This is a genomic window from Streptomyces sp. NBC_00038 (genome assembly GCF_026343635.1).
GTDB lineage: Bacteria > Actinomycetota > Actinomycetes > Streptomycetales > Streptomycetaceae > Streptomyces.
This window is the reverse complement of the sequence record NZ_JAPELQ010000001.1, coordinates 5152916-5382483: the sequence shown is the minus strand read 5'-3', so window position 1 is coordinate 5382483 and position 229568 is coordinate 5152916. Positions and strand designations below refer to the sequence as shown.

General features: G+C 69.2%; 212 protein-coding genes, 7 tRNA genes, 1 pseudogene and 1 riboswitch (2 of these 221 running past the window's edge). Of the genes and pseudogenes, 112 read left to right on the top strand and 108 right to left on the bottom strand.

Annotated features, from left to right (window positions below):
* Together OG219_RS24310 and OG219_RS24305 are read left to right on the top strand one after the other, a co-directional pair.
* Positions 1 to 555 carry the 3' portion of an ATP-binding cassette domain-containing protein gene (locus OG219_RS24310; RefSeq protein WP_266829773.1) on the top strand. 480 nt of this gene lie to the left of the window's left edge, so the window shows 555 of its 1035 coding nt (coding positions 481–1035); the start codon falls outside the window, past its left edge; its stop codon occupies positions 553 to 555.
* Complete coding sequence (locus tag OG219_RS24305; RefSeq protein ID WP_266829771.1) at positions 552 to 1400, top strand: ABC transporter permease; 849 nt, start codon at positions 552 to 554, stop codon at positions 1398 to 1400. The genes OG219_RS24310 and OG219_RS24305 overlap by 4 nt, the downstream gene beginning before the upstream one ends.
* Positions 1401 to 1454: 54 nt before the next feature.
* Here the strand turns inward: OG219_RS24305 and OG219_RS24300 are convergent, their stop codons facing one another.
* From OG219_RS24300 to pdhA, 6 genes are all read right to left on the bottom strand, one after another.
* Entirely contained in the window at positions 1455 to 2561 is a 1107-nt protein-coding gene (locus OG219_RS24300; RefSeq protein WP_266829769.1) for a TrkA family potassium uptake protein, read from the bottom strand.
* Entirely contained in the window at positions 2549 to 4051 is a 1503-nt protein-coding gene (locus OG219_RS24295; RefSeq protein WP_266829767.1) for a molybdopterin molybdotransferase MoeA, read from the bottom strand. Before OG219_RS24295 ends, OG219_RS24300 begins: the two co-directional genes overlap by 13 nt.
* Positions 4048 to 5055 (bottom strand): DUF6457 domain-containing protein, encoded by a 1008-nt coding sequence (locus OG219_RS24290; RefSeq protein ID WP_266829765.1) that lies wholly within the window; start codon positions 5053 to 5055, stop codon positions 4048 to 4050. Before OG219_RS24290 ends, OG219_RS24295 begins: the two co-directional genes overlap by 4 nt.
* A 63-nt stretch (positions 5056 to 5118) precedes the next feature.
* The gene (locus OG219_RS24285) at positions 5119 to 6678 is read right to left on the bottom strand and encodes a dihydrolipoamide acetyltransferase family protein (protein WP_266829763.1); all 1560 of its coding nucleotides are present in this window, start codon (positions 6676 to 6678) and stop codon (positions 5119 to 5121) included.
* A complete protein-coding gene (locus OG219_RS24280; RefSeq protein WP_266829761.1) occupies positions 6678 to 7682 on the bottom strand; it encodes an alpha-ketoacid dehydrogenase subunit beta in 1005 nt (334 codons plus the stop codon). The genes OG219_RS24285 and OG219_RS24280 overlap by 1 nt, the downstream gene beginning before the upstream one ends.
* Positions 7679 to 8824, bottom strand: coding sequence for a pyruvate dehydrogenase (acetyl-transferring) E1 component subunit alpha (pdhA, locus tag OG219_RS24275; RefSeq protein WP_266829759.1), 1146 nt, complete (start codon positions 8822 to 8824; stop codon positions 7679 to 7681). Before pdhA ends, OG219_RS24280 begins: the two co-directional genes overlap by 4 nt.
* 190 nt (positions 8825 to 9014) lie before the next feature.
* Here pdhA and OG219_RS24270 point away from each other — a divergent pair, with 190 nt between their 5' ends.
* Complete coding sequence (locus tag OG219_RS24270) at positions 9015 to 9500, top strand: Lrp/AsnC family transcriptional regulator (RefSeq protein ID WP_266836212.1); 486 nt, start codon at positions 9015 to 9017, stop codon at positions 9498 to 9500.
* Between the two features lie 53 nt (positions 9501 to 9553).
* On the opposite strand, the gene OG219_RS24265 is transcribed toward OG219_RS24270, so the two are convergent.
* Both OG219_RS24265 and OG219_RS24260 read right to left on the bottom strand, forming a co-directional pair.
* Entirely contained in the window at positions 9554 to 10144 is a 591-nt protein-coding gene (locus OG219_RS24265; RefSeq protein ID WP_266458242.1) for a TetR/AcrR family transcriptional regulator, read from the bottom strand.
* The gene (locus OG219_RS24260; protein WP_266829757.1) at positions 10141 to 11655 is read right to left on the bottom strand and encodes a 3-hydroxyacyl-CoA dehydrogenase; all 1515 of its coding nucleotides are present in this window, start codon (positions 11653 to 11655) and stop codon (positions 10141 to 10143) included. Before OG219_RS24260 ends, OG219_RS24265 begins: the two co-directional genes overlap by 4 nt.
* A 210-nt stretch (positions 11656 to 11865) precedes the next feature.
* Here OG219_RS24260 and paaN point away from each other — a divergent pair, with 210 nt between their 5' ends.
* Positions 11866 to 13557, top strand: coding sequence for a phenylacetic acid degradation protein PaaN (gene paaN / locus OG219_RS24255; RefSeq protein WP_266829755.1), 1692 nt, complete (start codon positions 11866 to 11868; stop codon positions 13555 to 13557).
* A gap of 4 nt (positions 13558 to 13561) precedes the next feature.
* On the opposite strand, the gene OG219_RS24250 is transcribed toward paaN, so the two are convergent.
* From OG219_RS24250 to OG219_RS24240, 3 genes are read right to left on the bottom strand one after another with little or no spacing between them, the layout of a single operon-like run.
* Positions 13562 to 14356 carry an RNA methyltransferase gene (locus tag OG219_RS24250; protein WP_266829753.1) on the bottom strand — a complete coding sequence of 265 codons (795 nt, stop codon included), beginning with the start codon at positions 14354 to 14356 and terminating at the stop codon, positions 13562 to 13564.
* Positions 14353 to 15579 (bottom strand): HTTM domain-containing protein, encoded by a 1227-nt coding sequence (locus OG219_RS24245; protein WP_266829751.1) that lies wholly within the window; start codon positions 15577 to 15579, stop codon positions 14353 to 14355. The genes OG219_RS24250 and OG219_RS24245 overlap by 4 nt, the downstream gene beginning before the upstream one ends.
* Entirely contained in the window at positions 15576 to 16520 is a 945-nt protein-coding gene (locus tag OG219_RS24240; RefSeq protein ID WP_266829749.1) for a DUF5819 family protein, read from the bottom strand. The genes OG219_RS24245 and OG219_RS24240 overlap by 4 nt, the downstream gene beginning before the upstream one ends.
* Positions 16521 to 16914: 394 nt before the next feature.
* Between OG219_RS24240 and OG219_RS24235 the strand changes: the two genes are divergently transcribed.
* The gene (locus OG219_RS24235; RefSeq protein ID WP_266829747.1) at positions 16915 to 18048 is read left to right on the top strand and encodes an acyl-CoA dehydrogenase family protein; all 1134 of its coding nucleotides are present in this window, start codon (positions 16915 to 16917) and stop codon (positions 18046 to 18048) included.
* A 99-nt stretch (positions 18049 to 18147) separates the two neighbouring features.
* Here the strand turns inward: OG219_RS24235 and OG219_RS24230 are convergent, their stop codons facing one another.
* The 4 genes from OG219_RS24230 to OG219_RS24215 all read right to left on the bottom strand — a co-directional run bounded on the left by OG219_RS24230 (position 18148) and on the right by OG219_RS24215 (position 21790).
* The gene (locus tag OG219_RS24230) at positions 18148 to 18477 is read right to left on the bottom strand and encodes a rhodanese-like domain-containing protein (RefSeq protein WP_266836211.1); all 330 of its coding nucleotides are present in this window, start codon (positions 18475 to 18477) and stop codon (positions 18148 to 18150) included.
* A gap of 151 nt (positions 18478 to 18628) precedes the next feature.
* The gene (locus tag OG219_RS24225) at positions 18629 to 19423 is read right to left on the bottom strand and encodes a hypothetical protein (protein WP_266836210.1); all 795 of its coding nucleotides are present in this window, start codon (positions 19421 to 19423) and stop codon (positions 18629 to 18631) included.
* Between the two features lie 424 nt (positions 19424 to 19847).
* On the bottom strand, positions 19848 to 21287 hold the full coding sequence (locus tag OG219_RS24220) for a DUF2252 domain-containing protein (protein ID WP_266829745.1): 1440 nt from the start codon (positions 21285 to 21287) through the stop codon (positions 19848 to 19850).
* Positions 21288 to 21427: 140 nt separating this feature from the next.
* Positions 21428 to 21790 carry a helix-turn-helix domain-containing protein gene (locus tag OG219_RS24215; protein ID WP_266829743.1) on the bottom strand — a complete coding sequence of 121 codons (363 nt, stop codon included), beginning with the start codon at positions 21788 to 21790 and terminating at the stop codon, positions 21428 to 21430.
* 153 nt (positions 21791 to 21943) lie between these two features.
* On the opposite strand from OG219_RS24215, the gene OG219_RS24210 reads away from it, so the two are divergent.
* Positions 21944 to 22597: an FMN-dependent NADH-azoreductase gene (locus tag OG219_RS24210; RefSeq protein ID WP_266829741.1), complete on the top strand. Its 654-nt coding sequence runs from the start codon at positions 21944 to 21946 to the stop codon at positions 22595 to 22597.
* A gap of 217 nt (positions 22598 to 22814) precedes the next feature.
* On the opposite strand, the gene OG219_RS24205 is transcribed toward OG219_RS24210, so the two are convergent.
* A tRNA-Leu gene (locus tag OG219_RS24205) sits at positions 22815 to 22900 on the bottom strand.
* Positions 22901 to 23359: 459 nt separating this feature from the next.
* Between OG219_RS24205 and OG219_RS24200 the strand changes: the two genes are divergently transcribed.
* From OG219_RS24200 to pknB, 7 genes are all read left to right on the top strand, one after another.
* A complete protein-coding gene (locus OG219_RS24200; RefSeq protein WP_266829739.1) occupies positions 23360 to 23494 on the top strand; it encodes a hypothetical protein in 135 nt (44 codons plus the stop codon).
* Entirely contained in the window at positions 23482 to 24330 is an 849-nt protein-coding gene (locus tag OG219_RS24195; RefSeq protein ID WP_266829737.1) for a DUF3662 and FHA domain-containing protein, read from the top strand. Before OG219_RS24200 ends, OG219_RS24195 begins: the two co-directional genes overlap by 13 nt.
* 10 nt (positions 24331 to 24340) lie before the next feature.
* Positions 24341 to 24862 (top strand): FHA domain-containing protein, encoded by a 522-nt coding sequence (locus OG219_RS24190; RefSeq protein WP_266829735.1) that lies wholly within the window; start codon positions 24341 to 24343, stop codon positions 24860 to 24862.
* Positions 24863 to 24960: 98 nt separating this feature from the next.
* Positions 24961 to 26523 (top strand): Stp1/IreP family PP2C-type Ser/Thr phosphatase, encoded by a 1563-nt coding sequence (locus OG219_RS24185; RefSeq protein ID WP_266836209.1) that lies wholly within the window; start codon positions 24961 to 24963, stop codon positions 26521 to 26523.
* A 26-nt stretch (positions 26524 to 26549) separates the two neighbouring features.
* Positions 26550 to 27986 carry an FtsW/RodA/SpoVE family cell cycle protein gene (locus tag OG219_RS24180; protein WP_266829733.1) on the top strand — a complete coding sequence of 479 codons (1437 nt, stop codon included), beginning with the start codon at positions 26550 to 26552 and terminating at the stop codon, positions 27984 to 27986.
* Positions 27983 to 29473 carry a penicillin-binding protein 2 gene (locus OG219_RS24175; protein WP_266829731.1) on the top strand — a complete coding sequence of 497 codons (1491 nt, stop codon included), beginning with the start codon at positions 27983 to 27985 and terminating at the stop codon, positions 29471 to 29473. Before OG219_RS24180 ends, OG219_RS24175 begins: the two co-directional genes overlap by 4 nt.
* A gap of 170 nt (positions 29474 to 29643) precedes the next feature.
* On the top strand, positions 29644 to 31632 hold the full coding sequence (pknB, locus tag OG219_RS24170) for a Stk1 family PASTA domain-containing Ser/Thr kinase (RefSeq protein ID WP_266829729.1): 1989 nt from the start codon (positions 29644 to 29646) through the stop codon (positions 31630 to 31632).
* A gap of 111 nt (positions 31633 to 31743) precedes the next feature.
* Here pknB and OG219_RS24165 read toward each other — a convergent pair whose 3' ends face one another.
* The 6 genes from OG219_RS24165 to OG219_RS24140 form a co-directional block, all read right to left on the bottom strand.
* Positions 31744 to 32490: a class E sortase gene (locus tag OG219_RS24165; protein ID WP_266829727.1), complete on the bottom strand. Its 747-nt coding sequence runs from the start codon at positions 32488 to 32490 to the stop codon at positions 31744 to 31746.
* An 83-nt stretch (positions 32491 to 32573) separates the two neighbouring features.
* Complete coding sequence (locus OG219_RS24160) at positions 32574 to 33995, bottom strand: class E sortase (protein WP_266829725.1); 1422 nt, start codon at positions 33993 to 33995, stop codon at positions 32574 to 32576.
* On the bottom strand, positions 33992 to 34630 hold the full coding sequence (locus OG219_RS24155) for an aminodeoxychorismate/anthranilate synthase component II (protein ID WP_266458315.1): 639 nt from the start codon (positions 34628 to 34630) through the stop codon (positions 33992 to 33994). The genes OG219_RS24160 and OG219_RS24155 overlap by 4 nt, the downstream gene beginning before the upstream one ends.
* The gene (locus OG219_RS24150; protein ID WP_266829722.1) at positions 34627 to 34788 is read right to left on the bottom strand and encodes a hypothetical protein; all 162 of its coding nucleotides are present in this window, start codon (positions 34786 to 34788) and stop codon (positions 34627 to 34629) included. Before OG219_RS24150 ends, OG219_RS24155 begins: the two co-directional genes overlap by 4 nt.
* Before the next feature lie 31 nt (positions 34789 to 34819).
* Positions 34820 to 35530: a class E sortase gene (locus OG219_RS24145; protein WP_266829720.1), complete on the bottom strand. Its 711-nt coding sequence runs from the start codon at positions 35528 to 35530 to the stop codon at positions 34820 to 34822.
* 61 nt (positions 35531 to 35591) lie between these two features.
* Positions 35592 to 36371: a DUF881 domain-containing protein gene (locus OG219_RS24140; protein WP_266829717.1), complete on the bottom strand. Its 780-nt coding sequence runs from the start codon at positions 36369 to 36371 to the stop codon at positions 35592 to 35594.
* A 142-nt stretch (positions 36372 to 36513) separates the two neighbouring features.
* Here OG219_RS24140 and crgA point away from each other — a divergent pair, with 142 nt between their 5' ends.
* Complete coding sequence (gene crgA, locus OG219_RS24135; RefSeq protein ID WP_266458327.1) at positions 36514 to 36768, top strand: cell division protein CrgA; 255 nt, start codon at positions 36514 to 36516, stop codon at positions 36766 to 36768.
* 261 nt (positions 36769 to 37029) lie between these two features.
* Here crgA and OG219_RS24130 read toward each other — a convergent pair whose 3' ends face one another.
* Together OG219_RS24130 and OG219_RS24125 are read right to left on the bottom strand one after the other, a co-directional pair.
* Positions 37030 to 37944, bottom strand: coding sequence for a rhomboid family intramembrane serine protease (locus OG219_RS24130; protein ID WP_266829715.1), 915 nt, complete (start codon positions 37942 to 37944; stop codon positions 37030 to 37032).
* Between the two features lie 179 nt (positions 37945 to 38123).
* Positions 38124 to 38657: a peptidylprolyl isomerase gene (locus OG219_RS24125; RefSeq protein ID WP_266829713.1), complete on the bottom strand. Its 534-nt coding sequence runs from the start codon at positions 38655 to 38657 to the stop codon at positions 38124 to 38126.
* 393 nt (positions 38658 to 39050) lie between these two features.
* Between OG219_RS24125 and OG219_RS24120 the strand changes: the two genes are divergently transcribed.
* On the top strand, positions 39051 to 39752 hold the full coding sequence (locus OG219_RS24120; protein ID WP_266829711.1) for a DUF5324 family protein: 702 nt from the start codon (positions 39051 to 39053) through the stop codon (positions 39750 to 39752).
* A 243-nt stretch (positions 39753 to 39995) separates the two neighbouring features.
* Here OG219_RS24120 and OG219_RS24115 read toward each other — a convergent pair.
* Positions 39996 to 40068 (bottom strand) — tRNA-Ala (locus tag OG219_RS24115).
* A gap of 182 nt (positions 40069 to 40250) precedes the next feature.
* On the opposite strand from OG219_RS24115, the gene OG219_RS24110 reads away from it, so the two are divergent.
* Both OG219_RS24110 and OG219_RS24105 read left to right on the top strand, forming a co-directional pair.
* Positions 40251 to 40799 (top strand): DNA-binding protein, encoded by a 549-nt coding sequence (locus tag OG219_RS24110; protein ID WP_266458338.1) that lies wholly within the window; start codon positions 40251 to 40253, stop codon positions 40797 to 40799.
* Between the two features lie 210 nt (positions 40800 to 41009).
* On the top strand, positions 41010 to 43004 hold the full coding sequence (locus OG219_RS24105) for a serine/threonine-protein kinase (RefSeq protein WP_266829708.1): 1995 nt from the start codon (positions 41010 to 41012) through the stop codon (positions 43002 to 43004).
* Between the two features lie 45 nt (positions 43005 to 43049).
* On the opposite strand, the gene OG219_RS24100 is transcribed toward OG219_RS24105, so the two are convergent.
* Both OG219_RS24100 and OG219_RS24095 read right to left on the bottom strand, forming a co-directional pair.
* Complete coding sequence (locus OG219_RS24100) at positions 43050 to 44540, bottom strand: hypothetical protein (protein WP_266829706.1); 1491 nt, start codon at positions 44538 to 44540, stop codon at positions 43050 to 43052.
* A gap of 318 nt (positions 44541 to 44858) precedes the next feature.
* On the bottom strand, positions 44859 to 44987 hold the full coding sequence (locus OG219_RS24095; RefSeq protein WP_003999697.1) for a DLW-39 family protein: 129 nt from the start codon (positions 44985 to 44987) through the stop codon (positions 44859 to 44861).
* A gap of 347 nt (positions 44988 to 45334) precedes the next feature.
* Between OG219_RS24095 and OG219_RS24090 the strand changes: the two genes are divergently transcribed.
* Entirely contained in the window at positions 45335 to 45706 is a 372-nt protein-coding gene (locus OG219_RS24090; RefSeq protein ID WP_266829704.1) for a DUF6344 domain-containing protein, read from the top strand.
* A gap of 22 nt (positions 45707 to 45728) precedes the next feature.
* On the opposite strand, the gene OG219_RS24085 is transcribed toward OG219_RS24090, so the two are convergent.
* Together OG219_RS24085 and OG219_RS24080 are read right to left on the bottom strand one after the other, a co-directional pair.
* Positions 45729 to 45962: a hypothetical protein gene (locus OG219_RS24085; RefSeq protein ID WP_266458347.1), complete on the bottom strand. Its 234-nt coding sequence runs from the start codon at positions 45960 to 45962 to the stop codon at positions 45729 to 45731.
* A gap of 199 nt (positions 45963 to 46161) precedes the next feature.
* Entirely contained in the window at positions 46162 to 46584 is a 423-nt protein-coding gene (locus tag OG219_RS24080; protein ID WP_266829702.1) for a helix-turn-helix transcriptional regulator, read from the bottom strand.
* A gap of 417 nt (positions 46585 to 47001) precedes the next feature.
* Here OG219_RS24080 and OG219_RS24075 point away from each other — a divergent pair, with 417 nt between their 5' ends.
* The 4 genes from OG219_RS24075 (at position 47002) to OG219_RS24065 (ending at position 49691) form a co-directional block, all read left to right on the top strand.
* Positions 47002 to 47595, top strand: a complete 594-nt coding sequence (locus tag OG219_RS24075) for an RNA polymerase sigma factor (RefSeq protein WP_266829700.1) — start codon at positions 47002 to 47004, stop codon at positions 47593 to 47595.
* Positions 47592 to 48404, top strand: coding sequence for a BN159_2729 family protein (locus tag OG219_RS24070; protein ID WP_266829698.1), 813 nt, complete (start codon positions 47592 to 47594; stop codon positions 48402 to 48404). The genes OG219_RS24075 and OG219_RS24070 overlap by 4 nt, the downstream gene beginning before the upstream one ends.
* Positions 48401 to 49162, top strand: coding sequence for a WhiB family transcriptional regulator (locus tag OG219_RS48270; RefSeq protein ID WP_353962407.1), 762 nt, complete (start codon positions 48401 to 48403; stop codon positions 49160 to 49162). Before OG219_RS24070 ends, OG219_RS48270 begins: the two co-directional genes overlap by 4 nt.
* 145 nt (positions 49163 to 49307) lie before the next feature.
* The gene (locus tag OG219_RS24065) at positions 49308 to 49691 is read left to right on the top strand and encodes a hypothetical protein (protein WP_266829696.1); all 384 of its coding nucleotides are present in this window, start codon (positions 49308 to 49310) and stop codon (positions 49689 to 49691) included.
* A 2560-nt stretch (positions 49692 to 52251) separates the two neighbouring features.
* Here OG219_RS24065 and OG219_RS24060 read toward each other — a convergent pair.
* Both OG219_RS24060 and OG219_RS24055 read right to left on the bottom strand, forming a co-directional pair.
* Positions 52252 to 52917: a YdcF family protein gene (locus OG219_RS24060; protein WP_266829694.1), complete on the bottom strand. Its 666-nt coding sequence runs from the start codon at positions 52915 to 52917 to the stop codon at positions 52252 to 52254.
* Complete coding sequence (locus OG219_RS24055; RefSeq protein ID WP_266829692.1) at positions 52914 to 53708, bottom strand: GntR family transcriptional regulator; 795 nt, start codon at positions 53706 to 53708, stop codon at positions 52914 to 52916. The genes OG219_RS24060 and OG219_RS24055 overlap by 4 nt, the downstream gene beginning before the upstream one ends.
* 158 nt (positions 53709 to 53866) lie before the next feature.
* Here OG219_RS24055 and OG219_RS24050 point away from each other — a divergent pair, with 158 nt between their 5' ends.
* From OG219_RS24050 to OG219_RS23985, 14 genes are all read left to right on the top strand, one after another.
* Entirely contained in the window at positions 53867 to 54196 is a 330-nt protein-coding gene (locus OG219_RS24050; RefSeq protein WP_266829690.1) for a hypothetical protein, read from the top strand.
* A gap of 3 nt (positions 54197 to 54199) precedes the next feature.
* Positions 54200 to 55540, top strand: a complete 1341-nt coding sequence (locus OG219_RS24045) for an FtsK/SpoIIIE domain-containing protein (protein WP_266829688.1) — start codon at positions 54200 to 54202, stop codon at positions 55538 to 55540.
* Between the two features lie 79 nt (positions 55541 to 55619).
* Positions 55620 to 55838 carry a hypothetical protein gene (locus tag OG219_RS24040; RefSeq protein ID WP_266829686.1) on the top strand — a complete coding sequence of 73 codons (219 nt, stop codon included), beginning with the start codon at positions 55620 to 55622 and terminating at the stop codon, positions 55836 to 55838.
* Between the two features lie 5 nt (positions 55839 to 55843).
* Complete coding sequence (locus tag OG219_RS24035) at positions 55844 to 56026, top strand: hypothetical protein (protein ID WP_266829684.1); 183 nt, start codon at positions 55844 to 55846, stop codon at positions 56024 to 56026.
* A gap of 74 nt (positions 56027 to 56100) precedes the next feature.
* Complete coding sequence (locus OG219_RS24030) at positions 56101 to 56763, top strand: DUF2637 domain-containing protein (protein ID WP_266829682.1); 663 nt, start codon at positions 56101 to 56103, stop codon at positions 56761 to 56763.
* A 15-nt stretch (positions 56764 to 56778) separates the two neighbouring features.
* Positions 56779 to 56967, top strand: a complete 189-nt coding sequence (locus tag OG219_RS24025) for a mobile element transfer protein (protein WP_266829680.1) — start codon at positions 56779 to 56781, stop codon at positions 56965 to 56967.
* 10 nt (positions 56968 to 56977) lie between these two features.
* Positions 56978 to 57133, top strand: a complete 156-nt coding sequence (locus tag OG219_RS24020) for a hypothetical protein (RefSeq protein ID WP_266829678.1) — start codon at positions 56978 to 56980, stop codon at positions 57131 to 57133.
* Between the two features lie 24 nt (positions 57134 to 57157).
* The gene (locus OG219_RS24015) at positions 57158 to 57463 is read left to right on the top strand and encodes a hypothetical protein (protein ID WP_266829676.1); all 306 of its coding nucleotides are present in this window, start codon (positions 57158 to 57160) and stop codon (positions 57461 to 57463) included.
* Between the two features lie 94 nt (positions 57464 to 57557).
* Positions 57558 to 57740 (top strand): hypothetical protein, encoded by a 183-nt coding sequence (locus OG219_RS24010; protein WP_266829674.1) that lies wholly within the window; start codon positions 57558 to 57560, stop codon positions 57738 to 57740.
* Between the two features lie 5 nt (positions 57741 to 57745).
* The gene (locus OG219_RS24005) at positions 57746 to 57964 is read left to right on the top strand and encodes a hypothetical protein (protein ID WP_266829672.1); all 219 of its coding nucleotides are present in this window, start codon (positions 57746 to 57748) and stop codon (positions 57962 to 57964) included.
* Positions 57961 to 58263, top strand: a complete 303-nt coding sequence (locus OG219_RS24000; protein ID WP_266829670.1) for a hypothetical protein — start codon at positions 57961 to 57963, stop codon at positions 58261 to 58263. Before OG219_RS24005 ends, OG219_RS24000 begins: the two co-directional genes overlap by 4 nt.
* Positions 58260 to 59681: a replication initiator protein RepSA gene (gene repSA / locus OG219_RS23995; protein WP_266829668.1), complete on the top strand. Its 1422-nt coding sequence runs from the start codon at positions 58260 to 58262 to the stop codon at positions 59679 to 59681. The genes OG219_RS24000 and repSA overlap by 4 nt, the downstream gene beginning before the upstream one ends.
* Positions 59678 to 59866, top strand: a complete 189-nt coding sequence (locus OG219_RS23990; RefSeq protein ID WP_266829666.1) for a helix-turn-helix domain-containing protein — start codon at positions 59678 to 59680, stop codon at positions 59864 to 59866. Before repSA ends, OG219_RS23990 begins: the two co-directional genes overlap by 4 nt.
* Entirely contained in the window at positions 59866 to 61023 is a 1158-nt protein-coding gene (locus tag OG219_RS23985; protein ID WP_266829664.1) for a site-specific integrase, read from the top strand. Before OG219_RS23990 ends, OG219_RS23985 begins: the two co-directional genes overlap by 1 nt.
* A 55-nt stretch (positions 61024 to 61078) precedes the next feature.
* Here the strand turns inward: OG219_RS23985 and OG219_RS23980 are convergent.
* The 9 genes from OG219_RS23980 to dnaA all read right to left on the bottom strand — a co-directional run bounded on the left by OG219_RS23980 (position 61079) and on the right by dnaA (position 74019).
* Positions 61079 to 61155: transfer RNA gene (locus tag OG219_RS23980), tRNA-Ile, on the bottom strand.
* A 111-nt stretch (positions 61156 to 61266) separates the two neighbouring features.
* Positions 61267 to 62028 (bottom strand): DUF3566 domain-containing protein, encoded by a 762-nt coding sequence (locus OG219_RS23975; RefSeq protein WP_266829662.1) that lies wholly within the window; start codon positions 62026 to 62028, stop codon positions 61267 to 61269.
* Between the two features lie 18 nt (positions 62029 to 62046).
* Positions 62047 to 64638 carry a DNA gyrase subunit A gene (gene gyrA / locus OG219_RS23970; RefSeq protein WP_266829660.1) on the bottom strand — a complete coding sequence of 864 codons (2592 nt, stop codon included), beginning with the start codon at positions 64636 to 64638 and terminating at the stop codon, positions 62047 to 62049.
* A gap of 42 nt (positions 64639 to 64680) precedes the next feature.
* Positions 64681 to 66765 carry a DNA topoisomerase (ATP-hydrolyzing) subunit B gene (gene gyrB, locus OG219_RS23965; RefSeq protein ID WP_323183294.1) on the bottom strand — a complete coding sequence of 695 codons (2085 nt, stop codon included), beginning with the start codon at positions 66763 to 66765 and terminating at the stop codon, positions 64681 to 64683.
* A 330-nt stretch (positions 66766 to 67095) separates the two neighbouring features.
* Positions 67096 to 67647: a DUF721 domain-containing protein gene (locus tag OG219_RS23960; RefSeq protein WP_266829658.1), complete on the bottom strand. Its 552-nt coding sequence runs from the start codon at positions 67645 to 67647 to the stop codon at positions 67096 to 67098.
* Positions 67644 to 68768 (bottom strand): DNA replication/repair protein RecF, encoded by a 1125-nt coding sequence (recF, locus tag OG219_RS23955; protein WP_266829656.1) that lies wholly within the window; start codon positions 68766 to 68768, stop codon positions 67644 to 67646. Before recF ends, OG219_RS23960 begins: the two co-directional genes overlap by 4 nt.
* Before the next feature lie 62 nt (positions 68769 to 68830).
* Positions 68831 to 69706 (bottom strand): phosphogluconate dehydrogenase (NAD(+)-dependent, decarboxylating), encoded by an 876-nt coding sequence (gene gnd, locus OG219_RS23950; protein ID WP_266829654.1) that lies wholly within the window; start codon positions 69704 to 69706, stop codon positions 68831 to 68833.
* A gap of 155 nt (positions 69707 to 69861) precedes the next feature.
* Positions 69862 to 70992, bottom strand: a complete 1131-nt coding sequence (dnaN, locus tag OG219_RS23945; protein ID WP_266458384.1) for a DNA polymerase III subunit beta — start codon at positions 70990 to 70992, stop codon at positions 69862 to 69864.
* 1011 nt (positions 70993 to 72003) lie between these two features.
* Positions 72004 to 74019, bottom strand: coding sequence for a chromosomal replication initiator protein DnaA (dnaA, locus tag OG219_RS23940; RefSeq protein ID WP_266829651.1), 2016 nt, complete (start codon positions 74017 to 74019; stop codon positions 72004 to 72006).
* A gap of 396 nt (positions 74020 to 74415) precedes the next feature.
* Between dnaA and rpmH the strand changes: the two genes are divergently transcribed.
* The 9 genes from rpmH (at position 74416) to OG219_RS23895 (ending at position 81448) form a co-directional block, all read left to right on the top strand.
* Entirely contained in the window at positions 74416 to 74553 is a 138-nt protein-coding gene (rpmH, locus tag OG219_RS23935) for a 50S ribosomal protein L34 (RefSeq protein WP_006381191.1), read from the top strand.
* 21 nt (positions 74554 to 74574) lie between these two features.
* Positions 74575 to 74946, top strand: a complete 372-nt coding sequence (gene rnpA, locus OG219_RS23930) for a ribonuclease P protein component (protein WP_266458390.1) — start codon at positions 74575 to 74577, stop codon at positions 74944 to 74946.
* Positions 74943 to 75308: a membrane protein insertion efficiency factor YidD gene (gene yidD, locus OG219_RS23925; protein WP_266458393.1), complete on the top strand. Its 366-nt coding sequence runs from the start codon at positions 74943 to 74945 to the stop codon at positions 75306 to 75308. The genes rnpA and yidD overlap by 4 nt, the downstream gene beginning before the upstream one ends.
* A gap of 3 nt (positions 75309 to 75311) precedes the next feature.
* Entirely contained in the window at positions 75312 to 76595 is a 1284-nt protein-coding gene (gene yidC / locus OG219_RS23920; protein WP_266829648.1) for a membrane protein insertase YidC, read from the top strand.
* A 15-nt stretch (positions 76596 to 76610) separates the two neighbouring features.
* Positions 76611 to 77120 (top strand): R3H domain-containing nucleic acid-binding protein, encoded by a 510-nt coding sequence (locus tag OG219_RS23915; RefSeq protein ID WP_266829646.1) that lies wholly within the window; start codon positions 76611 to 76613, stop codon positions 77118 to 77120.
* 157 nt (positions 77121 to 77277) lie between these two features.
* A complete protein-coding gene (gene rsmG, locus OG219_RS23910) occupies positions 77278 to 77994 on the top strand; it encodes a 16S rRNA (guanine(527)-N(7))-methyltransferase RsmG (protein WP_266829644.1) in 717 nt (238 codons plus the stop codon).
* Positions 77995 to 78334: 340 nt separating this feature from the next.
* The gene (locus OG219_RS23905) at positions 78335 to 79408 is read left to right on the top strand and encodes a ParA family protein (protein WP_323183357.1); all 1074 of its coding nucleotides are present in this window, start codon (positions 78335 to 78337) and stop codon (positions 79406 to 79408) included.
* Entirely contained in the window at positions 79405 to 80502 is a 1098-nt protein-coding gene (locus OG219_RS23900) for a ParB/RepB/Spo0J family partition protein (RefSeq protein ID WP_266829642.1), read from the top strand. Before OG219_RS23905 ends, OG219_RS23900 begins: the two co-directional genes overlap by 4 nt.
* A 328-nt stretch (positions 80503 to 80830) precedes the next feature.
* Positions 80831 to 81448: a GNAT family N-acetyltransferase gene (locus tag OG219_RS23895; RefSeq protein WP_266829640.1), complete on the top strand. Its 618-nt coding sequence runs from the start codon at positions 80831 to 80833 to the stop codon at positions 81446 to 81448.
* Between the two features lie 122 nt (positions 81449 to 81570).
* Here OG219_RS23895 and trxA read toward each other — a convergent pair whose 3' ends face one another.
* The 7 genes from trxA to OG219_RS23860 form a co-directional block, all read right to left on the bottom strand.
* The gene (trxA, locus tag OG219_RS23890; protein ID WP_266829638.1) at positions 81571 to 81903 is read right to left on the bottom strand and encodes a thioredoxin; all 333 of its coding nucleotides are present in this window, start codon (positions 81901 to 81903) and stop codon (positions 81571 to 81573) included.
* A gap of 42 nt (positions 81904 to 81945) precedes the next feature.
* Positions 81946 to 82911 carry a thioredoxin-disulfide reductase gene (trxB, locus tag OG219_RS23885; protein WP_266829636.1) on the bottom strand — a complete coding sequence of 322 codons (966 nt, stop codon included), beginning with the start codon at positions 82909 to 82911 and terminating at the stop codon, positions 81946 to 81948.
* Positions 82912 to 83095: 184 nt separating this feature from the next.
* The gene (locus tag OG219_RS23880) at positions 83096 to 84049 is read right to left on the bottom strand and encodes an anti-sigma factor (protein WP_266829634.1); all 954 of its coding nucleotides are present in this window, start codon (positions 84047 to 84049) and stop codon (positions 83096 to 83098) included.
* Positions 84046 to 84762, bottom strand: coding sequence for an RNA polymerase sigma factor SigM (gene sigM / locus OG219_RS23875; protein WP_266829632.1), 717 nt, complete (start codon positions 84760 to 84762; stop codon positions 84046 to 84048). Before sigM ends, OG219_RS23880 begins: the two co-directional genes overlap by 4 nt.
* A gap of 28 nt (positions 84763 to 84790) precedes the next feature.
* The gene (locus OG219_RS23870) at positions 84791 to 86506 is read right to left on the bottom strand and encodes a serine/threonine protein kinase (protein ID WP_266829630.1); all 1716 of its coding nucleotides are present in this window, start codon (positions 86504 to 86506) and stop codon (positions 84791 to 84793) included.
* Between the two features lie 116 nt (positions 86507 to 86622).
* Complete coding sequence (murJ, locus tag OG219_RS23865; RefSeq protein ID WP_266829628.1) at positions 86623 to 88884, bottom strand: murein biosynthesis integral membrane protein MurJ; 2262 nt, start codon at positions 88882 to 88884, stop codon at positions 86623 to 86625.
* A 46-nt stretch (positions 88885 to 88930) separates the two neighbouring features.
* The gene (locus OG219_RS23860; RefSeq protein ID WP_266829626.1) at positions 88931 to 91327 is read right to left on the bottom strand and encodes a DUF6049 family protein; all 2397 of its coding nucleotides are present in this window, start codon (positions 91325 to 91327) and stop codon (positions 88931 to 88933) included.
* A gap of 222 nt (positions 91328 to 91549) precedes the next feature.
* Here OG219_RS23860 and OG219_RS23855 point away from each other — a divergent pair, with 222 nt between their 5' ends.
* Complete coding sequence (locus tag OG219_RS23855) at positions 91550 to 93016, top strand: CCA tRNA nucleotidyltransferase (protein WP_266829623.1); 1467 nt, start codon at positions 91550 to 91552, stop codon at positions 93014 to 93016.
* Between the two features lie 107 nt (positions 93017 to 93123).
* On the opposite strand, the gene OG219_RS23850 is transcribed toward OG219_RS23855, so the two are convergent.
* From OG219_RS23850 to OG219_RS23840, 3 genes are all read right to left on the bottom strand, one after another.
* The gene (locus tag OG219_RS23850; RefSeq protein WP_266829621.1) at positions 93124 to 94389 is read right to left on the bottom strand and encodes an MFS transporter; all 1266 of its coding nucleotides are present in this window, start codon (positions 94387 to 94389) and stop codon (positions 93124 to 93126) included.
* Positions 94390 to 94467: 78 nt separating this feature from the next.
* Entirely contained in the window at positions 94468 to 95550 is a 1083-nt protein-coding gene (locus OG219_RS23845) for an inositol-3-phosphate synthase (RefSeq protein WP_266458438.1), read from the bottom strand.
* A gap of 43 nt (positions 95551 to 95593) precedes the next feature.
* Positions 95594 to 96277 (bottom strand): PadR family transcriptional regulator, encoded by a 684-nt coding sequence (locus OG219_RS23840; protein ID WP_266829618.1) that lies wholly within the window; start codon positions 96275 to 96277, stop codon positions 95594 to 95596.
* A 376-nt stretch (positions 96278 to 96653) separates the two neighbouring features.
* On the opposite strand from OG219_RS23840, the gene OG219_RS23835 reads away from it, so the two are divergent.
* On the top strand, positions 96654 to 99362 hold the full coding sequence (locus OG219_RS23835; protein WP_266829616.1) for a transglycosylase domain-containing protein: 2709 nt from the start codon (positions 96654 to 96656) through the stop codon (positions 99360 to 99362).
* 119 nt (positions 99363 to 99481) lie between these two features.
* Positions 99482 to 100987 (top strand): glycosyltransferase family 87 protein, encoded by a 1506-nt coding sequence (locus OG219_RS23830; RefSeq protein WP_266829614.1) that lies wholly within the window; start codon positions 99482 to 99484, stop codon positions 100985 to 100987.
* A 91-nt stretch (positions 100988 to 101078) separates the two neighbouring features.
* Here OG219_RS23830 and OG219_RS23825 read toward each other — a convergent pair whose 3' ends face one another.
* The 3 genes from OG219_RS23825 to OG219_RS23815 all read right to left on the bottom strand — a co-directional run bounded on the left by OG219_RS23825 (position 101079) and on the right by OG219_RS23815 (position 103842).
* Positions 101079 to 102110, bottom strand: a complete 1032-nt coding sequence (locus OG219_RS23825) for an alanine racemase (protein WP_266829611.1) — start codon at positions 102108 to 102110, stop codon at positions 101079 to 101081.
* A gap of 128 nt (positions 102111 to 102238) precedes the next feature.
* On the bottom strand, positions 102239 to 103360 hold the full coding sequence (femX, locus tag OG219_RS23820) for a peptidoglycan bridge formation glycyltransferase FemX (protein ID WP_266829609.1): 1122 nt from the start codon (positions 103358 to 103360) through the stop codon (positions 102239 to 102241).
* A gap of 167 nt (positions 103361 to 103527) precedes the next feature.
* Positions 103528 to 103842, bottom strand: a complete 315-nt coding sequence (locus tag OG219_RS23815) for a hypothetical protein (RefSeq protein WP_266458455.1) — start codon at positions 103840 to 103842, stop codon at positions 103528 to 103530.
* 285 nt (positions 103843 to 104127) lie between these two features.
* On the opposite strand from OG219_RS23815, the gene rpsF reads away from it, so the two are divergent.
* The 4 genes from rpsF (at position 104128) to rplI (ending at position 105867) form a co-directional block, all read left to right on the top strand.
* Positions 104128 to 104418 carry a 30S ribosomal protein S6 gene (rpsF, locus tag OG219_RS23810; protein ID WP_266829606.1) on the top strand — a complete coding sequence of 97 codons (291 nt, stop codon included), beginning with the start codon at positions 104128 to 104130 and terminating at the stop codon, positions 104416 to 104418.
* A gap of 77 nt (positions 104419 to 104495) precedes the next feature.
* Positions 104496 to 105119 (top strand): single-stranded DNA-binding protein, encoded by a 624-nt coding sequence (locus tag OG219_RS23805; protein WP_266829604.1) that lies wholly within the window; start codon positions 104496 to 104498, stop codon positions 105117 to 105119.
* A gap of 46 nt (positions 105120 to 105165) precedes the next feature.
* Entirely contained in the window at positions 105166 to 105402 is a 237-nt protein-coding gene (gene rpsR / locus OG219_RS23800; protein ID WP_003949403.1) for a 30S ribosomal protein S18, read from the top strand.
* A gap of 18 nt (positions 105403 to 105420) precedes the next feature.
* On the top strand, positions 105421 to 105867 hold the full coding sequence (gene rplI / locus OG219_RS23795; protein ID WP_266458477.1) for a 50S ribosomal protein L9: 447 nt from the start codon (positions 105421 to 105423) through the stop codon (positions 105865 to 105867).
* Positions 105868 to 106014: 147 nt separating this feature from the next.
* On the opposite strand, the gene OG219_RS23790 is transcribed toward rplI, so the two are convergent.
* Positions 106015 to 107352 (bottom strand): MATE family efflux transporter, encoded by a 1338-nt coding sequence (locus OG219_RS23790; protein ID WP_266829601.1) that lies wholly within the window; start codon positions 107350 to 107352, stop codon positions 106015 to 106017.
* A gap of 459 nt (positions 107353 to 107811) precedes the next feature.
* Between OG219_RS23790 and dnaB the strand changes: the two genes are divergently transcribed.
* Both dnaB and OG219_RS23780 read left to right on the top strand, forming a co-directional pair.
* Positions 107812 to 109290, top strand: coding sequence for a replicative DNA helicase (gene dnaB / locus OG219_RS23785; protein WP_266829599.1), 1479 nt, complete (start codon positions 107812 to 107814; stop codon positions 109288 to 109290).
* Positions 109291 to 109398: 108 nt separating this feature from the next.
* Complete coding sequence (locus OG219_RS23780) at positions 109399 to 110784, top strand: serine hydrolase (protein ID WP_266829597.1); 1386 nt, start codon at positions 109399 to 109401, stop codon at positions 110782 to 110784.
* Between the two features lie 66 nt (positions 110785 to 110850).
* On the opposite strand, the gene OG219_RS23775 is transcribed toward OG219_RS23780, so the two are convergent.
* The gene (locus tag OG219_RS23775) at positions 110851 to 111303 is read right to left on the bottom strand and encodes a GNAT family N-acetyltransferase (RefSeq protein WP_266829594.1); all 453 of its coding nucleotides are present in this window, start codon (positions 111301 to 111303) and stop codon (positions 110851 to 110853) included.
* 41 nt (positions 111304 to 111344) lie between these two features.
* Positions 111345 to 111803 carry a MarR family winged helix-turn-helix transcriptional regulator gene (locus OG219_RS23770; RefSeq protein ID WP_266829592.1) on the bottom strand — a complete coding sequence of 153 codons (459 nt, stop codon included), beginning with the start codon at positions 111801 to 111803 and terminating at the stop codon, positions 111345 to 111347.
* Positions 111804 to 111946: 143 nt separating this feature from the next.
* On the opposite strand from OG219_RS23770, the gene OG219_RS23765 reads away from it, so the two are divergent.
* Together OG219_RS23765 and OG219_RS23760 are read left to right on the top strand one after the other, a co-directional pair.
* Positions 111947 to 113155 carry an MFS transporter gene (locus tag OG219_RS23765; RefSeq protein ID WP_266829590.1) on the top strand — a complete coding sequence of 403 codons (1209 nt, stop codon included), beginning with the start codon at positions 111947 to 111949 and terminating at the stop codon, positions 113153 to 113155.
* 99 nt (positions 113156 to 113254) lie between these two features.
* Positions 113255 to 113677, top strand: coding sequence for a heme-binding protein (locus OG219_RS23760; protein WP_266829588.1), 423 nt, complete (start codon positions 113255 to 113257; stop codon positions 113675 to 113677).
* 82 nt (positions 113678 to 113759) lie between these two features.
* Here OG219_RS23760 and OG219_RS23755 read toward each other — a convergent pair whose 3' ends face one another.
* Complete coding sequence (locus OG219_RS23755; protein ID WP_266829586.1) at positions 113760 to 114626, bottom strand: GNAT family N-acetyltransferase; 867 nt, start codon at positions 114624 to 114626, stop codon at positions 113760 to 113762.
* Between the two features lie 181 nt (positions 114627 to 114807).
* Between OG219_RS23755 and OG219_RS23750 the strand changes: the two genes are divergently transcribed.
* The gene (locus tag OG219_RS23750; RefSeq protein ID WP_266829584.1) at positions 114808 to 115443 is read left to right on the top strand and encodes an HAD family phosphatase; all 636 of its coding nucleotides are present in this window, start codon (positions 114808 to 114810) and stop codon (positions 115441 to 115443) included.
* Between the two features lie 415 nt (positions 115444 to 115858).
* Complete coding sequence (locus tag OG219_RS23745) at positions 115859 to 117538, top strand: globin domain-containing protein (RefSeq protein ID WP_266829582.1); 1680 nt, start codon at positions 115859 to 115861, stop codon at positions 117536 to 117538.
* Positions 117539 to 117560: 22 nt separating this feature from the next.
* Here OG219_RS23745 and OG219_RS23740 read toward each other — a convergent pair whose 3' ends face one another.
* The 5 genes from OG219_RS23740 to OG219_RS23720 all read right to left on the bottom strand — a co-directional run bounded on the left by OG219_RS23740 (position 117561) and on the right by OG219_RS23720 (position 121335).
* Positions 117561 to 118043: an NUDIX domain-containing protein gene (locus tag OG219_RS23740; RefSeq protein ID WP_266829580.1), complete on the bottom strand. Its 483-nt coding sequence runs from the start codon at positions 118041 to 118043 to the stop codon at positions 117561 to 117563.
* Positions 118044 to 118134: 91 nt separating this feature from the next.
* The gene (locus OG219_RS23735) at positions 118135 to 119040 is read right to left on the bottom strand and encodes a LysR family transcriptional regulator (protein ID WP_266829578.1); all 906 of its coding nucleotides are present in this window, start codon (positions 119038 to 119040) and stop codon (positions 118135 to 118137) included.
* Positions 119041 to 119311: 271 nt separating this feature from the next.
* Entirely contained in the window at positions 119312 to 120457 is a 1146-nt protein-coding gene (locus OG219_RS23730; RefSeq protein ID WP_266829576.1) for a cystathionine gamma-lyase, read from the bottom strand.
* On the bottom strand, positions 120454 to 120945 hold the full coding sequence (locus OG219_RS23725) for a low molecular weight protein-tyrosine-phosphatase (RefSeq protein ID WP_266829574.1): 492 nt from the start codon (positions 120943 to 120945) through the stop codon (positions 120454 to 120456). The genes OG219_RS23730 and OG219_RS23725 overlap by 4 nt, the downstream gene beginning before the upstream one ends.
* Before the next feature lie 9 nt (positions 120946 to 120954).
* Positions 120955 to 121335: a phage holin family protein gene (locus tag OG219_RS23720; protein WP_266829572.1), complete on the bottom strand. Its 381-nt coding sequence runs from the start codon at positions 121333 to 121335 to the stop codon at positions 120955 to 120957.
* Positions 121336 to 121416: 81 nt separating this feature from the next.
* On the opposite strand from OG219_RS23720, the gene OG219_RS23715 reads away from it, so the two are divergent.
* The 4 genes from OG219_RS23715 to OG219_RS23700 all read left to right on the top strand — a co-directional run bounded on the left by OG219_RS23715 (position 121417) and on the right by OG219_RS23700 (position 123916).
* Positions 121417 to 121734 (top strand): cupin domain-containing protein, encoded by a 318-nt coding sequence (locus tag OG219_RS23715; protein ID WP_266458532.1) that lies wholly within the window; start codon positions 121417 to 121419, stop codon positions 121732 to 121734.
* Between the two features lie 164 nt (positions 121735 to 121898).
* Positions 121899 to 122111, top strand: a complete 213-nt coding sequence (locus tag OG219_RS23710) for a DUF5326 family protein (RefSeq protein ID WP_266458534.1) — start codon at positions 121899 to 121901, stop codon at positions 122109 to 122111.
* A gap of 467 nt (positions 122112 to 122578) precedes the next feature.
* The gene (locus tag OG219_RS23705; protein ID WP_266836206.1) at positions 122579 to 123379 is read left to right on the top strand and encodes an IclR family transcriptional regulator; all 801 of its coding nucleotides are present in this window, start codon (positions 122579 to 122581) and stop codon (positions 123377 to 123379) included.
* A gap of 99 nt (positions 123380 to 123478) precedes the next feature.
* Positions 123479 to 123916: an SsgA family sporulation/cell division regulator gene (locus OG219_RS23700; RefSeq protein ID WP_266458537.1), complete on the top strand. Its 438-nt coding sequence runs from the start codon at positions 123479 to 123481 to the stop codon at positions 123914 to 123916.
* Between the two features lie 135 nt (positions 123917 to 124051).
* On the opposite strand, the gene OG219_RS23695 is transcribed toward OG219_RS23700, so the two are convergent.
* On the bottom strand, positions 124052 to 125545 hold the full coding sequence (locus tag OG219_RS23695) for a YibE/F family protein (protein WP_266829569.1): 1494 nt from the start codon (positions 125543 to 125545) through the stop codon (positions 124052 to 124054).
* Positions 125546 to 125616: 71 nt separating this feature from the next.
* Positions 125617 to 125773: riboswitch (TPP riboswitch) on the top strand.
* Here OG219_RS23695 and thiC point away from each other — a divergent pair.
* On the top strand, positions 125766 to 127568 hold the full coding sequence (thiC, locus tag OG219_RS23690) for a phosphomethylpyrimidine synthase ThiC (RefSeq protein ID WP_266829567.1): 1803 nt from the start codon (positions 125766 to 125768) through the stop codon (positions 127566 to 127568). (Overlaps the previous riboswitch by 8 nt.)
* A 108-nt stretch (positions 127569 to 127676) precedes the next feature.
* Entirely contained in the window at positions 127677 to 129125 is a 1449-nt protein-coding gene (locus tag OG219_RS23685; RefSeq protein ID WP_266829565.1) for a VWA domain-containing protein, read from the top strand.
* Positions 129126 to 129260: 135 nt separating this feature from the next.
* Here OG219_RS23685 and OG219_RS23680 read toward each other — a convergent pair whose 3' ends face one another.
* The 3 genes from OG219_RS23680 to OG219_RS23670 all read right to left on the bottom strand — a co-directional run bounded on the left by OG219_RS23680 (position 129261) and on the right by OG219_RS23670 (position 132686).
* Positions 129261 to 130127, bottom strand: coding sequence for a hypothetical protein (locus tag OG219_RS23680; protein ID WP_266829563.1), 867 nt, complete (start codon positions 130125 to 130127; stop codon positions 129261 to 129263).
* Between the two features lie 182 nt (positions 130128 to 130309).
* On the bottom strand, positions 130310 to 131386 hold the full coding sequence (locus tag OG219_RS23675) for a metallophosphoesterase (RefSeq protein ID WP_266836205.1): 1077 nt from the start codon (positions 131384 to 131386) through the stop codon (positions 130310 to 130312).
* Positions 131387 to 131573: 187 nt separating this feature from the next.
* Positions 131574 to 132686 (bottom strand): LacI family DNA-binding transcriptional regulator, encoded by a 1113-nt coding sequence (locus OG219_RS23670; RefSeq protein ID WP_266829561.1) that lies wholly within the window; start codon positions 132684 to 132686, stop codon positions 131574 to 131576.
* 421 nt (positions 132687 to 133107) lie between these two features.
* Here OG219_RS23670 and hisC point away from each other — a divergent pair, with 421 nt between their 5' ends.
* A complete protein-coding gene (gene hisC, locus OG219_RS23665) occupies positions 133108 to 134187 on the top strand; it encodes a histidinol-phosphate transaminase (RefSeq protein WP_266829559.1) in 1080 nt (359 codons plus the stop codon).
* A 21-nt stretch (positions 134188 to 134208) separates the two neighbouring features.
* Here hisC and OG219_RS23660 read toward each other — a convergent pair.
* Positions 134209 to 134558, bottom strand: a pseudogene (locus OG219_RS23660) (cyclophilin-like family protein).
* 161 nt (positions 134559 to 134719) lie between these two features.
* Between OG219_RS23660 and OG219_RS23655 the strand changes: the two are divergent.
* The 5 genes from OG219_RS23655 to OG219_RS23635 all read left to right on the top strand — a co-directional run bounded on the left by OG219_RS23655 (position 134720) and on the right by OG219_RS23635 (position 144114).
* Positions 134720 to 136237 (top strand): cytochrome ubiquinol oxidase subunit I, encoded by a 1518-nt coding sequence (locus OG219_RS23655; protein WP_266829557.1) that lies wholly within the window; start codon positions 134720 to 134722, stop codon positions 136235 to 136237.
* A 20-nt stretch (positions 136238 to 136257) separates the two neighbouring features.
* Positions 136258 to 137265, top strand: coding sequence for a cytochrome d ubiquinol oxidase subunit II (cydB, locus tag OG219_RS23650; RefSeq protein WP_266829555.1), 1008 nt, complete (start codon positions 136258 to 136260; stop codon positions 137263 to 137265).
* 87 nt (positions 137266 to 137352) lie between these two features.
* Positions 137353 to 140970: a thiol reductant ABC exporter subunit CydD gene (gene cydD, locus OG219_RS23645; RefSeq protein ID WP_266829553.1), complete on the top strand. Its 3618-nt coding sequence runs from the start codon at positions 137353 to 137355 to the stop codon at positions 140968 to 140970.
* A 63-nt stretch (positions 140971 to 141033) separates the two neighbouring features.
* A complete protein-coding gene (locus OG219_RS23640) occupies positions 141034 to 142731 on the top strand; it encodes a GAF domain-containing protein (protein WP_266829551.1) in 1698 nt (565 codons plus the stop codon).
* A gap of 336 nt (positions 142732 to 143067) precedes the next feature.
* The gene (locus OG219_RS23635) at positions 143068 to 144114 is read left to right on the top strand and encodes a M23 family metallopeptidase (RefSeq protein ID WP_266829549.1); all 1047 of its coding nucleotides are present in this window, start codon (positions 143068 to 143070) and stop codon (positions 144112 to 144114) included.
* Positions 144115 to 144147: 33 nt separating this feature from the next.
* On the opposite strand, the gene OG219_RS23630 is transcribed toward OG219_RS23635, so the two are convergent.
* A complete protein-coding gene (locus OG219_RS23630) occupies positions 144148 to 145038 on the bottom strand; it encodes a Cof-type HAD-IIB family hydrolase (protein WP_266829547.1) in 891 nt (296 codons plus the stop codon).
* A gap of 525 nt (positions 145039 to 145563) precedes the next feature.
* Here OG219_RS23630 and OG219_RS23625 point away from each other — a divergent pair.
* Together OG219_RS23625 and OG219_RS23620 are read left to right on the top strand one after the other, a co-directional pair.
* Entirely contained in the window at positions 145564 to 147939 is a 2376-nt protein-coding gene (locus tag OG219_RS23625; protein ID WP_323183356.1) for a lamin tail domain-containing protein, read from the top strand.
* A gap of 130 nt (positions 147940 to 148069) precedes the next feature.
* Positions 148070 to 148969 carry an LLM class flavin-dependent oxidoreductase gene (locus OG219_RS23620; RefSeq protein ID WP_266829545.1) on the top strand — a complete coding sequence of 300 codons (900 nt, stop codon included), beginning with the start codon at positions 148070 to 148072 and terminating at the stop codon, positions 148967 to 148969.
* 21 nt (positions 148970 to 148990) lie between these two features.
* Here the strand turns inward: OG219_RS23620 and OG219_RS23615 are convergent, their stop codons facing one another.
* From OG219_RS23615 to OG219_RS23590, 6 genes are all read right to left on the bottom strand, one after another.
* On the bottom strand, positions 148991 to 149449 hold the full coding sequence (locus tag OG219_RS23615; RefSeq protein ID WP_266829543.1) for a hypothetical protein: 459 nt from the start codon (positions 149447 to 149449) through the stop codon (positions 148991 to 148993).
* 13 nt (positions 149450 to 149462) lie between these two features.
* The gene (locus OG219_RS23610) at positions 149463 to 150011 is read right to left on the bottom strand and encodes an RNA 2'-phosphotransferase (RefSeq protein ID WP_266829541.1); all 549 of its coding nucleotides are present in this window, start codon (positions 150009 to 150011) and stop codon (positions 149463 to 149465) included.
* A gap of 122 nt (positions 150012 to 150133) precedes the next feature.
* On the bottom strand, positions 150134 to 151111 hold the full coding sequence (locus OG219_RS23605) for a MerR family transcriptional regulator (RefSeq protein ID WP_266836203.1): 978 nt from the start codon (positions 151109 to 151111) through the stop codon (positions 150134 to 150136).
* Positions 151112 to 151219: 108 nt separating this feature from the next.
* The gene (locus OG219_RS23600; protein WP_266829538.1) at positions 151220 to 152122 is read right to left on the bottom strand and encodes a metal-dependent hydrolase; all 903 of its coding nucleotides are present in this window, start codon (positions 152120 to 152122) and stop codon (positions 151220 to 151222) included.
* A 22-nt stretch (positions 152123 to 152144) separates the two neighbouring features.
* Positions 152145 to 153905 carry an SDR family oxidoreductase gene (locus OG219_RS23595; protein WP_266829536.1) on the bottom strand — a complete coding sequence of 587 codons (1761 nt, stop codon included), beginning with the start codon at positions 153903 to 153905 and terminating at the stop codon, positions 152145 to 152147.
* Positions 153902 to 154744 carry a M24 family metallopeptidase gene (locus OG219_RS23590; RefSeq protein WP_266829534.1) on the bottom strand — a complete coding sequence of 281 codons (843 nt, stop codon included), beginning with the start codon at positions 154742 to 154744 and terminating at the stop codon, positions 153902 to 153904. The genes OG219_RS23595 and OG219_RS23590 overlap by 4 nt, the downstream gene beginning before the upstream one ends.
* 251 nt (positions 154745 to 154995) lie before the next feature.
* Between OG219_RS23590 and OG219_RS23585 the strand changes: the two genes are divergently transcribed.
* The 5 genes from OG219_RS23585 to OG219_RS23565 all read left to right on the top strand — a co-directional run bounded on the left by OG219_RS23585 (position 154996) and on the right by OG219_RS23565 (position 158928).
* Positions 154996 to 155985 (top strand): ABC transporter ATP-binding protein, encoded by a 990-nt coding sequence (locus OG219_RS23585; RefSeq protein WP_266836202.1) that lies wholly within the window; start codon positions 154996 to 154998, stop codon positions 155983 to 155985.
* Entirely contained in the window at positions 155975 to 156892 is a 918-nt protein-coding gene (locus tag OG219_RS23580) for an ABC transporter permease subunit (protein ID WP_266829532.1), read from the top strand. Before OG219_RS23585 ends, OG219_RS23580 begins: the two co-directional genes overlap by 11 nt.
* Positions 156889 to 157800, top strand: coding sequence for an ABC transporter ATP-binding protein (locus tag OG219_RS23575; protein ID WP_266829529.1), 912 nt, complete (start codon positions 156889 to 156891; stop codon positions 157798 to 157800). The genes OG219_RS23580 and OG219_RS23575 overlap by 4 nt, the downstream gene beginning before the upstream one ends.
* A 10-nt stretch (positions 157801 to 157810) precedes the next feature.
* Entirely contained in the window at positions 157811 to 158530 is a 720-nt protein-coding gene (locus OG219_RS23570; protein WP_266829527.1) for an ABC transporter permease, read from the top strand.
* Between the two features lie 131 nt (positions 158531 to 158661).
* On the top strand, positions 158662 to 158928 hold the full coding sequence (locus OG219_RS23565) for a hypothetical protein (RefSeq protein ID WP_266829525.1): 267 nt from the start codon (positions 158662 to 158664) through the stop codon (positions 158926 to 158928).
* A 363-nt stretch (positions 158929 to 159291) separates the two neighbouring features.
* Here OG219_RS23565 and OG219_RS23560 read toward each other — a convergent pair whose 3' ends face one another.
* From OG219_RS23560 to OG219_RS23520, 9 genes are all read right to left on the bottom strand, one after another.
* Positions 159292 to 160134: an HAD family hydrolase gene (locus OG219_RS23560; protein ID WP_266829523.1), complete on the bottom strand. Its 843-nt coding sequence runs from the start codon at positions 160132 to 160134 to the stop codon at positions 159292 to 159294.
* The gene (gene serS / locus OG219_RS23555; RefSeq protein ID WP_266829521.1) at positions 160131 to 161408 is read right to left on the bottom strand and encodes a serine--tRNA ligase; all 1278 of its coding nucleotides are present in this window, start codon (positions 161406 to 161408) and stop codon (positions 160131 to 160133) included. Before serS ends, OG219_RS23560 begins: the two co-directional genes overlap by 4 nt.
* Positions 161409 to 162020: 612 nt before the next feature.
* Positions 162021 to 162953: a prephenate dehydratase gene (gene pheA, locus OG219_RS23550; RefSeq protein WP_266829519.1), complete on the bottom strand. Its 933-nt coding sequence runs from the start codon at positions 162951 to 162953 to the stop codon at positions 162021 to 162023.
* An 80-nt stretch (positions 162954 to 163033) separates the two neighbouring features.
* A complete protein-coding gene (gene efeB, locus OG219_RS23545; RefSeq protein ID WP_266829517.1) occupies positions 163034 to 164311 on the bottom strand; it encodes an iron uptake transporter deferrochelatase/peroxidase subunit in 1278 nt (425 codons plus the stop codon).
* 8 nt (positions 164312 to 164319) lie between these two features.
* Positions 164320 to 166278, bottom strand: coding sequence for a copper resistance CopC/CopD family protein (locus OG219_RS23540; RefSeq protein ID WP_266829515.1), 1959 nt, complete (start codon positions 166276 to 166278; stop codon positions 164320 to 164322).
* A gap of 14 nt (positions 166279 to 166292) precedes the next feature.
* Positions 166293 to 166757, bottom strand: coding sequence for a copper chaperone PCu(A)C (locus OG219_RS23535; RefSeq protein WP_266829513.1), 465 nt, complete (start codon positions 166755 to 166757; stop codon positions 166293 to 166295).
* Positions 166754 to 167407: an SCO family protein gene (locus tag OG219_RS23530; protein WP_266829511.1), complete on the bottom strand. Its 654-nt coding sequence runs from the start codon at positions 167405 to 167407 to the stop codon at positions 166754 to 166756. Before OG219_RS23530 ends, OG219_RS23535 begins: the two co-directional genes overlap by 4 nt.
* A 106-nt stretch (positions 167408 to 167513) precedes the next feature.
* Entirely contained in the window at positions 167514 to 168260 is a 747-nt protein-coding gene (locus OG219_RS23525) for a YcnI family protein (RefSeq protein WP_266829509.1), read from the bottom strand.
* Positions 168261 to 168419: 159 nt separating this feature from the next.
* Positions 168420 to 169250: a hypothetical protein gene (locus OG219_RS23520; protein ID WP_266829507.1), complete on the bottom strand. Its 831-nt coding sequence runs from the start codon at positions 169248 to 169250 to the stop codon at positions 168420 to 168422.
* Positions 169251 to 169541: 291 nt separating this feature from the next.
* On the opposite strand from OG219_RS23520, the gene OG219_RS23515 reads away from it, so the two are divergent.
* The 3 genes from OG219_RS23515 (at position 169542) to OG219_RS23505 (ending at position 171985) form a co-directional block, all read left to right on the top strand.
* Positions 169542 to 170042: an ATP-binding protein gene (locus OG219_RS23515; RefSeq protein ID WP_266829505.1), complete on the top strand. Its 501-nt coding sequence runs from the start codon at positions 169542 to 169544 to the stop codon at positions 170040 to 170042.
* Positions 170043 to 170176: 134 nt separating this feature from the next.
* A complete protein-coding gene (locus OG219_RS23510) occupies positions 170177 to 171136 on the top strand; it encodes an intradiol ring-cleavage dioxygenase (protein ID WP_266829503.1) in 960 nt (319 codons plus the stop codon).
* 9 nt (positions 171137 to 171145) lie between these two features.
* A complete protein-coding gene (locus OG219_RS23505) occupies positions 171146 to 171985 on the top strand; it encodes a triphosphoribosyl-dephospho-CoA synthase (RefSeq protein WP_266829501.1) in 840 nt (279 codons plus the stop codon).
* Here OG219_RS23505 and OG219_RS23500 read toward each other — a convergent pair.
* From OG219_RS23500 to OG219_RS23485, 4 genes are all read right to left on the bottom strand, one after another.
* Positions 171960 to 173210, bottom strand: a complete 1251-nt coding sequence (locus OG219_RS23500; protein WP_266829499.1) for an MFS transporter — start codon at positions 173208 to 173210, stop codon at positions 171960 to 171962. The two genes, OG219_RS23505 and OG219_RS23500, sit on opposite strands and share 26 nt — an antisense overlap.
* Positions 173211 to 173400: 190 nt before the next feature.
* Entirely contained in the window at positions 173401 to 174780 is a 1380-nt protein-coding gene (locus OG219_RS23495) for a PLP-dependent aminotransferase family protein (RefSeq protein ID WP_266829497.1), read from the bottom strand.
* 127 nt (positions 174781 to 174907) lie between these two features.
* Positions 174908 to 176368 (bottom strand): aminopeptidase P family protein, encoded by a 1461-nt coding sequence (locus OG219_RS23490; protein WP_266829495.1) that lies wholly within the window; start codon positions 176366 to 176368, stop codon positions 174908 to 174910.
* An 89-nt stretch (positions 176369 to 176457) separates the two neighbouring features.
* Positions 176458 to 177978 carry a PP2C family protein-serine/threonine phosphatase gene (locus OG219_RS23485; RefSeq protein ID WP_266829493.1) on the bottom strand — a complete coding sequence of 507 codons (1521 nt, stop codon included), beginning with the start codon at positions 177976 to 177978 and terminating at the stop codon, positions 176458 to 176460.
* A 483-nt stretch (positions 177979 to 178461) separates the two neighbouring features.
* Here OG219_RS23485 and OG219_RS23480 point away from each other — a divergent pair, with 483 nt between their 5' ends.
* Positions 178462 to 179127, top strand: coding sequence for a bifunctional DNA primase/polymerase (locus OG219_RS23480; protein ID WP_266829491.1), 666 nt, complete (start codon positions 178462 to 178464; stop codon positions 179125 to 179127).
* 56 nt (positions 179128 to 179183) lie between these two features.
* Positions 179184 to 179783: a hypothetical protein gene (locus OG219_RS23475; RefSeq protein WP_266829489.1), complete on the top strand. Its 600-nt coding sequence runs from the start codon at positions 179184 to 179186 to the stop codon at positions 179781 to 179783.
* A gap of 233 nt (positions 179784 to 180016) precedes the next feature.
* Here the strand turns inward: OG219_RS23475 and OG219_RS23470 are convergent, their stop codons facing one another.
* The 3 genes from OG219_RS23470 to OG219_RS23460 form a co-directional block, all read right to left on the bottom strand.
* Positions 180017 to 181006 (bottom strand): DUF5926 family protein, encoded by a 990-nt coding sequence (locus tag OG219_RS23470; RefSeq protein ID WP_266829487.1) that lies wholly within the window; start codon positions 181004 to 181006, stop codon positions 180017 to 180019.
* A gap of 149 nt (positions 181007 to 181155) precedes the next feature.
* Positions 181156 to 181809, bottom strand: coding sequence for an ATP-binding protein (locus OG219_RS23465; RefSeq protein ID WP_266829485.1), 654 nt, complete (start codon positions 181807 to 181809; stop codon positions 181156 to 181158).
* A 118-nt stretch (positions 181810 to 181927) separates the two neighbouring features.
* Positions 181928 to 182737, bottom strand: coding sequence for a glycerophosphodiester phosphodiesterase (locus OG219_RS23460; protein WP_266829483.1), 810 nt, complete (start codon positions 182735 to 182737; stop codon positions 181928 to 181930).
* 259 nt (positions 182738 to 182996) lie between these two features.
* Here OG219_RS23460 and OG219_RS23455 point away from each other — a divergent pair, with 259 nt between their 5' ends.
* The 6 genes from OG219_RS23455 to OG219_RS23430 all read left to right on the top strand — a co-directional run bounded on the left by OG219_RS23455 (position 182997) and on the right by OG219_RS23430 (position 187158).
* Complete coding sequence (locus tag OG219_RS23455) at positions 182997 to 184550, top strand: trypsin-like peptidase domain-containing protein (RefSeq protein ID WP_266829481.1); 1554 nt, start codon at positions 182997 to 182999, stop codon at positions 184548 to 184550.
* Positions 184551 to 184747: 197 nt separating this feature from the next.
* The gene (locus OG219_RS23450) at positions 184748 to 185548 is read left to right on the top strand and encodes a hyaluronoglucosaminidase (RefSeq protein WP_266829479.1); all 801 of its coding nucleotides are present in this window, start codon (positions 184748 to 184750) and stop codon (positions 185546 to 185548) included.
* A gap of 22 nt (positions 185549 to 185570) precedes the next feature.
* On the top strand, positions 185571 to 185825 hold the full coding sequence (locus OG219_RS23445) for a hypothetical protein (protein ID WP_266829477.1): 255 nt from the start codon (positions 185571 to 185573) through the stop codon (positions 185823 to 185825).
* Positions 185826 to 185855: 30 nt separating this feature from the next.
* Positions 185856 to 185942, top strand: a tRNA-Ser gene (locus OG219_RS23440).
* Between the two features lie 101 nt (positions 185943 to 186043).
* Positions 186044 to 186703 (top strand): hypothetical protein, encoded by a 660-nt coding sequence (locus OG219_RS23435; protein ID WP_266829475.1) that lies wholly within the window; start codon positions 186044 to 186046, stop codon positions 186701 to 186703.
* Positions 186664 to 187158: a hypothetical protein gene (locus OG219_RS23430; RefSeq protein WP_266829473.1), complete on the top strand. Its 495-nt coding sequence runs from the start codon at positions 186664 to 186666 to the stop codon at positions 187156 to 187158. Before OG219_RS23435 ends, OG219_RS23430 begins: the two co-directional genes overlap by 40 nt.
* 79 nt (positions 187159 to 187237) lie before the next feature.
* On the opposite strand, the gene OG219_RS23425 is transcribed toward OG219_RS23430, so the two are convergent.
* On the bottom strand, positions 187238 to 188119 hold the full coding sequence (locus OG219_RS23425; RefSeq protein WP_266829471.1) for a bifunctional DNA primase/polymerase: 882 nt from the start codon (positions 188117 to 188119) through the stop codon (positions 187238 to 187240).
* Between the two features lie 397 nt (positions 188120 to 188516).
* On the opposite strand from OG219_RS23425, the gene OG219_RS23420 reads away from it, so the two are divergent.
* The 8 genes from OG219_RS23420 to OG219_RS23385 all read left to right on the top strand — a co-directional run bounded on the left by OG219_RS23420 (position 188517) and on the right by OG219_RS23385 (position 196732).
* On the top strand, positions 188517 to 188822 hold the full coding sequence (locus OG219_RS23420) for a hypothetical protein (protein WP_266829469.1): 306 nt from the start codon (positions 188517 to 188519) through the stop codon (positions 188820 to 188822).
* A gap of 337 nt (positions 188823 to 189159) precedes the next feature.
* Entirely contained in the window at positions 189160 to 190323 is a 1164-nt protein-coding gene (locus tag OG219_RS23415; protein ID WP_266829467.1) for an acyl-CoA dehydrogenase family protein, read from the top strand.
* Positions 190324 to 190391: 68 nt separating this feature from the next.
* Positions 190392 to 191375 (top strand): bifunctional MaoC family dehydratase N-terminal/OB-fold nucleic acid binding domain-containing protein, encoded by a 984-nt coding sequence (locus tag OG219_RS23410; RefSeq protein ID WP_266836201.1) that lies wholly within the window; start codon positions 190392 to 190394, stop codon positions 191373 to 191375.
* A gap of 1 nt (position 191376) precedes the next feature.
* Positions 191377 to 192429, top strand: a complete 1053-nt coding sequence (locus tag OG219_RS23405) for an acyl-CoA dehydrogenase family protein (protein WP_266829465.1) — start codon at positions 191377 to 191379, stop codon at positions 192427 to 192429.
* A 56-nt stretch (positions 192430 to 192485) separates the two neighbouring features.
* Positions 192486 to 192881 carry a MaoC family dehydratase gene (locus OG219_RS23400; RefSeq protein WP_266836200.1) on the top strand — a complete coding sequence of 132 codons (396 nt, stop codon included), beginning with the start codon at positions 192486 to 192488 and terminating at the stop codon, positions 192879 to 192881.
* Positions 192878 to 194056: a lipid-transfer protein gene (locus OG219_RS23395; RefSeq protein WP_266829463.1), complete on the top strand. Its 1179-nt coding sequence runs from the start codon at positions 192878 to 192880 to the stop codon at positions 194054 to 194056. Before OG219_RS23400 ends, OG219_RS23395 begins: the two co-directional genes overlap by 4 nt.
* A 214-nt stretch (positions 194057 to 194270) precedes the next feature.
* Positions 194271 to 194825, top strand: coding sequence for a SigE family RNA polymerase sigma factor (locus OG219_RS23390; protein ID WP_266829461.1), 555 nt, complete (start codon positions 194271 to 194273; stop codon positions 194823 to 194825).
* A 230-nt stretch (positions 194826 to 195055) separates the two neighbouring features.
* Entirely contained in the window at positions 195056 to 196732 is a 1677-nt protein-coding gene (locus OG219_RS23385) for a long-chain fatty acid--CoA ligase (RefSeq protein WP_266829459.1), read from the top strand.
* Between the two features lie 116 nt (positions 196733 to 196848).
* Here the strand turns inward: OG219_RS23385 and OG219_RS23380 are convergent, their stop codons facing one another.
* Both OG219_RS23380 and OG219_RS23375 read right to left on the bottom strand, forming a co-directional pair.
* Complete coding sequence (locus OG219_RS23380; RefSeq protein WP_266829457.1) at positions 196849 to 201042, bottom strand: PAS domain-containing protein; 4194 nt, start codon at positions 201040 to 201042, stop codon at positions 196849 to 196851.
* Positions 201043 to 201369: 327 nt separating this feature from the next.
* Positions 201370 to 201888: an SSI family serine proteinase inhibitor gene (locus tag OG219_RS23375; protein WP_266829456.1), complete on the bottom strand. Its 519-nt coding sequence runs from the start codon at positions 201886 to 201888 to the stop codon at positions 201370 to 201372.
* A gap of 265 nt (positions 201889 to 202153) precedes the next feature.
* Between OG219_RS23375 and OG219_RS23370 the strand changes: the two genes are divergently transcribed.
* Together OG219_RS23370 and OG219_RS23365 are read left to right on the top strand one after the other, a co-directional pair.
* Positions 202154 to 202244: transfer RNA gene (locus OG219_RS23370), tRNA-Ser, on the top strand.
* Positions 202245 to 202429: 185 nt separating this feature from the next.
* A tRNA-Arg gene (locus OG219_RS23365) sits at positions 202430 to 202502 on the top strand.
* Positions 202503 to 202647: 145 nt separating this feature from the next.
* Here the strand turns inward: OG219_RS23365 and OG219_RS23360 are convergent.
* Both OG219_RS23360 and OG219_RS23355 read right to left on the bottom strand, forming a co-directional pair.
* Positions 202648 to 203319, bottom strand: coding sequence for an NADPH-dependent F420 reductase (locus tag OG219_RS23360; RefSeq protein WP_323183293.1), 672 nt, complete (start codon positions 203317 to 203319; stop codon positions 202648 to 202650).
* Between the two features lie 150 nt (positions 203320 to 203469).
* On the bottom strand, positions 203470 to 203895 hold the full coding sequence (locus OG219_RS23355; RefSeq protein WP_266829452.1) for a MerR family transcriptional regulator: 426 nt from the start codon (positions 203893 to 203895) through the stop codon (positions 203470 to 203472).
* Between the two features lie 169 nt (positions 203896 to 204064).
* Here OG219_RS23355 and OG219_RS23350 point away from each other — a divergent pair, with 169 nt between their 5' ends.
* From OG219_RS23350 to OG219_RS23330, 5 genes are all read left to right on the top strand, one after another.
* On the top strand, positions 204065 to 204616 hold the full coding sequence (locus OG219_RS23350; RefSeq protein WP_266829450.1) for a YcxB family protein: 552 nt from the start codon (positions 204065 to 204067) through the stop codon (positions 204614 to 204616).
* Between the two features lie 282 nt (positions 204617 to 204898).
* Complete coding sequence (locus tag OG219_RS23345; RefSeq protein WP_323183355.1) at positions 204899 to 205240, top strand: antibiotic biosynthesis monooxygenase; 342 nt, start codon at positions 204899 to 204901, stop codon at positions 205238 to 205240.
* Between the two features lie 231 nt (positions 205241 to 205471).
* Positions 205472 to 206086 carry a hypothetical protein gene (locus tag OG219_RS23340; protein ID WP_266829446.1) on the top strand — a complete coding sequence of 205 codons (615 nt, stop codon included), beginning with the start codon at positions 205472 to 205474 and terminating at the stop codon, positions 206084 to 206086.
* Positions 206086 to 206346 (top strand): helix-turn-helix transcriptional regulator, encoded by a 261-nt coding sequence (locus OG219_RS23335; protein WP_266829444.1) that lies wholly within the window; start codon positions 206086 to 206088, stop codon positions 206344 to 206346. The genes OG219_RS23340 and OG219_RS23335 overlap by 1 nt, the downstream gene beginning before the upstream one ends.
* A 307-nt stretch (positions 206347 to 206653) precedes the next feature.
* Positions 206654 to 207571, top strand: a complete 918-nt coding sequence (locus OG219_RS23330; protein ID WP_266829442.1) for a hypothetical protein — start codon at positions 206654 to 206656, stop codon at positions 207569 to 207571.
* A 75-nt stretch (positions 207572 to 207646) separates the two neighbouring features.
* Here OG219_RS23330 and OG219_RS23325 read toward each other — a convergent pair whose 3' ends face one another.
* Together OG219_RS23325 and OG219_RS23320 are read right to left on the bottom strand one after the other, a co-directional pair.
* Positions 207647 to 208276 (bottom strand): DUF6461 domain-containing protein, encoded by a 630-nt coding sequence (locus OG219_RS23325; protein WP_266829440.1) that lies wholly within the window; start codon positions 208274 to 208276, stop codon positions 207647 to 207649.
* 75 nt (positions 208277 to 208351) lie between these two features.
* On the bottom strand, positions 208352 to 209569 hold the full coding sequence (locus OG219_RS23320; protein ID WP_266829438.1) for a pentapeptide repeat-containing protein: 1218 nt from the start codon (positions 209567 to 209569) through the stop codon (positions 208352 to 208354).
* Between the two features lie 147 nt (positions 209570 to 209716).
* On the opposite strand from OG219_RS23320, the gene OG219_RS23315 reads away from it, so the two are divergent.
* From OG219_RS23315 to OG219_RS23280, 8 genes are all read left to right on the top strand, one after another.
* Positions 209717 to 210586 carry a DUF2797 domain-containing protein gene (locus tag OG219_RS23315; protein ID WP_266829436.1) on the top strand — a complete coding sequence of 290 codons (870 nt, stop codon included), beginning with the start codon at positions 209717 to 209719 and terminating at the stop codon, positions 210584 to 210586.
* A 114-nt stretch (positions 210587 to 210700) separates the two neighbouring features.
* On the top strand, positions 210701 to 211090 hold the full coding sequence (locus tag OG219_RS23310; RefSeq protein ID WP_266829434.1) for an antibiotic biosynthesis monooxygenase: 390 nt from the start codon (positions 210701 to 210703) through the stop codon (positions 211088 to 211090).
* 209 nt (positions 211091 to 211299) lie between these two features.
* A complete protein-coding gene (locus tag OG219_RS23305) occupies positions 211300 to 212040 on the top strand; it encodes a response regulator transcription factor (protein ID WP_266458853.1) in 741 nt (246 codons plus the stop codon).
* Positions 212037 to 213656, top strand: a complete 1620-nt coding sequence (locus tag OG219_RS23300) for a cell wall metabolism sensor histidine kinase WalK (protein ID WP_266829432.1) — start codon at positions 212037 to 212039, stop codon at positions 213654 to 213656. The genes OG219_RS23305 and OG219_RS23300 overlap by 4 nt, the downstream gene beginning before the upstream one ends.
* Before the next feature lie 14 nt (positions 213657 to 213670).
* Complete coding sequence (locus OG219_RS23295; protein WP_266829430.1) at positions 213671 to 215149, top strand: bifunctional glycosyltransferase family 2/GtrA family protein; 1479 nt, start codon at positions 213671 to 213673, stop codon at positions 215147 to 215149.
* Complete coding sequence (locus OG219_RS23290; RefSeq protein ID WP_266829428.1) at positions 215146 to 217374, top strand: glycosyltransferase family 39 protein; 2229 nt, start codon at positions 215146 to 215148, stop codon at positions 217372 to 217374. Before OG219_RS23295 ends, OG219_RS23290 begins: the two co-directional genes overlap by 4 nt.
* Before the next feature lie 161 nt (positions 217375 to 217535).
* Positions 217536 to 219047 carry an MFS transporter gene (locus tag OG219_RS23285; protein ID WP_266829426.1) on the top strand — a complete coding sequence of 504 codons (1512 nt, stop codon included), beginning with the start codon at positions 217536 to 217538 and terminating at the stop codon, positions 219045 to 219047.
* Between the two features lie 78 nt (positions 219048 to 219125).
* Positions 219126 to 219902 carry a TetR/AcrR family transcriptional regulator gene (locus OG219_RS23280; protein WP_266829425.1) on the top strand — a complete coding sequence of 259 codons (777 nt, stop codon included), beginning with the start codon at positions 219126 to 219128 and terminating at the stop codon, positions 219900 to 219902.
* A gap of 117 nt (positions 219903 to 220019) precedes the next feature.
* Here OG219_RS23280 and OG219_RS23275 read toward each other — a convergent pair whose 3' ends face one another.
* From OG219_RS23275 to OG219_RS23260, 4 genes are all read right to left on the bottom strand, one after another.
* Positions 220020 to 220490, bottom strand: a complete 471-nt coding sequence (locus OG219_RS23275) for a PPOX class F420-dependent oxidoreductase (protein WP_266829423.1) — start codon at positions 220488 to 220490, stop codon at positions 220020 to 220022.
* A gap of 49 nt (positions 220491 to 220539) precedes the next feature.
* Positions 220540 to 221361, bottom strand: coding sequence for a YceI family protein (locus OG219_RS23270; RefSeq protein ID WP_266829421.1), 822 nt, complete (start codon positions 221359 to 221361; stop codon positions 220540 to 220542).
* A gap of 130 nt (positions 221362 to 221491) precedes the next feature.
* Complete coding sequence (locus OG219_RS23265; RefSeq protein ID WP_266829419.1) at positions 221492 to 223996, bottom strand: MFS transporter; 2505 nt, start codon at positions 223994 to 223996, stop codon at positions 221492 to 221494.
* Between the two features lie 87 nt (positions 223997 to 224083).
* The gene (locus OG219_RS23260) at positions 224084 to 224584 is read right to left on the bottom strand and encodes a MarR family winged helix-turn-helix transcriptional regulator (RefSeq protein ID WP_266829417.1); all 501 of its coding nucleotides are present in this window, start codon (positions 224582 to 224584) and stop codon (positions 224084 to 224086) included.
* A 234-nt stretch (positions 224585 to 224818) separates the two neighbouring features.
* Here OG219_RS23260 and OG219_RS23255 point away from each other — a divergent pair, with 234 nt between their 5' ends.
* On the top strand, positions 224819 to 225022 hold the full coding sequence (locus tag OG219_RS23255) for a hypothetical protein (protein WP_266829415.1): 204 nt from the start codon (positions 224819 to 224821) through the stop codon (positions 225020 to 225022).
* A gap of 110 nt (positions 225023 to 225132) precedes the next feature.
* On the opposite strand, the gene OG219_RS23250 is transcribed toward OG219_RS23255, so the two are convergent.
* The 7 genes from OG219_RS23250 to tadA all read right to left on the bottom strand — a co-directional run.
* Complete coding sequence (locus OG219_RS23250; RefSeq protein WP_266829413.1) at positions 225133 to 225867, bottom strand: hypothetical protein; 735 nt, start codon at positions 225865 to 225867, stop codon at positions 225133 to 225135.
* 74 nt (positions 225868 to 225941) lie between these two features.
* Entirely contained in the window at positions 225942 to 226862 is a 921-nt protein-coding gene (locus tag OG219_RS23245; protein WP_266829411.1) for an RNA polymerase sigma factor SigF, read from the bottom strand.
* Between the two features lie 244 nt (positions 226863 to 227106).
* A complete protein-coding gene (locus tag OG219_RS23240) occupies positions 227107 to 228051 on the bottom strand; it encodes an RNA polymerase sigma factor SigF (protein ID WP_266829409.1) in 945 nt (314 codons plus the stop codon).
* 192 nt (positions 228052 to 228243) lie between these two features.
* Positions 228244 to 228537, bottom strand: a complete 294-nt coding sequence (locus OG219_RS23235; protein WP_266829407.1) for a Dabb family protein — start codon at positions 228535 to 228537, stop codon at positions 228244 to 228246.
* Positions 228538 to 228562: 25 nt separating this feature from the next.
* On the bottom strand, positions 228563 to 228742 hold the full coding sequence (locus OG219_RS23230; protein ID WP_266829405.1) for a hypothetical protein: 180 nt from the start codon (positions 228740 to 228742) through the stop codon (positions 228563 to 228565).
* Positions 228743 to 229035: 293 nt separating this feature from the next.
* Positions 229036 to 229120, bottom strand: a tRNA-Ser gene (locus tag OG219_RS23225).
* 62 nt (positions 229121 to 229182) lie between these two features.
* A protein-coding gene (gene tadA, locus OG219_RS23220) for a tRNA adenosine(34) deaminase TadA (RefSeq protein ID WP_266836199.1) crosses the window boundary here: on the bottom strand, positions 229183 to 229568 show its 3' portion. 46 nt of this gene lie beyond the right edge of the window; the window shows 386 of its 432 coding nt (coding positions 47–432); its start codon lies off the right edge, out of view; the stop codon is at positions 229183 to 229185.

The following is a 229568-nucleotide window of genomic DNA, read 5'->3' as shown; positions in this document are numbered from 1 at the left end:
ACCCCCGACCTGCTGTTCCTCGACGAGCCGACCACCGGCCTCGACCCGCGCAGCCGCAATCAGGTGTGGGACATCGTGCGCGCGGTCGTCGCCCAGGGCACCACCGTGCTGCTCACCACGCAGTATCTGGACGAGGCCGACCAACTGGCCTCCAGGATCGCAGTGATCGACAAGGGCAAGGTGATCGCCGAGGGCACGAAGGGCGAGCTGAAGGCGTCCGTCGGAGCCGGTTCCGTACATCTGCGGCTGCGCGATCCGGCGCAGCGCCCGCAGGCGGAGGAGGTGCTGCGCATCGCCCTCGACGCCGAGGTGCAGCTCGAGCCCGATCCGGTGGCGCTGACAGCCCGTGTCGGCGCGGGCGCGAGCAACGGCCGGGGAGCGGCGGAGCAGGCGGCGCGAGCGCTGGCCGAACTGGCCCGCACCGGCGTCGTCGTCGACAACTTCTCGCTGGGGCAGCCGAGCCTGGACGAGGTCTTCCTCGCCCTCACCGGACATGTGACCGACCCCGAGGCTCCCGAGGCCGACGACACGATGGACAAGGAGGCGGCGGTATGAGTACCGCGACGACCACCGAGAGCCAGGATCTCGCCCCGGTCAGCGCCGAATCGCTGGCCGCGCTCCTCATCAGCAAGGACCGGCCGCCGCGGCCCAGTGCCCTGTCGGCGTCGCTGACCTTCGGCTGGCGGGCGATCCTCAAGATCAAGCACGTGCCGGAGCAGCTCTTCGACGTCACCGCGTTCCCGATCATGATGGTGCTGATGTACACGTACCTCTTCGGCGGTGCGCTGGCCGGATCACCCACGGAGTACATCCAGTTCCTGCTGCCGGGCATCCTGGTGATGTCGGTCGTGATGATCACGATGTACACCGGTGTCTCGGTCAACACGGACATCGAGAAGGGCGTCTTCGACCGCTTCCGCACGCTGCCGATCTGGCGGCCGTCGGTGATGGTCGGCTATCTCCTCGGCGACGCCCTGCGCTACACGATGGCCTCGGTGGTGATGCTCGTCGTCGGCGTGATCCTGGGCTACCGCCCGGACGGCGGCGTCATCGGCGTACTCGCCGGTGTCGCGCTGCTGCTGGTCTTCTCGTTCGCGTTCTCGTGGATCTGGACCATGTTCGGACTGCTGCTGCGCACCGAGAAGTCGGTGATGGGCGTCAGCATGATGGTGATCTTCCCGCTGACCTTCCTGTCCAACGTCTTCGTCGACCCGAAGACCATGCCGGGCTGGCTCCAGGCCTTCGTCAACAACAGCCCGATCACCCACCTGTCCTCGGCGGTGCGCGGCCTGATGGCGGGCGACTGGCCGGCCGCGGAGGTCGCCTGGTCACTGGGCTGGGCAGGACTGCTCGTCCTGGTCTTCGGCCCGATCACGATGCGGCTCTACAACCGCAAGTGACAACTGGCGACGGCCGGTTCAGGTGGCTGCCTGTCGAGGTGGCTGCCTGTACTGCTAGTCCATGCGAAGCCGATTGATGTCGGGTGCCTGATGGGTGCCCGGCGTCACTCGCACGATCGTGATGAGCCGGTCCGTCAACTGCAGCGTCCCGACGGCCGGATCGTCGTATCCGAGCACCCGGTGCCCGCGTACGACACTCACCACCAGGTCCTCCGTCTCCCGTACGCCCTTGCCGACCTCGGCCTTTATGACCGGCCGTTCCGCGATGTCGAGCCCGCTGCCCTGCTGGATGAGGTCCTCCATGACCATGCCCGCGGCGGGGCTGAGCACGGAGAGCCCGAGCAGCCGTCCGGCCGCGCTGGCGCTGGTGATGACGGCATCGGCGCCGGACTGGCGCAGCAACGGCGCGTTCTCCTCCTCCCGCACGGCGGCGACGATCTTCGCTCCGCTGTTGAGCTGCCGCGCGGTCAGCGTGACCAGCACGGCCGTGTCGTCCCGCTGCGTGGCGATGATGATCTGCCGCGCCTTGCGCACCTCGGCCCGCATCAGCACTTCGCTGCGCGTCGCGTCCCCGATGACCCCCGCGTACCCGTCGGCCGTCGCCGCGTCGACCACCTTGGAGTTGGGGTCGACGACCACGACCTGCTCCTTCTTCAGCCCGGTCGCACAGACGGTCTCGATGGCCGACCGCCCCTTGGTACCGAAACCGACAACGACGGTGTGATCTCGCAAGGCCGCCCTCCAGCGGTTCTGCCGCCATTCCTCACGGGTGCGCTCCGTGAGGACTTCGAGCGTGGTGCCGACCAGGATGATCAGGAACAGCACGCGCAGCGGCGTGATGACGAAGATGTTGGTGAGCCGGGCGGCGTCGCTGACCGGGGTGATGTCGCCGTATCCGGTGGTGGAGAGGGTGACGGTCGCGTAGTAGAACGCGTCGAGGAAATCGACGGAACCGTCGGAGTTGTCGTTGTAGCCGTCGCGGTCGACCCAGACGATGAACGCCGTGAAGGCGAGCGTGAGCAGGGCCATCGCCATCCGCTTGCCGACCTGACGGATCGGGCGCTCCACGATGCTCTTCGGGAGTTTCACCCGATGCGTCATGAGATGTTCGTCGGCTTGGCGGGCAATCGCGTCATGGCCCGGTTGTTTCACGTGAAACACGCCCCGATTCCTGACATCACCCAGGGCAGGTCGAGGAGTTCCAGCTCCTCACCCGGGCGGGCACCGCCGGGCGGTACGACCGCGAGGGCATCGGCCGCCGCGATGCCACGGAGCATCGCGGGGCCGTTGTAGTGCAGCGGCACGGCCCGGTCGCCGCGCAGGACGACGGGGACGAGCCGGGTGTCGTACGGGTGCCCGTGCACGGCGTCCTTGAGGGGCAGCGTGTACGGCTCCGGCGCCGCACGTCCGGCGAGGACCCGCAGCAGGGGCTCGGCGAGCGTGAGCAGGCCGGAGACGGCCGCCAGGGGGTTGCCCGGCAGGCCGACGAGGTGCTGGTTCTCCTTGGTGCGGGCCAGCAGCATGGGGTGGCCCGGGCGCACCTTGACGCCGTCGACGAGGAGTTCGGCGCCGATGCGCCGCAGGGTGGGGTGGACGTGGTCGACGGGGCCGGCCGCGGTACCGCCGGTGGTGATGATCAGGTCGGCTCCGGAGCCGGTGATGGCCCGGTGCAGGGCCTTGGCGTCGTCACCGAGCCTGCGGACCGCGACGACCTCGGCGCCGAGCGCACGCAGCCAGGGCGGCAGCATCGGGCCGAGCGCGTCCCGGATCAGCCCTTCCTGGGGCAGCCCCTCGGTGAGCAACTCGTCGCCGAGCACGAGGACTTCGACACGCGGCCGGGGGACGGCGGCGAGTGTGTCGTACCCGGCGGCCGCCGCGAGGCCCAGTACAGCGGGCGTGACCAGCGCGCCGACCGGCAGCAACTGGTCGCCGCTGCGGCACTCCTGGCCGCGCGGGCGGATGTCCTGCCCGTGCACGACGCTCGACGTCCCCCCTGAGCGGGCGGAGCCGGAGCCCTGGGGGAGGGCCGCGTGCAGCCGCCCCTTGTCGTCGATACGCCCGTGCTCACTGCGCAGTACGGCGGTGGCGTCCTGCGGGACGCGCGCCCCGGTGGCGATCCGCACCGCCTCACCGTCGGTGAGCGCCTCCGGCTGCGCCTGCCCGGCGAGCACGCCTTCCTCGCGTACGTCCCAGGGGCCGGGCCCGGCGACCGCCCAGCCGTCCATCGCCGAGGTGTCGAAGGAGGGGAGGTCCGTGAGCGCGGTGAGCGGGGCGGCGATGACCAGGCCGAGGGAGGCTTCCAGGGTTACGGAGACGGGGGTGGGGCGGGGGACCGAACGGGCGGCTCGCTCGGCGAGGGCGCGGGCCTGGGGCCAGGGGGTGGCCTTGTGGCTTACGCCGTGGCCGCCGCCTCCGTGGCTGCCCGCGCCGCGGTCGCCGTGGCCGCTGTCGGTGGCGTGCCCTTGGGGCTCGCCCTGTGGGGTGGGCACGGGGGTCGATGACGTACCGGACCCGCCCCGGGCATCGGCGCCGGCCCCGGAGCCCGGTTCGCCGGAGGCCCTGGCGCTGTCGCCCTTGACCAGCGCCAGCGCCTCCTCCACATCGAAGTCGTCGGCGTCCTGGCTGTCCCGGATACCGCGCGCGGCGGTCATCCGGCGTCCGGCCGGGCGTCGGAGCCTGCGCCGGGTGCGGATCCTCCCGCGGGGCCCGCGTCCGGTTTGGCGTCGGCGGCGTCCTCGTCGGCCCAGCGGAGTGCGAGCGCAGCGGCCTTGCGGGAGGCCTCGGCCACCGCCTCGGGGCCGCCCTGGGCCCGCCCGGCCGCGTACCCCACTAGGAACGTGGTCAGCGGCGCGGCGGGCCGGGCCACACCGTGCGCGGCGTCGCGGGCCAGGTCGAGGAGGATGGTGGTGTCGACGTCCAGGTCGATGCCCAGTTCGTCCTTGACTGCGGTAATCCATTCATCCAACACGTGCCCATGCTCCCTGATACGTGCCCGGGCGACGGCGATGTCGTCCCAGGTGTCGCAGTCGAAGGACGCGACGGGGTCGGAGATCCGGATGAGGTCGAGCGCGGCTGTGAGCCGCCGGAGCGGCAGCCCGGTCAGACCGCCGCCCGCGGCGGAGCCGGCGTTGGATGCAGCGGCGAGTGAGTCCAGCTCCCGCCGCAGTGCCCGCACTCGGTACGCGGCCACGAGCGGCTGGTCCTTGCCGCCGGAGTCGACGAGCAGGACGCCGTCGGGGCCGCTCAACTCCCCTTCGGTGTCTGCCGGGTTCCCTGCGCCGGTGTTCGCACGCAGGGCTTCCAGCAGCCGCCGTACCGTGCCGTTGTCCAGGAACGGCAGGTCGGCGGAGAGCACGACGACGTACTCCGCGGTGGTGTGCCGAAGCCCGGCGTCCAGGGCGGCCAGCGGCCCTCCGCCCGGCGGGTCCTCACGGGCCCAGAGCACGGGCCGCGCGGTCGCGCGCCGCTCGGCCACGACCACCGTGGTGGCGGCGCCCGCGCAGGCGGTCAGCACCCGGTCGAGGAGCGCCCGGCCGCCCACGCGCACACCGGGCTTGTCGGCGCCACCGAGCCTCCGCGCGGCGCCGCCCGCGAGCACGACGGCGTCGTACGGGAGACCTGTGGCGGGGTCGCCCGGGGTCTCGTACGCGTTCATCCCCCGAGTATGAGCGCCCGAAGGATCATTGCCATCCCCCTGGACAGCATGTGGACGCGGTGGTCACAAGGTCCGCAGCAGCACCGCCGGCTGTTCCACGCAGTCCGCCACATAGCGCAGGAAGCCGCCCGCCGTGCCGCCGTCGCACACCCGGTGGTCGAAGGTGAGCGAGAGCTGCACGACCTGCCGCACGGCCAGCTCGCCCTGGTGCACCCAGGGCTTGGGGACGATCCGGCCGACGCCCAGCATGGCCGCCTCGGGGTGGTTGATGATCGGCGTGGAGCCGTCGACACCGAACACGCCGTAGTTGTTCAACGTGAAGGTGCCGCCCGTGAGATCCCTGGGCGTCAGCGTCCCGGTCCGCGCGGCCTCGGTCAGCCGCGCGAACTCCGCGCTCAGCGACTCCGCGCCGCGCGCGTGCGCGTCCCGTACGACGGGGACGACGAGCCCTCGCTCGGTCTGCGCCGCGAACCCCAGGTGCACCTGGTCGAGCCGGACGATCTCGCGGGCCTCCATGTCGACCGTCGAGTTCAGCTCCGGGTGGCGGGCCAGCGCGGCGGTGCAGATCCGGGCGAGCAGCGCGAGGAGGGAGATCTTCGGGCTGCCGGCGGAATTCATCGCCGCGCGCGCGTGCATGAGTTCCGTGGCGTCGGCGTCCACCCAGCAGGTCGCGTCGGGTATCTCCCGACGGCTGCGGGAGAGCTTGTCGGCGACTGCTCCGCGGATGCCTCGCAGGGGGATGCGAGTGCCCTGCGGGGCGGCCCCGCCGAGCGCGGTCGCGGGCTGGTGCCGGGACTGGGCCAGGGGTGCGCCGATGGGCGCGACGGCCCCGTGGCCGACGGCCGGAGCCCTGAGGGGTTCCGCGACAGCGGGTGTCCGCACCTGACCGGTCGCCGCCGCACGCAGCGCGTACTCGACATCCGCCCGCAGGATCAGCCCGTCGGGCCCGGAGCCCTCCAACTCCCGCAGATCCACGCCGTTCTCACGCGCGAGCCGCCGTACGAGCGGGGAGATGACCGGCACGGGACCGTCCGCGATCACCGCCACGCCACTGCGACCGCCGTCGGCCGGGCGGTCGTGGCCATCCCTGCCCGGGGCGTGCCGGCCGTCGGCGACCGGGTGGTCCCCGGCGCCGGAACGCACGGCAGGACCGTCCCCGGCACGTGCGAACTCACGCACTCCGTTCGGGGCGGCCACCACGCTTCCGGCATCCGCCGAAGCGCCCGGCCGCGCAGTCGTCGGGGTCCCAGGCGCCCCGGATGCGGGGGCACCCGTCACGCTCGACTGCCGCACCCTCCCGCGCCGCGCCGGAGGTGCCGCGGTGCCGTACCCCACCAGCACGTTCCCGGATCCCTCGTCGCCCTCGCCGGAGGCGGCCTCGCCCACGGCGACCGTCAGGAGCGGCTCCCCCACGGGCAGTTCCGCGCCCTCCTCGCCGAAGCGGGCGGTGACCACACCGCCGTACGGGCAGGGCACGTCGACCATCGCCTTGGCCGTCTCGACCTCGACGACGGTCTGGTCGACGGCGACGACGTCTCCGACTTCCACGAGCCAGCGGACGATCGTCGCCTCGGTGAGCCCCTCCCCGAGGTCGGGAAGCCTGAACTCCAGGACCTGCGCCATCAGCTCTCCGCCTCCCATTGCAGACGCCCCACGGCGTCCAGGATCCGGTCGACGCCAGGCAGGTGGTGCCGCTCCAGCATCGGCGGCGGGTACGGGATGTCGAAGCCGGCCACGCGCAGCACCGGTGCTTCCAGGTGGTGGAAGCAGCGCTCGGTGATGCGTGCGGCGATCTCCCCGCCCGGCCCGCCGTACCCACCCGACTCGTGTACGACAACAGCGCGTCCGGTCCGCCGTACCGAAGCCGAGACCGTCTCGTCGTCGAACGGCACCAGGGAGCGCAGGTCGACGACTTCGAGGTCCCAGCCCTCGGCCCGCGCCGCCTCGGCGGCTTCGAGGCAGACGGGCACGGACGGCCCGTACGTGATGAGTGTGGCGCTCCGGCCGGAGCGCCGCACCATCGCGCGGCCTATCGGTTGAACGGCCGGCGGCTCGTCCGGGTTCCAGGAATCCTTCGACCAGTACAGCCGTTTGGGCTCCAGGAAGACGACCGGGTCGTCGGAGGCGATGGCGGCGCGCAGCAGACCGTAGGCATCGGCCACCGTCGCGGGCGTGACGACATGGAGCCCCGGAGTCGCCATGTAGTACGCCTCGGAGGAGTCGCTGTGGTGCTCGACGCCGCCGATGCCACCGCCGTACGGGACACGGATCGTGATCGGCAGCGGCATGGCGCCCCTGGTGCGGTTGCGCATCTTCGCGACATGGCTGATCAGCTGCTCGAACGCCGGGTAGGCGAAGGCGTCGAACTGCATTTCCACGACCGGCCGCAGTCCGTACATGGCCATGCCGACGGCTGTCCCGAGGATGCCCGCCTCGGCCAGCGGCGTGTCCGTGACGCGGTCCTCGCCGAACTCCTTGGCGAGCCCATCGGTGACCCGGAAGACGCCGCCCAGGGCGCCGACGTCCTCGCCCATCACGTGGACGGACGGGTCGGCGGCCATGGCGTCGCGCAGCGCCCGCCCGAGGGCCTGCGCCATGGTCGCCGGTTTCAGGGCAACGGTCGTCATCGCCCGGCTCCTTCCGAGCCGTGTGCCTCGGCCGCCAGCTCCGCGCGCAGTTGCGCCTCCTGCTCACGCAGTTGCGGTGTGGGCTCGGCATACACATGGGCGAACAGGTCCATGGGGTCGAGCACCGCGTCCTGGTTCATGCGCTCACGCAGATCCGCGGCCATCGTCTCGGCGTCCTCGCGCGCGGCCCGCACGGCGTCGTCGTCGAGCAGCCCGCGCTCGGTCAACTCGTGCTCCAGGAGCGCGATCGGGTCGTGCGCGCGCCAGGTCTCGACCTCGGCGTCGCCGCGGTAGCGGGTCGCGTCGTCGGCGTTGGTGTGGGCGTCGATGCGGTACGTCACCGCCTCGACCAGCGTCGGACCGCCCCCCGCGCGCGCGTGGCGGACGGCTTCGCTCAGCACCTCGTGCACGGCCGCCGCGTCGTTGCCGTCCACCAGGCGGCCCGGCATCCCGTAGCCGACGGCCTTGTGGGCCAGCGACGGGGCGGCGGTCTGCTTGGCGAGCGGTACGGAGATGGCGAAGCCATTGTTCTGGACGAGGAAGACGACCGGGGCCTGCCATACGGCGGCGAAGTTCAGTGCCTCGTGGAAGTCGCCCTCGCTGGTGCCGCCGTCGCCGACCATCGCGAGCGCGACCACGTCGTCGCCCTTGAGGCGGGCGGCGTGCGCGAGGCCCACGGCGTGCGGGAGCTGGGTCGCGAGGGGGGTGCTCAGGGGCGCGATCCGGTGCTCGCGGGGGTCGTAGCCGGTGTGCCAGTCGCCGCGCAGCAGGGTGAGCGCCTGGACCGGGTCGAGGCCGCGGGCGACGGCGGCGAGGGTGTCGCGGTAGCTGGGGAAGAGCCAGTCACGGTCCTCCAGGACGAGCGCGGCGGCGACCTCGCAGGCCTCCTGGCCGGTGCTGGAGGGGTACACGGCGAGGCGGCCCTGCTTGGTGAGGGCGGTGGCCTGCGTGTTGTAGCGGCGGCCGCGCACCAGCTCCGCGTACAGCCGGCGCAGCAGGCCCGGGTCGGCCTGCGCGGCCGCCTCGGTGCCGAGCACGCGGTACGGCAGCGCGTCGGGCAGCAGCGGCGCGGGGTCGGTGCGGGGCTGCCAGGCCGGCGGCGGCGTTGGCCGGTAAGCGCCTCGCTGCTCCATGACCGTCATGACGGCACCTCCTCGGGGGAGACGGCTTCAGGCGCGTCACGGTTGTGATGCGCCTCACCTACCGATTGTTCGGTCGTCGGCACATTTTGGCTACAGACCCCTTCAAGCTGTGGACAAACGGTTCTGCACAGCCTGAAATGGACGCAGTACGTCCATGGCAGGGAGGCGGGGGGACATGGCACCTGAACAAATGGCCGAGCCGCCGGAGGCCGGCCCCGCCCTTCCGCCCGCCCGTCCCCTCGACGCCATAGATCAGGACATCCTCCAGATGCTCCAGGCGGACGGCCGCGCCTCGATACGCTCCGTGGCCGAACGTGTCCATGTGTCACGGGCCAACGCCTACGCGCGTATCAACCGCCTCATCGAGGACGGCGTGATTCGCGGCTTCGGGGCGCGCGTGGATCACGAACGCGCCGGGCAGGGCACCTCGGCGTACATCACCCTGAAGATCGTGCAGAACTCCTGGCGCACGGTCCGCGAGCAGCTGAGAGTGCTCCCCGGCGCCTCCCACATCGCCCTGGTGGGCGGCGATTTCGACGTGCTTCTCCTGGTGCACACCCCGGACAACAAGGCCCTGCGCGAACTGGTGCTCACCCGCCTCCAGGCCATCCCGGAGGTGCTCAGCACCCGCACACTGCTGGTGTTCGAGGAAGAGGACCTGGAACCGCAGTCCTGAACGCCCCGGTGACCGGGGCGTTCTACCGAGGGACACCTTGGTGACGCGGGAGGTCAGGACTCCTTGCGCAGTCCCCCGAAGACCAACTGCGCCACCGCGTCGGCCACTTCCCGCTCGTCCATGCCCCGCCCGTCGGGCCGGTACCACTCCACGATCGAGTTGATCATTCCGAAGACCAGCCGGGTCGCGAGCCGGACCTCCACGTCGCCGCGCACGTCACCGTCCGCGGCCGCCGCCTTCAGCAGCTCGGCCACCTGGTGGTCGAAGTCGCGGCGCCGCTCCAGGGCCCACCGCTCGGTGTCCGTGTTGCCGCGCACGCGCAGCAGCAGCGTCACGTACGGCAGCTCGGTGGTGAGCACCTCGACCATGCGGCGCACCACGTACTCCAGGCGCTCCACGGCACGCCCCACGCGCGCGTGCTCCTCGTCGAGGATCCCGAAGAGGCCGTCGAGAGCCCGGCTGACGGCCCTGCGAAGCAACTCCTCCTTGCCGGTGACGTGGTGGTATATCGACGACTTGGAGATGCCCGCCGCCTTGGAGAGGTGCTCCATGGAGGTGCCGTCGTAGCCGCGCTCGATGAAGACCTGGACGGCGACGGAGAGGAGGGTCTCCGGGGTGTACGTGTCGCGCTTGGCAGTGGTCATGACGTGCCCTCCCTCTTGTCAGCCGTGTTTCCGTGACGGTACAGCGCGAGTGAGGGCGCGTAGCGGCCGGAGGGTTCGCGCAGATGCAGCTCCTCCAGGAGGTCGTGCGCCCAGGCACTGCCGAGCCTGCGGCTCCACTCGAAGGGGCCCAGCGGATAGCTGACACCGAGCCGCATCGCCGTGTCGATGTCCTCCTCGGTGGCCACCCCCTTGGCGACGGCGTCGTGCGCCAGGTCGACGATCCGGGCCACGGTCCGGGCGACGATCATGCCCGGGGCGTCCCCGATGACGCTGACGTCCTTGCCCAGCGCCTGGAAGAGGCCGATGGCCTCCGCGAGCGTCCGGGGAGCGGTGTCCTGGCAGGCCGACAGGGCGATCCTGGTCGCCTTGCGGTAGTCGAGCGCCAGGTCGAAGTAGACGACGTCACGGAACTCGACGGAGGTCTGGCCGTCGGCGAGGACCAGCTGACCACCACTGGGCAGCACCAGGCGGGTGCCGTGGTCCTCCTCGTCCTCACGGACCTGGATGCCCGCCTCACGCATCAGCGGGAGGAGCTCGGCGGCCGGGCCCAGATCACCCTCCGCGAGGACGTACGCGGGCGCCTGCGCCTTCTCGGCGGTGTGCGGCTCGGGACGCTCGGCGTCCTCCCCGTAGTCGTACCAGCCGTGCCCCGTCTTCCGGCCGTGCCGGCCGGACTCGACGAGCCGCCGCTGGGCGAGCGAGGGCGTGAAGCGCACGTCCTGGAAGAAGGCCTGCCACACGGAGTGCGTGACGGACTCGTTGACGTCCTGGCCGATCAGGTCGGTCAGCTCGAAGGCGCCCATCCGGAAGCCGCCGCACTCACGCAGGACCGCGTCGATGGTGGCCGGGTCGGCGGCCTGCGACTCGTACACCGCGAAGGCTTCGGCGTAGAAGGGCCGCGCGATGCGGTTGACGATGAAACCGGGGGTGTCGGCGCAGGCGACGGGGGTCTTCCCCCAGGCGCGTGCGATCTCGTACGCGTGCGTGGCCGACGAGAAGTCGCTCACGGACCCGGAGACGACCTCCACCAGGGGCAGCAGCGGCGCCGGGTTGAAGAAGTGCAGTCCGACGAGTCGGCCGGGGTTGCGCAGGGCGCCGCCGATGGCCGTGACGGACAGGGACGAGGTGTTGGTGGCGAGCAGACAGTCGTCCCCGACGATGTCCTCGAGCTCGCGGAACAGCCGCTGTTTCACCTCGAGTTGTTCGGCCACCGCCTCGACGACCAGCATGCAGTCCGCGAGGTCTTCCAGCCTTCCGGCCGGCCGCAGCCGGGCGCGTGCGGCGTCCCGGTCGGCGCCGGTGAGCCGGTCCTTCTCGACGAGCCGGTCGAGGCGCGCGCCGATCGCTTCGGACGCCGCGCCGGCGCGCCCGGGGACGGCGTCGTAGAGCCGCACGGAGTGGCCCGCGACCAGCGCGACCTGGGCGATGCCCTGCCCCATCGTGCCGGTGCCGACGACGGCCACGGGGCTGCTGAGGTCGAGTGCTGTCATGCTCGCGATCCTCCCGCACAGGGTTTTCCACAGATACGGCGGACCCCCTTGCCCCGACCGATCGTTCGGTTACTCTAACTCTGAATGCCCGCCCGTCGCCCACCACCCTGCCAGAGACGCTTCGAGCCGCACCTTCTGAAAATCCTGCCCAGATTCACAGCTCAATCCACAGCTCGATGAAGAGCTGCTTCGAGGAGGAGTTGGTCCCTGATGGCCGCCGAACTCACCGCGCACCAGCTGATCGCCCAGCACCGGCCCACCCTCGACCAGGCGCTGGAAGCGATCCGCACGCGCGCGTACTGGTCCCCCCACCCCGAACACCCCAAGGCGTACGGCGAGAACGGCAGCCTGGGCATGGCGGAGGGCAAGGCCGCCTTCGACGCCCTCCTGGGCACCCGCATCGACCTCGGCCAGCCCGGCACGGACGACTGGGTGGGCGGCGAAGTCTCGCCGTACGGCATCGAGTTGGGCGTCACCTACCCGCACGCGGACGTCGACGTGCTGCTGCCCGCCATGCGCGCGGGGCAGCGCGCCTGGCGCGACGCGGGCGCGGAGGCGCGTGCCGCGGTCTGCCTGGAGATCCTCAAGCGGATCAGCGACCGCACGCACGAGTTCGCGCACGCTGTCATGCACACCAGCGGCCAGGCCTTCATGATGGCGTTCCAGGCAGGCGGCCCGCATGCGCAGGACCGCGGCCTGGAGGCGGTGGCGTACGCGTACGTGGAGCAGGTCCGCACGCCGGACAGCGCGGAGTGGATCAAGCCCCAGGGCAAGCGGGACCCGCTCACCATGACCAAGCGGTTCACGCCCGTGCCGCGCGGCACCGCCCTCCTGATCGGCTGCAACACCTTCCCGACGTGGAACGGCTATCCGGGCCTGTTCGCCTCCCTCGCCACCGGCAACGCCGTGCTCGTGAAGCCCCACCCGCGCGCGGTGCTGCCGCTCGCGCTCACCGTCCAGGTGGCCCGCGAGGTGCTCGCCGAGACCGGCTTCGACCCGAACCTGGTGGCGCTGGCCGCCGAGAGGCCCGGCGAAGGCATCGCCAAGACCCTCGCCGTACGGCCCGAGATCCGGATCATCGACTACACCGGTTCGACGGCGTTCGGCGACTGGCTGGAGACCAACGCCCGCCAGGCGCAGGTCTACACGGAGAAGGCCGGCGTCAACACGGTGATCGTGGAGTCGACCGACAACTACAAGGGCATGCTGTCCAACCTGGCCTTCTCCCTGTCCCTGTACAGCGGCCAGATGTGCACCACCCCGCAGAACCTGCTGATCCCGCGCGACGGCATCACCACGGAGGAGGGTCCCAAGTCCTTCGACGAGGTGGTCGCCGACCTCGCGAAGTCGGTCGGCGGGCTCCTGGGCGACGACGCCCGCGCCAACGCGCTCCTCGGCGCCATCGTGAACCCCGACGTCAAGACGCGCCTGGAAGCCGCCTCCGGCTTCGGTGAAGTCGCGCTCCCCTCACGGGAGATCAGCAACCCGGAGTTCCCGGACGCGGTCGTACGGACACCGGTGATCGTGAAGCTCGACGGCGCCAAGCCCGACGACGAAGCGGCCTACATGAACGAGTGCTTCGGCCCCGTCTCCTTCGCCGTCGCCGTCGACTCGGCGGCCGACGCGGTGGACCTGCTGCGCCGCACGATCCGCGACAAGGGCGCGATGACGGTCGGCGCGTACACCAGCTCGGAGGAGTTCGAGCAGGCCGTTCAGGAGGCCTGCCTGGAGGAGTGCGCCCAGCTCTCGCTGAACCTCACGGGCGGGGTGTACGTCAACCAGACGGCCGCGTTCTCCGACTTCCACGGCTCGGGCGGCAACCCGGCCGCCAACGCGGCGCTGAGCGACGGAGCGTTCGTCGCCAACCGCTTCCGCGTGGTGGAGGTACGCCGGGACGCGTGAGGCCTCAGGCCGTAGCGCCCCCGGTCGCGCTCCAGTGGAACAGCGTCATCGCCACACTGGTCGCGAGGTTGTAGCTGGAGACCTGGGGGCGCATCGGCAGGGACACCAAGTGGTCGGTGCGGGCGCGGAGTTCGGCGGACAGGCCGCTGCGCTCGGAGCCGAAGGCGAGGACCGCGTCGTCGGGGAGCTTGAGCCCCCGGATGTCCTCGCCCTCCGGGTCGAGCGCGAACACCGGGCCCGGCGGCAGCTCGTCCACCGTAAGCCGCTCCACGGCGGTCGCGAAGTGCAGGCCCGCCCCGCCGCGTACGACCGTGGGATGCCAGGGGTCGAGCGAACCGGTCGTGACCACCCCGGTCGCCCCGAAGCCCGCCGCGAGGCGGATCACGGCCCCCGCATTGCCCAGGTTGCGGGGGTTGTCGAGGACCACCACGGGCGTGGAGCGGGGCATTCGGGCCAGCGTCTCCAGATGGGCCGCCCGGGACGGACGTACGGCGAGAGCGGCGACCGAGGTCGGGTGCGGACGCGGCACCAGGGCCTTCAGCGTCGCCTCCGGGACCTCCACCAGCAGCCCGTCGACGGCCTCTCGTACGTCAGGGGCCAGGTCGTCGGCCAGCGCGAGCGCCGCCCGCCGGTCGGTCGTGACGGCCACGGGGATATCGGCCTGGAAGCGCACCGCGTGCTTGAGGGCGTGGAAACCGTCGAGCAGGACGGCACCGTCGGCGAGCCGGCGCCAGGCGCGTACCGCGTCCTGGGGGTCCGTGCCGCCGGGTGTTCCGAGCCTGCCGTCGGGGTCGTTCATGCCCTGAAGCCTACGTGCGTGGGCTCGGCCGGATCCGGAGTGCTCGGCTGCTGCTGCTTGCGCGGACCCGGCAGCGTACGGCCGCCGCCGCCCGAAAACAGCTCTCCACGCGCGCGTGCGACCCATCCGCCGAGGCGCCGCAGGAACGACGTCGGCAGGAACACCGCGTCGGCGGCGATCATCGCGAGCGAGAAGAACGGCAGCCCGAGCACCACCGCGATCACCGCGTGCTCGGTCATCATGACCACAAGGAGCACGTTCTTGACCCGCCGGTTGAACAGGGTGAACGGGAAGGCGACCTGGGCGATGACCGTCCCGTACGTCACCAGCATCACGATCGTGCCGTACCCGGTCAGCAGGTCGGACAGAGCCGGCCAGGGCGAGAAGTAGTCCAGGTGGAGCGGGTAGTAGACCGCGGTGCCGTCCTGCCAGCGCGAGCCCTGGATCTTGTACCAGCCGGCGGTCGCGTAGATCAGACAGGCCTCGGCCATGATCACGACCAGGGCCGCGTTGTGCACGAGGTTGGCGACGACGTCCAGCAGGATCCGCGGCTCGGCACCGCGCACGTGGCTGCCGACGGCCCACCACAGGGCCTGCACCGCCCACAGCCCCCAGAAGACCAGCAGCCAGCCGCCACTGAGCCGTCCCGCGAAAGTCACCGTCGCCAGCGCGAAGCCGAGCACCCCCCACAGGGCGGGGCCGACCCGGTCGGGCCCGACAAGCTCTCCACGCGCGCGTGCCTCCCGTCCGAGCCGCGCCCGCCGCGCGTCCAGCGACCACACCTGGGCGCAGCGCGTGAACACCAGGTAGATCGCCATCAGGTGGATGACGTTGTCGCCGCCGTCCCCCATGAAGACGCTGCGGTTCTGCAGTGAGAGCACGCCGACCATGAAGAGGACGGACATCGTGCGGGTCCGCCAGCCCAGCAGCAGGAGGAAGCTCGACAGGACGGCGAGGGCGTAGACGATCTCGAACCAGATCTGGCTGTCGGACCACATCAGGGCCGTGAAGGCGTGGTTGTTCGCGATGAGCTGCTGGGCGATGTCCCAGCTCCACGGGCCGTCGGGCCCGTACATCTCCTGGCGGTGCGGATACTCGCGCAGCAGGAACAGCAGCCAGGTCGCGGAGAATCCGATTCGGATCACGGCGCTCTGGTAGGGGCCGAGGGCTGCCTCGGTGACCCGGCTGATGCCGCGCGAGAGCGACAGGGCGTAGCGGTTCATCGGGCGCTCGCCTCCGCCGTCTCCTGCTGCCGTTCGCCCTCGGGGACGGACCACCAGGGCAGTTCGCGGATCACGGGCTTGTCGGACACCTGCTCCTGGCTCCACTCGGGGGGCGGCACGTTGGTCGTACGGGAACGGACCTGGACGCTTTCGACGACGGCGTCCTCGCCACCGGCCTGCAGTCGCTCCAGGCGCAGCACGACGACCCGGCGCAGATAGCGCTCGGAGAGGTCACCGCGCAGGCCCGAAGGGCGGTTCTCGCCGTCGTGCGAACCGACGTAGAAGTCCCAGGACCGGCGCAGTTCGTTCTGATCGGTGTGGCTCGGCAGCAGGTTGCCGTCGATGGCCGCGCCGTCGAGCGCGGACAGGTCGTACCACCCGGTCTCGCGGCTGGTGCCGTCCGGCGTACGGACCTGGGCGCGCACCTGGACGGCGATGTTCTGCTGCAGCGGGTTCGGCGCGAACAGCTTCCAGTTCTGCTCGAACTCGGGGTAGATCCACTCCTCGATCGCCGTGCCGTGCTGCTTGGTGACGGTGTTCGAGGGCGCGAGGTGCAGGAAGACCATTCCGAGATGCACACAGGCCGTGATCGCGACGATCGCGAGGGCGAGGGCGGCGGTGATCTGGTAGCCGGGGGAGAGGGCGGCTATGCCGGTGGGGGTGGGTGGGTCGCCTGGTGCGGGTCCGGCTGGTCCGGCGGGGGTGGGGGGAACGGTGGGAACGGTGGGTTCGCCTTCGGCGGTTCCGCCGGGCACCTTGGATGCGGCAGGAGCGTTGGGCAGGTCAGAGGCAGTGGACACCTTGAGGGGGTCGGGCGCGGCGGGGGTGTCAGACCTGGCGGGGACATCAGGTGCACTGGGAGTGTCGCGCCTGGCAGGCGCGGGCCCGTCGGGCGCGTCCGGCGCTTGCCGGCCGTTCGAGCCCTCGTCGTACGCGTCCATTCCGCCCCTATCCCGATCCGGTCACACTCCCCACCACCGAGGCCGCGCGGCGTCGTCGTACCGCCCGCGAGCCCCACGCTGCGGCGTTCGCACGGGAACGGTACTCAGGACAGATCGCCCGGCACAGCCCCAGGAGCCACAGCGGCCACATCAGCCGCCAAGAGGTTATCCACAGCGGTTGACACCTTACGGCGACTCGTCTCACCATTAAATCTGGACAGACCGAACGATCGGTCTGCCGGGAGGAGGGTCATGGTCACTGCCGGTCTCGGGGGACGCAGCCATGACCGGCCGCCCCCCTCGGTTCCCTTCTCGTAGAACCTGTTCTATCTTGACGCTCCGTCAGATCAGGTGCCTGCCTGGTCTGTTGGCCGGTGCATGGGAGGACGGGACCGTGGACTTCACCTTCACCGAGGAACACCAGGCGGCGGTCGAGGCGGCGAAGGCGGTGTTCGCGGGGGTCGCACCGGACGGGGTGCCCAGCCCCGCCCTCGCCCCGGGCGCCGTGGCCGAGGACTTCGACCGGGCGCTGTGGGCGAAGCTCTCCGACGCGGACCTGCTGAGCCTGCTCCTCGACGCGGAGTACGGCGGGGCAGGTCTCGACGCGGTCGCACTGTGCCTGGTGCTGCGTGAGTCGGCGAGGGTGCTCGCACGGGTGCCGCTGCTGGAGAGCAGCGCGGCAGCGGTGGCCGTGCAGAGGTACGGCGGCGAAGAGCTGAAGGCGGAGGTGCTCGCGCGCGCGGGCCGCGGCGAGCTGGTGCTGACCGTCGCCGCGAACGGCCGCAGCGGCCATGACGGGGCCGAACTCGCCGTGACCGCACGGCAGGACGGTGAGGCATGGGTGCTGGACGGGGTACAGACCGCCGTTCCCTGGGCGCAGAACGCCGACTTCACCCTCGTACCCGCGCACACGGCTGCCGACCGGACCGTCCTCGCCCTCGTGCCCCGCGTCCACGAAGGAGCCGTACTCGCCGAGCAGATCTCCACCAGTGGCGAGCGGCTCGGCGAACTGCGCCTGGAGTCCGTACGGATCGCCGCCCGGGATGTCATCGAGGCGGACGGTGCGTGGGAGTGGTTGCGCGAGCTGCTGACCACCGGGACGTGCGCGCTGGCGCTCGGGCTCGGGGAGGGCGTGCTCTCGATGACGAGCGAGTACACCAGCAAGCGGGAGCAGTTCGGGTTCCCGGTCGCCACGTTCCAGGCGGTCGCCGTGCAGGCCGCCGACCGCTATATCGACCTGCGCGCGATGGAAGTGACGCTCTGGCAGGCCGCATGGCGGATCAGTACGGGGGCGGGGGGTGCGCTTCCGGCCTCCGGGGACGTGGCCGTCGCCAAGATCTGGGCATCGGAAGGGGTACGGCGGGTCGTGCAGACCGCGCAGCACCTGCACGGAGGGTTCGGCGCCGACACCGACTATCCACTGCACCGGTACCACGCCTGGGCCAAGCAGCTGGAGCTGGCACTCGGGCCGGCGGCGGCGCACGAGGAGGCTCTGGGCGATCTGCTGGCCGCCCATCCGCTGGGCTGACTCCACACCGCCCACGCGGGCGCCCACCTGGGCTCACGCTTGTGCCGGGGCAGGCAGGCAACGCCTCCCCCGGCATCTGTGCGGTGGTCTCAGACCGTCTCAGACCACGAAACCGGGCTGGCCCTTGTCGTCCACCACCGGGCGGCCGGTGGCTGCCCAGACCTGCATGCCGCCGTCGACGTTCACCGCGTCGATGCCCTGCTGGACCAGATACATCGTGACCTGCGCCGAACGGCCGCCGGAGCGGCAGATCACGTGGACCTTGCCGTCCTGCGGTGCGGCCTCGGTCAACTCGCCGTAACGCGCGACGAATTCACTCATGGGGATGTGCAGCGCCCGCTCGGCATGACCTGCCTCCCACTCGTCGTCCTCCCGGACGTCCAGCAGGAAGTCTCCGTCCGCGAGATCCCCGACCTCGACCGTGGGCACACCAGCTCCGAAACTCATACCTCCGACGCTACCCGACCCCACAGACAGCCCGATCCCTCTCAGGGATCCCGGCGCCGATCAGCTCCGGTGAGCCTGATCAGCCGGCTTCACGTGAGCCTGATCACCGGCTTCACGGGTCGGCCCGACGGCTTCAGGAAGTCTGCCCCGTCAGCTCGGCCAGCTCCGTCTCGCGCTCGCCGACCTGGGTCAGCAGCTGCTCGGCGATCTCCTCCAGGAGCCGGTCGGGATCCTCCGGCGCCATCTTGAGCATCGCGCCGATGGCACTCTCCTCCAGCTCGCGGGCGACGAACGTGAGCATCTCCTTGCGCTGGGAGAGCCACTCGAGCCGGGCGTAGAGCTCCTCGCTGCGGCTCGGCTTCCACTCCTCGGGCACCGGACCCGCGGCCCACTCCGCGGAGAGCTCCCGCAGCAGCGCCTCGTCGCCTCGCGCGTACGCGGCGTTGACCCGGGTGATGAACTCGTCACGCCGCTTGCGCTCGTCCTCGTCCTGCGCCAGGTCGGGGTGGGCCTTGCGGACGAGTTCACGGAAGAGCTTGCGGGCCTCGTCACTGGGGCGCACCCGCTGCGGAGGCCGCACCGGCTGATCCGTCAGCATCGCCACAGCCTCCGGGAACAGTCCCTCGGAGTCCATCCAACCGTGGAACAGCTCCTCGACGCCCGGCATCGGCATGACCCGCGCCCGCGCCTCGTGCGCCTTGCGCAGGTCCTCCGGATCCCCGGTGCGCGCGGCCCTCGCCTCGGCGATCAGTGCCTCCAGCTCGTCGAGCCGGGAGTACATCGGCCCGAGCTTCTGGTGATGCAGCCGCGAGAAGTTGTCGACCTCGACACGGAAGGTCTCCACGGCGATCTCGAACTCGATCAACGCCTGCTCGGCCGCCCGCACAGCCCGCTCCAACCGCTCCTCGGGCCGGGCCACACCTTCGATCCCCGTCTGCTCCGAGGTCCCACCTTCGGTGCCGGCCTGCTGAGGCGTCTCATCATCGGGCTCAGCCGACGAAGACGCGCCACCCTCGATGCCGACCTGCGAAGACGCCTCGCCCTCGATGCCGGCCTGCGAAGACGCCTCGCCCTCGGTCCCGACCTGCGGGGCAGGCTCACCTTCGGGCTCCGCCTGCAAGGACGACCCGCTCCCGGGCTCCGTCTCGTAGGACCCCACCACGGCGGACCCGTCCGCCGCACCCTCCAGGGCACCGGACTGCTCCCGCGCCCCCTCATCGATGGGCTCGGACTGGCTCTGCTCGGCTTCCGGCGTCGTCACCCGACCAGCGTAGGCCACGGGGCGTCGGGCTTACTCGGGACCAGTGCTTGGGGGGCCTCCCCCCCGCCCCCTCCACCCCTCCCCCCACCCCTCAAACCCCCAACTCAGCCCCAATCCGCCCAGCCCGCACCGCCCCCACCAGCTCCGCGTGATCCTTCTCAGTACGGTCCGCGTACGCCACCGCGAACGAAGCGACGGCCTCGTCCAGTTCCTCGCCCTTGCCGCAGTACCCGGCGATGAGGCGCGGGTCGGCGCTGTGGGAGTGGGCGCGGGCGAGGAGGGCGCCGGTCATGCGGGCGTAGTCGTCTATCTGGTCGGCGGCGAGGGCGGCGGGGTCGACGCTGCCCTTGCGGTTGCGGAACTGGCGTACCTGGAAGGGGAGTCCGTCGATCGAGGTCCAGCCGAGCAGCATGTCGCTGACGACCTGCATGCGCTTCTGGCCGAGGACCATGCGGCGCCCCTCGTGCGGCACGTCAGGTATCGCGTGGCCGGCTGTCGCCAGGTGCGGGAGCAGCGCAGAGGCGCGCGCCTCCTTCACCTGAAGGACGAGGGGTTCGCCGCGGTGGTCCAGGAGGAGCACGACGTAGGACCGGGTGCCCACGCTGCCGGTGCCGACGACACGGAAGGCGACGTCGTGCACGGCGTACCGGGCGAGGAGGGGAAGCCGGTCCGCCGACAGCGTCGTGAGGTACTCCTCCAGTGAAGCGGCCACCGCCGCCGCCTCCGCGTCGGGTATGCGGCGCAGCACCGGCGGCGCGTCCACGAAGCGCCGGCCACCGCCTTCCACGGCCTCCGTCGACTTCGCCGCGAACCGCCCGCTGGTGTTGCCCCGCGCCTTCTCGGAGACGCGTTCCAGTGTGCCGAGGAGATCGTGGGCGTCGGTGTGCGAGACGAGTTCCTCGTCCGCGATGGCGTTCCACGCGTCCAGCACCGGGAGCTTGGCGAGCAGCCGCAGGGTCCGCCGGTAGGCGCCGACCACGTCGTGGGCCGCCTTGCGGCAGGTGTCCTCGTCCGCCCCGGCTTCCCGGCCCGCGAGCACCAGCGAGGTGGCGAGGCGCTTGAGGTCCCACTCCCAGGGGCCGTGCACCGTCTCGTCGAAGTCGTTCAGGTCGATGACGAGGCCACCGCGTGCGTCTCCGTAGAGGCCGAAGTTCGCCGCGTGCGCGTCACCGCATATCTGGGCGCTGATCCCGGTCATGGGGGTGCGCGCGAGGTCGTACGCCATGAGGCCCGCCGAACCGCGCAGGAAGGCGAAGGGCGTGGCCGCCATCCTGCCGACGCGTATCGGGGTGAGCCCGGGGATCCGGCCGCGGTTGGACTCCTCCACGGCGCTCACGGCATCGGGCCGGCCCGCGTCGGCCGTGAACTCCGCGTGCGCGGCGCGGGGCACGGGGCCGCGCAGGGCCTTGCCCTCTTCCTTCGGCGAGCCCTGAAGGGGCGATGCCGCGAATCCACGTACCGCAAAAGCCCTGGACACCTGCCTCGCCCGCTGCGCTTCCTGCGCCGGACCCGCTGTATCTGGCTCGGTCATTCCGACCGCCTCCCCCGTGCACGAACATCAACTCGTCATGACCGTACAGCCGGTCATCGAAAGGCGTCAGACCCTGTGGACAACTCGGAGCCTGTGGACAACTCCACAGGCTCCGGGAGATCAGCGGCGTCCCGACCACGTCACCTGGGGCAGGGTCCGCTCTCCGGCAGATGCGTCTCCGCCCAGGACCCGAGTTCCTTGAGCGCGGGTTCCAGCGCGGCGCCCGCCTCCGTCAGCCGGTAGGAGACCCGCAGCGGGGGACCTTCGTCGACCTCGCGCACGACCAGTCCCGCCGCGCCCAGTTCGGTGAGCCGGTCCGAGAGCATCCGTTCGCTGATGCCGGGGATCGCCCTGCGGAGGTCTGCGAAGTGAACGGGCCGTTGCAGCAGCACGGAGACGACCAGGCCCGTCCAGCGCTTTCCGAGCAGCTGGAACACCCGGGTCATGCCGTCGTCGACCTTCTGGCACGGCCCTGCGTCCTCGCGGAATCCCGGTTCTGGCATGGCTCCAGAGTACTGCGCTCACGCAAGGGGATAAAAAAAAGTAAGTAGCTGTGTTATCTATAGTTGAGTACGAAACAGAAGCCCAGCCCTCGGGCTCGGTTTCTCAGCCGAGTACGCCCACCACTTCCCCCCCCCGCCCCCCTGGAGATCCCCATGGCCACCCTCCTTCACATCGACTCGTCCGTGTTCCCGGGCTCCGCCTCCGCCTCCCGCACGGTGACGGACGCCTTCCGCAAGGCATGGGAGGAGCAGCACCCCGAAGGCACCGTGATCTACCGCGACCTCGCCACGAACCCGGTGCCGCACATCACCGCCGACGCCCACTCCGCCGGTTTCGCCGCCCCGGACGCGCACACCCCCGAGCAGGCGGCCGCCTTCGCCGAGCGCGTGACGCTCATCGAGGAGATGGAGCGGGCCGACGCGATCCTGATCGGCGCCCCGATGTACAACTACGCGATCCCGTCGACCCTCAAGGCGTGGCTGGACAACATCGTCCTGATGGGCCGCACCGCCATGGCCGAGGACTCGAAGGTGAAGGGCACCCCGGTCACGGTCGTCGCCAGCCGCGGAGGCTCCTACGCGCCCGGCACCCCGCGCGAGCCCTACGAGTTCGTGCAGAACTACCTGACGGCCATCCTGCGCGACAGCCTCGCCCTGGACCTCGACTTCATCGTCCCGGAGCTCACGATGGCCCCGCACAACCCGGCGATGGCCGAGCTGATCCCCCTCTTCGAGGCCTCCCGCACGAAGGCCCTCGACGACGCGGCCACCAAGGCCAAGGAACTCGCAGAGCGCCTCGCAGCGTAGCCCTTCGGAACCTTTCGAAGGTTTCGGAGGCTTTCGGAGCCCCTTCGGAGCGCGACCACACCGGCCGCACGCCCCGTGTGATTGTCCTCACGCAGAACGATCACACGGGGTGCTATCGCGTCCCACATCTCGCATCTCACGAAAGAACTCGTAAGAACCCGTAAGCACTCGGAAAACGCGAAAGCCCCGCAGGTCCAAGACCTGCGGGGCTTTCAACTGGTGCGCGAGGGGGGAGTTGAACCCCCACGCCCTTGCGGGCACTGGAACCTGAATCCAGCGCGTCTGCCATTCCGCCACTCGCGCATTCGCTGTGTCGTCCGTCTCCCACCAAGTGGTGTGAGCGCCTGCCGACATCGAGAAGATTAGCACGCTGATCGGGGTGGATTCACATCCCTTTCCCGGGGCCCGCGCCCCCGTGCGGACCGCGCCCGCACCCCCGCGAGACGCCACCCGCGACCCCTCCGGCACAGGGCTCCCGCGCAGGCCACCTCCCCCGCAGCGGGCACGGCGACGGCCGCACGTTTCAAGCAGAACCGGTTCACGTATCAACCTCGTACCGGTCCTGGGCATCTACCCAGGAGCAGGACAGCCCGCACAGTCAGGTGCGGGACACTGGTCACGGACCGCCTCTACGATCCTTGGCAGGAGTAGCGCCCTCAGGAGTTCGAAACGGCACCGCGCAGGGAACTCGGGAAGGGACTTCGGAAGCCGTCGACACCCGTCGACCGGGCCGACAGGGGGAACCAGCCGATTTCCCGGCGCGTGGATACGATCAGTAAGCACGACGAGCAGGACCCGCACGACCCGCAGCACGAGCACGACCCGCAGCACCAGGATGACGACAGCAAGCTGTACCAGGACGGCTACGAAGGAGGAGGTGCCCCATGGGAGTCCTGAAGAAGTTCGAGCAGCGTCTCGAAGGTCTGGTCAACGGCACCTTCGCCAAGGTGTTCAAGTCCGAGGTCCAGCCCGTGGAGATCGCCGGAGCGCTCCAGCGCGAGTGCGACAACAACGCCACGATCTGGAACCGCGACCGGACCGTCGTACCCAACGACTTCATCGTCGAGCTGAGCACGCCGGACTTCGATCGGCTCAGCCCCTACTCGGGGCAGCTCGGCGACGAGCTCGCCGGCATGGTGCGTGACTACGCGAAGCAGCAGCGCTACGCGTTCATGGGCCCCATCAAGGTCCATCTGGAGAAGGCCGACGACCTCGACACCGGTCTGTACCGGGTGCGCAGTCGTACGCTCGCCTCCTCCACCAACCAGCAGGCCCCGGAGCGCGCCCCCGCGGCGCCCGCCCCGGGCCGGCCGGCCGCTTACGGGTATCCCCCGGCAGCCCAGCCCGCAGCAGCTCCGCCCATGCCGGCCGCCCCGCCGCCCGGCGTCCGCGGCGGCCCGGCGCCCATGGGCCAGCGGCCCACCGCGGCACCGGGCGTGCAGCCGGGCGGCCGGATGCGGCACTGGATCGAGGTCAACGGCGCACGCCATCAGATCTCCCGCCCGACTCTGGTGCTGGGCCGCAGCACCGAAGCCGACGTGCGGATCGACGACCCCGGCGTCTCGCGCCGGCACTGTGAGATCCGGACCGGAACGCCCTCGACCGTCCAGGATCTCGGGTCCACCAACGGCATCGTGGTGGACGGGCAGCACACCACCCGCGCTACGCTCCGCGACGGCTCGCGGATCGTCGTGGGCAGCACCACCATCATTTACCGGCAAGCCGAAGGGTGAAGCGGGGGCAATGTCAGAGCTGACCCTCACGGTCATGCGGCTGGGTTTCCTGGCCGTACTGTGGCTGTTCGTGATCGTGGCCGTGCAGGTCATCCGCAGCGACCTGTTCGGAACGCGTGTCACACAGCGCGGATCGCGACGGGACGCCAACAGGCAGCAGCCGGCCGCGCGCCAGGCCACGCCGCCGCCTCAGCGGCAGCAGGCACCGCCGAGCGGCGGCAACCGCCAGCGTCGCGGCGCCCCCACCAAGCTCGTCGTCTCGGAGGGCACCCTCACGGGCACGACGGTCGCGTTGCAGGGGCAGACCATCTCGCTGGGCCGCGCGCACGACAGCACCATCGTGCTGGACGACGACTACGCGTCCAGCCGTCATGCCAGGATCTACCCGGACCGGGACGGCCAGTGGATCGTCGAGGACCTCGGCTCCACCAACGGCACGTATCTCGACCGGAACCGACTGACGACCCCCACACCGATTCCGCTGGGCGCGCCGATCCGCATCGGCAAGACCGTCATCGAGCTGCGGAAGTAGTGCCACGTCATGAATGAGCGCGAGCGGAGCGAGCACGCAGCGGCGGTCCACGCCTTGGACGCCCGCGCGCTCCCGACCGGAGGGTGGGCACCGTGCGGATGTACCCGGAGCCGACGGGCGAGGTGCGCATGAGTCTGTCACTGCGCTTCGCCGCCGGATCGCACAAAGGCATGATCCGCGAGGGGAACGAGGACTCCGGCTACGCCGGTCCCCGCCTCCTCGCGATCGCCGACGGGATGGGCGGCCAGGCCGCCGGTGAGGTCGCCAGCTCCGAGGTGATCTCCACGATCGTCGCCCTCGACGACGACGTGCCCGGGTCCGACATCCTCACCTCGCTCGGCACCGCCGTGCAGCGGGCCAACGACCAGCTGCGGATGATGGTCGAGGAGGACCCCCAGCTGGAAGGCATGGGGACCACCCTCACGGCCCTCCTGTGGACCGGTCAGCGGCTCGGTCTGGTGCACGTCGGCGACTCCCGCGCGTACCTGCTGCGGGACGGCGTACTGACGCAGATCACGCAGGACCACACCTGGGTGCAGCGCCTCGTCGACGAGGGACGCATCACCGAGGAAGAGGCCACCACGCACCCGCAGAGGTCGCTCCTCATGCGCGCGCTGGGCAGCGGCGACCACGTCGAGCCGGACCTCTCGATCCGTGAAGTCCGCGCCGGTGACCGCTACTTGATCTGTTCCGACGGGCTGTCCGGGGTCGTCTCCCATCAGACGATGGAAGACACCCTCGCCAGCTACCAGGGCCCGCAGGAAACCGTGCAGCAGCTCATCGAGCTCGCGCTGCGCGGCGGCGGCCCGGACAACATCACGGTCATCATCGCCGACGTCCTCGACATCGACGGCGGGGACACCCTCGCCGCCCAGCTCTCCGACACCCCGGTCGTCGTGGGCGCGGTCGCCGAGAACCAGCATCAGCACCAGATGCACGACAACGGCGCGATGCAGACGCCCGCAGGGCGTGCCTCCAGCCTCGGCCGTCCCGTTCCCGGACAGGGTGGCGGCGGCGAGTTCGGCCCGCCCGGTAGCGGCGACACCACGGGTTACGTGGACACGAGCGGCTTCGGCGGCTACTCCGACGAGGACTTCGTCAAGCCGCGCACCGGCCGCAAGTGGCTGAAGAGATCCTTCTACATCGTGCTCGCGCTCGCCGTCGTCGGCGGCGGCCTCTACGGCGGCTACCGCTGGACGCAGACGCAGTACTACGTCGGCACCAAGGACGAGCACGTCGCGCTGTACCAGGGCATCAGCCAGGACCTGGCCTGGGTCTCGCTCTCGAAGGTGGAGAAGGACCACCCCGAGATCGAACTCAAGTACCTGCCGCCGTACATGCAGGAGCAGGTCAAGGCGACCATCGCCGAAGGCGGCCTGAGCGACGCCAAGTCGAAGATCGACGAGCTCTCCCTGCAGGCCTCCGCCTGCAAGAAGGACTCCGAGCGCCGCGCCGCCGAAGCCGAGAACAACGCCAAGACCGGTGAGGGCGAGGCCGGCGGAACCACGGGAACCACAAAGACCTCCCTGACGTCCAAGGCCACACCGACGCCGACCCCCTCGGCGTCCTCGTCCACGTCCACGACCGCACCCACTCCCACACCCGGCCCCAGCCTCTCCGACGAAGAGCAGAAGCTGGTCTCGCTGTGCGGTAAGCAGTAAGCAGCCGTGAGGGGCCCTGTCACACCATGAGCAGCAGTACGAACTCGCCGACGCACCACACCTCCACCATCGGCTCGATCGGCACACCGAGCCGACGCAACACCGAGCTGGCGCTGCTGGTGTTCGCCGTCGTCATCCCGGTCTTCGCCTACGCCAACGTCGGCCTCGCCATCAATGACTCAGTGCCGCCCGGCCTGCTGAGCTACGGCCTGGGCCTCGGCCTGCTCGCAGGCGTCGGCCATCTCGTCGTACGCAAGTTCGCGCCGTACGCGGACCCGCTGCTGCTGCCGTTGGCGACGTTGCTCAACGGCATCGGGCTGGTCGTCATCTGGCGCCTGGACCAGTCGAAGCGGCTCCAGGCGAGCGACTCCTTCGTCCAGGCGGCCCCTCGCCAACTGCTGTACTCCGCGATGGGCGTCGCCCTGTTCGTGGCCGTACTGATCTTCCTCAAGGACCACCGCGTCCTGCAGCGCTACACATACATCTCCATGTTCGGCGCGCTGGTCCTGCTGGTCCTTCCACTGGTCCCGGGGCTCGGCGAGGACATCTACGGCGCCAAGATCTGGATCTCGGTCGCCGGATTCAGCATCCAGCCGGGCGAGTTCGCGAAGATCATCCTGGCGATCTTCTTCGCCGGTTACCTCATGGTGAAGAGAGACGCCCTGGCCCTGGCCAGCCGCCGCGTCATGGGTCTCTACCTGCCCCGCGGACGGGACCTCGGCCCGATCCTGGTCGTCTGGGTGATCTCGATCCTCATCCTGGTCTTCGAGACCGACCTCGGTACGTCGCTGCTGTTCTTCGGAATGTTCATCGTCATGCTGTACGTCGCCACCGAGCGGACCAGCTGGATCGTCTTCGGTCTGCTGATGTCGGCGGCCGGCGCGGTAGGCGTGGCTTCCTTCGAGACACACGTCCAGCAGCGCGTCCAGGCCTGGCTCGACCCCATGCGCGAGTACACCCTCAGTCAGGAAGGCGTGTTCGGGCACACCGAGCAGTCCATGCAGGCCCTGTGGGCCTTCGGCTCCGGCGGCACCCTCGGCACCGGACTCGGCCAGGGCAATTCCGACCTCATCGGCTTCGCCGCCAACTCCGACTTCATCCTCGCCACCTTCGGCGAGGAACTGGGCCTGGCCGGAGTCATGGCGATCCTGGTGCTCTACGGCCTGATCGTGGAGCGCGGTGTACGCACCTCCCTCGCCGCCCGCGACCCGTTCGGCAAGCTCCTCGCCGTGGGCCTCTCCGGCGCCTTCGCCCTCCAGGTCTTCGTCGTCGCCGGCGGCGTCATGGGCCTGATCCCGCTGACCGGTATGACGATGCCGTTCCTGGCATCCGGAGGATCCTCCGTCATCGCCAACTGGGCCCTCATCGGCATCCTGATCAGAATCAGCGACACCGCGCGCCGCCCGGCACCGGCCCCCGCTCCCAACCCCGACGCCGAGATGACCCAGGTGGTCCGCCCGTGAACAAGCCCCTGCGCCGGATCGCGATCTTCTGCGGCCTCCTGGTCCTCGCCCTACTCATCCGGGACAACTGGATCCAGTACGTCCAGGCGGACACCCTGAGGTCCGACCCGAAGAACCGCCGTGTCGCGATCGAGCGGTACGCCACCCCGCGCGGCAACATCATCGTCGACGGAAACCCGATCACCGGTTCCGCCAAGACCAGCGGCGACAGCTACAACGACTTCGAGTACAAGCGCACCTACAAGGACGGCGCGATGTGGGCGCCCGTCACCGGGTACGCCTCCCAGGCCTTCGGTGCCACCCAGCTGGAGTCCATCGAGGACGGCATCCTCACCGGCAACGACGACCGGCTCTTCTTCCGCAACACCCTCGACATGATCACGGGCGAGTCGAAGCAGGGCGGCAACGTCGTCACCACCCTCAACGCCGCCGCGCAGAAGGCCGCGTACGACGGTCTGCTCAAGCAGGGCAAGGGCGCCGTCGCCGCGATCGACCCGGAGACGGGCGCGATCCTCGCCCTCGCGTCCACCCCCTCGTACGACCCCTCCACGTTCGCCGGGAACTCGACGAGCGTCGACGGCAAGGCCTGGACGGCGCTCCAGAAGAAGAACGACCCCGACGAGCCGATGCTCAACCGGGCGCTGCGCGAGGTCTACCCGCCGGGCTCCACCTTCAAGGTGGTGACCGCGGCCGCGGCCCTGGAGGACGGCCTGTACACGTCCGCGGACCAGAAGACCGACTCCCCGCTGCCGTACACGCTGCCGGACACCACGACCGAGCTGAAGAACGAGGGGAACATCCCCTGCAAGGACGCGACCCTGCGCGAAGCGCTCCGCGTCTCCTGCAACACCGTCTTCGGCAAGATCGGTGCCGACCTCGGCAAGGACAAGATGCTGGCGGAGGCCGAGAAGTTCGGCTTCAACTCCGAGCAGTTCACGCCGGTCCGCTCCAGCGCCTCCGTCTTCCCCGAGACGATGGACAAGCCGCAGACCGCGCTCAGCTCGATCGGCCAGTTCGAGACCGCCACGACCCCGCTGCAGATGGCCATGGTGGCCTCGGCCGTCGCCAACAACGGCACGCTCATGAAGCCGTACATGGTCGACAAGCTGCAGGCTCCGGGCCTCGACGTCATCGAGCAGACCGAGCCCGAGAAGATGAGCGAGCCGCTGTCCTCGGAGAACGCCGGGATCCTGCAGTCGATGATGGAGACGGTCGTCAAGGACGGCACCGGCAAGAACGCTCAGATCAACGAGGACGGCGTCACGGTGGGCGGCAAGACCGGTACCGCCCAGCACGGCGTCGACAACAGCGAGAACCCGTACGCGTGGTTCATCTCGTATGCCAAGCTCAGCGACGGCAGCTCACCGGTCGCCGTCGCCGTGGTGGTCGAGGACGAGAGCGCCAATCGTGACGACATCTCTGGTGGCGGCCTCGCGGCCCCCATCGCGAAGAGTGTGATGCAGGCAGTCATCAACAGCAACAAGTGACCCCCGTCACGTCTCCTTCACATCGGTGCACGTTGGGATACCGGTCCTGTATCGGGTGACGATAGTGGCCAGGTCACAGAAGGCGAGCCGGGTACGGTATGCCCGGACAGCACACCGCCCGACCACACAACGGTGCGGTCGGGACCGACGGAGAGGGCTGGTAGGTAGCTATGGAAGAGCCGCGTCGCCTCGGCGGCCGGTACGAGCTGGGCCAAGTGCTCGGCCGTGGTGGCATGGCGGAGGTCTACCTCGCCCATGACACCCGGCTCGGGCGCCAGGTGGCGGTGAAGACGCTGCGAGCCGACCTCGCGCGCGACCCGTCGTTCCAGGCCCGGTTCCGCCGGGAGGCCCAGTCGGCCGCCTCGCTCAACCATCCCGCGATCGTCGCCGTGTACGACACGGGTGAGGACTACATCGACGGCACGTCCATCCCGTACATCGTGATGGAGTACGTCGACGGGTCCACGCTGCGCGAGCTGCTGCACTCGGGGCGCAGGCTGCTGCCCGAGCGCACCCTGGAGATGACCATCGGGATCCTCCAGGCCCTGGAGTACTCCCACCGCGCCGGCATCGTCCACCGTGACATCAAGCCCGCCAACGTCATGCTCACGCGCAACGGCCAGGTCAAGGTCATGGACTTCGGCATCGCCCGCGCCATGGGCGACTCCGGCATGACGATGACGCAGACGTCCGCCGTCATAGGCACGGCGCAGTACCTCTCGCCCGAGCAGGCGAAGGGCGAGCAGGTCGACGCGCGCTCCGACCTGTACTCGACGGGCTGCCTGCTCTACGAGCTGCTGACCGTCCGCCCGCCGTTCATCGGCGACTCCCCGGTCGCGGTCGCCTACCAGCACGTACGCGAGGAACCGCAGCCCCCAAGCGTCTTCGACCCCGAGCTCACGCCCGAGATGGACGCGATCGTCCTCAAGGCGCTCGTCAAGGACCCGGACTACCGCTACCAGTCCGCCGACGAGATGCGCGCCGACATCGAGGCCTGCCTCGACGGCCAGCCCGTCGCCGCCACCGCGGCCATGGGCTCCGTCGGTTACGGCGGCTACGGCGCCGACCAGCCCACCACGGCCCTGCGATCCGCTGACGCCGGCGCCACCTCCATGCTCCCCCCGATGAACCCGGACGACGGCAGCTACGGCTACGACGACCGTCCCGACCGCCGCCGCCAGAAGAAGTCGAACACCTCGACGATCCTGCTGGTCCTTGCGGGAGTCCTCGTCCTGGTCGGCGCGATCCTGATCGGCAAGTACGTGTTCCCCGGGGACAACGCGGCCGACACCAACGTGAAGGTGCCCGCCCTCGTCGGCGAGACCCAAGCGGACGCCACGAAGCTGTTGACCAACAGCGACCTCGTGGTGGGGACAGTCACGCAACAGGCCTGCGAAGAGCAGCCCAAGGGCAACGTCTGCTCGCAGGACCCGGTCGCCGATACCAAGGTCGAGAAGAACAGCGCCGTCAATCTGGTCGTGTCGACGGGGGCGCCGAAGGTGGCGGTACCGAGCGTCGTCGGCAAGAGCCTGGACGAGGCCAAGTCGATCCTCGAAGGCGACGACTACCAGTTCCAGGTCGAGACGAAGGACCAGGAGTCCACAGAGGATCCGGACACCGTCCTGGAGCAGGATCCGAAGCTCGGCAAGGAGGTGGAGAAGGGATCCACGATCACCCTCACCATCGCCATCGAGAAGAAGCAGTCCACTGTCCCGGACGTCCTGAACCAGTCTTGTGACGCCGCCAAGGCACAGATGACGGCCAACAACCTGGTCGGCACCTGCACCGAGGTGGAGACCGACGACCCCAACCTGGTCGGCAAGGTCATCCGGACCACTCCGTCGGCCGGGGATCAGGCCGACCCCGGGTCCAACGTGCAGATCGAGATCGGCAAGGCCAAGGCCCAGACCCCCGTGCCGAGCGTGGTCACCCAGACCGTGGCAGTGGCGAGGCAGACGCTTCAGGCGGCCGGCTTCGACGACATCGAGTTCGCCGACGGCAGCGACGAGAGCGACAACGCGATCGTCACCGCTCAGGACCCGGTCGCGAACACCGGGGTCGACGACCCTGACAACACGACGATCACTCTCACGACCGTCGGCACCGGCAACAACAACGGCGGCAACAACGGCGGCTTCTTCGGCGGCTCCACCGGATAGGCGGGCCGCCCGGAGAACTGACTCCGCCGGGTACTACGACTGAGTCCCGGCCACCTGTAGAAGGTGGCCGGGACTCAGTCGTCTGCGTCGTCCTCAGAGAAGAACTCGCGTCTAGCCCAGTTCCTTCGGCGGCGTCCGGTCGCTGTCCACCTTGTCCACCCGCTCCAGCTCGCCCCACACCACGTACCGGTACCGCGACGTGTACACCGGCGTGCATGTCGTCAGGGTGATGTATTGGCCCGGCTTCGTCTTGCCGGACTGCTTGGGGACCGACTGGAGGACCTTGACGTTGTACTTCGACGTCTCCGGGAGGATGGCGTAGACCTTGTAGACGTACCAGTTGTCCTTGGTCTCGTAGACGATCGCGTCGCCCTTTTTGAGCTTGTCGATGTTGTGGAACTTGGCGCCGTGGCCGTCGCGGTGAGCGGCGAGCGTGAAGTTGCCGTTCTTGTCGCTCGTCGGCAGGGCGGACTTGACGGGGTCCGTGTAGTAGCCGGCGACGCCGTCGTTGAGCACCTTGGACGACGTGCCCTTCTCTACGAGGACCTCGCCGTTCTTCATCGCCGGGACGTGCAGGAAGCCGACGCCGTTCTTGGTGTCCAGGGCGCCCGGACCCGTGTCCGCCGCATCCCAGTTGTCGCGGACCTTGTCGCCCTGCTTGTCCGCCGCGCGGTCCGCGACCACGTTCGTCCACCACAGGGAGTAGACGACGAACAGGCCCAGCACCAGACCCGTGGTGATGAGGAGTTCACCGAAGACGCTGACGGCCATCGCCAGGCGGCCCGAGCCGCGCCGTCGCGGTGCGGGCGCCGGCTCCTCGACGTCCGTGCGCTCGTCGTGGTCGGTCCTCGCTGCCACTGTGCATCTGCCCCGTCTGGTCTGTCTCGGGTTGTCCCATGTGCTTCTACCGAGTGCTTCTGAAGTACTGCCGCCGGCTGCTCTTACTGGACGAGCGCTTCCGGCTTGCCCTCGCTGCGCGGGCGGTCCTCGACCATCTTGCCCCACACGATCATGCGGTACTTGCTGGTGAATTCCGGCGTGCAGGTGGTGAGTGTGATGTAGCGGCCCGGCGCGGTGAAACCCGAGCCCTTCGGTACCGGGTCGATCACGGCCGTGTTGCTCGGACTCGTCACCGGCAGGATCGACGTCATCTTGTAGACGAAGTAGTCGTCCTGCGTCTCGACGACGATCTCGTCGCCCGGCTCGAGCTTGTTGATGTACCGGAACGGCTCCCCGTGCGTGTTCCGGTGCCCCGCGAGCGCGAAGTTGCCCGTCTTGGCGTCCGGCATCGCCGTCTTGAGGCTGCCCTCGGCGTAGTGGCCGACCATTCCGCGGTCGAGCACCTTCGACTTGCTCGTGCCCTCGGCGATCGGCGTGACCACGTCCAGCTTCGGAATGTGCAGGATGGCGAAGCCCTGCCCCGGCTCGAACGTCCCCGGGTTCCCCTTGCCGGTCGCCCAGTCCTGCTGAAGGTTGTTCGCGGCGCTGTCCGCCTGCTGGTGCGCCCGTACGTTCGACCACCACAACTGGTACGTCACGAACAGCAGCATCAGGACGCCGGTGGTGATGAACACCTCACCGATCATCCGGCTCACGATGACGGCCGCACCGGGCTTCCGCGCCTGCTGCGCCCGACGGGCCTCCATACGCGTCAGAGGCGCCTCAGATGCCCTCTCCGCCGACTCCAGGGACTCGTGGGGCTCGGGGGACCCCAGGGGCTCCTGAGGGCCTCCGTGCCGCCCGTGGCGCCGGGCAGCCTTGCGCCGGGCGGCACGGCCTCCGGGCGCGGGCACGGCGCCACTCCCGGCAGTGGTCCCCCCTATTCGGGGCGGGACCGGAATCGGCTCCGGAACCCGCAGTGCCACCGTCTCGTCGTCCAACGGCGCGGGCGCCGCACGCGGTTGCTCGTACGGCATGGGGCCCGGATCCCGGTACGGCGGGGCGACCGGCTCGACGTATGGCGCGGCGACCGGTTCCTCGTACGCAGGCTCCCGGGGCCGCGTCGGCTCGGGCGCCGCGTACCACTCGTGCGCGTATCCCTCCGGGTCGTACCACTCCTGCTGGGGAGGCTGCGGCACAGGGGCGGGCTGCTGCGGAGGAGTCTGCTGGAGAGGAGTCCGCTGCTGGCCGGTGGCCGGTTGCTGACCGGTGGCCGGTTGCTGACCGGTGGCCGTCTGCCGCTGCCCCGGCAACGGATCCGTCAGCGGGTCGGCCAGTTGCTCGACCGCCGCCTCAAAAGCCTGCGTGCCCGCGATCGCTTCCGCACTCGCAAAGGCTTCGGCACCCTCGAACGCTTCGGCGCCCCCGTACGCGGCCTCGCCGCCGTAGGAGGAGCTCTCGCGCTCGGGGCGCAGTGCGGTCACGCCGTGGCCCTGCCCACCACCGGGGCGAGCCCCGCCGACCTCGCCACGGCCCCCTGGTCGCCGCACGCCACCAGCCAGTTGGCGAGCATGCGGTGCCCGTGCTCGGTCAGCACCGACTCGGGGTGGAACTGCACGCCCTCGACCGGGAGTTCACGGTGCCGCAGCCCCATGATGATCCCGTCGTGGGTGCGGGCCGTGACCTCCAGCTCGGCCGGTACGGTCTCCGGTTCGGCCGCGAGCGAGTGGTAGCGGGTCGCAGTGAAGGGAGACGGGAGGCCGGCGAAGACGCCCTGGCCCTCGTGCTCCACGAGCGAGGTCTTGCCGTGCAGGAGCTCGGGCGCACGGTCCACGACACCGCCGTACGCCACCTGCATCGACTGCATGCCGAGGCAGACGCCGAAGACGGGGACTCCGGTCGCGGCACAGTGCCGGACCATCTCGATGCAGACCCCGGCCTGCTCGGGAGCGCCCGGGCCCGGTGACAGGAGTACGCCGTCGAAGCCGTCCTGGGCGTGCGCGGTCGACACCTCGTCGTTGCGCAGGACCTCGCACTCGGCGCCCAGCTGATACAGGTACTGGACCAGGTTGAAGACGAAGCTGTCGTAGTTGTCGACGACGAGAATCCGCGCGCTCACTGGTTGTCCACCGTCACATCGTTGAAGGGAAGCAGCGGTTCGGCCCAGGGGAAGACGTACTGGAACAGCACGTAGACCACTGCGAGGGCCAGCACGAGTGAGATCAGCGCCCTCACCCACGCGTTCCCCGGCAGATGCCGCCAGATCCAGCCGTACATGCCGTCCCTTCCGTCGCCGTACCGCACCAGACTAACGGCGTAGCGCCGCCGGTTTCCCAGCCTCCACAGGCTGTGTGGAATCCAGATGCGCCCAGACGATCAGCCGATGGCTGTGCCCCCACTCCGGGTCGCACGTGGTCAGCGTGAGATAGCGGCCCGAACGCGTGTACCCGGACTTACGCGGCACAGGATCGATCACCTCAATGTCGGCGGGCAGCGTTTTGTACGGGCCTTTGTCGATCCGATACGTGAACCAGGTCGTCCCGTCCGTCAGCACCACCGCGTCACCCTTGCGGAGCTCGGGAAAGTCCTTGAAGGGGTCGCCGTACGTACGGCGGTGGCCGGCGACGGAGAAGTTCCCCGTCTGCCCGAGCTGGGCCGTACCCCTGTAGTGGCCGAGCCCCTTCTTGAGGACGTCGGTGCCGGTGCCTTCGAGCACGGGCTTGTTCCACGTGAAACCAAGCCGCGGGATGTACATCACGGCGAAAGGCTTGTCATACGTGTACGAGGCGGGCGGCTCCGGGGCGCTCTGGCTCTGTCCGGGGCTCGGGCTCTGGGGCGGGGCTGCGGCCGACGGCTGCACGCTGCCCTTCGACCACTGCTCCTGCAGCTGTTCGATCTGCTGGTCCATCGCGCTGTCGGCCTTCACGCCCGTCCAGAACAGCACATAGGCCACGAAGAGCACGATCAGAGTACCGACGGTGATGCACAGTTCACTGATCGTCCTGACGACCACTCGCACCGACACAGGGTCCCCCAGCGGCAGCAACAGCTAATCAGGCACTACTCCGCACCACTCGGAGCTACTCCACGGGCTTGGCGTAGTGGAGATCCACTGTGCCCGAGTAGCCGGGAAGAGTCACCGCCCCGTCCTCGTCGACTTTCCAGCCGAGCCCGTAGACGTTGACGTACACCATGTAGTTCTGGATCGCCGGGGAGGCGGCGAGCGCCTCCTGGAGCTTGTCCGGGTCACCAATCGCGGTGATCTTGTACGGGGGCGAGTAGACGCGGCCCTGGAGGATCAGGGTGTTGCCGACGCAGCGGACGGCGCTCGTGGAGATCAGCCGCTGATCCATCACCCTGATGCCCTGGGCACCGCCCTGCCACATGGCGTTCACGACCGCCTGGAGGTCCTGCTGGTGGATGACCAGGTAGTCGGGCTGCGGCTCGGGGTAGCCGGGCAGCTTGGCCGTCGCGTTCGGCGGGGCGTCGTTGAGCGTGACCGTGACGGCCTCGCCCTTCAGCTTCTGGGTGCCCGCGTTCTTCTCCAGCGCCGCGAGCTTGGCGTCCTCGGCCGCCGTGCTGCCGTCCTCCCGCCCGGCCAGGGCGTCGACGTCGTCACGCAGGACGCCGTTGGACTCGTCCAGCAGACCGTTCTTGTGGCTGCGCTCCTCGATCAGGTCCGAGAGCTTCAGCAAAGAAGCGTCCGTGCGGATGTTGGTGCCCTTGGCCGTATTGAAACTCGTGAAAAAAATGAGGCCCGCGAGGGCGAAGACCGCCGCGGTGAGTACGCGAACGGGCCGGAAACGGCGCTTACCGGCAGGACTGGAACCTGTCCCGGGGGAGTCGGCAGAATTGCTCAACGTACCCTTATCTCCTTAGGCGCCGCGGAAGCACTACGCTAACGGACGCCCGGGGGAGCGCTCAGTGTCCCCTTGTACGCTGCCCCGGAGCCCGCCCAAGTTCCCTGCGCGGCCACGCAGCGCATCGACAGGAGAGACCCTCGTGCCGAAGTCACGTATCCGCAAGAAGGCCGACTACACGCCGCCCGCGGCGAAGCAGGCAACCAACATCAAGCTGACCAGCCGCAGCTGGGTCGCACCGGTCATGCTGGCCATGTTCCTCATCGGCCTGGCCTGGATCGTCGTCTTCTACGTCACGGACGGTTCGCTGCCCGTAGACGCGCTCGACAACTGGAACATCGTGGTCGGCTTCGGCTTCATCGCCGCGGGCTTCGGCGTCTCCACGCAGTGGAAGTAGCACTGCCGGAGGCAGCTCTGCCCAGGGCTATCCCCTGAGTTATCCACAGTCGCTGTCCGGTTGTCCACAGCAAGTGGAAAAAGAACGACGATCTGTGGATAACTCATCCAGTGTTGACGCCGGTGTGACTGACCTACCGGTATCCGGAAGCATGTTCGCCCCCTGTCCGACCTGGGCAAACCCAGGTGAGCGACAGGGGGCACATCTGTTCCCGCACAATATGCACAAGATCCGCCACGGTCTGTGGACAACACCTGCTTCTCAGGTGAGCTGAACGGTCCTCACCAGCGTGGTGACCACCACGGCGAGCAGCACCAGGGCACTCACCCCGTACTGGATGAAGGCCCTCCGCTCGCGCGGCGCGTGCACCATGGCGTAGCCGATGACGACACCGGCGACGAGGCCGCCGATGTGTGCCTGCCAGGCGATGTTGCTCCACCCGAAGGTGAAGATCAGGTTGATCACCAGTAGGGCGATGACCGGGCGCATGTCGTAGTTGAGCCGGCGCATGAGGACGGCGGTCGCGCCGAAGAGGCCGAAGATGGCGCCGGAGGCGCCGAGCGACGGCTCGTTCGGGGCGGCAAGGAGGTACGTGAGCGCGCTGCCCGCGAGGCCCGAGACGAAGTACAGGGCGAGGTAGCGGGCGCGGCCGAGGGCTGCCTCCAGGGGGCCGCCGATCCACCACAGGCTCAGCATGTTGAACATGATGTGGATGTAGCTGCCGTGCAGGAACATCGCCGTCAGCAGCCGGTACCACTGCCCCTCCGCGACGCCCTGCAGCTCGCCGGAGAGCCAGGCCCGCCCGAAGAGGTCGAAGCTGTCGGTGAAGCGGTCGCCGACCGAGAGCTGGACCAGGAAGGCGGCGAGGTTGATCCCGATCAGGACCTTGGTGACGAGCCGGGGGTCGGCGGCGATCGTGCCGCCCGCGAGGGTACGGGGCTGGGCGGCCGTCGCGGGGTGACCGGTGCCGGAGCCGCTGCGGACGCAGTCGGGGCACTGGAAGCCGACGGGGGCGTCGACGCTGCACTCGGGGCAGATCGGGCGCTCGCAACGGGTGCAGCGGATGCCCGTCTCGCGGTCCGGGTGCCGGTAGCAGGTGGGCAGGCTCCGGGCGTCCTGCGGTTCCTGATCCCCCGGGCCCTGTGGGTCCTGGGGGCTGCCTGGCGCCTGGTCCATGGGGGTCCCCTCACTCGGTCGTACGCAATGCACCGCCCCGTCCATCCTTACGGATGAACGGGGCGTTTGGTTCCCTGCGGGAGCGAACGGACTCTGCCGAGCGCACCCGGACGATCCCCCGGAGCTCAGTCCTCGATGCTCAGCCACCAGGGCTCAGGCCTTGGAGCTCAGGCAGGGGCTCAGGCCTCGCGGGTCTCGACGACGACCGATTCGATGACTACGTCGTTGACCGGGCGGTCGGTGCGCGGGTTGGTCTTGGCGCCCGCGATGTCGTCCACGACCTTCTGGCTGACCTTGTCGGTGACCTCACCGAAGATGGTGTGCTTGCGGGTCAGCCACGCCGTCGGGGAAACGGTGATGAAGAACTGCGAGCCGTTCGTGCCCGGGCCGGCGTTGGCCATGGCCAGCAGGTAGGGCTTGTCGAAGGCGAGGTCCGGGTGGAACTCGTCCTCGAACTGGTAGCCGGGGCCGCCGGTGCCGTTGCCCAGCGGGTCACCGCCCTGGATCATGAATCCGCTGATCACCCGGTGGAAGACCGTGCCGTCGTAGAGCTTGTCCGTGGACTTCACACCCGTCTCCGGGTTGACCCACTCGCGCTCGCCCGTGGCGAGTTCGACGAAGTTCCGGACCGTCTTGGGCGCGTGGTTCGGCAGGAGCCGGACTTCGATGTCGCCGTTGTTGGTCTTCAGGGTGGCGTAAAGCTGCTCAGCCACGATCTGCCTTCCGTTGCCTTCTCTTGACCCTCCGATCCTCGCACGGACCGGCCCACGCGTCGCCCGGCCACCACCTCCGGGCGGACAACCGGGTGCAGGGCGTGCAGAAATCCGGCCGAGTCCTCGCCGTACCGGGGCGCGTCGCGGCGATCCGTGGCATTGTCGACGACAAGCTCCCGTTGCCCCGTATTAATCCGCTATTGCACTTGATCGACACGTGAGCGGCTCTCGCTCTTAGTTCGCCCGGAGTCTCCGCCCATGACCCGGATGCCCGCCCTCACATGCCACGGCCCCCTCGGACGGGCATGATCCGGATAAGGGTGGAAAGGTGAACTGTGTGTCATTGGGGGTACTCAGAACCCCCGACGTACGCCACCGAGGAGGAGGAAACCCGTGACCCGCATCGACAGCGTGCGCGCCGCGAGCGGCTCGGCGAAGGACAGCGTGCTGCACGCCGCGGAAGTGGTGGCGCCTTACGCCGACACAGCCAAGGACAAGGCCTCGCACTATGCGCACGAGGCGCGTGTACGTCTCGCGCCGAAGGTGTCCCTGGCTGCCGAACAGGCCCGCGTCCAGTACGACGCCCATCTTGCCCCGCGCGTTGAGCAGGCTCGTACGCATGTGCCGCCGAAGGTCGACCAGGCAGCCCACGAAGCCGCCGTCCGTACTCGCAAGGCGGCTCGTCAGGCCGCCGACTATTCCAAGCCGAGGATCGAGCAGGCGGTGGCCGCGGCCCAGCCCGTTCGGGAGGAAGCCGCGTCACGCGGTGTGGCGGCGATCGCCGCGCTGCGTGGTCAGGTCTCGCCGAAGGAGATCCAGAAGCTGGTCCGTGGGCAGGAACGGCGGGCGAGGGTCGGCCGTCTCGCCAAGGGTCTGGCCGTCCTGGGCATTCTGGCGGGCGGCGCATTCGCTGCCTGGAAGTGGTGGGACAAGCAGGCCAACCCCGACTGGCTCGTCGAGCCGCCGGCCGCGACGGAGGTGCCCGAGCCGACTCACCTGACGTCGGTCGACGGCAGCGGCCAGTCCGACCTGGATCCCGAGGTCCAGGCCAAGGAGGCCGAGGAGGAAGCGGCGGAGCGCGACGACCGCCACTGACCTTCCGGCCTGGGTTCGGATTCTGATCTCAACATCGCTGTGGGGCGGGAGACCCTCAAGTCTCCCGCCCCACAGCGATGTTTCACGTGGAACCGGCGCGGGTTTCACATCCACTGGGAATCCGCGTTCACGCACCCCATGCCCCCGGCCATGAATGCTTCCGGCCGCCCCCTCCGCACCGCCCTTGCCACGCAAAAGCCCCTCCGCTCTGCGTTTCCGCAGGTCGGAGGGGCTTTCCGGATGTGGAGCCTAGGGGAGTCGAACCCCTGACATCTGCCATGCAAAGACAGCGCTCTACCAACTGAGCTAAGGCCCCGGAAGGGTGGCGTCCGGCCGAAAGTACCCCTTCCGACTGGCGCCGGAGACCAGAGTACCGGGTCACCCCCGGGATCTCGCAAAAAGATTGGGGGTCCCCGTGGACGACCACTCTCCGTAAGATGCTCGACGTGGTTCGCTACAGCGAACCGCGGTATTTGGGGAAGCGATGGGGAGACGCAAATGGACGCCGCACAGCAGGAAGCAACCGCGAGAGCCCGGGAGCTGCAGCGGAACTGGTACGGGGAGCCGTTGGGGGCGCTCTTCCGTAGGCTCATAGATGATCTCGGGCTCAACCAGGCGCGTCTTGCCGGTGTGCTGGGCCTGTCCGCGCCCATGTTGTCGCAGCTGATGAGCGGTCAGCGCGCCAAGATCGGCAATCCCGCGGTGGTGCAGCGGGTGCAGCTGTTGCAGGACCTGGCGGGGCAGGTCGTGGACGGCAGCGTCAGCGCCGCGGAGGCGACCGAGCGCATGGACGAGATCAAGAAGTCTCAGGGGGGCTCCGTGCTCAGCAACACCACACAGTCGACGAGCAGTTCGGGTGCGCCCACGGTCAAGCGGGTGGTCCGCGAGATCCAGTCACTGCTGCGCTCGGTGGCAGCCGCGGGGGACATCATCGACGCTGCGGACACCCTCGCCCCGACCCACCCGGAACTGGCAGAGTTCCTCCGGGTGTACGGGGCAGGCCGCACCTCGGACGCGGTCGCGCACTACCAGTCGCACCAGAGCTGAGCCGAGGCCCGGCCGCCGCACACCCGGCGCCTGGAGGCTCGCGACGCCTCCGGACACCGCACGTCAGGCAGCCGGGCAACCTCATCGAGGTCCACGCGGCCGGGCGCTTCCGTGAAGTACCGGCCATCCGGAACTTCACAGAGGTCCAGGCGTCCGTGCACGTCGGAAGAGGTCACCGGACCGACCGCCGTAGGGGGGCGACGCACGACCATGGGTGAGGTCTTCGCGGGTCGGTACGAGCTGGTCGACCCGATCGGGCGTGGGGGAGTCGGTGCCGTCTGGCGCGCCTGGGACCATCGGCGGCGCCGGTATGTGGCCGCCAAGGTGCTGCAGCAGAGCGACGCGCACGCGCTGCTGCGCTTCGTGCGGGAGCAGGCGCTCCGGATCGACCATCCGCATGTCCTGGCTCCCGCCAGCTGGGCCGCCGACGACGACAAAGTCCTGTTCACCATGGACCTGGTCGCCGGCGGTTCGCTGGTCCATCTCGTCGCGGACTACGGTCCCCTGCCGCCGCCTTTCGTCTGCACCCTGCTCGACCAGCTGCTGGCCGGGCTTGCCGCCGTGCACGCCGAGGGGGTCGTGCACCGCGACATCAAGCCTGCCAACATCCTGCTGGAGGCCACCGGCAGAGCCCGGCCTCGGCTGCGGCTGTCCGACTTCGGCATCGCGATGCGGCTGGGCGAGCCACGGCTCACGGAGACCAACTACGTGGTGGGAACGCCCGGTTACTTCGCGCCCGAGCAGATGCTGGGCGCCGATCCGGACTTCCCCGCGGATCTGTTCGCCGTAGGTCTCGTCGCCCTGTATCTGCTGGAGGGCGCCAAACCCGACGCCAAGGCCCTGATCGAGTACTTCGCGGCGCACGGCACGCCTGCGGCGCCGCGGGGCATTCCCGAGCCGCTGTGGCAGGTCGTGGCCACGTTGGTACAGCCCGACCCTCAGGCGCGGTTCCGTACCGCCACGGGGGCGCGCAAGGCGCTCGCCTCGGCCGCCGAGCTGCTGCCGGAACCGGGCCCCGACGACGAACTGGTCGACGTCTTCGACCAACTCGGGCCGCTCCCGGAGGGGTTCGGCCCGGAGGGACCGCTCGGGGCCACACCGGGGGTGCGCGCGGCTGGGGTACCGCCCCGGCCGCACCCGGCCTCCGCATCGACACAACTCGGCCCGAGGACGGACCCGTCGGGGGCCAACCCTGCCGCCGGCCTTGCGACTGGCTCCGGCCATGGGACTGGTACGGGCTCCGGTCATCGGCCCGGGGTTGGGGCCGGGTTCAGCACCGGCTCCGCGCCCGCCCCCAGTCCTGGCCCTGACACTGGCCTCGGGTCCTGGAATCAGGGCTCGGGCTCCGGCTCCGGCTCCGGCTCCGGCTCGGGCTCCGGCTCCGGCTCCGGCTCGGGCTCCGGCTCGGGCTCCGGCTCCGGCTCGGGCTCCGGCTCCGGCTCCGGCTCCGGCTCCGGCTCCGGCTCCGGCTCCGGCTCCGGCTCCGAGCCATGGCAGCACGGCTCGGGCACCCTGTCTCAGGGACCCGTCTCCGGTGCTACATGGCCAGGGTCCATCACCGAGGGCGTACGGCCCGAGTTCACCGGCGATGACGTACAGCCGGGGTCTGCGCCCAGCAACGTACGACCGAATCCTGATCCCATCGATCTCCCCTCGGACCTCGCATCCGACCCCGCATCGGACCCCGACCCCAGGCCCGTCCCCCCATTGCCGTCCACGATGTCCGACACCGGAAGCTTCCACTTGCCGCCACCCCATGCGGCCGCCCCTCACGCGCAGCCGCAGCACCAGGCACAGCCCCAGCCCGAGCAGGCATGGCACGAAACGCAGCAGTACCGCACCCCCCACCAACCGCAGCATCAGCCTGAGCAGCCGCCCACTCCCCCCACCTCGGTCGCGCTCCCGGCTCCAACTCCCCTCTACGCTCCGCCTTTCGAACCGACTCCCACTCCAACCCCCACGCAAGTGCCCACCCCCCACCGGCCTGTATCCCCGTCCGCCGCGATGCCGCAGCACGCGTACGCCTCTACTGGTTCATACACCGCTCGGTCCCCGCAGGTTCCGCATCCGGCGGGAGCAATCGCGGAGCATCACGCCAGGCGGGCGCGACCGCGCCCTGGGCCTCCCGCGAAGGTGGCCGTGCCGGTCCTGCTTCTCGCGCTGGCCTGCTTCGCAGTGGGTTTCTGGGCGTTGACCCAGATCTGAACGGAGCCGTCCCAAGTCAGCGGCCCCGCTGCCGGTTCCACGGTCCTACGGGTACCGCGGAGCCCCATGCTCCCGCGGAGTCGAAGCCGGAGGAGCCGGAACCGTATCCGCCTCCTCCACCCCCGCCGCCGCCCCCGCGCCTGCGCCCGTCCCCGCCCGACGCCGCGCGACCACGGTCCACATCCCGAGCGTCAGAACCAGGACACTCCCCGCGCCTATCCCACCCGCGGCAATCAGTTTCATCGTTCCGCTATCGCTATCGCCAGCGCTACCGCCGCCGGGGCCGCCCGCTCCGCCCACCGCGTCCTCGATGTCCCCCGACGGAACGTCGAACGCGTCCCGGGGCTGTGCCTGCCCCGCGTACGCCGGCCCCGTCTGCGCGGTGCCGTCCACGCGCACACGCAGTGTCAGTCCGAACGGCCCGTCACCGAACTTGTCGGCGACCTGCGAGGCGAGATGGACGACGAGGTAGTACGAGCCGGGGAACCGCATCGCGGTCACGCGGTCGCTGAGGGCGTAGCGGTTGTCGTAGGCGACGGGAGGCAGCGGATCCAGCGCGGACGAGCGCTGGCTGCCGTCGTATCCGGAGCCGACGTCGTCGACGAAACCGCGGACGGGGTTGTACAGGGACATGACCATGGCCGTGCCCACATAGCCGTTGCCGCTGCTGTTCGAACTGCCCAGTTCGGCGGTGGTGTGGAGCTGTTGTCCCCAGTCGACCGGCACCTTGTAGAAGAGTGTCTGTCCGGGGCTGATCGTGTCCTGCCAGACACCCTGCTTCAGGGCGGTCGCCTTGCTGAAGCCCGCACCACCCGGTCGGGACTGCGGCTCTCCCGCGAGGGCGCTGGGCGACGCGGAGTTCCAGGTCTCGGGTGCGGTCGTCGAACCGGCCTTCTTCAGGCTGGGCTCCTCCACGAAGCCGAGCTCCAGGTCCCAGTCGCCGGAGGAGGAACCCGTCGTACCACTGCGCTCGACGACCACGTAGTACGTCCCCGCCGTCTGGCAGGCGTACCGGTCGCCGTCTGTCTCGCGCGAGGCCCAGGCGGCGATCGGGCGGGAGCTCTGAGTGGCACCGAAGTGCGCGGTCTCGGAGATGGAGCAGTTGCGGCTGTTGCCGTCCTGCACCGACACCTTGACGGCATCCGCGTAGGAGACCGTCTCGCCCGCCCTGGGGATGGCGGTGGCGGAGACGTACGCGTTGGACGTGTCGTCGAGTTCGAGGCGGTAGTAGAGCTTGCCGTCCCTCGGTATGGAGCTCTTGTACGTCTTTCCGGGCTCCAGGCGTACGGAGTCGGTGGTGTCCGCGGTGCCTTCGACCGGGATGGCGTCCTCGGCGAAGGCGTACGGCTTCGGCGTACCGGCGGCACCCACCTGTGTACCGGCAGCGGCGGCCTGGCCCGGCAGTGCGACGATCGCGCACAATGCCGCCACGGCCACCGCCACCGCTGCCACCAGTGCAATCGTCGTCGCCGTAGTGGCCGCGAGCGCCCGGCCGTGCATCGACATCGCGCGCCACCGCCCCGTGCGCCGCCCCATCACACGCCACCCCTCGTAGCAGGCCTGTCCCTTGTGCTGTCCCTATGCATGTCCGTAGGCATGTCCGGGCCGTACGCACAGCCCCCGTACGAGCAGCCGTGGCGCCCCGGACCGTGGCCCATCCTGCCCCGCCCGGCACCTCGCTATCCGCGCTATTCGGACCAGCGGCCGAAAGGGCCCTCTCCGTAGCACACGAATTTGCCAGCGCGATGAATTTATTTGCTCACGTGAAGTGAAGGCTTCCAGGGCAACACAAAACCCCGACCGCGAGGCGGCCGGGGTCTGCTCTGAGACTGCTGTCTCGACTGTTGTCGATACTCACGAACCCGTGGGCACGGAGTCAGTCGCCTCCGTCCACAGATCCTGCTCGGCGCGATCCGCCTGGATCTGGCGGTACACGAGGAGCCCGCCGATGGCGGCCAGTGCGACCAGGAGGAGCTTCTTCACCGCGCGACCTCGTCTTTCCTTGACGTAGGGGACCTCTGGCGCCCGACTATACACACCGACCGATATCGATCGGTGACCTGCGTCGGCGGCCAACTCGCCGCCAGGACACCGCATTAGGGGTGAGGGGAACCGCTCCGATCAAAGGGTGATCACCCCCCTTCGGAAGGTGACCGCGTCCGCTCCGGGTCCCCGCTCTACAGAGTTCTCCAGATTTCGGGCCTCATGCAGCCGTCCGGGTGACTGTTCATCGGAAGATCGACACACGCCGGGCGTGGTCCACCACTTGGCGACCCCTATACACATCATGAGGAAAGTACGCAAATCACCCAACCCGAAAGTGAGGGACCATGGCCAGGAATCAGGTCATGAAGCTGTGGAGCGCCGTCGTCACGCTCCTCGTCGCCCTGTTCACGGCGGCCGGATTCGTCACCACGACCGCAGCCGCGGCCGTACCCCAGTCAGCGCCCGTCCGCAACGCAGGGACCCCGGCCGTGACGGTTCCGGCGGTGCCCCTCTGGTCCGGGGCCAATGATCGGGGCCTGCCCCCGACGATGAAGCAGCGCATCCGGGCCGAGGCCCACGGTTCGTCCCCCTCCTGCCGCCATCGCCCGCCGCTGGACGCGACGGAGGTCGAGACGACCGACTCGTCCACAACAGCAGGCTCGACGACGGAATCCGGATCCACCAGCACGGTCGACCACCCCGCCGGCACGCGATGACCGACCTGTGCCGCCCTGTACGTCAGAGGGCGTCAGCAGATCTGCCGGAACCTTGTAGCGCGAGTTCGCCGGGCAGTTCGACGCGTGTGCCGCAGAAGCAGAACAGTGCCGCCTCGGCGGTGGCCGGTGCGCCCAGGTCGATCGTGAGGATCTCCTGCAGTTCTCGGAACAGTTCGGCTGTCTCGCTGCCCCTCGCGACCAGGATGCTCATTTCGTCGGGATCCCAGATGGCGATCTTCGGCAGGTCGTCCGCCACGCAAATCAGGATGCACACAGCTACCTCCCCAGGGGTGCACAAAAGCATGAAGTGATCCCGCTCCGGGAGGCCAGCGGACTACCGATCGTACTCGCGGCCCGTGCGCCATATATCCGCTCTCGGGATATTCCACAGAGATGTGCCACACCGGGGAGAACGTGCAGACAAATCACCCAAGTCGGAGCTGTGCCAGTGTCCTTCAGATGGCGCGGCTGAGCTGGAGCATCGCCTCGGCGTTCTTGACCAGGTCACGCTGCCTGGACTCGGGCAGCTGGCGGTAGAGCCGCAACAGCTGAGCCTCTCGTTCATCGCCACTGGGACCAGGTACCGCTCGTCCGACGGAGGCGAAGAACTCACGCGGCGTGGTCTTCACACCCCAGCGACGGAACACCTCCACCATCGCCCGCAGTTTCTCGGGGTCGATGCGGGATGTACCACGGGTCCGGTTCACCCACGCGTTGAGCGTCGGGTACGAGATGCCGGCCTGCTCGGCCAGATCCTTCTGCGTCCGGCCCTGCGCTTGGGCAAGAAGGCGTTCCAGCAGGGCAGCCAGGTCTTCACCCCTGTGGGCGAAGTCCTCGCCGGAGCCGAGTTCGCCGGATGGATGAGGGCCTTTGGTCACGTTTCCGAGCATCAACCAACAACATCCACATGCGCAAGTAGATCGCAGATCGACATGCGGTTTTCCGGGAACAGGCGGCATTCAGCTCTGCCCGCGTGCTACGGCATGCACCTGAAGCCTTCGGCCCATATGAGCCTCCCCTCTTGACGCAATCTACATCTACATGAATAGTGTAGACATCGTGGGCCACTCGACTCCCGACACCCCATCAGTGCCCACGCGCCACCAGATCGCCCCAGCACGCCGTGCGCGACAATCGCCGCCGCGCACATCCCACACCCCAGGAATCTACATCTACATGAAGATTGAATATGAATGACGAAGACCACGCCTCCAGGAGCGAACACCTCGATCCACACGATCCACCCGTCCTCAAGACGAGTCCACAAGCCTCTGTGACGAAGGAGCACACAGTTCGTGTCCGCACAGATCAGACGTGACACCGGGACCCCGCGAGCAGCGGAGCCCGAATTGGTGGCCAAGGCCCGCGCGGGCGACCGCGAGGCGTTCGCCGCCCTGTATGTCCAGCACCAGCGCTTCGTGTTCCGCTACCTCCTCTTCCGGACGCGGAACCGGCACCTGGCCGAGGACCTCACCCAGGAGGTCTTCGCACGGGCGCTGCGCCGCATCACCTCGTACACATGGCAGGGGGCGGAGTTCACCGCCTGGCTGCTCGCCATCGCCAGGAACCTGCACCTCGACGAGGTACGGACGAGCCGCACCCGGCTGGAGACACTGGTCCCCGAACTCGAGGACACCGACGTACACGACCGCAGCGCCGAGTCCACCGCCCTGCGCGAGTTGGAGGCGGTCGAGGCGCTCACCACGGTGCGGAACGCGCTGCACACGCTCAGCCCGCAGCAGCGGCAATGCCTGGAGCTGCGCTACATCGGCGAGATGTCGTCCGCCGAGACCGCGCACACCATGGGGCGCAGCATCGGCGCGGTCAGGGGACTGACCTTCCGGGCGATGCAGAAGCTGCGAACGGCCACGGAGGCGAGCGCCGCGTGAACAGGAACCTTCCGCACGCCGCACGGGTGATCCGCACGGTCATGGAGGCCGGTGGCACCGATCCCATCACGGCCGCCGCCCACGCCCTCGACGGCGAACGGCTCCTTGTCGACCCGGAGAAGTCCTACGGCATCGTGCTGCACCGCACCGCGACCGGGGGATGGTCGCGCGGACCTCGGCAGATGACGGAGCTGGAACGGCAGGCGCACACCTGGGACATGTCCTGCCGGCATGCGCGTCGCGTCGCAACGGCCATCGAGCAGCACATCGGCCGGCACCGGGACTTCCAGAGCGTCCAGGCGGACGGCGACCAGGTGCGCGTCGTACTCCTGGTCGCCCATCGGGACCAGTGGAAGCGGTGGCGCTCGCACTTCGGCATCACGCACGACGGCGAGCGGCTGCTGCCCGATGCGGTGATCGGCGAATGCGTCCACGAAGGAGTGCGCGTATCGGTAGTGGCGTACGAGCTCCCACCGCCGTCGCCCAACCCGAGGAGCCCCGAGGCGGCGCAGGCGTTCGAGTTCGGCGGGCGGGTGTACGACCTGACGGTTCCTCAGTGCGATGCGCACGGGCAGGTCTGGTACTTCCAGGGCTGGCGCGGCCACGACGGCATGCCCCTGCTGTCGCTGGACGGCCGTCCGGAGCGGTGCTCGCTCCCCAACGTGGCAGCGCATCTGGGCCCGTTGACTCCCCTGCAGGAACCGTTACGGGCGGTTGTCGCAGAAACGGCCGGTGAGCTCACGGAGAGCGAACCGCCCGTACAGAACGCCACGACTGTGACCGCGACACGGAGCGAGCAGGCTCGGTGAGGGCCTACGGCGACAGATTCCGGGCGTCGGCCGGAAGGCGTCCCGGGGAGCCCGCCGAAGCCGTCGTCCCTGCCACCGGCGGGTCGTGGCAGCAGGCGGCGGCGCTTCGCGCGGAAGCGGACGGCGGCACACCGGATTGGGGGCTGAGTGCCGCGTGCCGGAGCGCAGATCCCGAGCTGTGGTTCTCCGACAGGACGCGGGCGACCGCCACCGCCATCTGCAACTCCTGCCTGGTGCTTCAGGAGTGCCGTGTGGCCGTGCTGCACCGTGAGGCCGGTCTCCCCGCGTGCGACCGCGCGGGGATCGCCGCGGGCCTCACGGGCGCCCAGCGCCACGAGCTGGACAAGCGGCGCGCTCGACGGGCCGAGGCGCCGTCGGCTCCACCCGCCCGGGTGACTCCCCCGCGCGAGGAAATCGCGCCTTGCGGAACCCGCGCGGCCTACCAGCGGCACGTACGCAAGGGGGAGCCGCCCGACGACGCCTGCCGGGCTGCCAACGCCCGTGGCGCCAGCATTTACCGGCGTACCGGGTCGACGATGCGCTCCGCCGGCCGCCCGCCGCCCGGCGAACGGCAGAGCTCAGCCGCCGCGGTTTCCGACCTTGCCCTGCGTTCCCCGCCCGATCCGACCCGGCCCACCACTCGAACCGCCGAAGACAGTGCGGAACGCGGCCCCCGTCCCGGTGAGGCTCGTCCTGGATCGCAACCCGGAGCAATTCATGTCCACATCCGTCACGCCCTCGCCCCCGGAACCGGCTGACCGGCCGCGATCCGGCCCGCGACGCCACGGTGCCGCAGGCCGGATCCAGAACTTCCTCGAAACAGCCTTCCGTCGCCGTTCGACGCGGGAACAAGCCGGTGCCCCCGGCCGGCCCCCGCAGGCGCCCGGCCGGGAGGTGTCGGAGGTGACTCGCTGGCAGCAGCACGCCGACGCCTACGAGCAGCAGTGCAAGAGTCTCGAGCGGGAACGGGCGCATCTCCTCGCCTGGCTCGCGGTGCTGCATCCGGCGACCTCGGTCCTCGCCGGATGCAGCACCGGCGAGGACGGCCGGCACGTCCTGCACATGGTGGCCGGGGGCAGACAGATGTCCTGGCTCGTCGCGCCCAGGGACATCCACCTGTTCCGCCACACTCACCGCGTCGAGACCCTGGAGCCGATGAACACACGCGCGCGTGCAGACGACAGTGAGACCGAGGCGAAGTACACGCACCTCCGCCGACACACACGCCTACTGGCCCTGGAAGAGGGCGTGGCGACGGTCGTCGAGGAGCTGCGACGCCGCACCTGACAGCACCCTGCCTGCGTTCCCCACTCCCCACTCCCCACTCTCCGGTCGGCAGGCTCGGGAGGCACGTCGACCGGAACACACGAGCCCGGCGGATCGTCTGATCCGCCGGGCTCGTCAATGACCGTGGGCCGTTGTGCGGCGAGCAGGGTCCGCACCATGACAAAGACCCCCAACCACAATGGGTTGAGGGTCTTCATGCTGGTGGGGCTAACAGGATTTGAACCTGTGGCCTCATCCTTATCAGGTCGATCACAGGGGACGGTCGACATCAACCAACCAGTCCTGGGATTCGGTCGATCGTCCGCAGAGGTCCGATGTCGGCCGCTGCTGTCCGCGCCTGTTGGTGTCAGCCGCTGATGTCAGGCCACCGTGCCGGTCTTGACAAATTCGACCCCTGCCTCACCTGCGGCACGGCGTAGGTGAGGCTCTGAGAGGACACCAGGCAAGCTGGACGCTTCGCTGATGATTACTTAATTGGAGAGAGATCCATACGGCTGTAGCTACAGGGCGGGAGCAGTGTGTAGCTACACCGGGGGCCGTCTTGGCTGGCCAGCCAGGTCAAAGCGGAGGTATTGTAGTAGACAGATTGTCTCGGGCTAGGGTCCTGAACAGGGCCTTTCTAGCAACTACCGTAGACAGAGGGGGTTTGGCCCCGGCGCCAACCAGGACCAAACCCCTTGCCTTAGCGAGTCCGGTCGAGCTGATACCGACCGGACTCGCTGCTTTCACAGCTCACCACGTGTCGCCTCCGACCGGACGCCTGGCGGGTCAGTGGATCCAACCCACGCGATCGATGATCACGAACACTAGTCCCGCGACCGCGACGCCAACCTGCCACCTCTCGGGACCGGTCCACTTGCGCCGCCGTTTCCTAGGGCTCTCTTTCATCTAGCCCCTTCCCTTCGCCCTCAAGACCGACCCCGAGTGGGCCGGAGGCCTTGAACTCGCGCCCCCAAACGCGTAGTTCAGTGAGAGCTCCGTGAAGTAGCTTCGCTTATCTTACCGGCCACCTTTGACAACAGGTGCGGCTCACAATCTCCGCAGGTCAGAGCCTTTTCGTGCAGCACCGCCGCCCGCACCATCCTGCAACTCAGCCCTGTCTGCTACGAGTCATAGAGATTTCCCCGGAGAGCGTCGGTGCGCGAAGGGGGTTTCACGTGAAACACCAACTACGGCCTCTGACCCGTTCCGCGACCGTAGCAGTGCACCTGCCTTCCTTCCGCCTGACCGCTCTATGGCCGCTCAGTTCCGGCTATCGCTCACCTCTGGCGCCGGAGTTCGTTGGGTGCGCACTGGGCACATGGTGAGTACTTGTTGGGTACACGTTGGGTACGTGGGAGTACTCATCAAGCTCAGGCGCTCGATCCTCAACTTGGCTGAATTCGCAGGTCGTCGGAGTCTCAATGACCGAGTCAAGGGGTAGTGCGGGTGGCCACACACTGCCGCCGCGGCCCGTGACCGCCAGTCTGCCGCACACGACCCCGATGTGGCAACTTCCAAGGTCAGAGCACCACTTCACCTAAGGTTCAAAAGAATGGGACAGTTAATAGCCGCAGCATCCTTCAGATCGAAGGCAATTGACCGTTGGGGTACCTGAGTGGCGCGACCACTAGGGAAGCCTCGGGACCTCGCTCCCGTCGGCGCTCCATCTGCCTCAAGCACCACCCACCCCAGCTCCCATCCCGTCTGCCGTCGGCCCACACACCGTGGAGCGGGCGTGGTTCATGGCGTCCAGGTGGAGCGCGCCACTGTACGAACGACCTGGACGCCATGGGCCGCGTCTGCTCGGCTCTGCCTGGGTCGATGGCGGACGGGATGGGAGCACTCCACACACGCCACTACGCGGCCGGCACTCGCGAACGGTGCCCCCGCCATCTCGGAGCCTGAGCGCCCCCGCCGGAGGCATGTAATTGACCTTTCCCGTATCCACCCACCCCACCGCCTTGGCCTTCCGTGCGCCTTGGTGGCTTCCTGGTCGCGATGTCCTCACTTCGGCATTGCGACTGACCTCTACGGATCACGCAGTGGCCGATGACGGCTCCGTCTGGGTCTGGTCCTGGTGCGTGGGTGGGGGTGGGGATGCAAGCTCGGTCCGACGCATCGTCCCTGGCGTGCCAAAGCGTGAAGCGGGAATCACCCCGGGGCATCGTCAGGTGGCGCGGGGCCGGGGGCCGGGGCGGCGCGGGCCGAAGGCATGAGCGCAGCCCCGAGTCCCCGTGCCCGCGCCGGCCCGCAGTGCGGGCCGGTGGGGTGTGATCCCGTAGCGGCGGCTGGAAAAGCCGATTGGCCAGCGCGTCGGATGGCCGAAGGGCAAGAGCCCCCACCCCCACCCACACCCTGGGGACCGTGCCCGCGGTCGGGCCTGTCCTGCCGGCCTGTGAAGCGTGGGACGACTGGGGTCTCTTCGCGACAGTGCTGCGTGATGTCAGGTCCTGGGACGGCTGGGGCTTTCCCGCCTTTATCGCTCACGCTGGAGCTGCCGAAGGGCGCTCTTCCCCCTCCCCGCCCAACGGGCGGGGCTTGATGAGGTAGAGAAACCTGTAACAACTCCCGGCGCCGGTCAAGCGGAGGGTGAGTTGGCTGTCAGGAGTCGGCTCGTGAAACCGGCTCGTCGAAGCCGCTCGTACGCCTCGGCCACATCGGCTGGAACGGGCTGGCTGATCATGAATCCCTGCTTCGGGTAGATCATCAGTCGTTGCAACGCGCCCACAAGCATGTCGACCACCAGGCGAGCGTCACCGATGGAGTCGACGTACTCGTCGAGCGTCATCGGAGTAGAGGCGCTGACGATCTCCACTTCGGGCCACAGCTTGCGGGCCGTAGCGTATGCCCGCCGCTCCTCGTATGGCTTGCTGATCAGCAGGACAGAGGACACGTCGACGCCGGCCGCTTCCAACACGTCCCGCGAGAAGCGGATGTTCTCGCCCGTGTTGCGCGCTCGCGACTCCACAAGGACGGCCGAACTGGGGACGCCGAGTTCGAGCGCCCGCTCTCGGTAGTGGACGGCTTCACCGCGGGGCATTCGGTCCCGTGTCGTGGGGCTTGTGGCTCCGGTAAAGAGCAACAGCGGGGCCATGCCACGCTTGTACAGATCTACCGCTGTGTCAGCCACACCAAGGTCATGACTGCCCAGCCCGATGGCAACCGAGCATGCGCGGGGAGAGTGACCCATCTGGTGGTACTCCCACACGCGCCGCGCATCTGCCCAATCCTGTGTCGAGATCACTGGTGGTCTTCCCTGTCCTTGGCCGAGTCGGGCACCTTGAAGTCGTATTCCCAGGCGAAGCGTGATGCCGCGTGCACCCCGATGGCGAACTCAACAACCATGCCGGTGCTCGTGTACGTCGTCCGATGCAGCTCGACGACCGGTTCACCAGGCGGCAGTTGCAGAAGCTTCACCTCGTCCGGCGTAGGGGCACGGGCAAAGAGTTCTTCCTTCATGTGATCGATCTCGTAACCCGCGTCATACAGCACGCGAAATCCACCACCTCGGCCGGCTGGTCCAGGTGTGGGGTCCACTAGACGTGTGCCCTCGACGTGCTCAGGTCGGTAGTAGCTCGTCAGTGTGTGCGTCGGCTGCTCGCCTTCCTTCACCAGCCGCGCACGTGCGTAGACGTTCGCGCCCACCGGCAGACCATGCGCGATTGCTACCTCGGGTGGTGCTTCAACGAGACTGACTGTCTGGGTCTGCTCGTTGCGGCGGTACCCACGCCCGGAGGCAACGCGGTCCGCGATGAATGCAACCTCGTCACCGTCCCGCCACTTTGCCTTGTCGTACCGGGCGGTGCCGAGTCGCTTAAGCGGCACTTGTTGTCGCACGACGGTGCCATGGCCCCGAGACGAGGTGACCAGGCCCTCGGATTCCAGCGCTTTGTAGGCGGCATGGACCGTGGACTTTGAGCCTTCCCCAGCGTCGACAAGCTCTCTGATGTGCGGCAACTGCTGGCCTGGCTCGTAGTCACCTCTCTTGATCTCCTCGGCCAGCCTGTCTGCCAGCTCTCGCCACTTCGGCGCCATCCCGAACCCCTCTCGACAGGGTCTAGTCAAACATAGTCCTAGGACTGTTGACAGTCCCAGGACTGCCAGGCACTATCGTCCTTAGTTGCTCGCAGTCCTAGGACAGCGGGCTCCGGAGGCCCTTCTTTGGGCTGCCCATCGTCAAACAAGGGGTACTGATGCCGTCCTTCAAGATCGACGTTTCGACCGCTGTGGTGTTCGTGGCGACCGCGCCCGTGCCGAAGCTGGTCAACAAGCAGACCGGTGAGCGGGCCGTGGACCGGGAGACGAACGCGGGTCTGTCCACGGTGGGCCTGCTCATCTCGGATGAGGGGGAGGGGAACCTCTACCAGGTGACCGTCCCGGAGACCGGTCTCCCCGAGAACCTCGCGCCCGGCATGCCGGTGCGGGTGATCGGCCTCAAGGCCCGTGACTGGGAGAACGAGTTCAACGGGCAGAAGCGGCACGGGATCTCGTTCCGCGCGGTCGCCGTGACGGCAGGGGCCTGAGTCATGGCTGATCTGTCCCTGTGGCTGGAGGCGACGGGCGCTTTAGCGGGTGCCGGCGGCCTGGGCTATGCGAAGGCGCGCGCTCCTCGCGTGTACTGGTCGCTGGTCGGTCTGCCGGTGACCTGGGGCCGGTTCACCTGGACCTACCGCTCAACGATGGATGTGTGCGGGCTGACGGTGCAGCCGTCCGGTCTGCGGGCGTTCATGGTCCGCAGTGTCGCCCGGCGCGAGGTGCAGCCGGTGCCCCCGAGGATCCGCCGGGTCCGCGGAACGTCCACCGGCCTGCGGGTCACCCTGCGACTCCCCGCCGGCCTGGAACCGGCGGACATCGTCGCTTCCTCGGAGCGGTTGCGTCACGCCTGGGGTGTCCACTCGGTCACCGTGGCGGAGACGAAGCCGGGGTTCGTGGAACTGCGGATGACCGGCTACGACGTCCTGCGCCGGGTGCGGATGCCGAGCAAGGCAGTGCCCCATGACCTGGTCGTTCCGGTGGCGCTGCGGGAGGACGGTACCGCCTTCGTCCGCGACTACCGCCAGGTGCCGATGGCGCTGACGCTGGGCGCCAACCAGTCCGGCAAGTCCATGTTCCAGCGCAACCTGATCAAGGGCCTTGCCCGACTGCCGGTGGCGCTGGTCGGGATCGACTGCAAGCGCGGTGTCGAGCAGAGTGCCTACGCCCCGCGTCTCTCGGCGCTCGCCACAACTCCGGGCGATGCCGCCTCCCTGCTCGATGTCCTGGTCGCGGAGATGGAGTCCCGCTTCGATCTCCTCAACGCCTACGGGGTCTCGGACTTCGCGGACCTGCCGGAGCAGGTGCGTCCGGTGCCCATCGTGGTCCTCGTGGATGAGATCGCCGAACTCTTCCTGATCTCCTCGAAGAAGGATGAGGAGCGCCGCGAACGGCTGGTGACGGCGCTGATCCGGCTGGCGCAGATGGCCCGCGCGGTCGGCATCTATCTGGAGATCTGCGGGCAGCGCTTCGGCTCCGAACTCGGCAAGGGCGCCACCATGCTCCGCGCCCAGCTCACCGGTCGTGTGGTGCACCGAGTCAACGACAAGCAGACCGCCGAAATGGGCCTCGGAGACGTCGCCCCGGATGCGATCCCGATGGTCACCACGATCCCGCCGGACAAGCCCGGACTGGCGGTCGCCGCGGACTCCTCCGGTGGCTGGTCCCGCATCCGTACGCCACTCACCACGTCCGCGGAAGTCACGGCGGTCTGCTGGGAGTTCGCCCACCTGGTGCCCGAACTGCCCGCGCTCGATCCGTTCCGGCCTCCCATCCGCTACGGCGCCATTCCCGGGTTTGCTCCGGTGGCTATCCCGCTGCCGGTCATCAAGTAGCAGCCCGTTCCACCCCGGTCGGCGCGACCGCCTCGCGCCAGGTCCCTACCCCGCCCATGCCGAAACAGGGAGGACACCGATGGACCCCATGCGCTGGTACGAGAAGAACCCGCTGGAGCAGGAAGACGAAAACAGGCTCGGCGACCTGTACGAGACCTTGCTCAACCACCTGCACTTCCGCCCGGAACGCGATGACTTCATCACGGTCGTCAGCAGCGCTCTCCAGGCCGAATTCGACTACCGCGCGGCCGGCGTCTACCCGCCGCTCGGTCACACCTACCCCCGGCTGGCGGACTGATCGCCATGGCCACACGCAAGACCACCACGCCCCGCAAGACCGCTGCCCCAGTGCCCGCGAAGTGCGAGCCGTGCAAGGGCACCGGAGAGGTTGCCCAAACGGTCCGTGTCGGGCGTAAGCGGCGCTCCGTCGGCCAACAGGCCGGCATCTGCCTCGCCTGCTTCGGCACCGGCGAAGCCCCCGAGTGATCCATGCCGGGGCCGGGCGGCTGGACACCGCTCCCCGCCCGCTCCTGGCCCAACTCCCTGAAGGAGGTGAAGACATGTCCCGCTCCCCGGTCCGCGTTGATGCCGTGCTCGTCCAGGCCGTGATTGCCGGTGCGCTGTCCTTCGCCCACCTGCATGATCTGGCCGAAGCCGCCGGACAGACCGGATGGAAGGCCTGGGCCTACCCGGTCAGTGTCGATCTGCTGCTGGTCGCCGCGTGGCGCCGACTGCGGACGGCTCGCAAGGACGGAGCGGCCTGGACCTGGTTCGTGATCGCCCTGGTCGCCTCGCTCGGCGCGAACATCGCGACCGCCGGACTCCTCGACCTGGAGCACGTGCCGGACTGGCTGTGCATCCTCGTCGCCGGCTGGCCCGCGCTCGCGTTCCTCGGCGGCACCCTCCTCGTCCACTCACCCACCGACGACCCGGCCCCCGCCCCGGCTCCTGCACAGGCTGTGGACGACGTGGCCGTGACCGAGGTCGACATGCGCCGCGACATCCCCGCCCCGCCCGCGGCCCCGGAGTTGCCGGCCGCGCTGCCCGAACCCGCCGCACCCGCGGTCAAGGTGCCGGCCGCGCTCCTGGACCACGCCCGACAGATCACCGAAACGCACCGCGCCACGACCGGAACGGCGATGGGCGCGGACGCTCTCTCCGCCCGCCTCGGACTGCCCGGCCCGATGTCCGACGCGATCGTCACCGAACTCCAACTCACCTGACGAGAAAGGACAGATGTGACCGCCTACCGACGCTTCCGCGACGTGATCCGCATCGGCCCCGTCCAGGTCGCGACCTACTTCGACGGACGCGGCAAGGACAGGCACACGGCGGCCTGCTCCGCCCCCGGCTGCGGCTTCTCCGGCGACTACCACGACCGGTCCGGCGCCGAACTCGCCGCCCGCACCCACCGCTGCAAGGCCTAGGAGACCTGCGATGGACGTTCCGCTCTGGCTCGCCCTGGTGGCCGTCGGCTACCTCGGCATCAAGCTCATCCGCCCGCCCTGGTGGCTGGTGGCCGTGCTCCTGCTCGACGGCTACCTCCTCGCCGGCAGTCCCCTCGGCCCCGTCGTCGGCACGGCCGTCAAGTAACCCCGACCCGAAGGGAGAACCACCGTGATCCGCCCCGAAGACCAGCTCCGCGCCGGCCACATCCCGGCCGACCTGCTCCCCCCGGGCAGCGACCCGCGCACGGTCGTCATCGTCCACACCACGCCCCGCTCCTGGGCCGGACCGGTGGTCGTGATCCTCGCCGCCACGGTCGGCCTCTGCGGGGTCGTCTACATCACCACCATCGCCGTGCTCTCGCTGATCGAAGTGGCCGCCACGACGGCCGTAGCGGTCAAGGCCGCGATCCCCACCCTGATCGGCGGCGGAGGACTCATCACCCTCGCCGTGAAAGTGCCCAAGTCGCACAAGTAACCGGCCCCCGGGACGGCTTCTACCGCCAAGTTTCGTCCGCCCCGGGCGCCTTCCCACCTTCCAGATCCAACGGACCCGAAAGGGAAGCCCCATCATGCCCCAGCACGCCCAGAACACGCCCCTCTGCCGCGACTGCGACGGCTTCCCCGTCGCCGCCATCACCACCGGAACCCGCGACCGCGACGGCTCCCGCACCACCCTCCGCATCACCTGCCGGACCTGCAAGGGCACCGGCCACACCGCGCCCGCGCGCGCCCTCGTCCAGGCCGGGAGGTGACGGGCATGTTCCGCAAACTCCCCGCCGATCTCATGCCGACCGAGGACAGCCCCGGCCTGCGCGTCAAAGGCGGAACCCAGTACAGCCGCTCCCAGGGCGACTACCGGTGCGGCGGCTGCGGCGCGGAGGACCACGCCAACGGCGACAACGACGTCAAGGCCCTGGTCGACGACTACACCGGCAACCAGGGCCCCGCCCACCGCCGGAACGAGGGCCGACGGTGAACACCCCGCGGGTCCTCGACCTGTTCTGCTGCCAGGGCGGTGCCTCCAAGGGCTACGCCGACGCCGGGTTCGACGTGACCGGTGTCGACCTGGCCCCGCAGCCCCGCTACCCCTACCGCCCCGTCCCGCCCGGCCACTACGGCCAGTTCATCGGCAACTTCTCCGGCGTCGACCACGCCCGCCAGGTCATGGGCGTGCCCTGGATGAACCGGGACGGCATCCGCGAGTGCATCCCCCCGGCCTACACCGAACACCTGGGCCGCGCCCTGCTCGCCTCCCGGCTGGAGGTGGCCGCGTGACCGACACCGCCACCCTGGCGGGTCTCGACCCGGCCACCCTCACCGATGTGTTGAGGGTGGCCGGTGCCGATGACTTCGACCGCTGGAACGAACAGATCCGCCGCACCGGAGGATGCTCCGACCCGATCCGCCTCGTCGGCGGAACCAAGACCATCGACCCGACGACCAAGACCGTTCTGCACGCCTACACGACCGAGCACGAGCCGGGCGGCATGCTCCGCATCGCCTGCGGCAACCGGCGTGCCTCCCGCTGCCCCGCGTGCGCCTGGACCTATGCCGGCGATACGTACCACCTGATCCGCGCCGGCCTCACCGGAGACCCGGCCAAGGGCACCCCGCACACCGTGCGCGACCACCCCCGCGTCTTCGCCACCCTCACCGCCCCCTCCTTCGGCCCCGTCCACAATCGGGGCAAAAGCATTAACAAGCTAAACCAAGGAAGAAACGGACACTGTCGGTGCGGTGTCCGCCATGAGTCCGACGATCCGGCGCTCGGCACCCCGCTCGACCCGGCGGCCTACGACTACGCCGGCGCCGTGCTGTGGAACAACCACGCCTCCGGCCTGTGGCGCTACTTCACGATCTACCTCCGCCGCGAGATCGCCAAGCGAGCCGGCCTCACGCAGAAAGCCGCCCGCGAACAGTCCCGCCTGTCCTTCGGCAAGGTCGCCGAGTACCAGAAGCGCGGAGCCGTCCACTTCCACGCCGTGATCCGCTTCGACGGACCGGACGGGCCCGACACCCTGCCCCCGCACTGGGCCACCCTCGACCTGCTCACCGACGCCATCCACGCAGCCGCCGCCCGCGTCGTGGTCGACGTGCCTCCCGCGGGTGACCAGCCGGCTCGGACCCTGCGCTGGGGCACGCAGCTCGATGTCCAGCGCATCAAGGCCTTCGGCGACGGTGAAGAGGTCACCGAGCAGGCCGTCGCCTCGTACGTCGCCAAGTACGCCACCAAAGCCGCCGAGGCAACGGGCGCCGTGGACCGCCGGATCGGCAACAAGGAAGCCCTCGTGCTGCTCGACGTGCCCGACCACCCCCGCCGGCTGATCGAAGCCTGTCTCGACCTGCACGCCGACTACCCGGACCGGAAGCTGCGGGACTGGGCTCACATGCTCGGCTTCCGCGGCCACTTCTCCACCAAGTCCCGCCGCTACTCCACCACCCTCGGCGCACTCCGACAGGTCCGCGCCGACTACAGAGCAGCCCAGCAACGCGCCGCGCTCGGCTTACCCGACCCCGACGACAACCCGGAGGCAACCACGCTCACCCTCGCCCACTGGACCTACGCCGGCCACGGCCACACCCCCGGCGAATCCTGGCTCGCAGCCAACATCCGACGGGACATCCAACTCAACCGCGAGACCGCACGCGACGAACTGCCCGGCCAACTCGACCTGGAAGGAGCCGACCTATGACCACCGCCACGCCCGTGCTGCTGACCGTGAAGGAGGTCATGGTGACGCTCAAGGTCGGCAGGACCAAGGTCTACGACCTGATCCGCACGCACCGGCTGGTCTCCATCAAGGTCGACGGCTGCCGCCGTATCCCCGCTGAGGCCGTACAGGACTTCGTCCGTAGCCGGCTTGGGGAGGCTGCCTGATGGCCAAGCGTCGCCCCAACGGCGGGGGAACGATCACCAAGCGTGCTGATGGCCGGTACCAGGGAGCCGCGTACGTCACCGACACGGACGGCAACCGCGTCCGGAAGTACGTCTATGGGGCCACGTGGGACGAAGCCTCCGAGAAGCTCGGCAAGCTCCAAGACCAGGAGCGGAGCGGCATCCCCGTGCCGTCTCGCTCATGGTCGCTCGGCGAGTGGCTGGCCTACTGGCTGGAGCACATCATCGAGCCGGAGTGCGAGCACAACACGTACGCCAAGTACGAGTCCAAGGTCCGGCTCTACCTGAGGCCGCACCTCGGTAAGAAGTCGATGGTCAAGCTCACGCCTGCGCAGATCCGTACGTTCATGGCCGCACTGAGGCGCGAGAAGGTCGGCGCGGCGACCCGCTTCGAAGTGCTGCGGACCCTCCGGAACGCGCTCAACCGCGCAATTCGCGAAGAGCTGCTGACGCGCAACGTCGCACTTCTGGTCGACATGCCCAAGGTCAGCAAGGACAAGGGCAAGGCGTGGAACGCCCGGGAAGCGGTCGCCTTCCTGCGGACGGCACGCGCCCACCGCTTCTACGCGGCCTGCGTCCTGGTGCTCGTCCTCGGGCTTCGCCGCAGTGAGGTACTCGGCCTGCGCTGGCAGGACATCGACTTCGAGAACGGCCAGTTCATGCCGACCAAGCAGGTGCAGCGGGAGAAGGGGAAGGGCCTGGTCCTCAAGGACCTCAAGACCGAGTCCTCACACGCCGTGCTGCCCCTGCCGGAGTTCTGCGCTCGTGCCCTGGAGGAACGCCGTGCGCTGCAAGAGCTGGAACGGAAGATCGCCGGTGATTCCTGGTCACAAGGACCGGACCGTGACGTGATCTTCTCCTCGGTGCGCGGTGGACTGACGGACCCTGTGGGCTTCTCCCGGACCTTCAACGCCCTCGTGAAGCGGGCAGGCGTCCGCCGCATCACGGTCCGGCTCGCGCGGCACACCTGCGGCACCCTGCTCGCCTTCCTGAAGGTGCATCCCAAGGTCGCTCAGGCGATCCTTCGGCACAGTCAGATCAGCATGACCATGGACGTCTACACGCACGTGGTGGGCGATGGTGAGCGGGAAGCCGTGGACTTGCTCGCCGAGCTTCTGGAAGATCCACTCATCGGCTGATGTCAGCCGTAGATGTCAAAGACCCCCAGGCATGATCGCCTGGGGGTCTTTGTACTGGTGGGGCTAACAGGATTTGAACCTGTGGCCTCATCCTTATCAGGGATGCGCTCTAACCAACTGAGCTATAGCCCCGCCGCGCTTTGCGGTGTTCGTCCCGCGCGCTGACCTCTGAAGATTAGCGCACGACGCGGCCAGTCCCAAAATCGATAGTCGGCGGACGTTTGAGAGGCCGCTCGCTCGTGCTTACTCGTCCTCTGCCAGCGTCAGCTCGATGCCGCCGACGAAGCCGGCGGAGAGGTTGTAGATGAACGCGCCGAGCGTGGCGAGCGCGGTGGCGAGGACCACGTCGATGACCGCGATGACCGACGTGAACATCAGGACGTGCGGCAGGGAGAGGAACGACTGCAGGTCGAAGCCGTTCGACTCGTTCGAGCCGGTGGCCTCGGAGATGGTGCCGCCGACGGTCGAGAAGACGCCCATGGCGTCCATGACCATCCACAGCACCGCGGCCGCGACGATCGTGCAGATGCCGAGAGCGATGGAGAGCAGGAAGCTGACCTTCATCACCGACCACGGGTCGGCCTTGGCGACCCTCAGCCGCGCCTTGCGCGTCCGCGGCACCGTGCGGGCACCGGTGCGCGGGCGGCGGACCGCGCCAGACGGCGGCTGAGCCGGGTACGCCTGCGGCGGGTGATACGGCTGCGCGGGCTGCGACGGCTGCCGCTCGCCCGGCAGCGGCGAACCGGGCAAAGGCGAACCAGGCATCGGGGAACCGGGCAGGGGCGAACCCTGCTGCGGCGCCCCGGCCACCGGCGAACCGGGCGGTGGCGGCGGTCCTGCCGGGGCCTCCCCGCCCACGTACTGCTGGGCCTGCGGGCCTCGGGTGTCCGTCACAGTTCCCCCCTGGGATCCATGAGAGTCATGGGAGTCAGTCGCATCCATGGCGGGGCCACGGCCGCCGTCCGTTTCCGTACCGGTCGATCCGGCGCCCGTGGCTCCGCTCACGCTGCCTCACTCCTCGCGCTACTCGGCCGAGGACGGCTCGCCCTCTTCCGTACCGACGGCCTCGACGCCTTCGGTGGTCTCGTCCACGGCGTCCTCGCCGTCGACTTCCTCCGCCTCACGACCGGCCTCGGCGTTACGAGCGATACCGACGACGGCATCGCGCTTGCCCAGGTTGATCAGTTGGACGCCCATGGTGTCACGGCCCGTCTCCCTGACCTCGTTGACTCGCGTACGAATCACACCGCCGGACAGCGTGATGGCGAGGATCTCATCGGTCTCCTCGACCACCAGCGCGCCCACCAGGGAGCCACGGTCCTCGACGATCTTGGCGGCCTTGATGCCCAGGCCACCGCGACCCTGGACGCGGTACTCGTCGACGTTGGTCCGCTTCGCGTACCCACCGTCTGTAGCAGTGAACACGAACGTACCGGGTCGAACAACATTCATCGAGAGCAGCTGGTCTCCCTCGCGGAAGCTCATGCCCTTGACGCCCGAGGTGGCGCGGCCCATGGGACGCAGTGCGTCGTCCGTCGCCGTGAACCTGATCGACTGTGCCTTCTTGCTGATCAGAAGCAGATCATCCTCGGCCGAGACGAGTTCGGCTCCGATCAGTTCGTCATCGGAACCGTCCTCCGTTTCACGGAGATTGATCGCGATGACGCCGCCCGAGCGCGGGGAATCGTAATCCTTAAGAGGCGTCTTCTTAACCAGGCCGCCCTTGGTGGCCAGGATCAGATAGGGCGCCGCCGCGTAGTCACGGATCGCGAGGATCTGGGCGATCTGCTCGTCCGGCTGGAAGGCCAGCAGGTTGGCGACGTGCTGGCCGCGCGCGTCACGGCCGGCGTCCGGAAGCTCGTACGCCTTGGCGCGGTAGACACGGCCCTTGTTCGTGAAGAACAGCAGCCAGTGGTGCGTCGTCGACACGAAGAAGTGGTCGACGATGTCGTCCTGCTTCAGCTTCGTACCGCGTACACCCTTGCCGCCGCGCTTCTGCGAGCGGTAGTCCTCGGTCTTGGTGCGCTTGATGTAGCCACCGCGCGTGATGGTGACGACGATGTCCTCTTCGGCGATCAGGTCCTCCATGGACATGTCGCCGTCGAAGGGGACCAGCTTGGAGCGGCGGTCGTCACCGAACTTGTCGACGATCGCGGTGAGTTCCTCGCTGATGATCTGCCGCTGCCGCACCGGCGAGGCAAGGATCGCGTTGTACTCGGTGATCTTCGCCTGGAGTTCGTCGTGCTCCTGGACGATCTTCTGGCGCTCCAGAGCGGCCAGTCGGCGAAGCTGCATCTCGAGGATGGCGTTCGCCTGGATCTCGTCGATCTCCAGGAGGCCCATCAGGCCCTCACGCGCGATCTCCACGGTGTCACTGCGCCGGATCAGCGCGATGACCTCGTCGATGGCGTCCAGGGCCTTCAGGAGGCCACGCAAGATGTGCGCGCGCTCCTCGGCCTTGCGCAGCCTGAAGCGCGTACGGCGGACGATGACCTCGACCTGGTGGCTCACCCAGTGGCGGATGAACGCGTCGAGCGACAGTGTGCGCGGGACGCCGTCGACCAGCGCCAGCATGTTGGCGCTGAAGTTCGACTGCAGATCGGTGTGCTTGTAGAGGTTGTTCAGGACGACCTTGGCGACCGCGTCGCGCTTCAGCACGATGACCAGGCGCTGGCCCGTGCGCGAGGACGTCTCGTCGCGGACGTCGGCGATGCCGCCGACCTTGCCGTCCTTCACCAGGTCGGCGATCTTCTGCGCGAGGTTGTCCGGGTTGACCTGGTAGGGGAGTTCGGTGACCACCAGGCACTGGCGGTTCTGGATCTCCTCGACCTCGATGACCGCGCGCATCGTGATGGAGCCACGACCCGTGCGGTAGGCCTCCTCGATGCCTTTTCGGCCCACTACAAGGGCACCACTCGGGAAATCGGGGCCCTTGATGCGCTCGATCAGGGCGTCCAGGAGCTCCTCGTGGGAGGCCTCGGGGTTCTCCAGGCACCACTGGGCACCCGCTGCGACCTCACGGAGGTTGTGCGGCGGAATGTTGGTCGCCATACCGACCGCGATGCCCGCCGAGCCGTTGATCAGCAGGTTCGGGAAGCGGGCCGGCAGGACGGTCGGCTCCTGGGAGCGGCCGTCGTAGTTGTCCGTGAAGTCGACGGTCTCCTCGTCGATGTCACGGACCATCTCCATGGACAGCGGCATCAGCTTGCACTCGGTGTACCGCATGGCGGCGGCCGGGTCGTTACCCGGAGAACCGAAGTTGCCGTTGGAGTCCACCAGCGGCATCCGCATCGACCACGGCTGCGCGAGGCGGACCAGCGCGTCGTAGATCGAGGAGTCGCCGTGCGGGTGGTAGTTGCCCATGACGTCGCCGACGACGCGGGCGCACTTGTAGAAGCCCTTCTCGGGCCGGTAGCCGCCGTCGTACATGGCGTACAGGACGCGGCGGTGGACGGGCTTGAGGCCGTCCCGGACGTCGGGCAGCGCACGCGACACGATGACGGACATCGCGTAGTCGAGATACGAGCGCTGCATCTCCGTCTCGAGCCCGACGGGCTCGACGCGCTGGGCGATGACGCCCTCTTCAGGCGTACTGGAAGTGTTCTCGTCGGTCATTGCTGGTGAAGATCCTTTCTGGTGCGGTCAGCTGAGACCGACTCAGATGTCGAGGAAGCGGACGTCCTTGGCGTTGCGCTGGATGAACGCGCGGCGCGCCTCGACGTCCTCGCCCATGAGGACCGAGAACAGGTCGTCGGCCTGGGCGGCGTCGTCGAGGGTGACCTGGCCGAGGACGCGGTGCTCCTGGTCCATGGTCGTGATGCGCAGCTCCTCGGCGTTCATCTCGCCGAGACCCTTGAAGCGCTGGACCGAGTCCTCGCGGATGCGCTTGCCGGCCTGCTTGCCCAGCTCGATCAGCGCGTCGCGCTCATGGTCCGAGTACGCGTACTCGAAGTCGTCGCGGCCCCACTTGATCTTGTACAGCGGGGGACGCGACAGGAACACGTGCCCGGCCTCGACCAGCGGCCGCATGAAGCGGAACAGGAACGTCAGCAGCAGGGTGTTGATGTGCTGGCCGTCGACGTCGGCGTCCGCCATCAGAATGATCTTGTGATAGCGGAGCTTCTCGATGTCGAAGTCCTCGTGGACTCCGGTGCCGAAGGCCGAGATCAGCGCCTGGATCTCCTGGTTCTGCAGGATCTTGTCGATCCGCGACTTCTCGACGTTGAGGATCTTTCCTCGGATCGGGAGGATCGCCTGGTACTGCGGGTTGCGCCCGGACTTGGCCGAGCCGCCGGCGGAGTCACCCTCGACGATGAAGATCTCGCACTTGGTGGGGTCGTTCGACTGGCAGTCCGAGAGCTTGCCCGGCAGGGACGCCGACTCCAGCAGGCCCTTGCGGCGGGTGAGGTCACGCGCCTTGCGGGCCGCCACGCGCGCGGTGGCCGCCTGGATGGACTTGCGGATGATGTCCGAAGCCTCGTTCGGGTTGCGGTCCAGCCAGTCCGTCAGGCGCTCGTGGACGACCTTCTGCACAAAGGTCTTCGCCTCCGTGTTGCCCAGCTTGGTCTTCGTCTGGCCCTCGAACTGCGGCTCGCCGAGCTTGACCGAGATGATCGCGGTCAGGCCCTCGCGGATGTCGTCGCCCGTGAGGTTGTCGTCCTTCTCGCGCAGCAGCTTCTTGTCGCGCGCGTACCGGTTGATGAGACCCGTCAAAGCGGCCCGGAAGCCCTCTTCGTGCGTGCCGCCCTCGTGCGTGTGGATGGTGTTGGCGAAGGAGTACACACCCTCGCTGTAACCGCTGTTCCACTGCATCGCGACCTCGAGGGAGAGCAGGCGCTCCTTGTCCTCGGCCTCGATGTCGATCACGGTGTCGTGGACGACGTCTCCCTTGCGGGAGTTCAGGTACTTCACGAAGTCGACGATGCCGCCCGCGTAGTGGTACGTGACGGTCTTGACTTCGTCCTTCTCATCGGCGCCCGCCTCGTCCGCCCCGGCGGTCGCCTTGGCCGAATCGCGCTCGTCGGTGAGCTTGATGGTCAAGCCCTTGTTGAGGAACGCCATCTCCTGAAAGCGCCGCGAGAGCGTCTCGAAGGAGTACTCGGTGGTCTCGAAGATGTCGCCGTCGGCCCAGAACGTGACGGAGGTGCCGGTCTCGTCCGTGGCCTCGTGCTTTGCCAGCGGGGCGGTCGGGACGCCTGTCTTGTAGTCCTGCGTCCAGCGGTACCCGTCGGTCTTGACCTCGACGGCGACCTTCGTGGACAGGGCGTTGACGACGGACACACCCACCCCGTGCAGACCGCCGGAGACCGCGTAACCGCCGCCGCCGAACTTGCCGCCCGCGTGCAGCACGGTCAGTACGACCTCGACGGCGGGCTTGCCCTCGGACGGGACGATGCCCACCGGGATGCCGCGGCCGTTGTCGATGACTCGCACGCCGCCGTCATGGAGGATCGTCACGTCGATGGTGTCCGCGTGACCGGCCAGCGCCTCGTCGACGGAGTTGTCGACCACCTCTTGCACCAAGTGGTGCAGGCCACGCTCACCGGTCGAGCCGATGTACATGCCGGGTCGCTTGCGAACCGCGTCCAGACCCTCGAGGACGGTGATGGCGTTGGCGTCGTACGAGGCTGTGACCTCGCCGTTCGAGGTTGGGGCCTCGGCGTTGACGCCGGCGTCGGTGGACGGGATGTTCTCGTTGGGGTTGCCGGAATCGGCCACGAAGCGCCCTTTCTGGCACAGCACAAGCCAAGCTCCTGGCGGGTGGCCGGAGCGGCTGCGGCGTGTTGCGTTGGTAAGCCTTAGTCAGCGTTGCTCGGTGTGTCCCACAAGTGGGGCGGGATTAGCTTCCAGTCTACCGGTAGCGCCGACTGTGATGGGGGTTTGCCGGTACCTGAGTCCGCATGTGCCGCCCTGAACCGGTCTCGGCCGACTCCCCATATGCGGACCCGGGCCCAAAGAGGCTCACAGCGGCACTCAGCGCTTCCGGGTGTCAACCCTTGGCTACTGCCGAGTCAGGTCGGCGTTCGCAACCGCACGCGGGCAACGGCGGCCAACGGTTCCGGCCTGTCCCGATCACCCGTAGGTGTCGCCGGGACCCTTGCTTCCGGGGGCGCGCAGGGGGCCGTAGCGGCGGGGGGGACCACCGGGACCCTGCACCTTGATCAGGCGCACCGTGCCGTGCCCGAGGTCCTGGTTCAGCCGCTTCACCAACTCCGGGGCGAGCAGGCGCAACTGGGTCGCCCAGGCGGTCGAGTCGCACTGCACGGTCAGCACCCGCTCGGCCGGATCGTCGTCGTACCGCAACGGAACACAGTGCTTGGCCAGGTCGTCGCCGACGATCTCCGGCCAGCGGCCCATCACGCCGCCCACCGCGGCCGGCGTCTCCCAGCCGCGCTCGGTGAGCAGCCGGTTGATCGCGGCACCGAGCGCCATGGGGTCGCGCCCGTCCGCGCGCGCGCCAGAGCGCAGACCGCCGCCGCGCCGCGCCTGCTTCTTCTGCTGCGCCGCGTCCCCACGCGCGCGTGCCTGTTCTTTCGCGGCGCGCAGGGCCACGCGCGCGAGGTCGACGCCGGACGGCTCGGGGCTCTTGGGGGTCGCTGCCGGGTCGGGTGTGTTCTCCGTCATACGCGCTCCACCAGGCCCTCGGACACGGTGTACCGCGTCCCCGCCAGTACGCCCGGTACGTCGTCGTCGACCGCGGCGGTCACCAGCACCTGCTCACCCGGGGCGACGAGTTCCGCGAGCCGTTCCCTCCTACGGGTGTCCAGCTCGGCGAACACGTCGTCCAGGACCAGTACCGGCTCGTTGCCCTCGGACCTGAGCAGGTCGTACGAGGCCAGGCGCAGCGCCAGTGCGTACGACCAGGACTCGCCGTGTGACGCATATCCCTTCGCGGGGAGCTGGCCGAGCTTGAGCAGCAGTTCGTCCCGGTGGGGGCCGACCAGGGTGACGCCCCGCTCGATCTCCTGCTTGCGGGACTCCAGGAGGGCGGCCATGAGCTGCTCGTACAGCTCCTCGCGCGCGTGGCCGACGATTTCGGGCGACGAGGGCTTGTACTCCAGCGCGATCGGGCCACCGCCGGGCGCCAGCTGCTCGTACGCCTTGTCGGACAGCGGCTGGATCGCCGAGACCAGGTCGAGCCGCTGGGCGAGCAGCTCGGCGCCCACGCGCGCGAGGTGCTGGTCCCAGACGTCGAGCGTGGAGAGGTCCATGGTGCGGCCGCCGTGCCGCCGGGCCAGCGCGGCCGACTTGAGAAGCGTGTTGCGCTGCCTGAGCACCCGGTCGTAGTCGGAGCGGACGCCCGCCATCCGCGGGGAGCGGGCGGTGATCAGCTCGTCGAGGAAGCGGCGCCGCTCGCCGGGGTCGCCCTTGACCAGGGCGAGGTCCTCGGGAGCGAACAGGACGGTACGGACGATGCCGAGCACGTCACGGGGTCTGACCTGCGAGGACCTGTTGATGCGGGCTCGGTTGGCCTTGCCGGGGTTCAGCTCGAGTTCGATGAGCTGCTGGCGCTCGCCCTGCCGGACATTGGCCCGGATGATCGCCCGGTCCGCGCCCATGCGCACCAGCGGCGCATCGGAGGAGACGCGGTGGCTGCCGAGGGTCGCGAGATAGCCGACCGCCTCGACGAGGTTCGTCTTGCCCTGGCCATTGGGGCCCACGAAGGCGGTGACGCCCGGGTCGAGCGGGACCTCGACCCGGGCGTAGGAGCGGAAGTCGGCAAGCGACAGATGCGTGACGTGCATGGTCGTTCGCCGACCTCCCCCAGGTTGTGGATCCGCGGGCTTTTGGCCTGTGGATCTGTGGATTACTTCTTTTCGACGGCGTGGCCGCCGAACTGGTTGCGCAGTGCCGCGACCATCTTCATCTGCGGCGAGTCGTCCTGTCGGGAGGCGAAGCGCGCGAACAGTGAGGCGGTGATCGCGGGGAGCGGGACGGAGTGGTCGATGGCCGCTTCGACGGTCCAACGGCCTTCTCCGGAGTCCTCCGCGAAGCCGCGGAGCTTGTCCAGGTGCTCGTCCTCGTTGAGGGCGTTGACGGCGAGGTCCAGGAGCCAGGAGCGGATCACGGTGCCTTCCTGCCAGGAGCGGAAGACCTCGCGTACGTCGGTGACGGAGCCGACCTTCTCCAGGAGCTCCCAGCCCTCGGCGTAGGCCTGCATCATGGCGTACTCGATGCCGTTGTGGACCATCTTGGAGAAGTGGCCGGCGCCGACCTTCCCGGCGTGCACGAAGCCGAAGTCGCCCTCCGGCTTGAGGGCGTCGAAGACCGGCTGGACCTTGGCGATGTTCTCGGCGTCGCCGCCGACCATCAGGGCGTAGCCGTTCTCCAGGCCCCAGACTCCGCCGGAGACGCCGGCGTCGACGAAGCCGATGCCCTTGATGCCGAGTTCGACGGCGTGCTTCTCGTCGTCGGTCCAGCGGGAGTTGCCGCCGTCCACCACGACGTCACCGGGCTCCAGGAGCGCGGCCAGCTCGTCGATGGTGGACTGGGTCGCGGCACCCGCCGGGACCATCACCCACACCACACGCGGGCCCTTGAGCTTGCCCACAAGCTCTTCCAGGCTGTGGACATCGGCGAGGTCCGGGTTGCGGTCGTATCCGAGGACGGTGTGGCCAGCGCGGCGGATCCGCTCGCGCATGTTGCCGCCCATCTTGCCGAGGCCGACGAGACCGAGCTCCATCAGTTGTTCCTTAGGTTTGCGACGTGGCGTGACGGCACTTTCGTACCTGCGTCCGAGCCTAAACCCGGACGCTCACGCACACCTGTGGGCATACGCGCTCAGACGTAACGCCCCACCTGCGGCTTCGTCGGCCGGGTGTGTCGGACCGCCACGCGTCAGCCGCTGAGGCGCACCGGCATGATCAGGTACTTGTAGGCCTCGTCCGCCTCGGCGTCCACGGCGGGCTTGCCGCTGAGCAGCGCGGGCTTCGTGGACGTCGTGAAGGAGAGCTGGGCGACCGGCGAGTCGATGGCGCTCAGGCCGTCGAGCAGGAACGTCGGGTTGAAGGCGATCGAGACGTCATCGCCCTCCAGCTGGGCGTCGACCCTCTCCACAGCCTGTGCGTCGTCGCTGGAACCGGCCTCCAGGATCAGCACGCCCTGCTCGAAGCTCAGCCGCACCGGGGTGTTCCGCTCGGCGACCAGGGCCACACGCTTGACGGCCTCCACGAAGGGGGCGGTCTCGATGACGGCGATCGAGTTGAACTCCGTCGGGAAAAGCGAGCGGTACTTCGGGAGGTCGCCTTCGAGCAGACGGGTGGTCGTACGCCGCCCCGCGCCCTCGAAACCGATCAGACCCTCGCCGGCACCGGAGCCGGACAGCGCCAGGATCACGCTGTCGCCGCTCGTAAGGGCCTTGGCGGTGTCCAGGAGCGTCTTGGCGGGCACCAGGGCCACCGCGGACGCCTCGGGGTCCTCCGGCTTCCACAGGAACTCACGGACCGCGAAGCGATAGCGGTCGGTGGAGGCGAGGGTGACCGTGTCGCCCTCGATCTCGATGCGTACGCCGGTGAGGACGGGCAGCGTGTCGTCGCGGCCCGCCGCGATGGCCACCTGGGCGGCCGCCGAGGCGAAGACCTCGCCGGGGACGGTGCCGGTCGCCGACGGCATCTGCGGCAGCGCCGGGTACTCCTCCACAGGCAGCGTGTGGAGTGTGAATCGCGAGGAGCCGCAGACCACGGTCGCCCGTGCACCGTCTGTGGAAATCTCCACCGGCCGGTTGGGCAGGGCGCGGCAGATGTCGGCGAGCAGGCGGCCGGAGACGAGCACCGTGCCCTCCTCGTCGACCTCGGCGTCCACCGAGACCCGTGCCGAGACCTCGTAGTCGAAGCTGGAGAGGCTCAGAGCGCCCTCCTCGGCCTTCAGAAGAAGGCCGGCGAGCACAGGAGCCGGCGGACGGGCCGGGAGGCTGCGTGCCGCCCAGGCCACTGCCTCCGCGAGTACGTCGCGTTCCACCCGGATCTTCACCGTTGCCGCCTCCGTCTGTTGCCGGCGCTCTCGCCCTGCTGGCCTTCGTCGTCTGACTCGGTGTCGCTCGGCCCAGGGATGGGCAGGACACCGGGGACCAGTCTGACGCACCGCACTGACAGTCGGTGCCCCTCGGGGTCAAGTCGTTGCGAGCGGCACCAGAGGCTCCGAGGGCAAGTTGTGCACAGCCCCCACTTCGAATCGATTCCCAGGCTCTCTCTAGTTGGTCTTAGTAGTAGGCCCTGTGGAAACCGTGGATAACCCCGTTTTTGCAGGTCAGCGGGGATTTTTTGTCCACCGACCCTGTGGGTGGGGGCGGTGGAAAACCACGCTCCTCTGTGGACGGCGAAAAGTTCTGCACACTCGATGCACAGCCTGAGGGCACTTCTCCCCAGAGCCGTCCCCAGGTTTACCCACGTTCCCCACAGGCCAACCGGACACCTTGGTGTGACGCCTTTCACTCGACACGGTGAGAGGGCGCGTCGCGTTGCCGAACAGTGGACAGAGGTGTGGAGAAGCTGGGGATCACTGGGGACAACCGGCTCCAGCCTGTGGGTCGGCGGTGGACAACTCCGTACACACCCTGTGGATCTTTTCTTCGTCCACAGGCTGTGGAGAGCGTTCGTCCACCAATCCACAAGCAGGTGACCTGGTCTGATGGTCTTTCAACAGTGCTCCCTGTGGACACGATCTGGACAACTTCCCAGTCCCCAGGGTGTGGACGCCAGAAAGTCACCGAATCTGTGGAGAGTGGCCGTAACCCGGCCCGTAATCGAACAGAGGATGACGGCCGAGCATCGGCGCGAGCAGTCGGCAGACGCTGAAAACGTCGGCGCGAGCCCTCGACAGGCGCATGAGAACGCCCGCGAGCGCCTTCAGAGACGTCTGAAATCGGCGCCGAGCGCCTTCAGCAGCCGTACGGGAACGGCAGAAGGCGCCCTCGGGAACTCGTCCCGGGGCGCCCTCAGCGACGTATGACGGTCTGTGCCGCCGTCTCCGATGCCGGCTCTCTCAGCCGTTCTTGATGCGGTTCGTGAGCTCGGTGACCTGGTTGTAGATGGAGCGGCGCTCCGCCATCAGCGCGCGGATCTTGCGGTCGGCGTGCATCACGGTCGTGTGGTCGCGGCCGCCGAACTGCGCGCCGATCTTCGGCAGCGAGAGGTCGGTCAGCTCGCGGCACAGGTACATGGCGATCTGGCGTGCAGTCACCAGGACGCGGCTGCGCGAGGAGCCGCACAGGTCGTCCACCGTGAGGCCGAAGTAGTCGGCGGTGGCCGCCATGATGGCCGGCGCGGTGATCTCCGGGGACGAGTCCTCGCCGCCGGGGATCAGGTCCTTGAGGACGATCTCCGTCAGACCGAGGTCCACCGGCTGCCGGTTGAGCGACGCGAACGCCGTCACCCGGATCAGCGCGCCCTCCAGCTCGCGGATGTTGCGCGAGATGCGGGACGCGATGAACTCCAGGACCTCCGGCGGGGCGTTGAGCTGCTCCTGCACCGCCTTCTTACGAAGGATGGCGATACGGGTCTCGAGCTCGGGCGGCTGGACGTCGGTGATCAGCCCCCACTCGAAACGGTTCCGCAGCCGGTCCTCCAGTGTGACCAGCTGCTTCGGCGGCCGGTCGCTGGAGAGCACGATCTGCTTGTTCGCGTTGTGGAGCGTGTTGAAGGTGTGGAAGAACTCCTCCTGCGTCGACTCCTTGTCCGCCAGGAACTGGATGTCGTCCACGAGCAGGATGTCCATCTCGCGGTACCGCTTGCGGAAGCTGTCGCCCTTGCCGTCGCGGATGGAGTTGATGAACTCGTTGGTGAACTCCTCGGAGCTCACGTACCGCACCCGCGTGCCGGGGTAGAGGCTGCGGGCGTAGTGCCCGATCGCGTGCAGCAGGTGCGTCTTGCCGAGGCCGGACTCCCCGTAGATGAAGAGCGGGTTGTACGCCTTGGCAGGCGCCTCGGCGACGGCGACCGCGGCGGCGTGCGCGAACCGGTTCGAGGCACCGATGACGAAGGTGTCGAAGAGGTACTTCGGGTTGAGGCGTGCGGTGGGCTCGCCAGGACCGCTCGCCGGCGCGGGCTGCGCGGCCAGCGGTCCTGGGGCGCCGCTGGACGAGGGCAGTGAGGGGCCGCCGCGGTGCATGTGGCCGCCTCCGGAGGGCGGCTCCTGGAGATCGCGGCGGTCGGGGCGCTGGTCGTAGTCGGAGCGCTGCTGGTCGTAGTCCGGGCGCTGCTGCTCGTACGGCGGGCGGTCCATGGACTGCGGCCGGTAGTCCTGCGAGGGCGAGGCGTACGGGTCGCGCTCCGGGAAGCCGAGGCGCTGCTGCTGCCAGCCGTAGTCGTCCTGGTGCCGCGGCCAGGCGCCCGGCTCGGGGCGCTGGTAGTCGGGGTAGGCGGGGCGGGCGCTCGGGAGCTGGTCCGGGCGGCCGGAGGGCAGCTGGTCGCCGGGGGCCCCCGGGAGCTGGTCGGAGCGGCCGGACCTGTGGTCGTCGGCCCGGTGGCGGCCGTACCCCTCGTATCCGTCGCGGCGCTGACTGTCGTAGGGGTTCCGCTCCCGCTCGTCGCGGCCCTGGGAGTCGTAGCCGTTGCGCTCGTCGCGGCCCTGGCTGTCGTACGAGGGTCGCTCGTCGCGCGCCTTGCTGTCGTACGGGTTCCGGTCGTCGCGTGCCTGGCCGTCATAGGTGTCGCGGCCCTGGCCCTGTCCTGAGGGGGGCTCGGGCTCCTCGTAGCGGGGCTGGGCGGGCCCCGGGGGGTCGCCGGCGGAGTCGTCGACGGTGATCGCGATGCGGATCGGGCGGCCGCACTCGCGGCTCAGGGTCTCGCTGACGATCGGCGCGAGACGGCCTTCGAGTACGCCCTTCGCAAACTCGTTCGGGACCGCGAGGAGCGCGGTGTCCGCGACCAGCGCGAGAGGCTGGCAGCGCTTGATCCAGTGCTCGTCCTTCGCCTCGACACCCTGACCACGGCCCTCACCGAGAAGTTGTTCCAGTACTCGTGGCCACACTGCGGCAAGATCGGCAGGTACGTCAGCCACAGGGCACGCTCTCTCATGGGTCCCACGAACGTGTGGTTCTGGGAACAGGTTGGGAAGTCAGTCGGGTGGTGCGGTGGGAACAAAGCCGCTGGGGCGGTGAGAAGGGAACGAATCGGAGTTTGGCCACGGTAGTCAGGGCGACCGCTGCGGTTCAAGTTGTTGTCCCCAGCCTGTGGATAGTGTCTCCTGGCAGATGCTGGTTTGACCGGATGGCGTAGCCGCGCGTACCGTAACCAGGTCGAGTTGTCGATGGCTGCTGCCGCCTGCCTCCGATGGGCACAGGTCACTTCGAGTGATTGGGAAGCGGTGCACTCGGGCGTATACGAGCTACTCGTGGGCGCACGGTGACAGCCAGGACGGCACCCCGCCACCACCGATTCTTTCTGGAGCCCCCGAGTGAGCAAGCGCACCTTCCAGCCGAACAACCGTCGTCGCGCCAAGACCCACGGCTTCCGCCTGCGGATGCGCACCCGTGCCGGCCGCGCGATTCTCGCGAACCGTCGTGGCAAGGGTCGCGCCAGCCTGTCCGCCTGATTACTTACAGGTCATGACGTCGTGCTGCCTACCGAGCATCGGCTGAGGCGGCGCGAGGACTTCGCGACCGCGGTACGCCGAGGACGCCGGGCCGGACGCCCGCTCCTCGTCGTCCATCTACGTAGCGGTGCAACCGACCCGCACGCGCCTGGGGAGAGCGCTCCCCCGACGCGTGCGGGTTTCGTCGTGAGCAAAGCCGTGGGTGGAGCTGTCGTACGCAACAAGGTGAAGCGCAGGCTTCGCCATCTGATGCGTGACCGAGTGGCCCTGCTGCCCCCCGGTAGCCTGGTAGTCGTACGAGCGTTGCCCGGTGCGGGTGACGCCGACCATGAACAGCTGGCCCGAGACCTGGATGCCGCCCTTCAGCGGTTGCTGGGAGGGGGCGCGCGATGAAGTACCCGCTGCTGGCTCTTATCAAGCTGTACCAGTGGACGATCAGCCCGTTGCTGGGGCCGGTGTGCAAGTACTACCCGTCGTGCTCCCACTACGGCTACCAGGCCATCGACCGGCATGGTGCGATCAAGGGAACGGCACTTACCGCCTGGCGCATCCTCCGGTGCAATCCGTGGTCGCTGGGCGGTGTGGACCATGTTCCGCCGCGCAAGCGTCCGCGGTGGCACGAAATGCTGCGTAACGCCTGGCGTGCACGCAAGGGCGGGACCTCCGCCGCCGAACCGGCCATCGAAGGGCACGGTATGTCCGACCACCCCTCGAGCCCGGCCGCCGAGACCCCGTCCCATGCTCAAGGAGCCTGATTAGTGGACACGATTGCCAGTCTTTTCAGCTTCATCACGACACCCGTTTCCTGGGTCATCGTCCAGTTCCACTCCGTGTACGGGAAGATCTTCGGTCCCGATACGGGCTGGGCCTGGGGCTTGTCCATCGTGTCCCTGGTGATCCTGATCCGTATCTGCCTCATCCCGCTCTTCGTGAAGCAGATCAAGTCGACGCGGGCGATGCAGACGCTGCAGCCCGAGATGAAGAAGATCCAGGAGCGCTACAAGAACGACAAGCAGCGCCAGTCCGAAGAGATGATGAAGCTGTACAAGGAGACGGGTACCAACCCGCTCTCCTCGTGCCTTCCCATCCTGGCGCAGTCGCCGTTCTTCTTCGCCCTTTACCACGTGCTGAACAGCATCGCGACCGGCAAGACGATGGGCTTCATCGACGAGTCGCTGCTGACCAGTGCCCGTAAGGCGCACATCTTCGGTGCCCCGCTCGCGGCGAAGTTCACCGACGGCGCCGACAAGGTCGCCTCTCTCGGCGCCACGCTGACCGACGTCCGTGTCGTCACCGCGATCATGATCGTGCTGATGTCGGCGTCGCAGTTCTACACGCAGCGCCAGCTGATGACGAAGAACGTCGACACCACGGTGAAGACGCCCTTCATGCAGCAGCAGAAGATGCTGATGTACGTCTTCCCGGTCATGTTCGCCGTCTTCGGCATCAACTTCCCGGTCGGTGTCCTCGTCTACTGGCTGACCACCAACTTGTGGACCATGGGCCAGCAGATGTACGTCATCCGCAACAACCCGACCCCGGGCAGCAAGGCCCAGGCCGCTTACCTGGAGCGCCTGCAGAAGCACGTCACGCACCACGAGAAGACCCGCAGCCGCGGCGAGAAGGCCATCGTGAAGGCCATCGTGGCCAAGGGGCGCGACCGCAACGAGCACGAGCGCAAGTTCATCAACACCCTGACCAAGGCGGGTCTGGCGGCCCAGGACGACGGCACCGTGGTGAAGGGCGTCAGCGCCGCCGTCACCGAGGCCGAGGACGGCACCCCGACGACCGCCGGCGGTGCCCCCAAGAGGCAGCAGCCGAAGCGGCAGTCCAAGTCCCAGCGTCAGTCCGGTGCGGCCAAGGCGGCGGGCGAGTCCGAGCCGAAGACCTCGCTGACCAAGTCCGACGAGCCGCAGGACGCCAAGCCGAATGCAGCCAAGCCGGCGGCGAGCGGCAACAAGCCCGGCTCCGGTACCCGCAGCAAAGCCCAGTCCGGACAGCGCAAGGGTCCTCAGCGGCCCAAGTCGCCGTCCAAGAAGTAAGAAGGAGTCCATCCCGTGACGGAAGGCACCACCTCCGCTGCCGCCGAGGGCGACACCCTGACCCGCCTGGAGCAGGAGGGCGAGATCGCGGCGGACTACCTCGAGGGTCTGCTCGACATCGCTGACCTCGACGGCGACATCGACATGGACGTCGAGGCCGACCGCGCCGCTGTTTCGATCATCAGCGAAGCCGGCGGCCGCGATCTGAACAAGCTGGTCGGCCGGGACGGCGAGGTGCTGGAGGCCCTGCAGGAGCTCACGCGCCTGGCGGTACACCGGGAGACCGGGGACCGCAGCCGCCTCATGCTGGACATCGCCGGCTACCGCGCGAAGAAGCGTGAGGAGCTCTCCGAGCTGGGCGCCAAGGCCGCGGCCGAGGTCAAGAGCTCCGGCGAGCCCGTGAAGATGAACCCGATGACGCCCTTCGAGCGCAAGGTGGTGCACGACGCGGTCAAGGCCGCGGGCCTGCGCAGTGAGTCCGAGGGCGAGGAGCCGCAGCGCTTCGTCGTCGTGCTTCCCGCCTGATCGGTACGTACGTTCCATCGGCCCCGTCTGTTGCGCAGGCGGGGCCGATCTTTGTCAGCCTGGTAGTCCCCGGTTGTTTCCTGGTAGTCCCAGTGGTCCCTGATGGTCCTGGTGGTCAGCGCTCAATGCGCTTATGCGGTACGGAAGGACGGTCCCCGTGACGGAGGCAGCGGAGCTCCCTCCCGCGCCCGAGCAGGCGCGCGAGGTATTCGGTAATCGCTTCGCGGACGCGGTCCGGTACGCGGAACTCTTGGCCGAGGCGGGTGTGCAGCGGGGGCTGATCGGCCCGCGCGAAGTGCCCCGCCTGTGGGAGCGGCACCTGTTGAACTGCGCGGTGCTCTCCGAGGTCGTACCCGAAGGGGTGACGGTGTGCGATGTCGGATCGGGCGCCGGGCTCCCAGGCATCCCGCTGGCGCTCGTCCGTGAGGACCTCAAGATCACACTGCTTGAGCCATTGCTGCGGCGCACGACCTTCCTGACCGAGGTCGTGGAACTGCTGGGCCTCGACCATGTGACGGTCGTCCGTGGCCGTGCTGAGGAGGTCATGGGCAAGCTTCAGCCCGTTCACGTGGTGACCGCGCGCGCCGTGGCGCCTCTGGACCGCCTGGCCGCTTGGGGTATCCCGCTGCTGCGTCCCTACGGCGAGATGCTCGCCCTCAAGGGCGACACCGCAGAGGAGGAGCTGAAGATCGCCGCTACGGCGCTCAGCAAGCTCGGTGCCGTCCGGACTTCCGTCCTCCATGTCGGAGAGGGAGTGGTGGATCCGCTCTCCACCGTCGTCCGTGTCGAGGTCGGGGAGAGCCCCGGTGGTGTGCGCTTCGCGGCCAAGCGGGCGAAGGCGGCCCGCACCGGGCGAACGCGACGCCGACGCTGAGCCCGAGAGGCTCGATGGACCCTGAACTCCCGGCTCCGCTCGACGGAGCCGGGAGTTCTTCGTCACTCCCGCTGATCCGTCCTGACGACGAGCGGTACTCCACACAAGCTGCCAAACCTACGCATCTCGGAGTGTCGCGCCGTGATGGCCGTGAACGCTATGCATCGTGTTTCACGTGAAACGTCGCTCACTGTTGCACGGCATCATCAGTCGCGGCCGGGCCGCGGCCGAACCCCGCGACCGGAGACCTCTCGGTTCCCTCAGAGAGGGTGCGGAGTTGTCCACAGAGGTGGATTTCTCCACAGAAGAACGGGCCTCGCTGGTTCACGACCCCGAAGGCATGGGAGGCTCTGTTCATTGCGAGCCTGAAGTCGAGGAGAGTGAATCCTTGCGGTCCGACGCCAACATCGCGGGACCGATGACCGATCCGGTCCCCGGTCCCCGTACCGAGTCGATGGGGGAGGATGTTTCACGTGAAACACCGCCCCCAATGGACGACACTCCCATCGGTCGTGCTGCCCAACTGGCAGTGGAGGCGCTAGGTCGCGCCGGTGAGGGCCTGCCACGGCCCGAGCAGACCCGGGTCATGGTCGTTGCCAACCAGAAGGGCGGGGTGGGTAAGACCACGACCACGGTCAACCTTGCTGCCTCACTCGCTCTGCACGGTGGCCGTGTCCTGGTGATCGACCTCGACCCTCAGGGCAATGCCTCTACCGCGCTGGGCATCGACCATCACGCCGAAGTTCCATCGATCTACGACGTGTTGATCGACAGCAGGCCGCTCTCCGAAGTCGTCCAGGCGGTCCCCGATGTCGAGGGTCTCTTCTGCGCGCCCGCCACGATCGATCTCGCCGGTGCGGAGATCGAGCTCGTGTCCCTGGTGGCACGGGAGAGCCGGCTGGAACGAGCGATCCAGGCATACGAGCAGCCGCTGGACTACATCCTCATCGACTGCCCGCCGTCGCTCGGCCTTCTGACGGTCAACGCGCTGGTGGCCGGCGCGGAGGTCCTCATCCCCATTCAGTGCGAGTACTACGCGCTGGAAGGCCTGGGACAGCTCCTGCGCAACGTGGACCTGGTACGGGGGCACCTCAACCCCAACCTCCATGTCTCGACGATTCTGCTCACCATGTACGACGGCCGGACGCGACTGGCGTCGCAGGTCGCGGACGAGGTGCGCAGTCACTTCGGCAAGGAGGTGCTGCGGACGAGCATTCCTCGCTCGGTCCGTATCTCCGAGGCCCCGAGCTATGGGCAGACGGTGCTGACCTACGATCCGGGGTCGAGCGGTGCCCTCTCGTATCTTGAGGCAGCACGGGAAATCGCCCTCCGAGGAGTCGGTGTGGCGTACGACGCGGAACCTGCCCATATGGGCGCACAGAACGGTCAGAACATGGTGGAGGGGATCCAGTGAGCGAGCGACGACGGGGACTGGGGCGTGGCCTCGGCGCACTGATTCCTGCGGCCCCGACAGGGGAGAAGTCGGCTTCCTCGGCGGTGGGCGGCCCGTCCGCTTCGCCGACGGCCGTGCCCGTACTCACCGCGGAGCGCGGGGTGGCGGCGGCGAAGGTGGCCATGCTGCCGCCTGTTTCACATGAAACGGAGGAGTTGTCGTCGAACGGAGCTCTGGAGGCGCACCCGGCGCCTGTAGGTGCTCACTTCGCCGAGCTGCCCCTCGACTTCATCACCCCGAACCCTCGCCAGCCCCGCGAGGTTTTCGACGAGGACGCTCTTGCCGAACTCGTCACGTCCATCAAGGAGGTCGGGCTCCTCCAGCCCGTCGTCGTACGGCAGGTCGGTCCTGCGCGCTACGAGCTCATCATGGGCGAGCGGCGCTTCCGGGCATGCCGTGAAGCCGGGCTCGAGGCCATTCCGGCGATCGTGCGGGCCACCGAGGACGACAAGCTCCTCCTGGACGCGCTACTGGAGAACCTGCACCGCGCGCAGCTGAACCCGCTGGAAGAGGCCGCGGCCTACGACCAGCTGCTCAAGGACTTCAACTGCACGCACGACCAGCTGGCGGACCGCATTGGGCGGTCGCGTCCGCAGGTCTCCAACACCCTGCGTCTGCTGAAGCTCTCTCCCGCGGTTCAGCGCCGTGTTGCGGCCGGGGTCCTCTCTGCCGGACACGCACGGGCGCTGCTCTCCGTCGACGACTCGGAGGAGCAGGACCGGCTGGCTCACCGGATCGTGGCTGAGGGCCTTTCGGTGCGGGCCGTCGAGGAGATCGTCACCCTCATGGGATCGAGGCCGCAGACCGCACCGCGCTCCAAGGGGCCGCGGGCCGGTGCTCGGCTCTCCCCGGCGCTCAGCGATCTGGCGTCGCGTCTCTCGGACCGCTTCGAGACGCGGGTGAAGGTCGACCTGGGGCAGAAGAAGGGCAAGATCACCGTCGAGTTCGCTTCGATGGACGACCTGGAGCGGATCCTCGGTTCACTCGCTCCGGGCGAGAGACCGGTTCTTCAGAAGAGTCTTCTGGACGACGACTCCGAGGAGTCGGAGGACTGAGTCCTCCGGTGGTGGGACGGTCTTTGATCGTGGGACCCACCAGAGCGGGCCGTGTCCGGTGTGTACCGGACACGGCCCGCTCTTTTGCTTTCTGGCGGTATCGATGGAATCGCATCGTGGATACGATGCGTTCGGGTATGGCGCATCCACCTGACAGCACCTTCATTGGGGAGGCGGGGGCCGTGCAATCCATGACCCGTACCGGACTGCTGACCGCGGGCCTGGGACTGGGAGCGGTCGGCGGTTTCGTCGGCAGTCTGCTCAAGGAGCGGAGCGCTCTGGCAGCCGCCCGTGACGCTGCGGGCGAAGGAAGCGAGGAACATCCTTCATGGGGCGTCGGCTCGTACCGCTCACGCTGGACAACCTTCAGGACCTTCCCAAGCGCTGTCGCTCGTGTGTCTTCTGGGAGCTGGACCCAGTCAGCGGTCAGGCCGCGGTAAAGGCAGGCACACCCGAGCTGGAGAAGGAGGCCTGGATCTCCGCGGTCCTGCTGGAGTGGGGATCCTGCGGCCGCGTTGTCTACGTGGACGACGTACCGGTGGGGTTCGTGCTGTACGCGCCTCCGGCCTATGTTCCCCGCGCCACTGCTTTCCCCACGAGCCCGGTGTCACCGGATGCGGTTCAGCTGATGACCGCCTTCATCCTGCCGGGTTACCAGGGGCAGGGGCTTGGCCGGGTCATGGTGCAGACAGTCGCCAAGGATCTGCTGCGCCGGGGCTTCAAAGCGATCGAGGCGTTCGGGGACGCGCGGTGGAAGGAGCCGGCCTGTGTACTACCCGCGGACCATCTGCTGGCCGTGGGCTTCAAGACGGTCCGGCCGCACCCCACCTATCCGCGACTGAGGCTTGAGCTGCGGACGACGCTCTCGTGGAAGGAAGACGTGGAGCTGGCCCTGGACCGCCTTCTGGGAGCCGTGCAGAAGGAACCGGCGCTCCGCCCCCTGTAGCCGACGCTCTGGCCTTGCAGAGGGCGTTCTGACCTCGCAAAGACGAGTGGGCCGGCCCTTCCGGGCCGGCCCACTCGTGTTTCACGTGAAACATGCGCCGCTCGCCCGCGGCAGCTCACCGATTACTCGGCGATGAAGTCCTCAAGGTCACGCACGATGGCAGCCTTCGGCTTCGCACCGACGATGGTCTTGGCGACCTCGCCACCCTGATAGACGTTCAGGGTCGGGATCGACATCACGCCGTACTTGGCGGCGATACCCGGGTTCTCGTCGATGTTGAGCTTGACGACCTCGATCTTGTCGCCGTACTCGGCGGCGATCGCCTCGAGCGACGGCGCGATCTGGCGGCACGGACCGCACCAGGCGGCCCAGAAGTCCACCAGGACGGGCTTGTCGCTCTTGAGGACGTCCTGCTCGAAGGAGTCGTCGGTCACGTTCTTGAGGGTGCCGGCCACGGCGGGCTCCTTAACTCGTTGGTGCGGTGGGGCGGATGGGGGTCAGACAGTGGCGGCCGCGGTGGCGGCCTCGTTGTCCGCGAGGGCGGCAAGGTAGCGCTCAGCGTCGAGGGCGGCGGAGCAGCCGGTGCCGGCGGCGGTGATCGCCTGGCGGTACGTGTGGTCGACGACGTCACCGGCACCGAAGACACCGGTCAGGTTCGTCCGAGTCGAGGGCGCCTCGACCTTCAGGTAGCCCTCGCCGTCAAGGTCGAGCTGACCCTTGAAGAGCTCGGTGCGCGGGTCGTGGCCGATCGCGATGAACAGACCGGTCACCGGCAGCTCGGAGATCTCGCCCGTCTTGAGGTTGCGCAGCTTCAGACCCGAGAGCTTCGGGTCACCCTCGATCTCGGCGATTTCGCTGTCCCAGACGAACTTGATCTTCGGGTCGGCGAAGGCACGCTCCTGCATTGCCTTGGAGGCGCGCAGGCTGTCCCGGCGGTGGACGATCGTCACGGACTTGGCGAAGCGGGAGAGGAAGGTGGCCTCCTCCATCGCGGTGTCGCCGCCGCCGATCACGGCGATGTCGTGGTCCTTGAAGAAGAAGCCGTCACACGTGGCACACCAGGAGACGCCGCGTCCGGAGAGGGCGTCCTCGTTGGGCAGGCCGAGCTTGCGGTGCTGGGAGCCGGTCGTGACGATGATCGCCTTGGCACGGTGGACGGTGCCCGCGGTGTCCGTCACGGTCTTGATCTCGCCCGCCAGGTCGACGGCCACGATGTCGTCCGGAACGAGCTCGGCACCGAAGCGCTCGGCCTGGGCACGCATGTTGTCCATGAGCTCGGGGCCCATGATGCCGTCCTGGAAGCCGGGGAAGTTCTCCACCTCGGTGGTGTTCATCAGCGCGCCGCCTGCGGTGACGGCGCCCTCGAACACCAGGGGCTTCAGCGACGCGCGCGCGGTGTAGAGCGCCGCCGTGTAGCCGGCGGGCCCGGAGCCGATGATGATCACGTTACGGACGTCGGTCACGGCTTGATTCCTCGTCTCTGGAGACTGCTGCGTACTGCCGGTGGGAGCCTCTCTCAGAACTCTCACCCCACCCAACGGATCCTAAGGGGCCAGCATTCCCTCTGTGTCCGGGCACACGGGGGCGCGGGACCGCAGAGAGAGGCCAAGGGACGTCTGGGCAGGAGCTCGCTCGGTTCTGAGAACCTCAGGACGGGGTGTACGACTGCGTCAGCAGGAGCTTTCCCGGGGATGCCGAGTCCTGCTTCATGCAGGCGGCGTCGACGATGTAAGCCGCGACCTTCGTGCTGTCGGAGGCGTCGGGCTGCACGACGAGATAGACACTCGTGCCGTTGTACGTGCCCGGCTCGGCGGCGAGAACCGCCCCGCTGTTCCCCGTTCCCTCCTGGACGCATTCAGGGACGGTTACGGAGGGCGTGACCAAAGTGCCGATCCCTGGAGACCCGGAACCGGCGTCAGGGGACTCGACGCCCCAGGGTTCCACGCCGCCGGAGCGATTTTCTGCGCTCTTGTTCTTCGCGAGGAGATCAGAGACCTGGCTCTCCAACGTCCCCTCGGAGAAGGTGACCGTCGAACCCGACTCTTGCGGTGCCTCTGCCTGAGAACCTTTGCCCGAGTTGTCGTCGCCCATCGTCTGCAGGAGGATCGCGCCCAGCCCCAGTGCGGCGGCCGTGAAGACCGAACCGATGACGGCGGCCCTACGGCGTCCATGACGCACTCGGTGGGCACGTCCGGGGCCGGTGGCCGCGCGAGGACGCCCCAGGGGGCGGTCTGCCGAGGAAGGGGAACCTGGGTCGGGTGATGCGACGAGGACGTCAGCGGACGATGTTTCACGTGAAACACTCGCGCGGTCGTCCGCCGCATCGGAGTCACGCTCGGGTGCCGTGGCACTCAGCAGGGCTTCCGCCGCCAGAGCGGCATCAATGCGGCCGGCCACGTCGGCGGGCATGCGAACCGGGCCCGGCAGGGTCCCGAGCAGACCTCGGATCTCCTCCAGCGAGTCGTACACGTCGGCACAGAGCGGGCAATCGTCGAGATGCCTTCGCACGTCCTCGGTACGGGTGGGAGGGAGGAGACCTTCGGTGAGGTCGGAGATCTCCGCGACGTCCGGGTGCCCGGCCATATCCGTCGTGGATGTCACGCTCTCCCACCTCCGCCCTTCACAGCAGCTGGATCGCTTGGCCCTGCATCGTGTGGTCCCGCTGCGGGTGGGACGGATGTCCCCTGCGTCCGGTTCCGTCCGCTGCCCGCCTTCTTGCCGTCCTCGCTGCTCCCGTTCTCCGTGCGGAGATGGGTGAGCAGCGGGAGCAGTCTGGCTCTGCCGCGAGCGCAGCGGCTCTTCACCGTGCCGATCGGCACGTCGAGGATGTGGGCTGCCTCCGCCACGGGGTAGCCCTGCATGTCCACCAGAACCAGGGCGGCGCGCTGGTCGGGCGGCAGGGTGGACAACGCCTTGAGGAGCTCTCGGTGCAGATCGTTGCGCTCGGCCGGAGCGGAGGCTGACTCGTGCGGCTCGAGGAGCTGTTCCAGGCGTTCGGTGTCATCGACGGGAGAGGTCTTCCTGGAAGCGGCCTTGCGGGCCCGATCCAGGCAGGCGTTCACCGTGATGCGGTGCAGCCAGGTGGTGACGGCCGACTGGCCGCGGAAGGTGTGGGCGGCGCGGTAGGCGGAGACGAGGGCGTCCTGAACCGCGTCAGCGGCTTCCTCACGGTCTCCCAGCGTTCGCAGGGCCACCGCCCAGAGCCGGTCGCGATGACGCCTTACGAGCTCGCCGAAGGCGTCGGGGTCGCCCTCGACATGGCGAGCGAGGAGGTCCTGATCGCTTGCTTCGCCGTATGCGACTTCATCGGCCATCGGACCCCCTCCCCTTTGTCGACGAGCGTCAGCCGGTGAACTTCACGTCCGTGATGGCTTGCTTGTAGCCGGCGCCGCTGTACTCGTCCTTGCCCGAGTAAGGGGCCGCGGTGATCCAGACCAACACGTACCGCGTCTCCACCGCCTTGTCGGCGGCGATCTTCAGGTCTTGACCGGAGGTCGTGGCGGTTGCGATCTCATCCATGGAGCTGAGCGGGGCCGACGACGAGAGCGAGCTCGCCGCGTACAGCGAGACGGTCGTGTGATCGCCGGTGTAGTTCAGCCCTATCGAAGCCGCCGACAGGCTCTGTGTGGAGCCGAGGTCGTAGACGATGCCCACGCCCTGCTTGTACGGGGCCAGCACGGGCCCGCCGTTGAAGGAGTACGTGCGCCAGTACGTGGAGCTGTCGCCGTCGTAGGTGAGCCCCACGTCGTTGGGGTGCTGAGCCTTGCCGTCCGGGTAGTACTCCTGCGCACCCTTGATGGTGATCGGCTCGACCGGCTTGGCCTTGTCGCTCGACTTGTCGTCGCCGTCCGTCGGCTGCGTCTGGTTCGTGTCCTCGGACTTGCCCTGGTCCATGAGCGCGTCCGCGAGCTGCCAGCTGCCGAGGCCCAGCGCGGCGATGAGCAGAGCTGACACGGCCCACTTGAGGACCTTGCCGGTACGGCTCTGCAACGGGGACGGCGGGGTCGGAACGGGCTGCGTCGCACCAGGGCGCGGTGCCTGACGGCCGTACGTGCCCTGCTGGTACGACGTGCGCTGGTACTCCGGCGGGGCGGTGAACGCCGGCTCCGGCGGGCGGATGCGGGGCATCTCGCTGATCGCCCTCACCAGTTCCTCCGGCGTGGTGCACGGAGTTTCGTGGCGGGAGGCGGTCGCGCCGTCGTTGGCGAGCGCGCGCATGGTGAGCTCGGACAGGCCCCGGTGAACGCCTGCCCGTACCTGGTCGGGAGCGATGAGACCGACGCCCTTGGGCAGCCCGGACAGACCGTACGCGTCGTTGTCGTACGGCCAGCGCTGAGTCAGCGCGGCGTACAGGAGTGCACCGATCGCCTCCGTGTCGGTGCGCTGCGGAGTGTCGGAACTGATGCCGCGCAGCGCGGCGTTCACCGCGAGCCCGCGAATGCGCCACTGGCCCGACGAGGTGCGCAGTACGGCACCCGGGGTCAGCCTCAGGTGCGCGAGACCCTCGCGGTGCGCGGCGGCCATGGCCTGGGAGACCTGGCTGACCATCTGGTACGCGTCGTGCACTTCGAGCGGGCCCGAGGCCAGGAGCGTCGTGAGCTCCGTGGCGTCCGGAAGCCACTCGTGCACCACATAGACGAGGTCGTTCTCCTCGACCGCGTCCAGGACCTGGACGAAGCGGGGATCGCCGAGCAGGGCGGAGGACCGGGCCGCCGCCAGTACTGAGCGGGCCCGCGAATGGTCGGCGGGCAGCAGATGCACACCGACGGCTCGGCGGAGTTTCTCGTCCACCGCACGCCAACTGCTGAAACCGTCCAGACGGGTGACGCACTCCTCGAGGCGGTAGCGTCTGGCGAGCTTGTGACCACTGTGCAGTTCGGGCGGTGAGGCCTTTCCGGGACGCTCGGTCCCGCCGCTCCCCTGTGCCTCTTCGCTCTCCGTGTCCCGCTCCCGCTTCTGGGCCACCCCGTCGGCCGTGGACTGGTCCGCCTTGGCGGTCAGCGGCTCGTCACCGCTGTTGTCTGCCACGTCGACGGCAGCCGTGCTCCGTTCCGCCACCGTCGTTCCCGCCTCCCCATCCTTTGCGTGCTCCGACGCAGAAACCAATTGTGCCCACAGTCCGCCGCTATGCACGACACACGGCGGCGAACGATGGTTGTGCGCGTACCCCCGCCTCAGCGCCCCAGGCGCCCGCGGACCATTCCGACCATTGAGTTGAGTTCTTCGATGCGCATCTTCCTCGCTGCGACGTAGAAGACGGCGAGGAGGGCGATCGATCCCGCGACGAGTGCCGCGATCGATCCGACGACTCCGTGACCGAGCGCCCTGGTGATCGCGAACCCGACCGCGCCACCTGCCAGGGCACCCGGGATGCACGCCAGGCAGAGCCGGGCGTACGTCCGCAGGACACGGGCGCCGTCGAGGTCTCCGTCCAGCCGCCTGCGCAGCCGCTGCCAGGCGACTCCGACGCCGACCATGTACGCCAGGCCGTACGAGCCGGCCATGCCGACGACCGCCCACTTGGCGGGCAGAACCACGTAGCAGAGCGCTGAGGCAGCGGCGTTCACCGCGGCCACGATGACCGTGTTGTAGAAGGGCGTGCGGGTGTCCTCGTACGCGTAGAAGCCGCGCAGGACGACGTACTGCACGGAGAACGGAATCAGGCCCAGGCCGAACGCCATGAGGACGTAGCCCATGGACTGGGCGGCCGGGATACCGCTGGAGCCGAAGAGCAGGGTGCACATCGGGATGCCCAGGGCGACGAACATGAAGGCGACCGGGACGATCGCGACTGCCGAGGTGCGCAGGCCTTGGGAGATGTCGTCGCGGACGGCGCCAGGATCGCCGTCGTGGGCGGCTCGCGAGATCCTCGGCAGCATGGCCGCCATGACGGAGACTGTGATGATCGCCTGCGGCATGCCCCAGATCAGCTGGGCGTTGGAGTAGGCCATGATGCCCGCGCCGCTTCTGCCCGAGGACTCGCCTGCCGCGGTGGCCAGTTGGGTGACGACGAGGACGCCCGCCTGGTTGGCGAGGACGAAGAGCACGGTCCACTTGGCGAGCTGGACAGCCTTGCCGAGGCCATGGCCCTTCCAGTCGAAGCGCGGGCGGAACCGGAAACCGGTCTCGCGCAGATACGGGATCATCGCCAGGGCCTGCACGACCAGGCCGAGCAGGGTGCCGATGCCGAGCAGTCGGATGCCGTCCGCCGGGATGTTGCTCACCGTCATGCCGGAGTCCGCGGCGGTCCCGTACACCCAGAGGAACATGCCGAACGTGAAGATCATGACGATGTTGTTCAGGACCGGAGTCCACATCATCGCGCCGAACTTCCCGCGGGCGTTCAGGATCTGGCCCATGACCACATGGACACCCATGAAGAAGATCGTGGGCAGGCAGTAGCGGGCGAAGGAGACGGCGACATTGTTCGACGCCGGGTTGCTGGCGACGGAGTTCGACATCAATTGGATCAGCAGCGGAGCCGCGAAGACGGCGGCGGCGACGATCACAGCGAGGGCGACCATGACGAGGGTCAGCAGGCGGTTGGCGTAAGCCTCGCCGCCGTCCTCGTCGTCCTTCATGGAGCGCACCAGCTGGGGCACGAAGACCGAGTTGAGTCCTCCGCCGACGGTGAGGATGTAGATCATCGTCGGCAGCGTGTACGCGACGGTCCAGGTGTCGCCGAGTGTCGCGGCACCGAGAGCGGCCGTGATGATCATGGTGCGTACGAAACCGGTGAGCCGGGACACGAGTGTCCCCGCCGCCATCACCGCGCTCGACTGGAGCATCCCCGAAACACGCCCCCCGGACTTCTTCGGTGCGGACGCAGCCGCGGGGGGCGGAGCCTGCGCGGCGGCCGGAGCTGGTTCGGCGGCCGGTGACGGTACGCCGGGCGGACCGGCGTACGGACGGCCGGTGCCCTGTCCCTGGTCGCGGAAGAGGTGGGCGAAGGCATCGGGCTCGTGGTGCTGCTCGCCGGCCTGGGTGACCAGGTCGTCGACGCCCACGAACTGGGTGGTGGACGCGTCGTCCCCGTACGGAAGGTGCCGGGTCGGGCCCGCGGGCTCCGGCGGGGGCGTCTGGGCCCAGATGCGCGGGTCGGGGGCGTACTGCGGCGTGGGCGGCTGGGCGTAGAGCGGAGGCTGCGGGTGATACGTGCCGGGCGGCGGCGGGGGGTGCGCGGCACGGTCGTAGAGTGCCTCGGTCACCGGGTCCTGGGCGGAGAGGTCCTGTGCCCGGTAGGGGTCCTGGGCGTAGGCGTCCTGGAAGTACATGTCCGCGGGGGGTCCCTGCGGCAGCTGCCCGGGCTCGGGCGGCGGGCCTTCGGGATAGCCCTCGGGGTAGCCGGAGTTCCCGGTGCCCTGATCCGGGTAGCCCTCGGGGTAGCCCGAGCTGCCCGCGCCCTGACCGCGGTCACCGTCGTACGGCGCGTTCATGGTTACCCCACCTCATCGTCCCCGGGCCCACCGGCCACGACATCGCTCAACGGTCCACTCTCTCACCCGTGCCGGACGGGTCGGCGCTTTCCGGTGCGGTGTCCGGTGTCGGGTCACTCGGGTGCTCCGGGTCGTCTGCCCCGGACTCCGTGCCGGACTCGTCTGCGGGGTGGTCCTGGGAGTCCTCGGTGTCCACGGTGGCGTCCGCGTCTTCGTTCGGGCTCTCGTCCTCGCCGGCGTCCTCCTCGGCCTGCCGGGCGGCCGCGCGCTTGCGCTGCGTGTACATCCGGAATCCGGCGAGCACGAGCAGCAGGAAGCCGCCGCCGATGACCAGCATCACCGTCGAGGTGATCTCGGTGACCTTCACCTCGAAGGTGACGGGGTCGCCGTATTTCTGACCGTCCTGCGTGTACAGCTGGGCGACCACCTTCACGGGGCCGTTGGCCTTGATCGAGGTGGTGAACTTCACCGACTGGCTGTGCTCGCCCGCGACGGTGATCGGCTGCTCGTCGTAGGGGCCGTCGCCGATCTTGAGGCGGGTGGGCTGCTGCGAGGTGAGGCGCAGGACCAGATGATCGACGTCCTGCACGAGGTTGTTCTGCACGGTCACGGGGATCGTGGCGCTGCGCCCCGAGAGTTTCGCGTCGGACTTCTCGATCAGTCCGACCAGGCCGGTGAGTTCGTTGAGGTACGACGAAACGCTTGCGCGGAAGGTAGCCGCCGGAACGGGACGGCCGCGCCAGGACGTGGACATCCCCCGGTCCATCGCCCGGCCGAACGGGGTGACCACACGGGACTCGTCGGTGAGGATGACCTTGAAGTTGTCGAGACTGGTCTGCGTGTCCCGGATCCACTCGAAGGCCGACTGCGGCAGCTCCTGCTTGCGCAGCGAAGAGGGATACGAGGACTCGGCGGGCACCTTCGTGGTGGCACCCGGGTCCGGCTTGGCCTTGGCGGCAGCGGACAGGCCCTGGGACTCCGACCAGTTCCCGCCCTGGAGAGCCGTCAGCGCCTGCGCCATCGTCTGGGCCTGGCTCGCGGACGGCGTGCGCTGCGGGGCGACCAGGATGCTGCGCTGCTTCTCCGGCTCCTGAAGGTTGATCGCCAGGCTCTGGGCCAGGAACTCCTGCACGGCGAGCGTGGAGCTGTCGGCCTCCGTCATGTCGCCCTGGAACGCGGTCGACAGCCGGGCGTCCGCGACCACCGCGGTCGTCCCGGCGCCGATGGGGCGGGCGGCGCTCGGCGTGTACGACAGCCCGCCCGTCTCGCGCAGGCTGTCGCTGCGGGCGATCACCTTGTCGGCGCCGGCGGAGGTGGCGACCTTGACGATCGACGGGTCGAGGGCGCCGTCCGCGGGCCAGGCGAAGTCGGTGTTCGGCGTGACGTGGAGGATGGTGTCCACCGTGCTGGCGGCCACGTCAGTGGCGTCCTTGAGGTGGCTCAGGGAGCCGGTGACGTTCGTGCCGTTGTGCGCCAGGGACGCCAGGTCGGGGTCGGCGAAGGGGAGGGCGACGACTTCCTTGTCCTCGACCGTCTTCTCCAGCTCGGCGAGCCAATGCTTGGCGATCGCCTGGTTCTTGCCCGCCGTGGTGGTGTCGCCGTCCTGGACCTGGTAGCTGCGCGTCATGGCGTCGACGGAAGCCAGCAGGTCCGGGTCGAGCACCCAGGTGACGTCAAGGCCGCTGCCCAAGGACAGCAGCTGGTCCAGACGGCCGCCCGGCGAGATCTCCTTGGCCAGGTCGTCATTCTCGAAGACGGGTGTCTGCTGCGCGTCCGACCCGGTCTCCGCCGTGAGGTGGACCGTGGAGATCAGCGGCCAGAGATACGTCGTCTTCGTCTTCGTGTCCGCCGCTTCCTCCTGCCAGGGCAGGAACGTCCGCTGGATGCCGAGGATCTGGTCCCACGACTGGGCAGCGGTCCGGCCCGTGAGGGAGACGCCGAGCTGGTAGACCCCGTCGGCGCCGAGATCCAGCTCATCGACGGGCACCGAGATGCTGAACGGCTGAGAGACGCCGACGGCGAGCTCGGAGAACTTCGCGACGTACGTGCCGCCGACTTCCGAGCCGTCGAGACCCAATTGGAACCCGGTGCGCTTCGCGGCGCTGTCGATCGCGGAGCGGCTGTTGAGAGCCGGACCCACCCGCACGCCCACATGGGCGTCCGTGACCGTCTGCTTGCCCTTGTTGGTGACCGAGCCGGAGACCGTGATGGTGTCGCCCGCCGTAGGGGCACTGGGACTGAGCGTATCGATGGAGACATCGACCGTGCTGGACCCGGTGGCGTCGGCCACAGCGGTCCTCTCGGCGGCGTACGCGGACGTGCCGAGGGGCAGCTGGAGCAGCCCGGCCAGCAAGGGCACACCGGCGAGCAGTGCGCCGCTGCGCCGGAGCCACCGGCGGGCAGGTGAGGGACTCATCCCCTGGAAGTCTGCCGCCTCGGCCACGCGCTCGCCCGTCCCTAGTCATCGTCAGTGGTCGTCGGAATGTGCGTCCACGCATGGTAACGATGCGCGCTGAGGGGAAGTGCCGCGGACTGTGCCACAAGATCGGGGGACCGGGTCGAGTGTCCTGTATGAGTGCGTATGGGGCGCCGTGCAGGGAGGGGTCGGCTGTGCACGTTTTATGGAGGCGCCCGTGGGGGCCCCGGCCACGTAACCTTTTCTGTTGTGTCGAACGCCAACGAAGACAACCCCAGTGCCCTGAGTCAGGTGCAGCGCCGCGCGGTGAGTGAACTGCTGCGGGTGTCCCCTGTCGCCGACGAGCTCGCCCGCCGATTCCAGGAGGCCGGGTTCTCACTCGCGCTGGTGGGCGGCTCGGTCCGTGACGCGCTCCTTGGCCGGCTCGGCAACGACCTGGATTTCACGACCGAGGCTCGCCCCGAGGACGTACTGAAGATCGTGCGGCCCTGGGCGGATGCCGTGTGGGAGGTGGGGATCGCCTTCGGCACAGTCGGCGCACAGAAGGACGCTCGGGTGGGCGACGTACAGCAGTCGTTCCAGATCGAGATCACTACGTACCGCTCCGAGGCTTACGACCGGACCTCACGCAAGCCCGAGGTGTCCTACGGCGACTCCATCGAGGAAGATCTCGTGCGCCGCGACTTCACCGTGAACGCGATGGCCGTCGCGCTGCCGGAGAAGGAGTTCATCGACCCGCACGGGGGCCTGGACGACCTGTCCGGTCGCGTCCTGCGCACGCCGGGTACCCCTGAGGCGTCCTTCTCGGACGATCCGCTGCGGATGATGCGGGCCGCTCGGTTCGCCGCGCAGCTCGACTTCGAGGTTGCCCCCGAGGTGGTGGCCGCGATGACGGACATGGCGGGGCGCATCGAGATCGTCTCGGCCGAGCGGGTGCGGGACGAGCTGAACAAGCTGATCCTTTCCGCACACCCGCGCAAGGGCCTGACGCTGCTCGTCGACACCGGGCTCTCCGACCACGTGCTGCCCGAGCTTCCGGCGTTGCGCCTGGAGCGCGACGAGCACCACCGGCACAAGGACGTCTACGAGCACACGCTGATCGTCCTGGAGCAGGCGATGGAGCTGGAGGAGGACGGTCCCGATCTGGTCCTCCGGCTCGCCGCGCTGCTGCACGACATCGGCAAGCCGAGGACGCGCCGCTTCGAGAAGGACGGGCGGGTCTCCTTCCACCACCATGAGGTGGTGGGCGCCAAGATGACCAAGAAGCGGATGACGGCGCTGAAGTACTCGAACGATCTCGTCAAGGACGTCTCGCGTCTGGTCGAACTTCACCTGCGCTTCCACGGGTACGGCACCGGAGAGTGGACGGACTCCGCTGTTCGTCGTTATGTACGTGACGCCGGCCCGCTCCTCGGCCGGCTCCACAAGCTGACCCGCTCCGACTGCACCACCCGCAACAAGCGGAGGGCAACGGCGCTTTCCCGTGCGTACGACGGCCTGGAGGAACGCATCGCGCAACTCCAGGAGCAGGAAGAGCTGGACTCGATCCGTCCCGACCTCGACGGTAACGAGATCATGGAAATCCTGGGCATCGGCCCCGGGCCGGCCATCGGTCAGGCTTACAAGTTCCTGCTGGAGCTTCGGCTGGAGAACGGGCCGATGGAGCGCGACGCGGCCGTGTCGGCGCTGAAGGAGTGGTGGGCCGAGCAAGGCTGAGGCTCTTGGGCGGGTCGATGTTTCACGTGAAACATCGACCCGGGCACCATGCGAGGGGCGGTGTTTCACGTGAAACACCGCCCCCTGTTTTGCGGCTGCGGTGCTGCCTACCGCGACTTGAAACGGGCCAGAGCGGCAGCCACCGCCGCGTAGAGCACCGCCACGGTGAGGACAAGCGAGACCGAGCGTCCGTCAGGAGGCAGTATCAGTGCGGCCACTGCGGCCGCGCCGACGAAGGCGACGTTGAACAGGACGTCGTAGACGGAGAAGATCCGGCCGCGGAAGCCGTCGTCGACCGAGGACTGCACGATCGTGTCCGTCGCGATCTTCGCGCCCTGTGTGGTCAGACCCAGGACGAAGGCGGCGACCAGCATGGGAGCAGCGGCGAACGGCAGACCGAGTGCGGGCTCCAGGACGGCGGCAGCACCGGCGCACGCGACGATCCAGCCAACGGGGCCCAGTCGTCCGGCTGCCCAGGGTGTCACCACGGCCGCGGCGAAGAATCCTGCCCCCGAGATGCCCAGGGCCAGCCCCAGCAGTGCCAGCCCGTCGTCATCCGAGCCGGACGTCCAGGCGTACCGGCACAACATCAGCACCATGACGGTCAGGGCGCCGTAGCAGAAGCGCATCACCGTCATCGCCATGAGCGCCCAGGCCGCCTGCCGTCGTGCGGGCTCGGCCAGATGTCGCACGCCCGCCGCGAGGCCGCGCGCGGTGCCGGCGAGCGCCGTGGACAGTCGTGACGGCACCAACTCCCGGTCAGGTCCGAGCAGTTCCGGGGCAAGACGCAGAGAGGCGAGGGCCGAGCACAGATACAGGGCTGCCCCGACGAGGACGACTGCCGCGTCGGAGTCCGAGGCGACCAGGCGTACGACGAACGCGAGCCCACCGCCCGTGGTCGCGGCGAGCGTCCCGGCGGTGGGCGACAGGGAGTTGGCCATCACCAGCCGCTCGGAGTCGACGACGCGGGGCAGCGCGGCCGAAAGGCCGGAGAGGACAAAGCGGTTGACCGCGGTGACGCACAGAGCGGAGACGTAGAAGAGCCAGTCGGGGACATGGCTCAGCATCAGGACGGCTGTCACACACGCCAGTGCCGCCCGCAACAGGTTGCCGTACAGGAAGACCTGGCGGCGCCGCCAGCGATCCAGCAGGACACCCGCGAAGGGGCCGATGAGGGAGTACGGGAGCAGCAGTACCGCCATGGCGGAGGCGATCGAGCCCGCAGAGGTCTGCTTCTCCGGTGAGAAGACGACGTACGTGGCGAGCGCGACCTGGTAGACCCCGTCGGCGCCCTGGGACAGCAGCCGTACGCCCAGCAGACGCCTGAACCCCTGGAAGCGCAGGAGTACGCGCAGGTCACGTACGACAGCCATGGGGCACAGCCTCACATACGAGGAGGGTCCCCGGGCGGAATGCCCAGGGACCCTCAACAGCCATCAACGAGACGGGCTTTAGCGCTCGACCTCGCCCTTGATGAACTTCTCGACGTTGGCGTAGGCCTCGTCGTCGAAGTACTGCACCGGCGGGGACTTCATGAAGTAGCTCGACGCGGAGAGGATCGGGCCGCCGATGCCGCGGTCCTTGGCGATCTTCGCGGCGCGCAGGGCGTCGATGATGACACCCGCGGAGTTCGGGGAGTCCCAGACCTCGAGCTTGTACTCCAGGCTCAGCGGGACGTCGCCGAAGGCGCGGCCCTCGAGGCGGACGTACGCCCACTTGCGGTCGTCCAGCCACTGGACGTAGTCCGACGGGCCGATGTGGACGTTCTTCTCGCCCAGGTCGCGGTCGGGGATCTGCGAGGTGACGGCCTGCGTCTTCGAGATCTTCTTGGACTCGAGGCGGTCGCGCTCCAGCATGTTCTTGAAGTCCATGTTGCCGCCGACGTTGAGCTGCATGGTGCGCTCAAGACGGACACCGCGGTCCTCGAACAGCTTCGCCATCACACGGTGCGTGATGGTGGCGCCGACCTGCGACTTGATGTCGTCGCCGACGATCGGGACGCCCGCCTCGGTGAACTTGTCCGCCCACTCCTTGGTGCCGGCGATGAAGACCGGGAGGGCGTTGACGAACGCGACCTTGGCGTCGATGGCGCACTGGGCGTAGAACTTCGCCGCGTCCTCGGAACCCACGGGCAGGTAGCAGATGAGGACGTCGACCTGGCGGTCCTTGAGGATCTGGACGACGTCGACCGGCTCCTCGGCGGACTCCTCGATGGTCATGCGGTAGTACTTGCCGAGACCGTCGAGGGTGTGACCGCGCTGGACCGTGACGCCCTTGTTCGGGACGTCGCAGATCTTGATGGTGTTGTTCTCGCTGGCGCCGATGGCGTCGGAGAGGTCGAGGCCGACCTTCTTCGCGTCGACGTCGAAGGCGGCGACGAACTCGATGTCACGGACGTGGTACTCGCCGAACTGGACGTGCATCAGGCCGGGCACCTTGGCCGCCGGGTCGGCGTCCTTGTAGTACTCGACGCCCTGCACCAGCGAGGCGGCACAGTTGCCCACGCCGACAATGGCTACGCGAACCGAACCCATTCCGATTGCTCCCTGTATGTACTGGTGAAACCCCGACCGGGTCTCACGTGGTGGTGTCGTCGGACGGATCCGGCCGGGAGCTGTCCCGGTGCCGGGGCAGGCCGCCCGCCTCGCCAGATGTGCTGTCGTGCTGAGCTGAGCCCTCGGAGGCGGAACCCTTGACGTCCCGCCCCGCTCGCTCGCTCTCGATGAGCTCGTTCAGCCAGCGCACTTCGCGCTCCACGGACTCCATTCCGTGGCGCTGGAGCTCAAGCGTGTAGTCGTCGAGGCGCTCCCGGGTGCGCGCCAGAGAGGCGCGCATCTTCTCCAGGCGCTCCTCGAGGCGGCTGCGGCGGCCCTCCAGTACGCGCATGCGTACATCGCGCGACGTCTGCCCGAAGAAAGCGAAGCGAGCCGCGAAGTGCTCGTCCTCGTATGCGTCGGGACCCGTCTGGGAGAGCAGCTCCTCGAAGTGTTCCTTACCTTCCGCCGTCAATCGATAGACGATCTTGGCGCGACGCCCCGCAAGTGGAGCGGCGAGGGCGTCCTCGGGTGTGGCCCCAGGCTCCTCGATCAACCAGCCGTTGGCGACCAGCGTCTTGAGGCAGGGGTAGAGCGTGCCGTAGCTGAAGGCACGGAACACACCCAGTGACGTGTTGAGTCGTTTGCGCAGCTCATAGCCGTGCATCGGAGACTCGCGGAGCAGGCCGAGTACGGCGAACTCGAGGATCCCGGAACGCCGGCTCATGTCGCCTCCTCCCTGTCGCTGTCTCCTCGGCACGGTCTTTATGCCGCGCTGATGTATCGACTCGATACATCGACACGATAGAACGGCCACTCGGATGCGGCAAGAGGGGTCACGGTGAACGGCGTCACATCACCGATTCATACGAAGCAAGTTGCCTGATTTGGGGTGAACTTCGGCCCTAGGTGGGTTTTGACGGTGCGTAGTCTGTGCGGCATGCACACCACGGGGAACCAAGTGACGTCTGAGGACGTCACCGTCCTCGGTGCAGTACGGGTGAATGCGATTACGACCGCATCCGTACTTCGGGGGGACCGGAAACCAGCCGCAGCCGTTTCCAGGCGCGCATGGGTGCGCCTGCCCGAGGAGTAATCGTTCGATGAGCGAGCACCGTCGCAAACTGCCGCAGTCGCAGGAAGGCGGACGTGCCGCGGCCCGACGCGGCCAGTCCGGCTCGACCTCGGGCCGCCGCGCGGCCCCGCGAAGCGCCACCGGGTCTCCTTCCGACTCCTATGGGTCGGGGGGTGAAGAGGAGCGCTCGTACGGTGGCCGTGCCGAGGCCCGCCGTGCCGCGCAGAGAAGCAGTGGCGGCAGTCGGCGCAGAGGAGCCGACGGCGCCGGAAACGGCGGGCCCGGAGGCGGAGGCCGGCGTGGTGGCCCCGGGGGCCCGAACGGGCCCGGGCGTGGCCGCGGCCGTGCATCCGGGCCCGTTAAGAAGCGCATCATCGACTATCCGCGCGCGGGCAAGTACGGCGCAGCGCGCTGGATTCCGTCCTGGAAGCTGGTCTCGGGGCTGTTCATCGGCTTCTGCGGCAGCCTGGTGGCGGTGGCGGGTGTCGCGTACGCCCTGGTGGGGGTCCCGGACGTCGCCAAGACCGCCGAGGCACAGAACAACGTCTACTACTGGGCCGACGGCAGCCAGATGGTCGCCACAGGTGGTGAGACGAACCGCCAGATCATCAGCTACGCGCAGATCCCCAAGGAGATGCGCTACGCGGTCATGTCGGCCGAGAACAAGACGTTCGAGACCGACAGTGGTGTCGACCCGATGGGTATCGCCCGAGCCTTCGTCAACATGGCCAAGGGCGGTCAGACGCAGGGTGGCTCCACCATCACCCAGCAGTTCGTGAAGAACGCGATGCTGGACGACCAGTCGCAGACGATCTCCCGGAAGTTCAAGGAGCTGTTCGTCTCCATAAAGGTCGGTGCCTCCATGGACAAGGAGGACATCATGGCCGGCTACCTGAACTCGGCGTACTACGGGCGCAACGCCTACGGCATCCAGGCGGCGGCGCGCGCCTACTTCGACAAGGACGCCACTGACCTGAACGCGAGCGAGTGCGCCTTCCTGGCGGCGATGCTCAAGGGCGCCACGTACTACGACCCCGCGGGTGCCCAGTCGATCGACCCGGCCGCCACTGCCACGGCCAACCGTGCGCGCGCCGAGTACCGGTGGAAGTGGATTCTCGACGAAGAGGTCAAGGACGGGCACCTGACCGCCGCCGAGCGGGCCAAGTACAAGACCTTCCCCAAGTACCAGAGCCCGCGGTCGAACGCCCAGCTGAGCGGTCAGATCGGTTACCTCGTCGACCTGGCCAACTCGTACCTCATCAACAACAAGACCGGGATCACTCAGGAACAGCTTCAGCAGGGCGGCTACGAGATCCATACGACCTTCGAGAAGAAGAAGGTCGCCGCGCTCGAGGCTTCCGTGAAGGAAGTCCAGGACAAGAACATCGATCCCAAGAAGCGCCCGGAGACGGACACCTACGTCCAGTTCGGCGGGGCCTCCGTGGATCCGGAAAGCGGCGCGATCAAGGCCATCTACGGTGGCGTGGACGCGACCAAGCACTTCACCGACAACGCCGACGCGACCGGTGCCCAGGTCGGTTCGACGTTCAAGCCGTTCGTGCTGGCGGCCGCCATGTCCTGGGGTGTACGGGACAAGGATGGTGACCCGAGCCAGGCGCAGGACGAGCGCACCGTCGTCTCCCCCGACAGTCTCTACAGCGGCAAGAACAAGCTGAAGATCCAGGACTACGACGGCACCGTCTGGACGGACAAGGACGACAAGGAGTGGCTGCAGACGAACGACGGCGGTGAGTCGTACAACGCGCCGAGCTACGACATCGACCTCCGTGAGGCGATGCGCAACTCCGTCAACTCCGCCTACGTCCAGCTGGGCATGGATGTCGGCCTGGACAAGGTCAAGGAGGCCGCCGTGGACGCGGGTGTCCTGGAGTCGAGCCTTGCCAGCGCCAGCTTCCCGTCGTTCTCCCTCGGTACGTCCGACCCGAGTGCCATCCGTATGGCCGGCGCGTATGCCACCTTCGCGGCCAGCGGCAAGCAGAACGATCCGTATTCGGTCGAGAAGGTCACCGACCAGGACGGCACCGTCTTCCAGCACGAGGGCACTGCCAAGGACGCCTTCACCGCGAAGGTCGCCGACAACGTCACCGACGTCCTGAAGACCGTGGTCGAGGACGGAACCGGTACCGCCGCCCAGCTGACGGGCCGGGAGGTGGCCGGTAAGACCGGTACCACCGACGGCAACAAGTCCGCCTGGTTTGTCGGGTACACCCCGCAGCTGTCGACCGCGATCGGCATGTATCGCATGGACGACGACGAGACCAAGAAGGATCGCGAGTTCCTGGAGATGTACGGCACGGGTGGCGAGAAGAAGATCCACGGTGCCTCGTTCCCGGCCCAGATCTGGCACGACTACATGGAGCAGGCGCTCAAGGGCGAGAAGGCTGAGGACTTCCCGGAGCCCGAGGACATCGGCGAGGTCATCAACGACACCCCGAGCCCGAGTGCGACCCCCTCGCCCACCGAGAGCGAGGTGGAGAGCGCGACGCCGACTCCGACGCCCACCCTGACCACCACGTCTCCCACGCCCACGACCAGCGAGACCTGTGGCAACTTCGACTGGAACTGCTCCGAAACCGGTGGGACGGACACCGGTGGGACAGACACCGGCGGCACGGACGGAGGAGTGACGGCCACGCCATCGGAGTCGACCAGTAGCAGTAACGGGAACAGCAATGGGAACGGCAACGGAGGGCTCTTCGGAGGATCGAGCGGATAGCCCACCTCCGTGTGTGTTTCACGTGAAACACACCGTTTCACGTGAAACGAGGGCCGTCGCACCGACCAGGTGTGGCGGCCCTCGCCGCATTCCTAGGTGCGTACGGCAGGATGTGCGGCATGCCCAGTGCAGAGACGACGCGAGTGAGCGTGCGCGAGCCGGAGCCAGTACGGCCGACCAGGGAAGACGAGATCGCCTCGACCGGCAGTGAGCTGATCGGTGGCCCCATCGGACGACGGGCCCTGCTCGGGACGTCCTGGTGGACCCCCGTACGGGTCGTCGCACTCGTGGCGATCGGTGTGTTCGCCCTCGGCATGGTGCAGAAGCTGCCGTGCTACGACGGTGCATGGTTCTTCGGGGCCAGCTCCCAGTACACGCACGCGTGCTACTCGGACATCCCGCACCTCTACCAGGGGCGCGGCTTCGCCGACGGCCTGGTGCCGTACTTCGACAGGCTCCCCGGCGACATGGAGTACCTCGAGTACCCGGTGCTGACCGGCGTGTTCATGGAGGTCGCGTCCTGGCTCACTCCGGGCAGCGGCAGCATCCAGGACCAGGAGCAGATCTACTGGATGGTCAACGCCGGGATGCTGATGGTGTGCGCGGCGGTCATCGCCGTATGCACCGCGCGCACCCACTGTCGGCGGCCCTGGGACGGCCTCCTGGTCGCTCTGGCACCCGCTTTCGCGCTCACGGCCACCATCAATTGGGATCTCCTCGCTGTGGCCCTCCTGGCCGCCGCGATGCTCATGTGGTCGCGAGGCCGTGTGCTGGCGTTCGGTGTGCTCATCGGGCTCGCCACGGCCGCCAAGTTCTACCCGTTCCTGCTGCTCGGACCGTTGTTCCTGTTGTGCTGGCGAGTGGGCAAGTGGCGAGAGTTCGGGACCGCGCTGCTCGGCGCGGTCGGAGCCTGGCTCGTCGTGAATCTTCCGGTGATGTATCTCGCACCGGACGGGTGGGCGAAGTTCTACAGCTTCAGTCAGGAACGGGGCGTCGACTTCGGTTCGATCTTCCTGTTCCTCTCGAACTGGCTGAAGATCACGATCACCGCCGACGCGGCGAACACGTGGGCGCTGATCATGATGCTGCTCGTCTGCGTGGGCCTGGCCGCGGTCACGCTCACCGCCCCGCGCCGCCCGCGCTTCGCTCAGCTCGCCTTCCTGATCGTCGCGGCCTTCATCCTCACCAACAAGGTCTACTCGCCCCAGTACGTGCTGTGGCTGGTCCCGCTCGCCGCGCTGGCCCGGCCTCGCTGGCGGGACTTCCTGATCTGGCAGGCGTGCGAGGTCGCGTACTTCCTGGGCATCTGGATGTATCTGGCGTACACGACCAGCGGGGACGCCCACAAGGGCCTGCCGACCGAGGGCTACCAAGTCGCCATCGCCGTCCACCTGTTGGGGACGCTGTACCTGTGCGCCGTGGTCGTGCGCGACATCTTCATGCCCGAGCGGGACATGGTGCGCCGCGCCGGTGACGACGATCCGTCGGGCGGGGTGCTGGACGGTGCGGAGGACGTCTTCGTGTTCGGGCCTGCGGCCCATCCGCCGCGGCACGCCGCGCACTTCGAGGGCCCCCAGGTGGAGTGGGGCAGCGGGAGTGCGACCGCTGGAGAGCGTTCGCCCTGAGCGAACAGTACGCGGGGAAGCCATACAGAAGGCCGTACACGGACACCGTGTACGGCCTTCTGGTTGGGCCGGGAGGATCGCGGCCCCGGGGTCAGCGTTCGACGATGCGGTCGAACTGTGTGGTGGTGTGCCGCAGATGGGCCACGAGTTCGTCGCCCACCTTCGGCTCCGTGGCGTCGGAGGGCACGAAGAGGATGGAGACCTGCATGTGCGGGGGTTCCGCGAACCAGCGCTGCTTGCCCGCCCAGACGAACGGGGAAAGGTTCCGGTTGACCGTCGCGAGGCCGGCGCGGGCGACGCCCTTGGCGCGCGGCATGACACCGTGCAGCGCCTTCGGGGCCTCCAGGCCCACACCGTGCGACGTGCCGCCCGCGACGACCACCAGCCATCCGTCCGAGGCGGCCTTCTGCTGGCGGTAGCCGAAGCGATCGCCCTTGGAGACGCGCGTGACGTCCAGGACGGCCCCGCGGTACTCGGTCGCCTCGTGGTCTCCCAGCCACAGCCGCGTGCCGATGCGGGCACGGAAGCGGGTCTGCGGGAACTGCTGCTGGAGGCGGGCGAGTTCCTCGGCCTTGAGGTGGCTGACGAACATCGTGTGCAGCGGCAGACGGGCAGCGCGCAGGCGGTCCATCCAGCCGATGACCTCCTCGACGGCGTCCGAGCCGTCGGTGCGGTCCAGCGGCAGGTGGATGGCGAAGCCCTCCAGCCGGACGTTCTCTATGGCGGAGTGCAGATGCGGCAGGTCCTGCTCGCTCACCCCGTGCCGCTTCATCGAGGACATCACCTCGATGACGACGCGGGCGCCCACAAGGCCGTACACGCCGTCGATGGACGACACGGACCGGATCACCCGGTCGGGCAGCGGTACCGGCTCCTCGCCCCGCCTGAAAGGCGTCAGGACCAGCAGGTCACCGCCGAACCAGTCCTTGATCCGGGCGGCTTCGTACGTGGTGCCGACGGCGAGGACGTCCGAGCCCAGGCGGGTGGCCTCGTCAGCGAGGCGCTCGTGGCCGAAGCCGTACCCGTTGCCCTTGCAGACGGGGACCAGCCCCGGAAACTGCTCGGACACCTGCTTGTGGTGTGCCCGCCAGCGCGCGGTGTCGACGTAGAGCGTGAGCGCCATGGCCGGTCCCGGAACCTTTCTCGTGGCTGCGGTGTATCAGAGGTATGAAGGGAAATTGTGGCGGCTTCGCCGGACCGACGGAGCGATGCCGGGCCGGATCAGGGGCACGGCATGCGGATCCGGCCGGGTCAGCGGCGCGACATGTAGATGTCGAGTGCCTTGTGGAGCAGCTTGTTGAGCGGGAAGTCCCATTCACCGAGGTACTCGGCGGCCTCCCCGCCCGTGCCCACCTTGAACTGGATCAGACCGAAGAGGTGGTCGGTCTCGTCCAGCGAGTCGGAGATGCCGCGCAAGTCATAGACGGTCGCCCCAAGCGCGTACGAGTCGCGCAGCATGCGCCACTGCATCGCGTTCGAGGGCCGGACCTCCCGCCCGATGTTGTCCGAGGCGCCGTACGAGTACCAGACGTGTCCCCCCACGACCAGCATCGTCGCCGCGGACAGGTTCACGCCGTCGTGCCGGGCGAAGTAGAGCCGCATGCGGTTGGGGTCCTCGGTGTTGAGGGCCGTCCACATGCGCTGGAAGTACGACAGCGGGCGGGGCCGGAAGTGATCGCGGACGGCCGTGATCTCGTACAGCCGCTGCCACTCCTCCAGATCCTGGTAACCGCCCTGGACGACTTCGACGCCCGCCTTCTCGGCCTTCTTGATGTTGCGGCGCCACAGCTGGTTGAAGTTCTTGTGGACCTCTTCCAAGGAGCGGTTGGCGAGCGGCACCTGGAAGACGTAGCGGGGCTGTACGTCACCGAAGCCGGCGCCGCCGTCCTCACCCTGCTGCCAGCCCATGCGGCGGAGTTTGTCGGCGACCTCGAAGGCGCGCGGTTCGATGAAGTCGGCCTCGATGTCGCGCAGTCGCTTCACGTCCGGGTTCTGGATGCCGCCCTTGATGGAAGCGGCCTCCCAGCGCCGGATGATCACCGGCGGGCCCATCTTCACGGAGAAGGCGCCCTGCTGCTTGAGATGCGCGAGCATCGGCTGCAGCCAGTCGCCGAGGTTCGGGGCGAACCAGTTGATGACCGGACCCTCGGGCAGGTAGGCGAGATAACGCTTGATCTTGGGCAGCTGGCGGTACAGCACAAGACCCGCACCGACCATCTCGCCGGACCTGTCGTCGAACCACCCGAGGCTCTCGGAGCGCCACTCCGCCTTGACGTCTGCCCAGGCCGGGACCTGCATGTGGCTAGCTGCGGGCAGACTCTGGATGTACGCCAGATGCTGCTCACGGCTGATGGTCCTCAGGGTCAGGCTCATTCGGGGCGCTCCTCGGGCTGGTGTGTCCCCATGGGTACAGGGGCTCCGGCTCTCGCGCCGAAGCCTACTGCGCCCTGTGAGCGCCCCGTCTGGCCGTATGGAACCTGCGCCCTGACCGATACGCGGCCAGGACGTCCTGAGGGGCTGTTCGGCTGTCTGGCGGGCCGTCAGCCGATGACGCCGCCGAAGAGGCCGCCGTGTGCCATGCCAAGGAAGAAACCGACGGCCGCGGCACCGAGACCCAGGATCAGCCCGAAGCGCTCCCGTGTCGTCTCCGAGATGAACTGTCCGCCGGCGCCGGTGAGGATGCCCAGCAGCCCTGTCCAGGAGCTGATCAGATGCAGGCTGTGGAACTGGGCCGTGATGAAGGCCGTCGCTCCGAGCACGAGGGTCAGCCCGACCAGAGTGTCCTGGAGGGGGTGGGGCTTGTGGTCGGTGGCGAGCAGGGATCCGACGGTGTTGGGTCGCAATGTCTGTGCCATAGGGCACCTCCTGCGGAAGGCGGCGCATCGTAGCGCCATACACACCCGATGTGTACAGACTGACGCTCAACCCGGTCGGATTTCAACCGGAAGCCCGTGTGCGGGTACTCTGTACTCTCTGCACCGGTGTCTGCCCAGGCCAAGGCCAGGTCACGACAGGGAATCCCGCTCGGTTCGCCGATGGGAGCCCGATTGTCAGTGGCGGCCGATACCGTTGCGTACGCATCACAACCCTCCTGCCACGGAACGACCGTGGCCGCTGAGTCCAAAGGAGGTGGGTTCCACATGCGTCACTACGAAGTGATGGTCATCCTCGACCCCGAACTCGAAGAGCGCGCTGTCTCGCCGCTGATCGAGAACTTCCTCTCCGTCGTCCGTGAGGGCAACGGAAAGGTCGAGAAGGTCGACACCTGGGGCCGTCGTCGTCTGTCCTACGAGATCAAGAAGAAGCCCGAGGGCATCTACTCGGTCATCGACCTGCAGGCCGAGCCTGCAGTCGTCAAGGAGCTCGACCGACAGATGAACCTGAACGAGTCGGTCCTCCGGACCAAGGTCCTCCGTCCCGAGACCCACTGAGCTCTCCAGCTCAGCTGATCTCGGGCATCGAGTAGCAGCACTAGCAGCCAGCAGCAAACCCGCCGAGAGGTACCCCCATGGCAGGCGAGACCGTCATCACGGTCGTCGGCAATCTTGTCGACGACCCCGAGCTGCGCTTCACCCCTTCCGGTGCGGCGGTCGCGAAGTTCCGTGTCGCGTCCACCCCCCGCACCTTTGACCGTCAGACCAATGAGTGGAAGGACGGCGAAAGCCTGTTCCTGACTTGCTCGGTCTGGCGTCAGGCGGCTGAGAACGTCGCCGAATCGCTCCAGCGAGGCATGCGCGTCATCGTGCAGGGCCGGCTGAAGCAGCGGTCCTACGAGGACCGTGAGGGCGTCAAGCGCACGGTCTACGAACTGGACGTCGAGGAAGTCGGCGCCAGCCTGAAGAACGCCACGGCCAAGGTCACCAAGACCACAGGCCGAGGTGGCCAGGGCGGTTACGGCGGCGGTGGCGGCGGCCAGCAGGGTGGCGGTGGCTGGGGCGGAGGCTCCGGCGGCGGTCAGCCGCAGGGTGGCGGCGCTCCCGCCGAAGACCCCTGGGCGACCAGCGCTCCTGCCGGTGGCAACCAGAGCGGCGGTGGCGGTGGCGGCGGCTGGGGCGGAAGCTCCGGCGGCTCGACCGGCTCCGGCGGTTCTGGTGGCTCTGGTGGTGGCTACTCGGACGAGCCCCCCTTCTAAGGGGCGGGCTCGTACCCCAACTTCTTGATCACACAGGAGAAACACCATGGCGAAGCCGCCTGTGCGCAAGCCTAAGAAGAAGGTCTGCGCATTCTGCAAGGACAAGGTCACGTACGTGGACTACAAGGACACGAACATGCTGCGGAAGTTCATTTCCGACCGCGGCAAGATCCGTGCCCGCCGCGTGACCGGCAACTGCACGCAGCACCAGCGTGACGTCGCCACGGCTGTGAAGAACAGCCGTGAGATGGCGCTGCTGCCCTACACCTCCACCGCGCGATAAGGGAAGGGTGACTGACATATGAAGATCATCCTCACCCACGAGGTCTCTGGCCTCGGTGCCGCGGGCGACGTCGTTGACGTCAAGGACGGTTACGCTCGCAACTACCTGATCCCGCGGAACTTTGCGATCCGCTGGACCAAGGGCGGCGAGAAGGACGTCGAGCAGATTCGTCGTGCTCGCAAGATCCACGAGATCGCGACCATCGAGCAGGCCAACGAGATCAAGGCCCGCCTCGAAGGCGTGAAGGTCCGTCTGGCCGTTCGCTCCGGCGACGCCGGTCGTCTCTTCGGTTCCGTCACCCCGGCCGACATCGCCTCGGCGATCAAGGCTTCCGGTGGCCCCGAGGTCGACAAGCGCCGCATCGAGCTGGGCGCGCCGATCAAGACCCTGGGCGCCCACGCGACGTCCGTGCGTCTGCACCCCGAGGTTGCCGCCAAGGTCAACATCGAGGTCGTCGCGGCCTGACCGCTGCGCTCGGCATAGCTGAGAGAAGGGCCGCACCCCAATGGGGTGCGGCCCTTCTTCGTTCAGTGAAAGCGCCGTTGGGTTTCGCTCAGGTGTGACTCCGCCCCTGTTTCACGTGAAACGAGGCGGACGTTTCACGTGAAACGTTCAGCGCGTCGCGCCCGTGACGATCCAGCGTCCCGAGCGGGAACGCAGCCACAGGGTCATCATCCGGGTGGTCATCATCAGCGTCATCGCTCCCCAGAGCGCGGTCAGGCCGCCACCGAGTACGGGTACGAGCAGTGCCACGGGGGCGAAGACCAGCAGAGTCAGCAGCATGGCCCACGCAAGATACGGCCCGTCCCCCGCGCCCATCAGGACTCCGTCCAGTACGAAGACGATTCCGCTGATGGGCTGCGACACGGCGACCAGTAGCAGTGCGGGCAGCGCCGCGTTCTGGACGACCGAGTCGCTGGTGAACAGAGGAAGGAACAGGGGGCGGGCGGCGATGACCAGCAAGCCGAGTACGACTCCCGCGGCGATTCCCCACTGGACCATGCGGCGGCAGGCCTCACGGGCACCCTGGGCGTCGCCCGCTCCGAGGTAGCGTCCGATGATGGCCTGCCCGGCGATGGCGATCGCGTCGAGTGCGAAGACGAGCAGACTCCACAGCGACAGGATGATCTGGTGTGCGGCCATGTCGGCGTCTCCGAGACGGGCGGCGACCGCCGTGGCGATCATGAGAATCGCCCGCAGCGACAGAGTGCGCACCAGCAGGGGTGCACCGGCCTGGGCACAGGCCCGTATCCCGGCGGCGTCGGGCCGCAGTGAGGCGCCGTGCTTGCGGGCGCCGCGGATGACGACGTACAGATAAGCGGCGGCCATACCGCACTGGGCGATGACGGTGCCCCAGGCCGAGCCTGCGATGCCGAGGCCGGCACCGTACACGAGGCCGACGTTGAGGACGCCGTTGGCGACGAAGCCCCCGACGGCGACGTGCAACGGGGTCTTGGTGTCCTGCAGACCGCGCAGGACACCGGTGGCGGCGAGCACGACGAGCATGGCCGGGATGCCCAGCGCCGAGATACGCAGATAGGTGATGGCGTATGGGGCGGCGGTGTCGGAGGCGCCGAAGAGTTCCATCAGGGAGGGCGCCGTGGGCAGGGCGACGGCTATGACGGCTGCGCCGATCAGCAGGGCGAGCCAGATGCCGTCCATGCCCTGGCGGATAGCGGCGCGCAGATCGCCGGCGCCGACGCGGCGGGCGACGGCGGCCGTGGTGGCGTAGGCGAGGAAGACGAAGACGCCGACGGCCGTCATGAGGAGGGCTGAGGCGATGCCGAGGCCGGCCAGTTGCGCGGTGCCGAGATGGCCGACGATCGCGGTGTCGGCCATCAGGAAGAGTGGCTCGGCGACGAGTGAGCCGAAGGCCGGAACGGCCAGCGCGACGATCTCTCGGTCGTGCCGACGTCGGGCGGCCTTGGGCGCCGCGGGAGCCTGTGTCATGAGCACCAATCTAATCTTCCACAGGTAAGAGATGCAATCTCAGAATGACCCTTACTTGCTGGCCGGTGCGGCGCGCCGTCGTACGCCGTTTGCAACGATCTTGGTCCGACCGGGAAAGTTTTTCTTCTGCACAGCCGGTGGACGGGAAAGTTGCAGGTCAGGGTGTGTTCCTTTGGAGGGCTGAGGGCTTGTTCACAGGCCTGTCCACCGGGTCGTGCACAGGTTTTGTGGGGTTCTCCACAGCATCCGGGCCGTCGTCCACATGGCCTGTGGATAACCAGATTGGCTGACGGTGCCCGCGGGCCTAACGTGGGGCGGCGCCCACTCTCTCCTCCGTCCTCGGAAACCTCACAAAACCGACGCGTCAGAACCGGAGTTGGGCCTCTTAGTTGTCAGTGCCGTGCCGTAGAAATGATTGGCACGGCTAGGTCCGCTCAGCGGACGGGAGGAGGTGGCTCGGTGAGTATTTCCGAGCCCTTGGACGACCCGTGGGCGGCCGACAGCGGCCCCAGTGATCGTCTGCCCCCCTCCCGGCAGCGCCGAGACGGTGGCCGGAACCGCGACGAGCAGCACGACCGCGACCGGGACAGCGGCTCATGGGAAGGCGGAGGTTCGGCCTTCGAGCGCGTACCGCCGCAGGACCTGGACGCCGAGCAGTCGGTTCTCGGCGGCATGCTCCTCTCCAAGGACGCCATCGCGGATGTCGTGGAGGTTCTCAAGGGCCATGACTTCTACCGCCCGGCACACGAGACGATCTTCCAGGCGATCCTCGACCTGTATGCGAAGGGCGAGCCCGCCGACCCCATCACCGTCGCGGCCGAGCTCACCAAACGGGGTGAGATCACCAAGGTCGGCGGCGCACCGTATCTGCACACCCTGGTGCAGACGGTCCCGACCGCGGCGAACGCCGAGTACTACGCGGAGATCGTGCACGAGCGCGCGGTCCTGCGCCGCCTGGTCGAGGCGGGGACGCGCATCACGCAGATGGGATACGCGGCAGACGGCGATGTCGATGAGATCGTCAACAGCGCCCAGGCCGAGATCTACGCGGTCACCGAGCAGCGCACCACCGAGGACTACCTGCCGCTCGGCGACATCATGGAGGGCGCGCTCGACGAGATCGAGGCGATCGGGTCCCGGTCGGGGGAGATGACCGGTGTGCCGACCGGCTTCACCGACCTCGACTCGCTCACCAACGGTCTTCACCCGGGCCAGATGATCATCATCGCCGCCCGCCCCGCCATGGGTAAGTCGACGCTGGCCCTGGACTTCGCACGAACCTGCTCGATCAAGCACAACATGCCCAGCGTGATCTTCTCGCTCGAAATGGGCCGCAACGAGATCGCGATGCGTCTGCTGTCGGCCGAGGCGCGTGTGGCCCTGCACCACATGAGGTCCGGCACGATGACCGACGAGGACTGGACCCGGCTCGCACGCCGTATGCCGGATGTCTCCGCCGCCCCGCTCTACATCGACGACTCCCCGAACCTGTCGATGATGGAGATCCGCGCCAAATGCCGACGCCTCAAGCAGCGCGCCGACCTGAAGCTCGTGGTCATCGACTATCTGCAGCTGATGCAGTCGGGCGGCAAGAGGTCCGAGAGCCGACAGCAGGAGGTCTCCGACATGTCGCGAAACCTGAAGCTGCTGGCCAAGGAGCTGGAGTTGCCGGTGATCGCGCTGTCCCAGCTCAACCGTGGCCCCGAACAGCGCACCGACAAGAAGCCCATGGTCTCCGACCTGCGCGAGTCCGGATCGATCGAGCAGGACGCGGACATGGTGATCCTGCTGCACCGTGAGGACGCGTACGAGAAGGAGTCACCGCGCGCCGGTGAGGCGGACATCATCGTGGGCAAGCACCGTAACGGCCCAACGGCCACGATCACGGTGGCCTTCCAGGGCCACTACTCGCGCTTCGTGGACATGGCGCAGACCTGATCCGACCCCGCGACGACCTGACCCAGCCCGGCTCCGATACCCCGCCGAGCCTCGGAGCGTCGGAGAAATGCGCTCGACGTGCGATGCCGGGCCGGGTGGACTGGGGGCATGACGACACCTCAGGAAGAGCTGCTTCCCGCTACGCGCCGGGCTCTGCTGCACCGTATCGCCGTCGCTCAGGCCGAAGGACGGGCGCCGTCGCTGGTCGCTTCGGTGGTCCGGGCCGGAGAGACGGTCTGGACCGGAGCGCGGACCTCGGTGGACGGGCATGGGCCGGACGAGAACGTGCAGTACCGGATCGGCTCCATCACCAAGACCTTCACTGCCGTCCTGGTGATGCGACTGCGTGACGAGGGAGTGCTGGATCTCGGTGACCCCCTGGAGAAGCATCTGCCGGGCACCGGCGCGGGGGAGGCCACCATTGCCGAACTGCTCGCGCACACGGCGGGCTTGGCCGCCGAGTCGCCCGCTCCCTGGTGGGAGCGCACGCCTGGTTCGCTGCGCCCCGAGCTGGCCGATGTGCTGGGCGAGCGGCCCTTCCGGCATCCCGTCGGGCGACGGCACCACTATTCGAATCCCGGCTACACGCTGCTGGGAGCGCTGGTCGAGGAGCTGCGGGGCGCCCCCTGGGAAGAGGTGCTGCGGCGGGAGGTGCTAGAGCCGCTGGGACTGAGCCGTACCAGCGGGCAACCGGTGACGCCGCACGCTGGCGGGTGGGCCGTCCACCCCTGGGCGGACGTGATGCTGCCGGAGCCGGCCGAGGACCTTGGCCGTATGGCGCCGGCCGGACAACTCTGGTCCACCACTGGGGATTTGGCGCGCTTCGCGGTTTTCCTCGTCCAGGGCGACGACCGGGTGTTGAGTGCGGAGTCCGTGCGGGAGATGCGGACGCCCGCCGCACCGCCCGAGACGGCGGATCTGGCAGCGGGTTCCGCGTACGGCCTGGGTATGCAGATCGTGCACCGTGACGGCCGGATCCTTGCCGGACACTCGGGTTCCCTGCCGGGCTTCCTCGCGAGCTTGATGTTCGGGGTGGAGGACGACGTGGCGGCGGTCGTGCTGGCCAACTGCACTTCGGGACTACCGGTGTTGACCGTCGCCACTGATCTTGTACGGATCGTGGCGGAGGCAGAGCCCCGGATTCCTGAGCCCTGGCGTCCGCTGCCAGAAGTGGACCGGGCTGTACTGGAGTTGGCGGGACAGTGGTACTGGGGGACGTATGCATTCGGGCTGCGACTGGTGGCCGACGGGGGTGTTTCGCTGGAGCCGTTGACCGGCACGGGCCGGGGCGCACACTTCCGGGCGAACGGCGACGGTACCTGGACCGGACTCGACGGCTACTACGCCGGAGAGCTTCTACAGGCCCTACGGCGCCCTGACGGGTCCCTGAGTCACCTCGACCTCGGGTCGTTCGCCTTCACGCGTCAGCCGTACGACGAAGGGGCTCCTGTGCCGGGTGGGGTGGACCCCGACGGCTGGAGAGGGTTCCGGTAGGAGCGGTTGTGATGAGAGGGGGCCTGTTTCACGTGAAACAGGCCCCCTCTCGCGTATGCCGGAGCCTCAGAGCGGCAGTTTGAAGCCCACGTGGGAGGCAGTGAAGCCGAGCCGCTCGTAGAAGCGGTGTGCGTCGGTACGCGTGACGTCGGAGGTCAGCTGGACCAACTGGCAGTCCTGGCGCCGGGATTCGTCGATCGCCCACTCGATGAGCCGGGTGCCGAGTCCGCTGCCACGTTCGTCGGCATGGACACGTACGCCTTCGATGACCGAGCGGGTCGCTCCCTTGCGGGACAGTCCAGGAATCACCGTGAGCTGAAGGGTGCCGACGACGCGGCCCCCGCGCACCGCGACGACGAGGTGCTGGTTCGCGTCGCCGTTCAGGCGCTCAAGGGCGGCCAGATACGGGGTGAGGTCGTCCGGTGACTCCCGCTCGGCGCCCAGCGGGTCGTCCGCGAGCATCGCGACGATGGCCGGGACGTCGTCCGCGACGGCGGCTCGTATTTCAAGATCTCCCATGCCCGCACTCTACGAGCGCGGGCTCACTGCCTGCGCACCGTCTACGCGGGCACGCTCGCCGATTCCACGACCCGGACCAGTGGAGCCAGCTCGGGGTTCCTGGCCGCCTCGTTGAGTGCCTCGCGGAGGGCGGCGTCATTGGTGGGCCGCGCCTCTTCGAGGAGCGTGAGGCCTGCCTCGCTGACGTTCGTGTAGATGCCGCGGCGATCGGTCGGGCACAGGTAGCGCGCGAGCAGCCCGCGATCTTCGAGCCGGGTGACGAGCCGGGTGGTGGCGCTCTGGCTGAGGACGACCGCGTCCGCGACCTGCTTCATCTGCAGATGACCGCCGTCGCCGTCGTGCTGTCGGCTGAGCACGTCGAGCAGGGAGTACTCCCGCGCGCTCAGGCCGTGCTTGACCTGCAGGGCGCGCTCGATGTGGGCCTCGATCCTCCCGTGCAGCAGGGAGAGAGCGCACCAGCCCTGTGCGAGGGCGGTGAGCGCGGGGTCCGTGGCTGTCATGGCGTTTTCCTCCGTCCCGGAGCGGCTGAAACCCAGGATAGAGCACAGACGCAATAGCCCGCGCTTGCATTTAGCCCGCGTCTGCAACTATTGTTGGCGCACGTAAAGCGCTCCTGCAATCGTCTGGGAAGGTGTACCCCACCATGCCTCTCGCGCTTCTGGCCCTCGCGATCGGGGCCTTCGGAATCGGAACCACCGAGTTCGTGATCATGGGTGTGCTGCCCGAGGTCGCCGGTGACTTCGGTGTCTCCATCCCCACGGCTGGACTGCTGGTGACCGGCTACGCCCTCGGCGTGGTGATCGGCGCCCCGATCATGACCGCGCTCGGCACCAAGGTGTCCCGCAAGCGGATGCTGATGCTGCTGATGGGGCTGTTCGTGCTCGGCAACCTGCTCTCCGCCGTCGCCCCGGCCTTCGGGCTGATGTTGGTGGGCCGCGTGGTCGCCTCCCTCGCCCACGGTGCGTTCTTCGGCATCGGCTCAGTGGTCGCCGCCGAGCTGGTCGCCCCCGAGAAGAAGGCCGGCGCGATCGCCATGATGTTCAGCGGTCTGACCGTCGCCAACGTGGTCGGCGTTCCGCTGGGCACGATGATCGGGCAGTCCGCCGGCTGGCGCGTCACCTTCGCGGGCGTCGCAGCACTCGGCGTGATCGGGCTCCTGGGCATCGCCAAGCTGGTACCCGAGCTGCCGAAGCCAGAGGGCGTGCGCCTCCGCCACGAGCTGGCCGCCTTCAAGAACGTCCAGGTCCTGCTGGCCATGGCGATGACGGTGCTCGGGTTCGGCGGCGTCTTCGCGGCCATCACCTACATCGCGCCGATGATGACGCACGTCGCGGGCTTCGCCGACGGTTCCGTCACCTGGCTGCTGGTCCTCTTCGGCCTCGGCATGGTCGGCGGGAACCTGATCGGCGGCAAGTTCGCAGACCGCGCTCTGATGCCGATGCTGTACGTGTCCCTGGGCGGCCTCGCCGTGGTGCTCGCCCTGTTCACCGTCACCGCGCACAACAAGGTCCTCGCGGCCGTCACGATCGCCCTGATCGGAGCCCTCGGGTTCGCTACCGTGCCGCCGTTGCAGAAGCGCGTCCTCGACCAGGCGCACGGCGCCCCCACACTGGCCTCGGCCGTCAACATCGGCGCCTTCAACCTCGGCAACGCTCTTTCGGCCTGGCTCGGCGGCCTCGTCATCGCCGCGGGCATGGGCTACACCGCCCCCAACTGGGTCGGCGCCGTCCTCGCCGCGAGCGCGCTCGTCCTCGCGGTCCTCTCGGCCGCCCTGGAGCGCCGCGCCGGCGCCCGCAGCACGGTCATCGCCGGCGACGCGCGCGCCGAACAGCGGACCGCCATCCACCACTGACCGGGTCGAGCCCGGCGCGGGGCCAGGGCCGTCCCCGCGCCCTCTCGACTCAGAACCACCTGGTTCGACTCAGCACCCGCTACAAGGAGAAAGACCGTCATGAGCACCACCACTGCCGTCGCCCCGCTGACCATCGAGGACGCCGAGATTCTCGTCACCGCGGCCCGCCGTGCCGCCGAAGCCGCCGGAGTCCGGGTCAGCGTCACCGTCCTCGACGCGGGCGGTCACCTGCTGGCCTTCCGCCGCGACGACCGCGCCGTGCTGATCTCCGGCGAGACCAGCACCCGCAAGGCCTACACGGCGCTCCAGCTGGACTCCGCCACCGCGGACCTCGTCGAGGCGGTCCAGCCCGGCGGCCTCTTCCACACCCTGCCCACCGCGCTGGACCGTCCGCTCCTCTTCATCGCGGGCGGCGTGCCGGTCCACCGCGACGGCCGCCTGATCGGCGCGATCGGGGTCGGCGGCGGTGCGCCGGCGCAGGACCACGGCTTCGCCGCAGCCGCAGTCGAGGCACTCGCCTGATCGCGTCTCAACTCAGAAGCGCCGGTCCCCGACATCTCCGGGGGACCGGCGCTTCCCATATCGGCTTCCAGGCCGCCGGATGCTAACCGGCAGCCACCGTCAGGGGAGCGAACCGTCGTGTCCAGTCCCCGGGCAGCTCCGAGATCCCGTACGCCATCACCGCGTTGAATCCGGCGGGCGCGAGACCATGCTCCTTCACCCAGGACAGCAGTTCCTCGTGCCGTACGTCGATGTCGGTGCGCAGCGGGCGGTCGGTGTGGGCGGCCAGAGAGGCGATGAGCGCCTTCACCGTCTCCGTGTCACGGGCGATCAGCGGCCCCACGACGTGGTTGTCCATGTTGGGCCAGGCGGCCGCGTATCCGATGATCCGGCCGCCGTCCTCGGCGACGCGCAGTTGGTCGGAGAAGGCGGGCAGCCGAGTGATCACATGAGTGCGGTCGCATCCGAAGACCTCCTCGTCGAGCCGGAGGATCGCGCTCAGGTCCTCGGCCGTGGCCGGGCGTGTGAAGACCTTGGGCTTAGGCGCGCCGACCGTGAAGTGTCCGCGGACCATCTCGGCCCGGCCGATGACCTTGAAACCCATCCCCTCGTAGAGCGGACGGCCGTACGGGGTCGCGTGCAGCGTCAGTGGGGTCGTGGCCGCTTCCTCGACGACATGCCGCATCAGCCGCCGGCCGACTCCCCGACGGGAGTGCCGCTCGGCGACGAGCACCATGCCGATCGCGCTCAGATCGGGGCGCTCCCGCGGTCCGTAGTCGGTTACGACGCAGGCGGTGACAAGACCGCCGTCGGGATCGTCGATGCCATATCCCGTTCCGGCCGTGAGGAGGAGGCGCCACTTGTGTTCCTCACGGGGCCAGCCCCGGTCCTCGGACAAGTCGGCGCAGGCGGTGAGATCGCGAGGCGTCAGACGACGGATGGGCAGAGCGGCGAGAGAAGGTGTCGACACGCAGGTCAGGCTGTCCGACCCGCACCCGCGACGTCCACTTGTTTGCGGGTAGCCGTACGCGCTTTTGGCCATGTCGTACCCAACCCCACAGCGCAAGGACAGATGTTTCACGTGAAACAGCGGGGGATTCGCAGCCGGACGCCTCGGTAGGGAGAGGGCGGTGCGACTAGCCTCGGCGGACATGGCGCGACTTCATCTTTTCGACCTCGACGGAACACTGCTGCATGGAAGTTCAGCACCGGTGGAGATCTCACGGCAGCTCGGACTGGAGGCCGAGACCGTGGCGCTCGACCAGGAGATCGCCGCGGGGCACATAGGCCCTCCCGAGTACGCGGCGCGGGTGCACGCTCTGTGGACGGAGCTCACGGACGTACATGTGACCGCGGCCTTCGAGAGCGCGCCGTGGCTGTCCGGCATTGAGGATGTCTGGGCGGAGATCCGGGGCGATGGCGACTACTGCGCCGTCATCTCGTTGTCGCCGTCCTTCTTCGTGGAACGGCTTACGGCCTGGGGAGCGCATGCGGCGTACGGCTCGCGCTTCCCGGACGTGCCCTTTACCGAGCCGGTGGATCCGGCGGGGATTCTCAGTGCTGCGGCCAAAGTGCAGATCGCGGACCGGCTCTGTGAAGAATTCGGGGTGAGTCGGGCCGACTGCGTGGCCTATGGCGACTCACTGTCGGACAAGGATCTGTTCGGCGCTGTACCGGTATCCGTGGCGGTCAACGCGGATCTCCATCTGACGGGGCTGGCCACCCACTCCTATGTGGGTCTGGATCTGTGGGATGCCTATGAATTGGTCCGTCGCGGCGGTAATTGATGCAATTGATGCTCAGCCCCCGCCAATTCGCGCTGAAGGAAGCGGGGACTTGTGCCCGGGGCGGCTGCCGGTAGGGTCGAGTCCGGTTCGCGTCCGCCGTGATGTACGCATGTCGCGCGGCGGCACGAGCGCAGGCCAATGCAGCCTAACGGGACGGAGAGATCGAAGACCCGCATTTTCCGTTATGCGGCCGGGCGTTGGGCCGGGATGGGACGCTGCGGTGAGAGCACTGCGGTCAATGTCACATTCTCGCCTACTTGTCCGTACGGAGCGGGAATCCGGGTTCAATGTGGCCGCATTGACCGACGGGGACTGAACCGGGAAAGAAAGCTAGCCGTCTGCGGGGGAAAGCAGGCATCTTCCGACCGCGGAGGTGCGCAGACCGACCGAAAGATGTTCGAGGCGAGGCACACCCATGGACGCTCCGACCACCACGTCGGCCGACAACGGCACTTCCGGCGGCAACGGCGGGGGCGGCTGGTTCACGCCGCGCAAGGATCCGGCACCGACGCCCGCCGGCGGGGAGCAGGAGGCGGAGGGGAGCCGTCTGGCCGGGCTGCGGCCGGTGGGGCGGCCGGCCGAGAGCAAGTCGACGGACGGGAGTCGCGCCGGGCGTGGTCCCGGGGCCGGCGAGAGCTCAGCCCCGCGGGAGCGAATACGGGCCGTCGAGCACTCGGAGACTGCTCACACCTCACGCCCTGAGGCTCCACCCGCCGCAGCGGCGCACCGTGAGCAGGTGCCCGAACCCGAAGCCGTACGACCCCAGGCGGCCCCGGCACGGCCCGAAGCCGTACGACCGCAGGCAGCCTCCACGCAGCCCGAACCCGGCCCTCTGCAGCCCAGGCACGGCTCTCCCCGGGCCGACCACGGGGCTGCGCAGGCCGACCACGGCTCTCCACGGCCCCAACCCGTCCCGGTGCAGCCCGCCCCCGCGCCGGAGCCGCGTGTGCCCGCCCAGAGCTCCGTGCCCACTCCCGAGGCTTCACCCGACGCCGTACTGATCCGCCGGACCATGGCCGAGGTCGGTTCCGTCGCCGACAAGGTCACGTCGTACTTCTACGCGCTGCTGTTCGTGCGTCACCCCGAACTGCGGTCGCTGTTCCCCGCAGCGATGGACACCCAGCGGGACCGGCTGCTCAAGGCGCTGCTGACGGCCGCCGAGCACATCGACAACACCGAGGTCCTCGTCGCGTACCTGCAGAACCTCGGCCGTGGACACCGTAAGTACGGCACCCGGCCCGAGCACTACCCGGCCGTCGGGGAGTGCCTGATCGGTTCGCTCAGCCGGTTCGCCTCGGCGATCTGGGACCCCGAGACCGAGGCGGCCTGGGTCCGCGCGTACACGACGATCTCCCAGGTCATGATCGACGCGGCGGCGACGGACGAACTGCGAGCCCCGGCCTGGTGGTACGCCGAAGTGGTCTCGCACGACCTCAGGACTCCGGACGTCGCGGTCATCACCGTCCGGCCCGATCAGCCGTACCCCTTCCTCGCCGGGCAATACACGAGCCTGGAGACGCCGTGGTGGCCCCGGATCTGGCGCCACTACTCGTTCGCCTCGGCGCCCCGCTCCGACGGGCTGCTGTCGTTCCATGTGAAGGCGGTTCCGGCGGGTTGGGTGTCCAACGCTCTGGTGCATCGCGCCCGGCCCGGCGACACCGTCCGCCTCGGCCCGCCGGCCGGTTCGATGACCGTCGACCACACCACCGACAGCGGACTGCTCTGTGTGGGCGGCGGCACCGGCATAGCGCCCATCAAGGCGCTGGTCGAGGATGTCGCCGAACACGGGGAGCGGCGCCCGGTCGAGGTCTTCTACGGCGCCCGTACCGATCATGATCTGTACGACATCGACACGATGCTGCGGCTTCAGCAGAGTCACCCGTGGCTCGCGGTACGCCCGGTCGTCGACAGGCAGGCCCATCTGCAACTGCCCGATGCCATACGTGAGTACGGGCCCTGGAACGAGTACGACGCCTATCTCTCGGGTCCGCCAGGGATGATCCGCAGCGGGGTGGACGCCCTCAGGGATGTCGGTATCCCGTCGGACCGCATACGCCACGACTCGGTGGAGGAACTCGTCGCGGCCGGGGACTGACCGGGCCCGCATCGGCCGAGCGTCAGCCCAGATCCGGCGCGTGCATCGCCCGTACGCCCTCGATGTTCCCGTCGAGGTAGTGCCGCAGGGACAGCGGTACGAGGTGGACGGAGGCGATGCCGACGCGGGTGAAGGGAACCCGCACGATCTCGTACTCGCCGCAGGGTTCGTCCATTTCGGGGCCGTGCCGCAGCGCGGGATCCATGGACTCCAGGTGGCAGACGAAGAAGTGCTGCACTTTCACGCCGGTCGCGCCGCCGTCGTCGCCGATGTGCTCGACGGTGTCGACGAAGCAGGGCACCACATCGATGACCTTGGCGCCGAGTTCCTCGTGCACTTCACGGTGGAGCGCGTCGACGACAGTCGTGTCCTCCGGTTCGACCCCGCCACCCGGTGTGAGCCAGTAGGGGTCGACGCCGGGCTTGGTGCGCTTGATGAGAATCAGGTCGTCGCCATCGAGCAGGATGGCCCGGGCGGTGCGCTTGACCACGGGTCGGACGGTCATGGGAGGAATGTGGCCCGGTTGGTTCCACGTGAAACATCGTGAAGCCGCGAAGACGTCAGGAGAGGGCTCAGAAAGGGCCCGAGGAAGGGCCTCACGACCAGTCGGCCGCAGCGCGAAGGAGCCACTCGTGCGCCCGTGCGATGTGCGGCATGGCCAGAGTGCCGGTGCGGACCACCAGAAAGTACGTACGTAGCGGGGGCACCGCCGGATCGAGGAGTGCCACGACATCGCCACGTTCCAGGGCGGCGGCGCACAGATACCGGGGCAGCACGGTGAGGCCCGCTCCAGAGGCGGCGCAGGCCAGCACCGCGCGGAGGTCGGGCACGACGACGGTGCCGGAGGCTGCCGGGCGGCAGTCGAAGACGGAGGCCCAGTAGCGGGCGACGAGCGGCAGGGACTCGTGTACCTCGACGACGGGGAAGTTCTCCAGCGCGTGGGCGCCCTTGCGGCGCAGCTTGCCCGGTCCGATGCGGTCGGCCCAGCGTGGGGCGGCGACCAGGACGTGTTCCTCGTCGCAGAGCGGAGTCGCGGTGAGCAGCGCGCCGCGCGGTTGGGCTGTGGTGATGGCCAGATCATGGTGTCCGGCGGCGAGCCCCTCCAGCGTCTCCTCGGTGTTGCCGAAGGAGGCGCGCAGCGCGAATCCCTGGCCGTCGTCGCCCGTCAGTTCCGTCAGCGCGGGCAGGGCCCGTTCGCAGGTGAACTCCGGCGGCCCGGCGAGGTGCAGGGTGCGTAAGGAGGAGTCCTCGTCGAGCCCGGTCTCGGCGATCTCCACCAGGGCATCGAGATGTGGTGCGGCCTTGTGGGCGAGCTCGTCGCCGATGGTCGTGGGGGTCACCCCGCGGGCCTGACGCAGAAAGAGCGGCCTCCCCAACTGCCGCTCCAGCGCGCGGATCTGTGAGGTGACGGCCGGCTGCGAGAGCCCGAGCAGCGCGGCGGCGCGGGTGAAGGAACCGGCCCGGTGCACGGTCACAAACGTGCGCAGCAGCGCCAGATCCATGGTGCCCCTCCCCTCCCACCACTCCCGACCGAGGCCTAACTATAAATAAGTCGATAGGTCGCTGTCGCTACTGTGATTGGACACTGACACAGAGTCAACTAGCCTTGTTCGCGCGGTTCTTCGCGCGCAGAACCGGGACGGTCCGAGCCACGAGGGGGGAGGCTCGGACCGTCCGTTGCACGTAGCGAGGTACAAGACCGGCAGGCCGGACGGGCAGGGCCGACTGCTTACCGGCTGCTCGGGAAGTATCCGCTCCGCGGACGGGTGAGGCTCAGTCCTCGGACTCGTCGAGTGCCCGCAGCACGTCCGCCACCAAGTCCTCGGGATCCTCCGCGCCGGCGGAGAAACGGATGAAGCCCTCGGGCACCGCGTCACCGCCCCACCGTCCGCGCCGTTCGGCCGTGGAACGCACTCCGCCGAAGCTCGTCGCGTCGTCCACCAGCCGCAGCGCGTCGAGAAAACGATCGGCACGCGCGCGCGTGGGCAGCGTGAAGGACACCACGCACCCGAAGCGCCGCATCTGCTGCACCGCGATCTTGTGCGAGGGGTCGTCGGGCAGCCCCGGATAGCGCAGCCCGGTCACCTCGGACCGGTTCCGCAGCGCCTCGGCGATCGTCAGGGCGTTGGCGGTCTGCCGGTCGGCGCGCAGCTGGAGCGTGGCGAGCGAGCGATGCGCGAGCCAGGCCTCCATGGGCCCGGGGATCGCGCCGACCACCTTCCGCCAGCGCCGCACGGGGGCCATCAGAGCGGCGTCGCGCCCGGTGACGTATCCCAGGAGGATGTCGCCGTGCCCGGTGAGCATCTTGGTGCCGCTGGCCACGGAGAAGTCGGCGCCCAGCTCCAACGGGCGCTGCCCGAGCGGAGTGGCCAGCGTGTTGTCGACGGCGACGAGGGTGCCCTGCGCGTGTGCCGCCGCGACGAGCCGTCGTACGTCGCACACGTCGAGCCCCGGGTTCGACGGGGTCTCGAGCAACAGCAGTTTCGCGCCGTCGAGTACGTCGAGCTGGGCGTCGCCGGCGGTCGGGGCGGTGCGCACCTCGATGCCGTACGCGGTCAGCTGCTCGCGCACCAGCGGCAGCACCTGGTAGCCGTCGTCGGGCAGTACCACGATGTCGCCGGCTCGCAGCTGCGAGAAGAGCGTTGCCGAGATGGCGGCCATGCCCGAGGGGAAGGCGAGCGTCTCGATGCCGTCCTGACCGGGGGCTTCCAACTCGCCGATGGCGCGTTCCAGGAGTGTCCAGGTCGGGTTGTCGTCGCGGCCGTAGGTGTACGGGCCCGTGGGCTCTCCCGGCAGATGGAAGTGCGCGGCGAAGACCGGGCCCGGGAGCGTCGGCTCGTACTTGACGGGTTCGGGCAGCCCGGCCCGCACCGCGCGTGTACCGTCGCCGCTTTCCGTAACGAACTCTCCTGACGTCATGCCGCTCGTCCCTCCACTTGCTCCTGCACGGTGGCGAGCAGCCCGCGGCTCGCCGCCTCCACCATCTCAAGACACTCCTCGAAGTCGTCCATACGTCCGTAATACGGATCGGGAACGTCCAGGTCGGAGCCGGTGGCAGGGTCGTAGGAACGCAGCAGGTGGACCTTCTCGGCGTCCTGAGGAGTGGGCGCGAGCTGACGCAGGGCCCTGAGATGGCCGGAGTCGAGGGCGATGACGAGGTCGAGGCGGGCGAACCATGAGGCCTGGAACTGCCGGGCGCTATGGTCTCCGTCGTAGCCGTTCGCCTCCAGCACGGCGACGGTGCGCGGGTCGGCGCCGTCGCCTTCGTGCCAGCCGCCCGTGCCCGCGCTGTCGACCTCGACCAGGCCGTCGAGCCCGGCCTCCGATATGCGGGCGCGGAAGACGGACTCGGCCATCGGGGAGCGGCAGATGTTGCCGGTGCAGACGAAGCAGACGGAAAAGGTCATCGGGTGCACTCAGTCCTTGCCGTCGGGCAGGACGACGTTGAGCGCCCAGGACACGATCGAGATGATCAGGCCGCCCAGGACGGCGGTCCAGAAGCCGTCGACGTGGAAACTCAGGTCGAGCTTGTCGGCCAGCCATGAGGTGAGCAGCAGCATCAGGGCATTGACCACCAGGGTGATCAGGCCGAGCGTGAGGATGAAGAGCGGGAAGGTCAGCACCTTCACGACCGGCTTGACCAGGAAGTTCACCAGGCCGAACACCAGTGCCACAAGCAGCAGTGTGCCGATCTTCTTCCAGGTGTTGTCACCGGTCAGGGTGATCTTGTCGAGCACCCAGACGGCGATGGCGAGAGCTCCCGCGTTGGCGATCGTCTTGACTACGAAATTCTTCATGTGTCTGATCGTGGCAGAAGAGATCGACTGACGAGCGCGGCTGTGGACAGAGCAGACGTCGTACGAGAGCGGACGAGGGCGATGAAGGCATTCCGGTTGGATGAACTGGAGGCGGAACGCGCCGCCAACGATGGCGCCTACCTGCAGTTTCTGCGCGAGCGGAACATGTCGGTCGGCCTCTACGCGCTCGACGCGGGGGACCAGGACCCGCAGCGGCCGCACCAGCAGGACGAGGTGTACTTCATCGTGAGCGGACGTGCCTCGATCACGGTCGGCCTGGAGACCACGCAGGTGGCGCGCGGCAGCGTCGTCTACGTACCCGCGGGGGTCGCCCACAAGTTCCATCACATCACCGAGGACCTGCGGGTTCTGGTGGTGTTCTCTCCGCCCGAGAGCTGACCTCCGTCTCAGGGTTCCCTAGGGGAACGGTCAGGGGGGAACAAGGGATGCGAGGCCTCCGTCCGGCCCCTCGCGGCCCTAGCATCGAGTGCGAGACATCAGAGAACCCGGAATCAGTGCCCCGGACTTGGGGCGACGGGCGGAGAGAGGCAAGGACAAGGGCGATGCGAGAGATCTTCAACGGGATGCCGTGGTGGGTGAAGTGGGTCGCGGTGCCGGTCATCGCCCTCGTGGTGTTCGGCGGCCTGATAGCGACCGTCGTCGGGTTCGTCATCGGTCTGCTCTTCAAGGCGCTGATCTTCGTCGCACTGGTCGGCGGACTGATCTACGTCGTGCGGAAGTTCACTACGAGCTCGTCGTCGCGCAGCGACTGGTGAGGCGTGAGTGACGCGTGAGCGGGCGAGTGATCGGTAACGGGTAAGCAATCGGTAACGGGTGAACCCGTAAAGGGAAGCCGAGGTTCCCTCGGGCGAGGGAAGTTTTCCGGCGGGGCCGTCTGCGAGCGGTGGCGGGCGGTTAAAGTCCGGAAGCTCGACGCGGGTCGACCCCGCGGGCAGCGCACACTTCCCTCCCGTGTCCCCCCGCACGGGCGGTTCCCCTCGCGCTCAGGGAGTACCCCTTGGCCACGGTTGACACCGCACCCGCAACCTCGCACGCTCCACCCGTCCAGCGGTCCGGCGCGCCCGCCGGGTCACGCGTCCCGCCGACCCAGCCACGTACGTCGCCCGCAGAGGCACACCTGGCACAGACTTCGCCGGCAGAGGCGCCCGGCGCAGGGACCCCGACCCCTGAGACAGACACTCCGCCAACGGCTACGCGCACCCCGCCCGGGGCCGCGCACGCTCTGCTCGCGGGGTCACGAACGCCCCCGGCAGAGGCCGCGCCCCTGGAAACCCACCCCACGACCCTCATCGGCTCCGTGCAGCGGGCGATGCGCCTCCTGGAGGCCGTCTCGGCCCGCGAGCACGGAGCGCCCGCCAAACAGCTGGCCCGGGAGGCAGGACTCGCGCTGCCGACGGCGTACCACCTGCTGCGCACTCTGGCCCACGAGGGCTATCTGCGCCGCGAGAAGGGGCTGTTCTTCCTCGGTGAGGCCGCCGAGCGGTTGAGTAGCAGCGGAGCCCAGCAGAAACGTCGCAGCACGATGAGCGACGCGCTCGCACACTGGCGCGATTCGATCGGTGTACCGGTGTACTACGCGACGTACCGCGACGGCGAGATCGAGATCATGTGCGTCGCCGACAGCCCGGGCAATCCCGCGGTCGAGGAGTGGGCCGATTTCCGCGAGACCGGGCACGCCCACGCGATCGGACAGTGCCTGTTGTCACAGCTGGACGAGAAGGCCCGGAGGGATCATCTCGACCGCTATCCAGTGCAGTCGATCACTCCGTACACGGTGCGTGACAGCGACAGCCTGCTGCGGCGCCTGGAGCGCATCGGCCGGATGGAGCCCGTGATCGAACGGCAGGAGTACGCGCTGGGCACGGTCTGCGCAGCGATTCCCATCACGGCCGGCACCACCGCATCGACCATGGCCATCTCCGTACCGTCGCACCAGGCCGACCGACTGCTCCCCGCCGCGCGCCGGTTGCAAGGCGAAATCGGCAGGCTGCTAGGGACACTCGCCATCTCTATCAGTATCTGAAAACTCACTCCTTGTGATCTGACGTGTACGTTGAGCAAGATTTCAGCAGTGTCAGGGGGACGATTCCTGGCCAGTCGACGGCAAACGACGGGGTAGGCGATGCGTGAGTCGGTGCAGGCAGAGGTCATGATGAGCTTCCTCGTGTCGGAGGAGCTCTCCTTCCGCATTCCGGTGGAGCTGCGATACGAGACCTGTGATCCGTATGCCGTGCGGCTGACCTTTCATTTGCCCGGCGACGCGCCCGTGACCTGGGCGTTCGGGCGGGAGTTGCTGGTCGACGGCGTGGGCCGCCCGTGTGGCGACGGTGATGTGCACATCGCGCCCGCCGACCCGGACGCGTTCGGTGAGGTGCTGATCCGGCTTCAAGTGGGCGGCGATCACGCGTTGTTCCGGTCCGGGGCGGCGCCGCTCGTGGCGTTCCTCGACCGCACGGACAAGCTCGTGCCGCTCGGGCAGGAGCGTTCCCTCGCGGACTTCGACACGCATCTCGACGAGGCGCTGGACCGCATCCTTGCGGAGGAGCAGAGCGCGGGCTGAAGCGCCTTCGATGCCCCCATGTGGAGTAACGCTTCCTCAAGTGGTCACGGTCTCGGGCACCTGAGCTCGGCACCAAGGGGCGGCGCCAGGGGACGGGGCAGTGACGGGGTCAAGTGGCCTGAGCGTCGGGCGACTTCAGTGCTTGCGGCGGCGGCCCTTCCCGCCCCGCACCGGCGTCCTGGCCCCCACCGGCTCCGCAGGGGCGGTGGGGGCCTCCGGTCGGCCGGCCGGAGCCCCGGGGCGGTCGGCGGAGACCACCAGGGCAGCCAGCAGCGTGGTGACCGGTACCGCGGCGACCAGGCCGATCGAGCCGACCAGGGTGCGCACGATCTCCTCGGCGACCAGTTCGCTGTTGGCGACCGTGCCCACGCTGCTCTCCGCGATCGAGAAGAGCAACAGCAGAGGCAGCGCCGCGCCCGCGTACGCCAGGACGAGCGTGTTGACGACCGAGGCGATGTGGTCGCGGCCGATGCGGATGCCCGCGCGGTACAGCCCGCGCCAGCCCATCGAAGGGTTCGCCTCGTGCAATTCCCAGACCGCGGAGGTCTGCGTCACCGTCACGTCGTCGAGCACACCGAGCGAACCGATGATGATGCCCGCGAGCAGCAGGCCGCTCATGTCGATGGACGGATACAGACCGTGGATCAGGCCGGTGTTGTCGTCCGTGTTCCCGGTGAGTGACGCCCAGTCGATGAACCCGGAGCCGAGCAGCCCGATCAGCAGCAGAGAGAGCAGTGTGCCGATCACCGCCACCGAGGTCCGGGCCGACAGTCCATGGCACATGTAGAGCGCGATCAGCATGATGGCGCTGGATCCGACGACCGCCACGACCAGCGGGTTCGAACCCTGCAGGATCGCGGGCAGGATGAAGAGCGTCAGGATCATGAAGCTGATGGCCAGCGCGATCAGCGCCATGACGCCGCGCATCCGCCCCACGACCACGACGATCAGGGCGAAGATCCCGGCGAGCACCGTCATCGGGATCCTGCGGTTCACGTCGCTGACCGAGTACTGCAAGTCCTTGGGCGCGGAGGGTTCGTACGCGACCACGACCTTCTGGCCCTCGTGCAACTGGCGTGACTGGTCCGGCTGGACGATCTCGGTGAACGTACGGCCCTTGTCGTTGCCGGTGTCGACCCGGATCGTCGCCTTCTTGCAGTCGCCCGTCGCCTGCTGCTGCGCGGAGGAGCCCTCGGCGGTGGACGTGTCGCCGGTCGGGGTCTCCCCCGAGGCGTTCACGGAGTCGCAGTCCACCTTGTCGACCTTGGTGACCGTGGCCTGCTGGGTCTGCCGGTCGAAACCGACGCCGGTGCGTTCGTGTGCCGGGGCGCCGCCCGGCCAGAGCACGACGAGTCCCACGACGACCGCGGCGGCGAAGGGGATCAGCACCGCGGCGATGACCTTGCGCAGATGCTTGGAGACGGGAGCGGCGGGGCCATGGCTGTGACTGTGCGAGTGGCCGTGGCCGTCGCCCGGTCCCTGCCCGCCACCGGACCCCTGCCCGCCGCCCGGCCTTTGACCGCCGCCGGGGCCTCCGCCACCGCCCGGACCGTGTCCGTGGCCGTCGCCGGGACCATGCCCGTGGGGCGGCTCGGACGGCGGAATCGGGGGCTGCTGCATCGTGGTCACCGACCGATCATCGCAAGAACGGACAGGGCCCACTGTTCAACGCGTCCGATGTGACGCTAGCGTGGAGGCACCTTTGCACACGCGGGAGCTCGGAGCACCGGGCTGAGAGGGCGCTGACCTTCGTCTCAGCGATGTTTCACATGAAACATCGGCAGACGGAAGCCGCTGCGTCGACCGCCGAACCTGTTACCGGGTAATGCCGGCGTAGGGAGTAGGTCTCATGACCAACAAGGACGCACGCACGCCTGCCTCCAGCCAGACGGACGGGGTTTCCGTACCGTCCCAGAACGGCGAGGCCGGGCAGTCCATCGGCTGGCACAAGGCGTATGTCGGGGGTTCGCGCCCCGACCTGCGCGTGCCGGTCCGTCAGGTGCACCTCACCAACGGACAGTCCGTCACGCTGTACGACACCTCCGGCCCGTACACCGATCCGACCGTCGAAACCGATGTACGCCGGGGTCTGGCGCCGCTGCGCGAGAACTGGATCATCGCCCGCGGTGACACAGAGGAGTACGCGGGCCGCCCGCTCCGTCCCGAGGACGACGGGATCAAGCACACCTCACCGCGCGGAGGCCTCCGCAACCTCGACGCGGTCTTCCCGGGGCGGCCGCGCCAGCCGCGCCGGGGCCGCTCAGGACTGGCCGTGACGCAGCTCGCGTACGCCCGTCGCGGGGAGATCACGCCCGAGATGGAGTTCGTGGCGGTCCGCGAGAACGTCGATGCCGAGGTCGTGCGCGAGGAGATCGCCGCCGGTCGCGCGGTGCTGCCCGTGAACGTCAACCACCCGGAGATCGAGCCGATGATCATCGGCAAGCGGTTCCTGGTGAAGGTCAACGCCAACATCGGCAACTCCGCGGTCACCTCCTCGATCGAGGAGGAGGTGGACAAGATGACCTGGGCCACGAAGTGGGGCGCCGACACGGTCATGGACCTGTCCACCGGTCGCAACATCCACACCACCCGCGAGTGGGTGCTGCGCAACTCCCCCGTCCCCATCGGCACGGTTCCGCTCTACCAGGCGTTGGAGAAGGTGGACGGCCGCGCCGAGGAGCTGACCTGGGACATCTACAAGGACACGGTCATCGAGCAGGCCGAGCAGGGCGTGGACTACATGACGGTCCACGCGGGCGTGCGCCTGCCGTTCGTGCCGCTCACCGCGAACCGCAAGACCGGCATCGTGTCGCGCGGCGGCTCGATCATGGCGGCATGGTGCCTGGCGCACCACCAGGAGAGCTTCCTCTACGAGAACTTCGAGGAGCTCTGCGAGATCCTCGCGGCGTACGACGTCACGTACTCGCTCGGCGACGGGCTGCGGCCCGGGTCGATCGCGGACGCCAACGACGCCGCACAGTTCGCGGAGTTGAGGACACTCGGGGAACTCAACACGATCGCGAAGCGTTTCAATGTTCAGACCATGATCGAAGGCCCGGGACATGTCCCGATGCACAAGATCAAGGAGAACATCGACCTTCAGCAGGAGATCTGTGATGAAGCTCCGTTCTATACGCTCGGCCCGCTGACGACGGACGTCGCGCCTGCGTACGACCACATCACCTCCGGTATCGGTGCCGCGATGATCGCCTGGTGGGGCACGGCCATGCTCTGCTACGTCACGCCCAAGGAGCACTTGGGCCTGCCCAACCGTGACGACGTCAAGACCGGCGTCATCACCTACAAGATCGCCGCCCACGCAGCCGACCTCGCCAAGGGACACCCAGGCGCGCAGGTCTGGGACGACGCGCTGTCCGACGCCCGCTTCGAGTTCCGGTGGGAGGACCAGTTCAACCTGGCCCTCGACCCGGACACGGCACGGGAGTTCCACGACGAGACACTGCCGGCCGAACCGGCCAAGACGGCCCACTTCTGCTCCATGTGCGGGCCGAAGTTCTGCTCCATGAAGATCTCGCATGACATCCGACGCGAGCACGGAGGCACGCAGACGGAGATCGAGGAGGGTATGGCTCAGAAGTCCAAGGAGTTCGCCGCCGCCGGTAATCGGGTCTATCTGCCGTTGGCGGACTGAGGTCGCGGGTACGAGGGGCGTGGTGACCGGGGTCGTCCGATGCGCGGAGTTGTGCGCGTATGTGTATCGGACGGCTCCGGGGGCGGGTTCTCTCGGCAGACTGGGCGTATGACATCCACATCCATGAGCAAGGGTGCCAATCTTCCCGTCGATGCCGGGGCCGTACACGTGGTGCTCGGCTGGTCCGGAGGGTCCGGTGCGCCGGACGCCGATGCCTCCGCGCTGCTGCTCGGTGCGGGTGGACGGGTGCGGGACGACGGGGACTTCGTCTTCTACAACCAGCCGCAGCACGCCTCCCGGGCCGTACGTCATCTCGGGAAGCGGCAGGACGCCGGTGCCACGACGGACACGGTCGAGGTGGACCTGCGTGCCTTGGAGCCGGACATCGAGCGGGTCGTCCTGTGCGCCTCGGCCGACGGGGGCACCTTCGGTGAGTTGTCCGGGCTGACGCTGAGGCTGCTCGACGCCGGGACGCGGGACGAGCTCGCGTACTTCGAGATGGAGGCCACGACGGAGACGGCGTTCATCGGTGGTGAGCTGTATCTGCGGGGCGGTCGGTGGAAGTTCCGCGCGGTCGGACAGGGGTATGCGTCCGGGCTCGCGGGCCTGGCCACCGACTTCGGGATCAGTGTGGACGAGGAGCCGGACGCCGCCGTAGCCTCGCCGACCGTCGCTTCGGCGGCCACTCCGGCTTCCGCCTCAATGGCCACGCCGACGGCGGCTCCCCGGCCCGTGCCTTCGGCAACGCCCGCAGCAGCCCCCGGGCCCGTGCCCGCGCCGCAGAGCCCTCGTCTCACCAAGAGCGAGGAGCAGCTGCCCCTGGACATGCGCAAGCGGCTCTCCCTGCGCAAGGAGCAGGTGGCCGTCAGTCTGAAGAAGCACGGTGCGGTGGGGGTCAGGGCGCGCGTGGTTCTGGTCCTTGACGCCTCCGGATCCATGTCCGGGCTGTACTACAAGGGCGTTGTGGCCGACGTGGTGGAGCGGATGGTCGCGGTCGCCGCGGAGTTGGACGACGACGGAGTGATGCAGGCATGGACGTTCGCGTCCAACGCCGCCCGGCTGCCGGATCTGAGCCCGGGGGAACTGCCGGAGTGGCTGGAGCTTCATGTCCGGGTCGGGGAACTGACCCTGTTCCGGCGGAAGAAGGCGCGCAAGGGTCTGAAACCGGGGCAGGTGGACATGCGGGCGGTCGGCATCCAGAACGAGGAGCAGAAGGTGATCGCCGAGGTCCGTTCGTACGTCCGTGAGCACCCGGCCGCAGATCCCACGCTGGTGCTGTTCTTCTCCGACGGCGGTGTCTACCGCAACAAGGAGATCGAGAAGGAGCTGCGGGAGTCGGTGGAGGAGCCGGTCTTCTGGCAGTTCGTGGGATTGGGCCGGTCCAACTACGGCGTGCTGGAGCGGTTCGACCAGCTTCCGGGCAGGCGCGTCGACAACGTGGGCTTCTTCGCCGTCGACGACATCGCAGGCCTCCCTGACCCGGAGTTGTACGACCGGCTGCTGTCCCAGTTCCCGGCCTGGGTGACCGCGGCACGGCAGCTGGGGATCATCATCTGACCCGCCGTCGCGTGGGAGCGTACGCAGCCCGCCAGCCGGGTCCGCTAGCCGCCAGCCCGGAGCCGGGCCCGCACCGATGTGGCGCGAGCACGGCTCCCCGTCACGTGACCGTCCCGGATGTCGGCGTACCGGGGGTCACTCCGGCTGGTGTTCAGGCCCTCCGAAGTCCGGGCTCGAGAAGTCCGGGCTGCTGTAGCTGGGCCGTGGCCCTGCCGCCGGGCCGCCGTCGGGGCTGCTGAACCCCGGCCGGTTGTAGCCGAGTTGCGGCATGCGGCTGATCGGCGCAGGGGATGTACGACCCATTGCCGCCGCGCCCGGATCCGCGAGTGCCTCCCTGAGGAACGGCAGGATGCCGCGCGCCAGCAGGGCATCGCGCCAGGCTTCCCTGGCCCGGGCGACCTGTTCGTCGAGTTCGCCGCGCGCTCCGGCCTGGAGCGAGGACGAACCGTTGCGCAGGGCCGTGAGAAGCAGTCCGACCGCGGCGACCAGAATCGCGGCCGCCGTGACCGCGCCGAAGACCCACCCGGTGGTGAGGAGGGTCTTGGCGAACGCCGGCTCGGGGTCGAGCATCTTCAGGATGTACCCCACGAGCAGGAAGATCGCCGCGGCTGTGCCGGCGAGGACGGGGGCGAGCACCGCGACGACGGCGATGGCGCCGGCTCCGGCTGTCTCGGTGACCTCCCCCACGGTGGCGGCGAGCCCCATCGCGCTCGAGCCCGGCTCCGCGGAGCCGGCTTCCTTGCGAACGGGCGGGGTGGTCGGCGCCGGATGGCGCAGTTCCTCACGGACCTTCACGTAGTGCTGGTACTCGGCTGTCGCGGCCGCCGTGATGAGCGCGGTGGCGTTGAGTGCCATGGTGCGCAGTTGTTCCGGGTTGAGCCGCTGGCCGACAGCGGCGAGTTCCGGGCGGTGTGGTGCGGAGCGCAGCGCCTCATCGAGGATCCGCTCGTATTCCTGGCGGTCCTCGCTCAGCAGGTGCTGCGGAACGCTGTTCATCTGCATCCCCCGATGCTCCGTAGGGCTGATGGCTCGCACGCTGACGAGCCGTTGGGCAGAAACGGAGGGGAGCCTGCTACGGATAGTCCGATGGTAGAGCGGTGACGGCACGCCGTGACAGGGGGTTTCCAGAAATTGCCCCCTGGCCAGCGCAGTCCTCCGTGGGGGGACGCCTGCCCGTTGAACCCTCAGTTATCCAATGGCAGTTGCTGGACCAGCAGTTTTCCGGCCATGGTCACGCCGCCGTCCATCGCGATGGCCAGTCCGTCGGCGTAGAGATGCGGCCCGTCGACGACGGGGCCCGTACTGTCTTCGCCGTCCTCCGAGCCCACTTCGCCGAGCAGGTACGGGATGGGGCTGTGGCCATGGACGATGCGCGTGCCGCCGTATGCGTCCAGCAGGGAGCGTACGGCCTCGGCGCCGCCGTCGTCGCGGAAGGCGAAGCGCTTGGTGAACTTGCGGAACAGGTCCCAGCACTCGTCCGCGTCATTGCGGGTGAGGGTTTCGCGGATGGTGTCGTTGACCGCTTCGATGGAATCGCCGTAGTCGAGATAGGCGGTGGTGTCGGAGTGCACCAGGAGGTGTCCGTCGACCTGCTCCATGGCGTCGAGGCGGGCCATCCACTGCAGATGGTGGTCCTGGAGACGGTCCATGTCGGTCTTCTGGCCGCCGTTGAGCAGCCAGGCGGCCTGGAAGGTGGCGGTGCCCGCGCCGGAGTTGACGGGGGTGTCGGCGAAGCGCTTGGCGCCGAGCAGCAGCAGCTCGTGGTTGCCCATGAGCGCCTTGCAGTAGCCGCCGGCCGCGGCCGCCTCGGCGGACAGCCGCATCACCAGGTCGATCACGCCGATGCCGTCGGGGCCGCGGTCGGTGAAGTCGCCGAGGAACCACAGGCGCGCGGTCCCGGCGGACCAGTCGCCCGCGGCGTCGATGAGGCCCTGCTCCTGGAGCGCGGCGACGAGCTGGTCGAGATAGCCGTGCACATCACCCACGACGTACAGCGGCCCGGGTCCGTCGTCGGCCTCCGGAGCGGCGGGGTCGACGGTGACCTGAACCGTGTCACCCCGGTTGATGACCGGCAGATCACGTCGCGTCGGCGTGTAGCCCTCGGGCTCCTCGGCGGGTCCCGCACCCTCGTCGGGTGGCGTGTTCTGTGCGTACGGACCGGCCTCGTGGACGTACGCGGGCACCCGGAAGTCGCGCAACGTCGCCGCCCGCGCCAGCTCGGGTCCCTGACCGGCCCCCTGAGTCATCGACCCCTCCACCACCATCGCGCCGCATCTGCACCGGATCGGACTGCCTGGTCGCAGCGGCCCGCGGTGTCGTGGGCCCATCATAGGAATGCGGATCGCGCCATGTGATGACCCAGGGGTGGTGAATCGGGGCAGGAGCCCAGTTCACCGGGGTTTTTGCCCGAATTGGGCGGGGCTTTCCCCGCCCTTTCTTTACCGGGCGTCAACCTTTCTCGGGTGATCGGGGCGGACTCACCGTCGTACGCGGCGGACGGCGTTCGGAGGAGGTCCGCACGATCAGCTCGGTCGGTATCACCTGCTCGACCGGTTGGTCCGATTCGACCCCCTCGATCGCGTCGATGAGGAGCTGGACCACCGCTGTGCCGATTCGGCGCGGTTTGAGCGAGAGTGTGGTGACCGGCGGCTCGGTGTTCGCGTAGACGGTGGACTCGCTGCAGCAGACGAGGAGCAGGTCGTCCGGTACGCGCAGGCCGTAGCGTCTGGCCGCGGCCAGCAGGTCGGTGCCGTTCGGGTCGAAGAGCCCGTAGACGGCGTCGGGCCGGTCGGGGCGGGCGAGCAGCCGGTCGGCGGCGACGGCTCCCGCGCACGGATCATGCGCCGGGTAGGCCTCGTACACCGGATCCTGGCCCACGCGCTCGCACCAGCGCAGGTATGCGGTGGTGGAGAGGTGGGTGTACGTGTCGGTGGTGGTGCCGGTGAGGAGGCCGATCCGGCGGGCTCCGGCGTCGGCCAGGTGGTCGAGGATGCCCAGGACGGCGGCCTCGTGGTCGTTGTCCACCCAGGCGGTGACCGGCAGTGAGCCGGCCGGGCGGCCGTCGGAGACGACCGGTAAGCCCTGGCGGACCAGCTCGCTGACGACCGGGTCGTGGTCGGACGGGTCGATGACCACGGTTCCGTCCAGGGCGACGTTGGACCACACGTCGTGGCGCGAGGTCGCGGGGAGGATGACCAGGGCGTAGCCCCGGGCCAGCGCGGCCGATGTGGCGGCTCTGGCCATCTCCGCGAAGTACGCGAACTCGGTGAAGGTGAAAGGTTCATCCCCGTACGTCGTCACGGTCAGGCCGATGAGGCCCGACTTGCCGGTACGGAGGGTTCGGGCCGCGGCCGACGGGCGGTAGCCCAGCCGGTCGGCGACCTCGCGGACATGGCGTCGGGTGGCGTCCGGGAGCCGGCCCTTGCCGTTGAGGGCGTCGGAGACGGTCGTGATGGACACTCCGGCGGCTGCGGCCACATCTCTGATGCCCGCCCGTCCCGGCCGACCGCCGCGGCGGGTTGTCTCCGCCCGGCTCACCTGGTGCTTCCCTGCTGCTGTCATGGCGAGCCGATAGTAGGGCTCATGCGGTGGGGTAGTGCGGACGCATATGCACTCGTTGACAGGCACGTTTCTGCATGGTCGACATGGGTCAACTGCCTTGGAAATAAAGGTAGTTGAGCGATCCAATGGCAGGACGTGACTTGTCGGCGCGCATGAGCCTGCCAAGAGGCCCATGTTTCGAAGAGGTCTCAACTCACCTTCACGAGCGATGCGCGCTACGGCGTGAGCCACCGGCGCGCAGCGGTGAGAGCAGCGCGCCCCCCATTTCGTACACCTTCGTACGGGATGATCACCGGGGCCGTCCGCGGTGGCGAGGTGGTTGTCCACAGGCCATTCGCAGTGGCGCCGAATCCTCATAAGGTGAGAAGCATTGGTAGCCGGTGGTGGTCATGAGCCGGCGGTGGTCGCGAGGAGGACTGCGGTGAGCGAGACGAGCCCCAAGCTGCGTGCCGAGCTGGAGGGTATCCCCACCTACAAGCCCGGCAAGCCTGCCGCGCCCGGTGGTGCGGTGGCGTACAAGCTGTCCTCCAACGAGAACCCGTATCCGCCGCTGCCCGGTGTGCTGGAGAGCGTGACCGCCGGGGCAGAATCCTTCAACCGCTACCCGGACATGGCGTGCACGGGGCTGATGAACGAGCTGTCCGACCGCTTCGGCGTCCCGCTCTCGGACCTGGCCACCGGCACCGGCTCCGTCGGGGTCGCGCAGCAGCTGGTGCAGGCCACCAGCGGCCCGGGCGACGAGATCATGTATGCCTGGCGGTCCTTCGAGGCGTATCCGATCATCGCGCAGATCAGCGGGGCGACCTCGGTACAGGTGCCGCTGACGCCGGGCGAGGTGCACGACCTGGACGCGATGGCGGACGCGATCACCGACCGGACCCGGCTGATCTTCGTCTGCAACCCCAACAACCCGACGGGGACCGTGGTGCGCCGGGCCGAGCTGGAGCGGTTCCTCGACCGGGTGCCGGGTGATGTGCTGGTGGTCCTGGACGAGGCGTACCGCGAGTTCATCCGTGACGCCGAGGTTCCGGACGGCGTCGCGATCTACCGGGAGCGGCCCAACGTCTGCGTGCTGCGCACCTTCTCCAAGGCATACGGGCTCGCGGGCCTGCGGGTCGGTTTCGCGATCGCCCATGAGCCGGTGGCGGCGGCGCTCCGCAAGACGGCGGTGCCCTTCGGCGTGAGCCAGCTCGCGCAGGACGCCGCGGTCGCCTCGCTGCGCGCCGAGGACGAACTGCTCGGCCGGGTCGGCTCGCTGGTGTCCGAGCGGGTGCGGGTGCTCGAGACGCTGCGCGGACAGGGCTGGACGGTGCCCGAGACGCAGGCCAACTTTGTGTGGCTGCGGCTGGGGGAGCGCACGCTCGACTTCGCCGCCGCCTGTGAGCAGGCCGGGGTCGTCGTGCGGCCCTTCGCCGGCGAAGGGGTCCGGGTGACGATCGGCGAGACCGAGGCGAACGACATCTTCCTCAAGGCGACGGAGGCGTTCCGCAAGGAGCTCTAGGGCATCAGGCGGTTCCTGGTCCTAGCCCTGGTCCTCCAGGAGTTCTACGCGTACGGGGTCCCCGTCGCGCACGGTGGCGAGCGTGCGGGGGTCGCCGTCGACGCTGCCCAGGACGTTGCATGGGCTCGCGAGGCGGCATTCGGTGCCCCGCGACGTCGGCGTGGGTCCGTAGGGGAGCGTGAGGGCGTCGCCGTCGGTACGGAGGCCACCGTGCCGGGCTCGGCGACCTGTTGGGCGCCGTCCTCGCGGGCGCCGGTGTCGACATGGACCTCCTCGCCCCAGGTGCGGGCGGTGGAGGTCAGCGGCAGCGCCTTGGCGAGGGCGCTCGAACTGGTCTGTCCATGTCGACAATGCGTCCGTGACCAGCGGATCCGCGCTTAAGCACCCCCACCTGTCAACCCTCGAACGGCCATGCGGCATACTTGCTTGTGAATGTGAACGCGTTCACAAGCGTGTCCCGGTTGCTCCCATGATGTGCGCGACAAAGGGGGCAAACTGCCGCTGTACCACGGCGAGTAAGGAGACTGACGACGTGGAATTGGCTTTGGCGCCGGAGACTCTGGCGCGATGGCAGTTCGGCATTACCACCGTCTACCACTTCCTCTTCGTCCCCCTGACGATCTCGCTCGCCGCACTCACGGCGATCCTGGAGACCGCCTGGGTGCGAACAGGCAAGGAGCACTACCTCAGGGCGACCAAGTTCTGGGGAAAGCTGTTCCTGATCAATATCGCCATGGGTGTCGTGACCGGCATCGTGCAGGAGTTCCAGTTCGGCATGAACTGGTCCGACTACTCGCGCTTCGTCGGTGACGTCTTCGGCGCCCCGCTCGCCTTCGAGGCGCTGATCGCCTTCTTCTTCGAGTCCACCTTCATCGGGCTGTGGATCTTCGGCTGGGACAAGCTGCCGAAGAAGATCCACCTCGCCTGCATCTGGATGGTCTCGATCGGCACGATCCTGTCGGCGTACTTCATCATGGCGGCCAACTCCTTCATGCAGCATCCGGTCGGCTACCGGATCGTGAAAAAGGCCGACGGCAGCACGCGGGCCGAACTCACCGACTTCCCCAAGGTGCTCTTCCAGGAGACGGCGCTCGTCAACTTCTGGCACGTCATCAGCGCCTCCATCCTGGTCGGCGGCGCCTTCGTGACCGGCATCGCCATCTTCCATCTCCGCAAGAAGCAGCACATCCGGACGATGCGGATGTCGCTGCGGCTCGGGTTGATCACCGCGCTCGTCGGCACGATCCTCACCGTCGTCAGCGCCGACACCCTCGGCAAGGTGATGTACGAGCAGCAGCCGATGAAGATGTCGGCCGCCGAAGCCCTGTGGGACGCGGAACAGCCCGCCCCCTTCTCGCTCTTCGCGTACGGCGATGTCGCGGAGGGCCACAACACGGTCGCCATAGAGATCCCGGGGCTGCTGTCCTTCCTTGCCAAGAACGACTTCAACGCCGAGATCCCCGGCATCAACGACATCAACAAGGCCGAGCAGGAGAAGTACGGGCCGGGCGACTATCGCCCCAACATCCCCACCGCCTACTGGTCGTACCGCTGGATGATCGGCTTCGGCGGGGTCTCGATGATCCTGTGCACCGTCGGCCTCTGGCTGACCAGGCGGAAGTTCTGGCTGGCAGCGGAACACCGCACCGGTGACGAGGACGTACCGAAGCTCATGCTCACCAAGCAGAGGGAGCTGACGCCGAAGCTGGGCGTGTGGTGGTGGCGACTGTCCCAGTGGACGCTGATCTTCCCGATCATCGGTATCTCCTGGGGCTGGATCTTCACCGAGACGGGACGTCAGCCCTGGGTGGTGTACGGCCTGTTGAAGACCAAGGACGCGGTCTCGCCGGGAGTCTCGCAGGGCGAGGTACTGGCCTCGCTGATCGTGTTCACCCTGATCTACGCGATCCTCGCGGTCGTCGAGGTGAAGCTGATGGTCAAGTACGTCAAGGCCGGACCGCCCGAGCTCACCGAGGCCGACCTCAACCCGCCCACGAAGATCGGCGGCGACTCCAGTGACGCCGACAAGCCGATGGCCTTCTCCTACTAGGCCCAGGGAGCTGCTGAGTCATGGAACTCCACGACGTCTGGTTCGTCCTCATCGCGGTCCTCTGGACCGGCTACTTCTTCCTGGAGGGCTTCGACTTCGGGGTCGGCATCCTCACCAAGCTGCTGGCCCGCGACCGCACCGAGAAGCGGGTCCTCATCAACACCATCGGACCCGTCTGGGACGGCAACGAGGTGTGGCTGCTCTCGGCGGGCGGCGCGACCTTCGCCGCCTTCCCCGAGTGGTACGCCACGCTCTTCTCCGGCTTCTATCTGCCGCTGCTGCTCATCCTGGTCTGCCTGATCGTGCGCGGTGTCGCCTTCGAGTACCGGGTGAAGCGGCCGGAGGAGAGCTGGCAGCGCAACTGGGAGAACGCGATCTTCTGGACTTCGCTGATCCCCGCGTTCATGTGGGGCGTGGCCTTCGGCAACATCGTGCGCGGCGTGAAGATCGACCAGCACTTCGAGTACGTGGGTGGCTTCTGGGACCTGCTCAACCCGTACGCGATCCTCGGTGGTCTGGTCACACTGACGCTGTTCACCTTCCACGGGACGGTGTTCGTCGGGCTCAAGACCGTCGGTGACATCCGGGAGAGGGCACGGAAGCTGGCGCTGCGACTCGGCCTGGTGACGGCCGTGCTGGCTCTTGCTTTCCTGATCTGGACCCAGATCGACAACGGTGACGGCAAGTCGCTGGTGGCGGTGATCGTGGCCGTGGTCTCGCTCGTCGCGGCTCTGGTGGCGGTCAACGCGGGTCGTGAGGGCTGGGCGTTCATGCTCTCGGGGCTCACGATCGTGGCGGCTGTCGCGATGCTCTTCCTGTCGCTCTTCCCGAACGTCATGCCGTCCTCGCTCAATGACGAGTGGAGCCTGACGGTCACCAACGCCTCGTCGAGCCCGTACACGTTGAAGATCATGACCTGGTGTGCGGGGATCGCGACGCCGATCGTCCTGCTCTACCAGTCGTGGACGTACTGGGTGTTCCGCAAGCGGATCGGTACGCAGCACATCGCCGCGGATGCCGCGCACTGAGTCCTCCGAAGCGCGCTGAGCCGGCTGAGCGTGCCGAGTCCGACTAACGGCATGTTTCACGTGAAACATGCCTGATGACCCAAGGGTGTGTTTCACGTGAAACCAATCGACCCGCGTCTGCTTCGGTACGCCCGCGCCACTCGCTTCTTTCTCGCGGCGGTTGTCGGTCTGGGGGTCGCCGGGGCGGCGCTGGTCATTGCCCAGGCGATGCTCATCGCCGAAGTGGTGGTCGGCGCCTTCCAGCACGGCTCTTCGGTCGCTGAACTCCGCATACCACTGGTCTTGTTGGTCCTGGTCGCGGTGGGGCGGGCCCTCGTCTCCTGGCTCACCGAGCTTGCCGCGCACCGGGCGAGCGCGGCGGTCAAGTCGGAGTTGCGGGGGCGGCTGCTGGAGCGGGCCGCGCTGCTCGGTCCCGGCTGGCTGAGCGGGCAGCGGACGGGCTCGCTGGTCGCCCTCGCCACCCGGGGAGTCGACGCGCTCGACGACTACTTCTCGCGTTATCTGCCGCAGTTGGGGCTCGCGGTGGTGGTCCCCGTGGCGGTGCTCGCGCGGATCGTCACCGAGGACTGGGTGTCGGCGGCCATCATCGCCGGCACGCTTCCGCTGATCCCCGTCTTCATGGTGCTGATCGGCTGGGCCACCCGGAGCCAGATGGACCGTCAGTGGCGGCTGCTGTCACGGCTTTCGGGACACTTCCTGGACGTCGTCGCGGGGCTGCCCACGCTCAAGGTGTTCGGACGGGCCAAGGCGCAGGCCGAGTCGATCCGGAAGATCACCGGCGAGTACCGGCAGGCGACCATGCGGACGCTGCGGATCGCCTTCCTGTCGTCCTTCGCGCTGGAACTGCTCGCCACGATCTCCGTCGCGCTGGTCGCGGTGACCATCGGGATGCGGCTCGTCCACGGCGAGATGGACCTGTACGTGGGGCTCGTCATCCTCGTTCTCGCGCCCGAGGCGTATCTGCCGCTGCGGCAGGTGGGAGTGCAGTACCACGCCGCCGCCGAGGGACTTTCGGCGGCGGAGGAGATCTTCGCCGTGCTGGAGACTCCGGTGCCCGCCTCCGGCTCGCTTCCCGTGCCCGAGGGTGAGATCGCCTTCGAGGGTGTGACCGTGCGGTACCCGGGGCGCTCCGGGGACGCGGTCTCGGACGTCTCCTTCTCGGTCGGGTCCGATGAGACGGTGGCGCTTGTCGGGCCGAGCGGTGTGGGCAAGTCGACGCTGCTGAACGTACTGCTGGGATTCGTGGAGCCCACCGAAGGACGGGTGCGGATCGGGGGAGTCGATCTCTCCGAGGTCGACCTGGCGGACTGGCGCTCGCGGGTCGCCTGGGTGCCGCAGCGGCCCCACCTGTACGCGCAGTCCATCGCCGAGAACGTACGGCTGGCGCGGCCTGACGCGGACGGCGCGGCGGTGCGGCGGGCGCTGGCCGACGCGGGCGCCGCCGGATTCGTCGACGAGTTGCCGAACGGGGCCGACACGGTGCTCGGTGAGGACGGTGCCGGGCTGTCGGCCGGCCAGCGTCAACGCCTCGCCCTGGCCCGGGCGTTCCTCGCGGACCGTCCGGTATTGCTCCTCGACGAGCCGACGGCCGCGCTGGACGGGGCGACGGAGACCGAGGTCGTGGAGGCGGTGCGGCGGCTCGCTGTGGGGCGGACGGTGCTGTTGGTGGTGCACCGGCCGGCGTTGTTGGGGGTGGCGGACCGGGTGGTGCGGCTGGAGCCCGGGGTGACCGTCCAGACGTCCGGGGTCGCCGGCCTGCAGCCTGGAGTGGCCGTTCAGACGTCCGGGGCAGTCGGCCTGCAGCCTGTGATGGCCGTCCCTGCGCCCGGGGTGCCCGAACCGGCATCCGGTTCCGTGTACGCCGGAGGCGCGCGGGAGATCCGGGAGGTTGAGCCCGGGAGCGCGCCCGCGCCGGCTGGGGACCGGTCGCACCTGTCCACGCGCGGGCGTGGAGGCGTGCTCGGTCGCGTCCGTGCCATGGCTGCTCCCCGGCGTGGGTCGCTCGCCCTCGCGCTCCTGTTGGGCAGTCTGGCGCTCGGGAGTGCCGTCGGGCTGATGGCCACCTCCGGGTGGCTCATCTCGCGGGCCTCTCAGCAGCCGCCGGTGATGTATTTGATGGTGGCCGTGACTGCGACCCGGGCGTTCGGGATCGGGCGGGCCGTGTTCCGGTACACGGAACGGCTCGTGTCGCACGACGCGGTGCTGCGGATGCTGGCCGACACCCGGGTCGCCGTGTACCGGCGTCTTGAACGGCTGGCGCCCGCGGGGCTGCGGACGACCCGGCGCGGTGATCTGCTGTCCCGGCTCGTCGCCGACGTGGACGCGGTGCAGGACTACTGGCTGCGGTGGCTGCTGCCCGTCGGAGCCGCGGTCCTCGTGTCCGCCGGCTCCGTCGGTTTCACCGCGTGGCTGCTGCCCGAGGCCGGTGCCGTTCTCGCCGTGGGGCTGCTGGCGGCCGGGGCCGGTGTGCCGCTGGTGACCGGCGCCGTGGCGCGTCGTGCGGAGCGACGGCTCGCACCGGCGCGAGGCGTCCTGGCGACTCGGGTGGCCGATCTGCTCACGGGAACGGCCGAGTTGACGGTCGCGGGTGCGCTGCCCGCCCGTACCGCCGAGACGCGGCGGGCCGACTCGGTCCTCACCCGTATCGCCTCCCGGGCCGCCACCGCGACCGCGCTCGGCGACGGGCTCACGGCGCTGGTGTCCGGGCTGACCGTGGCGGCCGCCGCCCTCGTGGGCGCCCAGGCGGTCGCCACCGGGCGACTGAGCGGCGTGGCGATGGCCGTCGTCGTCCTCACCCCGCTGGCCGCTTTCGAGGCCGTCCTCGGGCTGCCGCTAGCCGTCCAGCACCGGCAGCGGGTGCGCAAGAGCGCGGAGCGCGTGTACGAGGTGCTGGACGCCCCCGATCCCGTACGCGAACCGGAAGACCCGGCACAGGCACCCGCGTCCGCGTTCCCCCTGGTGCTCAAGGAACTGGGGGCCCGTCACACCGGACAGGACCGGGACGCGCTCGCCGGGCTCGACCTGACCCTCGAACAGGGGCGCAGGGTCGCCGTCGTGGGTCCCTCCGGGGCCGGCAAGACCACGCTCGCGCAAGTGCTGCTGCGGTTCCTGGACGCGGGGACGGGGACGTACACGCTGGGCGGTGTGGACGCGTACGAAATGGACGGGGACGCCGTACGCCGCCTGGTCGGGCTGTGTGCCCAGGACGCGCATCTCTTCGACAGCTCGGTGCGCGAGAACCTGCTGCTGGCCCGGAAGGACGCGACCAAGGCCGAACTGCGGGACGCGCTCGGGCGGGCCCGGCTCCTCGACTGGGCCGACGGGCTGCCCGACGGGCTCGACACGCTGATCGGCGAGCACGGGGCCCGGCTGTCCGGGGGCCAGCGCCAGCGTCTCGCGCTCGCCCGCTCACTGCTCGCCGACTTCCCCGTCCTCGTCCTCGACGAGCCCGCGGAACACCTCGACCTGCCGACTGCCGACGCCCTCACCGCCGATCTGGTGGCCGCGACCGAGGGCCGTACGACGCTGCTGATCACCCACCGTCTGGCCGGACTGGACGCGGTGGACGAGGTGATCGTGCTGGCGGAGGGCCGGGTGGCCCAACGGGGGCCGTACGCGGAGCTGGCGGCTGTCGAGGGTCCGTTGCGGGAGATGGTGGATCGGGAGGCGGCGGGGGATCTGCTGGTCGGTGCGGTGGTCCACTGAACGTGGCTCGTGGCCCCTTCGGGTCGACTTTCCCTGGCAAATGGGACTAACTACGCTCAAGGCATGTCGACAGCCTCCGCCTCGCCCGAGCCCGTGCCCGAGCAGGGGCTGTCCGCCGAGTTGGCCGTGCGGGTGCCGCAGTTGCTGGAGGCCGTGCGGTCGGTCGGGGCCGGGCTGGAGCTGCACTCGATGCTGGACCGGATCTGTGAGACGGCGGCTGAGCTGGCGGATGCGCGGTACGCGGCGATCGGGGTCGTGGCGGAGGACGGGGACGGACTCGTGGACTTCGTGTTCTGCGGGGTCGAGGACGAGACCGCCGGACTGATCGGGCGGCTGCCCGACGGGCACAGAGGGTTGCTCGGTGCGCTCATCCACGACCCGGAGCCGGTGCGGCTCGCGAAGCTGGCGGATGATCCGCGCTCGTGCGGTTTCCCGGAGCACCACCCGCAGATGGGGAGCTTCCTGGGGGTTCCGATCCGGGTGCAGGGTGAGATCTTCGGGAATCTGTACCTGGGCGAGAAGCGTGGCGGCGGATCCTTCAACGACTACGACCTCAACATGGTCCGCGTGCTGGCCACGGAGGCAGGCATCGCCGTCGGCAACGCCCGTCTGTACGAGGCCGCCCAGCAGCGCGAGCGCTGGATCGACGGCTCGGTGGCCGTCACCACCGCACTCCTGTCGGGCGGTGACGCCGAGGACGCCCTCCAGGTCGTCGCCGAACAGGCCCGCAGGCTCTCCGGTTCGGCTGCCGGGGTCGTGCTGCTGCCCGCCGCCGAGGGCGGCCTCGAGGTCGTCGCCGTCGCCTCGGAGCTCCCCTCGAAGACGCTGGGAATGGTCTTTCCGCCGGAGAACCAGGTCGTCGCCGAACTCCTCGACGGGAAGCCCGTGTTCGTCGACGACGCGGCCACCGACCCACGCATGGTCAGCGACTTCGCCCACGTGTACGGGCCGACGATGCTGCTCCCCCTGCGGAGCGACGGCCGTGTCCTCGGGAGCCTCGTCACTCCTCGCGCGCTGGGCGCCCGCCCGTTCACGGAGACCGAGCGGACGCTGGCCGCACAGTTCGCCGCGCAGGCCGCGCTCGCGCTGATGATGGCCGAGGCGCAGCGCGACCGGGAGCGGCTCGCGGTGTACGAGGACCGCGACCGGATCGCCCGTGACCTGCACGACCTCGTGATCCAACGGCTCTTCGCCACCGGGATGATGCTGGAGACCGCCCAGCGGCGGTCCGTCGTGCCCGAGGTCCGGGAAGGTGTCGGCAAGGCGGTCGACGCACTCGACGTGACCATTCAGGAAATCCGCACCGCCATCTTCGCGCTCCAACAGGACCCCACGGAGGCGCCGTCGGCGCTGCGCACCCGTGTGCTGCGCGAGATCAACATGGCCGCCGTGCCGCTCGGCTTCAAGCCCGCCCACCGCTTCGTCGGACCCGTCGACACCGTGGTCGGGGAACTCACCGGCAAGAACCTCATCGCCGCCCTGCGCGAGGCACTCTCCAACGCCTTCCGGCACGCCGGTGCCTCCCGCATCGATGTCGTCGTCGACGCGACCGTGACCCTGCCGGACGGGCGACAGGGCGTACGGCTGACCGTCACCGACGACGGAGTCGGCATCCCCGACGGCGGCCGACGCAGCGGCCTGCGGAACCTCGAGCGGCGCGCCGAGTCCCTGGGCGGCGACAGCTGGTACGGGCCTGGGCCGGGGGCGGCGGCCGGTGCGGACGGGGGCGGTACGACGGTGGTGTGGCAGGCACCGTACTGAGCGCGGTCGGCGCCTTCGCCGAGCACATTCCGGGGCGAGCGCATGCCACGCCCTCGACGAGCGCACGTCACGGCCTTGCCGAGTGCGCACCGCCACCCCCGCCGAGCACGCTCCACTGCTTGGCCGGGGCACACGGCGGCCTCCCTCAGCGCAGGCCAAAGCCTCGCAGAGTTCGCACCGCCGCCTCCCCCAAGCACACTTCACGCCCGCTGGGGGCAACACGCCCAAGTCAGAGCCCTGTTCGGCCCAGCCGGCGGGGCCATCCGTGGCGCCCGTTCCCCCAGGCGTACGCCTTGAACAGGACCGCGGGCGCAGTTACGGGACACGATCGCTGTCATGCGCTCACCTCGCCGCCATCCCCTGCTCGTGCCGGCTCTGCTGTGCGCCGTCGCGGTTCTCGTGGCCCGGCCCACCGCGGCCGAGGGCGAGTCCGGGACCGAGCCCGGCATCAGCGCCCAGGTGGCGCGGCTGTACGAGGACGCCTCCGTGGCGGCGCGGCAGTACGAGGCGGGACAGCAGGAGGCGGAAGCGCAGCGGGGCAGGGCGCAGCGGGCCGAGGAACTCCTCGCCAGGGAACGGCAGGACATCGCGGTGCTGCACGACGACCTCGGCCGGATCGCGCGCACCCAGTACCGCCAGGGCGGCGGGCTGCCGTACACCGCGCAGCTGCTCCTCGCGGACAGCCCCGAGGACCTGATGCGCGGTCAGCGTGCCGTGTGGCAGGCGGATCTCGCCGTCAACAACGCCGTCAGCAAGAGCCGCCGGGCGGAGGCCAGGCTCGCGGCCGACGAGGCGAAGGCACAGGCGGAGTGGCAGGCGCTGGAGCAGCGCAACGGTGAACTCGCCGAGATGAAGCGGACCATCCAGGCGAAGCTGGACGAGGCACGGTCGGTACTCCAAGGCCAGGCGGACGCCTCGGTGCTGGCGGGCTCCTGCCGTGGCGCCGTCCGGCTCGACCAGCCGGAGACGGACGCCAGGAGCGCGTGGGTCGCGCCGGTGGAGACGTACGAACTCTCCGCGAGCTTCGGCAGCGGCGGCGAGCGCTGGGCGAGCCGGCACACCGGGCAGGACTTCGCGGTGCCGATCGGCACGCCGGTGCGGTCGGTCGGGGCGGGCCGGGTGGTGAAGGTGTCGTGCGCCGGCGCCTTCGGCATCGAGATCGTGGTCCAGCACCCGGGCGGCTACTACACGCAGTACGCGCACCTCGCCGCCGTCACCGTCGACCAGGGGGAGCAGGTCGCGGCCGGGCAGTGGATCGGGCAGTCCGGCACCACCGGCAACTCGACCGGGCCGCATCTCCACTTCGAGGTGCGGGTCACGCCGGAACTGGGTTCGGGGATCGACCCGGTGCCGTGGCTGGCCGAACACGGGGTTCAGCTGTAGTTCCGCGGGAAGGGTGTGGCCGGCGGGAACTTGCTACCCCGGCAGCTCGGCGATGATCTGCTCGATCACCACCGCCACCCCGTCCTCGTTGTTGGCGACCGTGCGTCCGGAGGCCGCGGCGATCACGGCGGGGTGGGCGTTGCCCATCGCGTACGAGCGGCCCGCCCAGGTGAGCATCTCGACGTCGTTCGGCATGTCACCGAAGGCGATGACCTCCTCGTGGGAGATGCCGCGCTCGGCGCAGCACAGCGCGAGCGTGCTCGCCTTGGAGACGCCCGGACCGCTGATCTCCAGGAGGGCGCTGGGGCTGGAGCGTGTGACGTTGGCCCGGTCGCCGATGGCCAGGCGGGCGACGGTGAGGAAGTCGTCCGGGTCCATGTCGGGGTGGTACGCGAGCACCTTGAGCACCGGCTGATCGGCGTCGAGGGCGTCCTCGGCGAGGAGCTTCTCGGCGGGCGCGATGATCTCCGGGGGCTCCATGTGCAGTGACGGGTACGCCGGTTCGAGGTGGAGTCCGTAGGTGCGCTCGACGGCGACCGCCGTGCCGGGGGCGGTGGCCCGGAGCAGCTGGATGACGTCGAGAGCCACGTCGGGCGCCAGCTCGCGGATCTTGACGAAGCGGTGGGCGCCGGGGCCGCCGTGCAGGTCGACCACGGCGGCGCCGTTGCCGCAGATCGCCAGGCCGTGCCCGTGGACGTGGTCGCTGACGACGTCCATCCAGCGGGCGGGGCGGCCGGTGACGAAGAAGACCTCGATGCCGGCCTGCTCGGCGGCGGCGAGGGCGGCGACCGTGCGCTCGGACACCGACTTGTCGTCGCGCAGCAGAGTGCCGTCGAGATCGGTGGCGATCAGCCGGGGCGGAACCATGGAGGCCGGGGTCTCGGGCCGTCGAGTCGCTGAGGTCACCGGGCCATTCTCCCGCATATGCGTGCACGGGCGGGCGGCGGGCCGCACATCTGAGTGATTACCGTCCTCACCAGTGCAGTTACGCCCCGCTTTCGCGGGGTCGATCTCGACCTGCGGTCGGTCTTCGGGGGAACCTTGAGCCGCGGTCCGGGCGAGCCCGCGCCGAGCCCTCGCCGAGCCCGAGCTGACCCCGCACCGACCCCGGGCCGAATCCGCGCCGACCCTGGCAGAGCGCGCGCACAGCCTCCGCGCCCACCCCACCCGCACATCCCGCCCACCCATCCGCGAGGCCCCCATCCCTCACCCGAATACCCCAACGTGGCCCACTCGTTTCCCAGATTTAACGCACGACACCTTGGCGCGCCCTGTCTACGCGCGTAACTTGAGCCAACTCCCCACAGCAGCCACACCATGTGCCGCCCGCCGGTGGCGCGTTGACGTTCAAGACGTACCAAGACGTACAAGGAGGCAGTCAGCGTGTCCAAAACGCCACGCAGCAGACCCCGTTGGTGCCGTGCCGCCTATCCCCTCATCTCGACGGGAGTGGCCGGGGCGTTCGTCCTGACGGCGATCCCCGCCGCCTTCGCGACGCCTTCCGCCACCTTGGTGATCTCCGAGGTGTACGGCGGTGGGGGCAACTCGGGCGCGACGCTCACCCGGGACTTCATCGAACTCGGCAACGCCGGCTCGGCGTCGCAGGACCTGTCGGGCTACAGCGTGCAGTACCTGCCCGGTTCGCCGTCCGCGTCCTCCCAGTGGGGAGTGACCGCGCTCACCGGCTCGGTCGCCGCCGGAGGACGCTTCCTGATAGCCGAGGCGGCGGGCACCGGTGGGACGGTGGCGTTGCCCACCGCCGACGCGACCGGTACGACCGCGATGAGCGCGACCACCGGAACGATCGCCCTGGTCTCCGGCACCACGGCGCTCACCTGCAAGACCGCCGCGGACTGCGCGGCCGACACCCGGATCGTCGACCTGGTGGGCTACGGCAGCGCGGTCGTACGGGAGGGCAGCGGCCCGGCGGCCGGTGCGTCCAACACCGCCTCCGTCTCGCGGGCCGGGTCCCTGGCGGACACCGACGACAACGCCGCCGACCTCACCACGGGCGCGCCCTCCCCGTACAACTCGGCCGGTGAGACGGCCGGTTCCGGCGACGGCGACGGTGGCGGCGACGACGGCTCGACTGAGCCCGGCACGGTCCGGGTCCACGACATCCAGGGGACCACTCGGCTGTCCCCGCTCGCCGGCCAGACGGTGACCCGGGTCCCGGGCATCGTCACCGGCGTACGTACCTCTGGCTCGAAGGGCTACTGGCTCCAGGACCCGACGGCCGATGCCGACGCCCGCACCAGCGAGGGCGTCTTCGTCTACACCGGCTCGGCGACTCCGGCCGTCAAGGTCGGCGACAGCGTCCTGACCACCGGCAAGGTCAGCGAGTACTACCCGAGCAGCGGCAGCCAGTCGGTCACCGAGATCACCGCGCCCACCACCAAGGTGCTCTCCAGCGGCAACGCGCTGCCCGAGGCCGTCACCCTGGACGCCACCAGCGTCCCCGACGCCTATACGCCCACCGCGGACGGCGGCAGCATCGAGGCCCTCGCCCTCGAACCGGCCGTGTACGCACTGGACTTCTACGAGTCCCTCGAGGGCATGCGGGTCGCGGCCACCGACACGCGCGTGACCGGTGCGACGGACGAGTACGACGAGCTGTGGGTGACGGTCAAGCCCGAGGAGAACCCGACCTCGCGCGGCGGCACGCTCTACTCCTCGTACGACCAGCAGAACACCGGCCGTATCGAGGTGATGTCCATCGACGACACCGCCACGTTCCCGGTGGCGAACGTCGGTGACGTGCTCACGGGCACCACGGCCGGCCCGCTCGACTACACCACCTACGGCGGCTACGCCCTCCAGGCCACCCAGCTCGGCACGCTCACCGCCAAGGGGCTCACGCCCGAGGTGACGCGCAAGCAGAAGAACAAGGAGCTCGCGGTCGCCACGTACAACGTGGAGAACCTGGACGCGCTCGACGACCAGGTGAAGTTCGACCGGCTGGCCGGCGGCGTCGCGGTCAGTCTCAAGTCCCCGGACATCGTCGCCCTGGAGGAGATCCAGGACGACAACGGGGCCACGAACGACGGGACCGTCACCAGCGAGGCGACGCTGACCCGGTTCACCGACGCGATCGTCGCGGCGGGCGGCCCCCGGTACTCCTGGCGCTATGTCGCGCCCGAGAACAACCAGGACGGCGGCGAGCCCGGCGGCAACATCCGCCAGGTCTTCCTCTTCAACACCAAGCGGGTCTCCTTCACCGACCGTGCGGGCGGCGACGCCACCACCGCGACCGGCGTCGTGAAGACCCGGAAGGGCGCACAGCTCACCTACTCGCCGGGCCGGATCGACCCGGGCAACGACGCGTGGGCGAACAGCCGCAAGCCGCTGGTGGGCGAGTTCACCTTCCAGGGCGAGCAGGTCTTCGTGATCGCCAACCACTTCACGTCAAAGGGCGGCGACCAGTCGCTGCACAGCCGCTACCAGGCGCCCGCCCGCAGCTCGGAGACGCAGCGGAACGCCCAGGCCGCCGAGGTCAACACCTTCGTCAAGAGCCTGCTCGCCGCCGACCGGAGCGCCAAGGTCGTCGTGCTCGGCGACCTGAACGACTACGAGTTCTCGCAGACGGTGACGACGCTCACCGCCGGCCGAGTGCTCACCCCTCTGATCACGACGCTTCCCGCCGCCGAGCGCTACACCTACGTGTACGACGGCAATTCGCAGACCCTGGACCACATCCTGACCAGCCCGGCCGTCTCCGCGTTCGACTACGACGTGGTGCACATCAACGCCGAGTTCAGCGACCAGGCGAGCGACCACGACCCGCAGATCGTCCGGATCGACATCCACAAGTGCGGGAAACGCTGATCACACTCCCGCACCGATTCCCCTACTGATCTCTCGCCGTGCCGCCCCGCCATCCGGGGCGGCACGGCGGGAGCCGTTTCCACCCCGCCGTGGTCCGGGGCGCCGGCGCCACCGCCGTAGGCTCTGAGCCATGAGTCTGCGCCTGAGCACCGTGATCCTGCCGTACCGCCGCTGGAACGACGGCGGCCGTGCCCCATGGCAGCGCGCAGAGGAACTCGGCTTCCACACCGCCTACACCTACGACCACCTGTCCTGGCGGACCTTCCGCGACGGGCCCTGGTTCGGCGCTGTCCCGACCCTGACCGCCGCCGCGTCCGTGACCGAGCGCATCCGCTTGGGCACCCTCGTCACCTCGCCCAACTTCCGCCACCCGGTGACCCTCGCCAAGGAACTGATCTCCCTCGACGACATCTCGAACGGCCGGATCACCCTGGGCATCGGCGCGGGCGGCACCGGCTTCGACGCCACGGCGCTCGGCCAGGAGCCCTGGACCCCGCGCGAGCGCGCCGACCGGCTCGGCGAGTTCGTACCGCTGCTCGACCGCCTCCTCACCGAGGACTCCGTCTCGTACGAGGGCGACTTCTACTCGGCGCACGAGGCCCGCAACATCCCCGGCTGCGTCCAGCGTCCCCGGCTGCCCTTCGCGGTGGCCGCCACCGGGCCGCGCGGAATGAGGCTCGCCGCCCGGTACGGGCAGGCGTGGGTGACGACCGGAGACCCGAAGCTGTACGAATCGGGCACGCCCGAGGAGTCCCGCAGGGCGATCGAGGACCAGGCGGACAAGCTCGGCAAGGCATGCGCCGACATCGGACGCGACGCCGACGCCATGGAGAAGACCCTGCTCACCGGCTTCACCCCGGACCGCCAGCGCCCGCTGGAGTCCGTCGACGCCTTCGTCGACTTCGCGGGCACCCACGCCGCCCTGGGAATCACCGAGATCGTCCTCCACTGGCCCATCCCGGACTCGGACTTCGCAGCCGACGAAACGGTCTTCGAACGCATCGCCACCGAGGGGCTCGCTCAGCTCTGACCCCCTGAGCAGAGGGTCCGGTCAGCGGACGCGGCCGCTCAGCCAGGGGCTGAGTTGGATCAGCAGGAGGTGTTCCTTGTACGTCCGGTCGCCGGGGAGCGGGACGATGAGGCGGTAGCCGGGCGGGAAGCGGCGGGCGTGGACGTATGCGAGGCCGCCGAAGAGGGAGCGCAGGAAGGCGGGTACGTCGTCGCGCGGGACGTCGGGGAATTCGACGCCCTCGACCGTGATCAGCGCGTCGTCCTCCGGATAGAGCCGCACGCTCACCCGGGGAAGCCCGCCGAACTCCGCGAAGGCCTCGTGCGGCAGTGAGCCGTCCGGGTCGGCGGTCACGCCGACTCCCGCGGCGCTGCGGCGGGACGTCTGGTCGGCGCCTATGTCGTGGGTGACCTCGATCTCACGCTCGTACTCGGCGGCGATCGCCCGGAGTGCGGTGACGGCGGCTTCGGTGCTGGGCAGTTGCTCCATGGTTCCGATCATCCATGAGGTGACGTCAGTGCGGTGCCGGGAACCTGATGTACTCCGGTGGTACGGCCCCGGTGAGCCACACCCCGTTCGCGCTGACGTGGAAGACATGGCCGTCGCTGTCCATGGCGGCGGCGTCCACGGAGAGCACGACGGGCCGGCCGCGGCGGGCGCCGACGCGGGTGGCGGTCTCGCGGTCGGGCGAGAGGTGCACGTCGTGCCGGTTCATGGGCTTGAGGCCCTCGGCGCGGATCGCGTCCAGGTTGCGGGCCACGGTCCCGTGGTAGAGGTACGCCGGCGGTGTCGCCGCGGGCAGTGCGAGGTCGACCTCGACGGAGTGGCCCTGGCTGGCGCGGATCCGGGTGCCTTCGACCGCGAAGCGCCGCTTGTCGTTCGTAGCCACCACGTGATCGAGCTCTTCGCGCGTGAACCGGAAACCGTGCGCGGCCGCCGCCTCGATCAGCGTCCCGATCTCGACCCAGCCGCCCTCTCCGAGGGTCAGCCCGATCCGCTCGGGCTGGTGCCGCAGGTGTTTCGAGAGGTACTTCGACACCTTCACGGTGCGTCTTTCGTCCATCCCGCAAGGGTGCCTGGCGGGAGGGAGATCACGCATTTGATTTTGGTCCTGAGGTTTGATCCACAGCCAAGTACGGTTATCCACAGGGGAATTGGCGATTCTGTGGACAACCCACAAGTCATTTAGGGTAGTTCGTCAACTATGGTGTGTTTGCTGTGGTTTGTCGCGAGCTGGTCCAAGGTGCGGGCCTGTACCTCCCGTTCGGCCGCGGCCGCGATGAAGGCGGCGACCTGTCCGGCACCAACCAGCTTCTCCACGGCCTCTGTTGTCGTGGCCGGGAGTGCCACGAGATGCGTCTCGGCGACGGTCTGCGGCCCCTTGTCCTCGCCGAGGTGCCGGCGCAGGTGCCGGTTGGCGAACAGGCGCATGGCGCGGGCCAGTTCAGCGTCCACCGTCTGCTGCGCGAGCGGCCGCAGGCGCCGTACGAGTGAGGCCGCCTCGGTTGCTTCCGCGTCCGTCGGCGGGTGCTCGCCCAGATAGCGGGCGAACACGTGCTCGGTCGTGAACTCCAGGAAACGGGACGCGATGTGCTCGACCTGACCCCTCAACTCCCGCAGATGGCCCGAGATCGCGGACAGCGGAACCCCCGCCGCGTACAACTCGACTGCCACAGACAGCTCTTGAGGGCTCGGAACCAGGAACCAGTCCTCGTCCCCCGACACGGGCTCCAGCACGCCGAGTTCGATCGCGTCGGCGACCGCCGCGTCGTCCGGGCGTCCGCCGAACCGCTCGTCCAGCTCGGCCCGTGAGATCCGTACCGCCTCCTCGTCGGTCCACGGCCCGTCGACCTCGGCGACCAGACCGAGGACACCGCCGAGACCCCGGCCCGCGTCCCAGGCCTCCAGGAGTTCCTTTATGGAGGCCAGCGTGTAGCCCCGGTCCAGGAGGTCGGCTATCTGCCGCAGCCGGGCCAGGTGGACGTCCGCGTACACGTTGGCGCGGCCGCGCCGCTCGGGGCGGGGGAGCAGACCGCGGTCCTGATAGGCGCGGATGGTCCGGACCGTGGCACCGCTGTGGTGCGCCAGGTCCTCTATCCGGTACGCGGGACCGGCTTCCGGACGGACACCGGGCTCCGCATGGACACGGGCTGCAGGACCGATACCGGCCTCCGCACGGACGGGGACCGCCGGACCGACACCAGCCGCCCCGCCCACCACTCCCGCCCCGTCCACCGACTCCTCGTTCACAATCCCGCCCTCCCCGCCTCGCTAAGCGATGGCCGCCCGCCCGATCGCCCCCGCCGCCGACCGCGCCGCCGGAGACTGCGCCAGATACTCCACCGCCCTGCGCAGCGAGCCCTCCTGCGACGGATGGTAGGACCGCCGCAGATAGCGGGGCACGGCCGCGCCGAGCGCCTTCCAGGTGGGCAACAGCCCCTTGCGTACGGCCCTGTTGTGGGCGGCGAGCGAATAGCGCATGCGTCCGGCGAGCTGCGGGTCGTGGCGGATGAGATACGCGGCGCCCCAGGCCCACAGGTAGAGCAGCACGGGCGTGGTGACCGCCATACCGGCGACCCGGCGCGCGTACCGGGGCAGGCCCTCGCCGCCGCAGTGCTGGTACATGTCGAAGGCGACCGCGCGGTGTTCGACCTCCTCCGCGCCGTGCCAGCGCAACAGGTCGAGCATGACCTCGTCGGCGTCGGCGAGATCCAGGCCCTCGGCCGACAGGACCCAGTCGCCAAGGACCGCCGTGAACTGCTCGATCGCCGCGATCACCGACAGCCGGAAGCGCAGCCACTCCTGGGGCGGTATCGGTGCACCCAGGGGCGGTTGCTCGCCCAGCAGCTTCTCGAAGAGGAAGTCGACGTACTTCGTGAAGTCCGCGGTGTCGAGTCGCTGAGCCGCCAGGTGGTCGAGGACGTAGGAGTGCTGCACGCTGTGCGTCGCCTCCTGGCCCATGAACCCCTTGACGTCCTTGAGGAGTTCGGGGTCGTCGACGAGGTCGAGTGCCTCCTTGAAGACCTTCACGAACCACCGCTCCCCCGCCGGCAGCAGCAGATGCAGCACGTTGATGACGTGGGTGGCGGTCGGTTCCTCCGGGATCCAGTGGAGCGGGGTCCTCTCCCAGTCGAAGGAGACCCGCCTCGGGGTGATGGCGTGCTGCTCGCTCACAGCGATGCCTCCGATCGTGCGCTCACAGCGGTGGCTTCAATCGTGCGATCGCGCGCAACGCCCTCGGTGTGAAGCGGGACATGAGGTGGGCGCCGCGCGCCTCCGGGGTGACGGGCACGACCGCCTGGTTGCGGACGACGGCGCGCAGGATCGCGTCGGCCACCTTCTCCGGCGGGTAGTTGCGCAACCCGTACAGCCGTGCCGACTTCTTCTGGCGCCGCTTCTCCTCGCCCGCGTCGACGCCGGCGAAGTGCGCGGTCGAGGTGATGTTGGTGTTGACGAAGCCGGGGCAGATCGCCGAGACGCCGATGCCCTGCCCGGCGAGCTCCGCGCGCAGGCACTCGCTGAGCATCAGCACGGCCGCCTTGGAGGTGCTGTAGGCGGGCAGTGCCTTTGACGGCTGGTACGCCGCCGCCGACGCGGTGTTGACGATGTGGCCGCCCTGCCCGCGCTCGGCCATCTGCTTCCCGAAGAGCCGGCAGCCGTGGATCACGCCCCACAGATTGACGTCGAGGACCTTCTTCCAGTCCTCCGGGGTCGTGTCGAAGAAGGATCCCGAGAGCCCGATCCCGGCGTTGTTCACCAGCACGTCCACCACGCCGTACTCGGTGGCGACCTTCTCGGCGAGCTTCTCCATGGCCTGCTCGTCGGAGACGTCGACGGTCTCGGCCCAGGACTCGGGGGAGCCGATCAGCCGGGACATCTCCGCGGTGCGGGCCGCGCCCTCCGCGTCACGGTCGACGGCCACCACGCGCGCGCCGGCCTCCGCGAACGCGAAGGCGGTGGCCCGCCCGATGCCACTGCCCGCGCCGGTGACCAGCACGAGCTGCCCGCCGAACCGGTCCGCGTACCTGCCGGTGGCCACGATGTCTCCCACGGGCACACCGTCCTCGTTGGCATGCACGAACTCGGTGATCCAGGCCGCCAGTTGATCGGGCCGGGTGCGCGGAACCCAGTGCTTGGCCGGGAGCGTACGGCGGACCAGACCCGGGGCCCACTGCTCCAGCTCGTCGTACAGGTACTCGGAGAGGAACGCGTCCCCCAGGGGCGTGACGAGCTGCACGGGCGCGTGTGCGTAGGCGTCTGCGCGGGGCCTGCTCAGCCGCGCCCGTACGTTGTCCCGGTACAGCCAGGCCCCGTGCGCCGCGTCCTGGGGCAGGGACGGGGTCGGGTAGCCGTCCGAGGGGACCTTTTCGACACGCTGCAGGATCTTCGGCCACTGCTTGCCGAGGGGGCCGCGCCAGGCCAGCTCGGGCAGCACCGGTGTGTGCAGCAGGTACACGTACCAGGACTTGGCGCCCTGGCCGAGGAGCTGGCCGACCCTGCGTGGGGTGGGCCGCTTCACACGCTGCTTGATCCAGTGCCCGAAGTGGTCGAGCGAGGGTCCGGACATCGAGGTGAAGGACGCGATGCGGCCCTCGGTGCGCGCGACGGTGACGAACTCCCACGACTGCACCGAACCCCAGTCGTGCCCCACCAGGTGTACGGGCCTGCCGGGGCTGACGGCGTCCACGACGGCCAGGAAGTCGTCCGTCAGCTTCTCCAGCGTGAACCCGCCCCGCAGCGGCTTCGGTGCCGAGGACCTGCCGTGCCCGCGGACGTCGTACAGCACGACGTGAAAGCGCTCGGAGAGCCGCCCGGCGACCTCGGCCCACACCTCCTTGGAGTCCGGATAGCCGTGCACGAGCACCACCGTGGGCCGCTCCGGATCGCCCAGTTCGGCGACGCACAGCTCGACTCCGCCCGTCCGCACCCAGCGCTCGCGCGCCCCCGTGAGACTCACTTGTCCTCCGCCCAGCGCCGCACGTGCGGCAGATCGTCGTCCAGCCAGAACGCGCTCGCCTCAGGGTCCTTGGAGTCGGTGACGACGAGGATCTCCTCGAACTTCGCGCCCGTACCCCGGAACCCGAGGTGCGGTTCGACCGCCCACAGCCCCGGCCGGGGCGGGTGATCGGAGAATTTGTACGGCGACCACAGCGGCGACCAGCCGTCGCGGTGCCCGCGCAGCGCGTCGCTCGCCAGCCCCTTCAAGGACTGTGTGCCGAACCCGAACAGATGGGGTGACCAGGGGCGTTCCTTCACCCGGTCGACCTTGTGGGCGATCACTCCGAACGGATACGCGCGGTGCCGGTTCGCATAGCCCTGGCGGACCATGAGCCGGTCCACGTCCTCGTAGATCTCGCGCAGCGGACGGCGCTCGCGCACCTCGCGCAGGATCAGCTCGCGGTGCGCCTCCAGGTCGGTCATCAGCTTGTCCTGCACGGGGTTCAGCCCAAGGGAGCCCGAGTAACCGATGTCCGCCGTGAAGCCCTTGTAGACCGGGGCCATGTCGAGGATGAACGGCATCCCCGCCTTCAGCCGGCGGTTGGTGGGGAAGAACTGCAGCGGGATACGGAAGTTGACGAACGCCGTGCGGTCCCCGAACCAGGCGAAGGGCAGATGGAACCAGTCCCGCACCCCGCGCGCACGCAGCCACTCGCGCTGCATGCGCGCCGCCTCGCGCTCGGTCACGCCCGGTTTCAGCTGCGCGGCCACGGACTCGGCGCACTCGTACGCGAGGCGCTGCACCTCCCTGAACCCGCTTAGTTCCGCCGAGAGTTCGCCTGTTGCTGCAGTACTCATGCCACCGTCCGTCCACACCGACTGCGGTACGCGCTCGTAACTTGACACTGATGAATGTGACAATGGTTAGAGGCTGCGTCAATAGGCGTGCGTGACGCCTGTGGACAACCGGTCTGATGTGGATGAGCCGTCGCCGGTTGTTCGACTTCAGGGGGACCCTTACGGGCCCGTACGACTGGAGAGTGACGCCGATACAGCTCCCTGGTCTGACGACCGGCTGTGGCGTGCGCCACTACCTTCGAAACGTGACTGTGATCGCGACCGAAAGCCTGAGCAAGCGGTTCCCCAGGGTGACCGCTCTTGACCGGCTCTCCGTGGACGTCGGACCCGGTGTGACCGGACTCGTCGGAGCCAACGGAGCCGGCAAGTCCACATTGATCAAGATCCTGCTGGGTCTGTCCCCCGCCACCGAGGGCCGCGCGCAAGTGCTCGGCCTCGACGTGGCGACCGAAGGCGCCGCCATCCGCGAGCGGGTCGGGTACATGCCCGAGCACGACTGCCTGCCGCCCGACGTCTCGGCCACCGAGTTCGTCGTCCACATGGCGCGCATGTCCGGGCTCCCGCCGGCCGCGGCCCGTGAACGCACCGCGGACACGCTGCGCCACGTCGGCCTCTACGAGGAGCGGTACCGCCCCATCGGCGGCTACTCCACGGGCATGAAGCAGCGCGTCAAGCTCGCGCAGGCCCTCGTCCACGACCCGCAGCTGGTCTTCCTCGACGAGCCGACCAACGGCCTCGACCCGGTCGGCCGCGACGAGATGCTCGGCCTGATCCGCCGTATCCACACCGACTTCGGCATCTCGGTGCTCGTCACCTCGCACCTCCTGGGCGAGCTGGAGCGCACCTGCGACCACGTCGTCGTCGTGGACGGCGGCAAGCTGCTGCGGTCCAGCTCCACCACGGACTTCACCCAGAACACGGCGATCCTCGCCATCGAGGTCACCGACACCGACGAGCACCCGGACGGCACCCGCGCGGTGCGCGACGTGCTCCACGCGCGCGGGGTGGAGACCCACGACGGCAGCGGCCTGCCGGGCGCCGGGCACATCCTGCTGCTCACCGCCGAGGGCGAGGAGACCTACGACCTCGTCCGCGACGTCGTCGCCGACCTCGGCCTCGGCCTGGTCCGCATGGAGCAGCGCAGGCACCACATCGCCGAGGTGTTCCACACCGAGAGCGACCAGAACGGCGAACGTGACGAGCGCGAGCAGCGGAAGGAGGCGGTCGGCCATGGCGGTTGAGCAGCCCCAGGTCCAGCCCACAGCCCGACCGGGCGAGCAGACCCGGATCCACAACATCGGCTACCGCAACTACGACGGCCCGCGCCTGGGCCGCGCGTACGCCCGCCGCTCGCTGTACTCGCAGTCCCTGCGCGGCTCCTACGGATTCGGCCGCTCGGTCAAGTCCAAGGTCCTGCCCATGCTGCTCTTCGTGGTGATGTGCGTCCCCGCGCTGATCATGGTGGCCGTCGCGGTCGCCACCAAGGCCAAGGACCTGCCCGTCGACTACACGCGCTACGCGATCATCATGCAGGCCGTCATCGGCCTCTACGTGGCCTCCCAGGGACCCCAGTCCGTCTCCCGCGACCTGCGCTTCAAGACCGTACCGCTGTACTTCTCGCGCCCCATCGAGACCGCCGACTACGTACGCGCCAAGTACGCGGCCCTCGCCTCCGCGCTGTTCGCGCTCACCGCCGCGCCGCTGATCGTGCTCTACGTAGGGGCGCTTCTCGCCAAGCTCGACTTCGCCGACCAGACGAAGGGATTCGCCCAGGGACTGGTCTCCGTGGCACTGCTGTCGCTCCTTTTCGCCGGCATCGGACTGGTCATCTCGGCGGTCACCCCGCGCCGCGGCTTCGGTATCGCGGCCGTCATCGCCGCGCTGACCATCTCCTACGGGGCGGTGTCCACCGTCCAGGCCATCGCCTTCGAGCAGTCCAGCGGCGGAGCCGTCCCGTGGCTCGGGCTCTTCTCGCCCATCACGCTCATCGACGGAGTGCAGACGGCCTTCCTGGGCGCCACCTCCGCCTTCCCCGGCGGGGAAGGCCCCTCGTCCGGCCAGGGCGTCGTCTACCTCCTCGTCGTCCTGGCTCTCATCGCGGGCTGCTACGGCCTCCTGATGCGCCGCTACCGAAAGGTCGGACTGTGACCACGCTCACCATCGACCACGTCTCGCGCTGGTTCGGCAACGTGGTCGCCGTCAACGACATCACGATGACGATCGGCCCCGGAGTCACCGGCCTCCTCGGCCCGAACGGCGCCGGGAAGTCCACCCTCATCAACATGATGGGCGGCTTCCTGGCCCCCTCCACGGGCACCGTCACCCTCGACGGAGAGCCGACCTGGCGCAACGAACAGATCTACAAGAAGATCGGCATCGTCCCCGAGCGCGAGGGGATGTACGACTTCCTCACCGGCCGCGAATTCGTCGTGGCCAACGCCGAGTTGCACGGACTCGGCACGAAGGCCGCACAGCGGGCACTCGCCACGGTCGAGATGGAGTACGCGCAGGACCGCAAGATCTCGACCTACTCCAAGGGCATGCGGCAGCGCGTGAAGATGGCGAGCGCCCTCGTCCACGACCCGTCGCTGCTGCTGCTCGACGAGCCCTTCAACGGCATGGACCCGCGCCAGCGCATGCAGCTCATGGACCTGCTGCGGCGCATGGGCGACGAGGGCCGCACGGTGCTGTTCTCGTCCCACATCCTCGAAGAGGTCGAACAACTCGCCGCGCACATCGAGGTGGTCGTCGCGGGCCGGCACGCCGCGAGCGGCGACTTCCGGCGCATCCGCCGTCTGATGACCGACCGCCCGCACCGCTACCTCGTCCGCTCCAGCGACGACCGGGCACTCGCCGCCGCACTGATCGCCGACCCGTCGACGTCCGGTATCGAAGTGGACCTCGCCGAGGGCGCGTTGCGCATCCAGGCCGTCGACTTCGGCCGGTTCACCGCGCTGCTCCCACGGGTCGCGCGCGACAGCGGTATCCGGCTGCTCACGGTCTCGCCTTCCGACGAGTCCCTCGAGTCCGTCTTCTCGTATCTCGTAGCGGCGTAGGAGGCCGAAGATGTACGACCCCACAGTCGCCCGGCTCACCTATCGAGCCCTGCTCGGCCGCCGCCGAGCCCTCATCCTGTGCGCCCTTCCCGTCCTGCTCATCGTGATCTCCGTGGCCGTACGCGGCTTCACCGGGGCCGACGACCAGGTCGCCTCCGACGTGCTCGGCGGGTTCGCGCTCGCCACGATGGTCCCGATCATCGGCGTCATCGCGGGTACGGGCGCCATCGGGCCCGAGATCGACGACGGTTCGGTGGTGTATCTGCTCGCCAAGCCGCTGAAGCGGCCGACGATCATCTTCACCAAGCTGATCGTCGCGATCGCCGTCACCATGGCGTTCTCGGCGGTGCCGACCTTCATCGCGGGCATGATCCTCAACGGCAACGGCCAGCAGATCGCCGTCGCCTACACCGTGGCCTCCCTGGTCGCCTCGATCGCGTACGCCGCGATGTTCCTGCTCCTGGGGACGATCACCCGGCACGCGGTCGTCTTCGGCCTCGTCTACGCGCTCGTCTGGGAGGCCCTCTTCGGATCCCTGGTGTCCGGCGCGCGCACGCTCAGCGTCCAGCAGTGGGCGCTCGCCGTCGGCCACAAGGTCACCGGCGGCGAACTCATCACCTCGGACGTGGGAATCACGACCGCGACGGTGCTGCTGGTCGCGGTCACCGTCGGTGCCACCTGGTACGCCGGGCAGCGACTGCGGTCGCTGACGCTGGCCGGCGAGGAGTGAGCGGGGGCTCCACGCGCGCGTGCCCGATCTCATTCGGGCACGCGCGCGTGGAGCCCTCTTTTCTTGACAGAGGCTTCACGTCTGTCTGTGCACACTGGGCGGACGGGGACGCACGGCCAGGAGGAACGGGGATGGCAGCCGAGGAACCACGGAGTGACGGTAGCAAGCAGTCCGGGGACGGCGGCGGCGCGGACGGGGCCGAGGAAGGCTGGGACGACCTCGTCCTGGACGAGGACTTCATACGGTCCGCCGAGACGGCCGAGCCGTCGGCCCGCGCGCGTATGCTCGCCGCCCGCTGGCGCGACGGGGGACCCGATCCGCAGCCCTGGCGCTCCGACGAGCCGCCCGCGGGCTGGTTCTTCAGCAAGGGGCGCCGGCGCAGGTGGCGCCGACGCTAGCCGCGGCATCCCGCCCGGGTTTATTCGTTGGCGTCCAACTCGGCGTACGGGCACAGTAGTTATGTCCGCATCGCCGGTTCGAATCGGCGCCACTTTCTGGGAGAGGAGCGCGACGATGCTCGTCAGGAGCAGTTCGTCGAGCTCCCAACAGGGCAGCCCGCGGCGGGTTCCGGAGTAGTCACCCTCCGTCGAAACCCGCTCCGCACGGGGGGCTGCCCGGGGCGGCCGCTTCGAGCGCGCACTCGCGCGTGGCCGCCCACCCATACGCAGCCGCTGTGACCTGGCGGCGATCCGATCCGCTGCTTCGCGGCGGGATCCCCTCTCCCGCCCGCCTCTTCGGGGCGGGCGGGAGAGGCACGGCGGCTACGGCTGCGCCAGCAACCGCTCAAGCACCACCGCGATGCCGTCCTCCTCGTTCGAGGCCGTCACCTCGTCCGCAACCGCCTTGAGCTCCTCATGGGCGTTGGCCATCGCCACGCCGTGCGCCGCCCAGGCGAACATCGGGATGTCGTTGGGCATGTCGCCGAAGGCGATGGTGTCCGCAGCCTTCACGCCGAGGCGGCGGGCCGCCAGGGACAGCCCCGTCGCCTTGGAGAGGCCGAGGGGGAGGATCTCCACTATCCCGGCGCCGGCCATCGTCACCCCGACCAGACCGCCCGCGACCTCCAGGGCCACCGCGGCGAGCTCGTCGTCGGAGAGCGTCGCGTGCTGCACGTACACCTTGTTCAGGGGCGCCGACCAGAGGTCCGCCGCGTCCTTGATCGGTACGACCGGGAGCGGACCGTCATGCCTGCGGTAGCCGGGCCCGACCAGCACCTCGCCGTCGAGCCCGTCGCGGCTGGCGGCCAGCAGCAGCGGGCCGACCTCCGCCTCGATCTTGGCGAGCGCCAGACCGGCCAGCTGCCGGTCGAGGGTCACCGAGGTGAGCAGCCGGTGCTCCCCCGCGTCGTACACCTGCGCGCCCTGACCGCAGACCGCGAGGCCCTCGTAGCCGAGGTCGTCGAGGATGTGCCGGGTCCAGGGCACCGCGCGCCCGGTCACGACGATGTGCGCGGCGCCCGCCGCGGTGACCGCGGCGAGGGCCTCACGCGTACGTTCCGAGACCGACTCGTCGGAGCGCAGCAGCGTTCCGTCGAGGTCGGTCGCGACGAGCTTGTAGGGGAACGGCCCGGTTGCCGAGGTCGCCCCGGTGGTGCTGCCGGTCACTTGGAGATCGGCTCCAGGACCTCACGGCCGCCCAGGTACGGACGCAGTACCTCCGGCACCCGCACGGATCCGTCGGCCAGCTGGTGGTTCTCCAGGATCGCCACGATCGTGCGCGGTACGGCGCACAGCGTGCCGTTCAGCGTCGAGAGCGGCTGCACCTTCTTGCCGTCGCGCATCCGCACGGACAGGCGGCGCGCCTGGAAGCCGTCGCAGTTGGAGGCCGAGGTCAGCTCGCGGTACTTGCCCTGGGTCGGGATCCACGCCTCGCAGTCGAACTTGCGGGTCGCGGAGGCGCCGAGGTCGCCCGAGGCCACGTCGATCACCTGGAAGGGCAGCTCGAGGCCGGTCAGCCACTGCTTCTCCCACTCCAGGAGGCGCTGGTGCTCGTTCTCGGCGTCGTCGGGGTGGACGTACGAGAACATCTCGACCTTGTCGAACTGGTGCACGCGGAAGATGCCGCGGGTGTCCTTGCCGTACGTGCCGGCCTCGCGTCGGAAGCAGGGCGAGAAGCCGGCGTACCGCAGGGGCAGCTTGTCGGCGTCGAGGATCTCGTCCATGTGGTACGCCGCGAGGGGGACCTCGGAGGTGCCGACCAGGTAGTAGTCGTCCTTCTCCAGGTGGTACACGTTCTCCGCGGCCTGGCCGAGGAAGCCGGTGCCCTCCATGGCGCGCGGGCGGACCAGCGCGGGGGTGAGCATCGGGATGAAGCCGGCCTCGGTGGCCTGCGCGATCGCCGCGTTGACGAGGGCGAGCTCCAGGAGCGCGCCGACACCGGTGAGGTAGTAGAAGCGCGAGCCCGACACCTTGGCGCCGCGCTCGACGTCGATCGCGCCCAGTGCCTCGCCGAGCTCCAGGTGGTCCTTGGGCTCGAAGCCCTCGGCGCCGAAGTCACGGATGGTGCCGTGCGTCTCCAGGACGACGAAGTCCTCCTCGCCGCCGACCGGGACGTCGGGGTGGACCAGGTTGCCGAGCTGGAGGAGGAGGTGCTTGGTCGCCTCGTCCGCCTCGTGCTGCTCGGCGTCGGCCGTCTTGACGTCGGCGGCCAGCTGACCGGCCTTCTTCAGCAGCTCGGCCTTCTCGTCACCCGAGGCCCTGGGGATCAGCTTGCCGAGCGCCTTCTGCTCGGAGCGCAGCTCGTCGAAGCGGAGGCCGGACGACCTGCGCCGCTCGTCGGCGGAGAGGAGGGCGTCGACGAGCGCGACGTCCTCTCCACGGGCGCGCTGGGAGGCGCGAACACGGTCGGGGTCCTCACGGAGCAGGCGAAGGTCAATCACCCCTCAAGGTTACCGGTGCGTGCTTCCGGCCAACGACTCGATATTCCGGCGCGTTACTTCTGTCACGTTATGACCGAAATGCCGGACTGAATCTCTTGATCGTTATTGCGCGTCAATAAAAGGGCGATGCTCCCCGAATCGGGGCATGCGACGGTTGGCCGGTTGACCGGATTCCCTTGTGGTGAGCGGGATTTGGGGAGGGTGTTGTCCACAGGGCCCTAAGCCTCCGTGAAGTTATCCACAGGCTGTGTGGATGATCTGTGGACTACGGAAGTGATCATTCCGAAAATCCCGGCCGGGGTGAGGAATTCCCGGGTCAAACCATCCCTACACCCACGTTCGAGTGGATTCGAGCGGAAATGCTTCGCTCCATAGGATTGACCAAAGGAAAAGAGTGGACGAGGGGTGACGTGCGCGCCTGTGGACGAATCGGGGGCCCGCAGGCCGATTTGTCGACGATGTAGCGCTTCGTTGTCGACTTGTCCCCAGGTCGAGAAGCGCGCCTGTGGATAACTCTTGTGGATGACGAAAATCAGCAGGTAGGACCGGCGCGACGGGACTGGTGGGACTGGTGCGACGGCTGATGACGACCTACGACAACCCGACGACGGGCTAGAACCGGCCGTCGTGGCAACGCGCGACCCAGTCGGCCGCCGCCACGAACTCCTCGTCCGACGTCCCCCGCAGGGGAGCGCGTACGGCCTCCACACTCACGTCCGCGCGCGGGTACGACCCGAGGAAACGCACCTGGAGGCAGATCCGCTTGAGTCCCATCAGGGCATCGGCCACCCGACGGTCGGAGATGTGGCCCTCGGCGTCGATGCAGAAGCAGTAGTTGCCGATGCCCTCGCCGGTCGGCCGGGACTGCAGCAGCATCAGGTTGATGCCGCGCGTGGCGAACTCGCCGAGGAGGTCGCGCAGCCCACCGGGGTGGTCGTCGCGCTGCCACAGGACCACGGACGTCTTGTCCGCGCCGGTCGGCGCCGCGGGCCGGGCCGGCCGTCCCACCAGCACGAACCGCGTCTGCGCGTTCTCCGCGTCGTGGATACCGGTCTCCAGCGGCACCAGGCCGTACGGGCCCGCCGCGAACTCGCCCGCGAAGGCGGCGTCGTACCGGCCCTCCTGTACGAGGCGCGCACCGTCCGCGTTCGACGCCGCGGACTCCCACAGCACGTCCGGGAGGTTCGCCTTCATCCAGTTGCGCACCTGCGGCTGCGCGGCCGGGTGCGCGGTCACCGTCTTGATCTCCGACAGCTTCGTGCCGGGCCTGACCAGCAGCGCGAAGGTGATCGACAGCAGCACCTCGCGGTAGATCATCAGCGGCTCGCCCGCGACCAGCTCGTCGAGGGTCGTGGTGATGCCGCCCTCCACGGAGTTCTCGATCGGCACGAACGCGGCCTCGGCCTCGCCGTTGCGGACGGCGTCGAGCGCGGCGGGAACCGACACCATCGGGACGAGCTCCCGGGTGGCAGCCTCCGGAAGCGTCCGCAGAGCGACTTCGGTGAACGTGCCCTGAGGACCGAGATACGCGTAGCTGGCTGGCATGACCTCACCCTAATGGGCCTGGGACAACCCGGCTCACGCCTGTGGAAACAACCGCCCCTGAGAGGACCGCTCAGGGACGGTCACCCCTCCAGCAACCGCTGCCCCACGTACTCCCCCTCCGCCGCCCCGCCCGGCACCGCGAACAGTCCGCTCGACTCGTGGCGGATGAACTCGGAGAGTGCGTCGCCGCGGTCGAGCTTGCGCTGGACGGGGACGAAGCCGCGGACCGGATCGGCCTGCCAGCAGACGAAGAGCAGGCCCGCGTCGGGCACCCCGTCCGCGTCGAAGCCGTCGTGGAAGGAGAACGGCCGGCGCAGCATCGCGGCGCCGCCGTTCTGGTCGGGGCGGGTGATCCGGGCGTGCGCGTTGATGGGGACGACGAGGTTGCCGTCGGCGTCGGTCTTGTCGAGGTTCATGTCGGTTGTCTCGGTGCCGCCGCTCAGCGCCGCCCCGGTGGACTTCTTCCGCCCGATGACGTCCTCCTGGACCTTCACCGAGAGCTGCTCCCAGGTGTCGAGGAGCATGCGGATACGGCGTACGACGGCGTACGAGCCGTTCGCCATCCAGGCCGGGTCGCCGGAGGCGGGCACGAAGATGCGCTCGTCGAAGTCGGACTCGGCCGGCTTCGGATTGCGGGTGCCGTCGAGCTGGCCCATCAGGTTGCGGGCCGTCATGGGCTGGGCGGTGGCCCCCGGAGAGCGGTTGAAGCCGTTCATCTGCCAGCGCACACGGGCCGCGCTGCCCGCGTCCCGCTGGATCGCGCGCAGGGCGTGGAAGGCGACCAGGGCGTCGTTCGCGCCGATCTGCACCCACAGGTCGCCGTTGCTGCGAGCCTTGTCGAGGTGGTCCGAGGAGAAGTCGGGCAGCGGGTCCAGGGCGACCGGGCGCTGCTTCTCCAGGCCCGTACGGGCGAAGAAGCTGTGGCCGAAGCCGAAGGTGACCGTCAGGGACGAGGGTCCGGCGTCGCGGGCGACGTCCGTGTCGTCCTGGGCGGCGGCCTCGCCCGCCATCAGCCGCTGGGCCGTCGTCGACCAGCGGCGCAGCAGCGCGGCCGCCTCCTTGCGGCCCGCGCCGGCCGTCAGGTCGAAGGCGACGAGATGGCCGCGGGCGTGGAGGGCGTCGGTGATGCCGGTCTGATGTTTCCCGTGAAACATCACCGTGTCCGCGCCAAGTGAGGTGAGCGGCACGGCTTTGTCGGAGGGGGCGGCGGCGTACCCCGCGGCTCCGCCGGCCGCACCGAGCACGAGCCCGGTGGCACCGGCGGTGCCCAGCAGCCGCCGCCGCGAAATGCCCTCCCCGGGGGAGGCGTCTTCGGAATCGGTCTCCCTGGAGGCCTCCGAGGTGGACTGGTCAGCCATGGTCAGGTTCAGCCGATCTTCGCGTTCTTGTCTACGGTCACTTGGTCGATGTCGGAGGTCCGCACGGTCACTTCGACCTTCCAGTCGCCCGCGAGGGGGATCTGCACTCCGCTCGCCGTCCAGTGGCCGGTGGCGATGCGGTCGGGGGTCACGGGCAGCGGGCCGATGTCCTTCGCCTCCAGGGTGAAGGCGATCTTCACCTCGGGGACGTCGAAGGCCTTGCCGTTGGGCCGTACTACGAAGACATGCATTTCGTTGCCGCCGACGCGGGCCGGGTCGAGGGTGACCTCCACCGTGCCCTTGCCGTCCTCGGCGCCCGTGTCGAACGGGATCTTCAGCGACAGCGGTCCGGACTGCTGGGAGGAGGACGACGAGGTGGCCGCCTTCGCGTCCTCCTCCGTACGTCCCGGCTCGGTGGACGTCAGCACCGTCGTGATCGCGAGCAGGACGACGGCGACGCCCGCCTCGGCGAGCACCGAGCGGCGCAGGCCCGAGCGGAGCGGGTCGGCGTCGCGGAGGCGCTTGTCGCGCGCGGTGGCCACGGCGGCTTGCTGCCTGGCGAGCTGGGCGGCCCGCCGTGAGTCGGCGGAGCCCGCGGCGACCTTCGTCCGCGTCTTCGCGCGCTGCTCGACCACGGAGGCCGCGACGGCCTCCGGAGCCGGAACCTCCGACAGCTGCCCCGTCCAGCGCCGCGAGATCCACGCGATGCCGACGAGGACCGTCACCAGGCCGATCTTGACGAGCAGCAGCTGCCCGTACGCCGTGTCGGTGAGCGCCGACCAGGAACCGACCTGGCGCCACGCCTGGTAGCTCCCGGTCGCGACCAGCGCGATCACGCTGCTGAACGCGACGCGCGAGAAACGGCGCACCGCCGCCGCATCGATCTGCGCGTCGGCGGGCGCCCGGAACAGGGCCACGAGCAGCGCCGAGAGCCCGCCGAGCCAGAGGGCGACCGCCAGCAGGTGCAGCACGTCGACCGGCATCGCGAGGCCGGTCTGGATGCCGGTCGAGGCGTGCTCGGCCATCGCCCAGGTCGCGGCCAGGCCCGCCGCGACGACGGCCCCGCCGATCGCGAGCCCGAAGGTGAGGTCCTTCTTCTCCTCAACTGCCGCTTCGGCCGCGTCTTCGGCGGCCCCCGCCTCGGAAGCAGCCGCCTCGTCCCGCTTCACGTACGCCCCGAAGAGCACCGCGATGAACAGCGCGCCCGCGGCGAGCAGCAGCAGCCGCGACACCAGCGCCGCGCCCGCCTTGGTCTGCAGCACCTGCCCGAGCAGCGACAGGTCGAAGATGTCACCGACCTTGCCGGAGCCGACGTAGGAACCGCGCAGGAGGAGCAGCGCGAGGGTGGCGCCGGTCAGCGCGAGCCACCCGGAGACCACGAGGCGCTGCACCGGGCGGACCCCGGCGCCCCGCTGCCAGCAGGCGAGCACGAAGGCCGCGCCGCCGACGAGGAGGATGAACCCCGCGTACGAGACGTAGCGCCCGGTTTCGTAGAGCACGCCGACGAATCCGCCGCCCGCCTCCTGGCCGGAGACCGCCACGGAGGTCTGCGAGGGCGCGCCGATGGAGAAGGTGAAGGCGCCCGAGACGGGGTGGCTGTCCGCCGACACCACCTGGTAGGTGACGGTGAACGTGCCGTCGGGCAGCCCCGAGTGCAGCTTCACGGCGTACGTGGTGGCGCTCGTGTTGGTCGGCTTGCCGGTGTCGACGCGCTGGCCTTTGGGGTCGAGGACCTGGAGGGCGTTGTCGGACAGCGCGACCTGTTCGGAGAACGTCAGCGAGACCTCGGTGGGCGCCGTGTCGACCACCGACCCCTGTGTCGGGTTGCTCCCGGTCAGCGCGGCGTGCGCGGAGGCGGGCGCGGCGCCGGCCAGCAGCGCGCCGGCGACGGCGAGGAACAGCAACAGCAGCGTCCGTACACGCGCGACGCCATGCTTGGCGCCACGGGGAGCGATGGTCCGCGTCACAGGTGATCCCTCCCTCAGTGCCCGGTCTTCGGGTTGTACGTCGCGGACTTCACCGGCATCGAGACCTTCACCGTGCCGGACTTGGCGAAGTGCAGTTCCACTGCCACCTTCTCGCCCTGCTTCGGCCGGTGGGTGAGGTTTTCGAACATGAGGTGGTTGCCGCCGCTGGCGAAGTCGAGTGTGCCGTCGGAGGGCACGGCGAAGGACTTCTTCTCCTCCATCGTGCCGCCCTTGGTGGCGTGCAGGGTGACGTCGCCCGAGAGGTCGCTGGTGACCGAGGTCAGGGTGTCGGCGCCGCCGGAGTTGGTGACGGTGAAGAAGCCGGCCGCCATGGTGTCCATGCTCGGGGCGGGCATGTACGCGCCGGTGACCTTCAGTTCGGGCTCGGCCGAGGTGTTGGCGGAACTGTCCGCGCCGCACCCGGCGAGCGCCAGGGCCGCGACGGCCAGCACGGCTGCTCCGGTCCGACGACGCCTCACGGGTTCTGCCCCTTGATGAGCTTGGGGAGGTCCTTGATGTAGTCGTCGACGGTGGCGTCCTCGCCGTAGAGCACATAGCCCCCGTCGGTCTTCGGCGAGAACGCGATGACCTGGGTGCCGTGCACGGAGACGAGCTTGCCGTTCTTGTCCTTCGACGTCGGCTCGATGGAGATGCCCAGGGTGCGGGCGCCGGCCTGGATCGTGGCGAAGTCGCCGGTCAGACCGACGAAGTCGGAGTCGATGCCCTTGAGCCACTTGCCGAGCGCGGCGGGGGTGTCGCGGTCCGGGTCGGTGGTGACGAACACGACGCGGAGCTTGTCCTGTTCGGCCTTGGGCAGCGCCTTCTTGGCGACGGCCAGGTTGTTCATCGTCAGCGGGCAGACGTCGGGGCAGTGGGTGTAGCCGAAGTAGATCAGCGTCGGGACGCCCTTGGTCTCCGCGCGGAGGTCGTACTTCTTGCCCTCCGCGTCGGTGAGCACGAGGTCCGGCTTCTCGAACGGCTGGTCGAGAACCGTCGCGGCCTTCTCCGAACCGGCCTCGGCCGACACGTCGGCGACCGGCTTGTTGCTGTCGTCACCGCTGCCGCAGGCGGAGAGGGTCAGAGCGGCGGCGGCGAACAGGGCGGCCGCGGCGTACGTCTTCTTGCGCATACAAAAATGTCCCAGATGTGAGTGCTCCGGTGCGCACCGGGGTCGGACGACGGCCAGTACAGCGATGTCGTACGACCTCCGGCGTGCACCGAGAGTGCGATGGACCTCAGGCGTTGGTGCGCCGGCGGCCGGCGAGCACGCCGTACGCCACGCCCGCCACGCCGACGACGATGCCGACGACGCCGAGCACGCGGGCGGTGGTGTCACTGCTGTCGGTGGACGCGGAGGTGACCTCGGTGGCCGCCGCCTGCTCCGTGGTCGCCGAGGCGTCGTCGGAGGGGGTGGCGGTGCCGGTGGCCCCGTGGTGGCCCTCCTCGGTCGCCGCGCTGAGCGCGAGCACCGGAGCCGGGTTCTCCGGCTCCTCCTCGCCCTCCTTCTGCTCCTCGATCCAGCGGACGACCTCCTTGTTGGAGTACGTCTGGATCGCCTTGAAGACGAGTTCGTCGGCGTCCTCGGGGAGCGGGCCGATGGAGAGCGGGAACTTCTGGAAGTAGCCCGCCTCGATGCCCTTGCCGGTCGCGGTCCAGGTGACCTTGGTGACGGCCTCGGAGATCGTCTCGCCGTGCAGTTCGAGCGGCTTGTCCAGCGTGGACTTGGTGACCTTGGCGGTCCAGCCGTCGACCGGCTGCGGCATGACGGAGGCGAGCGGGTGGTCGGTCGGGAAGTTGACCTCGAGCTTGGTGGTCGAGGCGTTGTCGCGTTCGTTCGGGACCTTGAAGTCGACCGTGGCGTAACCGCCCTTGGCGGCTTCGCCCTCCGGCTGCACGCTGACGTGCGCGAAGGCGGGGCCGGACAGGACGAGGACGGCCGAGGCGGCGACGGCACCGGCGGCGGCGATACGGGAAATCTTCATGAAAAGGAGGCACTCCACTTCTAGTCCGATGAGCAGGGGCGCGTGATGCGCGATGCGCGTGCGGAGAACCGCCCATGGGGCACCCCTTGGGGGCACCGAAAACGCGGGCACGCGCGCGTGCCGCACGACGGCAGCCCCTCGGAGGAGTGGTGCGTCGCGTCAGGCAGCGAGGACGAGCGCGGTGGAGTGCGGCGGTCCGCGCCGGATCACGGTGTGCTGAAGCGCGGTGATACGGGGCTTCGGTGGCGCGAGCAGCACGGGGCGCTGGGTGCGCGGGGCCGCGCCGGGCGTACCCGGAAGCCCCGCACGCAGGGCGCGTACGAGTGCGAGCGCGGCGCGCAGGGAGCGCAGGAGCGCCCCCTCGGCGACGCCGTGTGCAGACAGCCGGATGAGACGCAGCAGCGCCATGTCACCGCGGCGCAGCACCCATCCGGCGGCGACGGCTGCGAGTACATGGCAGAGCAGCATCGGCACCGAGGGCAGCACCGACATCGAGGAACTCGCGGTGGCCGACATGGCGTCCGCGGGGTGGTGCATGGACTGCGCCGTGCCCGTGTCGATCCGCGCCTCGGCGAGGATCTTCTGGGCCTGCGCGGGGCTGATCGCCGCCGCGCCCGCGCCGCACACCAGACGTGCGGCGCGCTCGACGAGCGACGCGTCGGCCACGCCCGACCCGGTGGCCGACGCGGTGGTCGCCCCCATCGTCGTACCGCCGTGCTGGCCGAGCCCGAACAGCGAGTGCAGGACGGTCTGGCCGGTCGCCAGGACCGCCGCGATGCCCGGCAGCGAACGCTCACGTCCCGCCAGCGGCGCGGCGACCGCGAAGACCGTGAGGAACCCCGCTCCGAGCGTCCACAGGGGGACCGTGACGGAGGAGGCGAGCACATGACCGGCCGCGGCCAGCACGACGCAGACCGCGGCGAACACCGCGGCCCGGAGCATCCGGAGATCGCATCCGGAGCGCGCCGTGCGCTTGTGGGGGGCAGTCATGGCGGGCTCATCATCGCACTGGGCCCAACCGCTCCCCACGGCAGGTCCGCGAGATCCTCACCCGTTCCCTACGGCAGGTCCGCACGATTGTGTACGGCCCGGAAGGCGGCGCTCCGCACCCGGCGCAGACCCTGCCGCCTGCACGGACGCCCGTCATCGCCCCGCACATACACCGCTCCCTGTCACCCGCGCATCCGCCGTATGGGCGGCATCACGTCAAGTGGGCGATTGCGCACGCGTGGTTGCGGCAATACGTAACGGTATGTCGAGCCGTGGCCGGGAGGCTGGAGCATGAGCATCTGGTGGTCACTCCATTTGCGGCGTGAAGCTGCGAGCGTTCCGCTCGCCAGACGCCTGCTGCTCGGCACGATGGAGACGGCGGGCGTCGACCCGGACGTCTCCTTCGACCTCTCCGTCGCCCTGAGCGAGGCCTGCGCCAACGCCGTCGAGCACGGCGGGGGCACCGCGCACGGCGGCTCCTCGGAGGCCTACCGGGTGACCGCCTATCTCGACGGCGAGAAATGCCGCATCGAAGTCGCCGACTCCGGCCCGGGCTTCCCGCCTGACCCCGGTCTCCCGCCCGCCCCCGACCTCGGGCCGGGGCGCTTCACCCGTACCCCGCTCCGTCCGGTACCGGCCCGCAGCGACGCCGAGCACGGCCGGGGTCTGTGTCTGATCCAGGAACTCGCGGACCACGTCCAGATCGGCAACAAGCCGGGACGGGGCGGCGCGGTGGTCAGCTTCGACAAGATCCTGAAGTGGAAGAAGGACGCGCCTCTGATGGCGGTGTAGCCCGGTGACCTCGGTGAACGCCCCGCCTTGGTGACGGATCGGCCATCGGGCCGGCTTCAGCTTTCTCATGGCCCACAGCCAACTGACAGCGCCACCCCATGTGCTTGACGGGTGACGCCCCTAATTTTCCCAGCATGACGGGAAGCCACAAAGAGAACTCGATCACCCGGCGCCGCGCGATCGCGGTGACCGGAGGCACGGTCGCGGCCGGCGGAATCGCCTTCGCGGGATACCAGGCGGCGTTCGCCGACGAAACGACCACCACCGAGACCGACGCGGCCGCCTCCGCCTCGGCGAGCTCCACCGGCGGCGGCCAGTGCGTGCTGATGTCCAGCGTCACGGAGGGGCCGTACTACCTTGACGGCGCCCTGGTGCGGAAGGACATCACCGAGGGCAAGAGCGGCGTCCCGCTGACCCTGCGCATCACCGTCCAGGACACCACCGACTCCTGTGCCCCGGTCGCCGGCGCCGCCGTGGAGATCTGGCACTGCGACGCCTGGGGCTACTACTCCGGCTACACCACCGCCAACCCCGGCGGCTCCGCGCCTGCCGAGAGCGAGGACGGCTCCACCGCCGACGACAAGACGTACCTCCGCGGCTACCAGGTCGCCAATGCCAACGGGGTCGTCAAGTTCGAGACGATCTTCCCCGGCTGGTACACGCCGCGCACCTGCCACATCCACGTCAAGGTGCACACCGGCGGCGAGAAGGAGGACGGCACCTACGAGGGTGGCACGGTGAACTTCACCGGCCAGCTGTTCTTCGACGACGACATCGCCGCGGAGATCTTCGCCCTGGAGCCGTACTCCCGGCACAGCGGCAGCTACACCAAGCTCGCCGACGACATGGTCTACGAGGACAACGGCGCGGCCGGCGGTCTGCTGACCCTGAAGGCGGTCCACAAGAAGGACCCGTCCAAGGGCTACAAGGGGTCCATCGTCCTGGGCATCGACCCCGACGCCGAGAGCACCGGCGCGGGCAGCGGCGGCGGTGGCACGCCCCCCAGCGGTGCCCCGGGCGACGCGCCGACCGGTACGCCGCCGAGCGAAGCCCCGAGTGACAGCGCCTCCCCGTCCGCCTCGGCGTCCTCGTAGGGTGCGCGCATGAGCAGCCGCGAGGACGAGACGCTCGCGCGGGCCGCCGTGGCCGCGCTGACCTGGCAGTTGGAACTGGCTCCCAAGCCCGGACTGCCCGACCCGCGCGATCTCGACGCCCGGGCCACCCGCCAGGACCACTGTTCCCTGCGCTGGTCGGCCAAGGCGCTGGCGCCCGGCTTCGCGGCCATGGCGGCCGCCGCCCGCCGCATCGGCCTGCCCTCGCCCGAACTCCGTACGGAGCTGGGCGCGATCGGCCGGTCCACCGAGCACTCGGTGGCACTCGCGGGCGGCGGACACCGCGGCGCCATGTGGGCCCTCGGGCTCCTGGTCGCCGCCGCGGCCCTGGAACCCCGCGCCACGGGGAGCGACGTCGCCGCGACCGCCAAGCGGATAGCGGCGCACACCGACCGGCGGGCACCCCGGCGGCCCTCCCGGGGGTCGTCCGTCTCGGCGAAGTACGGCGCCGCCGGGGCACGCGGCGAGGCCCGCGCCGGATTCCCGCACGTACGGCGGGCGTTGGCCGCACTCGGCACCGCCCGCTCGGCAGGCGCCCCCGAGCCGTACGCCCGGCTCGACGCCCTCCTCACCGTCATGTCCACCCTCCAGGACACCGAGTTGCTCTACACAGCGGGACCGCACGGCCTCCGCCATGTCCAGGCGGGCGCCCGCGGAGTCCTCGAAGCGGGCGGTACGTCCACGGAGGCGGGCCGTGCGGCCCTGTCCGCCCTTGACGACGACCTCCACGCGCGCGCGTGGAGCCCCCGTGGCAGCGGAGGGCTGCTCGCGGGGGCCCTGTTCGTGGACTCGCGGCCGGTGGTGGTCAGTTCACCGGTACGGGCTGCCTGACGGGCTCCTTCGAAGGGCCGGCGGTGGCGGTGGCTGTGGCCCATCGCGTCGCCGGTCCCATCGCGTACGAGGCCGCCAGCATCACCCCGCCGAGCAGCAGCCAGCCCGGCGTTCCCCAGCCCACCAGCAGCGCGGTCAGGACGAGGGGGCCCATCGTGCGGGCCACCGTGACGCCGGTGCCGAAGAAGCCCTGGTACTCGCCCATGCGGTCGGCCGGAGCGAGGTCGAAGGCCAGCTGCCAGGAACCCGCGGACTGCTGCATCTCGGCGACGACCTGAAGCACCGCGCCCGCCACCAGCACACCCACCGCGACCCACGGAGAGACACCGGACGACAGGGCGAAGACCACGCAGGACGCCAGCATGACGAGCCCGGACCGGCGTATCGCGCGCGTGGCGGACGCGAGCCCCGTGACCCCGCGGGCCATCCGCACCTGGAAGACCATCACCGCGCCCGTGTTGAGCACGAACAGCGCGGAGACCAGCCAGGCGGGCGCCTCCGTCCGCTCGGTGATCCACAGCGGGATGCCGAGGCTGAGCAGCGGCATCCGCAGCAGCAGCACGGTGTTGAGGAACGTGACCAGTACGTAGGGGCGGTCGCGCAGAACTCCGAGGCCATGACTGCGCGGTACGGCGACGGCCGCCGAGGCGGGCACGGACGGCAGTCGCACCATCAGCGCCGCGCACAGCAGGAAGCTCACCGCGTCCAGCGCGAACACCCCGAGGTACGCGGCGCGCGTCCCGGCATGCAGCGCGAGCCCGCCGAGGCCCGCCCCCACGGCCAGACCGGCGTTGAGCGTCGACTGCAGATGCGCGAGCAGCCCGGTCCGCTCCCCGGCCGGGACCAGCCCAGCAAGGAGCGCCTGCCGGGCCGCCGCGAGCCCCGACTGTGCGGACGCGTACGCGCACGCCGCGAGCACGAAGGGGAGGAAGCCGCGTACGACGAGGAAGGACGCCACCGCCGCCGCGGTCGCCAGTGCGAGCAGCACCGCCGTGCCGCGCGGCCCGCGCCGGTCGGCCAGCCGCCCCAACGGCACACCCACCAGCGAACCGACGGCCCACGCCACGGTCAGCCCCAGCCCCACCCGTCCGGGGGCGAGACCGACGACATGCGTGAAGTACAGCGCCGACGTCACGTAGTAGGCGCCGTCTCCGACGGAGTTGGCCAACTGGGCCAGAGCCAGGACACGCTGCGGACCCGCGGGCGGGACCAGAGAGTTCGTCATGAGGCCGACACTAGAAGCGCGGTGGGCCCCTCAACAGGCCCAATTGGAGCGCCGATTCATGGCCCAATCCAGAGGCCGCTGGAGAGGCCGTCAGCCGGTGCCTGCCAAGGCTCTCCGGAGAGGGCGTCAGCTGCTCTCAAGCCCTTCCGGAGAAGCCGCCAGCCGGTCTCAAGCCCCTCCGGAGAGGGCGTCAGTCGGTCCCCAGCACCCGCCCCAACACCTCCAGCGCCTCCGGGTACACCCGTTCCCTCGGTGTCCCGTACCCCACGACCAGCCCCTGCGTCCGGCCGTCGCCGTCGCCCGGCGCGTGCCAGTGCTCCCCGAGGTACCCGACCGCGAGCCCTTCCTCCGCCGCCCGCGCCAGCGTCTCGGCCTCGTCCGGCACTTCCACCAGCGCGTGCAGCCCCGCCGCGATCCCCCGTACGCTCTGCCGCGCCCCCAGCCGGCCGAGGAGCTGGTCCCGGCGCCGGCGGTACCGCAGGCGGCACGCGCGTACGTGCCGGTCGTACGCGTGGCTGTTGATCATCTCGGCGAGGGCCAACTGCCCGATGGACTCGGTGTGATGGTCGCTGTGCAGCTTGGCGTCGGCCACCGCGTCGACCAGGTGCGGCGGCAGCACCATCCAGCCCAGGCGCAGCGCGGGCCCGAGCGTCTTGGAGGCCGTACCCAGGTAGGCGACCTGCCCCGGTGCCATCCCCTGGAGGGCGCCGACCGGCTGCCGGTCGTAGCGGAACTCCCCGTCGTAGTCGTCCTCGACGATCAGCCCGCCACGCGCGCGTGCCCAGTCGGTCAGCGCCCGCCGCCGTTCGGGGTGCAGCGTGACGCCGGTCGGATACTGGTGTGCGGGCGTGACGACGACCGCGTCCGCCTCGACGGAGGCCAACTCGCACGCACAGGCTCCACGTTCGTCGACCGGCAGCGGCACCACTCTCCCGCCGCCCCGCCGCACCACGTCCCGGTGGAACGGCAGCCCGGGGTCCTCCATGGCGACCGTCCCGCCGTCCAGCACGCGCGCGAGGAGCGCGAGCCCCTGCACGTACCCCGAGGTGATCACGATCCGCTCGGGCGGCGCGAGCACGCCCCGGGCCCGGCCCAGGTACCCCGACAACGCCGTCCGCAGTTCGATGCGGCCGCGCGGATCCCCGTAGTCGTATGCCAAGGAGGGCGCCGTAGCGATCGCCCGCCGCAGCGCCCGCAGCCAGGCCGCCGCCGGGAACGTTCCGACGTCCGGGCTGCCGGGGCGAAGATCGAAAAGAGGCGCACGCGCGCGTGGAGCCCCGGCAGCCGCCGACACGCCGTCCAGCGGCAGCGCCGCCACGTCAGTGCCCGAACCCTGCCGGGCGGTCAGATACCCCTCGGCGATCAGCTGGTCGTACGCCGCCTTCGCCGTCCCCCGGGAAACGCCCAGCTCGGCCGCGAGCCGCCGCGTCGCGGGCAGCCGGGTACCCGGCGCGAGCCGCCCGTCGCGCACGGCGTCGCGCAGCGCCTGTTCGAGCCCCGTTCTGCGCCCCGCACTCGCATCGGGCTCCAGATGCAGGTCCACACCGACGCCCGACCAGAAGTCATCCACGAAAGGCCCCCTAGGCACGCGAATGGCCGGGCACCACCACAGGTACCCGGCCATCAATCTCGTATCAGCCTCGTATCAGCCCTTGAAGAGCGCTGTCTCAGCCCTTCAGAGAACTCTTTGAACTCTTTCAGCCCTTCAGGGCGGCCATCCATGCCTCGACCTCGTCCGAGCGCCGCGGCAGCCCGTGCGACAGGTTCCGGTTCCCGTCCTCGGTCACCAGGATGTCGTCCTCGATGCGTACCCCGATGCCGCGGTACTCCTCCGGCACCGTCAGGTCGTCCGCCTGGAAGTACAGGCCGGGCTCGACGGTCAGGCACATGCCCGGCTCCAGCGTGCCCTGGACGTACGTCTCGGTCCGCGCGGCCGCGCAGTCGTGGACGTCCATGCCGAGCATGTGACCGGTGCCGTGCAGGGTCCAGCGGCGCTGGAGGCCGAGCTCCAGGACGCGCTCCACCGGGCCCTCGACGAGGCCCCACTCGACGAGCTTCTCGGCCAGCACGTGCTGCGCGGCGTCGTGGAAGTCGCGGTACTTGGCGCCCGGCTGCACGGCCGCGATACCGGCCTCCTGGGCCTCGTACACGGCGTCGTAGATCTTCTTCTGGATCTCCGTGTATGTGCCGTTGACCGGCAGCGTGCGCGTGACGTCGGCGGTGTAGAGCGTGTGCGTCTCGACGCCGGCGTCCAGCAGGAGCAGGTCGCCGGAGCGGACAGGACCGTCGTTCCGCACCCAGTGCAGCGTGCACGCGTGCGGCCCGGCGGCGCAGATCGAGCCGTACCCGATGTCGTTGCCCTCGACCCGCGCGCGCAGGAAGAAGGTGCCCTCGATGTAGCGCTCGCTGGTCGCCTCGGCCTTGTCGAGGACCTTCACGACGTCCTCGAAGCCGCGCACGGTCGAGTCGACGGCCTTCTGCAGCTCGCCGGCCTCGAACTCGTCCTTCACCAGCCGGGCCTCCGACAGGAAGACCCGCAGCTCCTCGTCGCGCTCGGCGGTCACCTTGTCGGTGAGCGCCGCCTCGACGCCGGCGTCGTAGCCGCGTACGACCCGGACCGGACCGGTCGCCTCGCGCAGCGCGTCGGCGAGCTCGCGGACGTCCGAGGCGGGGATGCCGTACAGCTGCCCGGCCTCCGTCAGGGAGTGGCGGCGGCCGACCCACAGCTCGCCCTGGCCGTTGAGCCAGAACTCGCCGTTCTCGCGGTCGGAGCGCGGCAGCAGGTAGATGGTCGCCTTGTGCCCGTCAGTGGTCGGCTCCAGGACCAGGACGCCGTCCTCGGTCAGGTTGCCGGTGAGGTACGCGTACTCGACCGAGGCACGGAAGGGGTACTCGGTGTCGTTCGAGCGGGTCTTCAGGTTGCCCGCGGGAACGACCAGGCGCTCGCCCGGGAAGCGCGCGGAGAGCGCGGCACGGCGGGCGGCGGTGTACTCGGCCTGCGCGATCGGCTCCAGGCCGTGCAGCTCGGTGTCGGCCCAGCCGGACTTCATGCTCTCGGCCAGCTCGTCGGACACGCCCGGGTACAGGCCGTTCTTGCGCTGCTTGATCGGCTCTTCGGGAGTCTCGTCCGGGGTCTCCGGATTGAGCTCGTCCGCCACGGTCTGCCTCCTAGATACGACTTTGGACCCCCACCATCGTACGGTCGTACTGAAGGGGGTCCAGAGCCGGAAGACCTGTTACGCAGGGCTCACTCGAAGCGCGCCGCCAGGAGTACGACGTCCTCTTCGGAGTCCGCCGCGTCCAGTCCGTCCGGCAGCACACTCCGTAGTACGTGATCGGCGAGTGCGCCGGGGTCGTCGCGCACCGTCTTCGGAACGCTCGCCGCCGCCGCGTGCAGCCGCGCGAAGGCGCGGTCCATGGGGTCGCCGGTGCGGTGCAGTAGCCCGTCCGTGTACAGGAGGACGGTCTCGCCGGGCTGGGCGGTGAGCTCGACGCTCGGTGCCTCCCAGCAGGCGAGCATGCCCAGGGGCGCCGACAGGGAGGTCTCCACGAACTCCGTGCGCCGCGGGCCGATCACCAGGGGCGGGCTGTGTCCGGCGCCGGCGAGCGTGATCTTGCGCAGCGCGGGCTCGCAGTAGGCGAAGAGAGCGGTGGCGGAGCGGGCCGGCTCGGTGAGCCGCATCAGCAGTTCGAGGTCGGAGAGGACGGCGACGGGGTCCTCGCCCTCCATGACCGCGTACGCCCGCAGGGACGCTCTGAGACGGCCCATCGCGGCGACCGCGCTGGGCCCGGACCCGGTGACGGAGCCGACCGCGAGGCCGAGCGCGGCGTCGGGCAGCGGCAGCGCGTCGTACCAGTCGCCGCCGCCGCGCGGACCGGTGCGGTGCCGGGCGGCGAGCTGGACGCCGGAGACCCGTGGCAGCCGCGAGGGAAGCAGCTCCTCGGAGACCGTCGCGATGCACGCGCGCGTGCGCTCCAGTTCCAGCAGCCGTGCCAGGTGCTCGGTCGCGTGCCGGGCGTACCGGCCGATGAGGTGGCGCTGGCGCTCGACCGGTTCGGCGGGCTCGTCGTAGAGCCATACGGCGGCGCCCAGGCGGCCCGCGGCGTCGGTGGACAGGGGCAGCGCGTAGCTCGCGGCGTAGCCGAGCTGTGCGGCCACCTCGCGGTGGCGGGGGTCGAGCCCCTCCTCGGAGAACAGGTCGGGCTGGGTGATCTCCGCCTCGCCGCCGGGCAGTCCGGCCGCCGTGTCCAGGAGCTTTCCGTACGCCATGGAGCTGCGCGGAACCGTCTCGATGTGGCCGAGATCGGCCCGCGCGAGGCCCAGGCCGATGGTGGTGTCCGGGCCGAGTCCGTCGCCCGGTTCCATGACGACGAGACCGCGCCGGGCGCCCACGAGGGCGGCTCCGGCGCGCAGCAGTTCCTCGAGTGCGTCGCTCAGTGTCGCGGTGCGCGCCAGGCGTTCGGTGAGCTCGTGGAGCGTGGTGAGATCGGAGACCAGTCCGGCGAGACGATCTTGCAGATCGGCTCCCGGGCCGGTGGAAGAGGTGGCCGAAGGGGTGACCGTGACAGCGGACATCGGCGCGACAGTGTGTGCGGGCGAGGGAACCGTGGAGTCGATTCCAGCCACTTTCGGAAGGTGAGGGGCGCTCATGGCGTCCGGCTTTCCGACCGGTGCGTATTGCTCAATAGCATCGCAAACCCCCATGTCGTTCTGCGCCGCAAGCAGTGTCTCCACATGTACACGCACTCGTGAGGGGATGTCCAGCATTGTCCTGCCGGGATTCCTGGTGTCCGTGAGACCGGCGGTAACCCTTGCGCGAAAGTAAAGTTGGCCTAAAACTGACTCGGGTAACGGCTTGTTGAGGTCGACTGGCCTAGTTCGACGGAGCGTCACAGCGGTTGTGATGGGTACGTACTCGGTGAAGGCCAGGGGTGGTTGCGATTCGCCCGGAACCTGGCGACGGACCCGGGCGTCTTAACCACCGACGACCGTGCCCCATCCTCCCGTGGCGGAGGCGGCTAGAAATACACGGGACGGCAAAACGCCAGGCGCCGCCACCCCCACGCCATGCCCATGCTCTAGGCACACGCAGTATGGACGCGGACGCAGCCCAAGGCTCGGCCCATAGGGGTTCCCCTTGTCTCCAGCAAGGGTGTGATGCGCCAGCAGGTACGCACGGTGAAGTGATCGACACATGATGTGAGTGGTCCACAGTGTTGCCAGGCGTGCAACGGAAAGGAACGAGCGCTCATGCGCGAGATCCTCGGAAGGCGACGCAGGCTCCTGTCCAGGCGAAACAACGGGAGGCCTGAGATGCTCAAGTCCGCCCTGACCTTCGCGACCGAATGGCAGTGGCCCGTACTCCCGGGTGTGGCATCGGACCCGCAGGGGCGCGCCCGCTGCGGATGCCCCGACCCGGAGTGCACGGTGCCCGGCGCCCACCCCTTCGACCCCGGCCTCCTCGCGGCCACCACCGACGAGCGCATGGTGCGCTGGTGGTGGACCAACCGGCCGACGGCACCGATCGTGCTGGCCACCGGCGAGAAGGCCCCTTGCGCGGTGAGCCTGCCCGCCCTCGCGGCGGCCCGCGCGCTCGCCGCGCTCGACCGCCAGGGCATGCGCCTGGGTCCGGTCGTCGCGGCCCCTACGCGATGGGCGATCCTCGTCGCGCCGTACTCCCTGGAGCAGCTCGGCGAACTGCTGTACGCCAAGGACTACGTCCCCGGCTCCCTCCGCTTCCATGGAGAGGGCGGCTACATCGCGCTGCCTCCGTCGGAGACGGGCCAGGGCCAGATCCGCTGGGAACGCGCACCGCTGCCCGGTTCGGCCGCGCCCTGGGTGCCCGATGTGGAGGCCGTGGTGGACGCGGTGGTCGAGGCCCTCACTCGTACGGGTGTGAGCGCGCCCGAGTTGTAGGGGTGTCGGGCGCGCGGCGAACCGGGCGCCCGCCCCTGGTCGTTATCTTCAGCCTCATGAACCTTCGCCTGCTCGCACTCGCGGGCGTAGTGGCGGTCACGGTGGGGCTTCCACTGGCCGTGGCATCCGCGGGACCCGTCGGAGACGCGGGGCCCGCGGATGTACGTGCGTCCGGGCTCTCTCAGGGCTCCGGGCACTCCCAACACTCCGAAGACGCCGGACACACCGACGGCGCGGGCTCCGAGGACGCCGAAGGCGCCAACGACAAGGGCCCCGCCCCCGACCCCGAGCGGTCGCCCCTGCTACTCGGCCTCGGTCTCGCCACCGCCGCGCACTGCGGTCCCGAACTCTCCTCGCCCGACGGCATCGAGGCGCAGACCTGCGTCCTGACGCAGGGTGAGGAGACCTGGGCGCGCACGTACTACCGCAACGCGACCGGTGACGAGCTGAGTTCCGTACTGAGCCTCATGGAGCCGGGGGGCCGCACGGTGCTGATGCGCTGCGCGGTGGGCGCGGAGGACGACCCCGGGGTGTGCGAGACGCCGAGGGGGCGCACGACGGGTGATGTGGGGGCGTACGCGGCGGTCGCGGAGTTCGCGAAGGGCGGCGAGGCGGGGCCGCTGCTGCTGCGGTCGGGGAGCAACTCGGCGCCGTAGCAAGGCGGTTGGCGCCGTCCCGGACTCCGCACATGAAAAGACCCGGTTGCTGGCGACGGGGGATGCACCAGCAACCGGGCTACTCGAACGGTAACAAGAGATCGGCGGTTCGCAAATTCGGTCTTGGCTATTCGGACACGAATTCACCGGTCAGCATGGGGAGTTGTGACAGGAGTCACCCATCTGGTGAGTCCTGACCAGCTGACCGGTCGGTCAGTTCCCGTTCCTGTGTGTCAGCTGAGCGTCACCTGTCGGTTGGTGAGGCCGCCGCGTGCCCGGCGCTCGTCCGTGGTGAGCGGTGCGTCAGTGGCCAGGGCGGCGGTGAGGCGCTCGGCGAAGGTGGCCGCCGGCTTCTCGATGTCGTCCGCCGTGACGCCCGTCGGAAGGTCCCAGACCGGCACGGTGAGCCCGTGAGCGCGGAAGGAGCCGACCAGACGGGTGCCCTCACCGAGGCTCGACTGCCCGGCGGCGTGCAGGCGCGCGAGCGCGTCCAGAAGCTGCTCCTCCGGGTAGGGCATGACCCAGCGCAGGTGGTTCTTGTCGGGGGTTTCGCACCAGTACGCGGCGTCGACGCCGGACAGCTTCACGGTCGGGATGGCGGCGGCGTTGGCCCGCTCCAGGGAGGCGGTCACCTCCGGCGTCGCGTTCTCCGCGTCCGGGACCCAGAACTCGAAACCCGCGTGCACAACTGGCTCGAACGCGCCTTCGGGGTCGAGGAGATCCTGGAGCCGCGGACCGTCGGCGGGGGCGCGGCGGCCCTCGACCGGGGTGCCGGGCTTCGCGGCGAGCGCGCGCTGGAGAGTGTCGGCGAGGTCGCGGCTGATGTCGCCGGACGCCGTGTCGTTCTGCAGGCCGATCAGGACCGAGCCGTCGTCGCGGCGCAGCGCGGGCCACGCCATCGGCAGGACGGTGGCGAGCGTGACCGAGGGAACGCCCTCCGGGAGGCTCTCCCTGAGCTTCAGCTCGACGGTCGCGGCGGGCACCAGCTCGCGCAGCGCGATCCAGTCGCCCTCGCCCGCCAGGCCCTCGAAGGGGCGATGCACCAGCTCGGTCGCGGCGTGCGCGGCGGCCCGGCCGTGACAGGCCTTGTAGCGGCGGCCACTACCGCAGGGGCAGGGTTCGCGAGCGCCGACAACCGGGAAGTTTCCATCAGCGCCTGCGGCACGGGCACCATCTTTCAGCTGAGGCTGCTTGGCCTTCGTCTGCGGTCGCTTCTTGGCCATCGTGGCTGTCTCCCGGTTACGGCTCGTCTCGTACGGGCGCGAGCCTAGCCGTTTGTACGGGGGCCGACGGGACCCTGTGGACAACGCACCGAGTCGTCCCGGAACCGGCGCTTCAGCGTGCCTATGCGCCTGTCCGCGTGGCAGACACCTCAGTCCATGTCGTCGAAGGCGTCCGCGAAGCCCAGGTCGGGTATCGCAGGGCGCGGTATCAGCGGCTGCCGGTGCGATGCCGGTGACGCGACGCGCGTAGCGAAGTCGTCCTGCCTGCGCGCCGCCTTCACGTTGTCCTGGACGACGACCCAGACCGTGACCTCTCCGTGGACGTCGTCCCGCACGCCCCAGTCCTTGGCCAGTGCCGTGATGATGTTCAGCCCGCGGCCGCCGCGCGCGGTGACCGAGGGCGTGGCCGGAACCGGACGGGTCGGACCACCGCCGTCCGTCACCTCGACGGTGAGCCTTCCGGACGGATCGACACGCCACGCGGCGCGGACGTCGCCGTCCCCCGCCAGGGCGTCACCCAGCGGCCTGCCGTGCCGGCAAGCGTTGCTGAGCAGTTCGGAAAGGATCAGTACGGCGTCGTCGATGACCGTTTCCGCCACGCCACCGGTGCGCAGCTGATCCCGCATCCGGTGTCTTGCTTCCCCCACGCCCGCAGGGCCATGAGGTACGGCCATGCTCGACGACGTGGGCACCTCCTGTGCCACCACCAACGCCACCCCCGAGACCTCCTTTGCCCCACGCCACGGTGTGGATGCCCCTTTGAACTGGACCGGAAACCGGCCAATCCACGTCTGCTGACGCACTCGTAACGATCGAATACGGAGCGAACGCGCCGGTGTACTCCCTGTAGCCGTGTGGCCGGTTCTCGATGGTTTTTTGTGGGATTACTGAAGGTAACTGGCTGAAAGTGTGCGTGTGAGGTCAGTGGTCGAGTTGGCGCAGTACCGCGCGGGGCCGGTTGGTGATGATGGCGTCGATGCCCAGCTCAACGCAGAGATCCACATCCTCGGGCTCGTTCACGGTCCAGACGTGGACCTGGTGCCCGGCACGCTTCAGGCGCTCGATGTAGGCGGGGTGGCTGCGCACGATCCGCATCGACGGGCCCGCGATCCGGACACCCGCGGGCAGCCGTCCGTCGCGCAGCCGGGGCGAGATGAACTGCAGCAGATAGACCGTGGGCAGGGTCGGGGATGCGGCCCGGACGCGGTGCAGTGAGCGCGCCGAGAAACTCATGACGCGTACGGGCGACTCGGCGGCGGAGTCCGGGGCGTCCAGGCCGAAACGCTTCAGCAGGTGCAGCAGCCGCTCCTCGACCTGGCCCGCCCAGCGCGTGGGGTGCTTGGTCTCGATGGCCAGCTCGACCCGGCGGCCCGCGTCGGCGACGAGTTCGAGCAGCCGCTCCAGGGTGAGGACGGAGGTGTCCTCGCGGTCCCCGGGGCCGTACTCCCAGTCGGGGGACTCGTCGCGGTTCTTCCAGGCGCCGAAGTCCAGCGCCGCGAGGTCGGCGAGCTCCAGGGCCGAGACCGCTCCGCGTCCGTTCGACGTACGGTTGACGCGGCGGTCGTGGACGCAGACGAGATGGCCGTCCGCGGTCAGCCGTACATCGCACTCGAGGGCGTCCGCACCGTCCTCGATCGCCTTCTTGTACGCGGCCAGGGTGTGCTCGGGCGCCTCTTCGGAGGCTCCGCGGTGGGCTACGACCTGGATCGGGTGCTGTCGTGCGTGGGTCACCGCGTCATGGTGCCACCGTCGCGGAGCAGGCGTGAGGGCGAATACGTCGAGAATGGGTTAATTTCGCCTGACAAGTCCCTTATAAAGGCTGGCCGGGGACACACAGGGACCGCTTATGGTGCTCTGACGCCCAGTGGGAAAAGCTGACGGCAGACAAGAGCACATGCACAGCTGAATCGCGCGCCGGACCGCCGACAAGCGTGAGTGAGCGTGACCGAGTGCGACCGAGAACAACAGCCGTGGATCGAGGAGAAGAGCTGTGAGCACCGAGAACGAGGGCACTGCAGTACCCCCGGCCCCGTCCGCACCTCCTGTGCCGGTGGACACTCCCGCTGCTTCCGCGCAGACCGGCGCGCCCGGAGAGAGCGCGCCGACCACTCAGCTCCCGGCGGTGCCTCCGAGCGCCCCCGGCGCACCGGAGCAGGCACCGGCGTACGGGTCGCCGGATCAGACCCCGACGTACGGCGCTCCGGACCAGACACCCGCGTACCCCTCTGCGGACCAGGCACCGGCGTACGCCTCTGTGGGCGCCGGGTCTCCTGACGCGCAGGGGTACGACTCCGGGGCTTCCGGGGCGCCGGTCTCCGCGGCCGAGGCGGGCTGGCCGCCTCCCCCGCCCGCCACTCCCTCGTACGCGGACGGCGGCGGTTCGGGCTCCGGCTGGGGCGCCTCCTACCAGCAGCCCGCTCCCAAGTCCGGTGGCGGACGCGGTGGCCTGGTCGCCGCGATCCTCGTCGCCGCGCTGGTCGCGGGCGGCGTGGGCGGTGGCATCGGCTACACGCTGGCCAAGGGGAACGACGACTCCACCGACTCGACGACTGTCTCCGCCCCGCAGAGCAGTGGCGACGTGAAGCGTGCCGCGGACACCGTCGCGGGCGTGGCCGCCGCGGCGCTGCCGAGCACGGTCACCATCGAGGCCGAGAGCAGCAGCGGCGAGGGCGGCACCGGAACCGGCTTCGTCTTCGACAAGGAAGGCCACATCCTCACCAACAACCACGTGGTGGCGGACGCGGTCGACAACGGCAAGCTCACCGCGACCTTCTCCAACGGCAAGAAGTACGACGCCGAAGTGGTCGGTCACGCCCAGGGTTACGACGTCGCGGTCATCAAGCTGAAGGACGCGCCGACGGACCTGAAGCCCCTGGCGCTCGGTGACTCCGACAAGGTGGCCGTCGGCGACTCGACCATCGCGATCGGCGCGCCCTTCGGTCTCTCCAACACGGTGACCACGGGCATCATCAGCGCCAAGAACCGCCCGGTGGCCTCCAGCGACGGCACGTCCAGCAGCGCCTCGTACATGAGCGCCCTGCAGACGGACGCCTCCATCAACCCCGGCAACTCCGGCGGCCCCCTCCTGGACGCGCAGGGCTCGGTCATCGGCATCAACTCGGCGATCCAGTCCAGCGGCAGCCTCGGCGGCACCAGCCAGTCCGGTTCCATCGGCCTGGGCTTCGCGATCCCGATCAACCAGGCGAAGACCGTCGCCCAGCAGCTCATCAAGACGGGTAAGCCGGTCTACCCGGTGATCGGCGCGTCGGTCTCCCTCGAAGAGGGCACCGGCGGCGCGAAGATCACCGACCAGGGTGCGAGCGGTTCCGCCTCGATCACGGCCGGCGGCCCCGCGGACAAGGCGGGCCTCAAGTCCGGTGACGTCATCACCAAGCTCGACGACCAGGTGATCGACAGCGGTCCCACCCTGATCGGCGAGATCTGGACCCACCAGCCCGGCGACACCGTCAAGCTCACCTACACGCGCGACGGAAAGACCCACACGACGGACGTCACCCTCGGCGAGCGCGAGGGCGACAGCTGACCGCAGGCCGGCGGCCGGCGCAGCATCGACTGATCGGCATCGGAAGGGGTGCCCGCGACGTGCGGGCACCCCTTCCGCATGGGTGCTCGTACAACCTCGTACAGCCAACCTCGTACAACCAAAGGTGACCCACTGGGGTCGTATCCGGGATGCGCCGGAGAGTCCGGCCGCGACGGACACGGATGGTGGGTGGGCGCATGCCCCTGGCACGCAGGCTGTTTCTGGGGAGCTTCACGGCGGGGGCGGTGACCGTCGCGGTGGGTGGTGCGGGGTCGGAGGCCGCGGCGGCCGAGGGGGAGACGACGACGTTCGACGGGCCGGTGGTCGTGGGCGGGCCGTTGACGGTCGCGGGTGCGGCGGCGGCGCAGAAGTTCAGTACGAACGCCACGGCGAACTCCGCCTTCTTCAAGACGACTTCGGAGACGGACCATACGGTGACCGTCTATCAGGCAGGCACCGCCGGGACCGGCGCGGCGCTGAACGTGGTCTCGGACAACCCGGGCACCTCGGCCATGTACCTGTCCGGCAAGGAGACCGCACGCGGCACGCTGAAGATCGCCCACGTGGGGTACGCCGACGGATCGGACAAGAACGCCGCCGCCCTGTCGATCGACCTGCAGACCGCCGGGGCGGACGGGACGGACGAGACGGCCAGGACAGCCGCCCAGGGCATCTACCTGACGGCGACCAACGGCGCGACCACCGGCAACCTGATCGCCCTGCGCAACAACACGGGCCTGGACGACTTCGTGGTGAAGGGAACAGGCCGGATCGGGGTCGGCATCGACCGCGCGGCCACACCGCGTGCCCAGGTCCACATCGTCCAGTCGTCGACCGCCCCGGCCGGCCTGCTGGTCGAGGGCGTGGTCCGGATCGCGAACGCCGCGGCCGCGCCGACGACCGTCGACTCGGCAGGCGGCGGCGCCCTGTACGCCGTGAACGGCGCGCTGTACTGGCGGGGCTCCGCCGGCACGGTCACCCGTATCGCACCGGCCTGAGCCCGCGACCCCGGAGACGAAGATGCAACTGACCCCTGAAGAGCTGGTTTCGGAGTTCCACGACGCGGTGATGGAGCTCTACTTCGCCAGAAAACGGATCGCGGCCCTGGAGGCGGAGAACGCGGACCTGAAGGCCTTGCTGTCCGCCGCCGGGTCCGCCGGGTCCAGCGGGCCTGCGGGGCCTGCCGGGTCCACCGGGCCTGGAGGGTCCGCCGTACCCGCCGGGCCCCGCGTGGGCCACCAGCCCACGACACCTCCCGAGGCCGGTAGGCTGTAGCCCGCTCCGCCCCAGGTGGGCCGGGGCGACGGTGGGTTGCCCGAGCGGCCTAAGGGAACGGTCTTGAAAACCGTCGTGGCAGCGATGTCACCGTGGGTTCAAATCCCACACCCACCGCCGCACGAGACGGCCCCTGACCAGGCAAATGGTCAGGGGCCGTTTCCGTCGCGTCGCCCCTGGAGGCGGTGGCTCACGGCACTCGCGCTACGGTTCCTGCCATGCCCCGATCAGCCGAAGCCGAGCCTTTGCGTGTCACCGCGGACGACGTGGACCAAGCTGTCCAGCTTGCCGTCAGCACTCTCCGGGAGGCGCCACCGGAGGCCTGGGTCGGCAAGGCGGGCTCGCTGGAGTGGGACTGCTGGGAGACCGTCGAGCACCTCAGTGACGACCTCTTCGCCTATGCCGCCCAACTGGGGCCCAAGGAACCGCCTTTGAACGGCGAGGTGCCGTTCGTGTGGGAGAGCCGGAGGCCCGGCGGGCCCGCGAACGCCATTCACGCGGATCGTGCGGCGGGGCCCGCCGGGCTGTTGCAGGTGCTGGAGGCGAGCGGCGCGCTGCTGGTCGCCATGGTGCGTACGACGCCGTCGCGGGTCCGCGCCCACCACGCCTTCGGGGCGTCGGACCCCGAGGGCTTCGCCGCGATGGGCGTCGTGGAGACCCTGGTGCACACTCACGACCTGGCCGAGGGACTCGGGCTCGCCTGGACCCCGCCCGCCGACCTGTGCGCGCGAGTCCTCACCCGGCTTTTCCCGGACGCGCCGGCGAACACGGACCCCTGGCCCACCCTGCTCTGGGCCACCGGCCGCACCGAACTGCCGGGACACCCTCGCCTCACCACATGGCGGTGGCACGGGGCGCCCCGGCCGACGGGACTCTGATGCGGGAAACGTCGTACGTGAGGTTCCAGGGGACGATTCGCAGCGAGCGTGGTCATTTTCCCGGCGTCTTCGGATTGGCCAACGGCCTCGCACGCGAAGGCAGGCTCACCGAGGAGCAGTTCCGGTTCTGGCGAGCCAACAACGACTGGTACGACGCCAATTACCCCAACCCCTCGGACATCGATCCCGTGGTCTATGACCACGAGACCCACCCTGGTGCTGTCGCCTGGTTCAAATCATCGGCCAAGGAACTCATCAAGCGGGTGGACGGATACCTGGAACTCCTCGCCGCGCATGGCGTCGAGTGCCGGCGCGTGGAGTCGTCGGCACCTGGAAAGATCATCTATGAGGATGAGTACCAGGTTGTGGTCATCCCTTCGGAAGCGGCTGCTTCGCAGGGCGCCGACCCTCGCGGAACGGCTCGGGAGGCAGCCGGCGACTCTCCGGGTCGGTGACGCCGGTGATCCAGGTGCCCCCCCGAGTTCGGCCAGGTGACCGGCGGTCGGTGGTCGCGCCCAGGGCTGAGCGTTCCCGTCAGTGCCGGTTCCCCGTCATCCGCGCCGCCGAAGCCACCGTCGAGCGGGCCTCGCGGAGTGTGAGGCCGGTGTGGACGGCCGCGTCGATCAGGGCGGGTGTCAGGGCGGAGCCGATGCCGTTCTCGTAGGCGCGGCAGGCGGCCCAGAAGAGGCGGGTGTTGCGCTGGCCCGCGTGGGCCGCCAGGACGAACTGGATCAGGCCCTGGCCCTGCCCGTGGACGTCCGCCGGTGTCGAGCCCGTCGGTTTGGCGTGCCGTGGTGGCGGCAGGAGCAGCCGCAGCAGGGCCGGCGGGCAGGGTGCGGGAGCGAAGTGGGCGGTGCCCGGGGCGGTGCTGTAGGCGCCGTGTTCGGTACGGGACCCGGGGCCGACCAGGTAGCCGCCGGCGCCGCGGACGTCGATGCCGGGGGCCAGCCGGCTCGCCGAGTTGGGGACGGCCACGTCCGGCGGGCCGCTCAGCCACAGATGGCGGCCGCCGCTCGGGGTGAGGATGACCACGGTCTCCGGGATGGTGAACAGATGCCGCAGGGCCAGTTCGCGCAGAGCCGCTGACGACTCCGTACCGGACTTGGTGTCGAGGTCGATGCCGATCAGGTGGTACGGCGGCAGACCGCAGGCGATGCCGTAGCCGGTGGCCCAGGGAGCGGCCGCGAAGAGCGCGCGGATACGGCGTGGGTCGGTGGAGGCGTCGTACACGCCGTGCCCGAAACGGCCGCACTCGCCGTGGCAGACGGGCAGGCCGGCGGGGTCGGTTCGGTGGGGGGAGCGCAGTGCGGGGAGCTTCGTACGGGACAGCGGGATGACCGCGAGGCCGCGCTCGGCGGCGGACAGTGCGTGGGCCAGGGCCATGGTCGTGGCCTGCCGGTCGGTGGTGGTGGCCATGCCTCTATGTTCGTACGAGTGTTCGAAAAAGGGAAGGGGGTTCGGCGGGGAGCAGGGGCCGCGGTGGGGTTTTCGGAGAGTGCGGGAGAGATTGGCCGAAAACGTGCCGTAACGCTTCATCCCTTGCGGCGCCTGCCGTCCGAACCCGCTCCCCGGCCTTTGCCTGCGAGTTCGAGCCGGCGGTGACGGGTGGAAGGTCGCGAAAGGCGTTTATCGACTTGTCCTCACGCTTCAGGGGGAATGGGTGCTTCCGGGGTGGTTCGCCGGGGATTCGGTGGGCAACTCTGGACTCGCGACGTCGTGCACATCACCGAGGCGGTCGGCCAACTGCCTTGGGACAAGCCGTACTTCCCGGTTCACCCCGGTGCGTACATCTGGTTCTTCTGGAGGAATTCACATGGCAAGCATCCGTACCGCCCGCGTCCTCGCCGCCGTCGCGGCCCTGCCCCTCGCGGCCACCCTCTTCACGGGCGTCGCGGCGGCAGACAACGGCGCCTTCGCGGACGACGGATCGAACGCGGCGGTGGCGACCGTCAGCGGCAGCGGAGTCGGTGGTGACAACTTCGGAAACTCGTCCACCACACAGCAGCAGGCGGTCGGCTCCGGCGCCTCGAACCAGAGCAACACGGCCCAGGTGAACGGTTCCGCGTTCACGGCCATCGACCAGTCGAACGCCGTCGTCAACTTCACCAACCTCTGGTGAGCCGGGGGCCGATGCGCTCTCATCGGCCCGGGAACTCCCGTGGGGGGCTGTGCTCTGTGGGGTCGTAACACGTCTGCGCGGCGGTGCTTCGGTGCCGTCGCGCAGACGTTTTCGTGTGTCCACGCGCGCGTGTGCCCAGGTGTTTGACGGTGCCCACGCGCGCGCGTGCCCAGGTGCTTGATGGATCCGGCGAGGCTGCTCGGGGGAGTCCGAGGAGGGGCACTTGGGCGTGTCCGGAGATGGCGCTGGTGCGGGGCTCCGGTGACCTTGACAGTCGGCATTGTCTGACGGACAGTCAGAAACCCTTGTTCGTACGAGGTCCGGGAGGGCCGCCGCCGTGCACCTCGCCCCCACCGAGCGCCAGCAACGGCTGCGCGCCGAGCTCCGTACGTACTTCCGGGACCTGATGCCCGAGGGGCCGCCACCCGCCGACGATCCCGGGAGGCAGCGCGCGCTGCTGCGCCGTATCGGCGCCGACGGGATGCTCGGGCTCGGCTGGCCCGTCGCGTACGGCGGCCAAGGACGCGGCGCGGACGAGCAGTTCGTGTTCTTCGACGAGGCGTACCGAGCCGGCGCTCCCGTGTCGATGGTCACGCTGAACACCGTCGGGCCCACCCTCATGAAGTACGGGAGCGAGGAACAGAAGGACTTCTTCCTGCCGCGCATCCTGAGCGGTGACCTCGTCTTCGCGATCGGGTACTCGGAGCCTTCGGCGGGGACGGATCTGGCCTCGCTCCGGACGCGCGCAGTGCGCGAGGGCGGGCACTGGCTGATCGACGGGCAGAAGATCTTCACCTCCAACGCCCAGAACGCCGACTGGATCTGGCTCGCCTGCCGGACCGACCCGGACGCGCCCAAACACCAGGGCATCTCGATCATCCTCGTGCCCACGGAGGTGCCCGGCTTCTCGTGGACGCCCATCGAGACGGTGGGCGGGCTGACGACCACGGCCACGTACTACGACGGGATCCGCGTCCCGGCCGCGAACCTCGTCGGCGAGGAGAACGGCGGCTGGGGGCTCATCACCAACCAGCTCAACCACGAGCGGGTCGCGCTCGCCGCGATCGGCATGCAGGCCGAGGACTTCTACGCGGCCGCGCTGAAGGCCGCACGCACACCCGATCCAGTGACCGGTCGGCGCCGGGTTGACGAGCCGTGGGTGCGGTCTCAGCTGGCCGAGGCGCATGCCCTGATGGCGGCATCACGCCTGCTCAACTGGCGTTTGGTGGGGGATGTCGGGGCCGGTCGGCTGGCACCGGGCGACGCGAGCGGCGTGAAAGTGGTGGGAACCGAATCGGCGGTCGCGGTGTACCGAATATGTCAGCAAATTGTCGGAGCGGACGCCCTGGTCCGCTCCGGTTCACCGGGGGCGTTCGGGGACGGCGAGCTGGAGCGGATGAACAGGGCCGCGCAGATCAACACGTTCGGGGGCGGGGTGAGCGAGGTGCAACGGGAGATCGTGGCGACGATGCGGCTCGGGATGCGGAGGGGGCGGCGGTGAGTGACGAGAGCGACCACAGCGATGAGAGCGGCGCGAGCAGTGAGAAGTACCAGAGCGGCGAGAGGGCGGTGCGGTCGCAGGCGTACGAGGAGCGCCTCAAGGCGTACGAAGGGCGCGCGGCCGCCGTCGCGGGAGTGGGCAAGGACCCGGTCAACGAGCCGATGATCCGGCACTGGTGCGAAGCGATGGGCGACACCAATCCGGCGTACGCGGGACCGGACGCCGTCGCGCCGCCGACCATGCTCCAGGTGTGGACGATGGGCGGCCTCTCCGGGCACACGGGCCGCTCGGAGGCGTACGACGAGTTGTTCGCGCTCCTGGACGGCGCCGGGTACACCTCGGTGGTGGCCACCGACTGCGAGCAGGAGTATCTGCGCCCGCTGCGCCCCGGGGACGAGATCACCTTCGACGCGCTGATCGAGTCGGTCTCCGGGCGCAAGACCACCAAGCTGGGGACCGGGCACTTCGTCACGACGCGGATGGATGTGAGGGCGGGCGGGGAGCTCGCGGGGACCCACCGCTTCCGGATCCTCAAGTACGCACCGGCGCAGAGGAAGCGGACGGAGCAGAGGAAGCCGCCGGAGCAGACCAAGCCGACGGAGCAGCCGAGTCCCAAGGACCGATCGAACCCCAAGGGCAGACGGCCGCGGCCGGTGATCAACCGGGACAACGCCGGGTTCTGGGAGGGCGTGGCCCGGCACCAGCTGCTGATCCAGCGGTGCGGCGGCTGCGGGGCGCTGCGGTTTCCCTGGCTGCCGGGGTGCAACGCATGCGCCTGCCTGGAGTGGGACACGGTCGAGGCGAGCGGGGACGGCACGGTCTACTCGTACGTCGTCATGCACCACCCGCCCTTCCCTGCCTTCGACCCTCCCTACGCGGTCGGCCTGATCGAACTGTCCGAGGGCGTGCGGATGGTGAGCAACGTGGTCGGGGTGCCGTACGACAAGGTGCGGATCGGGATGCCCGTACGGCTCGAATTCCAGCGGTACGACGAGGAGTTGGAGCTGCCGGTCTTCCGGCCGGGCGATACGGGCGAAGGCGGTGGAGGCTGACATGGACTTCACGCCCACGGAGGAGCAGGCGGCCGCTCGTGATCTGGCCGCGCGGATATTCGGCGACCTCTCCACGCACGAGCGGCTCGCCGCGGCCGGGACCGGCAGCGACGCCGAGTTGTGGAAGGCGCTGTGTGCGGCCGGGCTCGTGACGGCCGTGACGGACATAGGACTGCTCGGCCTGGTGCTCCTCCTGGAGGAGCAGGGGCGCACCACGGCCCAGGTGCCGTTCGCGGCGAGCTGTGTCTACGGGCTGCTGGCGGTGGCGGCCCACGGTTCACCGGAGCAGCGGGAGCGGCTGCTGCCGGGGATCGGGGACGGGACGGTGGTGGTGAGCGGGGCGATTTCCGAGCCGGGTGCCGTACGGGCCGGATCCCAGGGGCAGTTGAGCGGCATCGCCCCTGTGGTGCCCTGGTTGCGGGACGCCACCCATGTGCTCGTCGTGGACGACCGGCGCCGGCTGTGGCTGGTGCGGACCGCCGAGTCGACGTGCGAGCCCGTGGAGCTGACGGCGCCCTGGTCGGCGGGGCGACTGACGCTGGACGGGACGCCATGCGAGCGGCTCGGCGGCGTGGCGGGGGAGGAGACCTCCGGGGGCGCGTACGACGACGTACTGGCCACCGCGAGGACCGCCTTCGCGGGGCTGCAGGCCGGGGTGTGCGCGGGTTCGCTGGCCCGAGCCGTGGAGCACACCAACGCGCGCGAGCAGTTCGGGCGCCCGCTCGCCGCCAAGCAGGGGGTCCAACTCCGGGCAGCCGACGCGTACATGGACACCGAGGCGATACGGGTGACGGCGTACGAGGCGGCATGGCGTCGCGACGAGGGGCTGCCGTACGTGACGCACGCACTCACCGCTGCCTGGTGGGCGTCGGAGGCGGGCCGGCGGGTCGTGCACGCGGGTCAGCATCTGCATGGCGGGACGGGGGCCGACCTGGAGCACCCCGTGCACCGGCACTTCCTGTGGGGGAGGCAGCTGGACGCGTATCTGGGATGCGGGAGCGAAGTGCTCCAGGAACTGGGGGAGTTGATCGTGAGAGGGGAGGGGAAGGCATGAGGGCCGACGAAGTGAAGCCAGGCGCCGTGAGGGCTGACGACGTGCGGGTCGGTGACGTGAAGCCCGGCGACGCGCTGCCGCCGCTGGAGATCGAGGTCACGCGCACGCTGATCGTGGCCGGGGCGATCGCGTCCCGCGACTACCAGGACGTGCATCACGACGCGGAGCTGGCGCGGCAGAAGGGCTCCCCCGACATCTTCATGAACATCCTGACCACCAACGGCCTGGTCGGTCGGTACATCACGGACCACTTCGGCCCGGGCGCGGTCCTGCGCAAGGTGGCCATACGGCTCGGAGCGCCCAACTACCCCGGCGACACCATGGTGTTGACCGGCTCGGTGGAGGAGGTCGCGGGCGGCACGGCGACGGTGCGGGTCGTCGGGGCGAACGGCATCGGCAGACATGTGACCGGGACGGTGACGGTCACCCTTCCGTCCGGGGAGGCCTCATGAGCGTCAGGACGCGGGACACCCTCGGCGGGCGGGCGGCGATCGTCGGGATCGGGGCCACCGAGTTCTCCAAGGACTCCGGGCGCAGTGAGCTGCGGCTGGCAGTGGAGGCGGTGCGGGCCGCGCTCGACGACGCGGGGCTGACGCCCGGGGACGTGGACGGGATGGTCACGTTCACGATGGACACCAGCCCGGAGATCACCGTCGCCCAGGCGGCCGGAATGGGGGAGCTGTCCTTCTTCTCACGCGTCCACTACGGGGGCGGGGCGGCCTGCGCGACCGTCCAGCAGGCGGCGCTCGCGGTGGCGACCGGGGTGGCCGAGGTGGTGGTCTGCTACCGCGCGTTCAACGAGCGGTCGGGGCGGAGATTCGGTTCCGGGGTGCAGCAGCGGGAGCCGTCGGCGGAGGGGGCGGCGCTCGGCTGGGCCCTGCCGTTCGGGCTGCTCACGCCCGCGTCCTGGGTGGCGATGGCGGCCCAGCGGTATCTGCACACGTACGGACTGACGCCGGAAGCGTTCGGCCATGTCGCCGTGGTGGACCGGAAGTACGCGGCGACGAATCCGGCGGCCTATTTCCACGGCAGACCGATCACGCTCGCCGAGCACGAGGCCTCGCGGTGGATCGTGGAGCCGCTGCGGCTGCTCGACTGCTGCCAGGAGACGGACGGCGGCCAGGCGCTGGTGGTCACCTCCGTGGAGCGGGCCCGCGATCTGCCCCATCCCCCCGCGGTGATCACGGCCGCCGCCCAGGGCGCCGGCCGCGCACAGGAGCAGATGACCAGCTTCTACCGGGACGACCTGTCAGGGCTGCCTGAGATGGGGGTCGTGGCACGCCAGCTGTGGCGGACGGCCGGGCTGGCCCCGGCGGACATCGACGTGGGGATTCTCTACGACCACTTCACGCCGTTCGTGCTGATGCAGCTGGAGGAGTTCGGGTTCTGCGCACCGGGGCAGGCCGCGGACTTCGTCGCCGAGGAGCGGCTGCCGCTCAACACGCACGGGGGACAGCTCGGGGAGGCGTATCTGCACGGGATGAACGGTGTGGCGGAGGCGGTGCGACAACTGCGGGGCACCGCCGTGAACCAGATACCGGGCGCCCGCCACACCCTCGTCACCGCGGGTACCGGGGTTCCCACGTCGGGGTTGATCCTGGGGGCGGACGCGGGTGCCGGTTCCTAGAGCGTCCGGCTCGGGCGGAGGTAACTCCCGGAGGCCGGCACCGTCCCGCGTACTACCGTCGTACTCGTCTCTCAGGGGTGAACCCTCAGGGGGCAGGACCCGCTCGTCCACCTTCAGGAGGTGGGGGCAACCCCCCTCCTACAACCTGAGGCGGACAACGCTTCGGGACCTGCGGCCGATCCGCTGGAGCAGGGCTCGATCCTAGCGTGGAGCCATGACCACACCCGTCTGCACCAGCGCTTCGAACGCCGCGACGCGGACCCTTCCGTACGCGCCCTACCCGTCGTTCGCGTCGTACGTGAAGGCCCGCCAGCCGGTGCTGCTGCGTACCGCCCGGTCGCTGACCGCGAACCCGTGCGATGCCGAGGACCTGTTGCAGACCGCGCTCACCAAGACGTATGTCGCGTGGGAGCGGATCGAGGACCACCGGGCCCTCGACGGTTACGTACGGCGGGCGCTGCTGAACACGCGGACGTCGCAGTGGCGCAAGCGCAAGGTCGACGAGTTCGCCTGCGACGAGCTGCCCGAGCCGGAGGGAGCGCCCGTCGGGGACCCCGCCGAGCAGCAGGCACTGCACGACGCGATGTGGCGGGCGATCATGAAACTGCCGGCGCGGCAGCGGGCGATGGTGGTCCTGCGGTACTACGAGGATCTGAGCGAGGTGCAGACGGCGGAGGTGCTCGGTGTGTCCGTCGGGACGGTGAAGTCGGCGGTGTCGCGGGCGCTGGGCAAGCTGCGTGAGGACCCTGAGCTGGAGCCCGTCCGGTAGCGACCCCGGATCCGGATCCAGGGTCGCTACCGGATCCCGGGACGGCGTCGGCCATCCCCTGGACATCCGCCGCGATAGCCCTCCGGCCCCCGACCCCGACCTCAACTCCGACCTCAACCCCGACCCCGACCCCGAAAGATCACCACGACCTGATCGATCATCTCGGGTACTAGTGACATACCGCGCGGTATGTGCGCAGAATCAGCCCAACCCTTACCACCGCGTAGGCAATGTCGCCCCCCGGGAGGAACGCCGTGCTGAGCACGATGCAGGACGTACCGCTGCTGATCTCGAGGATCCTGACCCATGGGTCGGCGATCCACGGAACATCACAGGTCATCACCTGGACCGGCGAGGGAGAGCCGCAGCGCCGTTCCTTCGCCGAGATCGGCGCCCGAACCGCACAGCTCGCGCACGCCCTGCGTGACCTCGGAGTCGAGGAGGGGCATGCGACGGGGACGCTGATGTGGAACAACGCCGAGCACGTGGAGGCGTACTTCGCGATCCCCTCCATGGGCGCGGTCCTGCACACACTCAACCTCCGCCTCCCCGCGGAGCAGCTCGCCTACATCGTCAACCACGCCGCCGACCGCGTGATCATCGCCAACGGCTCGCTGCTGCCGCTGCTCGCGCCGCTCCTCCCCCATCTGCCGACGGTCGAGCATGTCGTGATCTCGGGACCCGGTGACCGCTCGCTGCTCGACGGGGCGACGGCGCGGGTGCACGAGTACGAGGAGCTGATCGCGGGCAGGCCGACCTCCTACGACTGGCCCGAGCTGGACGAACGCACGGCCGCGGCCATGTGCTACACCTCCGGCACGACGGGCGACCCCAAGGGCGTCGTCTACTCGCACCGTTCCATCTACCTGCACTCCATGCAGGTCAACATGGCCCAGTCCATGGGTCTCACCGACCGGGACACGACCCTCGTCGTCGTCCCGCAGTTCCACGTCAACGCCTGGGGTCTGCCGCACGCGACCTTCATGACCGGCATCAATCTCCTCATGCCGGACCGCTTCCTGCAGCCCGCGCCGCTCGCCGAGATGATCGAGAGCGAGAAGCCGACGCACGCCGCGGCCGTCCCCACCATCTGGCAGGGTCTGCTCGGCGAACTCACCGCCAAGCCGCGCGACGTCTCCTCCCTCACCCAGGTCACCATCGGCGGCTCCGCCTGTCCGCCCTCGCTCATGGAGGCCTTCGACAAGCTGGGCATGCGGGTCTGCCACGCCTGGGGCATGACGGAGACGTCCCCGCTGGGCACGATCGCCCGGGCGCCGGCTCATGTCGTGGGCACGGACGCGGAGTTCGCGTACCGGCTGACGCAGGGCCGTTTCCCGGCAGGCGTCGAGGCCCGCCTCAGCGGCCCGGGCGGCGAACGGCTCCCCTGGGACGGCGAGTCCGCCGGCGAACTGGAGGTCCGCGGCCCCTGGATCGCGGGCGCGTACTACGGCGGCCCGGGCGCCGAACCCCAGCGCCCCGCCGACAAGTTCAGCGAGGACGGCTGGCTCAAGACCGGCGACGTCGGCACGATCAGCGCCGACGGCTTCCTGACCCTCACCGACCGCGCCAAGGACGTCATCAAGTCGGGCGGCGAGTGGATCTCGTCGGTCGACCTGGAGAACGCGCTGATGTCCCACCCGGACGTTGCCGAGGCCGCCGTCGTGGCGGTCCCCGACGACAAGTGGGGCGAGCGCCCCCTCGCCACCGTCGTCCTCAGGGAAGGCGCCACCGCCGACTTCGACACCCTCCGCGCCTTCCTCGCCGACGAGGGGAAGATCGCCAAGTGGCAGCTCCCCGAGCGCTGGACGATCATCGAGTCGGTCCCGAAGACGAGCGTCGGCAAGTTCGACAAGAAGGTGCTGCGCAGGCAGTACGCCGCGGGTGAACTGGACGTCACGCAGATCTAGCAGTTCCCGTACGGGGCTTGGGGCGTTGTCTCACTGTTTCACGTGAAACAACGCCCCAAGCCCCCTATGTGCGACGTCAGTTCGCGCCCCGATGCGTGCTCGGCGCGGTGGGTCGGTCAGTTCGTGCCGATCCGCGCCAGCAGGTCCACGATCCGCTCCTGCACCTCGGCGCTCGTCGAGCGCTCCGCCAGGAACAGGACCGACTCCCCCGAGGCCAGCCGCGGAAGTTCGGCCTGGTCGACGGCGGCGGTGTAGACGACGAGCGGCGTGCGGTTCAACTGCCCGTTGGCACGCAGCCAGTCGACGATTCCGGCCTGCCGACGGCGTACCTGCATCAGGTCCATCACCACCAGGTTCGGCCGCATCTGCGAGGCCAGCGTCACCGCGTCCGCGTCCGTCGACGCCCGCGCGACCTGCATCCCGCGCCGTTCCAGCGTCGCCGTCAGCGCGAGCGAGATCTCGGCGTGCTCCTCGATGAGCAGCACGCGCGGCGGGTGCTGCTCCGAGTCCCGGGGCGCCAGGGCCTTCAGGAGTACGGCGGGATCGGCGCCGTACGCCGCCTCGCGCGTCGCCTGCCCGAGCCCCGCCGTCACCAGGACGGGCACCTCGGCGGCGACAGCGGCCTGGCGTAGCGACTGGAGTGCCGTGCGCGTGATCGGCCCGGTCAGCGGGTCGACGAAGAGCGCGGCCGGGAAGGCGGCGATCTGCGAGTCGACCTCCTCGCGCGAGTGCACGATCACGGGCCGGTAGCCGCGGTCGCTCAGCGCCTGCTGGGTCATCACGTCCGGCGCGGGCCACACGAGCAGGCGCCGCGGGTTGTCCAGCGGTTCCGGTGGCAGTTCGTCGTCCATCGGCTGCGGACGCGGCTGGTCGGCGACCTCGACGGCACCGCCGGGACCGTCGAGCGGCTCGGGGCCTTCGTCGGCGTTCTCGTCCGGGGCTCCTATGGCGTACGACCGTCCGGCGCCGTCGGTGGCTCCGGTCAGCCGCGATCCAGGGGCCTGCCCGCCCTGCGGGTGCGGCCGGGCCGCCGTCTCCGGGCGCTCGGCGGTCGGCTCGGGGGGTGTGCCGAGCTTGCGACGACGGCCGCCGCCATTGGTCTGGTGCGGGGGAGGCGTCGGGGACTGAGGTTGTGCCTGCGTCTGCGCCTTCGCCTGGGGAGCCTGCGGCTGGTTCGGGGCGGGCTGGCGGCCGAACGGTACGCCCTGGCCGAGCGTCCGCACGCTTATGCCGCGGGCCTGCGTCGAGTTGGGGTCGACCGGGGCCGCGGCCTCGGCGGGCAGCGGCTGAGCGACGCGCGGCTGGGCGGGGCGCTCGGGCGGGAGGGCGGTGCCGGGGGTGTTCGGCGCGGCTTGAGCCGGTGTTCCAGGCTGTGCCGGGGCCGGTGTTGCTCCGGGCTGTGCCGGGGTCCCGGCGCCGGGTGCGTCTTGGGCGTTCGCGTTGGCGTTCGGGTTCGCGTTAGGCCAGGGCTGGGGGGCGGGGACGCCGCCTGCGGGGGTCTCGGTGTTGCCGGGCCACGGTGCCGGTGCCGGAGCGGCGGTGGACTGGGCCGTGGCGGCGGCAACGGCCGGCGCGGGTACGGGCTGCCCGGCGGGGGCGGCACCCGGAACTGCCTGCGCCGGAACTCCCTGTGCCGGAACCCCTTGCGCAGGTGTCCCCGCGGCCCCCTGCTGCACCGGAGTCCGTGCCGCGCGCCGCCGTCCCGTCGGGTTGGAAACGGGGTGCGGCTGAGGCGGAGTGTGATCGTCGGCCGGGTCGTGCAGCATCGTGTCGTGGCGGCCGTCGTCGGTCTGGCCGTGCGGGGCGCCGGCGGCTTCGGCCTGCTGGAGACGCTGCTGCTGGGCCTGCTGCTGAGCCTCGATGTACTCCGGGGAGCGGTCCGCGTCCGCGGGCGGCAGAGCGAACACCGTACGGGCGCCCGCGTCCTGAGTGGCGGCACGCTCGGCCGAGGCGGCCAGCGCACGCCGACGCCGTCCGGCCGACGGCGCCCCGTCCGCGGAGACACCGGCATCGGCAGTCCCCTGCGCGCTCACCGCGTTCTGCGTACGGGGCGCACTCGGAGCCGCGGGCAACGCCGGGGGCAGCGCGTGCTGTTCGCCGCCCTGCCGTGCGCGCCGCCCGGAAGGCACGGGCACGCCCTGCGCGGACACCGGCACCCCCTGCGGAGGCACCGTCCCGCCCAGTCCCGTACCCGCGGCCGCGGTCCCCGCATGCTCGCCCGCCATGACGACCGCACCCTCGGAGGCGCCGCCGGCCGCGCCACCGGCGGCCTCGTCGGCCGAGCCCTCGACCGGGCTCGGCCGCCCGCGCCGCCGCCCGGTACCACCCGAGCCGGGGGCCCCGCCGTCGCCGGAGCCCTCGACTCCCGCCCCCTGCGCCGGAACCGCCACCTCGCCGGCCGAGCCGGCCGCCCGCTCCTCCGCCGTACGCCGCCGCCGACGCCCGGTGGGCGCAGCCGAGCCGTCGACAGGGGCAGGCGCGGAGTCGCCGCCGGGAGCCGGGGCGGACTCCCCCGCGACCTCGCTCTCCAGGAAGGCGTCCACGGAGGACCGTCGGGCCCGCCGCCTGCCACCGCCCTGGTGGGAGGCCTGTGCCTGTTCGGGAAGGGCGAGCTCGGAGCCGGTCGCAGCGCCGGCCGGGACCGCACCGGCCCCGCCCCCGATCGGCACCTCCAGCACGAACGCGCTGCCACTCATCCCCGGCACTTCGTGCGTCTGCAGCACGCCGCCGTGCGCGCGCACCGTCCCGCGCACGATCGGCTCGTGCACCGGGTCTCCCCCGGCGTACGGCCCGCGCACCTCGATGCGTACGACCTCACCGCGCTGCGCCGCCGCCACGACGACGGTGTTGTCCATGTAACCGCCCGCGGACACGGGTGCGTTGCCGGTGGCGTCGACTCCGGCGACGTCCGCGATGAGATGCGCGAGCGCGTTCGCCAGCCGCTGCGGGTCGACCTCGGCCTCGATGGGCGGCGCGTGTACGGCGAACTGCACGCGTCCGGGCCCGATCAGTTCGACGGCGCCTTCGACACCGGCCGCGACGACCGCGTCGAGCATCACGTTCGTACGGGAGATCTCCTCGGCCCCGGAGTCGAGCCGCTGGTAGCCGAGCACGTTGTCGACGAGAGTCGTGATCCGCGAATAGCCGGCGGCGAGGTGGTGGAGGACCTGGTTGGCCTCGGGCCACAGCTGCCCGGCGTCGTCGGCGGCGAGCTTGGACAGTTCGCCGCGCAGTTGGTCGAGGGGCCCGCGCAGGGACAGCGAGAGCACGGCGAGCAACTGCTCGTGCCGGGCGGCGAGGGCTTCGTAACGGTCCTTCTCGCGCTCCCCGAGCGAGGCGTACCGCTCGTCGCCCGCGGCGAGTTCCTCTTCGTGCTGCTCGCGCAGTTCGGCGAGCTCGGCGGCATGCTGCTCGCGCAGCCCGGCGAGCTCCTTGTCGTGCTCCTCGGCGGCTCGCGCGAGCTCCTGCTCGTGACGCTCCTCGGCCTTGTCCTTCTCCTCGGCGAGGGTGTCGTACGGTCGCCGGTCGGTGAACGTCATCACGGCGCCGACGAGCTGGTCCCCGTCGCGCACGGGCGCGGTCGTCAGATCGACCGACACCTTGTCCCCGGACTTGGACCACAGCACCTGGCCGCGCACCCGGTGCTTGCGCCCGGAGCGCAGGGTGTCGGCGAGCGGCGACTCCTCGTACGCGAAGGGCTCGCCGTCCGCGCGCGAATGAAGGATGAGGGAGTGCAGCTCCTGCCCGCCCAGATCGCTGGCCCGGTATCCGAGGATCTGAGCGGCCGCCGGATTGACGAGAACGACCCGCCCGTCGGTGTCCGTCCCCACGACGCCCTCGGCCGCGGCCCGCAGGATCATCTCGGTCTGCCGTTGCGAACGCGCGAGTTCGGCCTCGGTGTCGACGGCGCCCGAAAGATCGCGTACGACCAGCATGAGCAGCTCGTCGTTGGCGGGGCCGTAGCTGTCGTAGGCCTGCTGGCCGTTCTCGAGATTCGCACTGGTGACTTCGACAGGGAACTCACTGCCGTCGGTACGCCGCGCGATCATCCGGGCCGGCTTGGTCCGCCCGCTGGGGTCGACCGTCTCGGGCCGCCGCATGCTTCCGGGGATGAGCCGCGAGTCGAACTCGGGCAGCAGATCGAGCAGTCCGCGTCCCACCAGCGCCGTGCCCGGGGCCTCGAAGGCCTCCAGTGCGATGGTGTTCGCGTTGACGACGGTCCCATTGGCGTTGACCAGCACCAACGCATCGGGCAGCGCGTCCAGTATGGCTGCGAGGCGAGCAGCGCCTCGGGATGGCCTGCTGCTCACGAGACGCTTCCTCCCTGTTACCGCACCTTGCCGACCGCGGGTGCCATCTTGCCAACCGTCCCGCAGCGTGTCACGCGAGGGAGTCTACGGGCAGAGGTTGCGCTCGCGACGCCGGATGAGAGGGAGGTCGCACGCAGAACCCACGTAGAAACCACGCAGAAGCGACGCAGAAGCCGTGACGGCGCATTTCGTCCCCTTCGACCCCCTGCGGAACCATGATGGCACCGTGGCTCCGCCCGTGTCCGAGCCTGCTCCGGTTCCGGTCTCGGCTCCGGTCTGGCTCCTGTCTCGGTTCCTGTTTCGGTTCCGGTCCCGTTCCTGCCCCGGCTATGACCGAAGGTCGGGAAGGAGAGGTGCGAGCGCGTTCCACCGCGCGATCTGGCACCCGTCCACACGGTCGAACCTGGTGTCGACGGGTCGCCCCGCCCACGTCCCCGTGACATGCGCGGTGGCCGGACCGCCGTACTGCATCGTGCACATGGTGCCCGGCGACACCGGGGCGAACGGATCCTTGCCCCACCGAGTCCCCCGGTCGAGCGCACCGCACGCCCCGCTCACATCGGGATGACTGCCACCACCGGGATGACACCGGAGCTCGTACGTCCCGTCCGCACCGCTACCCGAGTCGTGGACGGTCACGGTCAGCCGATCCCGGGAGTCCTCGTCGCGGGCGGGCGGGGGCATGAGAGCCAGGTCGGAGGCCGGGACCGAACCGAGGGCCATGAGGGACCCGACGGTCGTGGGTGACCCGACGGCTGTGGCGGGCAGCGCGGTGGCCGGCGCGGCGGGTAGTGCGGACAGCGCGGCGGCGGACGCGGCGAAGGTGAGAACAAGGCGACGCAACATGACCTGACTAACGCCACGTGCGCCGAGCGGTTGCGAGCAGTTCCAGTCACTCCTGCCACAGACCCGCTCTCCCCTCTCACCCCTCTCTCCTCCTGCGGCCCCTTCCGCCCTCTTCCCGGGGCCCTTCCCCTCCGCCTGCTCCCGCCGCATTTCGACTTTGCTCTGCAGCCCGCCCGCCTAGTACCGTGGGAGGCGATTGGTGACAGCCCGCTCGGCTGTGTCATCATCTGCACGCACCACTCGCGCTCGCGCGGGTGGTTGTGCTGGAGGCGTCGCCTAGTCCGGTCTATGGCGCCGCACTGCTAATGCGGTTTGGGCCTCAAAGCCCATCGAGGGTTCAAATCCCTCCGCCTCCGCACGAAGATCCGAAGCCCCGGTCCATCAGGTCCGGGGCTTCGGCGTAACCCCAGGCCAGAGCACGTTTGCCCAGCTCACAAGGGGTGCGGCAAACGGATTTCACATGGCGGCGGCAGTCATGTAATGTTCTTCCTGTCGCCGCGAGCGGGCCGAAAGCCCAGGAAACGGGACAAAAACAAAACAAGCACTCGTAGCTTAACGGATAGAGCATCTGACTACGGATCAGAAGGTTGCAGGTTCGAATCCTGCCGAGTGCACAGCAGGCTAGAGGCCCCGTGGAGTGATCCACAGGGCCTCTGGCATTTTGGTCTGCCGGCAGTGTTTGACGGCGAGCACTTCAAGAGTGGGTGCGAGGGTGTCAGTGGTCCCGTCATTCCATCTGCCGGTCGGTGACCGCCAAGGTCAGTGGGTGCGGTACCGCTTGGCCTCGTGGACCTTGTGGGTGAGTTCCGTCTTGGTGAAGCGGGGCAGGTAGCCCGGCGTGCCTCGTTCGACGCGCCAGCCCTCGGCCAACTGCCCGATGTCCAGGGGGTCGAAGCCGAACTCGTCGACGAGTGTGGCCACCGTCATCCGGGCTTCGGGGTCGTCACCAGCGACGATCAGTGCCCGGCGGTTCTGCGAGCCGGGCGGCTGTGCGTCGGCGGTCAGTGCGAGTGCTGGGATGTGGTTGAACGCCTTCACCACGCGGGCCTGCGGCAGGTGAGTCTGGAGCAGCTCGGACGTGGTCGTCCGCTCCTCCTCCAACTCGGGGATCAGGCCATCGCGGTCCGGGTAGTAGTTGCCCGCGTCGATTACGATCTTCCCGGCCGGAGGCTGGGGGATTTGTGTGTAGTTGGCCAGTGGGATGGCTACCACGAGCAGATCGCTCTCCGCGACGGTTTCCTGAGCCGTGGACCGCGTCACGTTCTGGCCCAGCTCCAGAATGATGTCGAACGGGAGGTTCTGCGGGCCACGTGAATTGCTGAGGAGAACGTGGTGGCCGTGGGTGGCCGCCAGACGCGCGATCTGCTTGCCGATGTTTCCGGCGCCGAGAATGCCAATCTTCGCCATGGTGCACTTCCTGTGAGTCCTCACCTGCTCCGGCTACCGCCGAAGCACGGGCGCCGGGCTCGCCGTGGGGTCGTGGCGGCGCGACCGGCTGACGGGCGCGGCCCGGGGGCGGGGGCACCGCGTCATGACTCCACCTTGCGTATTGGCATTAGTGTCAAGGTCAAACCGGGGGCTTCACGGCCCCCGCACCGGCGCTGGTTCCGGCGCCGGGTCCCCGTCGACGACGGCTTCGACCGCCTGCAGGTAGCCGCGTACCGCCTCATGGGTGCGCGTGAGACTGTCGATGCGGCGTTCGATGTTGCTCACCTGGCGGCGCAACGCCTCGACGGCCTCCGGTGTCGCGTCCTCCTGCCGCTCATCAGGGATGTGCGGGTTCTCCCTGCAACGGAGAATGGAGCGGATGATTTCCGTGGTGAAGCCGGACTCCAACAGCTCACGGATCATCAGCACCCGCTTGACCGCCGGCTCCTCGTACACGCGATAGCCGTTGCCGTCGCGATAGGCGTGCAAGAGGCCCTGTTTCTCGTAGTAGCGCAGCAGCCGGGTCGGCACGTCCGTACGGCGCGCCAGGTCACCGATCCGCATGTCGTGGGGCTGCACGACGGCCACCTTCCTCCACCGGTGTCAACTCTCAACCCACCCTACGAGTCCGGCTGCCCCGGCAGCGCTCGCACTGGGCGGACACCTGAACGGTGCAGCCCCCGACCACGAGTGGAGCCGGCTCCACCCCTCAACGAACCAACGCCGTGTGGCACTACGATCCCGGCTCATGGACACCAGGGGCGGGGATTCCTCACAACAGGACACGGACCGAGGTACGGCCGTTGAGTTCGTCTACCGGCCGACGGTCGCGGACTTCGAGGAGGCGCTCCGTGCACGAGCCCGTCGGTCACCGGCGGGCCGGGTCCAGGTGATCATGGCGCCGCTGGTGGCGGTGATCGCCGTGGTCGTCTTCTCGGCCCTCCGCGATGAAACGCCGGCCGTGTGGATCATCACGCTTGTGCTCTCCGTGGCGGTCACGTCCTGGGGCACCGTGCGAGGGCTGCGCACCATGGCCCGCCGGATGTTCAGCGTCGTGGAGCCGTACGGGCGGTGCCGCATGGTGGCCGACGACCATGGCGCGGTCAGTACCGCTGAGCGGGCGTCCTTCACCGTGGAGTGGACTGTGTTCCGGGAGTATCTGGAGACGCCCGCGCTCTTCGTGCTGCTGGGCGGCGACCGCGCGGCCGGAGTCGCGGTACTGCCCAAGCGGGGCGCCCAGAACCCCGCGGACGTGGATCGGCTCCGGGCGATCCTGGACCGGAACCTGCAGCGGCTTTAGACGACTGGGGGCACCGGCCGGTTCGCCGCCGGCGGGCGGACTCGGTGTACGCGCAGCCCTGGTCGGAGCTCGACGCGGCTCATGGTGCTGAGTCCGCGGTCTCAGTCCGCGGTGTCAGCCGGGTGTGCGGGCTGTCACGATCGGCTCGAGAAGCCGTCGTGGTGTGTTGATCGCGTTGGTGACGGGATCACCTTCGGGGTCGGCCGAGTGGAAGCCGGGTCCGGGTTCGATCCGGATCTCCGGGACCGGGCTGGCTGAGCCACAGTCTCGGCATTGTCCGTCGTGGTCGAGGAGACCTCCGTCCAGGTCGTGGCGGAGGACGCGCTTCCTTCCGTTCGGGGAGTAGAAGGCCTCTCCCCAGTTCATCAGTGCGTGCACGGTCGGCCACAGGGCGACGCCCTTGCCCGTCAGCCGGTACTCGATACCGCCGGCTCCGTCGTCCTCGCGGACGAGGAGAACCCGGATGTCTTCTACCTGAATGAGGTCTACGCGGACGTCGATGCGTTCAACGCGCATGCCACCGGCCCGTACTTCGCGGCGTTCTTCGCCGAAGCCGGGGCCTATGCCGAAGGTCCGACGTGGCTCATGAGGGGCAACCTCGTCGGCGACAAGGCTGCCGCCTGAGCCGAACTGGCCGTCCGAGCCGGCCGTCCGAGCCGAACTGGCCGTCCGAGCCGAACTGGCCGTCCGAGTCGAACTGGCCGTCCGAGTCGAACCGGCCGTCCGAGTCAAACCGATCGCCCGGGCCGAACCGGCCGCCCCGTGTCCGTCGTGACCCGCGGGGGTTGCTTCGCACCTCCATCCCGCTTATCGTTTATCGATAACATCGATAAACGATAAGCGGGGCGGGGCGCCATGACCGAAGACCGGAAGATGCTCGAACCCATGGCCACGGTCGTGTCCGTCGTCCTGCGCCTCATGTTGGCCCTCGTGACGGCGGGGCTCGTTCTCTCGGTCGTGCGCGGTAGTTGGGGGGACCTCGTCGTCTGCGTCGCCGACGAGTCGACCACCAGCTCGGTCGCCCCCGGCGCGTTCGCCGCCGAGGACGGGGCGCAGGTCGACTCGATTCCCCGCTACTGCGCCGAGTCGCCCGGCGCGTACCTGCGCATCGTGAATGAACTCGGTGAACTGCCAACGACGTTGCTGCTGATCAGCGGCCTCTTCTTGCTTCACCGACTCCTGCAGGGAGCTGCGCGCGAGGGTGTCTACACCGCGCGGACGGCATCCCGGCTTCGGCTGCTCGGCTGGTGGCTGCTCGTCGGGAGCCTGGTCGTCGAGATCGTCGACGCCAACGCCAGAGCGGCTCTGCTCGCGGAACTGGCGAAGAGCGCGGACTTCTCGGCCGGGACCTGGCTGGACATGTGGGCGTTTCCCTATCTGGCCGTCCTGACCGGCCTCGGACTGCTGACCTTCGCGCGGATCACCAGCGCAGGTGCGTCCATGCGCGAGGACCTTGAAGGAGTTGTCTGATGGCCGCCGACGACGACCACGAGGGCCATGACATCGAGGTGCACCTCGACAGGCTCCTCAGTGAGCGCGGTATGACCGTCACCGAACTCGCCAGTCGCGTCGGCGTGACCAACGTCAACCTGTCCGTCCTCAAGAACGGCCGCGCCAAGGCGATCCGGTTCACCACCCTCACCCGGATCTGCGAAGTCCTGCAGTGCCAGCCGGGAGACCTGCTCAGCTACCGCCCCGGAGCGTCCTCCGAGGACCCGCGGAAGTCCTGACCTGCCCGCACGACCGACTCGACATGTTTAGCCCTGAGAACTCGAGATGTTCGCCCTGAGAAGGAGCCCCAGATGTTCAGTGTCATGGATACCGGTACGAAGATCGCGATCGCCGTCGTCCTGGCCGTCATGATCACCGCGGCGATCGGCTTGGGCCGGTGGCTCACACGCCGCTGAGACCTGTTCGCCAGTGCCTCACGGGTACGACTCGAAGGGGCCCACCGGTCGTGTTCGCGGTGGGCCCTTCGGTGTTCGTCGCGGCGTTCGATATCGTCGCTGCGCCCATTTGCCCTGATCAGGGCGACGCATGGAAACCAACAGCGACGGGACGGCGACAGTGGACATGAGACCCGGCTCGATAGCCGAAGACCCGGCGAGCGCGTTGCTGATGCTCCCTGCCAATGCCCCCGAGTTCTCGCTCGGTGTGGCGCTGCGGGCCGAAGGGGCTGACGCCTATCGGGCGTTCGTCCGCGGCGCTCTGCCTGGTGGCTGGGAGAAGGAGATCTTCGTGGCGGCCTTCGCCGGGCGGTCGGAGAAGCAGCCGGTTCTGCCTGTTGTGGTGCAACTCGTTCCCCGTCCGGACAACGAGTACAACCCCAATGCGATCAGCGTGGCCGCTCCTCCGTCCCTGGGCGGCACGGACCACGAAAGGCACTTGGGCTACATGTACGACCGGAACCTGGTGTCGCTCGGTGGCCCTCTTCGAGGCCTGGCTGCCGTCTCGGACCGTCCCGTCGGCTGTCATGCGCTGGTTGAGATCCGCGAAGTGGACGAACGCCGGGACGACTGGGAGGAGGAGTTCGGTGACTGCCTTCTCGTTCAGGGTGGGCGGCGGACGTACGCGGTGGAGTCCCTTCGCTTGCGGCTGCCGTGGTGGGAGGACCTCCAGGCGATGACGGTCGCGTATGCGAGGAGAGCTCGGCCGGACCTGATCATGCCGTTCATCGGCCACTGGACGTCGTACAGCGAGGGTGCCCGCGACGAACTCCTCGGCCGGACCGACCAGAAGGAGTTTCCCGTCACCCTCCGGGCCGAGAGCGGCACGCTCCTGGCCTGCTACGAGGACCTGGAGCTGTCCGTCCTCGTACCCTCCGGCCGGGATTTCTTCGACCGCACTATGCGACGGGTCCAGGAACTGGGGGGTACGGCCACAGCCCGCGCCGAGGAGCACCAGGGGGCGCTGAAGGTGTACGTGGAGGACAACACGCCGCTGCCCGCTCCCTGACCCGCCATCCATGCACCCACCGCACGACAGCCGGGCCGCGCCGCAGGTGTGGAAGTCCTCCCGGCAGACCCCAGCTCAGGGGTGGGAGCGCGCGAAAGCGGCGGTGGGCAGCGGAGCCAGGGTTTCCTCCCAGGGGAGGTAGATCCCGAGCTCCTGCTCGAGGAAGCGGAGGAAGGCGATGTCGGGTAGCTCCTCGCCTGTGTAGGCGAAGCCGGGTACCTCGGCTTCCGCCGAGTTGCGGCCCTGGCTCGGCTTCCGCGGTTCGTAGTAGGCCAGTACCTGCCCGGCGCGGGCGTAGCCGACTTGCTGCATGCCCGCTCCGCTGCGGAACACGGTGTAGGCACGCGTGCCGTGTGACAGTGCTTCCAGGCAGGACGTGGCGCGGCACGACGTGTTCTCGATGGCGTATGCCCAACCGGGGACGGCTCCGGCCCGAACGATCGAGTCCGGGCGGGACAGAAACCCGGCCTCTTCCAACCGCGCCACGAGGTCTTCGTCCTCCCAGTCCAGGAACTCCAGATCGCTCGGATGGCCGTCCTCCGACCGGAACTGCAGCTCCGCGACCGCGTGTTCGGTCAGCTCGTGGATGTGTGCGGGGTCCGCACACATCCGCACCAGCAGCTCCTGCGGCGTGATGCCCTCGCACAGCGTGAAGGTGTAGCCGACGTCGTACACGCCGGCTATCCAGCGCAGTCCGTTCTCCATTTTGCTCCTCCCCAACCTCCCCATCCACGGTGGACCACATGGACCACATGGACCACATGGACCACATGGACCACCTCAGGACTTGGGAGTTTCGAGGTCCTCTCTCCAGCGGGCCTCGGCCTTGCAGTTCTTGATGTGGTTCTTGATTCGGCGGTCCGCTCTGAGTTCCTTGGGGAGTTTGGTGTCGTCGTAGAGCTTTGAGTGGACGAGTTGTTCGTACGTCAGGCCCTGGGCGCCCCTGAGGTCGGCTTCCCTGAGGTCCGTGTCGACGAGGTGGGCCATGCCGAGGTGGGCGCCTCTGAGGTCGGCCGCTCGGAGGGTCACTTTTGTGAGGTCCACGGCTGTGAGGTTCGCGCTCATGAGTTGTGCGCGCGTGAAGTTGGCCGCCCTGAGATGCGCGCTTCTGAAGTCCGCCCCCCTGAAGTCCGCCCCTGTCAGCTGTGCGCCGGTGAGGTCCACCCTCACCAGGCTCATCGCCCTGAGGTCCACTCCGCCGAGGTCCACCCCTCTGAGATCGACCCTGCTGAGGTCCACGTCTCTGAGGTCGGCCCCCTTGAGGTCCGCGTCTCTGAGGTCCGCTCCCCTGAGGCGCGCCCCCGCGAGGATCGTTCCTCTGAGGTCGGCTCCCTTGAGTTGGGCTCCGCTGAGGTCCGCACCCGTGAGGTCCACGTGCTGGAGGTTCGCGTGTTCCAGGTCGGCGTTGTGCCAGTCGATGCGTCTGAGGTCGGCGGTCGGTGTTCCGTCGGGGTCCGGGCGACGCCCGAGGACGGTCAGGGCGGCTTGGACGTCGACGGGCAACGGGGCGGCCGAGTCCTCCGGATCGCTGTCCTCGGGTTCCGGCCGGGCAGCCGGCGTGAGTGCCTGCTTCTGCTCCGACGCAGGGGTGCGGATGAACGCCGCGAGGACCTCGATGATCGTGACCTGGTCCTTCTCGCTGTCCTTCATGATGCGTTCGAGGCTGTAGATGCCGCCGAGGCGTTCGTGGAGGTTCTCGGAGCCGAGGAGCTTGATGGCTTCCACGTAGCGGTCGGTGACCTGTTCCTCCCGGCTGAGTTCGTGGTTCTTGTGGGTGTACCAGAGGCCCAGGGCCGCGATGGCGCCGGCGGCGATGGCGAGGAGGGCGGTGCGGAGGCCGGTGATGATGATGCCCGCGGACGAGACGAGTTCGCCGTTCTTGTCGCGGATGTGGCGGCCTTCGAGGAGCCAGGGGCCCCAGATCAGAAGTGCGATGAAAAGGGCGGCTGCGGCCACACCCGCCCCCCAAGCCCATTTCCGCTTGGTCTCCGGCTTCATGAGTGCATCATGTCCGTCCGCCGGGTGCGGGATGCGAGTAACGGGCCTCTTCAGTACCGGAGTTGACATGTGATGCGCCCGTAGCCCCCGTCCCCGGCGTACCGCACCCGTCCCGCGCTGTCAGTGGTGGCCTCTACGCTTTCGGTGATGGCACAGGTGTGGAGATGTACGGGGCTGCGGTGGGCCGGGGGTGGCCCCGGACTCGTCTGGGACGGCGGGCGGAGCAGTGCGCTGACCTGGGGGAAGCAGGTCTCGTTCGCTGTGGTGGACGGGGGAGGGCGTACGTGTGTGGGGGCGCGGGGGAACACGTGTCCCGTGGGTGCCGCCGTGTCCGGGCGGAGTGTCGGTGCCCGGTGCGAGGAGTGCGGGCGCCTCGACCGGGCCCATTCCGTCGCGGCGGACACCATCGCGGACGACCTTCGGCCCTACTCCGTCTATCTGGCCTGGTTCGGGCCCGGGATGGTCAAGGTCGGAATCACCGCCGTCGAGCGCGGCTCCGCCCGGCTCCTTGAGCAGGGAGCCGTTGCCTTCAGCTGGCTGGGCAAGGGGCCGCTGATGGCCGCCCGGCGGAGCGAGGAGCTCTTGCGTACGGTCCTCGGCGTACCGGACCGGATTCCCTACGACGCCAAGCGCGCCGTCCGCAGTGCACTGCCGGACGCGGAGACGAGGGCAGCGGAGGTCCGTGACCTGCACGCGCGCGCGGTGCGGCTCGGCGGGTGGCCGGAATCCCTGGAGCGCATGCCGTTCGAGGCGGTCGATCACGCCGGTGCGTTCGGGCTCGACGGGCTGCCTCCCGCCCGGGGCGTCGTCGGTGAGCTTGTCGCGGGGGGTGTGGTGAGCGGGGAGCTGGTTGCCGCCGCCGGGCCCGATCTGCATCTGGTCACCGAGCGCGGGGTCGTCGTCCTCGATACCCGGCTGATGACCGGGTGGGAGCTGACAGCAGCCGACGCGGACGCCGGACTGACCGTGCCGGTACGGGAGTTGAGGGACGCCGCCGTGCAGGACGGCCTCTTCTGAAGCACCGGCTCCTTCATCGGATGAAGGCCCCAATGGTCAAGACTTGGATCCCGTTTGGATCCCGTTCGACAAGGCGCTGGACGCCGGGGAACGCCCGCCCCGAGAGTGGCCGACATGAGCGATCACGCCAATGCACCTGTCGCCCCCGTCACCGCCCCTGACCCCGCCCCTGACCCCGTCACCGCCCACCAACCCCCGTACTACGCCGTCGTGTTCACGTCCCTACGCACGGAAGGCGACAACGGGTACGGCGAGACAGCCGAGCGCATGGGTGAGCTGGTCAAGGAGATCCCCGGCTTCCTCGGCGAGGACTACGCGCGGACACCCGGCGGGCTCGGGATCAGCGTCGCCTACTTCCGTGACGAGGCCGCCATCGACGAGTGGCGGAACCACCTGGAGCACCGGGCGGCGAAGAGGCACGGGCGCGACCACTGGTTCGAGCGCTACAGCATCCACATCTCCAAGGTCGAGCACAGCCACGGGTTCGACCGTGCGCACCAGTGACAACGTGCTCACAGGTAGCGCGGCCCCCACCAGTGACAACGCGCTCACGAGTAGCGCAGCCCCCACCGGTGACCACCTCTCGGAACCTCCCGGTCACAGTGAGTGCTGAGTCCCGCCCATGTGTTCCCTGAGGGGCGCCTGTGCGTTTCTCAGGAAAATCACAGGTTCCAGAAAGGATGTTCTCAGCGGCGCCGAGCAATGTGTCGGCTATGACCACGACCTCGCCCCAGGGGCGCACCGAACTGCTGAGGCCGGACGGGAGCCCCGTCCGAGTGCTTGTGGTGGACGACGAGCTGTCGATCACCGAGCTGTTGTCCATGGCCCTTCGCTATGAAGGCTGGCAGATCCGCAGCGCGGGTGACGGGACGGGAGCGATTCAGACCGCTCGCGACTTCCGGCCCGACGCCGTCGTACTGGACATGATGCTGCCGGACATGGACGGGCTGACCGTCCTGGGGCGGCTGCGCCGTGAGCTGCCCGACGTGCCCGTCCTCTTCCTCACCGCGAAGGACGCCGTCGAGGACCGTATCGCCGGGCTCACCGCCGGCGGCGACGACTACGTCACCAAGCCCTTCAGCCTCGAAGAGGTCGTGGCCCGGCTGCGCGGACTGATCCGCCGCTCCGGCGCCGCCGACCGCCGCAGCGACTCCGTGCTCGTCGTCGGGGACCTCACCCTCGACGAGGACAGCCACGAGGTCTCGCGGAGCGGCGAGGGCATCCACCTCACCGCGACCGAGTTCGAGCTGCTGCGCTTCCTGATGCGCAACCCGCGCCGGGTGCTCAGCAAGGCGCAGATACTGGACCGCGTGTGGTCGTACGACTTCGGTGGCCAGGCCAACGTCGTCGAGCTGTACATCTCCTACCTGCGCCGCAAGATCGACGCCGGCCGCGAGCCGATGATCCACACGCGGCGCGGCGCCGGTTACCTGATCAAGCCTGCGGCGTCATGACCGGACGACGACGGCCGCGAGCGCAGAAGAGGCGACTTCGACAGCCGCGCACGCTGCGGACGCGGCTCGTCGTCTCGGCGGTGGCACTCATCGCGGTGGTGTGTGCCGTGATCGGCACCGTGACGACCATCGCGCTGCAGAAGCATCTGTACGAGCAGTTGGACGGCCAGCTGGGCGAGGCCTCCGCGCGCGCGACCGGCGGGCCCCTGAAGCCGGGGGGCGGGAACCCGGACAACACCCAGATCCCCGGGGCCATCGCCGACGCCAACTCGTCGGACAACGAATTCGAGTTCCTCACCCGGGGGCCGAGCGCGGAGAACACCGTCGCCGCCGTCGTGGAGAACGGCGGGATCACCCAGGCGGTCATCTCCAAGGAGAAGACCGACAGCAGCGGGACCTTCAACGGGATGGACACCCCGGCACTCACCGAGGCGCAGACGGCCGCGCTCGGCTCCGTGTCCAAGACCGGCGAGCACACCGTGGAGCTGCCCGGCCTCGGCGAGTACCGCGTCACGTACAAAGAGGGCAGCAAGGGCAACTACTACGTCGCCATCCCCACCAAGTCCGTCACCAACACCATCAACACCCTCATCCTCGTAGAGGTGAGCGTCACCGGCGCCGGCCTCGTCGCCGCCGCCATCGCGGGCAGCGTGCTCGTCGGCGTGGCCCTGCGCCCCCTGCGCAAGGTCGCCTCCACGGCCACCCGCGTCTCCGAACTCCCGCTGCACAGCGGCGAAGTCACCCTGTACGAGCGGGTCCCCGAGTCCGAGGCCGACCCGCACACGGAGGTCGGCCAGGTCGGCGCGGCCCTCAACCGGATGCTCGACCACATCCACGGCGCCCTGCACGCGAGACAGCAGAGCGAGACGCGCGTACGCCAGTTCGTCGCGGACGCGAGCCACGAGCTGCGTACGCCACTGGCGTCCATCCGCGGCTACGCCGAGCTGACCAGACGCGGCAGGGAGGAGACCGGGCCCGACACCCGGCACGCGCTGGGCCGGATTGAATCCGAAGCCGGGCGCATGACCCTCCTCGTCGAGGACCTTCTGCTGCTCGCGCGGCTCGACGCCGGGCGGCCGCTGCAGTACGAGCAGACCGACCTCGTACCGCTGGTCATCGATGCCGTGAGCGACGCCCGGGCGGCCGGGCGCGACCACAACTGGCGCCTGGAGCTGCCGGACGAGCCCGCGCTCGTCCTCGCGGACGCGGCGCGGCTGCAGCAGGTCATGGTCAACCTGTTCGCGAATGCACGCACGCACACACCGCCGGGTACGACCGTCACCGCGCGCGTGCACCAGCAGGGGCCGTGGCTCTGCGTGGACGTCCAGGACGACGGCCAGGGCATTCCGCCGGACCTGCTCCCGCGCGTCTTCGAACGCTTCGCACGTGGAGATTCCTCGCGTTCCCGCTCCTCCGGCTCGACCGGGCTCGGGCTTGCCATCGTGCAGGCCGTCGCATCAGCACATGGAGGCGCAGTGACCGTGGACAGCGTGCCCGGACGTACGGTGTTCACCCTGCATCTGCCCGCGCTGCCCGTCGAAACGTCTGTAACAAATTCGCAAACGTACTCACAGTCAGAGCACAGTGCCACCACATGGGCGCAACAGGGCGCTTGACAAGAGTCGTTGGCATGCGAACCGATTCTTCTCCCGGCAACCTGCCGGCGCGGGAGCACCTCCCGGCCGGGTCCGCCGGTACGCCTGTCCTGGACGTAGTGATCCCCGTCTACAACGAGGAGAAGGACCTTCAGCCGTGTGTGATGAGACTGCACGAGCACCTCAAGCGCACCTTCCCGTACGAGTTCCGTATCACGGTCGCGGACAACGCCTCGACCGACACGACTCCGCAGGTCGCCGCACGGCTGGACGCCGAGATTCCGGAAGTCCGGTCCTTCCGGCTGGAGCAGAAGGGCCGGGGCCGTGCGCTGCGCACGGTGTGGTCCGCCTCGGACGCCCCGATCCTCGCGTACATGGACGTGGACCTGTCCACCGACCTGAACGCCCTGCTGCCGCTGGTGGCGCCGCTGATCTCGGGTCACTCGGACCTCGCGATCGGCTCGCGGCTCGCCCGGAGCTCGCGCGTGGTGCGCGGTGCCAAGCGGGAGTTCATCAGCCGTACGTACAACCTGATCCTGCGCGGTTCGCTGCAAGCGCGCTTCTCCGACGCCCAGTGCGGCTTCAAGGCGATCCGGCGTGATGTCGCCCAGGTGCTGCTGCCGCTGGTCGAGGACACCGGCTGGTTCTTCGACACCGAGATGCTGGTCCTCGCCGAGCGGGCCGGACTCCGGATCCACGAGGTTCCGGTCGACTGGGTCGACGACCCGGACTCGACCGTGCACATCGTCAAGACCGCGACGGACGACTTGAAGGGCGTGTGGCGCGTCGGACGCGCCCTCGCCACCGGTTCGCTGCCGCTCGACCGGCTCGCCCGGCCCTTCGGGGACGACCCGCGCGACCGCGAGCTGACCGACGTGCCCAAGGGCCTCGCCCGCCAGCTCGTCGGCTTCTGCGTGGTCGGCGCCCTGTCCACACTCTTCTACCTGCTGCTCTACAGCGGCTTCCGTACGTTCTCGGGCTCGCAGGTCGCCAACGCGCTCGCCCTGCTGGTCTCGGCCGTCGCCAACACGGCCGCCAACCGGCGCCTGACCTTCGGCGTACGCGGCCGGGGCGGCGCCGTCCGCCACCAGGCACAGGGCCTGGTCGTCTTCGGTATCGGACTCGCCCTCACCAGCGGTTCGCTCGCCGCCCTGAACGCGGCGACAACGAACCCCGGGCACTCCACGGAACTGGCGGTGCTCATCGCCGCCAACCTCGCGGCGACGGTGCTGCGGTTCCTGCTCTTCCGCGCCTGGGTCTTCCCCGACCGGCGCGACGAGCCCGCCTCCCCGGTCGGGGCGGTCATCCGCAACCCGGCCTCGCCCACGTATTCGACATCGGCCCCGCAGCAGTACCAGGGACCTCAGCAGTACGAGCAGTTCCACACGGAGCAGTTCCACCCAGACCAGTTCCGCGCCGGTGAAGCCGCGGACCGCACCTACGGCGACGCGACCGTGCAGTTGCAAGCGGTGCGCCCGTACGACGACGATCCGAATCCGAGGAACGCACGATGACGACCCAGTCCGATACGAGCTATCAGGGGGGAGCGAACCTCCCCGGCAGTACCGGGGACCCCTCCGTGGGGCCAGGCGCCCCGACGGCTGTACACGAGCCGGTCGTACCCGCCGCCTCCCCCGAGTCCGGTGAGCCGAAGCAGCCCTTCGCGCGCCGCCTCTGGCGAGGCCGGCCCGAGGACCCGAGCTGGGCGCGCCCCGCGTTCCTCGGTCTGCTGGTCGTCACCGCGGTGCTGTACCTGTACAACCTGAGCGCCTCCGGCTACGCCAACTCCTTCTACTCCGCGGCCGTCCAGGCCGGCAGCGAGAGCTGGAAGGCCTTCTTCTTCGGCTCGCTGGACGCCTCCAACGCCATCACCGTCGACAAGCCCCCGGCCTCGCTGTGGCCGATGGCGCTGTCGGTCAAGATCTTCGGCCTCAGCTCCTGGGCGATCCTCGTTCCCGAGGTGCTCATGGGCGTCGGCACGGTCGCCGTCCTGTACGCGGCCCTGCGCCGCCGCTTCAGCCCGGCAGCCGGCCTGATCGCGGGTGCCGTGCTCGCGCTCACCCCCGTCGCCGCGCTGATGTTCCGGTTCAACAACCCGGACGCGATCCTCGCGCTGCTGATGACCGTCACGGTCTACTGCGTGATCCGCGCCCTTGAGGACGGCCGTACGAAGTGGCTGGTCTGGGCGGGTGTCGCGGTCGGCTTCGCGTTCCTGTCGAAGACTCTGCAGGCCTTCCTGATCCTGCCGCCGCTCGCCATCCTGTACGCGGTCTGCGCGCCGGTGAAGCTGAAGAAGCGGTTCGTGCAGCTGGGCTGGTCGACGCTCGCGCTGCTCGTCTCCGGCGGCTGGTGGGTCGCGATCGTCGAGCTGTGGCCGGCGTCCTCGCGTCCCTACATCGGCGGCTCACAGAACAACTCCTTCCTTGAACTGACCTTCGGCTACAACGGACTTGGCCGTATCAACGGCGAGGAGACTGGCAGTGTCGGCGGCGGAGGCGGCGCCGGTGGCACCGGGCAGTGGGGCGAGACCGGCTGGGACCGGATGTTCAACTCCGAGATCGGCAGCCAGATCTCGTGGCTGCTCCCGGCCGCGCTGATCCTGTTCGTCGCAGGCCTCGTCCTGACCCGCAAGGCCAAGCGGACCGACCTGACGCGCAGTTCGTTCCTTGCCTGGGGCGGCGCGCTGCTGATGACCATGCTCGTCTTCAGCTACATGGCGGGCATCTTCCACCAGTACTACACGATCGCCCTGGCCCCCTACATCGCCGCGGTGGTCGGCATGGGCGCCACGGTGCTGTGGGAAGAGCGCTCCAAGCTCTGGGCCTCACTCACCCTCGCCGCCTCGGTCACCGCGACCGCGGCCTGGGGTTACGTCCTCCTCAACCGCACCCCCGACTACCTGCCCTGGCTCAAGTGGCTGGTCCTCATCGGCGGCCTGGTCGGCGCCCTCGGCCTGATCTTCGTGGCCAAGCTGGGCCGCCAACTGGCCCTTGCGGCAGTCGCGTTGAGCTTCGTGGCCTCGATCGCCGGCCCGACCGCGTACACCCTGAGCACGGTGAACACCGGGCACACCGGGTCCATCGTGACGGCCGGCCCGTCCGGCGCGAGCATGATGGGCGGCCGCGGTGGCGGCGGCGGTGGCATGGGCGGTGGCGGCGGCTTCCCGGGCGGTGGTGGCAACACCCAGCAGGGCGGCGGCAACGCCCAGCAGGGCGGCGGCATGGGCCAGCCCCCGACCGGTGGCACCGGCGGCGGCTTCCCCGGCGGCGGCGCGAACGGCAACACCCAGCAGAACGGCCAGGGCGGCATGACCGGCGGCCGGATGGGCGAAGGCGGCATGGGCGGTGCCGGCGGCGCCGCCGGTCTGCTCAACGGCGCGACCGTCACCGACGAGGCGAAGGCGCTCCTCGAGAAGAACGCCGACGACTACACGTGGGCGGCCGCGGCCATCGGTGCCCAGAACTCCGCGAGCTACCAGCTCGCCACCGGTGACCCGGTGATGGCGATCGGCGGCTTCAACGGCACCGACCCGTCGCCGACGCTGGCCCAGTTCAAGGAGTACGTGGCCGACGGCAAGATCCACTACTTCATCTCCAGTGCGACCGGAGGCGGTGGCATGGGCGGCAGCAGCGAAGGCACCTCCTCCCAGATCACCACGTGGGTCGAGGCCAACTACACGAAGGTGACGGTCGGTTCGGCCACCTTCTACGACCTGACGCAGCCGACCAGCGGCAGCTGACGGGTTCTTCGCAGGGCCTGACGGTTCCTGTTCAGGGCGGTGGCCCGGGGCGTTCGCTCCGGGCCACCGCCCTTTCGTACGCCTGCGCACAAGCCTTTCCGTACGCCCTCGCACAAGTACTCTGTTGTACGCCGTACAGGAGCTGTTCTACGGTGTACAGCATGTCCCCCACCCAGACCCCCGACGAGACGCCCACCCAGACCCCCCAAGGGCATCCCCAGCGCTGGCTCATCCTCGGCGTCATCTGCCTGGCGCAGCTCACCGTGCTGCTCGACAACACCGTGCTGAACGTCGCGATCCCCTCCCTCACCCGGGAGCTCGGCGCGGGCACCGCCGACATCCAGTGGATGATCAACGCGTACTCCCTGGTGCAGTCCGGGCTGCTGCTCACGGCGGGCAGCGCGGCCGACCGCTACGGCCGCAAGAAGATGCTGGTCGCCGGTCTCGTGCTGTTCGGGATCGGTTCGGTGGTGGCCGGACTCGCCGACTCCACAGGGCAGTTGATCGCCGCACGGGCGGGCATGGGTGTCGGCGGCGCGCTGCTGCTGACGACCACGCTCGCCGTCGCGATGCAGATCTTCACGCCCTACGAGCAGCCGAAGGCCATCGGCGTCTGGAGCGCCGTCAACGCGCTCGGCTTCGCGACGGGACCGCTCCTCGGCGGGTTCATGCTGGACCACTTCTGGTGGGGCGCGATCTTCCTGATCAATCTGCCCGTGGTGGCGCTCGGGATCGTCGCGGTGGTGACGCTCGTACCGGAGTCGAAAAACCCGCGCGGGGACCGTCCCGACCTGCTCGGTGCGCTGCTCTCCACGATCGGCATGAGCGCGCTCGTGTACGCGATCATCTCCGGGCCCGAGCACGGCTGGGCGTCCGGACGGGTGGTGGCCACCGCGGTGGGTGCGGTGGCGGTGCTCGCCTTCTTCGCCCACTGGGAGAGCCGGATCCCGTACCCGATGCTCGATCTGCACTTCTTCCGGGACCGGCGCTTCACAGGAGCCGTCGCGGGCGCGGTGCTCATCACCTTCGGCATGGGCGGGGCGCTGTTCCTGCTGACCCAGCACCTCCAATTCGTCCTGGGATACGGGCCCTTGGAGGCCGGGCTGCGAACCGCGCCGCTCGCCCTCGCCGTCGTGGCCCTGAACTTCTCCGGCCTGTCGGCCAAGTGGACGGCGAAGCTCGGTACGCCGGTGTCGATCGCACTCGGCATGGTGCTGATGTCGGGCGGGCTCGTCTCGATCGCGACGCTCACCGCGCACGGGTACGTCGGCACGCTGCTCGGGCTGCTGCTGATCGGCGTGGGGTGCGCCATCGCCAACCCCGCCATGGCGCACGCCATCATGAGCGCGATCCCCCGGGAGAAGGCGGGGGTCGGCGCGGGCATCAACGGCACGCTCGCCGAGTTCGGCAACGGCCTCGGCGTGGCCGTGCTCGGCGCGGTCCTCAACTCCCGTTTCGCGGCGCTGATTCCGGTGGCGGCGACCTCGCTGCCCGCGGCGCTCGCGTCGGCCGGCTCGGCGGAGGAGCGGGGGCGGATCACGGACGCGTTCTCGTCGGGGCTCGAGACCAGCCAGCTGGTGGGTGCGGTGGCCGTCCTTCTCGGGGGACTGCTGGCGGCGGCGTTGCTGCGGCGGGCGGAGCGGGGAGACTCCGTGGTGGCGGTGTCCGCGTAGCGCGCCCGCTTAGCATCTTGGAGGGTGGAGGAACCGGGAGTTCCTGGCCCTTAGCGCGAGTTCCGAGGAAGGTGCGCCATGGTGAGGGCAGCCGACAGGGCCGAGCGGCCGGCGCGGACCAGTGTCTGGCTGGAGGGGAAGGCTCCCCGGGGCGGGGCGGCCTCGCGTGGCGGCGGGCAGCCGTCGGGGCTCGACCGGGACCGGATCACCGAGGTCACGGTGCGGCTGCTCGACGCCGAGGGGATGGCGAAGTTCTCCATGCGCCGGCTGGCCGCCGAGCTGAACGTCACCGCGATGTCCGTGTACTGGTACGTCGACACCAAGGACGACCTGCTCGAACTCGCCCTCGACGCGGTCTTCGGCGAACTGGAGCTGCCGGACGCCGAGTCGGGTGAGGACTGGCGCGACCAGCTGCGCTTCATCGCCGCTGGCTACCGGGCTCTGCTGGTGCGCCACCCCTGGGTGTCCCCGCTCATCGGCACCTTCCTGAACATCGGCCCGCACTCGATGGCCTTCTCGCTCCGCGTCCATGAGGTGATCCGCAGGACGGGGCTGCCCCCGCACGGACAGATGGGCGCGCTCTCTGCGGTCTTCCAGTTCGTGTACGGCTTCGGCACGATCGAGGGCCACTTCGTGCAGCGGTGCGCCTCCGCCGGGATGACCCAGGACGAGTACTACCGCCAGGCCATGAGCACGATCGGCGAACAGCCCCAGTTCGCGGCCCACTTCGCAAGCTCCGCGGACCTCCTGGAGGCCCGCGGCGGCGACACGGTCGAGGAGATGCGCGAACGCGACTTCACGTTCGCGCTGGAGACACTGATCGCGGGGATCGAGACGATGGTGGAGCGGGGCTGAGGGGTTGGGGGCCGCGCCCCTTCAGGGGCGCGGGGAACTGCGCGACCAGCCCCCACGCACCCGCAGCCGAAAGGCTGGTACGGGACGGGCAGGGGCGGAGGGGGCGAGAAAACGCTCCTACTCCTGCGGAGCCAACCGCGCAGGGAACCCCCCGGTGGCGACCGGCCCCCACTTCTCCGGCGTGATCCGGATGATCGACTTACCCTGCTTGAGCATCGCCTCGCGATACTCGTCCCAGTCCGGATGCTCACCCGCGATGTTCCGGTAGTACTCGACGAGCGGCTCGACGGAGTCGGGCGAGTCGAGCACCTCGGCGCTGCCGTCGATCTGAACCCACGGCCCGTTCCACTCGTCGCTCAGCACGATCAGGCTGACCCGCTCGTCCCGCTTGGCGTTGCGGGTCTTGGCGCGCTCCGGGTACGTCGAGACGACGATGCGACCGGAGTCGTCGACCCCGCAGGTCAGGGGCGATCCCTGGGGGCTCCCGTCGGCGCGGCGGGTGAGCAGGATGGCGCGGTGGCGGGGACGTACGAAGTCCAGCAGTTCGTCGCGGGAAACAGCGGTGTTCGTCGCAGTGTTCGGTGCCATGGTTCGCAGCCTAGGGCCTGTGACGGCCGCCTGCCTGTCCCTGCCGTTCCTACGCCTGCGGAAGCGATTCGCCCTGCACGGCCTGGACGTCCAGCTCCACCTTCAGCGTCGTGCCGATGGCCGCGATGCCCGCCTGGACGACCTGGTTGTAGTTCATCGCGAAGTCCTCGCGGTGCAGGTCCGCGGTGGCGCGGAAAGCGGCGCGGGTGCCGCCCCAGGGGTCGGCGCCGGTGCCGAGGTAGGCCAGGTTCAGGTCGACCGGGCGTACGACGCCGTGCATGGTCAGTTCGCCGTGGACGGTCCAGCGGTCGGAGCCGGCGGGGGTGAGGCCGGTCGAGTGGTAGGTGATCTCGGGATACCTGACGACGTCCAGGAAGTCCGGGGACTTCAGGTGTTCGTCGCGCATCGCGTTGCCGGTGTCGATGGAGGACGCGTCGATCACGGCCTCGACGCGGGACTTGGCCGTCTCGTCCGGGGCGATGTCGATCCGCCCCCGGAATTCGGTGAAACGGCCGTGCACGCTGGAGATGCCCAGGTGCTGGGCCACGGCTCCGACGGACGAGTGTGCCGGGTCGATGGTCCAGGGGCCGGGCGGCGGCAGCTCGGTGCCGCCCTGCCGGGCGAGGGTCACATTGCCGGCGTCGGCCCGTCCGCTCGCCGTGACGATGGCACTGGAGGCCGCGGGCGCGTATCCGACCGCCGTGACGATCACCGTGTACGCGCCGGGAGCGAGCGGAGTCGTGTGTCGCACGGCTCCTTCGGTGTCCGCCTCGGCGCGCAACACCTGCGCGCCGGTCATGTCGGTCAGCGTGACGACCGCGTGCGACACGGCCCATCCGTCCCGCGTACGAATCCTCGCGGTCAGTCCCATCCCGTTCTCTCCCTGCAAATAACTGAAATTAGCTTCAAGTCGCTGAAAAGCACTGTGACTTGGTCAAAAAAGACCGGCCCGTGAGGGCGCGCCTCCGCTCAGAGCGCGCGCCCCACGAGCCGGGGTCGGGTTACTCGCCGGGGTGGGCGAGTTCGATGTCGTGGGCGTCGACGCCGCGGCCGTTGACGGTGAGCGCGGTGGCCACCGGCGGGTAACCCGTCGCGATGACCGTGTACTCGCCGCTGTCCAGGTCGGTGAAGGCGTACGCCCCGTCCGTGCCGGTCCTGGCGGTGCCGACCACGTTGCCCGCCGCGTCGACCAGCGTGACCCGCGCGTCGCCGAGCGGGCCGCCCGGTGCCCGTACGACACCCTGGACCAGGGCGCCCGAGGCGAGTTCGACCTCGACCCGGGTCACCCCAGCGCCGCCGACCTCGACGGGCAGGGCCACGGGCCGGTGTCCGGCGGCGTTGACCGCGACGGTCACCGAGCCGGGGATCAGCTCGGCGAAGGTGAACTCGCCCTGCTCACCGGTGGTTCCGGTGGCCAGCACGTCACCGCGCACGTCGGTCACGATGACCATGGCGTCCTTGACCGGGGTCCCGCTCTCGGAGGCCCGTACGACACCGCTCAGCCCGCTCGTGCCGCTCAGCAGGATGTCGTAGGTGACCGGCTCGTCGTTCACGAGGACCGTCGAGGCCTGCGGCTGGAAGCCGTCGGCGGAGGCGATCAGGACGTAACTGCCCACGCCGGGCGCGTCGACGGCGTAGGAGCCGTCGGCCTGTGCGACCGAGCGGCCCAGCTGCCGTCCCGCGAGCGAGATCAGCGTGACCGCGGCCTGCGGCACGGGCGCGCTCTCGGCGCCGCGGACGTGCCCGCGTACCGGAATACCGCTGGACATGGGGGTGCTCTCCCTTTCTGCAGCGACTGCTGCGGCTGCGAGTTGCTGGGTGCCTTCGGGGCCGGATTCCGTGCGCGGCTCGGCGGTGGCCCAGCTCGGGACCTTCTCCTCGGCGGCCGGAGCCTCCGTCTTCGGCTCGGCGGCCTCCGTGGCCTGGGCCAGCGCGCCCGAGGTCCGCAGCGGGACCTCCTTGATGAACAGCATCACGAGGAACGCGAGCAGCGCCGTGCAGGCGGCGATCAGGAAGACGTCCGCGATGCCGTGGCCGTACGCGCTCTCCATCACGGTGCGCAGCGGCCCCGGCAGCGTGTCCATGTCCGGGATGCTGCTGTCCGAGCCGGAACTGGCGGCGGCGGCCGCGTACTTGGGGTCGAGGCCCGCCAGGCCGTCAGTGGCGTAGTGGCTGATCCTGTTGGCCATCACCGCGCCCAGCGCGGAGACGCCGATCGCGCCTCCGAGGGAACGGAAGAACGTCACCGTGGAGCTGGCCGAGCCGAGGTCGGCCGGCGCCACCTGGTTCTGCGTGGACAGCACCAGGTTCTGCATCGTCATGCCGACGCCGAGGCCGAGGAGCGCCATGTAGACGGCGACGTGCCAGTAGGGCGTGTCGTACCGGATGGTGCCCAGCAGACCAAGGCCCGCGGTGATCAGGACGCCGCCGCTGACCAGCCAGGCCTTCCACCTGCCGGTCTTGGTGATGATCTGGCCGGAGACGGTGGAGGCGACGAACAGGCCGCCGATCATCGGGATGGTCATGACGCCGGACATCGTCGGCGACTTGTCCCGGGCCAGCTGGAAGTACTGGCTGAAGAACACCGTGCCCGTGAACATCGCGACACCCACGAAGAGCGAGGCGAGGGAGGACAGGGTGATGGTGCGGTTGCGGAACAGCCGCAGCGGGATGATCGGCTCTTTCGCCTTGGACTCGACCAGGATGAACAGCAGACCCAGCACGATCGAGCCGCCGACCATCGCGTACGTCTGCCACGACACCCAGTCGTACTTGTCACCGGCGAAGGTGACCCAGACGAGCAGCAGCGAGACCGCGGCGGAGATGAAGAACGCGCCGCCCCAGTCGACCTTCACGTCGCGCTTCACGACCGGCAAGTGCAGGGTCTTCTGCAGCACGATCAGCGCGATGACCGCGAACGGCACACCGACGTAGAAGCACCAGCGCCAGCCGAGCCACGAGGTGTCCGTGATGACACCGCCGAGCAGCGGGCCGCCGACGGTCGCGACCGCGAACGTCGCGCCGAGGTAGCCGGAGTAACGCCCGCGCTCACGCGGGGAGATCATCGCGGCCATGACGATCTGGGCGAGGGCGGACAGACCGCCGACGCCGATGCCCTGGACGACACGGCAGGCGATGAGCATTTCGGGGTTCTGGGACAGACCCGCGGCGGCCGATCCCAGCACGTAGACGACGAGGGCTATCTGTACGAGCGCCTTCTTGCTGTACAGGTCGGAGAGCTTGCCCCACAGGGGCGTGGTCGCGGTCATGGCCAGCAGCGAGGCGGTGACGACCCAGGTGTAGGCCGACTGGCCGCCGCCCAGGTCTCCGATGATCTCGGGCAGGGCATTGGTGACGATCGTCGACGACAGGATCGCGACGAACATGCCGAGCAGCAGACCGGAGAGCGCCTCCATGATCTGCCGGTGCGTCATCGGAGCGCCGTCGGAGGACCCACCTCCGTGCTTGGCGTGTGCCCGCACACCGGCTGGTGTGGTCGTTGCCATGGGCTTCCTTCTCTTACGTACGGATTCGTGCATACGGGTGCGTATCTGCGGATTCGTAAATGCCGATTCGTGTATGCGGATTCGTACTTACACGGGTGTACGGGTGGTCAGTTCTGTCGCATACGAGTGCGGGTGAGGGGGCCGATGAGGGGCGGCCGTACGGCAGTCGCCGAAGCTCTCGCGCAGCCGGGTCATGAGCCGGGTGAGCTGCCCGACCTCGTCGTCGGACCAGTCGCTCAGCCGGTCGGCGAGCAGCCGTGACGTGCGCCGGGAGAGCTCGTCGAGCTGCTCGTGGCCCGCGGCGGTGAGGCGCAGGATGCGCGAGCGCTTGTCGGCCGGGTCGGGGGACCGTTCGATCCAGCCCCGGTCCGCGACGTGCGCGACATGCCGGCTGGTCACCGACATGTCCACGGAGAGCAGCTCGGCGAGCCTGCTCATCCGCATCTCGCCGTACCGGCCGAGCAGCGTCAGCACGGCGGCGGAACCGCCGGGGCAGTCGGGCGGCAGGATCCGCCCCATGTCCCTCTTCACGGCACCGATGGCAGTGAGCTGACGAGCCAACTCCTCGTACTGCGCCTGCTCCGCCATCACACCTCCCGTATTCGTTGCTTAGGGCAACCATAAATATGTTGGTTGCTACAGGCAAACTAAATCGGGGGTATGGGCCTAAAAACTTGGCAAAGGCAAGTATTGGCGAACGTAAACCCGCAGGTCGGGAGGGTGGTCCCGGCCTCCGCGTGAGCTGTTCGGATCGCCGCGGAGGTCCCGGGGCCCGGCCCCCGCACTTGGGCAACCGTCCCGCGTTCGCTAGTGTCCTGGCCCATGGCAAACACCCAGGGCCCCGAGGGCAACTACGACCCCGCGGGAAGCACCCAGATGTTCCGCGCATTCGTCGACGAGGCCCCCCAGGGCCGGCAACAGCAGCAGGTGGCCGCCCAGGCGGGTCCCCGCATCGGCCTGATCATCGGCGTCGTCCTCGCCGTGGTGGTCGTTGCGGCGGTGGCCTGGCTCGCACTTGGCAAGTAGCGCGAGGGTCCACCGAGAGGCGCCGCGGCCGCTTCCATAGGGGGTCGCGGCTGCCTGTACAGGGCTGCGGCTACTTCCACTGGGCCGCAGCTACATCCACCGCGCCGCCGCTACTTCCACTCGACGGACACGTCCCGCGTCTCGATGTGCATGCCCAGCGGCACGCGCCACGCGTCGACGCACACCGTCCAGGTCTTCGTCCGCTCGGCGCCCGGAGCGATCGGCACGGGCAGCTCCTCGGCGGACTCGATCGTCGCCCAGTCGATCCCGAGCAGCCCGATGATGTGCGTCCCGAAGGTCACCGTGCCCGAACGCACCGCCGTACCACCGGTGTTGCGGAAGGCGACGGTCACCCGCTCGCACCACCGCTGATCGGCGCTCTCACGCTCGGGGACGCCGACGGTGAGCACGGCGGGCCCGGATTCCGCAGGGGTCGCAGGGGGCGCGCCGGTGGACGTGTCCGAGCCGGAACTCCCGCCTGAACTCCCGCTCGTACTCCCGGAGTCCGCATCGCCCGGAGATGCCGTACGTCCGCCACCGGCACTCCCCGTCGAAGCCGCCGGCCCCGATACCTGCGCGCCGCTCCCGCCGCCCGAAGCGGATGGCGACGCGCCCGAAGTCCCGCTCCCCGCCGCGCCCTTGGACGCCGAGGGCTTCTCCAGAGGGACCAACTCCACGTCCCCCGTGGGCGCCACCGCCGGGCCGGACGCGGGGCGCTGCACGGCGACGTAACCGCCCCCGCTGCCTCCGGCGCCGCAGGCGACGAGCAAGCCCCCCAGGCACACCACAGCCGCCGAGGCACCCACAAGGGCACCCCGGCGACCACGTATCGACTGTCGGCGCATCGCGTCAGTGTGGCTGACACTCCGTCAAATATGAACCCTTGGGCCGCCGATCGACCGTTCTCCGAGTCGATCCCTCAGTCGGAGATGAGCCCTTCCCGCAGCTGCGTGAGCGTCCGGGTCAGGAGCCGGGAGACGTGCATCTGCGAGATGCCGACCTCCTCGCCGATCTGGGACTGGGTCATGTTCGCGAAGAAGCGGAGCATGATGATCCGGCGCTCGCGGGGCGGCAGTTTGGCGAGCAGCGGCTTGAGGGACTCGCGGTACTCGACGCCCTCCAGGGCGGTGTCCTCGTAGCCGAGGCGGTCCGCGAGGGAGCCCTCGCCGCCGTCGTCCTCGGGGGCGGGCGAGTCGAGGGACGAGGCCGTGTACGCGTTGCCGACCGCGAGGCCGTCGACGACGTCCTCCTCGGACACCCCGAGAGCGACGGCGAGTTCGGCGACGGTGGGCGAGCGGTCGAGCCGCTGCGAGAGCTCGTCGCTGGTCTTGGTGAGGGCGAGCCGCAGCTCCTGGAGGCGGCGCGGGACGCGCACCGACCAGGACGTGTCGCGGAAGAACCGCTTGATCTCGCCGACGATCGTCGGCATCGCGAACGTCGGGAACTCGACACCGCGTTCGCAGTCGAAGCGGTCGATCGCCTTGATCAGGCCGATCGTGCCGACCTGGACGATGTCCTCCATCGGCTCGTTGCGGGAGCGGAAGCGGGCCGCCGCGTACCGGACGAGCGGGAGGTTGAGCTCGATGAGGGTGTCCCGGACGTAGCCGCGCTCGGGGCTGTTCTCACCGAGTGCGGCGAGCCGCAGGAACAGGGAGCGGGACAGCGTGCGGGTGTCGATGGCTCCCGAAGTTGCGGGCGCCGGGAGGGCCACGGCGGACGCGGCGGCCGGAGCGGCATCGGGGGCCGGAAGGGCTGGAACATCGACATGGTGAAGCGCGTCGGGCGCCGGTTCGCTCTTCGTGAGCGTGAGCACCTTCGAGCTGCCCTGGTCTGCGGACATGCCACCCCCTTTGGGTCGCGGACGGTCGCGGCGGACGCTCCCGTCGGAGGAACGCAGCCTCCACCTGAATACCGGAGGCGAGGCCGCGGCAAACGCTCTAGCCGCAGAATGTCACATGTCGGCAACACGCTGAAGTGACATGTCGACACAGAGGGGGTGAATAGGCCCTGGATAGAGGGGGTCTGACGGTTTTTCAGCGCCGAACGGCCGGAAAAGACGCCGGTGAGCGATTAGCTCTTACCGGTTACGCCTCGATCCTGTTTGCGGATCGCAGACGCGCGAAGCTGCGGGCGAGCAGCCTTGACACGTGCATCTGGGAGACTCCCAGTTCCGCGCTGATCTGTGACTGCGTCAAATTGCTGTAGTAGCGCAGCAGGAGGATTCGCTGCTCGCGCTCGGGCAGCTGTACGAGGAGGTGGCGTACGAGGTCGCGGTGTTCGACCCCGTCGAGGGCCGGGTCCTCGTAGCCGAGCCGGTCGAGCAGTCCGGGCAGCCCGTCGCCCTCCTGGGCGGCTTCGAGGGAGGTCGCGTGGTACGAGCGTCCGGCCTCGATGCAGGACAGCACCTCCTCCTCGGAGATCCGCAGCCGCTCGGCGATCTCGGCGGTGGTGGGCGAACGCCCGAAGGCCGTCGTGAGGTCCTCCGTCGCGCTGTTCACCTGCACCCACAGCTCGTGCAGCCGGCGCGGTACGTGGACGGTGCGCACGTTGTCGCGGAAGTACCGCTTGATCTCCCCGACCACGGTCGGCATCGCGAAGGTCGGGAACTGCACGCCGCGGTCCGGGTCGAAGCGGTCGATCGCGTTGATCAGCCCGATCGTGCCGACCTGTACGACGTCCTCCATCGGCTCGTTGCGGCTGCGGAAGCGGGCGGCGGCGTACCGGACGAGCGGGAGGTTGGCCTCGATGAGTGCGCCGCGCACGCGGTTGTGCTCCGGAGTGCCCGCCTGGAGCCCCTTGAGCTGGCCGAAGAGCACCTGCGTGAGGGCCCGGGTGTCGGCACCGCGGCGCCGTTCCGGGGCGACCTCCTGGGGCGGGTCCTGCGCGATCACGACGTCTTGCGGCGGTGCCTGCGGGGGCGTTTGCGGGGGTGTTTGCAACTGGGCTTGCGGCTGGGCCTGGGGCGGTGCTTGCGGAAGTGCCTGCAGCGGGGCTTGGGGCGGTGCTTGAGGCGCAGTACTGGCCGGCACGGTCAACTCCACCTCTATGATCCGTCAGATCCATCAACTCATCCGTCAAAAGCGGTCATAGCATCACAAGACATGTGCACTGTGTGCAAGCACCCCATAACGTCGTGTTGAACGAGATTTAGGGAGAGTTGGGGCATAAGACGCAAATGAGCCCCTCGCCGGTTGCGGCGAGAGGCTCATGGGCGCGACGGCTCAGAACGGATAGTCGGCGATCACCCAGGTCGCGAACTCGCGCCACAGCGCGACACCCGCCTGGTGCGCAGGGTGCTCCAAGTACCGCTTCAGCGCCTCGGTGTCGTCGACGGCGGAGTTGATCGCGAAGTCGTACGCGATGGGCCGGTCGGTGATGTTCCAGTCGCATTCCCAGAAGCGCAGCTCCGGGATCTGCTCGCCGAGCGCGCGGAAGGCGGCGACGCCCTCGACGACGCGCGGGTCGTCGCGCTGGACGCCCTCATTGAGCTTCAAGAGGACCAGATGGCGGATCACGGGCACTCCCTGGTGGTGCGGCGGTTCAGTTCTGGGCCCCGTCGGCGATCCACGACATGAAGTCGCCGATGCCCTGAGCGGCGTTCGATATGCCCTCGAACCCTATCTGGACGTAGTCGGCCGCCCCCTCCGGATCCGTGATGATCACGTAGGCCACGAAGACCACGAGTACATAGACGGCTATCTTCTTCGAATTCACCGCCATCGCGGCCTCCCTGTGATTGCTGCGCCCGGTGGGCGGCCGCCTGTTGACGGCGGCGAGTGTAACCTTCACGCCCCCTTTAAGGACCAACGGCCCGCTGGTCGAGGCCTTTTGCCGGGCCCTGCGGACGTCCCGGGGGCGCACGCTGGACAGTGCGCCCCCGGCGGATCCGACAGGAGACCGCGGGGCCGGGACGGACCCCACTGCGGGGTCCACGCCGCGGGCTTCCCCCGAGACAGTCATTTCTTGCCGCCCACGCACGAAGGGCCCCGTCTCTCGACGGGGCCCTTCTCAAGCGGTAGCGGAGGGATTTGAACCCTCGGTGACTTGCGCCACACTCGCTTTCGAGGCGAGCTCCTTCGGCCGCTCGGACACGCTACCGAGAGAGACCTTACCCCAAGGTGGGGCGTGGTCCGAAATCCGTTTCCCGCGCTCCTATGGGCTCAGCGGTCGCGGAAGAAGTCGGTGAGGAGGCGCGCGCAGTCGTCCGCCAGGACGCCTTCGATCACCTCGGGCCGGTGGTTGAGACGGCGGTCGCGCACGAGGTCCCAGAGGGAGCCGGCGGCGCCGGCCTTCTCGTCGCGGGCGCCGTAGACGACCCGGTCCACCCGGGACTGCACGAGTGCGCCCGCGCACATGGTGCAGGGCTCCAGGGTGACGACGAGCGTGCAGCCGGACAGCCGCCACTCGCCCAACTTGGCGGCGGCCCTGCGGAGCGCGAGGACCTCGGCGTGCGCCGTCGGATCGCCGGTCGCCTCGCGCTCGTTGTGCCCGGTCGCAAGCACCGTCGTACCGTCCCCGGAGAGCACCACGGCGCCGACGGGGACAT

Excerpts from the sequence above, each read along its gene's own strand:
- OG219_RS23500 (WP_266829499.1), bottom strand. The coding sequence starts at position 173,210 with ATGACGAACTCTCTGGTCCCGCCCGCGGGTCCGCAGCGTGTCCTGGCT.
- pdhA (WP_266829759.1), bottom strand. The coding sequence starts at position 8,824 with ATGACGGTCATGGAGCAGCGAGGCGCTTACCGGCCAACGCCGCCGCCG.
- OG219_RS23425 (WP_266829471.1), bottom strand. The coding sequence starts at position 188,119 with ATGGCCACCACCACCGACCGGCAGGCCACGACCATGGCCCTGGCCCAC.
- OG219_RS23315 (WP_266829436.1), top strand. The coding sequence starts at position 209,717 with ATGGCACAGGTGTGGAGATGTACGGGGCTGCGGTGGGCCGGGGGTGGC.
- OG219_RS23700 (WP_266458537.1), top strand. The coding sequence starts at position 123,479 with ATGCGTGAGTCGGTGCAGGCAGAGGTCATGATGAGCTTCCTCGTGTCG.
- gyrA (WP_266829660.1), bottom strand. The coding sequence starts at position 64,638 with ATGACCGACGAGAACACTTCCAGTACGCCTGAAGAGGGCGTCATCGCC.
- pknB (WP_266829729.1), top strand. The coding sequence starts at position 29,644 with ATGGAAGAGCCGCGTCGCCTCGGCGGCCGGTACGAGCTGGGCCAAGTG.
- OG219_RS23245 (WP_266829411.1), bottom strand. The coding sequence starts at position 226,862 with ATGTCCGCAGACCAGGGCAGCTCGAAGGTGCTCACGCTCACGAAGAGC.
- OG219_RS24055 (WP_266829692.1), bottom strand. The coding sequence starts at position 53,708 with ATGGCGCCGAAGTGGCGAGAGCTGGCAGACAGGCTGGCCGAGGAGATC.
- OG219_RS23990 (WP_266829666.1), top strand. The coding sequence starts at position 59,678 with ATGACCACCGCCACGCCCGTGCTGCTGACCGTGAAGGAGGTCATGGTG.
- OG219_RS23505 (WP_266829501.1), top strand. The coding sequence starts at position 171,146 with ATGAGCAGCCGCGAGGACGAGACGCTCGCGCGGGCCGCCGTGGCCGCG.
- OG219_RS23335 (WP_266829444.1), top strand. The coding sequence starts at position 206,086 with ATGGCCGCCGACGACGACCACGAGGGCCATGACATCGAGGTGCACCTC.
- OG219_RS23420 (WP_266829469.1), top strand. The coding sequence starts at position 188,517 with ATGGCAAGCATCCGTACCGCCCGCGTCCTCGCCGCCGTCGCGGCCCTG.
- OG219_RS23905 (WP_323183357.1), top strand. The coding sequence starts at position 78,335 with ATGGGAGGCTCTGTTCATTGCGAGCCTGAAGTCGAGGAGAGTGAATCC.
- OG219_RS24240 (WP_266829749.1), bottom strand. The coding sequence starts at position 16,520 with ATGGACGCGTACGACGAGGGCTCGAACGGCCGGCAAGCGCCGGACGCG.
- femX (WP_266829609.1), bottom strand. The coding sequence starts at position 103,360 with ATGAGCCTGACCCTGAGGACCATCAGCCGTGAGCAGCATCTGGCGTAC.
- OG219_RS24005 (WP_266829672.1), top strand. The coding sequence starts at position 57,746 with ATGTTCCGCAAACTCCCCGCCGATCTCATGCCGACCGAGGACAGCCCC.
- OG219_RS23340 (WP_266829446.1), top strand. The coding sequence starts at position 205,472 with ATGACCGAAGACCGGAAGATGCTCGAACCCATGGCCACGGTCGTGTCC.
- thiC (WP_266829567.1), top strand. The coding sequence starts at position 125,766 with ATGACCAACAAGGACGCACGCACGCCTGCCTCCAGCCAGACGGACGGG.
- OG219_RS24045 (WP_266829688.1), top strand. The coding sequence starts at position 54,200 with ATGGCTGATCTGTCCCTGTGGCTGGAGGCGACGGGCGCTTTAGCGGGT.
- OG219_RS23735 (WP_266829578.1), bottom strand. The coding sequence starts at position 119,040 with ATGGATCTGGCGCTGCTGCGCACGTTTGTGACCGTGCACCGGGCCGGT.
- OG219_RS23730 (WP_266829576.1), bottom strand. The coding sequence starts at position 120,457 with ATGACGTCAGGAGAGTTCGTTACGGAAAGCGGCGACGGTACACGCGCG.
- OG219_RS23485 (WP_266829493.1), bottom strand. The coding sequence starts at position 177,978 with ATGCTGGACATCCCCTCACGAGTGCGTGTACATGTGGAGACACTGCTT.
- OG219_RS23295 (WP_266829430.1), top strand. The coding sequence starts at position 213,671 with ATGCGAACCGATTCTTCTCCCGGCAACCTGCCGGCGCGGGAGCACCTC.
- rpsF (WP_266829606.1), top strand. The coding sequence starts at position 104,128 with ATGCGTCACTACGAAGTGATGGTCATCCTCGACCCCGAACTCGAAGAG.
- OG219_RS23765 (WP_266829590.1), top strand. The coding sequence starts at position 111,947 with ATGCCTCTCGCGCTTCTGGCCCTCGCGATCGGGGCCTTCGGAATCGGA.
- OG219_RS23255 (WP_266829415.1), top strand. The coding sequence starts at position 224,819 with ATGGCAAACACCCAGGGCCCCGAGGGCAACTACGACCCCGCGGGAAGC.
- OG219_RS23725 (WP_266829574.1), bottom strand. The coding sequence starts at position 120,945 with ATGACCTTTTCCGTCTGCTTCGTCTGCACCGGCAACATCTGCCGCTCC.
- OG219_RS23390 (WP_266829461.1), top strand. The coding sequence starts at position 194,271 with ATGACCACACCCGTCTGCACCAGCGCTTCGAACGCCGCGACGCGGACC.
- OG219_RS24190 (WP_266829735.1), top strand. The coding sequence starts at position 24,341 with ATGTCAGAGCTGACCCTCACGGTCATGCGGCTGGGTTTCCTGGCCGTA.
- OG219_RS23430 (WP_266829473.1), top strand. The coding sequence starts at position 186,664 with ATGGCGGTGGCACGGGGCGCCCCGGCCGACGGGACTCTGATGCGGGAA.
- OG219_RS23325 (WP_266829440.1), bottom strand. The coding sequence starts at position 208,276 with ATGGAGAACGGACTGCGCTGGATAGCCGGCGTGTACGACGTCGGCTAC.
- OG219_RS23565 (WP_266829525.1), top strand. The coding sequence starts at position 158,662 with ATGGCAGCCGAGGAACCACGGAGTGACGGTAGCAAGCAGTCCGGGGAC.
- OG219_RS24280 (WP_266829761.1), bottom strand. The coding sequence starts at position 7,682 with ATGACGACCGTTGCCCTGAAACCGGCGACCATGGCGCAGGCCCTCGGG.
- OG219_RS23985 (WP_266829664.1), top strand. The coding sequence starts at position 59,866 with ATGGCCAAGCGTCGCCCCAACGGCGGGGGAACGATCACCAAGCGTGCT.
- OG219_RS23760 (WP_266829588.1), top strand. The coding sequence starts at position 113,255 with ATGAGCACCACCACTGCCGTCGCCCCGCTGACCATCGAGGACGCCGAG.
- OG219_RS24100 (WP_266829706.1), bottom strand. The coding sequence starts at position 44,540 with ATGGGGCGGCGCACGGGGCGGTGGCGCGCGATGTCGATGCACGGCCGG.
- OG219_RS23770 (WP_266829592.1), bottom strand. The coding sequence starts at position 111,803 with ATGACAGCCACGGACCCCGCGCTCACCGCCCTCGCACAGGGCTGGTGC.
- OG219_RS24270 (WP_266836212.1), top strand. The coding sequence starts at position 9,015 with ATGGCCGAGCCGCCGGAGGCCGGCCCCGCCCTTCCGCCCGCCCGTCCC.
- OG219_RS23630 (WP_266829547.1), bottom strand. The coding sequence starts at position 145,038 with ATGCGGGAGAATGGCCCGGTGACCTCAGCGACTCGACGGCCCGAGACC.
- OG219_RS23680 (WP_266829563.1), bottom strand. The coding sequence starts at position 130,127 with ATGCAGATGAACAGCGTTCCGCAGCACCTGCTGAGCGAGGACCGCCAG.
- OG219_RS23635 (WP_266829549.1), top strand. The coding sequence starts at position 143,068 with ATGCGCTCACCTCGCCGCCATCCCCTGCTCGTGCCGGCTCTGCTGTGC.
- OG219_RS23395 (WP_266829463.1), top strand. The coding sequence starts at position 192,878 with ATGAGCGTCAGGACGCGGGACACCCTCGGCGGGCGGGCGGCGATCGTC.
- OG219_RS23450 (WP_266829479.1), top strand. The coding sequence starts at position 184,748 with ATGCCCCTGGCACGCAGGCTGTTTCTGGGGAGCTTCACGGCGGGGGCG.
- OG219_RS23310 (WP_266829434.1), top strand. The coding sequence starts at position 210,701 with ATGAGCGATCACGCCAATGCACCTGTCGCCCCCGTCACCGCCCCTGAC.
- OG219_RS24180 (WP_266829733.1), top strand. The coding sequence starts at position 26,550 with ATGAGCAGCAGTACGAACTCGCCGACGCACCACACCTCCACCATCGGC.
- OG219_RS24260 (WP_266829757.1), bottom strand. The coding sequence starts at position 11,655 with ATGACAGCACTCGACCTCAGCAGCCCCGTGGCCGTCGTCGGCACCGGC.
- OG219_RS23385 (WP_266829459.1), top strand. The coding sequence starts at position 195,056 with ATGTCGCCCCCCGGGAGGAACGCCGTGCTGAGCACGATGCAGGACGTA.
- OG219_RS23510 (WP_266829503.1), top strand. The coding sequence starts at position 170,177 with ATGACGGGAAGCCACAAAGAGAACTCGATCACCCGGCGCCGCGCGATC.
- OG219_RS23750 (WP_266829584.1), top strand. The coding sequence starts at position 114,808 with ATGGCGCGACTTCATCTTTTCGACCTCGACGGAACACTGCTGCATGGA.
- OG219_RS23285 (WP_266829426.1), top strand. The coding sequence starts at position 217,536 with ATGTCCCCCACCCAGACCCCCGACGAGACGCCCACCCAGACCCCCCAA.
- OG219_RS24285 (WP_266829763.1), bottom strand. The coding sequence starts at position 6,678 with ATGGCGCAGGTCCTGGAGTTCAGGCTTCCCGACCTCGGGGAGGGGCTC.
- OG219_RS23520 (WP_266829507.1), bottom strand. The coding sequence starts at position 169,250 with ATGACTGCCCCCCACAAGCGCACGGCGCGCTCCGGATGCGATCTCCGG.
- OG219_RS24220 (WP_266829745.1), bottom strand. The coding sequence starts at position 21,287 with ATGACCGAGCCAGATACAGCGGGTCCGGCGCAGGAAGCGCAGCGGGCG.
- OG219_RS23610 (WP_266829541.1), bottom strand. The coding sequence starts at position 150,011 with ATGGACGAAAGACGCACCGTGAAGGTGTCGAAGTACCTCTCGAAACAC.
- OG219_RS24050 (WP_266829690.1), top strand. The coding sequence starts at position 53,867 with ATGCCGTCCTTCAAGATCGACGTTTCGACCGCTGTGGTGTTCGTGGCG.
- OG219_RS24245 (WP_266829751.1), bottom strand. The coding sequence starts at position 15,579 with ATGAACCGCTACGCCCTGTCGCTCTCGCGCGGCATCAGCCGGGTCACC.
- efeB (WP_266829517.1), bottom strand. The coding sequence starts at position 164,311 with ATGGCTGACCAGTCCACCTCGGAGGCCTCCAGGGAGACCGATTCCGAA.
- OG219_RS23445 (WP_266829477.1), top strand. The coding sequence starts at position 185,571 with ATGCAACTGACCCCTGAAGAGCTGGTTTCGGAGTTCCACGACGCGGTG.
- OG219_RS24215 (WP_266829743.1), bottom strand. The coding sequence starts at position 21,790 with ATGCCAGAACCGGGATTCCGCGAGGACGCAGGGCCGTGCCAGAAGGTC.
- OG219_RS24265 (WP_266458242.1), bottom strand. The coding sequence starts at position 10,144 with ATGACCACTGCCAAGCGCGACACGTACACCCCGGAGACCCTCCTCTCC.
- OG219_RS23835 (WP_266829616.1), top strand. The coding sequence starts at position 96,654 with ATGAGCGAGCACCGTCGCAAACTGCCGCAGTCGCAGGAAGGCGGACGT.
- OG219_RS24035 (WP_266829684.1), top strand. The coding sequence starts at position 55,844 with ATGGCCACACGCAAGACCACCACGCCCCGCAAGACCGCTGCCCCAGTG.
- OG219_RS23270 (WP_266829421.1), bottom strand. The coding sequence starts at position 221,361 with ATGGGACTGACCGCGAGGATTCGTACGCGGGACGGATGGGCCGTGTCG.
- OG219_RS23640 (WP_266829551.1), top strand. The coding sequence starts at position 141,034 with ATGTCGACAGCCTCCGCCTCGCCCGAGCCCGTGCCCGAGCAGGGGCTG.
- OG219_RS23740 (WP_266829580.1), bottom strand. The coding sequence starts at position 118,043 with ATGACCGTCCGACCCGTGGTCAAGCGCACCGCCCGGGCCATCCTGCTC.
- OG219_RS23275 (WP_266829423.1), bottom strand. The coding sequence starts at position 220,490 with ATGGCACCGAACACTGCGACGAACACCGCTGTTTCCCGCGACGAACTG.
- OG219_RS23405 (WP_266829465.1), top strand. The coding sequence starts at position 191,377 with ATGGACTTCACGCCCACGGAGGAGCAGGCGGCCGCTCGTGATCTGGCC.
- OG219_RS23845 (WP_266458438.1), bottom strand. The coding sequence starts at position 95,550 with ATGGGTTCGGTTCGCGTAGCCATTGTCGGCGTGGGCAACTGTGCCGCC.
- OG219_RS23435 (WP_266829475.1), top strand. The coding sequence starts at position 186,044 with ATGCCCCGATCAGCCGAAGCCGAGCCTTTGCGTGTCACCGCGGACGAC.
- OG219_RS23825 (WP_266829611.1), bottom strand. The coding sequence starts at position 102,110 with ATGGCGCTCACGCTCTACGTCGACACCGCGCGCTGGCGGGCACACCAC.
- OG219_RS23330 (WP_266829442.1), top strand. The coding sequence starts at position 206,654 with ATGGAAACCAACAGCGACGGGACGGCGACAGTGGACATGAGACCCGGC.
- OG219_RS23570 (WP_266829527.1), top strand. The coding sequence starts at position 157,811 with ATGTACGACCCCACAGTCGCCCGGCTCACCTATCGAGCCCTGCTCGGC.
- pheA (WP_266829519.1), bottom strand. The coding sequence starts at position 162,953 with ATGCCAGCCAGCTACGCGTATCTCGGTCCTCAGGGCACGTTCACCGAA.
- cydB (WP_266829555.1), top strand. The coding sequence starts at position 136,258 with ATGGAACTCCACGACGTCTGGTTCGTCCTCATCGCGGTCCTCTGGACC.
- OG219_RS23320 (WP_266829438.1), bottom strand. The coding sequence starts at position 209,569 with ATGAAGCCGGAGACCAAGCGGAAATGGGCTTGGGGGGCGGGTGTGGCC.
- OG219_RS23615 (WP_266829543.1), bottom strand. The coding sequence starts at position 149,449 with ATGATCGGAACCATGGAGCAACTGCCCAGCACCGAAGCCGCCGTCACC.
- OG219_RS23670 (WP_266829561.1), bottom strand. The coding sequence starts at position 132,686 with ATGACAGCAGCAGGGAAGCACCAGGTGAGCCGGGCGGAGACAACCCGC.
- OG219_RS23530 (WP_266829511.1), bottom strand. The coding sequence starts at position 167,407 with ATGCGCAAGAAGACGTACGCCGCGGCCGCCCTGTTCGCCGCCGCCGCT.
- OG219_RS23515 (WP_266829505.1), top strand. The coding sequence starts at position 169,542 with ATGAGCATCTGGTGGTCACTCCATTTGCGGCGTGAAGCTGCGAGCGTT.
- OG219_RS23960 (WP_266829658.1), bottom strand. The coding sequence starts at position 67,647 with ATGACGGAGAACACACCCGACCCGGCAGCGACCCCCAAGAGCCCCGAG.
- OG219_RS24105 (WP_266829708.1), top strand. The coding sequence starts at position 41,010 with ATGGGTGAGGTCTTCGCGGGTCGGTACGAGCTGGTCGACCCGATCGGG.
- OG219_RS23265 (WP_266829419.1), bottom strand. The coding sequence starts at position 223,996 with ATGGCAACGACCACACCAGCCGGTGTGCGGGCACACGCCAAGCACGGA.
- OG219_RS23590 (WP_266829534.1), bottom strand. The coding sequence starts at position 154,744 with ATGAGTACTGCAGCAACAGGCGAACTCTCGGCGGAACTAAGCGGGTTC.
- OG219_RS23715 (WP_266458532.1), top strand. The coding sequence starts at position 121,417 with ATGAAGGCATTCCGGTTGGATGAACTGGAGGCGGAACGCGCCGCCAAC.
- OG219_RS24305 (WP_266829771.1), top strand. The coding sequence starts at position 552 with ATGAGTACCGCGACGACCACCGAGAGCCAGGATCTCGCCCCGGTCAGC.
- OG219_RS23280 (WP_266829425.1), top strand. The coding sequence starts at position 219,126 with ATGGTGAGGGCAGCCGACAGGGCCGAGCGGCCGGCGCGGACCAGTGTC.
- OG219_RS24010 (WP_266829674.1), top strand. The coding sequence starts at position 57,558 with ATGCCCCAGCACGCCCAGAACACGCCCCTCTGCCGCGACTGCGACGGC.
- murJ (WP_266829628.1), bottom strand. The coding sequence starts at position 88,884 with ATGAACGCGCCGTACGACGGTGACCGCGGTCAGGGCGCGGGCAGCTCG.
- OG219_RS23685 (WP_266829565.1), top strand. The coding sequence starts at position 127,677 with ATGACATCCACATCCATGAGCAAGGGTGCCAATCTTCCCGTCGATGCC.
- OG219_RS23710 (WP_266458534.1), top strand. The coding sequence starts at position 121,899 with ATGCGAGAGATCTTCAACGGGATGCCGTGGTGGGTGAAGTGGGTCGCG.
- OG219_RS23300 (WP_266829432.1), top strand. The coding sequence starts at position 212,037 with ATGACCGGACGACGACGGCCGCGAGCGCAGAAGAGGCGACTTCGACAG.
- OG219_RS23780 (WP_266829597.1), top strand. The coding sequence starts at position 109,399 with ATGACGACACCTCAGGAAGAGCTGCTTCCCGCTACGCGCCGGGCTCTG.
- OG219_RS23620 (WP_266829545.1), top strand. The coding sequence starts at position 148,070 with ATGAGTCTGCGCCTGAGCACCGTGATCCTGCCGTACCGCCGCTGGAAC.
- OG219_RS23815 (WP_266458455.1), bottom strand. The coding sequence starts at position 103,842 with ATGGCACAGACATTGCGACCCAACACCGTCGGATCCCTGCTCGCCACC.
- OG219_RS23470 (WP_266829487.1), bottom strand. The coding sequence starts at position 181,006 with ATGGCCAAGAAGCGACCGCAGACGAAGGCCAAGCAGCCTCAGCTGAAA.
- OG219_RS24195 (WP_266829737.1), top strand. The coding sequence starts at position 23,482 with ATGGGAGTCCTGAAGAAGTTCGAGCAGCGTCTCGAAGGTCTGGTCAAC.
- OG219_RS23580 (WP_266829532.1), top strand. The coding sequence starts at position 155,975 with ATGGCGGTTGAGCAGCCCCAGGTCCAGCCCACAGCCCGACCGGGCGAG.
- OG219_RS23260 (WP_266829417.1), bottom strand. The coding sequence starts at position 224,584 with ATGGCGGAGCAGGCGCAGTACGAGGAGTTGGCTCGTCAGCTCACTGCC.
- OG219_RS24295 (WP_266829767.1), bottom strand. The coding sequence starts at position 4,051 with ATGACCGCCGCGCGCGGTATCCGGGACAGCCAGGACGCCGACGACTTC.
- OG219_RS24130 (WP_266829715.1), bottom strand. The coding sequence starts at position 37,944 with ATGGACCAGGCGCCAGGCAGCCCCCAGGACCCACAGGGCCCGGGGGAT.
- OG219_RS23475 (WP_266829489.1), top strand. The coding sequence starts at position 179,184 with ATGAACCTTCGCCTGCTCGCACTCGCGGGCGTAGTGGCGGTCACGGTG.
- OG219_RS24040 (WP_266829686.1), top strand. The coding sequence starts at position 55,620 with ATGGACCCCATGCGCTGGTACGAGAAGAACCCGCTGGAGCAGGAAGAC.
- OG219_RS23895 (WP_266829640.1), top strand. The coding sequence starts at position 80,831 with ATGGGGCGTCGGCTCGTACCGCTCACGCTGGACAACCTTCAGGACCTT.
- OG219_RS23830 (WP_266829614.1), top strand. The coding sequence starts at position 99,482 with ATGCCCAGTGCAGAGACGACGCGAGTGAGCGTGCGCGAGCCGGAGCCA.
- sigM (WP_266829632.1), bottom strand. The coding sequence starts at position 84,762 with ATGGCCGATGAAGTCGCATACGGCGAAGCAAGCGATCAGGACCTCCTC.
- rplI (WP_266458477.1), top strand. The coding sequence starts at position 105,421 with ATGAAGATCATCCTCACCCACGAGGTCTCTGGCCTCGGTGCCGCGGGC.
- OG219_RS24185 (WP_266836209.1), top strand. The coding sequence starts at position 24,961 with ATGTACCCGGAGCCGACGGGCGAGGTGCGCATGAGTCTGTCACTGCGC.
- recF (WP_266829656.1), bottom strand. The coding sequence starts at position 68,768 with ATGCACGTCACGCATCTGTCGCTTGCCGACTTCCGCTCCTACGCCCGG.
- OG219_RS24250 (WP_266829753.1), bottom strand. The coding sequence starts at position 14,356 with ATGAACGACCCCGACGGCAGGCTCGGAACACCCGGCGGCACGGACCCC.
- OG219_RS23720 (WP_266829572.1), bottom strand. The coding sequence starts at position 121,335 with ATGAAGAATTTCGTAGTCAAGACGATCGCCAACGCGGGAGCTCTCGCC.
- OG219_RS24030 (WP_266829682.1), top strand. The coding sequence starts at position 56,101 with ATGTCCCGCTCCCCGGTCCGCGTTGATGCCGTGCTCGTCCAGGCCGTG.
- OG219_RS23250 (WP_266829413.1), bottom strand. The coding sequence starts at position 225,867 with ATGCGCCGACAGTCGATACGTGGTCGCCGGGGTGCCCTTGTGGGTGCC.
- OG219_RS23230 (WP_266829405.1), bottom strand. The coding sequence starts at position 228,742 with ATGGCGGTGAATTCGAAGAAGATAGCCGTCTATGTACTCGTGGTCTTC.
- OG219_RS24020 (WP_266829678.1), top strand. The coding sequence starts at position 56,978 with ATGGACGTTCCGCTCTGGCTCGCCCTGGTGGCCGTCGGCTACCTCGGC.
- gnd (WP_266829654.1), bottom strand. The coding sequence starts at position 69,706 with ATGGAGCTCGGTCTCGTCGGCCTCGGCAAGATGGGCGGCAACATGCGC.
- OG219_RS24150 (WP_266829722.1), bottom strand. The coding sequence starts at position 34,788 with ATGTACGGCTGGATCTGGCGGCATCTGCCGGGGAACGCGTGGGTGAGG.
- yidD (WP_266458393.1), top strand. The coding sequence starts at position 74,943 with ATGAAGTACCCGCTGCTGGCTCTTATCAAGCTGTACCAGTGGACGATC.
- OG219_RS23375 (WP_266829456.1), bottom strand. The coding sequence starts at position 201,888 with ATGTTGCGTCGCCTTGTTCTCACCTTCGCCGCGTCCGCCGCCGCGCTG.
- paaN (WP_266829755.1), top strand. The coding sequence starts at position 11,866 with ATGGCCGCCGAACTCACCGCGCACCAGCTGATCGCCCAGCACCGGCCC.
- OG219_RS23480 (WP_266829491.1), top strand. The coding sequence starts at position 178,462 with ATGCGCGAGATCCTCGGAAGGCGACGCAGGCTCCTGTCCAGGCGAAAC.
- OG219_RS23525 (WP_266829509.1), bottom strand. The coding sequence starts at position 168,260 with ATGAAGATTTCCCGTATCGCCGCCGCCGGTGCCGTCGCCGCCTCGGCC.
- OG219_RS23840 (WP_266829618.1), bottom strand. The coding sequence starts at position 96,277 with ATGAGCCGGCGTTCCGGGATCCTCGAGTTCGCCGTACTCGGCCTGCTC.
- OG219_RS24290 (WP_266829765.1), bottom strand. The coding sequence starts at position 5,055 with ATGAACGCGTACGAGACCCCGGGCGACCCCGCCACAGGTCTCCCGTAC.
- OG219_RS24090 (WP_266829704.1), top strand. The coding sequence starts at position 45,335 with ATGGCCAGGAATCAGGTCATGAAGCTGTGGAGCGCCGTCGTCACGCTC.
- OG219_RS23350 (WP_266829450.1), top strand. The coding sequence starts at position 204,065 with ATGGACACCAGGGGCGGGGATTCCTCACAACAGGACACGGACCGAGGT.
- OG219_RS23775 (WP_266829594.1), bottom strand. The coding sequence starts at position 111,303 with ATGGGAGATCTTGAAATACGAGCCGCCGTCGCGGACGACGTCCCGGCC.
- OG219_RS23850 (WP_266829621.1), bottom strand. The coding sequence starts at position 94,389 with ATGGCTGTCGTACGTGACCTGCGCGTACTCCTGCGCTTCCAGGGGTTC.
- OG219_RS24210 (WP_266829741.1), top strand. The coding sequence starts at position 21,944 with ATGGCCACCCTCCTTCACATCGACTCGTCCGTGTTCCCGGGCTCCGCC.
- OG219_RS23745 (WP_266829582.1), top strand. The coding sequence starts at position 115,859 with ATGGACGCTCCGACCACCACGTCGGCCGACAACGGCACTTCCGGCGGC.
- OG219_RS24110 (WP_266458338.1), top strand. The coding sequence starts at position 40,251 with ATGGACGCCGCACAGCAGGAAGCAACCGCGAGAGCCCGGGAGCTGCAG.
- OG219_RS23290 (WP_266829428.1), top strand. The coding sequence starts at position 215,146 with ATGACGACCCAGTCCGATACGAGCTATCAGGGGGGAGCGAACCTCCCC.
- rpsR (WP_003949403.1), top strand. The coding sequence starts at position 105,166 with ATGGCGAAGCCGCCTGTGCGCAAGCCTAAGAAGAAGGTCTGCGCATTC.
- OG219_RS23805 (WP_266829604.1), top strand. The coding sequence starts at position 104,496 with ATGGCAGGCGAGACCGTCATCACGGTCGTCGGCAATCTTGTCGACGAC.
- OG219_RS23790 (WP_266829601.1), bottom strand. The coding sequence starts at position 107,352 with ATGACACAGGCTCCCGCGGCGCCCAAGGCCGCCCGACGTCGGCACGAC.
- OG219_RS23305 (WP_266458853.1), top strand. The coding sequence starts at position 211,300 with ATGACCACGACCTCGCCCCAGGGGCGCACCGAACTGCTGAGGCCGGAC.